This window comes from Emticicia sp. 21SJ11W-3, from assembly GCF_024138715.1.
Taxonomy (GTDB): domain Bacteria; phylum Bacteroidota; class Bacteroidia; order Cytophagales; family Spirosomataceae; genus Emticicia; species Emticicia fluvialis.
On the sequence record NZ_CP092074.1, the window covers coordinates 3,689,993 to 3,920,678 of the forward strand.

Consider the following 230,686-nt stretch of genomic DNA (forward strand, 5'->3'; position numbering starts at 1 on the left):
AAGAAATTGCCAGCGCCATTTTGTATCTGGCAGCCGACGAATCATCGTTTATTACTGGCCAGAGCCTGATAGCTGATGGCGGATTGATTTTACAGTAAGATAATTTTCTACCCTATACGATTGATGAAAAACGTTTTTGATTTAACTGGTAAAGTGGCTGTTATTACCGGTGCCAGCAAAGGCATTGGCGAAGCCATAGCCCGTATTTTTGCCGAATACGGAGCCAAAGTTATAATAAGCAGCAGAAAACAGGCCGATTTGGATGAACTGGCTAACGAAATAAAACAAGCCGGAGGCGAATGCACCGGTATAGCCGCCCATGCCGGTGAAATGGCTCAACTGCAATTGCTGGTTGATAAAACCATTGAAATATACGGTGGAATTGACATTCTGGTAAACAATGCAGCCACCAACCCTGTTTACGGGCCGTCGCTGGATTGTTCTGAAAGCGCTTTCGACAAAATTATGCAGGTGAACGTGAAAGCCCCGTTTGAGCTTTCTAAAATGGTTCATGGTATCATGAAAGCTCGCGGGGGTGGCAGTATCATTAACATCAGCAGCATTGCCGGGCACACGCCCGACCCCGGCCTTGGGATATACAGCGTAAGCAAGGCATCGTTAAATATGCTTACCAAAGTGCTTGCCAAAGAATGGGGCCAGGATGGTATACGGGTAAACGCCATTTGCCCGGGGCTTATTAAAACAAAATTCAGTCAGGCATTGTGGGACAACGAGAAGACACTGGCGCACTTTACTAAACGCCTGCCGATAGCGCGTATGGGCTCAGTAGAAGAAATATCGCCTATGGCCTTGTATCTGGCTTCGGCGGCTTCCGGTTATACTACCGGCGGACTGTTTTCTATAGATGGCGGCACGATTATCTGACAAAACCTATTTTTCTTGATAAAAGCCTTATAGTTTGAAAAATACCAGCGTTTGCGTACTTATTCCGGTCTATCAGCAGCAACTGACTGCCTTTGAAGCCATCTCGCTTGAGCAGGGTGTCAGGGTTCTGGGTAACTATCCTATTATTCTGGTTAAACCTTCTTCGCTTAATGTCGGTTATCTGCTGGAAAAGTACCCACAATTGCAGACCCAAAATTTTGACGATGGTTATTTTAAAAGCACGCTAACTTACAACCGGCTTTTGTTATCAGAAGAATTTTATGCACGTTTTACGGCCTACGAATATATGCTGATTTACCAGCTGGATGCCTTTGTTTTCAGAGATGAACTGGCTTACTGGTGCAATCAGGGCTACGACTACATTGGGGCTCCCTGGCGTATTGAAATTGAGTTTGACAACCAATGGAAAGAATGGGTCTGGCAGTTTAAAAAACAGCTGGCCATCTGGTTCAATCTGAAAGAAGACCTGCATGGCAAATATGGCCCCAAAGAAATAATCATGAAACGAAGTGTAGGCAATGGCGGGTTCTCTTTAAGAAAAACCCAAAAGCTACTAAGCCTGATACCACGCAACCACAAAAAAATAGAGGAGTATCTGGCAATGGCGGCCACCCACCCTGCTTACAATGAAGATATGTTCTGGTGTATTGAGCTGAACCGCTATTTTAAACAGGTGCGTACTCCGGGCTGGAGGCAGGCATTGAAATTTGCTGTTGAACACATGCCCCAAAAAGCCTACGAACTCAACAAAGGCTTACCTTTTGGCTGCCATGCCTGGGATATTTACGAAACAGAATTCTGGAAGGTGCATATTGGCGAGCAGGGCTATAAACTATAAGAAAAGATTTAACCTATGAGGAAATACTGTGGTACCCCGCGTGAAACCATTCCGCTAAAAGTGATGGATTTCTTCGTGGATGTATATGCCAGCCTGTTTTTTAAAAAACGCCCCCGTAACTACTCTGTTACGTCGCCCAAACGAGTGCTGATAGCCTCTCTTGGGCATTTGGGCGATGCCCTTACGGTTACGTATCTGTTTCCGATAATAAAGAAAAAGTATCCGGATATCATTATAGATTTGCTTGCGCCAAGCTGGTGTGCGCCCGTTAATGAGCATAATCCTTACATAGACCGCACCATTTATATAGACCACTACCAGACCAACCGCAGGAAGATAAATGGCAGAGAAAAGCTTGCACAATTTTACAGTACCTTCCGTGCTGCTATACCATTGCTACAACAGCATTCTTATGATTACTATATAGATGTCAGATACAGCGATGCCGTAGCACATTTTGTGTTGCCGTTTATAAAAACAGGCCGTACCCTGGGTTTTGCCCGGCGCGGACTGGGAGGCCTGCTGGATATTGAATTTGATGTACCCGACGGTGAGTTTCATCATTTCGATATGTATTTTATGCTTCTGCGCGAAATGGGTATTACCGGCACGCTGGCAGACGTGGAACCTTATTTCCCGATTGCCCCCGGCGTAAACACCGGGCGCATAGCAGAAAAAACAACCCTGCCCATGGCGCCATATCTTATGGTTTTTCCGGAGTCTGGTGGAGAACAGAAACAGTTATCGGCTGCCTTTTGGGCGGCGGTGCTGAACGACCTGCTCGCTAAAACCGGATATAACGTATTGCTTTGCGGGCAAACAACGCTTTCGCAACAGATACTGGTTCAGGTTGAGGCACCGTTAAGAAACAGAATTACTGATACATCGGGCAAAATAAATATTCATGAGCTAGCTCTTTTATCGCAACAGGCCACTTATGCACTTACGCTTGATTCGTTCCCCGAGCATCTGTGCAGCATCTTTTGCAAAACCATTACCGTCTACAAAAGTGTAGGCTATCCGTTTTTTCCGCTGGCAAATCTGCCGGTTTACCTTATTCATAATCATAAGGCAAGCATTGGCTTACCCTTTGAGCGTAATAATGTTGAAACCGTTTATGTAGCACACCCTGAAAGTGCCGAAGTAAAAGAGCTGATTGTTAATAGAATAATTAATCATTAAAAAATGAGCAGAGTAGTTTTAGATGGCGCCGTTTTAGGTCTGGGTTTTTTTAATGAACAATCGCGAACGGGTATTTACCGTGTGGCAGAAAATCTGATTTACGGTCTGCATCGCAGCCCCGACATTGAACTTGCCATTACAGGCACCCAACATTTACCCGAAATTCTGGGGTTTCTAGAAAAAAACTACCCAAATGCAGGCTATCCGGTTCTGAATACACCCAAAGACCTGAGATATGCCCACTTTGAAAACAGCCTGGTTTCGGCCTTTGCTTACAAGTCGTTGCCTCAAAAACTGATAAGAGAAGTATTTACCAGGCTTAGGGCGCGCCTGAAACCCGGGTATAATCCGGTTATCAGCGCTTTAGAGCAATATGACGTTTATCATTCGCCTTTTTTACCAACCCCGGCGGGTCTGGAAGCCTTAACCAAACCTGCCAGAGTTATTACGGTTCATGATATAATCCCTTATCTGTTTCCTCAATATTTTGGCGAATGGAACGTGAGCATAACCAAACAGATTTTAGATTGTATCAAAAAGGGTACTTATCCGGTTTGTATTTCAGAATCAACCAAAAACGACCTCTGTGAAGCAACGGGGGTATCGCCTGACAGAGTATTTGTGGTACCGCTGGCTGCATCGGCAGAGAAATTTTATCAGGTAAGAGATAACGAAGAAATTGAGTACGTTCTTAAAAAATATGGTATCAGTGTGCATAAGCGATACTTGTTGTCGCTGTCTACTTTAGAACCACGAAAAAACATTGAGCGAACCATCAGAAGCTTTATTAAGCTGGTTGAGCAAGAAAAAATTGAAGACCTTAACCTGGTTTTGGTTGGCACCAAAGGCTGGGACTTTGAAGCAATTTTTGATGAGATAAAGGCTAATCCTTCCTTAAGAGACAAAATAATTATAACAGGTTATGTAGAAGACAAAGACCTGGCAGCCATTTATTCAGCTGCATTGGGTTTTGTGTATCCCTCTTTGTATGAAGGTTTTGGCTTGCCACCACTTGAAGCCATGCAATGCGGCACACCGGTTATTTCATCAACCAAAAGCTCGTTGCCCGAGGTAGTTGAAGACGCCGGCATACTGGTTGACCCCACCGATGAAGAAGCCATAGCCGGTGCCATGCTACAATTATATACCGACAAAAACCTGCATCTGGCACTTAGTAAAAAATCTCTGGCGCAGGCTCAGAAGTTCTCGTGGGATAAATTCACCGAACAACACCTGCAGATTTACCGCCAGATATGCTGACAGGCAAAACTGAATAACAAACACCAAAAAAAGCTATCACTTTTGCAGCAGGTGCTTGGCCTGCGGCGCAGTAATAGCTTTCTACTATCGCATTTATGAGGCATTAAGCCAATGTAGCATCTACCGATATTTTAGTGTTCAATAGCTTTGATATCGGGCAGTTAGCCTCTGCATCTGCTACCAGCTCATCAAACTTTTCTTTTGTAATTTCAGGCACGCTGGCGTTCAGTATCAAATGAGAAAGGGTAATTTCACCGTTTTCAAAAGTAATCTCACATTTGGTCTCTAGTTTTTCAGGCACAAAACCAGCCCCCGAAAGGTTGAAACTTAGTTTCATGGTAAAACATCCGGCATGAGCGGCTGCAATCAGTTCTTCAGGATTTGTACCTACTCCTTCTGCAAAACGAGAATTAAATGAATACTGTGTTTCGTTCAGTACTGTGCTTTGTGTTGTCAGGTGGCCATTGCCTTCTTTACCTGTTCCTTGCCAAACGGCAGTTGCATTTCTTTTCATTTCTCTTTTTTATTTTAGATGTAGTTAAAATTGCCTTGCAAAATTACAAGGCACAATTGTATGATGATATTAAAAAATTAATACCTTTATTGAAAGCGTTAGTAGCCATGAAGCAATGAGAGACAGTGCTAAATTTTCAAAATCAAGAAAATTCAGTACTTTTGTCATACAATTGCTATTTTAAACTTCAAAAATGCCTTTAAGGTTAAAACTATTTTACCTGCTCAGTTGTTTGATCGACACTGGTGCATATACCCTCAATCCGGGTTCTCCAAACTATTTCTGCGTCTTACCAGTACTTTGCCTTCTGGCGTTTTATTACTCGGCAAGAAGGAAAGATTTGAAACTGAAAGACTATACCTATGGCCTGGGTTTGCTTTTTGCGGCCATAGCAGATATCTTCTTTGAATTTGAGAACGAGTACATCAAGTCAACTGCTTTGCTGTTTTATTCACTCTCTTACTCATTTTACATTTCTACCGTAAGGCATGAAGCAGTTTTTGGTACAACCTGGAAAGACCTGCAAAAAATTGCCCTGAGTATTGCACTTATCAGCGCACCAGTTCTAATTGTATCGCCGGTGCTTGGCTCAGCCTTTTTCTTTTCTTCAATATTGTACATGACATTTTTAGCCTTGCTTATTATTACAGCACTAATGCGCAAAGCCAGCAACAGCAGCTATTACTGGTTTTTGGCAGGCTCAGTATTTTTTTCAATCCTGACAATCTCCGAAATATATTTTTTATTTGTTTCACCAGCCAGCGTACACGTCTACTTTCAGATACTGTTTTACGTAATGGCACAGTTTTCGATTTTTCAGGGTGTAACCAAAACCTTCAGGAATTTTTACGAACCCGAGCTGAAATGAGGGTTAAAAATAACACCCACCACATTGCCCCAGGGGTCTTTTGCAGCGGCAACTTTTATGCCGTCACCAACGTCGGTGGGGTCTTCGTATAGCGTAGCGCCATTGGCCAGCAGGGTAGCCAGCACGGCCTCAACATCTGCTACACCCCAATAGGTTACTACGCCATCGGTTTTGCCATCATTTTTTTCGTCTGGCACCAGGCCAAGTTCAAACCCACCAATATTATAACCTACATAAAAAGGCTGGTCGAAATAAGGCTCTGTTTCAAATACACGGCTATACCAGGCTTTTGCCTCATCTAAATTGGCTACTTTATAAGTGGTGGTGCGTAAACCCAAAAACGGTGAACTCATAGTTTTTAATAATAATAAAGGTGATTAATGTGCGGCAAATCCATCTGATTGGCTGGCCATAAAACGTCGAAAGATAAGCGAATAAAAACGAATTATCATCAGCAGCGGTCAACACTTTTTTGAGCCTAAAAAAAACCTAATGCTTCCGGCTGGCAACACCCTTCCATGTGGCTTCAGGCCTTAAGTGCGCGCAGATGCTGTGTATAAATTAAAGACAAAAATGTGCATCATCTTTGCTTTATAACTCATTAGGTAAGATATTTGCAAAAAAGCGTTTAATCTGAATGTCTGCCGAGCAAGTAATATTAATCAACCTTTTGTTATACTTTATTGGGTTTTCGTTGCTGCTGTTTAAACGAAACACCTTAAGTGAACAATCGGTGGGTCTTCTTTCCATTTCGCTCAATGTGGTGGGGGTGCTTTTTTCTATGGGTATCAGCATCAATAATGGCTCCGGGTATGTAATCCACCTCGACTGGTTCCATTTTGGTTCAACCACATTTGCAATTGATATTCTGCTGAACGAACTCACCTACATGATGTTTTTTCTGGTTCAGTTTATTGCTTTATGGGTACAGGTGTTTTCTATGCGCTATATGTCTGGCGACACCGACTTTGGCCGTTACTATGCCTATATTAACCTATTTGTGCTGGCTATGCTGGGCATTGTCATTTCAGGCAATCTGCTCATGATTTATATTTTCTGGGAGCTCGTCGGGCTGTGTTCATATCTGCTCATTGGTTTCTGGTATGAAAAACAATCGGCCACAAATGCGGCCAAAAAGGCGTTTCTGGTCAATCGCGTTGGTGATGTGGGCTTTCTGATAGGTATTTTTCTGGTTTACCGCTATTTTGGCACATTTGATATTTCGCTGATAGCAGAAAAAGCCAAACTGTTGTCGGCCGAAGCTTTTGGCAGCCCGGTTATTACCACAATGGGTTTGCTTATTTTTTGCGGTTGCGTGGCCAAGTCGGCGCAATTACCCTTACAGGCCTGGCTGCCTGACGCCATGGAAGGCCCCACGCCGGTTTCGGCGCTTATACATGCAGCTACTATGGTTGCCGCCGGTATCTTTCTGATGGCAAGGGTGTATCCGCTTCTTAACCCGGACGCACTACTTGTAATGGCGTTGGTTGGTATATTTACAGCCTTGCTCGGAGCCTTATCGGCGCTTAACCAATATGATATTAAAAAATTACTGGCCTACTCTACCATCTCTCAGCTTGGGCTTATGGTAGTAGCTTTAGGCACAGGCGCTGTTAATGCCGCATTGTTTCATTTACTTACTCACGCTTTTTTTAAGGCAGGCCTGTTTTTGTCGGCCGGGGCTGTTATTCACTATACACATCATCAACAGGATATGCGCCAGATGGGCAACCTGCGCAGGCAGATGCCGGTTATATTTTACTGCTACACTATATGTGCCGCAGCTCTGGCGGGTATTCCGTTTTTTTCTGGCTTTTTGTCTAAAGATGCCATTATTGTAGCAGCTTTCGACTGGGCCAGTCATCAGTCGTCTACTGCCGCCTATATCCTTCCTGTATGCACACTTGTGGTTTCAGGGCTGAGCGCTTTTTATATGATGCGCCAGGTGTATCTGGTTTTTCTGGATTATGAAGATAACCCCGTTGAATTGATATCTTCCGGAGCCATTAGTTTATATAAGAGACTCACCCGCCGCATTGAAGGAATAGTAAACGTGGATGATAAACCGGACGAAGACGATAAACTGATTATTGAACACTTTTATGAAACCATGCAGGAAATGGGTCCCATGGAATGGTCGGTTCTGGTAATGGCTGTGGCTTCAATAGGCTTTGTTTTTTCATTAAACCCATTTTATGCCGAAAGCAGCTGGTTCTTTGAGTCGTTCCCTCATCATTCCGGTGGTTTCCATTGGATGGCCCTCATTGCCATGCTGGTTTCAGCTGCCGGGCTATGGCTCGGTTACAGATACACCAGAGAAGAAAGAGCCACCATTGATCAATTTAAAACCCAGCCTGATGGAATGTTTAACAGGCTTATATTTCATAATTTTTACCTGAGCGAAATTTACCAGATAGTTTTTGTGAATCCGGTTTTGAGTATCAGCCCTTATATTCATAAGTTTGACGTAGTGGTCATTGACGGAATCGTTAATCTGTCTGCCAGACTAATGTTGCTGATTTCAGAATTAGTGAGCTGGATAGAACAGAACATCATTGATGGCTTTGTTAACTTTGTAGCTAATTCGACGGCAAAAATGGGTAGTTATACCCGTCAGATTCAGAACGGAAAAGCCCAGACATACATTATCACCATTTTTGTTTGTCTGGTTTTATTAATAGTTTATTTAATAGTATAACCTTATTAAAATTCTCGGACCGGGAAAAACGGCATGAATAATATTCTACTTTCAACACTTATTTTTCTTCCGATAATAGCGGCGGTGCTGGTGTTGTTATTGCCCGATACCTACAAAGATTCTTTCAAGTGGATATCGGTGCTGGTAAGTTTTATTAACCTACTCAATATCATTACCCTCTACAGCACCTATGATACGCAGCTGACGGGCTTTCAGTTTCTGGAGCATTATGAGTGGATACGCCTGGGGCTGGGTAATCTGGGCAGCTTGTCTATTGACTACATACTGGGCGTAGATGGTATCAATCTACCTATGGTGCTGCTGTCAGGTATTGTGTTTGTGGTAGGCGCGGTGGCGTCATTCAACATTTCCCACCGGCAAAAAGCCTATCATTCATTGTATCTGTTACTTTCAGGAACGGTTCTGGGTTGCTTTGTTGCACTAGACTTCTTTCTGTTCTTTATTTTCTTTGAGTTTATGTTGCTGCCCATGTATTTTCTGATTGGAATATGGGGTGGAGAACGAAGAGAGTATGCCGCCATCAAGTTTTTCATTTACACCTTCGTTGGGTCTGTTTTTATACTGATAGTAATGATTGGCCTGGGGATGTCGGTACAGGATACCCTGCTGACACAGGAACTGAACACCACTGTACATACTTTTGATTTCCGGCTGCTGAACGACACCCGCAATTTTATTCCTTTTTCGTTATTGTCGCCAGACAGCCCCCATCAGATATTCGGTATGGCTCCGCGAGCCTTTGCTTTTATATTACTGCTGATTGGCTTTGGCATTAAACTTCCGGCTGTGCCATTACACACCTGGCTGCCCGATGCCCACGTAGAAGCGCCAACGCCGGTTTCGGTTATTCTGGCTGGTGTATTGCTGAAAATAGGCGCCTACGGGTTTATTCGTATTGCCTATGGGTTTTTCCCTGATGCCGCCCAGCAATTTGCAATGGTGGTGGCCGGGGCAGGCGTTTTATCTATTATTTACGGAGCCTTTAATGCACTGGCACAAAAAGACCTTAAAAAGATGATTGCCTACTCGTCGGTATCGCACATGGGTTTTGTGTTGCTGGGTATTGCGTCTCTTACTGCCGAAGGCATAAACGGCGCCATATACCAGATGTTTGGCCACGGTATTTTGTCTGCCATGCTCTTCCTAATTGCCGGCGTAATATACGACCGCACCCATAACCGCATTATTGATAATTTCAGAGGTTTGTCTACCCGTATGCCTTTGTTTACACTGGCTGTAACCATTGGTTTTTTTGGTGGCCTGGGCCTGCCTGCCTTACCGGGTTTTATAGGAGAGTTTTTTACGCTGATGGGTGGTTTTAAATCGCAGCTATTGCCCGACTGGATTCCGATGCTGGCCACTTTAGGCCTTGTGCTTTCGGCAGCCTATTTTTTATGGACATTGCAGAAAATGTTTTTCGGAAAATTCTGGGTTAACCGTAATCAGGAATCCCACATGAAAGACCTGGACATCCGCGAGATGGTAATGCTTTATGGCCTGGCTGCCCTGGCTTTTGCTTTTGGCGTTTTCCCTAATCTGATTTTTGACGTAAGCAGCGAGAGCGTAAGAATTTTTATAACCAAATTTTAGAAGAATCTACCCACAGCCAGGCACCCAACAGCCGGTTTATAACACAGGTAATGCTAGAGAAAATTTCACATATATTATCAAGCAGCAGACTGATACTACCCGAGCTGATTTTTGCAGGGATTTTTCTTGTAGTAGTAGGTATTGTAGCTTTTTCGAAGCAGTATCGGCCGTTATTATACAACATACTAACGCTGGCGGTGCTGGTAACCATTGGTTTTATATTTTTTGCTTCTTATCATTTTCTTGAAAACAATTTTAACTCGGGCGTATCATTATTTCATGGACTGATATTTCTCGACAGCCTCAGCATATTTTTTAAAGTTACCATTGCAGTAGCCGCAGCGGCGGTTATTCTGCATCTCTGGATTGTCGGGTACCAGGTAGTTGGTGAGTTTTATGTTTTGTTTCTGGCGCTTATTCTGGGGCTTTTCATTATGAGCATGACGTCTCACCTGCTTACACTTTATGTGGCAATTGAGACTGTTTCTATTTGTTCATACTTACTGGTAGTAATTAACAAGTCCAAACCCAACGCCGAGGCAGGCATTAAGTACCTGCTAACCGGAGCAACCAGCTCAGCGGTCATGCTGTATGGTGTGTCTATACTTTATGGAATGACAGGCACACTCAACTTTGGCAGCCATGAGTTTATGACTTTTCTGGGGCAGAACCCACCTTGGGTAGCCAATCTGGCAGTTTTTATGACCATCGGCGGTTTGCTTTTCAAACTCTCGGCAGTGCCTTTTCATAGCTGGACACCCGACGTATATGAGGCCTCTCCTACCCCTATTGTGGCGTTTTTATCTATTGCCCCCAAGCTGGGTGTAGTAGTTGTATTGATCCGGTTTCTGAACGGCCTGAGTATAGATTTCAGAATGACACTGGCCATTATAATTACCGGCTCTTTGCTGATTGGCAATTTGTCGGCACTGTGGCAGAACAATACCAAGCGTATGCTGGGGTACTCAACCATTGCCCATGCAGGGTTTATGCTGGTGGGCTTGCTGGCGCTTAATCAGTTTGGTGTTCAATCGGCCACTTTTTATGTAGCCACCTATCTGTTTATAACACTAGCCGCGTTTTTATTGGTAGATTTGCTGGCATTGAAAACCGAAAGCTATGAACTGGAAAGCCTGAAAGGTTTGGGACAGGAGAACGTCTTTCTGGGGCTGGCAGCAGTAATTATAATGATAGCCCTGGTGGGGTTTCCGCCTACTGTGGGTTTTACCGGCAAGCTGTTGATTTTTACGGCTCTCTGGAATGCCTATAACGACACCGGCAATAATGTGGTGCTGGTGGTGCTTATCATCAGCCTGCTCAATACTGCTATATCGGTTTTTTATTATCTTAGGATTCCCTACTTCATGATTTTTAAAGACCCTAAAGGCGGAGCCAAAAGAATTGCGCTGGATTTAGAAAAACGTGTGCTGCTGTTTATTTATATATTTCTGCTGGTGTATCTGTTCCTGAATCCGGGACCGATTATGAAAATCATTGAAAGCCTGTAAGCCTATTTTAATCTGCTGAGTTTCATTACCAGGGGAGCTCGCTGATAAACACCCGACAACGTAAGATTATTGCCCGACACCTGATAACTGAGTTTCAGGGAGTCTGCCTGATTGTTTCTTCTGAAAACAATAGTTGCCCTGCGTTGCTTCGGTTCAGTTTCATAATGTCCATGCCAGTCTTTGCTGTCATTAAATTTTTCAGAATCAAACTTAAACAGGCAGCTATTATTCTGTTCAAAATAAATCCTCGACCATGCGTTTCCTTCAGTGCCGTTTTCAGGTATTACCGAACGATTCTGCATTGTTATAGCATCAACCTGCCATACGCCTATTAATTCTTTGGCCTGCCGGTCATTCTTATTAAGCCAGAAAATATGCCAGAAGGCTCCGCCAATTACAATTAGGCGAGCCAAACTTAGCAAAAGGGTTTTCTTATCAAAGTAGAAATACTCTTTATATGAAAAAAGCAGGTGCAAGAGCCCCTCATAGTATTGCAGCAAAATAAAAAACAGAACCGCAGTATAATGCAGTGCATTAAAATAAGCCAGCGGAGAAATCTGATAGAAATGCTCCATAAAGCATACGTTTATCATCATTGGCAGCAAAATAAACGTGGCCAGCAGGCGTGTTTTTTTAAACAATAACAGCACCGAACCTACTATCTGCAAAGACCCAAGAATAATGGTAAAAGTAGGCGAATAGCCAAAGTAGGTCCAGGTCATCCAGTAACCGTTCAGCTCGCCAACTGGGCGTTCAAGTACCGATTGCGGTAACTGAAACTGGATTTGCATGATTTTTGAAACCCCGAAATTGGCTATCTGATGGGCCACAAAAAATATAATGATGGTCTGAAACCACTCATGTAGATTGACCTTCTTATCAAAATACTGCCATATTGCCGACAATAAGATACTTAATAGCAGGATGCCCCCTGCCGAAAACCACAGCAGGCGGCTGTTGGTAAGCACGGCGGTTTGCCATTGCGCTACCACATCTACATACTGCAGCAGGCCTGTAACAACCAGCAACAAAAAGATAACTTCTATGAGTTTTACCCGGTAAGCTTTATTGTAAGTCATGCAAAATGAAAGTATGATTGCTAAGTTAAACCAAATCTGAGTTAATATGTTTTAATTGCCCATGTGCCGCTTACCCGGAGGCCTGCGATTAGCAAAACACTTGTGCAGCCATATAACAGATAATGAGCAGATAAGTTGCCGGATATCTGTTATCTAAAGAATCTTACAGTTTGTGTTTTTGCACATCAATTTTGGCTATATTGCATTAGCTTCCTTTGACAAGGAAACGAGTTTCCACCCCAATTTATGCATCTATAACTATGAAAAACCTGCTAATATTATGGCTCGCTGTCTTTTCTTTGCGTACAGCGGCACAACAAACTACAGATTCGCGCCAGCGGGAAATTGTATTTATCAACGTCTCGGTAATACCCATGACGCATGAAACAGTACTTGCTAACCAGACTGTACTGATAAAAAACGGATTGATTACCGCCATAGGCGCGAAACTGAAATATGACAAGAACGCTTTGGTGATTGATGCCAGAGGAAAATACCTGATGCCCGGCCTTGCAGAAATGCACGCCCATGTGCCACCGGTTGATGACGTGCAACCTATGAAAGACGTATTGCAACTGTTTGCAGCCAACGGCGTAACCACCATCAGAAGTATGTTGGGCCACCCTTTGCATTTGCAATTACGGAGCCAGGTGCAATCGGGCGAATTACTTGGGCCACGTATTTATACTTCCGGGCCGTCGTTCAGCGGAGCCAGTATCAAAACCCCCGAAGAAGCCGAAGCAAAAGTAAGAAGCCAGAAAAAGGCAGGCTACGACTTCATGAAAATGCACCCGGGCATAACCAAAACCAATTTTGAGGCCATTGTAAAAACTGCAAAAGAAGAAAAAATGCCTTTTGCCGGGCACGTATCTTTTGGGGTTGGCGTATGGCGGTCGGCGGAGGCCGGTTATGCCACCATTGACCACCTCGATGGCATTGTAGAAGCCATGATGACCCGGCTGGACACGCTGACAGAAGAAGAAGCCGGACTATTCGGCCTGTTTGTAGGGCACAATGCCGATATAGCAAGGCTTGATAAAATACTAAAAACCATCAAAGACAACGGTGTCTGGATAGTACCCACCCAGACACTGGCCGAACACTGGCAGTCGCCCAACAGAACGGCTAAAGAATTGCTTGCCTGGCCGGAAATGAAGTATATGGACAAAAAGACTCTGGATGGCTGGGCAAGGTCTAAAGATAACACCATGAAAAACCCGGCTTATCAACCGGCATCAGTTCTCAAATTTATTGAGGTGCGGCGCACAATTATCCGCGAGTGCCAGCGGCAGGGTGTTGGATTGCTGCTGGGTTCAGACGCCCCGCAGGTTTTTAGTGTACCGGGTTTCTCTCTCAAACATGAGCTTAATTATCTGGTTCAGGCGGGGCTTACGCCTTATCAGGCATTGCAGACGGGTACGGTAAATATCGGTAAGTTTTTCAGGCAAGATAATCTGGGTGTTATTAAACCCGGCGCGGTCGCAGACCTTGTTTTGCTGAACGAAAACCCGCTGATAGATGTAAACGCCGTAGGCACAGTACAGGGCGTGATGCTGAATGGACGCTGGTTGCCCAAAACAGAAATTGATGCCATGCTGACCAAGTTGGTAAAAAATTGATGAGGGTATAAGTCAATATTTAAGTAATTCAGCCTACGAATTTGCGGGCTACCCAAACAAAAGGTTTTTTATTATAGGTCAACGTAAGCAGACGCCGCCCAGTGGGCATTCCATAGAATTAATCCTTTGTTCTGATAGCCACCCAATTTTTTGGGTGGGCCTCCGGCACAAATGCGGCTTACAAATAAAAAATATTAAAACCGAGCCATGTTTGTTTCAGTTTTCTTAGATTTGCTCAAATCATAAGTTACTCGACCCCGTATGTCTTTAAAATCGAATATAGAAAAACTACAGATACTTGACCTTAAAAATGCTGAGGCGCTACAAGGCGGCGGAACCAAAAGAATTGACAGCCAGCATGCGAAAGGAAAACTAACTGCCCGCGAAAGAATAGAATTGCTATTAGATGAAGGCAGTTTTGAAGAAATTGGCAAGTTTGTGATGCACCGGAGTAAAGATTTTGGCCTGGACAAAGAATATTATCTGGGCGATGGTGTGGTAACAGGCTATGGCTCGGTAAGTGGCAGGCTGATTTACATTTTTGCACAGGATTTCACCGTTTTCGGAGGTTCGCTCTCTGAAACTTATGCCGAAAAAATATGTAAACTAATGGACATGGCCATGAAAAACGGCGCTCCGCTCATTGGCCTGAACGATTCAGGCGGCGCACGTATTCAGGAGGGTGTAAACTCTCTCGCCGGCTATGCCGATATTTTCTACCGCAATACGCGTGCCTCAGGAGTTATTCCGCAGATATCAGCCATTATGGGGCCATGTGCGGGGGGTGCAGTGTATTCACCAGCCCTAACTGATTACATCTTCATGGTTGAAAACACATCTTACATGTTTGTAACAGGCCCTAATGTGGTTAAAACCGTTACCCATGAAGACGTAACCTCTGAAGAACTCGGCGGTGCCATTACCCACGCTACCAAGTCGGGCGTTACGCATTTTGTGGCAGCTAATGAGGTGCAGTGCATCAACGACATCAAGAAGCTGCTTAGCTACGTGCCGTCAAACTGTGAAGAACAGCCCCCTTTTGCGGTTTATGAAACAGACGGAAACGAAAAGCGACCAAAACTAACAGACCTGATACCGGAAAACCCCAACCAGCCTTATGATGTACGCGAACTGATTGACGAACTGGTTGACACAGATAGTTTTTTTGAAGTTCATAAAAGCTATGCCGAAAACATAGTAATTGGCTTTGCCCGTATAGGTGGGCGCAGTATTGGTATTGTAGGCAACCAGCCTGCTGTGCTGGCCGGGGTGCTGGATATTGACGCCAGTATTAAAGGCGCCAGGTTTGTACGCTTCTGCGACTGCTTTAATATACCCCTGCTGGTACTGGAAGACGTACCGGGATTTCTGCCCGGCACAGATCAGGAATGGAACGGCATTATTATGCATGGCGCCAAGTTATTGTATGCGTTCAGCGAGGCAACGGTGCCGCGGGTTACTGTAATTACCCGTAAGGCGTATGGAGGCGCGTATTGCGTAATGAACTCCAAGCACATAGGCGCCGACCTGAACTACGCCTGGACATCGGCCGAAATTGCTGTAATGGGAGCCGCCGGAGCGGCTGAGATTATTTTCCGTAAGGAAATAGGTGAAGCTGCCGACCCACAGGCAGAATTGCAGCACAAAATTGATGAATACACAGATAAATTTGCCAACCCATATAAGGCGGCACACAGAGGTTATGTTGATGAGGTAATAAAGCCCGAAGACACTCGCGAAAAACTGCTGAAAGCGTTTAAAATGCTCGAAAACAAGGTAGACACCATGCCGCGCAAGAAACACGGGAATATTCCGCTATAACGGAAACATTTTAATGCTTATTACAGTTAGCATTATTAATAGTAACCTTACACTTAAATATAATACTCTGCTGAAAAGAGCTGACTCTTTTCTATAATTGTTATCTGTATATGCTTGAAAAAACCGGTGTATTAATTGTTAATCTAGGCACACCCGATTCGCCCGCAGTACCCGATGTCAGAAAATACCTCCGTGAGTTTTTAATGGATGGTCGCGTGATTGATATCCCTTTTATTCCCAGATGGATGCTGGTTAACCTGATTATCGCGCCGTTCCGTTCTCCAAAGTCTGCCAAGGTGTATCGTGAATTGTGGACCGACCAGGGTTCTCCTCTTAAAATCTATGGCGAAAAAAACGAGATTCAATTGCAGCAGGCTCTGGGTGACACCTACGTGGTAAAACTGGCCATGCGCTACCAGAATCCCTCTATTGAAAAGAGCCTGAAAGCGTTTCAGAGCATGGGTCTGAGCAAAATTATTGTCATACCGTTTTTTCCGCAATACGCTTCGGCAACCACCGGGTCCGTTTATGAAGAAGTCATGAGAATAATAGGCCAGTGGCAGATAATACCTGAAATTGAGTTTATTAATTACTTTTATAATCACCCTAAATTCATTAAGGCATTTGCTGATAACGGTCGTAAATATCTTGAAAAAGAACATTTCGACTTTGTGTTGTTCAGCTACCACGGACTGCCCGAGCGACAAATCAGGAAAGGCGATTGTATAGGCAATGTTTGCCAGCTTGGCTCATGCTGCGACACCATTCATGAACTGAACCAGCATTGTTACCGCGCTGCCTGCTTTGAAACCACCCGGCTGCTGGCAAAAGAACTGGGCCTTAAAGAAGGCACCTATTCTACCTGTTTTCAGTCCAGATTAGGTAAAGACCCCTGGATACAGCCCTATACCGAAAGCGTAATAAAAGAGTTGGCCGGTAAAAATATTAAAAAAGTGCTGGCGTTTTCGCCCGCTTTTGTGTCAGATTGCCTGGAAACCACCATTGAAGTAGGTGAAGAATACAAAGAACTTTTTGAAGAACATGGCGGTGAACACTGGCAATTGGTTGAGAGCCTTAACGACTCGGAAGCCTGGATTGACCTGCTGACCGAATTAATAAAAAAAACACCCGCAGAATAATAAAAAAGGGTCATGGCTTCTAAGGCTATGACCCTTTTAGTTATATTGGTCTTTCAACTTTTTCTAACTGATATGAAAGCCATCTCTATATGGGCCAGCCAGAACCAGAAAACGGCTATACTACTCATTATTATTTTTGAAGTACTGAAATGCAGCATCGGGTTTGATATCGGCCATCATTTTCTTCCGGTTTTCTCATCGGGGGCTATAGAGCTTTCTGTGCTTGGCCTGGTGTTTCTAACAACATTCGTTCAGACCAACTATCAGCATCAGACCGGTACACTCAATAAAGAAGCGCATCGTAAATTCAGGCTTATGAGTACAGGCATTATTATGGCCAGTAGTTTGTTTCTTTCTATTTTACTGGGCAATCATCTGAAAGGTCTGGGGTATCAGGTGCACAGTATATATGTCGCCAACGCGGCAGAGAGGGTTACGACCACAGCTACCGAAAACAATAAAAAAAATGGCGCACCTATTAAAGTAACTGAAAAGAAAACCAGAAAAGGGTTCGTATCGCGCCTGTTAAGTAAAAAAACAGTTTCTGAAGACCCGAAAAGTATTTCCAGAATCACTTACGCATTATTATTTTTTTTAAGTCTTTTGCTCACTTTCGCCGGATTAATTCTCACCTGTCAACTGGCCTGCGGAGGCTTTAGCTTACTAGCCATTCTTGCGTTTTTGGTTTCGCTTGGCGTTTTATCCGGCGGATTATACTTCCTGATCAGAGCTTTCAAAAAAGACCTAAAGCCTTTTCAATCACTGACACAAAAAGAGAAGAAAAAAGAGCAATTAAAATTCTTTGTTATCTGGATACTATTAGGAGCAGCAATAGCCCTTATCGCATTATTGAGCTAAGAGTAAATGAAAAAGTCCCTCTTTTCAGAGGAACCCATCAAAATTCTTAATCTTATCTCGTTAAAATCCTGCCGCATGCCCATCTTTGCGGGGGTCTGATGCCCCTGTGTAGGTCTTGCGCAAGGGGTCATATCTGATGGCCTGATACCCGCCATACATACCCAGTATATAGCCAACCTTATGGCCTTTTTCCATCAGCCCTCTGATGGTTGCATAAGGTATGCCAGATTCCATCGTTATCATGCCGCCATCCAGCATTCTTTCGCCGGTAGGCTCTGATGATCCTTCGTGATTCAGACGTGGGGCATCACCTGCTTCCTGCAGATTCATACCAAAGTCTACCAGATTCATCACTATCTGCACATGGCCCTGCGGCTGAAAAGACCCACCCATAACACCAAAACTCATGTAAGGTTTGCCATCTTTGGTTATAAACGCAGGAATAATGGTATGAAACGGCCTCTTGTGGGGCGCATAGGTATTGTTTTCACCCTCGGTAAGGCTGAACATCTCCCCTCTGTCCTGAAACATAAAGCCCAGGCCGTCGGCCATCATGCCTGAGCCAAAACCCCTGTAATTGCTTTGTATCAGGGCAACCATATTACCTTCCTTATCGGCTACCGTCAAAAAAATCGTGTCACCGTCTTTCAAAGCCGGATTACCGGCATCAAAGGTTTTAGCTGCCTTGTTTATATCAATCAGTTTGCGTCTTTCAGCCGCATATTCTTTAGAAATGAGTTGTTTTACGGGTATTCTGGCAAACTCAGGGTCGGCATAATATTTGGCGCGGTCTTCAAAAGCCAGCTTCTTGGCTTCAGTAAACAAATGCACGTGCTCAGTACTGCCAAATGGTATTTTAGAGAAATCGTATCCCTCCAGAATATTCAGCATTTGCAGCACAGTTATGCCTTGCCCGTTTGGGGGCAGCTCCCATACATCATACCCTCTGTAATTGGTAGATACAGGGTCAACCCAGGTTGAAGTATGGTCGGCAAAGTCTCTGGCTGTTAGAAATCCCCCCTGCTTTTTCATAAATTCCTCTATTATTTTCGGAATCTCACCTTTATAAAAAGCATCACGGCCACCCCTGGCAATTTTCTCAAGGGTATTGGCCAGGTTAGGATTTTTAAAGATATCGCCCTTTTGTGGCACCGTGCCGTTTGGATAATAATGCTCTTTTACATTCGGAAATTTACCATAAAGCCTTGGCACTGCGGCCAACGAGCTGGCCAGTTCACCATGTACTGGAAAACCATTGCGACCATAATTAATGGCATGCGAGAGTATTTTCTCCATCGGCAGTTTACCAAATTTCTTGTGCAGCTCAAACCAGCCGTCAACAGCACCGGGTACATTGACAGGCAATGGCCCTGTTGAGGGTAGATGCGCTAAGCCACGTTTTTTCAGTTCAGCCAGTGTAAGTGCATAAGGCGAACGGCCAGAGGCATTTAGCCCGTACAGTTTTTGGGTTTTGGCATCCCAAACAATAGCAAACAGGTCGCCGCCTATGCCATTCATGTGGGGTTCTACCACACCTTCCATCGCATTGGCGGCTATGGCGGCATCAATGGCGTTGCCGCCTGCCCGCAGAATTTCAATGGCCGCCTGCGTGCTTAATGGGTGCGAGGTACAAGCCATGCCGTTCTGAGCTATTACCTCAGACCGCGTGGCATCAACCTTACCAAAAACCCGGTCTTGCGCTTGTACAGTCTGGAAAAGCGTTAATAGAATGAGGCTGAAGAAAATGTTTTTCATAGATATAGAGGTTGATTTCAATAATTAGGTCCCATTTCAAGATTTGCTACTGTATTGATGTTTGGAAGGATGTCAGTTTTTTCAAACTGTACAATAACCCGGTCTGATAGTTGCTTTTAACCAGGCCTGATTTAAACTTCTATAATCAAAGATTAGAGGTACCTCTGTTGTTACTTTTTGGGCTGCAAAAAGTAACGCAAGACTTGCCGTCCGCAAAGCGGCCCATCATTCCAACTCGTACAATTAAAAATCCGATAGCCATTATATATTTTCATAGTCATTCATAAGATTTTTAATCGTAGACTAGCCGTCCGCCTCAACAGGAATGACGTAATAAGGTTGTTAATTTTAGTTGATATCTTTCAATTGCTCAGCGAAACTCAGCGCGGCACCTCGTAACACTCCGTGGCAATAAAGAAATATAACTATTATTGAATGTGTTCAAAACAAAGATAGAATTTTTCCTGATTCTTTATTAGTACCCCAATTGGTCATTCCCTCAAATTTCGTCTATAACAGCATTTTATGCAACAAGTGCTTATTTCTTTTCTTTGGTGCATTTTAACAAATATTCACTAAAATATGCTTGACGGCAATGCCGATAATCTATTTTTTTACGTTTTAGAAATATACCGCAAAACAGATTAACGGTTTATGAGATTCTGGTTGATTGCATTGCTATATTGCTGCCCCCTGAATGCCATTGCCCAGCAGGCAAAAATGCCTGACCGTGGCGATGTAAAAGTAATCTGGAACAACAACATCAATGATGCGGTTTTCAGAGATTTTCAGGAGGGTATTAAACACACCAAAATACTGGATGCCATAGCGGCCGATATTAACGGGTATCTGGCATTACCGGAAGACATCTACATTACTTTTGACGAATGCCGCACCAGCAATGCCTTTTATGACCAAAATACCAGAAAAGTAACCATCTGCTACGAGATGGTATCTTACCTCTACGAATTGTTTAAGGCCAAAACCAGCAACCAGACCGAGTTACGTGAGATGGTGATGAACGCCATCATTTTTATTTTTTATCATGAAATGGGTCATGCCCTGATAGATCTGATGGACTTACCCGTAACAGGTAAAGAAGAAGATACGGTAGATAACTTTTCAATTTTTCTGCTGGCTGACGGCAGCAGAAAGGGGTCGAGAGCGGTGCTGGACGGCGCCATTGCCTTCTACCTGATGGGGGAGTCAACGCAGAATGTACCGCTTAAAAACATGGAGCTGTGGGACGAACACTCTTTAGACCACCAGCGGTTTTACCATATTCTTTGTATGCTGTATGGGTCAAATCCTGAGCAGAATGGAGCGGTTATCAGAAAAAAGATGCTGCCGGCCGTAATGACCACCCGTTGCGAAGAAGATTACCAGAAAATAAAAAAGGGCTGGCTGAAAGTTCTGGATGCCTGGATAAAGCATTAATACCAAAAAAAATGCCTCTCTTCCTGATGGAAGAAAGACATTTTCTGAGCGTAAAACCTAAAAAAATCAATAGTTAATCTTTATCACTTCATACCATATTTCTCCATCGTGTATAACGGCTCTGTATTGCACCCCATCAACAATGTAATAGGTTTCGCCATCAATTACCAGCTGTTCGTAGCCATCAGGTATGCTTTCTACCAATGCCCCAACCGGAGGCGGCACTACCTCGTACTCATAACCAACCGGCCGATAATAAGAACCATTATAGTAATGATAACGCACACCAAAGAAAGTATATATCTGCACATCAACCGGCAATATTCTGATTCTTAAACCAACCGGTGGAAATGCCACAACGTAGGTATCCCGGTACGGACGATAATAAATGCCGTTGTTGTAGCGGTAATTGATACCCCCATAATAAACCGGCAGGCAAGAAGTAGGCAATACCCTTACCACCGAGTTACGGCGTGGCAGGTTATAGTATCGCCAGCTTGGGCTGCCCACGCGGCCATCAAAACGGCGGTAGTCATAGCCGCGGCGGTCGTATCGGTCATAATCGCGACGGCCGCGGTCTTCCCATCTGCCCCTGCCATCATAACTTCTATTGTTTCTGTCGGCATAAACGCGGTTTCGTTCATCATTACCACGGCTCCATTGGTGGTCATTGCCTCTGTTTCGGTCTCTGTCGTCATTACCGCGTCCACCCCGGTCTATATCCGGTCTTGGGCCTTCTGTTCTTCTGCTTTCAGGCCGGTACTCGGGTTGTGGTCTTTCGCCCCGGGGTTCAACCCTAACTGCTTCCGGCCCACGGCGTTCGCCATCATTCATTCTGCCGCCCCTGTCTTCGCCAATAGAGGTGGGGCGGTCGTTGTTTCTTCTTTCGGCAGGGCCGCCTTCACTTCTTCCGCCATAGCCCCGGCTTTCGCCTCTGCTCATAGAGCCACGGTCATTTCCACGGCTTTCAGCCACCCCCCTTTCTCCCCTACTTCCTCCGTCTGCCTCTCCGCGTCGTCTGCCTTCCTGACCATTGGTTTTTGTAACACTCAGTGTTAATCCTGCCGCCAGAATCAGCGATGCAGCTATACCTCTTTTCCAATTAAAAGCAGGTATAATATTTATGGCTGTTGTTTGCATTGTATTATTCGTTTTCGTTTAATAGCTATTAGATGCAAAAAGTAATTAAATAGTTGGTTGGGGTGGTAATCATTAACAATCATTAACAAGCGCCAGAGCTGCGGCCGGCAAGACTTGGTGATTTTACCCTCAAGCTACTGACTATTAACGCCGTGCCATGAATTTTTATTCTGTTGATGGTAATATTCTGTGCCAGAAACGTCAATAAGAAATGAAACAAAAAAGCCGACTCAAATGAGTCGGCTTTTGCGTGAACCCTAACCACTATGATAAAAAAATCTACTTAATTAACCTATTTATCTTCAACTACCGGTTTCTGCTTGCAGAATGGTAGCACATATACAAGCCCAATATTAATAAAAACATGATGAGCAAAATCTGCCATAAGAATAACGAAAGAACTGGCATCAGGCTGGTACCCTGCTTCAACACTGTAAACATATTTTTAAGGTGTGTGTGATTGAACGATACAAATGTCTGTGTTTCAAACGGAAAATTTTAGAGTAAAAACCCGTAATCTTCATACGTACTGACTGGTATTTTAAGCCTGATGACAGGCGCTGCCGTTTAATCTGATAATTATTCAAAAAAAATGCAGGTATATATAGGCACCTAAATGCGTGCTGGCGTTGTAAACCGGCTTAACAGGCAAATTAACCAAACAGGTAGCCATTTTTTGAAAATTAGCTACCCAAACGCTGTTTTTAAAGAAGAAAATTGAAAATTTGGCAGAAAAACATTAACTAAATTAATATTAGACCCCTGCGAATTTTGAGTACTTATATTTTTTAGCCATTATTGTATAAAATTGACCCGGATACCCCTCAAATCCCTATTGAGTATTTTATTCGGACCACAACCTAAACAATGCTTCCCTTCAGGGAAAGGGATACAACTTCATTATGAAACTAAATATTACCTGGAAAATCTTCATCGGCATGGCATTCGGTATTCTTGTAGGGTACCTGATGAATGTGTACCTAACCTCTGACCCCGCAGCACTGGACGATTGGAGCAAGTATCTGAATATTCTGAGCAAGGTGTTTCTGCGCATGATAAAGATGATTATCGGGCCTTTGATTTTTTCTATTCTTACGGTGGGTATTGCCAAGCTAGGCGATTTTAAAACCGTTGGCAGAATAGGTGCTAAAACACTGGGCTACTTTTACTTTGCCACAATATTATCTCTTGTTACCGGTTTGGTAGCCGTTAATGTACTGCAACCGGGTAAGCTGATGGATATTTCTTTGCCGCAGACCGGAACTGACACCGGCATTGAAACCAAAAAAATGACGCTTGAAAACTTTGTAACGCATCTTTTTCCGCAAAGTTTTTTTGAAGCCCTGGCCACCAACGAGATACTCCAGATTGTGGTGTTTTCTATCTTTTTTGGAATTGCCACCGCTGCTATCGGCGACCACGGCAAGATTATCATCAAAGGTCTTGATGCCGTGTCGGAGGTGATGTTTAAAATTGTTGGCTATGTGATGGGGTTTGCCCCTTATGCCGTTTTTGGAGCCGTAGCCGCTGTTATTGCCCAAAAAGGATTGGGCATACTAGGCGGATACCTTTACCTTATTATCTGTTTCTTTGCCACACTGGCATTTTTTATACTGGTAGTGCTACCCATCATTTGTATGTTTGCCAAAGTGCAATACTGGAAATTACTTACCTACGTAAAAGACGCCCTGTTTTTATCTTTCAGCACGGCCAGTTCAGAGGCATCAATGCCTTTGCAGATTGAGCAATTGAAAAAATTTGGCGTATCTGAACGCATCGTAAGTTTTGTATTGCCGTTGGGGTATTCGTTCAATCTGGACGGCTCAATGATGTACATGACCTTTGCAACCGGATTTATTGCTCAGGCGTATGGTGTAGATTTATCAATCGGCCAGCAGGTAACCATGTTGCTTACCCTACTAATAACCAGCAAAGGTATTGCAGGTGTGCCAAGGGCATCTCTTGTAGTAATTGCCGGAACCATGTCATTATTTAATCTCCCGGCCGAAGGCCTTATTCTGCTTTTTGCCGTTGACTGGCTACTGGATATGGGCCGCTCTGCCACCTCGGTAGCAGGCAACGCCGTAGCAACCGCCATAGTGGCTAAGTGGGAAGGCGAACTTGCCCCTAACCCCTAAAGGGGGATTTGCCCCTAGCCCCTAAAGGGGAACTAATTACAACAAAAAAGAACTTCTTTCAGAAGTTCTTTTTTGTTGTTTTATGCCTAATCAGGTTTTAAAGTTCCCCTTCAGGGGCTAGGGGTTTAAGCACTCCACCAGCGCCCACATATCGTCTTCAGTATTATAGACATTCGGCGAAACCCGGACGGCTACTCCTCTGTTAGAAATGATGATTTTGTTTTGAAGTAATTTTTCAGTAAAACTGGCATTATCTACACCCGCTGGCAGGCTTAACCCTAATAAATGATGCCCCCGGTAGCCTTCGGCTTCCATACTACAGCCCATACCAATCAATGCCTCGAGGGGTTTTTGGGTAATGCTTTTACAATATTGCTGAATATTGTCTACTCCCCACGCCAGAATCTGATTGAGGGATTCTTCCAGCATCGGTAATTGAATAAACTGCGAGTATTCGCCAGCGTTATATCTTTGCGCAAACGGCCTGTAGGCCTTCTGGTAATTAATCAGTTGGGCAAATTTATCGCTATCGGCACGGTTTAGCCATGACTCCTCCACCGGCACGCCATCATCAAAAAACTCACCAAAATAAGCCAGTCCTACACTATATGGGCCAAGCAACCATTTGTATCCGGCACAAATAACGGCATCGGGTTGTATGGTCTTTACATCAAATGCCATTGCCCCTACCGACTGCGTGGCATCTACTATTAACAAAGCGCCAACCTCCTTACAACGTTCTGCAACCGCGGCCAGATCAAACCTGACGCCGTAAATCCAGTGTATGTGGGGTATAACAATCATGGCGGTCTCATGATTGATGCTGTTCAGTATGTTTTCGTTCCATAGCTGCCCTCGGTTAGCGGCCTCATCTGGTCTGGCTACAGTTTTATACTGCAACGATAACTCCTGGCTAGCCCTTTCAAAGGCGTAAACATTGTTAGGGAACTCGTCTTGTATGAGCAGAATGTGTTTTTTGGTTGATATACCGGGCAAACGATGCAGATTACGCGCTACCACAGCCATGCCATAAGACGCCGCCGTAATGATTGCCACTCTTTGAGGGTTATCGATATTCAGTAACCGGGCAAATTGTTTCTGTACTCTTTCGGCAGGCTCAAAATGGACTTGCGGATTAATAGTGAAAGGTCTTGCGGCCTTCATCATCATACCATCCATGCCTTTGGCAACCGCGCTTTTCAGCATGGGTGCATAGGCGGCGCCGTTCAGGTATGTAACGCCTGCCTCCAGTTCAAACAAGTGTGCCTGGTTAGTCATATCTTTCCGGCTTATATAACGATATATCTATGCTTGTTTTTTCATTATCTACAATTTCCTGAACCAGTTTTCCGGTACCCGGCGCCAGGCTGAGGCCCATCATGGCATGGCCACTGGCAATAATCAGGTTTTTATATTTGTTGGTGCGGCCAATGTAGGGCAGGCCGTCTGGCGAACACGGGCGCAAGCCAGACCACACCTTGCTTTGTGGTGGTACTGCTATGGGGTAATCAGGGAAAAACTCCGGAACAGCCTTAATTATACCTCTGACACGGTTCATGTTAATATCCTGATTGATACCGCCAATCTCCATTGTGCCACCGAAGCGAATCTGGTTTTCGCCCATTGGTGTAATGGCCACGCGGGCTTCCAGCAGAATAGATGGTATATTCAGTTTCTTGCCCTTTGGTTGGTCAAGGGTAGTACTATACCCCTTACCTGCCTGCATGGGCAGATTGATATTCAATTGCTTAGCCAACAAAGGCGACCACGACCCGGTTGCAATAATCAGTTCATCAGTTGCCAGGGTTGCGCCATTGTCAGTCTTTAAGCTCTTAATTTTACCGTTTTCAGTTTCAAAGCTTGTTACTTCTGTATTATATATAAAAGTAACGCCCTTTTGAGCCAGCAGGTCTTTCAGTTTTTTTACCAGTAAGTTGGGGTACAAATGCGCATCGCCAGGGTAGTAAACTGCACCGGCAACGTCAGGCTTTACCTCCGGCTCCATTTCGTGCAGGGTTTTCACATCAAGCACCCGGGCTTCAATACCAATTTTGTTGGCGGTTTGGGCCACTTCGGCTTCTTCTTCAAAGGTATGGGCAGTTTTGCAGAGCATCATCAAGCCTTTTTCTTCAAAGCTGAAATCGTTGTTTTCTTCTTTGGCGAAGTCCTGATACAATTTTTTGGCAAACAGGCTGATATCACGCAAGGCAGGTATGGCCTTGTCTACCTGTTTCTGATTAGCTGCCTTCTGAAATTTAAGGCCCCAGGAAATCAAATCCCAGTTCAGACGTGGTTTTACATAAAACGGACTTTCAGAATTGAACATCCAGCGGATGCCTTTTTCTATCATACCTGGCACAGCCAGTGGTATAAAATGGCTGGGTACTATCATACCTGCATTGCCGAAAGAACAGCCATCGGCGCCGCCGGTGCGCTCAATAATGGTTACTTTATGCCCTTTTTGTTGCAGATAGTAGGCCGAATATAACCCTATTATACCACCACCAATGATAACAACCTGCGGTGCGTTTATTTTTGATGCCATTTTGGATAATTTTTCAATTGAATGCGGCAGGCTTGGCTTTTTGATCGAATAACCCGCCTTACTTAAATTTCAAAAAGAGAAAAAAACTGAATACAAACCGGATACCCCGATGGGGTATCCTTAAATATCGTAATTTTTTCTCTGTTTATGTGTGTGTTGTGTGGATCTAGAAAATCTTGTATGGATTTAGTATTGGTATTAAATTACCTGAAAACCAAAAGCGTAAGGATCGTCCTGGTCGTCAATGGTAATGGTATTGTTGCCATAAATTCTGGCCCAGCCTTCAATGCTTGGGTAAATGGCGTCAAAATCTCCTACTTTGGTGGTGCCTTCAATGCGGCCAATAAACTTGCTGCCAATAATGCTTTCATGTACAAACTCGTCTCCGGCTTTTAGTTTACCTTTGGCGGCCCATTGTGCCATCCGGGCTGATGTGCCTGTACCACACGGCGAGCGGTCAATGGCTTTGTCGCCATAAAAAACAGCATTGCGCGCGGTTGAGGTCGGGTCTATTACTGCGCCTGTCCACTCAATGTGGCTCAGGCCATTGATAGTCGGGTTTTCAGGATGCACAAAGCTATGGCTGGCATTGATGCGCTCTCTCAGCACTCTGGCCCAGGCAATCAGCTGGTCGGCCTTGAAATGCTCCAGACCCGGAAAATTCTTCTGCACATCAACAATGGCGTAGTAGTTGCCACCGTAGGCTACATCTACTTTCAGGGTGCCTAGCTCGGGGCATTCAACTTCAATGCCCTCAGCAGCCAGAAACGACGCCACGTTGGTCAGCTTTACATATTTCACCTTGTTTCCTTCCTGCTTGTATTCAATCTGAACCAGACCCGCCGGGGCTTCCATTCTTATAAAACCAGGCTTTTTAGGCTGAATAAGCCCATGTTCAACGGCTATGGTAATGGTACCAATGGTGCCATGCCCACACATGGGCAGGCAACCGCTGGTTTCAATAAAAAGCACAGCAACATCGTTGGCGGGGTCATGTGGCGGATACAGAATACTGCCCGACATCATGTCGTGTCCGCGAGGCTCAAACATCAATCCTTTGCGAATCCAATCGTATTCGCGTAGGAAATGCTGGCGTTTTTCTGACATATTCGCACCTTCTAACACCGGCCCGCCACCAGCCACTAACCGCACAGGGTTGCCGCAGGTGTGGGCATCTATACAAAAAAATGTCTTGGTCATAGCTTCAATCAGAATTGTGGTAAAACAGGTCTGTTAGCCAGTGAATCATTAATAACTTTCAGTACACGTTCGCGCTCTTCACCTACCAATGGCAGGCGTGGTTCGCGCACCCATTCAGTACCCAGGCCTGTGGCTACTTCGGCTAGTTTGATATTCTGTACAAACTTGGTTGATACATCCAGGTGCATCAACGGGAAGTGCCAGCGGTAAATAGCTCTGGCCTCTTCAATGCGGCCTTGTTTTACCAGTTCATAAATAGCTACGGTTTCACGCGGGAACGCATCTACCAGACCGGCCACCCAGCCATCAGCGCCCATCACAAGGCTCTCAAAAGCCAGGTCATCAACACCTGAAAGTATTTTGAAACGGTTACCAAATTCGTTGATGATATCGGTCATGTATCTGATATCACCTGTCGACTCCTTCATGGCTTCAAAATGCGGATTAGCCGCCAGCTCATGAAACATCGGTATAGAAATAAAGGTCTTGTAGGCAAGTGGGTTATTATACGCCATTACCGGTAAATCTGTTGAATCAGCTACACGGTGCAGGTAATGCAAAGTTTCGCGGTCATCAGACGGGTAACGCATCGGCGGCAACAGCATGAAACCTTCTGCACCTGCGCGCTCACATTCTTTGGCGAAGGCAATGGCCTCGCGGGTGATACACTCTGCAATACAAATTACCAACGGCACACGGCCGGCAATTGTATTTTTGGCAGTATCAAGCAGGGTCAGCTTTTCATCTTTGGTCAGGGTACCGTTTTCGCCTAACGAACCGCAAATAATAATGCCATGCACACCGGCCTTTATCTGTTCTTCAATATTAAATGCAAAGGTTTTCAGGTCCAGACTTTCGTCCTGAAAAAAATTAGTGGTAACGGCCGGATATACGCCTGTCCAGTTTGGTTTCATAACTTACGAGTATATAAAATGAATAATTCTGTTTTCAGGATACAAAGCTAGTATTTCAATTGCATAAAAACCTATCCTCATTTTGCTATTACTTATACTTTTTTACCCCATATATTTGCCAGTTACAACAAATACAGATAAATTAGTATTTATTATCAGTATCGGTAGTTATCAGATTATTTAACAAACACGATTCCGTATTTAGCCACGAACCGGATGTTCGGGCCAAAAAGCCAATCCGGCACTACTGAATCGACATTCAGCAATTTCTATGAAGCCCCTGTTATTCCGAATCCCCAAAACAGAAACGGAGTCGTTTCGTGTACAGGTAGACGACATACCGCATTTTTATGACACCCTGCATTTTCATCCCGAATGGCAGATAACCCTGATGCTTGAAAGCACAGGCACCCAGTTTGTGGGCGACAACGTAGACCGTTTCCAACCTTTTGACCTCTATTTTCTGGGTAGTAACCTGCCGCATGTTTTTCGTAATGATGCCGAGTATTATTCAGAAAAATTACGGGCACACTCGGTGTCGGTATATTTCAGAGGAGATATTCTGGGCGAAACCTTCTTTGATATACCAGAAACCCAGCACCTGAAAACTTTACTGACAGAAGCCTCAAGAGGCTTTAGAATCAGAAACCAGCAGGCCAATGCACTCACCGGCCTGGTTCAGTCAATTGCACATAAAAAAGGATTCGAAAAACTGCTTACCTTTCTTGAAATACTCAATGCTATCTGGGCATCAACGGCCAAAGAGTATTTGTCTAGCATTGCTTACCAAGGCACATTAAAAGAAACCGATAACCAACGTATAAACGATGTGTTTGAGTTTCTGATGCGCAATTATGAACGGGACGTGAGCCTTGACGAAGTAGCAAACATAGCAAACATGACAACCAATGCTTTCTGCCGGTTTTTTAAGCTGCGTACCCGCCGGACCTTCTCGGAATTTCTGAACGACATCCGTATCGGCCATGCCTGCCGGATGCTCCAGAGTGGTAACATGAGCGTGCTTGAAGTTTGCTTTGCCAATGGTTTCAATAACGTTTCCAACTTTAACAGGCAATTTAAAAACCGCACCCAGCTTACCCCCTCTGCATATCTTCGTAAATATCATGCAGGTTCTTTACGTTAAATTTAATACATTTGTATCTAATCATGAAAACACCGCTCATTCACTTGTTTTTGCTGTAAAAACTATAAGTTTTTGCGTTCATTCATTCAATTTTATAACTTTTAATGGCATTATCCGTCCCAAATAATCCATATGTTAGAAGCACATCAGTTTAACCCGGTTCTGGACAAAGAATTTTTATTAGAGAACTACGATACAGCAGAATATCTGTCTGAAGTAATGGGCGATTTTCTAGCCCTGATGCCCGAAGAAATGGCAGAAATACAAGAGGCGCTTAATGATGGAGATAAAGACAGGCTCGTAAAAAAAATACATGCCATCAGCTCGGCTGTGGGTTTTGTTGGCGGTATTCATTTGTCAGACAAAATGAAGGCCTTTGAGTATAAGGCAAAAAATGACGCCGCCTTTAATATTGCCAACGATGAAACCCGGGCTCTGGTTACGGAGATAACCGATTTCATCAGCATCATCAAAGAAGAATATACCAGTTTAAATTAATAGTCTTTTGCTGTAGGCTTGCCACCAAATATGGCCCTCAGGTGGCAGGTATCTTCAGGCCGTTTCGCTTTATAAGTTACTTATAGTAACTGTTTTATTGATTCAGTTGGCAAATACCACTCCTTGCGTTTAATGTCAGAAGGTTTATGCATTTTTAAGATATTACTTGGCTTGGTTTTTGTTATCTTTGTTGCAGCACGATGTCATATATCTCAGGCAATTCGCTATTATGAGCCTACAAAACAATTCTCAGGTTATTGAGCCGGATGAACAAATCATCTGGGCAAATAAATATGTCAGGTTTTTTAAAAGCACGATAGGTATTCAGAATACCTTCGACAAAATGATGAACGTTTTGTTTCAGTCATTAAAAAAACTCGATATTGCCGATAAATTCTACTACGTTAATTTCCCTCAGCCCAATAAAGCTGTTATAACGCATTCATCAGACCTTCAGCTGGTCGGGCGCAATATTCCCTTCCTCCAGGTTCAGGATATGCTCGATTGCAACTTTAAAGTAATTGAAGATACCGAAGGCCTTTTCAGTTTTGAAGAAACTGAAAAGAAAGTGATTGTACAGACCATTAAAACCGATCATACCTCTGGTTTGCTGGTAAAAGTCTGCCAGCCAGATACGCCAATCAATAACGGATACCGTTATTTTTCTTTGCTGAGCAAGATACGGTTTGAAGAAATTGTATCTACCTACCAGACCACCACCGAACTCACTGAACTGAACATACGTTTTGAGTCTATTCTGAGTAAAAGCCCCATACCCATTGTATTTGTTGATGAAAGCGCCAATGGCGTATTTATGAACACCAAAGCCTATGATTTGTTCGGGTTGTCTTCTGATGTGCCAATTACCTCGCAAACCATAGCAGAGGGATTCAGCAACCTGCTTAACAAACTGCAGAACAAAGAGGAAGTTCAAAACCGGATGCAGGAACTGATGTTCTCTAACTCAATAGACCGCTGGCGTTGGAAATTTGCCGCCCCTATAAACCGCACCTACAATGTAATTACGCAGCTGATACACGTAAACAGGTATTCGGGCCGGATATGGATTTTTGAAGATGTAACCATTGAAGAGCAGGTAGAAGAACGCCTGCAGGATATTAACCATCAGCTGATTCATCTGGCTGAAAAAGAACGCCGCGACAACCTGATGAAGACCACTTTTCTGGCTAACATGAGCCACGAAATACGCACCCCCATGAACGGCGTTATCGGGGCTGTGAGTCTGCTTGAGAACACGGCGCTTTCTAACGAACAGTTTGAACTGGTAAATATAATTAAGAAAAGCGGCGAAAGCCTCATTTCGCTGATTAACGATATCCTTGATTATTCAAAGATTGAGGCCGGAGAACTGGTAATTCAGCCCGAGGTTTTCTCGACAGTTGAGTTATTTGACGACTGCGTAGATGTTTTCTATGCCACTGCCCTTGAAAAAGGCATACAGTTAAGGGTTATGCTTAACCCTAATCTGCCGGTGTATGTTAAAGGCGACCGCAACCGGCTGCGGCAGATAGTGCTTAACTTTATTTCTAACGCCGTTAAATTTTCGCCGGTTGGCGCCTGGGTTACTATCAAGGTATCTGCAATTATTAAAGACGGCAAACCCACGTTATCTTGTAAGGTAATAGATCAGGGCAAAGGTATTGAAGCCGGCGAACAAGAGCTTATCTTTGACCGCTTCAAGCAACTAACCAACAAGCATTCGGGCGGTACAGGCCTTGGGCTGGCTATCTGTAAACGCCTGACCGAAATGATGGGCGGTGAAATTGGCGTAAAAAGCAAAGCCGGCCATGGTGCCGAATTTTTCTTTGAAATTCCATACGAAAACACCGACTCCCGGCCTATTCTGATGGGCGACTTGTTTAACAAGTACGCCAATGCCGATACCTGTATCTGGTCGTTAAATGCAGAGCAAGCCGTTGAAACCTTCAACCAGTATTTTAAAGATAAAAAGCTGGAGCTGATATCGTCAAGCACGGTAGAGGGTTTCTTTAAGATTCCGATAAAACTGCCTTCAATGATACTTATTGATTCTATGCAGGTAAATGGCAAGATGGAAGAAACCATCCGTTATTTGCATGAAATGGGTATCCCTGAAAGTGTGCCGGTTCTGGCTATGTCGTACAGCCATGAGAAAGAGGCTAAATCGTGCGAGAAATGGGGATACAAAGAAGTGCTAATAAAACCATTAAAGTTGAAAAACTTAATGAAAATGGTTGAGAAATGGATATTTAAAAACGATATCGGCATTAAGCAGGTACAAAAGCAGGAAACTAAGCCAACTAAAATTCTGGCTAACCATAGCGTACTGGTAGTTGAAGACAACGAGTTTAACCAGAAGATTCTGAAACGGATACTGGAAGGGGTAATGGATAACTTTGATATTGTTGAAACAGGAGAAAAAGCCGTTGAAGAAGCCAGAAAAAACAAGTATGACCTGATTTTTATGGATATTCAGTTGCCGGGTATAAATGGTATCATGACCTCTAAACTTATCAGGGAAATTTATCAGGAAACCGACCAGCCGTTTATTATTGCCCTGACGGCCGATGTGTTTCTGAAAGACTCTTCTTCCCTGGAAGAAGCAGGCTTTGATGATTACCTGCCGAAACCGTACCGGCAGAAAGAAATTCTTACCAAGATTGAGAATTACCTGCAACGTTAGGTAAAGATTTTACAGGGGCTCTGATACACACCAAACCCCTGCCCACAAAAATACCCGGGGCTTAGGTGCACCGGGTATTTTTTATATAAAAAGCTGTATCTTACTTGCTTAATACACCGAGTTTTTCGGTAATCAGACCTTCCAGATATTCTTTGATTGAATCTATCTTGATTTGAGATACCACATCTTCGGCAAAGGCCAGTAACTGCAAACGTATCGCTTCGTTTTTGGGAATCCCGCGCGACTGCATGTAGAAAATGGCTTCGTCATTCAGTTTACCGGTGGTAGTACCGTGCGAACACTTCACGTCATCGGCCCATATTTCCAGCTGTGGTTTGGTATTCATAGTGGCCTCGTCAGACGTAACCACGTTGCGGCAGTTCTGATACGCATTTGTTTTTTGCGCATCTTCACGCACAAATATTTTACCATTAAACACCCCGGTTGACTTCTCCATCAATATACCCTTATACAGCTCGTTACTCTGGCAGTTAGGTTTCCGGTGGTCTACCAGTGTATGGTTATCTATGTGTTGCTTACCGCTGGGTACATACAAACCAAAAAGATGGCTTTCAATGTGTTCGCCATCTAACACAATATTCAGGTTATTTCTTACAAAGCCACCGTTAACGGTAACCGTAGCGCCATAGAAATAGCTTTTATCTTTCTGATACACCTGTGTAGTACCAATATGATGCGCTTTGTCGCTTTCGTTCTGTACTTTGTAGTAGTCGGCGCGGGCATCTTCGAAAAGCACAAACTCGGTAACAGTATTTATAAAGTATCTGTTATCACCAATTGTGCGGTAGGCTTCTGCAATTTTTACCTCTGCATTTTTACCTACTACAATCAGGTTCCGTACGTGCGCTCCTACGTCTTCTTTGCGGGTATCACCAATAAACCGTAGAATAACCGGTTCTTCAAGCGTTTTATTGTCTGCTATATATACCACAACGCCATCTTTTGCCAAGGCAGTGTTCAGGGCTGTAAAAGCATCATTCTTGTAGTCGGCATACTGCCCGAAATACTGATTAACTATTTCAGGCATTTTTTGCTGAGCTTCGGCAAAAGGTACCACTTGCAGGTGTTCGCCAGGGCTTTCTATTTTAGACAGTTCGGCATGAAAAACACCATTTATAAAATACAGAACGTTACCTTTCAGATTAGGCAGGTGAATATCCTGTAAGTCTTTATCGCTGAAATCAGAACCCGCATCAAAATTATAATTTTGTTTGGTAAGCGCTGAAACATTGCTGTATTTCCACTCTTCATGCTTGATAGTGGGAAAACCCAGCCTGTCAAAGTTTTTCATGGCCTCAATACGTAACTGGTTTACAGGCAAAACACTCTTGCCGTTCAGTTGCGCCTCAAGGGTCTGAAAATCAGCCATTAACTGATTTTTTAAATCTTTATTTTCTATAGAACTCATCTTATAATTCTGCTACTGCTTCTAATTCTATTTGATAACCAAAATGCAATTCTTTAACAGGAATGATAGACCGGCCAGGTTTGTGGTTTCCGAAAAAAGTGGCATAAAGCTGATTAACAACTCCCCAGTGGTCTCCGTCTGTAATGTACACCGTTGTTTTCACAACCTTGGTGGCATCGCTTCCGGCTTCTGCCAGTATTTGTTTCAGATTATCAAAAACCACGGCGGCCTGTTCTTCAATTCCGGATTCAACAGGCAGCTTTTCAGAAGTTTTAATTTTAATGGGTAATATGCCCGATGTAAAAACAAGACCGTTGCTCACAACGGCGTGTGCATAATGACCTGCGGGTTGCAGACTGCCGGATACCTGAACGGTTATCATAACTGATACTTACGCTACTTCAAGCGAATCAACCTCGGCTTTAATCCAGTCGTAGCCTTTTTCTTCCAGCTCAAGGGCCAGTTCTTTGGTGCCACTTTTAACAATTCTTCCTTTGTATAGAACGTGTACAAAGTCTGGTACGATGTAATCAAGCAGACGCTGATAGTGCGTAACTACAATAAAAGAGCGGTTTTCGTCTCTTAGTTTATTAACACCTTCGGCTACAATTCTGAGTGCGTCAATATCAAGGCCAGAGTCGGTTTCGTCAAGAATACAAAGCTGCGGCTCAAGCATGGCCATCTGGAAAATCTCGTTACGTTTTTTCTCACCGCCAGAGAACCCTTCGTTCAATGAGCGTTTCAGCAGGGTGTCGTCAATTTTTACCAGCTTCGCTTTTTCTTTCATTCTTTTCAGAAACTGCGCGGCATCAAGCGACTCCTGCCCGTTATATTTACGGATTTCGTTCAGAGCAGTTTTCAGGAAATTAATGGTGGTTACGCCGGGTATTTCAACCGGGTACTGAAATGCAAGAAAGATGCCTTCTGCGGCTCTTTCTTCAGGAGACATATCTAGTAAATCTTTACCGTTAAATTCAACGGTACCGCTGGTTATTTCATAGTCTTCTCTACCTGCCAGAACAGAAGCAAGCGTACTTTTACCCGAGCCGTTTGGCCCCATAATGGCATGAACTTCGCCGGGTTTTACTTCAAAATTTATTCCACGTAATATTTCCTTCTCCTCAATTCTCGCGTGTAAATTACTGATAGTGAGCATTTTTTAAGCTTTATTTTAAATGATACTTGACTACAGACGGTTTGTGTACTCTTTTAGATTCTAAAAATTAAACTGCAAAGATACAACCAAAATAACCAAGATGCTATTCTTATTTTTTTAATTAATAACCCCAAATAAGGGCTGCTCGTTCCGTATGTTCTTTAAAATTTAACTGATTATCAACAAAATCTGCAAGAAACAACCCATTTGCCGCTAAACATCTGGCAATAAAACAAATAAGCAAAAGCAGATATAGGCAACCTTATGCAACTACCTCATACAATTTAACCGCCTGGGCTTTGTTTTTAAGGCTGGTTTCGCCTACCTCCTGGCAATTGAAAGACTCCTTCACTTTTTCGTAGGTAGCCTGGCTGATGATAATCTGGCTTGGTTTGGCTGCTGCCTGCAGGCGCTGGGCAGTGTTTACGGTGTCGCCAATTACTGTGTAATCAAGGCGGCGCAAAGAAGCCGACCCGATGTTGCCTGATATCATCTCGCCGGTGTTTACACCAATTGAAACCTTAGGCGTATAAGTAGCATGATTAGGCAATACCTCTTCAATTTTGGCAATGGCCGACCGCACCGCCAGAGATGCTTCAATGGCGCGGTCTAGGTGGTAATCTCCCTTAAAAACAGCCATTACGGCATCGCCCATAAATTTATCAACGTAGCCACCCTGCTCTATGATACCCTTCACCATTACATCAAAATATTTGTTGATGAGGTTCACCACAGTATCGGGCGTTTCTTTCTCTGAAATAGATGTAAACCCGCATATATCAATAAAAACTACGGTAGCCTCTATGGTTTCGTTGGCCGTGAGCGAGGTCTCAAACTCGTGGCTGTTCATGAATTTCAGCACGGTTTCATCTACATACATTTTAAGAATGTTGTTTTCTTTGATGGCCTGTAGTGTCTGCCGTAACTGAATCACGTGCTTGATGGTTTTCTCAACGGTAAGCTCCAGGTCTTCAAAGTTAATGGGCTTGGTCAGGAAATCAAAAGCGCCCCGGTTCATTGCCACCCTGATGTTGTCCATGTCGCCGTAGGCAGATACAATAACAGCTTTCAAAAGCGGGTTTACGTCTGAAATCTTACTCAACAGCGTGAGGCCGTCCATTTCCGGCATATTGATATCGCTCAGTATCATATCAATATCCGGTGCTTCCTGCAATATCTTCAGAGCTTCCACACCATTTTGTGCAAAGCTGAACTCATAGGTTTTCTCTCGAATCTGTCTACGGAATTTCTGTTTGATGAGCGTTTCCAAATCTGCCTCATCGTCCACTACCATTATTTTGGCGTTCATATCGAGCTTTTAAGTTTTTGTTTTAATTCTGCAAAATCCAAAGGCTTGGTCAGGAAATCGTTCGCCCCAAGGCTCATGGCCTGGGCATGACTTTGCTCGTCTCCATAAGCAGTAATCATCATCACAGTTGGCGGTGCTTTGGGCGATTCAGACCGTATTTGCCTGAGTAGCTCAAGCCCGCTCATGCCCGGCATGTTGATGTCTGACAAAATAAGAATAGCCTCTAAATCCTGCCCTTCCAGATACGTAAGCGCTTCTTCTCCTGAGCCGCTGAAAGCAAACTCAAACTCACCAGAACGTATCTCTCTTCGAAAGCGCTGCTGAAATAATGTTCTTACGTCTTCTTCGTCGTCAACAACTAAAATTTTCATTTTTACCGGGTTATTCTATTAATTATTATGTCAAAGATAAGGCAATTTGATAACAAACGTTGTTCCCTCTCCTTCTTTTGTTTCTACATTGAGGGTTCCGCCGTGGCCTTTGGTAATGATGTCATACGCCAGCGACAGCCCCAGACCCGTACCCTGCCCTGTAGGTTTGGTAGTAAAAAACGGCTGAAAAATCTTGCTTTTTAAGGCGTCTGGTATGCCCACCCCATTATCTGTTACTTTTATTTCAATCTGGTTGCCTATTTGCCGGGTCTGTACAATTACCTGCCCCTTACCCTCCATATCTTTAATGGCATAAAAGGCATTGTTGATAAGATTAAGCAATACCCGGCCAAAATCCTGTGCAATAACCGGCACTTTGGGCAGGTTGGCATCCAGGTCTGTTTTAAAATCGGCGTTAAAGCTCTTGTCTTTAGCCCTTATCCCATGATACGCCAGCCGAAGGTATTCTTCGGCCATGGCGTTTAAGTCTGTCGGTTCTTTTTTGCCTGCACTTGAGCGCGAATGCTCAAGCATACCCCGCACAATGCTGCTGGCTCTTTTGCCATGATGGTTAATTTTCTCGAGGTTCTGGGCAATGTCGCCTAACAATTCTTCTTCCAGCGCTTCGTCTCGTTCAGGTCTGGCGCGTTCTTCCTGGAGCTCATCAATCAGTTCTTTGCTCAGTTCAGAGAAATTATTGACAAAATTAAGCGGATTCTGAATCTCATGGGCTATTCCGGCGGTGAGTTCTCCCAAGGATGCCAGCTTTTCGCTTTGTATCAGCTGGGTCTGTGTTTTTTTCAAATCATCCAGCGACCTGGCCAGTTCGGCTGTGCGTTCTGCTACCTGCTTTTCCAGCATTTCGTTCTGGGCGGTCAGTATCTGTTGTTTCTCCTGCTCATGAGCCAGGTTTTCTGCCGATAGTTCTTCAATTTCGATGAGTTTTCTGGTCAGAGACTTATGCGTTCTTGAATACTCTCTTACCAGCGACAGCGAAAGCCCGATGGGTATGCTGAAAAACATAATCACAATGATAAACAGGCCTATGGTTAACACAACGCTATCTGATCCGGCACCCGAAAAACCACCTATCATTAACGTAATAACACCGGCTGCCGCACTAAAGGCTACCACCACAAGCGAGTAAATGGGTACTTTAGCGTTAGAGTCTCCTCTTTTTTCTGCCAGAATACTAACTCTGATGAAATCAACAAACAACAGCAGAAAAGGCAACCATACCTCAACATACAAAGGCAATTCTATGGCAAAAATATTGCACAATAGGCCGCCTGTAACCAATAAAGCCACAGCATAAAAAATTGGGCCGTATTTCTGATTGAGATACTGATACAACGAAACGTTAATCAGCAAAATGCCCAGGTAGGTGGCCGTCAGGGTAATAAGGCTCAGTATCTCTCTATTAGAAATATCGGTTTGAATCTGCTCAAAACCGCGAAGAAAAAAGCCTATGGTAAGAAACAACATGGTAAGACCTAGGCTGAGGCTAACTTTCTTGACAGGGTTTGAGACGAAAAACAGGAAATGCAAAAGGGCAAAAACAAGAAACACCCCGGCAAACAGGTAATTAAACCCAAGAGACCGATGCGATTTTCTCTCTATAAAATTGCCGATGTCTTGTGTTTTAAAAATCTTCAAACCAAATATCTGCGAGCTGGTGCCCGGATAAAAGAAATTATTGCCAGAAAACGAGTACCTAACTGCCAGCACATGTATATTGGTATCGGCCATGTTAATAGGCAGTGCAGTGGCATAGGCTTGTGTTTTTTCTTTAGAAGGGTCGGTACTAACTACCCCCAGTTTATGAAGCAATACGCCATCAAGATAAATTTCAGATGCGCCCATCTGGTTTACAATGAGCGTCAATGGCTTATTTACAAATTCTTTGGTTACCTGCATCGGGCGTCTCAACCAAGCAATTTTCGCCTTAGCCAGATCCGGATGGTCATTCATCGACTCAAGAACCGTTATTTTGTTCCATAAGCTGTCGTTAAAATCAGGCTTTGCCCATAACTTGTTATCGCCGGCGTGCCACTTCCAGTGATTCGCCAGGCCAACACCAATTTCAGGAATATCGTCTACAGGGCTAAAAACTATTTTTTTCTGAGCCTGACTCTGAAAAACTACAAAAACTATAAACAACAGGTATATATGCTTCATGCAGGGTAAAAAACTATCTCTTTAAAATTGAGTATTGGATTAATTTTGATTTAACGATTGGTGAGTTGACTATACCCGGATATTTTTTTACCCAACCGGTATTGTAATCAGAAATTCGGTTCCTTCTCCTTCAACAGACGTTACGTCCAGTGTTCCGCCATGCCCTTTGCTGATAATATCAAAAGCCAGCGATAAGCCCAGCCCTGTGCCCTGCCCCGTAGGTTTGGTTGTAAAAAACGGCTGAAAAATCTTGTTCCTTACGCTCTCGGGTATTCCGGTTCCGTTGTCTTTTACACGAATAATTATTTCATTGTCTTTTTTATTCATCTGGGTTATTACCTCAAGGGTGGGCTTGTAACCGTTCAGGTTTTGCCTGGCTTTTTCCTGCACGGCATAAAAACCGTTGTTGAAAAGGTTAAGCAACACCCGGCCAAAATCTTGCGGAATAATATTTACCTTAGGCACATCGGGGTCCAGGTGAGTTTTAAAATCGGCATTGAAGGTTTTGTCTTTGGCACGCAACCCATGGTAAGACAACCGCAGGTATTCATCGGCCAGGTCGTTTATATCGGTTTCTTCTTTTTGGCCTGTGCTTGCCCGGCTGTGTTGCAGCATACCGCGCACTATGCTGGCCGCGCGCTTGCCATGATGGTTAATTTTCTCCTGATTCTGCACCAGGTCGCTCACCAAATCGGCAATCAGGTCTTTGTCCTGCTCGTCTCTTTCCAGTTCCTCTTGCAGTTCTTTGGCCAATTCAACACTTAGTTCAGAGAAGTTATTCACAAAATTCAACGGATTCTGTATCTCATGCGCAATTCCGGCCGTCAGTTCACCGAGCGATGCCATTTTTTCTGCCTGCACCAGTTGTTTCTGGGTAGATATCAGCTCTTCAACGGTTTCTTCCAGCGCTTCTTTCTGTTTTAGCAACTCGGCTGTTCTTTGGGCAACCTGATATTCCAGCTCTAGCTTTTTGGCTTCGTTGCGCAGGCGTTCTTCTTCTGCTTTCTGCCTTTGCTGCAACTCAACTTTGTTTTGCTTGTGGGCATAAAAACCAAAGCCAATCATCCAGCAAACGGCAAAACCCTGAGCAATGTCAAACAGTTCAGAGTATTCATTAAAAAAGGACCGTGCTACCAGCCTCAGCAAACCATTGGCAATAAAAACAGTTGCCAGCGGAAAAACCGCTGTCCATAAAACATTGGTGCTACGGTTGTATCTGGCCTTATATATAAAGAAAGACCCTATCAGTACGAAGATTTCGTAGAAATGGTATTTGAAAAATCTGAACCAGGGAAGCTGCGAAATAACAATAACCGGAATTACATACAGCCAGCCCCGCTTCAGCAGCATATCCTTCTCAGGAAACCTTTTTGCTGTATCATAATAGGTTCTAAGAAACCTGAATACTAAAAAGGTAAAAAGGGTTTTCTGCGCTAAGTCACTAAAATCAAATTTCATAAAACGGGCAGAATTAGTCAGTCATTTGGTTAATAAATTAAATTGGCGGTGTAATAATAACCTTAGTTTGCCTGGCCTCCAAACATGGCAGGCGTTTCCGGTTGTGGCGGGCACTGCTTACCTGCACTTCTGAATTTAATCAAAAATAACGAAAATCCTTCAAAATCCAATTTTAGAGCCGGTTTAGCACAAAATTTGTACTGATTGTAGTAAAAAAGAAACAGCTTTGGATTATTTGAATAAAATTTGTGACAATATTTGCACCATAAATACACGAAAGGCAATAGGGCAAAAAAACTGGCAGTAAATGGATATTCAGAAAGCAGAAAACTATGTTTTTGATAAACTTGACGAGAATTTATCAGATTCGCTCTATTATCATGGTGTGCATCATACAATTGACGTAACCAATGCTGCACTGCAACTGGCCGTTGCAGAGGGCATAAATGATAGTGAAACGCTGATATTGATACAAACGGCTGCGCTTTACCATGACATAGGCTTTATAATCACTTACAACGAACATGAAGCAGAAAGTTGCCGACTTGCCCGGGTATCGTTGCCGAATTTTGGTTACAATCATAGCCAAATTGAGGTTATCTGTGGCATGATAAAGGCCACCAGAATACCGCAAAGCCCGACCACCCATCTGGAAAGAATTATTGCTGATGCCGATTTGGATTATCTGGGCCGGGACGATTTCGAGGCGGTTGCCCAAACACTTTTTGATGAATTACAAGAACGCGAACTGGTTACCGACCACGACAGCTGGAACAAAATACAGATTAATTTTCTGGAAAATCACCAGTACTGGACAGAAACCGCCCGCCAATGGCGAAACGAAGCGAAGCAAAAACGTCTGAGTGAGTTGAAGGCTATGTATGCCTAAGAACATATTTAAAATTACATTGAGTAAATTCTATTATCAATTTACGTTACACGGCCTACGGCATCTCTAAAATTTAAAGATACTCTAAGTAAGTAATCAAACGCAATTATAAAATTCCAGTTGCTGCCTAAAAAAATTACTAAATCTTATGTTTACATTACAAGAACGAATAGAATACGCCCATCAAAGTCTTAGAGTTACCCTCTCTCATCCATTAACAATTAAAGTTGCTGATGAACTATTAAAATTAGATTTAATTGCTCTTGTTGACCATTTTAAAAAAGAAATGCATGAGAACTTTGAACATTGGTATGAAAAACACGAGCCAAGATTAAAAGAAAGAAATGAAAAGATAGGCTGTGTTTTTTTTGAACATTCTTACCCTTATTATGCTGAAGATACTCGTGCCGACGCATTTGGTATATCTTCAGATAGTCCGAGAGATGAATATGGATTATATTCTCATTATGACGTAATGGAAGATTTTGAAGGAAGTGGTGAAATAACGCTAAAAACATTCAAACCACTTGCACTATTTGAAGAAATGCCCGAAGAACGCAAAGATGATAATGATTTTTATTCAGAAAAAGGATATGTATTAGATACCTATTACTTTGTCAATAGCTTGATAATCGGTACGGCCATAAAAGAGATTTTTTACACATCTAAATTTGCAACCATATGTGAAAGACCTTTTTTCCTAGAGATTCAAGAGCACGATATGTCAACTAGTCATCATGTATTAGCTTATCTTTTTTCAGACCGGGACGAGAGAGAAGACCTAAAAAGTTTTAATTATGATTTACTCAACTATGAGATAGAAACTCTATTTGAAAATGCAATTACTCATATAAAAGTACTTGCAGACCCACCTCCAATATATAATATCAAATTTTTAATTTCTAATTATGAATGTTCACTTTTGTTTGAAGACAAACAATCATCAGATGAAGAGGTGAAAAGGTTAACACCACTAAGTGAAGGTTGGATAAAATTTTATCAGAGTGAAGGTAACTCATATTGGGAAAATCGTTCAAGAGAGGAGTTAGCCAGATTGGATAGAAATTACAACTCTTACAATACCAAAAATTCTATTTTTATAGAAAATTTTTCAATTTTTTCAATCCCTAAAGAACATGATAGTCGATTTAACCAAAATTATTTTTTAAACGATAAAGAAAAGTTAGAAATAATAGGCAGAATGATTGATGAAGCTTTTAAGAAAAATCAATCAAGATTGAAAGGCCTGAATTTAGATAATGATTGCATACTTATCGCTTTTGGAGATGACTATTTGAATAGAAAAACATGGAAAATTTAAACATCTGAATAAAGGTTTGTTTAGCGTATATTTAAATTTTGCTTTCTTAAAAAAAAGTACATAACATTTATCAGAATAGGTGTATTCTGTATATATAGTCATCGAACCGGCGAAACGGCGGTTACATCGCAAAAATAAAACACAGTCTCATAAAAAATCACTTTGACGGTCGATTAATACGCCTAAGCTCAGACCACCGTCAATCGTTTCAGTTTATCATTCTGCCTGCGTATACGCTGGCAGAGTATTCGTAGCACACTACGCAATAACTCATCGCGCTCTTCCATCAGGTCATAGAAATCGTCCTGATCAATTCTGAAAAGCAGCACATCACTTTTTGCAACAGCGGTAGCCGAACGAGGTTCGGAGTCGAGCAGGGCCAGTTCGCCAAAAATATCTCCTTTGCCCATGGTGGCAAAAAGTACATCATGGTCTACAATGCCAATCTCGCCCGAATAAATAACGTACATGCAATTACCGATGGCTCCTTTCTGAAAAACCTCTTCTCCTTCGTGGTACGTTACCTCATTCATAATTGGCACAATAGAGGTAAGCACGTTTTCTGGTGTTTCGGCAAACAACTGTGTGTTTTTTAATACAATTACACGCTCTAGTTCAGATATTTCGTTTTCATCATGTCCGTGTTGCATAGCTATTATTTCTTTATATTTTTCTTTCAGATAAAGGTCTTTTTTAACAATGGCCGCGGTTGCTTCCTGAAACAGTTTTTTCTGATTCAACAGGTATTTTTCAAAGAGCTGGTTATACTGCCCCCTCAGATTCCACGATTTCAGCGCCACCACTATTGTCCAGTCTCCAAAGGCATTGCTGCCTTTTTCAAGTATATACTCGATGATTGGCACAGGCACGGGTTTTTCAGTAAAATAGGCCACAAAAACCTGAATTTTCTTGTCAATCTCAGAATCGTCAAGTATTGCGTGCAAACATTTGTAAATAGCCCTCGGAATAATGTTATCCAGAATCTCGAGCGCGTTGGCTCTCTTTTCTTTTGATGAATGCTCAACACCCATCATGGCATCCTGCACCATTTCTTTTTCATACAGCAGCATCAACAAATAAAAAATCCGGTTTGAAGACTGCCCCAGCTCATAATTGAGTATGTCTTCATCCAGCACACCAAAACCATTCAGCAACTGATAGGCATGAGCCAGTTCTTCCTGTAGCAGATTCTCAAACAAAGCTTCATAGTTGTCGCTATTGGTGCGTCTGCCCAGCACTTTAAGCGCCATTTGCCGCACGTTCAGCGACTCATTCTGTGCCAGCCTGACCAACAGTCGTTCGCTGGCAAGGCTCTGGTATTTTTCGCTGAACAATACCACTTTTTGCAACAGTGCGGTATCTCCGCCTTTTGATAAGGCCTCTACTTCGGCAAATCCTCTGCCTCCGGATCTGATAAGGCTGTTAATAACTTTTTTACCCCACTGGCGGTCTTCCAGCAAATGCACCAGACCTTTTATCAGCAAAGCCGAATCAATAGCCCCCGCTACCTCAATGGCTTTTTCTTTAATAGCGCCAGTACCTGTTTCAAGGCATATCCTTACTATAGTTTCGTATTCTTTCAGGCGTAGCAGTTCAATTATCTCAAGCGCTACAATCAGTTGCTCAGGTTTGGTTTCGTCGCACAAGCGGTCAAGTTTTTCTTTGGCTTCATCATGTTGTACTCGCCAGCAGGCAATTATGGCGCCCTGTACGGTATATATGTTGTCAGAGTTAAGATAAACCGACCGCTGCCCGGGGCTTGTTGCCTGCGCACAGGCAATTTCTGCCGATATCCGCCTTACCTGCGGGTTAAGCTCGTGTTCATTAAAACCCTGCAAAAACTGTGAGTCAATAACCAGATGCTGGCTTTTAATAACGGTTAAAATATGCAGCCTTACTTTCTCAGAATTGTTCTTCAACAGAAAAGAAACCTGATTCTGAATTACCTTTGGTTCAAATTTTACAATCCAGTCTATGGCGCTTATTACTTCTTCGGGTTTATCGCTGGTCAGATTTTTCAGAATAATACTCAGTGCGTCGCCCTGTACCACCAGCTCATTACTTTTCAGGAAGCGTTTGCTGAGTGCATTTTTCAACTCTATTATATAGCGTTTGTAGGCTTTGTTGAGAAAATACAAGGCCAGCCAAGACAATATTACGGTGAGGGCGAAAGCTATCCAGATTTGAGATGAATGCACAAAATAGGCAATCAGCAACAGGATACCGGCAATACCCATACCCAGTGGCTCATAAAAACCTTTTGCCAGGGTATGGCCTTTTAAACGCTGCTGGGTTGATAAGGGCTGAAACATAACCAGAAAAACCGGGTCGAAGGCCGTTCGGCGGAGTACCTCAAAGCACAGGTATGCAGCGCTGAAATCAAACAGAAGCGAGCTTTCGTCCTGCTTATAAGAAGACATCCCCACCAGAAACACCGACATCAGCAAAGTGCCGATAGGTAACAGCAGCAACGCGTTTTTGAGCCCGAATTTATCAATTACCTTGCTAGAAAACAGCAACTTCACTACGGTTGAGATGGCATAGGTAATAGCCAGCAAATAGCCAACGAACGTGATAACATCGTGCTGTGAATGGAACTTGTACTTTACGTTTACAAAGAAATTGTACTCAATCCAAGTGGCCGAAGCCGCAATGGCTACCAGCCCGATACACATTTCAAAAACCAGCTGGCTACCGCCAAAAAGGGTTTCTACCATTCTGGACTCTGTATGCCTGCGTACTTTATTTTGATGATGACTAGGGATATCTGTAATTTCAAAAGTCTTTTTCTGTGTTAAAAAAGCCAGCAAAAAGGTTACAAATGCAACCAGTACCAATATGGCCAGCACCGAGGTAGAATGGATAAGCGCCGCCAGAATGGCGCCTATGGCCTTGGCTGGTACATCTCCTGAACCTATGACACTAAACAAACGTTTGCTCTGGCGTACATCAAAAACCAGGGCCGACACCCCCCAGAACTCAAGATTAACCAACAGATAGATAACCCTGAAGCCAACCATAATACCAATGGCCACCGCTGTTGAATGGTTAAAAAACAGAATAACGCCCATAATAATGGCCAGCACCAGCACCGCCAGCAACACACGTACGCTCAGTTTTTTCAGTACCAGATGATGCTCATAATACTCGTAGATTTTCCCTACGCCCATCATGGCAAAAGTAGAAACAATATAAGCAATGGGCAGCGATACTTCGGGGTGGTGTTCCAGTAAAATCAGGTTCGCCGAAACATATACTAAAACGGTTCCTATACTAATAAAGAAATTGTGTAGGAAAAATAACAAAAGTAGTCTTGATTCTTTCGGGCGCTCATCAGTGCGGGTAGTCGCACTCATAATTTTAGATTCAACCATTTGCATTTTTAAAATGGACAACGCAATTTAGGAATGTTTTTTCAAAAGTTTGGTTCAATCTTAGAAATTGTGAGTAAGAAAACACCAAGAAAAACACTCTGTTTTGTTATCAATGAGTTATCTTGTATTTTTGCTAAATAAAATGGCATTTTTCAACGAGCATATCAATTCACTACCAAAGAACGCTTATCAGGTTTCTGATAGGGGCACTTCGGCTAAGCCATTATTATACCTACCCCTACTTATTCCTGTTACATTCTTTGCCATTCTGTTTTTTATGGCGCAATTTGGGTTTTACTAATGTGAATGTTAATTTATCTATCCCGAAGATTTAATCTTATGCTGCAGGTTAAATCAATCAACAATTCATTCATAAAAACTCCCTTTAAAAGATACCTTGTTATGTCAAATATATTTGTTTCTTCTGAAGTAGGCACTTTACGCCGCCTGATTATTCATAGCCCTGATAGTGGTCTGGGCAAGGTTGTACCTTCAAAAGCGCAGGACTGGCTTTTTGAAGACATTGTGCATCTGCAAACCATGCGCCGCGACGAGTACGACTATTACGTTAAAATTCTGTTGTATTTTCTGGACCCTGAAAAGGTAAAAGGCAAGCTGAAAGAAATTGATGCCGATACCAGTCGTGATTTTTATAAACCTGAAAAAGAAAAGTATTTTCATTCAGACAAGGTAATTGAATTTGAAAAACTACTGAAAGACATTCTGGACCTGCCCGAAGTACGCACTCAGCTGGTAGCGGCCGTTTGTGCCGTGGAAGAGTGTTCGTTTCAGTTTCAGAACCAGCTGGCTCATTTATCAGTAAATGAACTGGCAAAAGTGCTGATAACCGGCACCATGCCCAACAATAAAATGTTGTTTCCGCCAATACCGAATCTGATTTTTACACGAGACATAGGCATCGTAGTAAACGACCACCTGTTGCTTAACAAACCTGCCAAATATGCCCGCACGCGTGAGTCGCTGCTGGCCAGGTACATCTTTTTTAACCATGCCCTTTTTGCTGATTTAAGAGGAAAAATAATTGAGATTACCGAAGATGAAAACCACTTTTTGCTGCCTGAAGATGAACAGGAAGACCGCCTGAACACCCTTGAAGGCGGAGACGTAATGATGGTAGCCCCTAACCACCTGCTGATTGGCGTTAGCGAACGCACCACAGTAGAGGCAGCCCGGCAGGCCATTGATTTGCTTTTTACCCGTAAGGTTGTGAAGAAGGTAACCATTGTGAAGATTCCGCAAAAAAGAGATTACATGCACATTGATACCATATTTACACAAATAAAGTGTAATGTGTGGGTGCTGCTAGGGTCATTAGGCAGGGTACATGAAGAAGCCGAAAGGCAGATAATATGGGAAAAACTGGGACAGAAACCCGGCTATGAATCGCTTACCATTAAGCAGTTTATCAATAAGGATGATGGTGTAAAAATACGCGACTTTGCTAATCTGGAAGACCTTCTTACCTCGGTTACCAAAGACGACCTGAATTGCTATGACGACATCAAGTTTATATACTCCGGCAATAACCAGTTTCCGTATGGCGCCCGTGAGCAATGGACAGACTCATGCAACCTGCTGGCATTGAAAGCCGGAGTGGCAATTGGCTACGACCGCAACGACCACACGGCACAGGCGTTCAGAAATGCAGGTTTTAAAACTATTCATGCCGCCGAATTGCTTGAAAAATTTGAAAATAACGAGTTAAACCCGGAAACATTGACCGATACCATTATTATGCTTCCGTCAGCCGAGCTCTCAAGAGCACGCGGCGGTTCTCATTGCATGAGCCTGCCCATTTTGCGCGAGAGCGCCATTTGATAGCTTCCTTTTCTATGAATAAACTTGGTCGCTAAAAAAACAAAGGATTTCTTTAATTTATATAAGCCGACTGATTTAAGGCTACGTGAATAATCTCTTCTAGAGATAGAGGATAGGTATTCATTCGTTCTCAGGGTTTTGTATCCCGTCAGGGAAGTTATATCGGTAGAATATATTATGACCAAACAAACTGAGTCCCTTCGGGACGGTATATTTAATTCTCAGCCAATGAATATACTATCCCTGACGGGATACAAAAGCATAACTTAAATCTTAATCTACTGATATTTCATCCCTACGGGACCTAGTCTGTTAGAATTTCTTTTGATACTTAAAAGAATGCCTAATAAGTACGCTTCTAAAATAAAAACCTATGTTTAATTAGGGGGTAAATTTATTCACTGTCAAGTTAATATTTCCTTTAATTTTGAAAAATAAATTCAGGCTCATAACCCGTTCGGGGCGTTCCAAGAGTTTTATCCTAACACACTCAAATAAAAAATGAAACACAAACTACTGTTCCTTTTTCTGATTTGCTCTGCTGCTGTTTTCGCACAAAAGAAATCTTATTATGTATTTACATCTTTCCGCGATAACGGGCAAGACGGCCTGCATCTGGCATTAAGTAAAAATGGCCATGACTGGTGGGCGCTAAAGGGCGACCAGTCTTTTTTGAAGCCACAGATTAATCACCCAGATAATCTGATGCGTGACCCCGACATTAAGCAAGGCCCTGATGGTACTTTTCACATGGTCTGGACGATCTCCTGGAATGGCAAGAATGGCCGGGTGATAGGCTACGCCAACTCAAAAGACCTGATAAACTGGTCGGCGCAAAAGGCAATACCTGTGCTAAAAAATGAAACAGGACTGGTTAGAAATGTATGGGCGCCTGAATTGTTTTATGATAAGGCACAGAAAGACTGGCTTATTATCTGGTCATCAACTATTAAAGGAAACGAAACCGTAGATAGCAGCAATCTGAGTGAAGACAAATATCACCACCGGTTTTATTATGTACGTACCAAAGATTTTGAGACGTTCAGCGAAACAAGTGTGTTTTATGACCCTGGCTTTAACTCAATTGATGCCACTTTGCTGGAAGATAAAGGCAAGTTTTATCTGTTTTTTAAGGACGAACGTTTGAAACCCGTCAGGAAAAACCTGCGTTTTGCGGTAGGCGATACCCCCGCCGGGCCATTCAGAAACCTGAGTGAGTCTTTTTCAGGCAGCTGGGTGGAGGGTCCGTCAGCTATCAAAATCGGCGATTATTATTATGTGTATTTCGACCACTACACCAAACCTCATTACTATGGCGCCTACCGTTCAACAGACCTGGTTAACTGGCAGGAGGTTTCGCCCACCATCCATTTCCCGCAAGGCATGAGGCACGGCAGCATTATAAAAATCACAAAAAAACAAGCTAAAAAATTAGAGAATCTGGTTAATTAGTAATCACTCAATAATCATTCGGGGCGATATAAGCGGCTTACATCTCCCCGAATGAATTTTAACAAAGCCTTACCCAAAATTAAGCAAACCCCAGTTTTTGCCTTACTGCTTTGGCGCCGGCACACATGGCTTTCAGTTTCTGGCGCGATGCCCAGCGGGCCGTCTGGCTTAAGCCACAATCTGGTGCAACAGCCAGTTTTTCTGCCGGCACATATTTCAGGCATAATTCAATCCGTTCAATTACATCCTGTATGGTTTCGCAGTAGTAGTTTTTCACATCTATGATACCAACGGCTACATCCATTTTTTGGGCAAATTCTGCCAAAAGCGCCACTTCGTCAAACTCGCGGTTAGCCATTTCAATATGAATCTCGTCTACGTTCATATCCAGAAAATCAGGTAGCATCGGATATAGTTTTCTGTATCCAACCGGACGGCCTTTAAAATTGCCAAAACACAGGTGGGTTGAAACTCGGGCTTTACCCACCACCCCTTCAATAGTGCGGTTAAATATATCTACAAAGCGTTTGGTATCTTCTTTGTAAGCATAGCACGACATTGAGGGTTCATCAACGGTTATCTCGGTGCAACCGGCAGCCACAAGGTCTTCCAGTTCTTTTTTTACAAAAGGCAACAGCCCCTCAGTTACCTCAAAGCGGTCTTTATAGATTTTGCCATCAGGCAGCATACGGCCCGAGAGCGTGTATGGCCCGGGCACTGAGGCTTTCAGGGTATGCCCTTCTGGTGCCAGCCTGGCCAGACGCTGGTATTCTTTAACAGCACCCAAACCCCGCGGAGCAGTTAAAGGCTCTACTATTGAATGCTTGCCGCGTTGGTCGTGCGCGGGTGGCCCAAATTTGCGGGTTTCGGAATGATTCGGCTCCAGCCCTTTGATGAACCCGTAAAAAGAAAGGTTAAAGTCCAGCCGGGTTTGTTCTCCGTCGGTAATCACATCCAATCCGGCTGTGGTCTGGTCATGAATGGCCGCCACAACGGCATCTTCAATCATTTCTTCAATATCTGCTGCCCCGAACTTTTCGAGGTTCATGGAAGAAAATTCAAGCCAACCCGGAAAAGGATAACTTCCCACAACGGTTGTTTTGATAGGTATAGGTTGCATAGTTTAATGAGTGAATGGGTGAGTTAGTGAGTGATTTGGTGAATGAGGGATTTTTGACCTGGAATGGGCGCGGCTGATTTCAGGATTTGGCTCATTATGCCACCCGAAATGATTTACCTGAAAGTTTAGATTCACCATTCAGATAAAAATAGCTCATTCGCTAAATTATTCAATCACTAATTAGCTGTTAATCGTCTATGATAATTGATTTGCCCTAAATGATAATTAAAATGCCCGTAAGTATGTATCAGAAAATACTCGTTGGTGTCTTGGCCATTGTTGTACTCTTCAGTATGGTTACTGGCCAGGTGGTCTGGCGTCAGGGTGTTTAATACAGTGGGCAGCATTAATCGGGTGGCTTCAATTTTTTCAATCAGTTCTGCTCTTGGAACGTTTTTATCAGAGAATTCAACAGGTCTATTTCTCTCATAACCCGTATTGCCGAGTTGCGCACCAATATAATGGTTCAGGTTTCCCATCAGATGCAGGCACAGATTCCCTGCCGAATTGCTTATTTCGCCTGGTGTTACCCAAAGTAAATCTTCAGTTTTATAGGCCTCTATCTCTCTTTTCAGCCTCAGCAAATCGCGGTCTAGTAGTTTAATTAAAGAAATAATCATATTGTTTTTGTCATTTATTAGCTGTTAAATCCAAACCCATGCGCACATAATCTATACCGTTTTTCTGAAACACCGCCGAATCGGCCTTCATTCCGAACCGCTCATAAAACCCGATGGCCGTAAGGCGGGCATCGCACCAAAGTTCATTTATACCCATTGCCAGCGCCTGTTCAATCATATATTGCAGCAATTGTGTGCCGTATCCCCTGCCCTGCACGGCCGTATCGGTGGCAAATTTTCTGAATTGCGCCTGATGACCATCGCGGAAAAGCGAAACAACCGACACCAGTTTACCATCTTCCAACAACCCGTAATGCAAACCTTCGGCATCATTAGGTAAAACCACAAAGTCGGGGTGCTGGTCGGGCCACATCACTTTGTGCCGCAATTGGCGTGTACCTTCTGCCTCTATTTGTTTCAGTTCAATCAATTTATTAGGTAGCGAGGTGGCCTCCGTTTGTGATTGCCTTATCTATTGACTGGTTTTATAAGCCAGAATTTTTGTTGGTGTCTGACACATAACTGGGCACACCCAGTTTTGCATACATACGGGCAATGCGGTGAGCATGCTCGTCGTAAGCGGCTTCAAATAATTCGGTAGCCCTTGTGGCTCCTACCAAAGCGCCAGCCGTAAGTACTTTTGGCGGATGCCCCGCCTGTGTTAAATAATCGGCCACCTGTGCTTTAATGCTGTTGATAATCATGGCGCCACCAACCGTTGAACCCGGCGAAACCGGAGTATCCAGGTTAGGCACATATACCATAGAATCGCCTGCGGGGGCGCCGGTATCCAGTACTAAATCGGCAAAATCATCCAGTTTTTTATGGTCGGGTCGTTTGGTAGTACTGGCTTTCAGGTGGTCTTGGGTTACCAGTGCCACCACTTTAATACCCCTCTGCCTGAAAATCTCCGCCATCTCAACCGGCACTACATTGGTACCTGATGATGAAATAACCAGGGCGGTATCTAATGTAGATAAATCGAAATTACGCAGAATTTTATCTGCCAGGCCGCTCACGTTCTCCAGAAACATGGCCTGCCGTTGCCCGTTAGCGCCTACTACCAGATTATGGAACGTCAAAGAAAGCTCAACTATCGGATTAAACCCCGGGAACGAGCCGTAGCGCGGCCACATTTCTTCTACCATAATGCGACTATGGCCAGAGCCAAACACGTGCACCATTCGTCCGGCCAGAATCGAATCGGCAAACCAGCGGGCAGCCGTTTGTATTTCTGTTTCCTGTTTTTTTACGGTTTCCACAATTCCGGCACACTTGTTCAGATAATCCTGTATCACACTCATGTTTATGTTCTTTTTTTTTATGTTGGTGAATATCTATTTGGTAAGTACAAAACTGGCTGCACCAATGGCGCCGGCCATGTCGCCGAAGTAAGCCTGTGCAATGCTTGTTTTTTTATTGCCGGGGCGCCATTCGTACAAATCCATGAAAGTGGCCAGCGGCTCAAAAAGCGCTTCTTCAGCCAATGTGATTCCCCCCGCCAGCACCACCATTTCGGGCGATAATAAATTAGCAATTGAACTGATAGCCAAAGCGAGTTTTCTGACCGACGAAAGCCACAAATAAGTAGCAAAGTGGTCGCCTTTACGGTAGGCCTCTACGAGTTCCCAGGTAGAACTGTATTTTCCGTGACTTCTTTTTTCTATGGAATAATTACCAATGGCGTACTCAAGGCTACCAACCATACCTACTATGCTTTGGGTTTCTTCCTGGCTGTTAATAGATATATGCCCCAGATGCCCCGCCATTTGCCCAAGCCCCTGGTACAAATGCCCGTTTATTAAAATACCCCCGCCTACACCTGTACCCAGTGTAAGCAAAACCACGTTACGCTTGTCTTTGGCTACCCCGAATCTGGCTTCGGCCATCAAAGCTGCATGGGCGTCGTTCAGAACATAGGTAGCATCGCCCAGGTACTCACCCCACATAAAATTCTCCAGGCCTTTCAGCCTGTTGGGTAAATAGGCAATACACTGGTTTTGCTCGTTGGGTAGCCCCGGCGCAGAAAGGCCAATGCCCAGAATGGGCTGCTGCAGATAATTTTTCAGGTACTCTACCATTTCTTTTACATTTTCCCGCCACGAGCCGTCGTCCGTTTCTTTGGTCGGAATATAATGCTGCTTCAACACCTCACCATTGCGGTTAATGATTAAGCCTTTAATGTTGGTACCCCCTAAATCAACACCTATTACGTAAGACATTTTCTATTGTCGGTTACAGCTTATAGAACTATATTTTTGCCACAATGTATGCAATGTGGCCACTATGTTGCACAATTATAATGGATGATAAATAAAGACTACCGGTTATAACTATCAATTGACTATGGTGAAACATGGTGTTCTTAATGAACATAGTGGTAAATTTATATGCTTCTGCTTTCAAATTCCGGCCGAACTGCAAGTTCGCCCCACAAATCTGAAAATTTACACCCCCTTAGTATTGTCCTTCACTTACGCTCCAACCTCCATCCACAAACAGCGCTTGTCCGGTTGTAAAGCCCGAGGCATCAGACATAAAGTATAACGCGGCGCCGTCCAGGTCTGCTGCTTGTCCGTTACGGCCGCCGTCTAAAGGTTGTTTGGTTTTAACAAAACCCATAATAACCTCATCTTTTGAGGCGCGCTGAGACATGGGCGTTTCTACCAAAGCCGGGGCAAGTACATTTACTCTTATATTATAAGGTGCGTAGTAAGCCGCAATAGATTTAGAAAAACCTATAATGGCAGATTTAGTAGCGGCATAGGCATGCGTTGAAAAATATCTGGGCGAAGGCGAAACCCCCAGCACCGAACCCATGTTCAGAATGCTGCCTCCGGTACCCAGTTCTATAAACTTCCGTACGGCGGCCTGATTAGAAAGCATCAGGCTTGTAAGGTTTAATTCAAATGTCTTGTTCCAGCCGTCCAGGCTGATTTCATGTAAGGGGCCATCGCCATATTTGCGCCCGCTGCCTCCGGCTACATGATACAACCCATCAAAACCACCCAGGTCGGCAATTGCCATTTCAATGGCTCTGTCGGCTGTTCCGGGGTTGGCGGCATCACCGCTCATGGCAATGGCGTTGTCTCCTAATTCAATTTCAGCGGCCACACAACTTTCAGGATTTCTGCCCACTACTACCACTTTTGCCCCATTTTTTACGAAGGCCTTAGAGGCCGACAGCCCGAGGCCGGTTGTTCCTCCTATAACCACTATTTTCTTATCTTTCAGCATGGCAGGTGTTTCAAAAATAGCCTAACAATTCCACAACTTGTCTATACAAGCAAAAGTAGTGAAAGAAAAAAACTTTGCAAATTTTTGTCGTCTTTTTTCAGATTGCCGTTGGGCGGCAGTTTAGAAACACATAAAAAAAGGCACCGTTTTAGCTAACGGCGCCTTTTGAATCCAGAATTTGGCAGATTCTATTTTTTGGTTGCGTAAGTAGTATAGTATTTTTGCGCCTGCGGCATTTGCTTTTGCAGGTCTGCAATACGGTCTTCGTCAGCAGGGTGGGTTGATAACAATTTCGGTGGTTTCTGAGAATTCTTACCGGCATCGGCCATGCGCTGCCAGAAAGCCACCGCATTTTGTGGGTCATAGCCCGCCATAGCCATAAAAATCAGCCCCAGCTTATCAGCTTCCGACTCCTGCTTGCGGCTGTTAGGCAATACATAACCCACCGAAGCACCCACACCTAAAACCTGACCCACCATTTCCATGGTTTGCTGATTACCGGTATAAACACCTGCGCCAATGGCCCCAAGGCTGGTTATACCCTGTGCAGCCATTGCCTGGCTCATACGCTCACGGCCGTGGCTGGCAATAGCATGGGCAATCTCATGCCCCATTACAACGGCCACGCCGGCTTCGTCTTTACAAATAGGCAAAATGCCAGTGTAAAAACATACTTTTCCACCGGGCATACACCAGGCGTTTACTTCTTTACTTTGTACCAGTTTAAACTCCCACTGGTACCCGTTTATTACCTGGCTGTAGTTGTTCTGTATCAGATAATTTTCTACGGCAGTTTTAATTCTACCCCCTACTCTGGCAATCATTTCGGCGTCACGCGTATTGGCCGACACCACCTTTGAGGTGTCCATAAACCCTTTGTACTCGGCGAAACTCATCTGTATCATTTGCTCGTTTGATACCAGCCCGACGAACTGATTACGGCCCGTAAGAGGAACTTTCTGGCAAGACCAAATCAGCACAAATAATGCACTTGCTACTAAAGTAGATTTGAAAAAGGTTTTCATTGTATAATACTGTTATAATTAATGTTTATCTGTTGGATTTCAATTCAGAAATTCTCAAAATACTCCCGGTTCTCACAAAAGAAGAATTTCAGATAAAGACTAAAAAATCAGACCATTATCTGCTGCTGAACTATGAAAATTCCCTATTTTTGCGAAATTTCTAAACTTTTATCCGCCTCAAAAGTACAGAAAAAATCATTACGCTCAATCAATACTTAATCTTTGAGGCCAGTCTTTAACGTATGAAAATCATCGCTATCGGTCGTAATTACGCTGAACATATCAAGGAACTAAATAACGAACGCCCCGACGAACCTGTTATATTTACCAAGCCGGAAACTGCTATTTTAAAAAACGGAGAGTCTTTTTATTACCCTGATTTTTCTCAGGATATTCATCATGAAGTGGAAATCGTGTTAAAAATCAACAAAATGGGAAAAAATATTGAGGAAAAATTTGCCCATAAATACTATGACGAGATAGGCATAGGAATTGATTTCACTGCCAGAGACATACAGGCAAAGCTCAAGGCAAAAGGTTTACCCTGGGACCTGGCGAAGGGATTCAACGGATCGGCTCCGGTTTCTGAGTTTGTATCTAAATCTAAATATGCAGATTTACAGAACCTTAATTTCAGTTTAGACCTCACAGACGCTAACGGAGAAACACAAACGCGCCAGCAGGGCAATACGTCTATGATGCTGTTCTCTTTTGATCACCTCATAGCCTTTGTATCAAGATATTTTACGCTAAAAACGGGCGATATTATTTTTACCGGCACGCCGGCAGGTGTAGGACCCGTTAAAGTAGGCGACAAGTTAAGCGCCTTTATTGAAGGAGAAAAAATGCTCGAATTTGATGTAAAGTAATGCCGCCTGAGACGCAGTGCATTTTTATCTGATGCGTTAATGCCATTGAATACAAACGCATTACACCTCTGAAATATACAGTAATAATCTATTTATGTGAATTTACATTTATAGCCGTAAAACAATTGCTAGTTGCCAGTATTCCGGTCAGGGGAACACACCGGCAGCTGATTTGTTTATTCTTTCTATCTAAGGCCCAATGGTGCCTGTATCCACTCAAATCCTTACATGAAGATGCATCTACATTCTATCATATTAAAGAGAATTCTGAGTACTTTGTTACTGATTGTGGTGTTGGTGTCAGACACCTGCCTGAGCTATGCGCAGAAAGATAACAGTAACAACCGCGACATTTACCCGAAGGGCTACTTTATGTTTCCGATTGAGCCGGGTAAACAGGCCTCGCTTTCAGGAGGTTTTGCCGACCTGCGTACCAACCACTTTCATGCCGGGCTCGACATCCGCACCGGTGCTGTAGAAGGCTACAATGTTTACGCCGCCGCCGATGGCTACGTGTCGCGTGTCAGGGTCATGAAGGGTGGCTACGGCAATGTATTGTACATAACGCATCCCAATGGGTTTACTACCGTTTATGGCCACTTAAAAAATTATAATCCTGCCATAGAAGCGTATCTTCGCGGTCGTGAATACGCCCAGAAAGTATGGGAAATTGAGCTAACACCCGGGCCTAATGAGCTAAAAGTAAAAAAAGGCGAGGTAATTGGTATTTCAGGTAACACCGGGGCATCTGGTGGGCCACACCTGCATTTTGAGATACGCGACGCACTTGAAAACGCCATCAATCCACTTTTATTCGGTTTTGCAGAGGTAGAAGATTCTCAGCCGCCGGTAATTGAAAAAGTTATTCTGAAAACACTGAACGCCTACTCACGCGTGAATGGAGAATTCGGCCGGGTTTCTATGACACCCAAAAGAACCAGCTCAGGCGATTATGTGCTGTCTACTACCGTGAAAGCTCAAGGAACCATCGGGCTGGAACTAAACACCTACGACCGCAGCCAGACATCACCTTTCCGGATGGGAATCACCGAACTGGAAGTGGAGGTAGACGGTAAAAGCACCTATAAGCTGAATCTTGAAAAAATGCCTTTTGATGTATCTAAAGACATTAACGTGCATATTGATTATGATTTATCTCAAACCAACGGCGTGCGCATTCAGAAATGCTATGTGGGTGATGGCAACCGAATAACGGTGTATCAAACCGATAAAAACAAGGGCAGAATTGTTATTAACGACAATCAGTTGCACAGTGTTTATGTTAAAGTAAAAGACAGCTACGGCAATACTACCGTTCTTACGTTTGCTATTCAGGGCGAAGCGCCTGTGCTGCAGGAAACCCCCGAAGGAGCCTCGGAGTCGGAAGAAGGCAATTTTTCTGGTAATATTTCTACCTCTATTACCGAAAACACGCTGATGGTGAGGGCAAAAAATACCACGGCACCGTTTGCGGTGCTGCAAAACAAAGGCGTACCTACCAAGCTGCCGTTATCTTACAAGGCCAATAAAGATGCCGTTTATTTACATGACCTGAACCGCGGCATTGCCGACTTCGTGCAGGTAGATAACAGTTCGGCATTCCTGGGCATCAAGAAAGAAATCCTACCTCAGTTCGGACAGTTTTATGCCGAGCCAAACCTGAAACTCGATTTCACGAATGCGCTGTATGACACACTTTACCTGACCACTTCGGTAATGGGTACACGCCTGACAATTAACACCGAGAAAATTCCGCTGAAAGATATGCTGACGGTGCTCTGGACACCCTCGGGCATGTCGATGTCTCCTAAAACAGGCGTTTACGATATTAACAACGGGCGCTCGTATCTGGGGGGTGTATGGATAGGCAATGCCATCCAATTTAAAACCAGGCGCCTGGGCGATTTCCAGTTATTAGCAGACAACCAGGCACCTTCCATCAGGCCGTCGCAGATAGACTCCACCTATCTCAGCTTTGTTATATCAGATAACCTTTCAGGTATAAAATCATTCAATTGCTATGTAAATGGCCAGTGGGTGCTGATGGACTATGAATATAAAAATGGCCGTATATGGTCGATAAGGCAAAATGAAACCCAGACATTCAGTGGCGATTTAAGACTGGAAGTAACAGATAACGTGGGCAATGTAGCTTCGTATGAAACCAACATTGAAGAGTACGTAAAACAGAAAAAACAACAATTAAAAAAATCGAGAAAGAGACATGCACCTGCAAAAAGGAAGTCCGGCACCGGAGCTAAGCGCAAAAAATCAAAACGGCGTTGAAGTTAGCCTGAGCCATTATATTGGTAGAAAAGTGGTTTTATATTTTTACCCGAAAGACAATACACCCACCTGCACCGCTGAGGCATGTAATTTAAGAGATAATTACCAGGCTTTGCTGGCGCAGGGTTATGTGGTGTTGGGTATTAGCGCAGACAAACAGAAAACGCATCAGAATTTTATAAAAAAATATGACCTGCCATTTGACCTGCTCACCGATACAGACAATGAAATAGCTAAAGCATTTGGCGTATGGGGCGAAAAGCAACTGTATGGCAGAAAGTACATGGGGGTGTTTCGTACTACTTTTATCATTGATTCCAACGGCATTATTGAAGAGATTATAGAAAAGGTAGAATCAAAAAACCACGCACAGCAGATACTTAAATAAACCAAAGAAATTATGAAACGTATTGTTTTGCTATTGGCTGCCATAATTATGGCCGTTATGCTCATGCTCCAAAATTACCCTTTCTGGCAAAGTCTGGTTGCTGTTATTCCGTTTTTTACGGTTCTTTGGGTACTAAGTCTGGTTTTAAAAAACACTGCTATTGTAGATATTTTCTGGGGATTCAGTTTTATGGCCATGGCGTGGTTCTACCGGGCATACATGGGTCTTCACGACCACCGCTCAATGGTGTTCTGTATTATGGTTACTGTGTGGGGTGTAAGACTGACGCTTTATCTGGCTTCCAGAAACATTGGAAAAGATGAAGACTACCGGTACAAAGAATGGAGGAAAGAAAAAGGCAGTAAATGGCCACTGGTATCGTTCTTTCAGGTTTTTATGCTGCAGGGCTTTTTGCTCTGGGTTATGTCTACGCTGTTTGCACCGGCCATGTCATCTAATTTTACATCATTAAAGCTGGCCGATTATCTGGGGCTTGCCGCGTGGTCGGTTGGTTTCTTGTTTGAGTCTATCGGCGACTGGCAACTGGCCACTTTCAAAAAAAATCCCGAAAACAAAGGCAAAGTACTACAAACCGGCCTTTGGGGACTTACCCGGCACCCTAATTATTTTGGAGACGCCCTGCAATGGTGGGGTTATTATCTGTTTGCCTGCACCACCGGGCAGTATCTGTATGTTTTCAGCCCTTTATTGATGACATTCCTGCTCGTGAGGGTTTCTGGTGTGGCACTGCTTGAGAAACGGCTGGCCGAAACCAAGCCCGAATATGCCAGATATATGAAACGGGTGTCATCATTCATACCCGGCGTTTTTTAGTATCAGCTATAAATACCTAAGTATTGCGCCTTGCATCTATTTAAAAACCAAGATGTATTATGTACTTTTGTAAAAATTAATACAAAACCATTTTTTTTTAAATTTCTCAGCTATATTTGTATTAATTGTTTTTTTGACACTTAATAAATCTTTTAAATGCAGAACCAAGAATTACGAGCAATTGCGGTACAAGTACGCCGGGATATTGTTAGAATGGTGCATGCCTGCCAGTCCGGCCATCCGGGCGGTTCGCTAGGCTGCGCTGATTTATTTGTTGCGCTATATTTCCAGCAAATGAAAATCAATAACAGAAAAGGTAAAGGCGGCTATCTTTCATTTAATATGGACGGTACCGGAGAAGACCTCTTCTTTCTTTCTAACGGGCACATTTCGCCGGTGTTTTATTCCACCCTGGCCCGCAGAGGGTATTTCGACGTAAAAGAACTGGCAACTTTCCGTAAAATTGATTCAAGGCTGCAAGGGCACCCTACCACGCACGAGCACCTTCCGGGTATACGTGTGGCCTCTGGTTCGTTAGGCCAGGGCTTGTCTGTAGCTATTGGCGCTGCACTGGCCAAACGCCTGAACGGCGACAAAAATCTGGTTTATTGCCTGATGGGTGACGGCGAGCAACAGGAAGGCCAGGTTTGGGAAGCAGCACAGGCCGCTCCACACCACAAGCTGGACAACCTGATTGCCGTGATAGACCTGAACGGCCAGCAGATAGACGGCCCTACTGAAAAAGTAATGAGCAACCGCGACCTGAAAGCCAAATACAAGGCTTTTGGCTGGAACGTAATAGATATAAAAGACGGTAATGATATGGATCAGGTAGTGGCGGGGCTTCGTAAAGCCAAACGCCTGACAGGCAAAGGGCAACCAATTATGATTTTGCTCAAAACAGAAATGGGTGCCGGAGTAGATTACATGATGGGTAGCCACAAATGGCATGGTGTAGCGCCAAACGACGAGCAACTGAAAGTAGCGCTTGACCAGCTGGTAAACACCGGAACCATTGGGGATTATTGATAAATCATATTGCTTTGAAAATAAAGTCTCTGAATATTAAGAACTTCAAATCGATTGTTGATATAACCATCAACGAGCCGAATCCTTTTACCGTTTTCGTTGGACCCAATGGAAGCGGTAAATCTAATATTTTTGAGGCTTTGGAGTTTGGAGCAGAATGCTTTAAATACCCTCAATCAATATTAAATTTTGGTGGTAAGAATTCTATATTTCATGGCAACCCCGACCTTTGGAAAGTATTGTCTCTGTTTGGTGATTATCAAGATATAAAAAATAAAAACACAGAAGAATACGATACAATTAGGATAAGAATGGATCTTTTTAATTCAGAAGAAAAAGCGAAACTTTCTTTAGAATTTCAACCACCTAATAGTCCTATGTCTCCATCTGTAAACTACGAAAATGAAGAGAGATTTAAAATAATTAAAAACTTTTCAAGAATATTACAGAACAAAAATAGACATAATTATACTGATGGAACAAAGTTAAACCCGTCGGGCGATAATCTTGAAAAAGTTTTAAAACGTTTGTTAAATTTCCCTTTAATTAAAGAGGAAATTGTTGAATGGCTAGATTTATTTATCCCCGAATTTGAGGATATTGAAATTAAAAAAAGTGAATTCAGCAGTAATGAAGATCTTCTAATTTATCAGAAGCATTATAAAAAGCCCTTTGGCAAAGAATTAATCTCTAATGGTACCTTCAATATTCTTTGCTTGCTTACGGCTGTTTTTCAATCTGACGAACCTCAATTTCTTTGTATTGAAGAACCAGAAAATGGTCTTCATCCGAAAGTTGTGAAACAATTGGTTAATTTCTTCAGAGATGCTTGTGAAGAAAAGGGACATTATATTTGGTTAAATACACATTCTCAATCTTTAGCTTCAGTTCTAGAGCCTAAAGAGATTATTCTGGTAAATAAAATTGAAGGACAAACCCAAATCAAGCAATTTGGTAAAGACTTTAACCTATATGGATTACCAATGGACGAAGCCTGGTTATCGAACGCATTAGGAGGAGGTTTACCATGGTAAAGCTTGGAATTATATGCGAAGGTGAATCTGAGACAATTATCTTTAATTCTGATATTTTCAAAAATTGGCTAAGTTCATTCAATATTGAACTAGCGAGTGTTCAGGAAACTGGCTCTATCAATCAATTTTTTGATGGAAGATTCGAATCTCACAGAGCATTGATGCTCAAGAAAGGCGTTGACTTCATAGTGGCTTTAATAGATTTGGATAAAGAGCCATGTCTAGTACAACATAAGAACAAAGTTAATGCGAAAGAAACCGACATTGTTGCGGTTGCTGTAAAAGAATTTGAATCATGGTATTTGGCAGATAGTGATGCGCTCAGCAAAGTTTTAAATATTGAAATTTGCATAACGCATCCTGAAAATATTCAGGAACCATTTAAGGAAATGGTCTCTATCAATAAAGGTACAGCCCTAGGTAAAAGCAAGCCGCTTTTAGCCAGAAAAATGCTGAGAGCAAATTTCTCAATAGAAAACGCCGCTAACCACCCCAATTGCCCGAGTGCAAAGTATTTTATTAATAAGTTACAATCATTAAGTAGAACTCATAGTTAAAGAATAACATCGTTATGACAAAATACACTTTTACCGAGAAAAAAGACACACGTTCGGGCTTTGGTGCCGGTATGACCGAGTTAGGCCGAACCAACCCCAATGTAGTAACGCTCTGTGCCGACCTGGTTGGCTCTCTTAAAATAGATACTTTCATTAAAGAAAACCCTGAGCGTTTCATTCAGTGCGGTATTGCCGAAGCCAACATGATAGGCGTTGCCGCAGGGCTTACTATTGGCGGCAAAATACCTTTTGCCACAACTTTTGCCAATTTTGGCTCAAGCCGGGTATATGACCAGATTCGCCAGTCGGTTGCTTATTCAGATAAAAACGTAAAAATTGCGGTGTCGCACGCGGGTCTTACATTGGGTGAAGACGGCGCCACGCACCAGATTCTGGAAGACCTGGCCATGATGCGTTCATTGCCTAACATGACCGTACTAAACCCTTGCGATTTTAACCAGACTAAAGCTGCTACCATAGCAGCCGCTAACTGGAAGGGTCCGGTTTATTTGCGATTCGGCCGTCCGGTTATGCCTGTTTTCACAGCGCCCGACCAGGTTTTTGAAATTGGTAAAGCATGGATGGTAAGTGAGGGTAAAGATGTAACCATAATTGCTACCGGCCACCTGGTTTGGGAAGCCATTCAGGCAGCAGAGCAACTGGAAGCACAGGGTATCAGCGCCGAAATCCTGAACATACATACCATTAAACCTTTAGACGAAAAAGCCATCATAAAGAGTGTGCGCAAAACCAGATGTGTGGTTACCTGCGAAGAACACCAGGCTAACGGCGGTTTAGGCGATGCTGTTGCTCAAACACTGGTTAGAAACTTCCTGGCTCCGCAAGAGTACGTGGCCGTTAATAACTCATTCGGTGAATCAGGCACGCCAGCTCAGTTGATGGAGAAATATGGTCTTTCTGCTAAAAATATTATAGAGAAAGCATTAAAAGTAATTCAACGAAAACAATAAAACCACCAGGTTGTTTGTTAGAATAGGAAGTTAAACCCACCACAACCCGCATAACACGGGTAGTGGTGGGTTTACTGAAAACAACAAATAAACCAATAATCCGTAAAAATGCAGATTTCCGATCAAGAGTTAGTCGGTTTAATACAAGATCCGGAGCAGCGTAATCATGCGTTTGAAATGCTGATAAAAAAATATCAGCAAAAAATTTACTGGCATATCCGTAAAATGGTGATTGACCACGACGACGCCGACGATGTGCTTCAGGAAACCTTCATAAAAATCTGGCAGGGCTTGCTGAATTTCAGAGGCGACGCCCAACTCTACACCTGGATATACAGGATAGCCACCAACGAATCATTAAACTTCTTACAGAAAAAACGTAGACAGAATCATGTGCCGCTTGAAAACGAAGACAGCACTGACCTGCTGAACACGCTTGAAAGCGCGGTGTCGCAAGATTATATTTCGGGCGATGAAATTCAATTAAAACTGCAAAAAGCCCTGCTTCAATTGCCCGACAAGCAAAGGCTGGTGTTTAATATGAAATATTACGACGACCTGAAATATGAAGATATTGCTGAAATAACAGGCACATCTGTAGGGGCTTTGAAGGCGTCATATCACCTGGCAGTGAAAAAAATTGAAGAATTTTTAAATAAAGAGTCCTGATTATTTAAACCTTTTAAAAATTGACTTGTCAAAAACACAATTCTAAAATCTTAAAAAGGTTATAAAGAACAGTTTAACTCACCGACTTATGAAAATGTGATGAAAAATTCTATCAAAATAGCAGACATACCCAAAACCAATGTTTTTAAAGTGCCCGAAGGATACTTTAACGCCTTACCTGGGGTTATTCAGCATAGGGTGAGCCTGGAAGAAGAAGAAGAGCCGGCTGTAAGTTTTGGCAAACGGCAGCAGATGGCTGTACCCGCCAACTATTTTGATACGCTTTCGTCAAGAATCATGGGTCGCATTGCCAATCTTGAAACACAGGCTATTAAACTGGAAAGCCTGCCGAAAGTAAACATATTTAAAGTACCTGAAGGCTACTTTGAAAATGCAGCCGGAACCATAACCGCCGATGCGCGACTGCAAAGCATTGAGAAGAAGAATATTTTTGAAGTACCAGCCAATTACTTTGATGCGCTTCCGGCACGCATAATGCGCCAGACAGCCAAAGAAACCAAAACCATACAGGTAAACTGGTGGCAAAAAAGCCGTACGGTCTGGACAGCCGCCGCCAGCCTGGTACTAATGGTTGGCTTGGGGTTTGCAGTGCCTCAGTTCTCAGAGTCAGAATCTGAAGCGGCTTTTAACAAACTAAGCAAAGAAGACATTAACAATTATCTGGCTTCGCAAGACCTGAGCTATCTGGAATACGAAGTGGCGTCGTCTACCGAAAAGGCTTTGCCCAAAGAAATAGAAACCGGAATTATTGATAATCTCGGAGTTAACAAAGCTGATATCCGCGAGCATCTTGAAAGCCAGGACATCGAAGATATCTGATAGTTATCTGCGCTCTGCCATTCCTAATGAACAAACAAACTTTATGAAACATATCCTTATAATTATTCTGGCATTACCTATGCTTTCTTTTTCGCAAAACCGCCATGGTGTGGTCGGCGACAGGTTTGAGAAAATCCAAAGTGCCAAAATAGGTTTAATTACAGAAAAACTCAATCTTACTACAGAGCAGGCTCCGCAGTTCTGGTCGGTCTATAACGAATACCAGAGCAAGAAGTTTGAGCTGCGCCGAAGCATAAAAAAAACGCTTGATGAGGCCAATTCGCTGACCGCCTCCGACGATAAAATTACCGCTTCTCAAAGGCAGGCAATTGCCTACAAAAAGAAAGAAATAGAGTTGGAAGAAGAATACATGGGTAAATTATTAAAAACCATTACCCCCAAGCAATATGCTGAACTGAAACGTACAGAGCAGAATTTCAACAAAAAATTAATGGAAAAACTGCACGAATAAGCATTAAAAAAACAAAAAAAGGTCGGTGAGCGCATACTCACCGACCTTTTTTATTACAATTAACTTCCATACGCACAAATTTTCTATATTTTTGTGTAGTATTTATCGCCCGCAAGTATGTCGCAACAAATCAATAAAAGTAACCGTCTTAATAACCTGAGTTATGCCATCCGTGGCCCTGTGTTTGATAAAGCACAGCAACTGGAAGCCTTGGGGCAAAAAATCATTAATCTGAACATCGGTAACCCGGCGCCTTTCGGCTTTGATGTACCCGACGAAATTGTGCACGATATGATCATGAATATCCGCAATGCACAGGGGTATTCGCATCATCTGGGTATTTTTCCGGCACGTAAGGCCATTATGCACTACACACAGCAGATTGGTATACATGGTGTAACCATTGACGACATCTTTATTGGCAACGGCGTTAGCGAGCTGATTGTGATGACCATGCAGGCTTTGCTTAACGAGGGAGACGAAATCCTTATCCCATCGCCTGACTATCCGTTGTGGACCACCTCAGTGGCGCTATCAGGCGGCAAGCCGGTGCACTATGTTTGTGACGAAGAGTCTGACTGGAACCCGGATCTGGAAGATATGAGGCGTAAAATAACCCGCAAAACCAAAGGTATTGTTATTATAAACCCGAACAACCCTACTGGTGCCGTATATAGCCGCGAAGTGCTGGAAGGCATTGTAAAACTGGCTGCTGAGCATAACCTGATTATCTTCTCAGACGAGATTTATGATAAAATACTCTACGACGGCAACAAGCATATACCAATTGCTACCCTGACCGACGACGTATTTATTATGACTTACGGAGGCTTGTCTAAAAACTATCGTGCGGCGGGTTTCCGTGGTGGCTGGGTAATACTGAGCGGTGCTGTACAAAAGGCAAAATCTTTTGTAGAGGGCTTTAATCTGCTGGCCAGTATGCGTTTGTGCGCCAATGTGCCTACACAATATGCCATACAAACTGCACTGGGTGGTTACCAGAGTATCAACGACCTCGTTGCGCCTGAAGGCCGCCTGTGTAAACAACGCGATTTGATTCATTACCGCATTACTGATATTCCGGGCATTACTTGTGTAAAACCCAAAGGGGCTTTGTATCTGTTCCCGAAAATTGACCTGAAGAAATTTACACTGAAAGACGACGAACAGTTTGTTTTCGACCTGCTGTCAGAACAAAAAGTGCTGGTGGTGTCTGGTACCGGATTCAATTATAGCAAAGGCGACCACTTCCGGATTGTGTTTCTGCCCTCAGCAGAAGAACTGGAAACAGCCTCTAACCGAATCAGACTTTTTCTGGAAGGCCACCGAGTAAAACTGGAAGAACTGGAACTGGCGTGAAAACCTATTGATTGATTTAGTGAATGAGTGATTGCCGCTGCGGTGATGGTAATCGCGAATAATGAATGAGCGAATGGTGAATGATTATGAACTTTATCCTGAGCTTGCACCATTTGAATTGATTCAATATTTGTGCCGAAGGGCAAAAGAAATTCTGATGCACGTAATTGGTCGCTATGCTTCACTATTCACTAATTCGCAATTCACCATTCGTAATTAATTAATCACTCATTTACCAATTCACTCAATAAACTTACTATGCAAGCGCAAGCAACTTCAAACATATTGATGATTCGCCCTGTCAACTTTGCTTTTAATCTGCAAACTGCCGAAAGTAATGCTTTTCAGGATACCGACACACAGGCGTTAGATTTGGCGTTAACACAAGAAAACGCACTGAAAGAATTTGATGCAATGGTAAGCCGTTTGCGTGCCATTGGCGTGAATGTGATAGTTTACGAGGATACCCCCCAGCCTTTTACCCCCGATAGTATTTTCCCGAATAACTGGGTGTCGTTTCATCATAGTGGCAAGGTGTGCCTGTACCCCATGCAGGCCGAAAACCGTCGTCTGGAACGACGAACTGATATTATTGATGATTTGAGTGCCAAATACCATGTTGAGACAATTATAGATTTAACCCACTTTGAGCAGGAGGAAAAGTTTCTGGAAGGAACCGGCAGCCTGGTACTAGACCGCATGCACCGCATTGCTTATGCCTGTATTTCACCGCGTACCAACGAAGAGGTCTTGGCAGCCTGGGAAAAACAAATGAATGGTTATAAGATTGTAAAATTTGGTGCCGTAGATGCAAACGATAAAGAGATTTACCATACTAATGTAATGATGTGCATCGGTGATAACTTTGCCGTGATTTGCCTGCAAGCCATTAAAGACCTTGACGAGCGACTGATGGTAAAAGAAAGCCTTGAAAGCACAGGCAAAAATGTAATTGAGATTACGCTTGAGCAGATGAATGCCTTTGCTGGCAATATGTTGTTTGTGCTAAATCAGAAAGAGCATCGTTTCCTAGTGATGTCCACTAAAGCCTGTGAGTCTCTCACGCAAGCACAGAAAAACCAATTAAGCGAATACGCCGATATACTAGATTTTGACTTAAATACTATAGAAACCTGCGGTGGAGGCTCGGCCCGTTGCATGATGGCAGAAGTACATTTGCCTGAGAGGTGAGATTTAAGATTTAATTCTATCTACTTCTTCTTTCTGTATTTATATTTCAGATATATTCCTTGCGCCAAAGCCACCACACTGATAATGCCTACCATTATCCATCTAATAGGCTTTAATTGCTCATAAAATAGGACATATAATCCAGTGAAAATGACGACTGCAATGGCATAGAGAATAAATCTGTTAGCCTTGCCCCGATTATATTCTTTAAAAGCCTGCGTAACAATCAGCACCGTATCAGTGTCAGTATATTCTTCTTTCAGTTCAGCTTTCACTTCGCTATAAGTAGCACCACGTTTAAATTTTTTAATCTGGGCTATAACTTCCTGTTCGAACATATACCAATCAGATAAGAGTCAGCACTATTTGCTTTCACTAAAATACTACATTTCTGAAATTGATGATGTACGAAGGCTAAAAATTTATTTTCCGGTTCCAGACGCATTCATTCTTCAATATCCTCCCACACCCTCCAATCCTTTCAAAATAGCAACGCCTGCTGAAGTACCTAATCTAGCCGCTCCGGCTTCTATAAAACCTATGGCTTGTTCGTACGTTTGTATACCGCCTGATGCCTTTATTTTCACGTTTTCGGGCAATATCTGTCTCAAGATTTTTACCTGCTCCAAATCTGCGCCTTTGGGGGCAAACCCTGTGGAGGTCTTTACGAAATCAGCCCCGGCTTCTTCACAAATCTCACAGGCAATGCTCAAATCAAAATTATCCAGATAAGCTGTTTCTATAATCACTTTCAACACAGCGTCGCGGCTATGCGCCTGCTCTGCCAATGCCTTTATCTCTTCTTTTACCGTGATATAGGCCATCGACTTAAAGGCATTGATATTCATGACCATATCCAGTTCGTCGGCTCCGTCAGCCAGCGCTTTTTCTGCTTCAGCCAACTTGGTAGCTGTTGTGTTATAGCCTAACGGGAAACCTATTACCGTACAAACTTTAGCCTCACTGTAAACCAAAATATCTTTTACAAAAGACACATAATGCGGAGGCACGCAGGCAGCATAAAACCGGTGCTGATAAATTTCTTCACACAGCTTCCTGAAATCCATTTCGGTAGCTGTAGGTTTCAATAAGGTATGGTCTATGTACTGGGCAAGGTTATTCATTATATGCGTATCCCGGACTGGTAGTCCGGGGTTTTAATTGCCAGAGGATAAATGAAATTATAGTAAATGTAAGCTAAAAAAACAGTTTTTCAGCCAGCCTAAAAGTATTACAGTGTGCCTCTACAATATCGGCAATGCGTGGCGAATACCCTCCGCCCATCGAAACCACAACCGGAATATTATGTTGCCTGGCCTGCTCAAAAACAAAGGCATCACGGCGGGCGCAACCTTCCATAGAAACCTTCAATTTGCCCAGTTTGTCAGAAGCCAGAATATCAACACCAGAAATGTAAAAGATAAACTGTGGTTTTACCTTCTCTATCAATCGGGGCAGGGTATCGAAAAGAAGATTCAGGTAATGGGTGTCTTCACAATAAGTAGGCAGTTCAATATCAAGGTCTGAGCGTTCTTTTTTCAGCGGATAATTCTCTTTGCCGTGCATAGAGAAAGTAAAAACCCGTGGCTCATTCTCAAATATAACAGCCGTTCCATTGCCCTGATGCACATCGAGGTCTACCACCAGAATCTGCTTCGCCAGTTGCCTGGCAAGTAGATAATGTGCTGCTACAGCCACATCGTTCAGCAGGCAAAAACCTTCTCCCCTGTCGGCATACGCATGGTGCGTACCTCCGGCAATGTTCATTGAAACGCCATATTCAAACGCATACTTACAGCAATCAATTGTTCCCTGGGTAATTATCAGTTCACGCTGAACGAGCCTTTCAGTAACCGGAAAACCAATGCGGCGTTCCATGCGCGCATCAATCCTGAGGTTAAGCAGGTCATCAAAATACTGTTTGTTATGCACGCCCAGCACCCATCCAGGGTCAACAGAAGCAGGAGAAAAGAAATTTTCAGCCGTGCAGGTTCCTTCATATAGCAACTGCTCGTGTATCAGCTCATATTTCATCATCGGAAAACGATGGCCTTCCGGTAGCGGGTGTGTATAAATAGAATCGTAGGCAATTTTAAGCACAGCTATTATTTGAACAAGCGGGAGTCTACTGAATATCTGCCGGGGCCAGTCAATAAAATTACCAGAAACCCAACCAGAAACAAAATACCATGTTCTTTATCGCCGATGGGGTCTGGGCCGTGAACCACAAACGCAATAACTGCCATACAAACTACCAGAATAACTGCAGCCGGGCGCGTAAGCAAGCCCAGAAGAATGAGTATAGAACAGAAAAACTCGGCAAATATAGTAAGCGCCTGCGACACAACCGGAGAAACGTGCAGTGGATCAGGGAAGTCGTGGTCGCCATTAATGAAACTCTGTAATTTACCATAACCGTGCGTAAGCAGAAAACCGGCAAATACAACTCTTAATAATAGGATAGCAAAACTAACCTGGCGGTTCAGGTCTAAAGGGGTAACAAAATTTCTAAGCATATTTAACTATTTAATTTCTTCATAATCTACATACTGGCCACCTTCATAGCCACCCTTTTTAGCGGCTGGCGGCGTTTGTTTTACTTTTACGTCCCCTTCTTTTCCGCGTTGTTTCTCCATAATATCATTATAGCGTTTTTGCTCCTTGGCAATTTGTTTGCCCACCAGTAATTCAAAAAGAAAGTTTCTGAATACAGGTACAAAAACTATCAGAAGAATAAAAATCAGAATGTATTTAAACATGACCTTGGTTTCCGGACAGGAAATTTTAATAATTAAACTGAATACAATACAAATGTAATTTGTTTTTACAGATGTGGTACAATCACCCACCAAAATTAATTCCGATTTAAGACCCCGGCAAACTACGAGCCACACCGGCATGTACTGCTGCCATTTAATAACGCAAAACAAGCTGTATTTGTTACCTGTTATTTTTCAATTATCCTATTGCCCGCAGGCAGTATGCTTATTAAAGTTTAATAGCAACAAGACAGGCCTTCAATTAACTGATAATCAGCGAAATGCAACTCTCCACACTTTCCCTGTAAGGTCGGTAATAAACAATTCATTTCCTACTTTTTCTGCGTCTGTCAGCTTAAAAAAACCGCTTACCAGCCGGGTGGTCTTTACCAGGTAATTATTGTCTGCGGTGTTAAAAATTAATTGTAACCAACACAAATCGCCGCCTCTGTCCTGTTCTGGGCTATATCCACCAATTGCCTCCTCGGGTGAATACGCCAATACAAAACCGGCACCCTTAAAAGGCGCTTTAAAAGAGCTATCAACATCAAAAACCAAACCCACCGGAGACCGATGACCCGTAAAAGTAGTGATTGAGGCACACTGGTACATTTTTCCGCTGGTCGGGTCCCGTAACCATTTAGCATCCGGGCCCAGATTTTTTACAGGCTCTGTAAAAACAACATTACCGGGTCTTTGCGGATACGCCGCGTCATTATAAAAAATATTTCTTTTTAGCGCATCTGCGGGTAACAGCTTATCTTTTTCAGGCCTGAAACCAGCAAACTGCATTGGGGTATCATTTCCACCCATCCTCCACGGAAACCCATAATGATGATGGTGCCGAAGCCAGTTCAGTTCTTCGGGGTCATCTCTATCGCCAGAGTTCTCTACCCCAAACAAATGCCCGTTACCAGCAAAGGCCATGTCGAATTCATTTCTTACGCCGCTGGCAAAAACATACCCACTGGCATATAAGGCCTCGTCATTATTGGGTAGATATACATTAACAGCATTGACCGGGATTCTGAAAATTTTGGCAGTAAGCGGCACCTCCCTCAGTCCGGTATATATGCCTGCGTCTTTTATTTCTCCGTGGTCGGTTCTTGAGCCGCTGGCAATATACAATGAGTCTTTAGCTGGTGACAAACACACCCCGGCAAAGGCGTGGTCATACAAAGTACCGGAAGACGGGTAAGCCTCTGTTACCAGCATGGTAATCCAATCTTTTGAGCCATCCGGCCTGATAGTACATTTTTCTACCAGGCCATAACCCACCGAGCTTTCTGAATCGTTATTATTGCCTACCAGAATTAATGTATTTTCAAAAAACACCATTCCCTGAAGGTAATTAATCTTGTGTTCGTCTGTATTAATAAAGACCGTTTCGTCGCCTGAGGTACCATTAATAATCGGAATCCTGAACACGTTGCCGTCTGTGTTGCAGGTATATAAAACGGCATTGAGGCTATCGTACACAATACGAACAGGTAAATGACTGAGCGTTTTAAACAAACGCACGCTGATGTTTTCAGCAAATGCCTTTGCTACTACAGGCTTGCTGTTTATACTGTCTTTTACCTCTGCCGGCTGTATCTGCGCCCTGGTTGAGCCTTGGGCGGCTATGAGCACTATCATAAAAATCAGTCTTATCATTTTTATCAGTTCAAAGTCGGCATTAATAGATTTTTATATAACGCTAACTACAACTGGTGTGTTTCGACTTAATTTTTTATTAATCAGGTGCCATTCCAATCCATTTCTATTAAGAAGTTTAACTTTTTTGGAAATAATAGATAAAAACTAAACTCAATTTGTGAATTAACATCTGAAAAAACTTTTTTTTGCATTAGTTTTATGGTGAATCTCAAAAAGTAATAAATTATTAAAATGTCTACACTGGAGCGACAGGTAACAAAGCGTCTGACAAAATTTTATATACTTGCTCTGACAGCCGTAGCCGTTCTATCAATTACAGGGCAAATGCTGATTCAGCATTCATTAAAAGAAACCCTTGACGACGCCCACGTAGTAAACATTGCAGGACGCCAGCGAATGCTCAGCCAGCGTTTATCTAAAATGGCTATTCTGCTTACCAGTACCGACCGTTTTTCGGACGAAGCCAATTACTACGAAAAAGACTTTGCTGAAACCCTGACACTCTGGACTAAATGCCACGAAGGCTTTATGAAAGGCAGCGTGCAGTTTTCGCAGGAAGTAGCTGTAAAGAACTCAGCAAGTACGGTTGCCATGCTGCAGGAACTTGACCCGGTTTTCAGGTTGATAAAAAACAGAATGGAACTGATTGGCAACGAAAAAACAGCCAACAAACATAAAATACTGGATGAGGTACTTCTGAACGAACGACTGTACCTGAACCAGATGGATAAAATTGTGTTTCAATATGACCAGGAGGCAGAAGCAAGAGTAAAACGGGTACAAAATATTGAATTACTGCTTTTTGTTGTAACAATCAGCATACTGGTTTTAGAAGGCCTGCTTATTTTCAGACCCCTTACACATTATATAAAACAGGTTATAAAGAAACTTCTTGATTCAGAAGAAGCCCTGCAACAAAAAAACCTTGAGCTGAGTATGGCCAATCAGAAACTACTGGAAGCACAAGAGAATATTATAAAGATAACGGCCGAAAAATATGAACTGATAAGAAAAGAAGACAACGTGCGCTCTGGCGCGCTGCTTGAAGGACAGGAAGAAGAACGCCGGAGGCTATCAAGAGAGCTGCATGATGGCATCGGGCAAATGTTAACCGGCCTGAAACTGAATAGCGAAAGGCTGAAAGATGTATTGCCCACAAACGAAAAACAGAAGCGTATACTTGAAGAGCATAATAAATTGATAGACGAAACCATTGGCGCAACCCGCGAGGTGTCGTTCAATCTTATGCCGCCCATACTGACTGATTTCGGATTGGGTGCTGCTATCAGGTTACTGGCTGAAAATACCACAAGAAGTACCGGAATAAAACTGACCTTTGAAAGCAATCTGGACAACCTTAGGCTCAACAGCAATTTAGAAGTAAATCTGTACAGAATAGTACAGGAGGCTCTCAATAATATAATGAAGCATGCCAAAGCCACCGAAGTGTTCATATCGCTCAACAAAACCAAGACCGAAGTTGAGCTGTTAATTACAGATAACGGAATTGGATTTGACCCAAAAAGTATAAAAAATGAATCTGCCATTAACAATGGGCTGTCTAATATGCAAACACGCGTACATTTGTCGGGCGGACAGCTGAAAATCCATTCAATACCAACCAAAGGAACCCAAATAATAGTAAAAATACCCAAACAATATGCTAAACAAAATTAAACTGTTGGTTGTTGATGACCACGCGATTGTACGCAGGGGCATTATCAATTTACTTGAAGAGGAAGAAAACATTGAAATTGCAGGAGAAGCCTCTGACGGCACCGAAGCCCTGGAGGGAATAAAAGAACTGAAACCGGATGTAGTACTGCTTGATTTGTCTATGCCCAAAATGACAGGCCTGGAAGTGACCCGGATTATATCGCAGAAATACCCCACAGTAAAGCCACTCATTTTTTCTATGCATAATAATCAGGAGTACATGGTATCAGCAGTTGAAAACGGCGCAATGGGTTATTTGCTGAAAGACACCAGCAAGGAAGAAATCTTAAAAGCCATTAGTACAGTGGCAGCTGGGCAAAAGTACTTCCCCCCTACTGTATCGGCCATGATTATCGACGGACTGATGAACGAGCGAAAAAACAGTGCATCAGCCATAAGGAAAGAGGCCTCAGCGATAGTAGATTCGTTGTCGAAACAGGAAAAAGTAATTCTTAGCTATATAGTAGAAGGGTTGAGCAGCCAGGAAATATCAGAAAAACTGAACCTGAGCGTAAGAACGGTCTCTAACCACCGGGCAAATATTTTGCGTAAAACCCACGTTAGAAACACTGCAGAGCTGGTTCGGCTGGCTGTAGAATAGCAGCAACGCTGCCAAAGCACTTATTTGCCGTAGAAAACACAAAAAGGCGGCAAAACTTATCAACACCCTAAAACATTGACCATAAGAAGTTTCAGTCCATAAAAAACCTATTGTTCAGCAATTATTTAAAATATTTTTCAGATTTTATTTGACACATATACCTGAAACGCCTAATTTTGCACCACGATTTCAGAAAAGGGAATCGCGGCAAAGATTCCCGAATAGCTCAGTCGGTTAGAGCATCTGACTGTTAATCAGAGGGTCGCTGGTTCGAGCCCAGCTTCGGGAGCATCAAGTAAAGCACTTAGCAGCAATGTTAGGTGCTTTTTTTCTACCCAAAATTTGTAAAGATATTCTAATTAAACCGGGGCAATCACGGCTTTATTTTATTTCTTACCTCGTTACAATTTTGTTCAATTGTTTGGCAGATTTCGTTAATTGTTACAGAGGTTTTATTTTCAGAGAAGGGTTCTCCAAACAAGTTGGCCAGTTTATTGATAGTCAGAAAAGCTGAACTGATAATAACCATAATCGGAATGGCCAGCAACTCAAATCCACTATTTTCTCCACCCAGGTCAATGTCTCCTATAAATACCGGAATCAGTACCACATAAAAGCTGACAATAATCCTTGTAAAAGCACTATAAATCATTAAAAATGGCGTATTCCTGATTCTCTCAGCTTTCCCCTGAATCTCATAAAACCGGTTAATGTGTTGCATTAAATCGCCTTTTTCTACGTTTGCTTTTTCAGAAAAACCGGCTTCAATACTTACTGCCAGTGCAACCAGTATTTCATTTGAAATTTTATTTCCTGTATCAACCTTAAACTCATCAAGTATTTGTTTTGATTCCGCGCTAAAGACTGGCTTGAAATTATGATGCATTTCATTCTTTAACTGCCGGATATACAAGACCGCCATGTCAATCAATTTCGCTGCCTGAAGAGTACCGTCAGTTCTGGCGGTTTCGCGCATATTCTCAGGATTCCCAAAATAAACGTATATTTTTGTAACAAAACTTCGGGTGTTGTTGGTCAACTCACCAAAAATCTTTCTCGCTTCCCACCACCTGTCATAGGCAGAATTCATTCTGAATCCCAGGAAAAACGCCACGGCCAGTCCAAATACAGAACCGATTTGCCCCGAAACTTTGTAAATATGGTCTCCAAAATACTCTTCAATAACAAGCACCAAAATTGCATACACCGTTGTAAGCACAATAAATGGCGAAGCGATTTTCAACAATTGAAGTAGGCCTTCCTTTTCAGTTTTTATCATTTTACCTGCCCGGCTTGTTTACTTTTCTGTTATTTATCGTCAGCTGGTTGTTGGTAACCTTTTCTTATTTCAGTATGACGTATTTCTCCGCCTGTTGTTCCGGTTTGTCTGCCAAAGTATATTACTATTAAAGCCAGCACCAAAGCGCCATTTGACACCATTGAAGCAAAGCTCTTACCCTTAAAGCTAGCCCATAGACCCAAAGCAGACAAGCCACCCAAAACATAGACAACCAGGGCAAAGGATTCTGCTATTTCCTCATGATTTTTAATGTCATTTTCTGTCACCCCGCTAATTTTCTCTGCCACTTCTTCTGCGCCTTCACCAGTTGCCATTGCCGCCATGGCAGCAAATGCGCCCAGAACAAAAATCATCAGACCTGTACGTTTAACAGCCTCAGATTTAGAAATAATGCCCGTTATCAATACTATTACACCAACAATAGGGAAAACTATTGGTAAATGATTGACTACTAAATGCCAGTGTGCTCCGTTCATAATACAAATGTTTAAGTGTTACACATTAACGCCAAAAAGATATCCAACAAAAGCAGAGAGTGCCATAGCTATGGTACCCCACACCGTAATGCGCAAAATAGCCTTGGCAATACCAGACCCGCCCGTTTTTGCTGCGGTTGCCCCAAGTAAAACCAGAAAAACAATAGTAAATCCGTAAAGCCAGTATTCCATGCCCTTTACAGGCGCAAATAGGATAACCAGCAATGGTAATACGCCACCAACACAAAAAGAAGCGCCAGAAGCCAATGCAGCCTGTATAGGATTAGCCTGACTGATTTCGTTAATGCCTAACTCATCTCTCATGTGTGTACCCAAAGCATCTTTTTCGGTTAGTTCAATAGCAACCTGCATGGCTGTTTCTTTTTTCAGGCCTCGTCTTTCATAAATCTGAGCCAGAATTTTCAATTCCTCTTCTGGCATTTCGGCCAGTTCCTGCTTTTCTCTTTCTATATCAGCTTTTTCTGTGTCTGTCTGAGAACTAACCGATACATACTCGCCTGCTGCCATAGACAATGCACCGGCAACTAACCCTGCAACAGTAGCCAATACGATGGGCTCTCTGGTTATACTTGCGGCTGAAACACCAATAGCAAGGCTCGAAATAGATATAATGCCATCATTAGCACCCAAAACCGCTGCTCTTAACCAGTTACTACGGTGTATGTAATGGCTGTCTAAGTAATTGTCAATTGTTACCATAATTGTCTTAAATTTAGGCGGCAGAGGAATAAACACCCTAATGAATAAAGAACAAAGCTAGTTTATTCTTTATATGAAAAAACACAAGAGCAAAGAAAATCAACGAAAGATACCACAAACCTGATTTAAGGTACTGAAAAACGTCAGAACCTGTTAATAGTAAACCTATAGAAGAAGCGTTTATAACATTATACGGATATCTGGTTTGAAAGATACTGGCTGTAACTTTCAATTATTTTTAGCAGATTGCCCTTGGTGAGCGGTTTATTTACATACAGTCTGACGTCTTTGTTTTGTTCTGCCCGCCCCTTGTCTGCAGGGTCTATTGACGACGTAAGCATAACAATAAAAACACCTTCTCTCAACTTTTCATCAATTGTACAGTAATTTTCAAGAAAGGCCCACCCATCCATAACAGGCATATTGATATCAAGCAAAACCAACCCGGGCAACAATCTGTTTTCTATTCCTTCAAATGCGCCTTTGCCTGTCAGGTAGTCAAGTGCCTCTTGCCCAGACATTACCACTTCAACCGGGTATGCCAGTTCGCAGTTTTTTATTAACTTCTGATGCATAAAGTTGATAATCTTGTCATCATCAACCAGCAAAACACATCGTTTTTGTTCATTTTTTTCTATATTGTTCATCATGGCTATAACTTAATAAAGTTTTCAACTTACTATTTCAAACTGAAATAATCACTCTGTTTTATCTTCCGTCTACTTTAAAAAGTCAAAAAAAATTAAGCAGTTTACTATATCTGTCTTCTGTTGTGTTATTTAATTTCAATTGTCAGCAACAGCTGTTTTCATATCAGTCAGGTCTCTTGTTACCTTTGTAAACCCAATTACTTCATGTTTATCATCATGTATGGCTGTAATAACCACGCTTCCCCAAAACCGTGACCCATCTTTACGTACGCGCCAGCCTTCATCTTTCACAAACCCTTTATCTATGGCCTGGTTTAATAAATATTGCGGACGTTCCGCCTGCCGGTCTTCGGGGGTGTAAAACGTTGAGAAATGCCTACCAATTATATCAATGGCTTTATAGCCCTTTATTTTTGCAGCCCCGGTGTTCCAGTTTTCTATCTTTCCGTCTCTGTCGAGCAAAATTATGGCATAGTCTTCAATCTCTTCTACCATTTTATTAAACCTTACCATTCTCAGGTCTTTTTCAGGAATGGTTTCATTCACAATTGCCGAAATTTTTTTATCCAGAATGCTCGTTGCTTCCTGAATCATTTCTATCCATTCCTTGTCAACTGTCTGGTAACCCTCTTTAATCAGATTCACCAAACCCATAATAGTAGTGAGAGGATGCCTTACCTCGTGCGACTGAATCTGGGCAATTTTAAGCAGTGATTTATTCCTTTCCTCAATTTCAGCAATTTTATAATTTAGAATCCTGTTGCTCAATTCAAGCTCCATCAGGTTCGTTATCTGTTTGGCCAATAAAGCCAAAGTCTTTTGCTGGGTTGCATTTAAAGAGTTGGGCTTCAGGTCGTACAAACAGAGAGAACCCACCACCAGATTATTACTTAATATAAGCGGTGCGCCTGCGTAGAATCTCACAAATGGTTCAGAATAAACCAAAGGATTATTGTTTAAACGGCTATCATTGGTGGTGTCTTGTACAATCTGCATCTGGCTTGAATCAACAACCAAATTACAGAATGCAGTTTCACGGGGCATTACTTCAGCGTTATAACCAGACCTAACCTTTAGCCAGTTAGACTTCTCATCCAATAAGGATATCATAGAAACGGGAACCTCACATAATTCAGCAACCAAATCAACTATTTCCTGATAATCTTTTTGTTTGTCAAACTCAATTTCTAGCAATTGATGTACGGCTTCAACCCTTCTTTTTTCCAGTAAACTTTTATCAATCATTGTCAAATAAATTGAAATCAGAAACTCACGATATTTTCAATACATCTGAGCGGATTTTAGACTTTAACAATAAGTTAATTATAAGAAGTCACATGATGTTTTAAGGATCAAAGCAAAAATTGCACCATACAATAAATATTATGCTATTTTTTTAGAATATCAGCTGAGTTTATTAATCCACTAAATACCCGGATTAAGAACATGATTAATTGCAATTATATAAAATTTTAGAAATACTTACAAACGAATAGTAAAATCAAATTCGGTACTATAAATTTTACCTTTAGTAGCTCAATGCCCGTGTTAATCTTTTAATTCTCCACAACCCTGCTGCTTTTTTTAAAGCAAAAACCTCATTTTAAATATTTAACATACCGTTAAATGCACTCGGTAAAACCCCAGGGCATTTGAACAGGCAAAGTACACTATCCTTGATTTTTTATAACGCCTGCCCGTTTTAACGGCTGGTCTTAAAATGAATTAAGTTAAAATAATCTATATTTCAAATGCAACATTGTTGCATTTGAAATATAGATTATTTACATTTGCAACAATATTGCAAAAACAGATTTACGATGAAGAAATTACCCGTTACTGTTTTATCTGGCTTTTTAGGCGCCGGTAAAACTACCCTGCTTAACCATATATTGCACAATAAAGAAGGGCTAAAAGTAGCCGTTATTGTGAACGACATGAGCGAAGTAAACATTGATGCACAACTGGTTGAAAAAGAAAACACGTTGTCGCGCACTGAAGAAAGACTGGTGGAGATGTCGAACGGATGTATCTGTTGTACCCTGCGTGAAGATTTAATGATAGAAGTTGAAAAACTGGCCAAAGAAAAACGTTTTGATTACCTGCTCATAGAATCGACGGGTATTTCAGAGCCGGTTCCGGTAGCGCAGACCTTCAGTTTTGTTGACGAACAGAACGGCATTAATTTGTCTGACTGGGCTTATATTGATTGCATGGTAACAGTAGTTGATGCCTTCAATTTTGGTAAAGATTTCGGGTCGGCCGATACCGTAACCACCAGGAATATGAATGAAAATGAACCTGACCACCGAACCATTGTTAACCTGTTGACAGACCAGATAGAATTTGCGGATGTAATTATTCTGAACAAGACAGACCTCATTACGCCTTATCAGCTGGGCGAGCTAAAAGCAGTTATACATTCGCTCAATCCGGGGGCAAAAATCATTCAATCGGCGTTTAGCAAAGTAAATCCCGGCGAAATCATCAATACCGGTTTGTTTGATTATGACAAAGCGGAGGCATCTGCCGGATGGATTCAGGAGCTTGAAAACCGGAAAAACGGCAAGGACCACGTGCCCGAAACTGAAGAGTACGGTATCAGCAGTTTTGTTTTCAGAGATAAGCGCCCATTTCACCCTGAACGATTCTGGAACTACCTTTCAGACAACTGGCACGCGGGTATTATCCGTTCGAAGGGTTTATTCTGGATTGCATCACGCCCCGACGAAGCTCTTAACTGGAGCCAGGCCGGTGGCTCGCTCCGTGCCGAAGGCGCGGGGGTTTGGTGGGCAAGTATGCCCTTTAAACAGCGGATACGCTATGCCTCTTTTGTACATAACCAGTCTGTAATTGAAAGCCGCTGGGATAAGCGTTTCGGCGACAGACAAAACGAACTGGTTTTTATAGGGCAGGATTTGAACAGAGGCCTGATTGAGGCCGAGCTGGAATTTTGCCTTTGCACTGAAGAAGAAATACAGCAGATGGAAAAGGGTAGCAGATTCAAAGACCCATTTCCGTTATTTAACTAATACTGAATTAATTGATGCAACAGCCCGGGCCTATGGTTCGGGTTGTTTTTTTTGCCTTTACTGCTTGGTAGTTGCCAATCTAGGCCGTTTATTGTTCATTCAATTGGCAAAATAAAAAAATTTGCTGGTGGCTACTCAACTTCTATTCATTTTGTGTAATATTGCCTATACATTTTGTGTAGCAACAAAGTAACGGCATAAACAGGCCTTTTTTAAAAAAACATGAAACCCATTCAGTTTGAATTGTTTGAACCTGCAGATACAAAAGAAAAGCGCAGCAAACTGGGCCATGCGCACATTGCTTATCAGCAGGCATCGTCAATACTTACCGAAGGCAAAGGCGCTTTAAAGAGCTTCGACTACACCCTTAACCCCTACTCGGGCTGCTCTTTTGCCTGCAGCTACTGCTATGCCGCATTCTTTACGCGGTCGGAGGAAGAACAAAATAACTGGGGATATTGGGTTAGAGTAAAAGAAAATGCGTTGCAGTTACTTATGAAACACAGAAAAGCGCCCATGATAAACAAATCAATTTACATGAGCAGCGCAACAGACCCCTACCAACCGCTTGAAAGAGAACTGGAGCTTACCCGAAGCCTGGTGCAGGAGCTTGTAAAGTATCATAAAGTGCGGTTGGTGGTGCAAACCCGCAGCCCCCTGGTAACGCGCGATATAGACCTTTTTAAGCAATTTGAGTCAATTCAGGTGAATATGAGCATTACAACCGACAGCGAAGAGGTCCGCAAGACCTTTGAGCCGGTGTGTTCGTCAATCAATGCTCGTTTAAAAGCTATCAAAGAGGTGCAAGAGGCAGGCATCAATACCTGTATTTCGTTATCGCCCCTGCTTCCAGTTGAAAACGCAACAACATTTGCGCAAAGGTTACTTGAAACCGGCGCAAAGAAATACTATATCCAGGGGTTTCATTTCAGCAAAACCAAATTTGTATCAGGCACAAGAGAAGAAGCGCTTAAACTGATACAGAAAACTGATTGGAACGACCGCAAATTCAACGAGACACTAGAAACGTTAAGAGCGCACCTGCCCAATCTTAAACAACTGGTATAAACAGTAGAACCCATACTTTTTTCATAACAGCAAACGAAGGAGGTTTATTTTTTATACGATACGCAATCAGGCAAAAATAATGCATTACAACAAATAAAAGTAAAAACACCCGTAGTGCATTTTGAATCGGAGAATCTAAGCTGCCAATATATATTCTAAAGGGTTTGATTGAACCATTCAGTTCAACATCTTCAAGTCATTTGATGCAGCAATGAATCTGCACTTGTTTGGGATTGCTTTTAGATTGATTCTGCGCTTTTTGAAAGATTGGGTATCTCGTAGGGATATTATATCGGTAGAAAATATGGCTGATACACGTCTAAAGTCCCATCGGGACGATATATTAAGTACTCAACAATAAATATATTATCCCTGACGGGATACGCAGCAATAAGTCAAATCTACGTCTACTGATATACCATCCCTACGGGATTCCGTTTGAATGGAAGGTTAACTGATTAAATTCAACAATCTTTGATTAGTGCTAATTTGAGGTCTATTAGTGTATTCATCTTAAATTCACCACGAATTAAAAACTTAAGATATTATTTTTTTAATCGGCCAAAGGTCTGCTTTTATTCAGTATTACCGCTTTACTTTTCAGTTTTTAATAATCCTTATTATTTCTACTTTTGCAATTAGCCACTTATATAAACTATTGAGTCCTCTTTAACCTATTCCGAGCCAAATATCATGCAAAGTCTTGTTTCGTTTTGGAAGCATCATCCGGTTGCCGACCAGAAGGCCGAAACTCTGGCGCAAAGCACGCTTGAGTTTCAACAAAAATTTAATTCCGATTTTATAAAAATTACCCCGGCCGGTAGCTGGCAGGCTGTATGCCACGGTGTAGAAGACATCTGGAATGGCGACTACCTGGGTAGACGCATTATTACCAAAACCATAATTAACAACCCTCAGGACTGGCTCCGGCTTCCTGATTTCACCCAAACAAAACCCCAGTTGCTGCAAGAAATAGCAGGCGCCTGCCGCCAGGTTTACAATAAAACCACCAATGGCACACCAGTTGTTTCTACGGTTTTCTGTCCAGTTTCGCAGGCAGTTCAAATGGCCGGGCTGCCTGTCTTTCTGCAGCATGTAGCAACAAACCCGGATGAGGTTCAGGCAGGTCTGGAAAGAATTACCCAAAACACCCTCTATGTAATTAATGAACTGATTGCGGCGGGTTCTAAAGGAATTTATTTTGTTACCCAGCACATGCGCAATGGCGCTTTGCCGCCAGAAACCTATAAACTATTCGGTGAGCCGTACGATACCCAATGCCTCAATGCCTGTAAAGACCTTCAGTTCAGTTTTTTTCATATTCATGGCGAAGATGTTTACTTTTCACTGAGCAATATACCTGCCAATTGTTACATTCATTACGAATACAGTACCCAGACCCACATTGATGAAACATGGAAGCAACCATTAGCAAACCGCTTACTATGTGGGCTGCCTGCATCAGAAATGGCACTATGCCAAACAGAAAGCGAAATGCTGCAACTCATTAATGAAAAAAGTACTGGCGATATAGTTACCTGCGGCTGCGTATTGCCGCTTGATTTCGCCGATGAAAGCATCCGGCAATGGATGGCCGTTGCCAAAACAATAAAAAGTTTATGAGCTTAGATTTCCAGGGCCCGGAAGATGTACAGTTCAGGAAATTTGAACAAACCTGGCTAGACTTACCAGTTTTCAAAATCTTTGAAGAAGTTGTAAGAAGGAATCCTGATAAAATTGCTCTTCAATCAGATGCTGCTCAGTTAAGCTATCAGGCAACCTTCCAGCTGGCTTGTACGCTTGCAGGGGTTATCAACGCCCAAAGCACCCAAAAAGAGCCCATTGGCATCGCCTTGCCTAATGATATGTTTTTTCCGGTGGCCATGCTGGCCGCACTGGCATCCGGCTGTGGGTATGTACCACTGGATATAGACCTGCCTGAAGCCCGCAACCGTCTGATTATAGAACAATCAGGGGTAAAATCTGTCATTACTTTAGCTGAACTGGCAGATTCTTATCGGGCATTCCATCCAATCTGTATTGATGCGCTTACCTCAAATACCGAAGAAACGTTTGTATGCTCGGCCCATGCAGAAGACCTGGCATATATTATTTACACTTCCGGTTCTACAGGTGTACCCAAAGGGGTGTATCAGAACCAGCGAAATCTGCTGCATGATGTAATGCAATATACCAACTCTGTGCATCTGAACGAAAACGACCGCCTGACGCTGCTGTATTCGCCAAGTGTAAACGGAGCCATCAGAGACATTTACGGCGCTTTACTGAACGGTGCCACCCTGATTATCAAAAACCTGAAAAAAGGTGGCTTGTATGATTTGAGCCAATTCATCCGTCAGGAAGGCATCACGGTTTACCACTCCATCCCCAATATTTTCAGAACTTTTCTAAAACTGAATCCGGCAAAAACAGACCTCTCAAAGGTGAGGCTGATTTATCTGGCAGGAGACCGTATTTATAATGCCGATGTAGCATTGTACAAATCATTTTTTGGTGCTGACTGCCTGCTTTACGTAGGCATTGGCGCTACCGAAATTGCTACCATTTACAGGCAGTGGTTTATTAATCATAAGACTGTTATCAATCAGGAACTTATACCACTTGGGTATTCTGTTGAGGACAGAAAAATGCTGTTGGTTGGCGAAGACAATACGCCCGTACCAGATGGAGAACCCGGAGAAATAACCGTTAGCAGCCCTTACATTTCGTTGGGATACTGGAAAAATGCTGATCAAACCAGAACATCATTCAGCACAGACCCCACCCATCCGGAAATAAGAACTTACAGAACCGGAGACCTGGGAAGAATTAATCAGGACGGATTGCTTGAATTTATTGGTCGCAAGGATAATCAGGTTAAAATAAACGGATACCGAGTTGAATTGAGCGAAATTGAAGGGGCATTAATGAAACACCCCGCCATTGACCGATGCGGAGTGATAGTACACACACAAAGCCAGCATAATGCGCTGTTTGCTTTTTTTATCAGCAAAACTGTTCTCGCCGAACCGATACTGAAAGAATGGCTGGCAGAGCAATTACCCGCATATATGATTCCTCAAAGGTGTATTCAGGTTAATGATATACCCACTTTGCATAATTTTAAAAACGACAGCAAAGCGCTGAAAGCATTGGCCGAAAAATATGCAACACAACCTAGTGAAACGGATGCCTCCAGTACCGATGAAGATTTTCTATACCAAACGCTTAAACAAACCTGGTGTAAGTTTCTGGACAAAAAATCGTTCGATAACGATGTTTCGTGGAAGAATGCAGGTGGTGATTCGGTAAATGCCGTTAACTTTCTGGTGCAACTTGAATCTGATTTGTGTACCACCCTACCCACCGACTGGATTCACGGGGCTATGACACCCCGCGAGATTTATGGTATTTTAAAGGCGATGGATATTCAGATAAAAGACAAATCTGGTTATAGTATTTATGTTTTTCCGGCGGTTATCGGAATAACGGAAAGCACAAGGGTATTTCTCAATAATTTGTCTGAACACGTAAGCATCAATATCATAAGCTATCCTGATTTTTCATTGTTAGCTGCCAGAAACCGCAACTGGGACTACGCCATTAAGAAAATATTTGAGCAGATGCCTGACTACAACCAACCTAACGTGGGGTATCTGGGTATTTGTACGGGGGGCTTGATAATGAATAAAATCATTACCGCCCGTCATCTGCGAAACTATCTTTACCTGGGAATCGTGGAAGGCTTGCCAAAAATGAATACGGTGTTCCCTAAAGACAGTTTCTTTAAAAGAACAAAAGATTATCTGGAAAGGGGCGATTTTATTCAGTATGGTTTAAGAATGGTGTATGTTCGCTCAGCACTGGCAAGAAAACTGGTTTATGGGCTGGAAGAGCGCCTGAATATCAAAATCTTTATTCCATCGCTTTTATGGTACCATTATTACCAACTGGAGGCAAGCCCGATAGATGCTCCTTTATGGTATTATGGCTGTGATGGCTCTTACTACGACCCGAGTGGCTCGCCCTGGAAACCCTATTTTAGCGAAATACATACCATCAGCCTGAATGGCGGGCATTTAGATATGCTGGATGAACATAATGCCCCCGTTGTTATCAAACATCTGGTAGAAACCGTTTTAAAACCAACCTAAAAATTGAGTAAGTGCATTGAGGCCCCCTTTTTACCCGCCCGACTACAAGGTTTCGTAACGTTCTTTTATAATATTCAGATGCCAGCGCTGGTGCCCAACCATAATAAACCCAATGCCCAGCACAGAGTATGTACCTCTGAATGATAACCCAGAACGGAGCAGCATCTCGTCGGTAAATGATTTGAAAAGCATAATAGAAGTTTCTCTCACCAACTTAAACTCGGTTAGCAGGTCATCAAAGCTGCGCTCATTGGCTATCGTATTTCTTGCATATTCTTCTTCGTCAAAAGACGGCATCCGGGCGGTTTCTCCACGTGCAAAGCATAAGGCACGGCAGGCAAAAATCCTTTCAGTGTCTATCATGTGTTGCAGAATATCTCTGATAGTCCATTTGCCGGGCGCATACACCTTGTCGCCAATGCTTTTCCATAAGTCTATGGGAAGATTATCGAATTCATCCCGGCTTGTCTCCAGGGCTTCGTTCAATTCCACATCATCGGCCAGATGAATGTATCTGTCAAAAAACTCGGGCATTGGGTAAATTTCAGCTTTTGTCATTTTTTGTATGTGATTGATTCCTTTAAAATACTATGATAGCTTTCGGGTATAATCAGAAAAACAATTTTTGTAGCAGCCATAAAACCTTCATTTCAGCAGCAAAATTATGCCAAAGAATTGGAATGAAACAGACAAGTAGCTGATATTTTGAGCCAGAAGTAAGTTCAATTATAAAGTAATTTAGTTTTTAATTATCATTTGAAGAATAATATAGCATCCCTACGGGATATTGATTGTTATTTGGATGTACATATTCTACAAATATACCGTCCCTAACAGGAATACAAAATTTGTTCACTTTTCAATGAATATGAAATTTCATCAGTTCCCAAGTCCCAGAGGGACGATATATCAGTAGAAATCTATGTTTGAGCTATTCCAATATCCCAATTACGAGATATCGCATTTATCCACGACATTCTAATGCTATTACAATACCGTCTCTAACAGGAATACAAAATTTGTTCGCTTTTCAATGAATATGATATTTCATCAGTTCCCAAGTCCCAGAGGGACAATATATCTGTAGAAATTTCTATTTGAGCCATTCCAATATCCCGTAGGGATAATATATTAAGAATCCATGTTTTAAATATATTATCTTTCCGGGATATTGCTTATTATTGAATGAACATTCTCGACAGATATTTCGTCCCTCCGGGACTTGCAAAATGACTATCACCTAACTCCTACTTTATAGACTGATGAATAAGCTCATAAAAACCCTGGCGATAACTATCCGAAATCGGAATAAGGGTGTTTTGTATCCTGATTCGGTCTTTTTCAATTGAATCTATTTTGTCAATAGCAACCATATAAGACTTATGCACGCGACAGACAATGGCAGGCGGTATGTCCTGTTCAAAATCAGTAAAAGTCTGTAAGGTCATAATCTTTCTGGTTTTGGTATGAATCTGCCTGTAATCGCCCTTACCTTCAATAAACAGCAGCTCATCGAACATAATTTTTTCAAGCCTGTATTCAGTTTTAACAAAGATAAACTTTATGGGTTGAGGCGGCTCCTGCTTTGTAAAATATTCCTGCACACGTTCAACGGCCTGCACAAAGCGCTCAAAAGTAAAAGGTTTCAACAGGTAGTCAGACACTTTCAGATCGAAGCCCTTAATGGCGTATTCATGGTAGGCTGTGGTCAAAATTACACGGCTCTTTAGATTAGCGGTTTCCAGTAGACGTATCCCCGAAAAATCGCCCAGATTAATATCCAGAAACAAGAGGTCAACCGATTGCGATTTCAGAAAAACCAGTGCATCAAGGGCATTGTCAAATGTACCCGACAAATGCAAAAATGGCAGTTTTTTCACATAATTTTGCAACCGCTCTGCGGCCAGAGGCTCGTCTTCAACTATTATACAGCTAATCTTCATAAATACACAATTCCAATTTTACAGAATAAATATCGGTGGTTTTATTGATTACCAGCGTATGCCTGCCGGGATACAGCAATTCCAGCCTTTTACTGATTAACTCATTACCCAAGCCCCCGTACTCCTGCTTCAGCCCGGAAACTGAGTACCTGTTTTCGCAATCAAAAATCAGTGCCTGTTCCTTTACCTCAATACTGATTCTGATTACATTTTCATTTTTCTTATTGTCGGCATGTTTAAATGCATTCTCAATAAAAGGCAGCAGAATCATCGGTGATATTTCAACCTGGTCTGCCCTACCCACAACCCTGAAAATGACATAATTCGGGTTGGCAGTTCTTATCCTCTGCAAGTCAATATACTGCTCAATGTTAATCAGTTCTCTGCTCAGCAAAATCCTTTCGGTCTTGGTTTCGTAAAGCATAAAGCGCATAATGCCCGACAATTTATTGAGGTATAATGAGGCCTGGCCGGCATTTTTGGTTATGAGTACGTCTATATTATTAAGGGTATTGAACAAAAAATGCGGGCTTATCTGAGACTTTATCAGGGCAAGCTCCATCTCAAAGTGCTTGCGTGTCAGTTCTTCTTTCCATTTCAGTTCGGCATACCACCTGATAAACCCTCTGGTCAGCAGCCCCATTCCGCCATTGAGAATAGCAATTATGGTGATCACGGTTAGTATCGTAACTATGGCCACGTAGTTTTCGCTAAAAACCCCGGGTCCTATTTTATAGTTGTGCAAAACAGACATAACCGCAGCACTAAAAAAGCTGATACCAATGGCCGCCAGAATACCCGTTACAAAGAGAAGCAGGATATTCCGGCGTATCAGAAATTTATCAAACAACAGGTGATAAAAGACATAAAAACCCAAAATGGCAGGCAATAAGGTAAAAGATGCCATAAAAACAGTAAAAGAGAAATCGGTAAAAAGTGGTATGGTTTTCATTTTTGCGCCCACCTGCAAGCACAAAATAATGATAAACAACAGGAAAAGATACAATATCCAATAGCCTGCGTGTAAAGCCATTACCACTATTTTTTTCATTGGCTCAGCCTTTTTCTTTTTTTGAAATATACAGTAAATATCCCAACAAAGTAAACCCAATAAAATATCCTAATGCCCAGTAATGAAAATTTACCTGTGGAGGCCTGGGGCTGCCCTGGTTACCGCCTGAAAACAGGTAATATTGCGTGTAAGTATATGGTATGGTATAACCGTATTTCCATTGCAGACCAATTAAGGCTGTCAGCAATAGACCTATACCCACACTAAAAGGCACCAGAAAATTTTTAAACTGCAAACTTACAAGATACTGAATGGCCACAATAGGCAGGCAGTCAAGAAAATAAAAGGAGGTGTTCTCAAGCATGGTAAGCAATGGAAAGTCATGCTTGAAAAAATCGGTATTGCCACGAACTAAAGAAGGAATAAGCGCCGACAGATAAATACCAATATTGAAGAGCATAAAAAACTGCAAGAGCATTACAATTATAACTGCAAACTTGCTGAAGAAAACGGTTGTGTAGCTCTGCGGAGTGGTGTGTAGTTGTTTCCAGGTATTGTTTCTGAACTCCAGCTGGGTTATCAGGCTTGTAGAAAGAATAACACCCATAGGCAGCAAAAATATAGCCATAAACTGCCAGCTGCGTCTTTGCAGCAAATCCCAGAAAACCGGCATTTTGGCCTCTGCCAGAAAATCTGCAGGATAAAACAACCCTCTGCACGTAAAAATGAGCGGAATAAAGAATGCCCCCACAAATACCAGCCAAAACGCCAGTGTACCTTTCTTTTTGAGCCATTCGCTCTGAAAACTATGTATAAATATTTGCATTATCAGTTACTGGTTAGGTTCATAAAAATACTTTCAAGGTCATTGGCATAGGTCTGTATACCATAAACCTCTATGCTGTTTTCAACCAATGACCGGTTGATTTGCGCAATACCCGGTTTTGCCAGGTTATCTACCTCCAGGCGGTCTTTTACAATACGGGCGGCAAAGTTGCGCTCTTGTAACAGTTGCAAAGCGCCGGTGTTATTGTCGGTATCAAAATAAATGACGGATGCCTGTTGCTGGCGTTTCATGAGGTCGGCCAGTGAGCTTTCAAACAGCATTTTGCCTTTATGAATAATACCTACATCTGTTACCAGTTTTTCAATTTCTGCCAGCAAGTGGCTTGAAATAATAATGGTAATACCCTGATTCTGGTTCAGTGTGCGCAAAAGCTCACGCATTTCAACAATACCGCTGGGGTCCAGGCCGTTGGTGGGTTCGTCGAGAATCAATAAAGACGGGCTGTGCAACAAGGCAACGGCAATGCCCAGCCGTTGTTTCATACCCAACGAGAACTGACCGGCTTTCTTACTGCCGGTATGCCCCAGCCCTACCAGTTGCAGCACTTCGGGAATACGGTTTTCAGGCGACTGATACACCCTCTGCCATACCTTCAGGTTTTCGGTAGCGGAAAGATGCCCGTACAAAGACGGACTCTCAATGAGCGAACCCAGCCTGGCCAGTATATCCAGCCGGTTGGCTTCAAAGGGTTTTCCGAAAATTTCAATTTCTCCCTTCTGTTTTTTCAACAGCCCGAGAATAAGCCTGAGGGTGGTGGTCTTTCCGGCTCCGTTTGGCCCCAGAAAACCATAGATACTACCCTCTTTTACGCTCAGGCTGATGTCGTTCAGCACATATTCGCGATTGGCAAACTGATGCGACACATTAGATACTTGAATAGTGGTCATAATAGCTTCTTTTGTTTACTCAAAACTAAGATTACAGATTTCAGGATGAAACAATTTTAGGTCAACAGGCAATAATCATCTGTTAAATGGCGTAATCATCAGGTATAATTCAATGTATAGGTTAAATCCTGAAAATTGCGTTAACTTTGATGAATTACCTGATACCTTCTGAACGCAATTTCAGGCTTCACTTTCTGCATAACTCACTTTCACAATCATTTATGAAAAAGCAAAAAATTCTTTTACTAATCAGCCTGTTTTTACTGGCAGGTTTCAGTTACTCATTTGATGCCCGGGCGCAGAAAAAACTCAGTTACGGTGTCAAAGCAGGGCTTAACCTTTCAACATCTACTTTTACACCTTATGCTTACAATGAGAATAATCCAAAGGCCGGGTTTCAGGCAGGTATAACCGGCGAATACCAACTTCAAGGAGGCATTTATGTTCAGTCTGAGTTGATGTTTACCACCAAAGGTGTGGTTTACAAAGGGGAAGAGATATGGATTGGGTCTGCAAACCCGCCCACAACCCAATATAAAAACACAATTGACCAGCTCTACGTACAAGTGCCGATAAAGCTGGCTTATAAATTAAGCCTGAAACCTGGTATGCGCTTGTTTGTTAATGGCGGCTACTATGCTGCTTACGGAGCTGGCGGAAACGATAAACTGAAAAGCCAATATATAGGAATTGACAAACCCGAGGAGACGCAAACCCGTAAAACTTTTGAGTATTCAGTCATCAATAGATTTGATCATGGCATAAGCACCGGATTCGGTATCGAATACTGGGATTGGACTGTTGGAGTAAATTACGAATCAGGATTGAGAGACCTGCAATATAAGTACATGGCAGGCCCGGATGTATATAGCTATAAGAACCGTAATGTTTCTTTTACGATTGGGTATCGATTATAGGAAATGTTAAATTTTATTAATTTCATAAATACCTTACAACCATTTTGCAATTTGAAGCATCATTGGTATAAAGGTTCTCTAACTCTTTTACAAAATTTCTCATACAAATCATGAAAAAAACGCTCATTGGTTTTGGCATTCTTTCGCTGCTTTATTTAAGCTCATGTAAGACCTCGGCCGATGAGGTACCGGCTTTGAACCGCGTTAAGGCAGAATCAATTCTCGATTTTGACTGCGTCCGCAACTCAGCCGATGTGCCATTAACCATTGCAGATGCTAAAAAAGGAATTTATGGCGAATGGCAGCTGAAAGGTACCATTTTATATGCTCCGCTGCCAGAAGACCTACCTGATATAAGACTAAAAATATCAGAAAAAAGTACCGGCAAACAACTGGTTGAGATATTTGAAAATGGCAAACTGGCCAAAACCATGACCTTCGACTTTACACAAGGGCAAGTAGATAAGCTATATTGGGTAACCCTTAAACCAGACTTTGAAACCTTTGCCGATGGTAGCTATAACTACATCAGAGGTACTATCAGACTTTGCCCAACAGAACTGATGATTGATAACGGCATGGCCTTTGATGCGCCTGCGTATCTTTACAGAAAAATAAAATAAGTAAAAAATATTGTACTAATCTATTATAAATCGGGGGATGTTTCTGTTACAGAAACTCCCTTTTGGTATTTATTCGTAACCATTTCTTACCACTATTTCTCCGCCTTTTGCAAAGTTCAGTTCCATCATATTACCTGGCAGTGTTTTAACCGCCACACCCTTGCGGGTCTGAAAATAATGGGTTTTAAAAGGTAACTTTAATAGGGCTTTACCACCTTTTTCAGCTACTATTTTAATGGCATCTACCTGCCCGGCTTCCTTACTTGCACTCACCAGAAATGCCCCTTCTGCCCTTAGCTGTTCAAAACTTACTTGCTGCCAGCCATTGGGTATGGCCGGAAAAACCTCAATAAAACCTGCGTAGCTATGTAGCAGCATTTCCTGCACACCGGCTGCAAATGCAAAGTTACCTTCTAAGGTAAACGGCCTGTAAGTAAAGGTAGACTTACCTGTCTTGGTCTGGTCGCCGTTGAGATGAAAAGAATTGATAGAACAAAAAGCAGTAGCAAAGTCTTTTAAAGCCCTGGCGGCTCCTTCTCCGTCTTTGGCTCTGGTTTTAAGACTGCCCAGCCATGCGTAAGAATAACCACACCACAAACCGGGGCCTGTCTTTTCAAGCAGTTGTATGGTGTTTTTGATTATGGTTTGCTCTTTTACACCATTTTCCCAGCGGATTTCGCTCAATGGATGAATGGCCATCAAATGAGAAAAATGCCTGTGCGACTGATTATAGGGCAAATTTCGGGCAAACTTCAACTCATTATTTTCGCTCAGATAATAATCAGAAAACTCCGCGTGAATCTGTTCATAATGCCTGGCCTCGGCAGTTAGTTTCAATTCTTTGGCCAGCTCTGCCGCTTTGGCAAAAACATATTTCATCAGGGCAAGGTCATAATTGGTATTTTCGCTGAACCAGGACCCTCTGCTATTTTCATTAATCTCCGGGCTGGTGCTTAGTGGTAATTGCCTTTTACCGGCTGCATCTTTATAGGTGATTTGTTCCAGATGCCGCGCTACCTCTTTAAACCACGGATACGCCCGCTTTTCAAGAAAAGCCCTGTCCATGCTGTACCGCCATTGCAGATAGTAATGCTGTGCCAGCCATGAAGAAACCGTAGGCGATAGAGAATACTGAATCCAGCCGCCCATTTCTTCACCGGTTAGAGTGGTTACACCCGGCACATTGAGGCCATCTGTACCAAAAAACCATTGCGTGTACTTTTTATATTGCGCTCTGTTCTGGTCAAGGTGATTCAGATACCCCATTGCTTCATCGAGGTGGTTGCCGCTATAGGCAGGCCAGTAACTTAGCTGGGTGTTGAGGTCATGATGAAAATCACCCTTCCAGGGTGGTAAACGGCCATTGTCGGCTGTCCATGCCGCTTGTAAAGAAACAGGCGGCGTGTTGGCGCGCGCCACGCTCCCGAACTTGTATTGTTCAAGGTACCATTGTTTTTCAAGAACTGAGTCAGGCAGGCTGATAGACGACCTGCCCCAGAAGTTCTTCCACCAGGCCTGATGACTGGCAAACGATGCCTTATAGGGTTGCACAACAGACAACAGCCTTACTGCTTTTACCTTGGGCTTCTGCGGATAATGCGCCGAAATGGCCCACCGGCCTTCTACCACACTTGCTGAAACCTTTTGCCATTGTACACATACCTGATAACTGAACCCGCCCCAACCTTCTTGCTCATATACAAATGACTGGCGGTGTGCCAATACTTTTCCCTGTTTATAGCCCAGCCGCGCCAGGTCATCACCTGCCACTGAGCCACCGGCATTTTTATCTATTTCGCCTTCATATTCAGGCGCCAGAAGCTGCATACTGAAACCTTTCAGGTTCTCAAATCTGAAATACCCTACGGGTTTAGAGGCATGTACAAAAGAGGTAAGCCTTGTGCCGCTTTCCCATTCAATTTCTGCTTCGGCTTTTTCAATGTTCAGGGCAGCGCGCTTTACATCTCCCCAGCCGGTCATGTCAAATTCAAGGGCTGCACCGGGCAGTTTGCTTGGGGCGGGTTCGCTCTCGTAGGGTTCATCACCAATTTTTTGTATGGCCTTCAGGTTGTCTTTCAACACCTGTTCTTTTACCCAGGCGTAATTAAAACCGGGTGTATGCAGGTCTTTCATGGGGCGTAAATCCCATAATTCGGCATGGTCGAGCGAAAACCGTAACCTATTCCCTTTCTGCCAGATTAATTCTCCTATCAAGCCATTGCCTAGCGGCAGCCCCTCATCCCACCGCTTTGGTAATTGAGTAAACTGCAAGCCAATGGCGTTTTCAGAAATCTGCGCCAGGGTGCTGATTGAAATACATAACAGGGCAATAAACAGAGATAACCGCATTGGATTTATGTTTAATTGAAGAGCAACCAATTGAATAAATACAACTACTAATTAAATTGAGCAACTAACTTGCATTTAACTACCTACATAAGTCGGTAAGACTTGTAAAAAAACCTTCGTTTTGCTAACTGATGAACTCTACGGCGAACCGTTTCAAGCATTGAATTGCAGATAATTTCTTTTCTAATACCATATAGAATATCAGGGCAACGCAAAAGCCACATACTTATCGCCCGATTTACTTTTCAGTTTGCCGCCGCCACAAGCTATTACTACGTATTGTTTGCCATTAACTGCATAAACACTGGGCGATGCGTATCCGGCAGCAGGTAGTTTGGTTTGCCACAATACTTTGCCTGTCTGGCGGTCAAATGCCCTGAACTGCTCATCTTTTGAAGCCGCAATGAACAGCAATCCTCCGGCAGTTACTGCTGCACCACCGTAGTTATCAGTACCGGTAGGCGGTATGCCTTTAGCGGTTAGTTCGGGGTATTCGCCCAAAGGCACCTGCCAAAGGCGTTTGCCAGTGTTCATGTTTATGGCTGTCAGTGTTCCCCACGGAGGTGTACTTACAGGATATCCGTTGGTATCATACCAGCGATTATACCCTGTATGGGTATAGGCCACGGTTGACAGCCCCGATTTTGCGGAACTTTGAGAACTGGAATTTTTACCGCTCAGATAATCTATAATGGCTTTTTTGTCGGTCTCTTTTATCTGGGTAAAGGCAGGCATCATTCCTCTGCCCTTGGCCAGAATCTGCAGAATACCCTCATTCGTGTACCTGGTTGTTACACCCAGTAAACCCGGTATGGTTCCGTCATGATTCCCTTCGCGGTCGGTGCCGTGGCAGGCAGCGCAATAGGTCTGGTATAATTGTTTTCCTGACACCGCGGCCTTACCGCTTGCAGAATGAGGGGAGTCTATCAATGAGCTGAAAACCGGATTTTCTTTGGCCGGCACATACAGAATACTGTTTTCGTCTACCGATGCCCCACCCCATTGCGCCCCACCATCACTGCCCGGAAAAAAGAGTGTTCTCTCTCTGCCCAAAGGAATAAAGGGGCTGCCGGTTTTAGATTTTTTCAAGGTTTCAATAATTTCTTCTTTGTTTGATGCAAAGCTGTTTACATCATCAACAGTAAACTGCTGCCTGGTAAAAGGTTCGGGTAACAAAGGTATGGGTTGTGTTTTGGAGGCCAACTCGCCCGGGATATCAGAGGCCGGAAAAGGCTTCTCTTCAATCGGGAAAACAGGCTTACCTGTTACGCGGTCAAATACAAACGTAAAACCCTGCTTACTTACTACCGACACCACATCTGTCTTTTTGCCATTCAGGGTAATAGTAAACAAATTAGGCGGAGCTGGAATATCTCTGTCCCAGATATCATGATGCACCGTTTGAAAATGCCATAGCCGTTTTCCGGTACTGGCGTTCACGGCAATCAGGCAATTGGCAAACAGGTTATCACCTTTTCGGTTTCCACCGTAAAAATCAAAAGCTGCCGAACCCGTCGGTATATATACTATCCCGCGTTTCTGGTCAACAGCCATGCCCATCCAGCTATTGGCGCCGCCTACGTTTTTGTAATTCTCTTTTTCCCAGGTATTATATCCGTATTCACCCGGACGGGGTATGGTTCTGAATGTCCAGATTAATCGCCCGGATATCACATCATAAGCTCTTACATCGCCCAGCAGAGCCGTGGCACTTTCAGAGACCCTTGTGCCCACTATCAGCACGTTTTTATAAACCGAGGGCGGTGTGTTGGCCACCACGTAATCATCAGCGCCGGGTCGTTCAATCCCTTCTTTCAGATTGATTTTCCCGCCCGTGCCAAAAGTTGATACAGGCTTGCCGTCGGCGGCATTCAAAGCATACATCAAAGCGCCGTAGGCAAAGAAAATACGGGCTTCTTTGCCGTCTGACCAATAAGTTACCCCACGGCTGGTCATGTTAAAGGTATCATCATTCAGGCGTGTCTTCCAGATTTCTCTTCCGGTGGCGGCATCAACCGCAAAAGCCTGCGCCCCCGCCGAAACCCCATACAATATCCCTTTAATAACAATCGGGTTACACTGCATCTGGGTGGTATTTTTCAGGGTGTCTGCCCCGCCTGAGGCATACGCCCAGGCTACTTTTAGTTTTTTTACGTTTTCGGTGTTAATCTGGGTAAGAGAAGAAAAATGATTTTTGTCGGGCCCGCCGTTGTACTCCGTCCAGTCGGTATCAGGCACAGCATCCGGAGTTGCATGAAGCATCAGGGCTACTATGCCCGGTAGAACCATAAGCAGGCGGACAGGCACCAAAAGCCTTTTGTAAAGGTGAGGATTTCGTTTCATTGTTTATAGGGTAAAACCATCGGGCATATTGTTTTATACTTTTGCCTTGGTACTGGCAAGAGATTGGCCATAGCGCGATTTTTTTTGAATTGAATAGAGTTCTCAAAAATAATAAAATTTGAATGAGTTATTACGGCAGATTTAATTTATACTTAACATTCAAAAAAAAGATTCCGAGCAACAAACCAACCCCAACCGCCTGTATTTATGCACTTTACAAAAAAGACAGGTTATTTTACAGGCAAACCTCTCAACAAAAAAATAAAATTCCCCCGTTTTACAATGGTATCTTTTTTAAGGTATAAAGTATTGTAACTGTATGTAAATTCTACAAGCACACGCCATAAAAAAACTATAAGCCATTGGAGAAACTTACATTAAACCACAGAAAATTAAACCAATGGAAATTAAAATCTAAAGACTATGAATATAGGGGTTGACTTGGGAGGAACAAAAATTAAAGCCGGTGTCGAAATGAATGGCGCGGTTATTAAGCAGGAAACAATTTTGCTGCAAGACAAAGATTCTCTTTCTTCCACACTACAACAATTAATTGACCTGATTAAGCCGCTGATGGCTTATTCCGTAAACAGTATCGGCATCGGAGTGCCCTCTGTAGTAGACACAGAAAAAGGAATAGTTTATGACGTAACCAATATTCCGTCATGGAAAAAGGTAGACTTAAAAGATATTCTTCAGCAAGAATTTAACGTTCCGGTTTTTGTTAACAATGACGTAAACTGCTTTACGCTGGGCGAAAGCCGCTTCGGGTTGGCTCAGGGTTTTAGCTCAGTAGTTGGCGTTACAACAGGTACGGGTCTGGGTTCGGGTATTATTATCAATAACCAGTTGTATGTGGGTAATAACTGCGGTGCCGGAGAAATAGGCCTGCTGCCTTATCTGGACCAGAATCTGGAATATTACACCAGTAACAATTTCTTTGAGGCCATTCATGGCATAACTGCCCTTGAAGCCAACCATGCTGCAATGGCAGGCAATAAAATAGCCATAGACCTCTGGGACCAGTTCGGCAAACACTTGGGTACGGCCATTAAAACCATTATGTATGCCTACGACCCCCAGGCTATTGTGCTGGGTGGCTCGCTGTCAAAGGCTTATCCATTCTTTGAAAAGGGCATGTACCATGCATTGGGCGACTTCTCTTTTCCGGAATCACTCAAACGCCTGAAAATATTTGTTTCACAAGATGAAAACATCTCATTACTGGGCGCAGCAGCTTTGATTCCGAACAACTACGACAACGTTTTACTGAAAGACAGATAACAGAAAAGCGGGCATTGGTTAGCTTATCTGCTCATAGGTACAGGCATTTGATTTTTGTTTTCAAAGGCAAATGCTTACCTTTAAAAACCACAATTTGACAAACACAAGGCACCCGTATGAAAAGTAAAACATTTATTGTAGTTCTGATTCTATTTATATTCTTTGTTATCTCTTTTCTGAGTAATATTCTTGGGGCTATCATACCAGACATCGCCAAGAGTTTCAGCCTCAGCCTCGGCTGGTCGGGTTTTTTGCCGTTTGCTTTTTTTGTTTCTTATGCCGTTGCTTCTATTCCGTCCGGAATCCTCGTTGAAAAATATCGCGAAAAACGCATTCTGCTACTGGCGTTTTTTCTGGCCTTTGCAGGTGCTCTTTTGTTTGCCATAAACCCCACTTTTTCGGTAGCGCTTGTTTCTTTGTTTATTATTGGCCTTGGCATGGCTATGCTACAGGTGGTAATTAACCCGCTTCTAAGAGTTTCGGGCGGTGAAGAAAACTTTGCTTTCAACTCGGTAATGGGCCAGTTGTTTTTTGGTGGTGCGTCATTCCTGAGCCCTATGCTTTACAGCTATTATGTGCAGAATGTGCACACCAACCCAAATCCTAACTTTATTGTATCAACACTTAATGGCCTTGTAAGCCCCGATTTAAAGTGGGTATCTGTTTACTGGACCTTCTCCATCATTGCACTTCTGATGGTTATCATTGTCTGGTTTGTTAAATTTCCGGAAGTAGAACTGAAAGACGACGAGAGAATAGACACCGGTAAGGCATTTAAAGAGCTGCTGAGTAATAAATATGTGTGGCTGTTTTTTCTGGGCATATTCAGTTATGTAGGCACCGAGCAGGGAATTGCCAACTGGACATCCAAGTTCTTGCAGATATACCATAATGTAGACCCTACAACGCTTGGGGCGTCAGTTATTTCTTACTTCTGGGGTCTGCTTACCATCGGTTGCTTTTTAGGGTTGGTTCTTCTGAAATTTATCGACAGCCGCAAGGTTCTTATATTTTTTACGCTTGGTGCCATTATCTCATTACTTGCAGGCTTATTCGGCCCACTTGAAGTTGCCCTGTATGCATTCCCGGCAGCCGGATTCTTTGCCTCTGTTATGTGGTCAATTGTGGTCTCTCTTGCGCTTAATTCGGTGCCGTATCATCATGGCACGTTATCGGGCATTTTATGTACAGGTATTGCCGGTGGAGCCGTTGTACCGGTGATTATCGGTGGCCTGGGCGAAATATTCGGGCTGCGCTTCGGAATGCTGTTTCTATTGATAACCCTGGGCTATATATTAAGCATTGGTTTCTGGGCCAAACCGCTGGTTACTAATGCCACAATTAAAAGCTGGAAAGATTTACTTAAATAGTAAGGGCATTTAACTTTGAAATTATGATTGGTGGATATATTTTTACTATGCCAGAGACGCATTTCTTGCGTCTCTTTAGTTTTTAGTAGAGATTGTGCTGATTACCGGAGCAGATACATTAGATTTGTGGATTAGGGAAATTTATTACTATGTATAAAATCATACTTTTAATTGACTTTGCTGAAGAGTATAGCAAGGCTCTTTTGAAAGGCATTGCCAAATACTCTAAAGACCACGGCCCCTGGATTTTCTGCCGGATGCCGCTCTTTCAGCGTGAAACCATCGGGATGGAAGGGATATTGGAATGGGCCCTTGAATGGGGCGCCGATGGTATTATCGGGCAGCTCTACAATGACCCCGCCGTTGAAAAATTCATTGAGGCGGGTATTCCGGTTATTGCACAGGACTTCAAGGAACGCTTCCCCGATATACCCAATATAACCGGGGCGCACAAGGAAGCCGGCGAAATGGGTGCCGAGTATTTTTTGCGGAAGGGTTTCAAGAACTTTGCTTTTTATGGATTTAAAGACATTGTATGGTCGCGCGAGCGCGCTGAAGGCTATGAAGAGCGCATCAGCAGAGCTGGTTACAAGGTTCATTATTTTGAACACGCCATGGCTCGTTCTACCGAAATCTGGTACTACAAGCCCAGCTCGCTGAGCCAGTGGCTTAAATCTTTGCCCAAACCCATTGCCCTGATGGCCTGCGACGATAACCAGGGGCAGCACATTACTGAAGCATGCAGGCACTCGCAAATACGTATTCCGGAAGAAGTGGCTGTGTTAGGAGTAGATAACGATGAAATGATTTGTGAGTTCTCTGACCCCCCGCTATCAAGCATTGGCCAGGATGCCGAAAAAGGAGGTTACGACGCCGCCCGGCTGCTGGAACACATGATAAAAAACGGCACGGCTAACTACTACGATATTGTTGTGAAGCCTACACAGGTAGTTACTCGCCAGTCGACAGACATTTACGCTACCAATGATGACTACATAGCGGCATCGCTCAAATTTATTCACCAGAATATAGATAAAAACCTGCAGGTAGACGATGTTGTAAAACAGGTACCGTTGTCAAGGCGTGCATTAGAGAAACGCTTTCAGTACATAACCGGATTACCCATCTACAAGTATATTTTCAATTTGCGAATTGAGAAGCTAACCCAGAAACTACGCGAAACAGACATGACTGTGTTTGAAATTGCGCTGGATATGGGCCTTACAGACAGCAAAAATATTGCCCGGCAGTTCAGGCAAGTGAAAGGTTGCACACCCATTGAGTACCGTAACCGGTATCTGGCCGGTAAGTAGAAGTAGCTGGTTTTACCTTATTAGATATCAATCTATTCCTGTTTTTTAAAATAGCTCATTAGTATCTGAATAAAAACAATATCCCGCCGGGATTGTATATTTAAAATTCGTTTTCTTAATATACAATCCCGGCGGGATTCTCATCATTATAAGCGCGCCTCTTAAGGCTTTTGTGCGTTTATTGTTTCAGCAACCAGATGTCTGAAATCTTCGAGTGTTTACGCCAGTTGAGGTGCGACTCTTCCGGAACATCAAAAGAAACATTAATAATTCCGTCCTGGCTCAGATTCAACGGCACAATCCATTCTTTAAATGTCTCATTTTCACGGTTATAAAGTACTGGGTCCAGCCTTTTTCCGTCTACCCTCAGAAGGGCTTCGCCTGAACCTGCAATTCTGATAATGTAACGCGCATCCGGCGATAGGTTATCATAAGTCAGTTCTGGTGCTTTCTGGAAAGTTTGCGAAGAAAGACGTGTGCGGCTGAAGCCGTTATCCCACCAGGCAACATCGGTGGCGTCGTCAATAATTGTTTTAACGCGGGGGCCTTTGCTGATGCTCGACACATCGTCATAGAAACTACCTGCACCCGGGTTCTCCCATTTACTGATAACGTAAAGCCTGGCCAATACCTTGGCACTGCTGTCGGCAAGCTGTGGTTTCAGTTTTTTAAACTCGTCTTCCACCCACCAGCGGTTGTTAAGCGGGTAGTCTACAAAATCAAGCAAACACCCACGCTCATAGCCTTTGGCTTTGTGTTTGGGTACGCTGGTCTGCAAGCCAATAGAAGCATACAAAGTTTCGCACAATTGCTCAATTTTTTTGCGCAAATCAGTATTCTGCGGAGCATTGTCAGCCTTTGCAAGCACCTCCAGGGCGGTGGTCATGGCTTTATCTGCTCCGGTTTTAGGTGCATCGGCCAGCAAAGAGTTGGCCTGTTTTTCAAGCCCTTGTTCGTAAATTAATCTGCGACGCGTGTAGGTGTCATAGTAAGCACGTAGCAGTAACATCTGCCAGCGCCAGTTTTCAGAAAGTTGAGGTGTGGCCGAAGCCTCCATGCTTTTCCAGAATGAAAATGTGGCTTCTACACCACCATTCTGCGCCAGTGGGCCTTTCCAGTTATTTTCAAGGGCGGCAATGCCATCGGCCATGTTATCTGCCAGGTTATTACCAAAGAAAAAGTTACTGTAATCAACCAGAATATCTCTTACATCTGCCTGTGCGTCCCAGGCTTTCATGCTCCACACCATTTTGTTGATGTCGTCATGGCAACCGTCAGAATATGACACAAAGCCATCTGTAAAAGGTGCATAAGTAGACTGAATAGCCGCAAATTCATAAGGGCGCGGGTTGCAGGCTTCTCTGCCCAGGGTAAGGGCATAGGCCTGGTCCCATTGTCTTACCGGAAACTCACTTCTTACGTTATGGGTAAGGTCGGGGTATTCGCGGTGTTGGTAATTTTTGGGCAGGCGGTAGCGGGTTTCTGCCATAGACGGGCTGCCCGGGCCAGATACCACGCCCTGCAACCAGGTTGGTTTCTTGTCTTTCAGATACTGATAAAAATAATCTACCTGCTCTACACTAAAGCCCTGCAACGAAAGCCATATTTTAGCTTTGGGATGGTATTTTACCAGGCGTTCGTGCAGTTCTTTCAGAAAAGGCAAAACTTCTCTCGGGTGGTTATCGCCGGGGTCTCCGCCCGGTACAAAAATATGATCAAGCCTTGGGCATTCTTTATAGAATGTCTCGTGCATTTTCAGTTCGGCTGTGCGTTTCTGGGTATCATGCAAATCAAAGGTAACGGGTGTCCATACCCAGTAATCCTGGTCATAGGCTTTGCAAATCTCACTTATTCTGACGCGCATTTCGGCGGCAGATATCTTGAAGTGCGGACTTGGGTTTTCGTCTTCATGAAACGGAATGCCCTCAACGGCATTAGAACCAAAAATGGCCAGTTCTCTGATATACTGCTCAAACTGTACCACTGTCCAGGCATCGTAAGAATTGGCAGTGTGTCTGTACCCCAGCTGATGCCCTCTGATTGGGTAGGACGGTGAAGACGCCACATTAATTTTTTGTTTCAACTGAATGCTTTTAGGGGCAAATATGCCCTTGCGCAACACCCAGCCAGACCCAAACAATACACCACGGGCGTCGGCGCCTATTACCCACAAGATACCTCCTTTGTCGGTCAGTTCAGATACAACCCTGAAACCTTCAGGCTTAAACTCCGGTCCGTTTTTGTCTGCCCCAACCGGAATGGCTCTGCCTTGCCAGGTTTTATCGCCCGACAAGACCAATGCAATGGCATATTCGTTGTTTTTAGGTAACGCTGCTATCGGCTTTAAAGCAATAGATGTGCGCTTCTGAATTTCTTCGGTAAGCATTCGCAGGGTGGTTTCGCGTACCGGCGACGGGATAGAACCCGAAGCGGCAATACCTGCATTCTTAATGGTGATGGTCTGGGCTGTGGCTGCCACACAAAGCAGCCACAAAAAAGTAAAAAGGCGAATAGATGGACGATTCATAAGTTTTAAAGGGTGATAGATTTAGACAGGTTGTAACCTTGTATTTTTATAACCGGGTTACCGCCTTTCAGGTCTTTTTTATTGTATTTCACAGTAATAGTTTTGCTCTCTTTTGGTGGAACAGACACGTAATTGTCTGACCAGAAAACGGGTGTAACCGCCTCTTTGCCATCGGTCAGTTCTGCTTCTGTAAAGAAAGCCAGCTTATCTGTGGTATTAGTCAATTTAAGCGTTACTTCAAATTCTCCGTCTTTCAGTTCTTTTACAGTCTTCTCGGCTGTCAGCTGAACTTTCGGCAAGGTATTTAATGGATTAAAGTCAGCATATTGTTTCTGAGGCGTATAGAACCAGAAGTACTTCGACCAGTCTAACTGGTCTTTCTGTGAGGCAAGCCAGTAGAAATTATCTGCAATTACCTCTCCCTTACTGTTTTTCAATTTCAGGTCAAGGAAAAACACTTCGTTCTTTCCGGTCAGTTCTGGTACATTCAGCCATTTTCTGGTCGAGTTTTCGCCCATTGCTACCTTTTCTGTCTTAGCAAATACCTGTTTTGAATCTTTATTGAACAATCTGATTTCGGCAGATACGCCATCTAAAGCTGTGCGGGTATCATTACTCAGATGCACCGTATGATTATGGTAATCGTAAATGATATTAACCGGTTGAGAGGCCTTTTTGGTACCATAATAAGCGCCGGTTGGCATCAGGTAGTAGTCGTACAACTGCCAGTAAAACTCTGGCCAGGGCGAGTTAAGCATCCACTGCACCACACCCGTTGCCACAGGGCGGTTAATTACAAAGGCTTCAAACATAGGCCTTATGGCTTCATAATTCATTACCTGCGCTTTCAGAGCCAGTTCGTCCAGATTAGCAGGTGCGCCATATCGTTTGTTCATGGCGTTTAGGTAAACACCAATTGTATTAAAATCTTTACGACCAGAGTGGTAGTTCCACATCTTGTTATCCGGTGGCCATAAATCAGCCGTTGGTATCATCTTTTTAATACTGCTTACTGGCGGCACCTGTGGCCCCGGGCCTGTTTCGCTATTAAACCCGAATGCCCCACCCAGCTTTTTATCTTCAAACCAGTAAACCGGTGGCACGTATTCGTAAGGGCCATTCATTTTCATACCCGATTTGCCGGTAATGGTACTGGTAAACTCGCCCGACGAAATCAAGAACGGACGTGTAGGGTCATATTGTTTCAGGGTTTCATGGTAACGTTTTTCAAGCGAAGGCTTCGGCATGGCGTCGCTGCCGCCTGCCCATGTAAAAATACTTGGGTGATTACGCAGCCACTTCACCTGGTCGCGCAGGTAGTTTGACAACAACGTTTCTTCATCAGGTGTAAGTTTTACCGAATACAAATCTACTCCTTCGTTAATCGGCAGGTTTTCATCGCCGGGTTTTATTTTCAATTCCAGCCCCAGGTAATCAGGCCATTCCCACTGGCAGCTCCAGCCCACCATCAACAAAATACCGTTTTCGTCACACAAATCATAAATATGATGGTTATTCCCCCATACGCCCTCAAATCTGAGCGAGTTCAGGTTCATTTCTTTCACGTATCGTATCTGCGCTGCATCCTTTTCAGGCATGTAACGCAAAAACAAGTCGTCTACCCATCCGGCACTTTTAATCAATACTTCACGGCCGTTCACTTTATAGCCCCGCACGTTTTTATCGTTCAGGTAGGTTTCTATCTTTCTGATACCAAATCTGGTCGATTGCTTGTCAGATAATTTGCCCTGCTCTTTCACTTCCATATTCAGTGTATACAAATCAGGGTTACCCAGCCCGTTTGGCCACCAGAGTTTAGGGTTTTTAATGAGCAGTTCTTTGGTATCAGCCGGGCTGAACCTCACTTCTTTGCGCTCTTTAGGGGCCAGCTTTACACTTTTGCTGAAACTGATGTTCTCAATCGTACCGGTTACTTCTACCGTTTTAGCGTCGTTGGTATGGTTGGTTAACTCTGTGCTTACCGTAAGGCTGGCCTTGCTTAAATCTTTAGGGTCAAGGTCTGGAGCCACAAATGTGGCGTTCATAGATACCTTGCCTGAGCGTCTCAGCCTTATATCGCGGTAAATACCCATGTAATGGTCGGGTGGTGTAGGCGCCCAGTCAACAAAACCCATGTAGAAATTTCTTACTTTCGGCGGAAACACCTCTACCAGAAGGGTATTCTCGCCATCTTTGGCTGCTTTGGTGATGTCAATTTCAAACTGACGAAAAGCGCCGAAAAGGGTATCCTGCGATGCTATCTTCACCCCATTCAGCCAGAAATTGGCACGATAGTTTACACCATCTACATGCAAGGCCAGTTGTTCTTCTGCGGTGTCCAGGTCGTCAATAGTAAATGTATTTCTAAACCACCAGGGGTTTTCGAAAGGTGCACGGGGTATGTTTTCCAGGTTTTTGCCCATAAAAGGGTCTTTATAAACGCCGGCTTCTACCAATGCGCCTAAAACCGTGGTGGGCACGGTGGCTTTCACCCACTTATCGGGGTTTATTAATTGCTCCGACACACTTTTGGCATCTGCAGCAGTCTCTTTGGTTGAGGCAATAGACCAGTTGTCGGTCAGGGTTCTTTCTTCCACTTTTACTTTAGGGCTGCAACCGGCCAACCAGACGCTGCCCAGCATACCCAAAAGCAAACTCCATCTTGTATTCATATTGTTTGTGCTTGATTTACTTTCTGATTTATACTTGTAAAATTAGGTTTCGGACTATTGCCATGCAAAATATATGGCCTGTAATAGTCTTTTCAATGGCTTGTATCGTATAGTAAAAGAATTCTGTACAACCTTCAATATTAACCTAAACAAATGAAAGACAGACAATTATATTTCAGCATGCTGGTTGTGGCCCTATCGCTCGGAACAGCCTGGGCTATCCGTGGGCAGTTCGGGCATGAGCATGGCGCCGCCTGGGCCGGAGGTATCGGATGCCTGAGCCTGATAATGGTAGCCAAAAGAGGCGACTGGTACAGCAAAGTATTTAGTGCCACCCTGGCAGGTGCCCTCGGTTGGGGTATTGGTGGTATTATGAGCTACGGCATAGTAGTAGGTTATGGCAGAGCTTCTGATTTTATAAACACCTATTACGGCCTCATGATGCTTTTTGTTATAGGTGGCCTTTATGGATACATCGGTGGCGGGCTGTTCGGGCTGTCGTTATCGAGTACCGCCAAAAACCCGGTTAAATGGGTAAACCTGACTATTGAAATGGTGGTAGGCGGAATTATGTTTTACTACTTCATGATTTATGAGTTTGAGTGGTTTATGACTCCACCGCGCTCTGAAATGTGGGCGGTGTGCTTTGGTATGGCTGTTGCGCTTACCTGGTTTATGATTCGCCACCAGCAGACCTCGGCCATCAGAGTGGCTGTTTTTTCTGGTTTAGGCGGTGGGTTTGGGTTTGCGCTCGGTAATTTCTTTCAGGTTTTAGGCGGGGTTTCTGGCATTAAATTTAATTTCTGGAATGTGATGGAATACACCCTGGGTTTCTTCGGCGGGCTAGGCATGGCATACGGAACACTTACTTCTAAATGGGAGACATCAGAACCACAACAAAAGAAAGCCAATCAGTTTTTTCCGATACTGATGCTCTCACTCATTATTCCATTTACTGTCTGGCAACAGAATTTTGACACCAAACGCATTTATGCAACCCTGATTGAGATTGGTATAATAGATGGCAGCCCGCTATTTGCCGCTACCGAATGGAGTGGCCTTGTATTGGTGTTGATTCTGGCGGCGTTCAGCTTTTATCAGTACTATAACCACAGGCCGGCTTCGGTTACCTATACCTACAAAGAAATTCAAACCTTTTTTGTGGTTTATCTGGGCATTTATATTGTGTTCAGCTATATAATTACAGGTGCGTTTTTTAGTACTTACCGCGTTGAGCAATATTTATACACCCTTAACCTGATAGCCATTATACTGCTGATAGGCAAAACACAGCCGACGTTCAGCAACAGAAACATTGACGGCAGTAAATGGGCTGTTAAAATGGTATGGGTGGCCTTATTTATTGCCGTGCTGGCATTTATTGCCAAAAGCTCGCATGATGAACTGAAAGGAGCCCACAAAAGATTTGGAGAAGAAGTAGTTGAAGAAACTGCCAAATAAAAATGAAAAATTATATTCAGCATATTCGTTCAGGGTTTATTATTACGGGCATTTTGTTCGCGCTGTTTTTGTATTTCAACAAAGACCAACCCCTGAACGAATTGCTGATGGCAAGCGTGTGTTTTGTGCTGCTGCACCTGCTGCTGTTTACTTTGGGAAACCAGGGCGTAGCTGCACAACTTACCACCGATTTGAAGGCTGGCACCGAAAAAACCCTGCTGTTTCCGAACTGTCTGATTGCCCTGCTATACATTTACATCATTTATCATGGCGGTTCACCGCTTGAGGGTTCAGCAGCGCTGTTTCCTTTTTTTGCGTTATTTCCTGTTCTTGGTTTTCTGGCATTTAAAAAGACTTATATCGTCTGGTCTGATTTTGTATTTCTGCTTCTGTTGCTTATACCGTCGGTTTCTATATCTTTTAAAAGCAATACCAGCCTGCCAGTGCATGGCAATGGTTTCAGCTCTGTTTATAAGCTGGTAATTATGTTGCTGGCGTTTTATGCATTTGGCATTGTAAGGGGCATAAAAGACATTGGCTTTTATCCGGTTTTTCAATGGCGCGCACTGGGCATATCCCTGGCATGCTGGCTGGTGTTTCTGGGTTTGGTATGGCTCATTGCCTATGCTTCGGGTTTCCTGAATTTATCAGGTGCAGAGGCGTTCGCAGAAGAAGGTTTTGCCCAAGGGCTCAGAAACATGATACGCGTTTTTTTAGGCACGGCTTTGTTTGAAGAATTGTTTTTCAGAGGATTGATACAGAATATGCTGGCAAAGAAAATAGGGCAGTATAAAAACTGGAGACCATTCTGGCAATGGAGTCTGGTGCTTTTTGCCGCGCTGGCATTTTTAACGGGGTATCTGATGGACAAAAGCCTGTTCTGGCTACCCTTGTTGATTACCGGCTTACTGTTTGCAGCGGCTTATCTGATTGAGAAATCGGGTAAAACATCACAAGGCACTTATACTGCGCTGGCTATAACCAGCATTTTTTTCGGGCTGGTGCATTTTCACGCCGGTTCAATTATTTTTGTAGGGTTGGCAAGTATTGCGGGCTGGTTTTATGGATATACTTATCTGAAAACCCGAAATGTTTTTTATGCAGCGCTGGTGCATACACTGGTTAACTCTTCAGAATTTTTATTTGCCCTTGACGGCCTACGATAGATTCTTAAATTCTACTTATTATCAGGTACAGGTCTGAGCTTACTCATAACGTTTTCAGATGCCTTCATGCATATTTGAAAAAAGAAGTTATGAAAGCTTTTCAGAGTACTATAGCCTCGATACTATTATTGCTTAACGGCCTTGGCGCAACCTATGGTGGGTGGAAATTAATTACCCGCCCGGACGGAAGCAGTATGCGGATGTCGGTTAGCCTTTTAGAGCAAAGCCCCTTTCAGGACTTTCTGATACCCGGTTTAGGCCTGCTTGTTTTTAACGGGCTGCCTAGTTTAATTGCTTTTGTGGGTATGTTAGCCAACCCCCGGAAATTCGCCTGGGCAGTTTGGGTTCAGGGAATTATTCTTTGCACCTGGATTACCATTCAGGTAATTATGATTGAAATGCTCCACCCTTTGCATCTGGTATGCGTGGCAGCCGGCCTGGTACTAATTTTAATTGGAAGAAACCAGAGCCGGCCGAAATTTAATTAATTGTTTTCTAACAGGGTTTTGTAAACCTTACGGACGTAGTCAGTCTGAATCAGGTCTACTTTCATAGCTGTGGCTTTCTTGTAGTTGGCAGGGGTATCTAACAAACCCAGCACATCAGAGAAGACCTTTACACCATGCTTGTGTATTTCTGCTACCAAGGTTTCGTTCAGGGTTGTCCAGCGAACATCAAAGGCATAGGGTTTCAGTTTTGCAACTTTATCTGCAATCTCCTCCGGTTTATCAAGAGAGGGCATCAGTTTAGCTTTCGGATACACCGTCTTTAGTGCCAGCAGGAAATCGTCTGACCCATAAAATACCGCATCTTTTAATAAATTATAGGCTTTTAGTTCTTTTACCAAAGGCTCAGGTGCTACGTCTTTGCAATCAACGTACAAATGGGTTTTGTGCTTATGTGCCTTGTTCCACTGCGCCACTAAAGCAGCGGTTTCGGTAAGTGTTGGTATACGCTCATCTTTAAACGCTTCTTTCCAGCCTTTACCTGCCGAAAGTTGCTTTAATTCGTCGAGTGTATAATTCTTCATGGGTCCGGTACCATTGGTGGTGCGGTTCAGTGTTCCGTCATGCAGAATAGCCAGTTGGCCGTCTTTGGTGGTTCTTACATCAATTTCTATGTAATCTACTCCCATTTCCATTACGGCTTTAAAACTTGCCAGGGTGTTTTCTGGTGCCAGAGCCGAGTTACCCCTGTGTGCCGAAAGGTGCAACTGGTATTTTTCTTTCAGAATTTTTGATGAGTCAGACTGCGCATTGCCTGTCTTGTGAGTTAATGAAAAATCTTTGGCGCTAACTGACAGGCTAAGCGACAAAGACAGAATTAATAACGATGATTTCATGAAGAAATTTCTGTGTCTTTTTCAGAATTAATGATTTGAAGCGTGTGGGAATCTTTCAGAAGTTGATTAAAAAACCGCTCAAGAATAACAGAATACTCGGGCGACATCTCGTGTTCACCAATACCCGCCAGTAGTTCTTCCAACTCCGGTTGTGTGAGTTTACTGTTTAGTAATCTATCCATTAAGTATTCCGGACGTGAACGCTCCATACCTACATCTGACGGTTGAAAATGATTTTGCGATTATTTAAGGTACTTCAATTTTGTTTACCTGCGTTCCCTCCGGCAGTTAATGACCGGTGAAATGGCCCCTTCCTAATTAAGGAAGGGGCTTTATACTATGTACCCATTTAATCTTCGTGCTTATTATAACACTTTGCTGCCATCTACCAGAAACACTCTGGTACTAACCGTATAAGTGCCCCCGTTGGGGTCTTTGTACTTTAAGTCTACATAATAAGCAGCATAACCTTTTTTGGCATAAGGAAGGGTTGCTTTAATAACCGGTTCTTTGGCCAGTTTCAGGTTGTGGCTTTGCCACAGATTATTACGAAAATCAAGGTCTGACGACGTTGTGTACCATACCGTTGCACCAACCAGGTCTGTTTGCAAAGCGTTAATTGAAAGTTCTACGCCCTCTTTACCGTTGGTGGTGGTCCAGGTGCTTGCCGGATACTCCTTGTTCATTAATGTAAGACCAAAAAAGGCAGTAAGTGATTCAAAAGCCTGTTTGCCACCGGCCAGGTCATGCCCTGCATTTGGCGTATAATGAATCATGTTCTTACCCGGAATCTGGTCATAATAATGTTTGATAGCGTCTACCGTCCAGTATTCATCGTTCGTACCAATAAATATAATTTTTGGTATGGTCAGTTTCTTACGATACGAGTAAGGGTCTATCATGGTTGTAAGCGCTCTGCCTTCTTTTGAGTCTGTACTTTGCGGAATACCCAGCTTGGTATAATCTTCAATCTGGATACTGTATTCGCCATAAGATTTAAACTGGTAGTCGAGTGTGGCAGGCATATTCAGCATATCAATTACCATTGGGCCTATACCTACAACGCGTTTGTCTTCAATAGCGCTAGACAACCAGGTGGTCCATCCGCGTTTCGAAGCCCCTGAAATTACAAAGCGATTTACTGCAAAGTTATTGTTTTTCCTGGCAAATTCCTGAACGGCGTCCATTGCCTTAACCGCCGACTTCACCATCGGAAACAACAATGGCCAGGTGTAATCGTTGTCTTTTTTGAAATTATGCAGGGTATAAGATATCAGTGCGTCTTCGGTCAGGTCGCCATACAAAGGTTGGTTAGGCACCTGCTTTATCAAAGCCACAATGGCCTTGGTTTTTTCGGCAGTTGCTGATAACGACGGCCACAATCTGTCGTCTTTCGACCAGTTAGGTTGCTCGTCTTTATTTGATCCACCCGTAATAAACAACAGGGCGCCATCATATTGCTTTACTTTTGGTACAAAAATAGTCAACTGGTGTCTCCAGGTAATTTTTCTCCAGGTCTGTGACGTCAACACCAGATTATACATAGTAACGTTGTCTTTGGTAAGTGAGTCTTTTACTTCCCACTTATAGGTTTTGTCGCCATTATTCACATAGCTTTTCAAGGCAGTTTCGGGGGTAACAGAACCCTGAGCGAACACACCTGCAGTAGTTATAACAGCAAGAGTAAAAAGAGTAACAAATTTCAGAAAGGTGCTTTTCATATTTTAGGTTTTTAGTGCTTGTTTAAATTCCTGTTAATATATTTATTGAGGTTTTGGACTTTCTTTTACTAATTTAATGGCCTGCTCCATATAAATTTCGGCGGTCATTTCGCCCAGGCTGGTGCGGCTTACGTATTCATATCTTTTAAAGCTGTTGAAATCAACCTTGGTAAGCATATAACCGAAGGCGTCGTTGGTAAGCCCGAACAAAAACGGAAGCCGGGTATTCATATTACGTTTTACATAATAACCAATATTAGGCAGGGCCTCGCCGGGTATAGTCAGTATCTGCGCAGGGCCAATATTGAGCAGGTTCAACTGGGTACTTACAATGTTATCTTTTTCAAATGTAAACTTCAATGGAGAGTTTTTCAAAATAAACCTCATCATCTGAGAATCGACAGGAAACTCAATTTTCCTGGCCGCGCAGTAAATATCAGGGTTAGGCAATACAGCCGCCTTATCAACAATGCGTAGTGCTTCATCTGCCAGCAACTCTCCTATTCTTATGCATTCGTCCCAGGTGTTGGCTTCCTTCTGGCCCTCTCCTTCCTTGCCATATTCCAGGCGGGTATCTGCAGTTACCATTCCCCCCTGTGCGCCATTCATAAACAAAGCAATGCCCCCGGCTTTGGCCTCAATACGGTCATAAAGAGGGCCACAAAGGTCAGGGCTCAGGATACCCCTACCTGAGCCTATCACTTCGGGGTGAACTGCATAATTCACCAAGGTCGCTATGGCTTTGCCTTGCCGGCTGCCGGTGGTGGCAATGGCCTGTATTACGCCACATCGTGGGTCATATAAAGCCGGTGCATAATAATTATAAGCAATTTTACCTTTGGCCTCGTCAACCGCTATTTTTAATGAGGCGGGTTCCAGCTTGCTGATGGCCTCATTTACAGCATCTGCTATCTGCTGCACACACCAGTCCAGGTATTTCAAATCAGCATAAGATTTTCCGGATGCATCCGGAAAAGCATAGGCATCAGGCGCACTATGGGTGTGAGTTGCGCCAATGAGAATGTTTTCAGCAGGTATGCCCTTAATTAAATCGCGTGATTTATTACCCAGAATAGAGCTCCAGCCCAGGTTGTCAACGTTTACAATGGCAATGCGGGTTGTTCCTTTTTCAAACACCATGGCACGCGCATATAAATCACCTTTATTCTGGGTACTGGGTTTTGGTGTACCAATACCACCCGACACCGGCAACAAGGGGTTGGGGGTAATTACCCGCAGCGCAGCGCCCACTTTCAGGGTCTGCCCGATGGCTGCAGATATACTTAAAAAACAAATTATTAAAAGGGTTGAACAGATGGCAATTTTTTTCATGTTAATCATAGGCATTAAGTTCTTTCGGATGGCAATTATCAGGCTGATTTACAATATTTTCCGCGTCTGATAACAAACCATTCAATATACTACCCTGCTATTTAAAAAGGCTATTAACCGGCATATATTTTTTGACAAAACGCTTACTTTTCTGAAATAAAAAAAGGATAAGCCAATGGCCTATCCCCTGTTTTTAACATCACTTCTTGGGTTAGTTCTTCTCTGGTGTTTTCGGAATTTTATTAACCAGTACATTGGGTTTGCCGGGTTGTTTTTTCAATTCAAAAGAATCGTAAAGCTCTCCGGTTGCGGTAAAGGCTTTATATAAAAGCGAGTTACCCTCAACTGTTAATATCTGAAACAACTGTGTATTGCTGGCTTTGCGGTTCATCCAGGGGTCGTTAGATATATCATACATCTTTGGCCCTGAAACCGAAACCACATACACCGTTCCTGATGCCTGATTTTTATTGCCCTGTCCGTTTACCGAATTACTTATTACGCCGCGTCCGTAGGCGTGGTCGTGGCCTTGCAATACAATATCAACTTTATGTTTGTCAATAATGGGTTTGAAACGCTTGCGCAGCTCAATGTTATCGCGGTTAGGCTTGGTTGAATAGAACGGATAGTGCAAAGTAATGGCGGTCCATTTGCGAGGATTATTGGTAAGTACCGAATCAAGCCATTTGGCCTGTGCATTAGCAAAGTGTTCCGACTCATCAATTTCTTCGGCGTTCAGCGAAATCACCTTCAGGTCAGAATAATTTACTTCATAGCAGGTTTCTTCCAGGCCTTTCGGGCCATTAACAGGCAGGTTAAACTGGGGTCTCCATTGCGGCGACAGTTTCCCTTTGCCATATTCATGGTTACCGGGTGTCATTACACTAGGTACGGTAGCATGAATATAAGAACCCGCATAGAACCATTCGCCCCACTCAACATCGTGGTCGTGGCGGTTTATCAGGTCTCCGGCATGCAACATAAACGATACCTCAGGCATGGTTTTGTAGGCTTCTCTGATAACACGAGACCATTGCGACTTTACGTCATTCTGGGCATCGCCAAAATAAAGAAACGAGAGCGGCCTGCCGGGTTTATTACCAGGCAAACGCATCTGAAACCACTCTGACCAGTGCTTGTCATAACCAACCCGGTAAACATACAAGGCACCCGGTTGAAGGTTTTCAATAACGCCCGAGTGGTAATATGCATTTATTTCGGGTTCGTTCGGGTATTTAACTTTCAGATTTTCTGAAATGGCATTAATGGTGCGGATGTTTTTCTGAAACTGTGTACCATCTGTAGCCTGGGCAAACTGTATTTCGCCTTTGTTAATGGTTGAATCTGTGCGCCAGTTTACTGCTACCGAGGTTTCAGGTGTGGCTGTCAGATTCAGGATAATTCTGTCTGGCGTGGCAGAAGGAAAAAGGACTTTTACGTCCATATTCAACGACCTCGCGTGGTCGTGCGGATGCTTGTGTGTCTGTGAAAAAGCCGTATGGAAAGTATTACTGCAAATAAAAAAACAAAGAGCCTTTACCACATTTTTTCTGATACTATGCATATCTGAGAGGTTTGTGTTAAATAATTAAAAATTAGAGGCGGTTATAAAAAACCACCCCTAATCCACTTCTTTTCAAAACAATCTATAATTACCAGGGTTTACCTGTTCCCTGAACAACCCATGGTTTTGACCACGCACTGTTTTTACCGTCTGCCTGAGAAAAACTTGTAGTTTCAAGTCTGTCAAGTGCAGCATTGGCATTGGCTTTATTAATATTCAATTCGTCCTGCATGTAGTAGAATCTTAAAGGCATTGCCTGGCGTTTAGCTGCCGGGCCTGGTTTAAGAGCCGGGAAGCCTGTTCTTCTGAAATCAAACCATGCTTCTGTAGCAGCTGTCCAGCTGGCAATCCATTTTTGTTCTAATACTTGTTTCAAAGTACCGTCGTAGGCAACACCTGCATTGGTAAGGTAAGTAGTGGCAGCACCACTTACACCCCAGGTAGCTAATGAAGCTTTTACACCTGCTTCGTAACGTGACTTGGCATCTCCGGCCGACCAGCCTTTCAATGCGGCCTCAGCCAATATAAAGTTTACTTCCGCTGCAGAAATCAAACGTGCTTTCAACAAAGAGCCTGTTGCTGCTTTATAGATATCGTTCAGGAACGAAACATGTGGGTTGAACGATGTCTGGCCCGGTGTCGGGTTCAGGTTATAAGCAGACGGCAATGCTGAGAAACTGGTAGGTATACCTACATAATCAGGATCGGTGTCAATAAGCGTATTACCAACTTTATCCGGTGACAAATATCTTTTACCACCTTCAATTTTATCGGTTCCTGCAGGTAAGCTTGCATCAACCACCAACGGAATCTCAACTTTATTAGCCCAGATAGCCAGACGAGGATCTTTCTTTGCCTGCAATGACTCTACCAATGTAGCAGCCATTTTAATACGGCGGTAGTTACTTCCGCTCACGTCATAAACGGTGTTGGCAGGCCAAGAGGTTGCATCACTGGTACCAGGGAAGCCCATAGTGGCATCGTCAGAGTTAGATGTAATGATTGGGTACTGGCTTGCATTACCTGCAATTTTCTCGATACCAGCTTTAGCAACATCTGGTTTTTTTGATGAGATACGCATATAATAACGTAGAGCAAGCGAGTTGGCAAATTTTCTCCATTTGGTTGGGTCTCCGCCATAATAAACGTCAACGTTATCAACTATGCTTGAGTACTCAGCTTTGGTTTTCGACAACAAGGTATTGGCTTTTTCCAAATCGGCCAGAATACCTGTGTAAATAGCCTCCTGGCTATCATACGAAGGCAGAATATCTTCTGTTTTACCTAACTCACCTTTTAGGGCAGAGGTATAAGGTGCATCACCCCACAAGTCGGTAATTAAGCCAAACATGAACGACTTCATTACCAGTGCCACACCCTGATGATACTCCAGGTTAAGCGCTACGGCGCGGTCATACACCAACTGGTTGTTACGTAGTATGTCGTAGTAGGCGCTCCAGCTTTGGTTACCACCCCAGTCATAATCATTATGACCAGACGACCAGGCATCTTTTTGCGTGTGTTGAACCACACCGGCGATATCCTGATACCCAAGGTTAACATAAATTTTTGCGGCTTCTGTAAGCACCGTTGGCAATACCAGGTTAGGGTTTACCAAATCAGGCTGCACCCCGTTGGGGTTTTTGTTTACTTCTGTCAAATCTTCGCACGAAAAGAAGCCCGTAAAAAGAAAGACTAATGCTATTATTTTTTTGTAACTGGTTTTCATTGATTTCAGAGTTTAAGTTTTTTAGAAAGTCAACCCTAACTTAAAGCCTACCGGCATAACCCAAGGCATTACGTTATATCTTTCTATACCTTGTTTGAATTGAGTACCTGCCTGTGCACTAGCTTGTGGCTGGTACGCCATCTCTGGGTCTACACCGATTTTCGCGGCTGTCCAAAGCATGATGTTACGGCTGTAAACTGATACATTGGCACTTTGCAGACCTAATCTTTTTACAAAGCCAGATGGAAGCTCATAGCCCAAAGACACTTCTCTTAATTTGATAAACGATGCATCAAACATGGCAGCTCTTGTGAAATCCCAAGGGTAGTTGTCGCCGTAAGGAATAATTTTGGTACCAGGGCCACCCAGGTTTTCTGTGTAACCTACTACTTTGCCAGACTCGTCATACTGTGCAATTACACCAGGGTTAAACACACCATAAGGGTAGGTATTGCCACCGTATGTGAAAGGAAAACCACCATACTCGGCAGTAGGACCACCCACAATGTTGAATTTATTACCTACTACACGCACAAGGTCGTTGTTAACCAGGTAGTCGCGAAGCGCCTGACCAGATAAACCGTTAGGGTTAATCAGGTTATCAAGGAAACGTTGTGATTTAAGGTCAGATTCAGCATAACGATACGTTTGCGAAACAAAGTCGCCACCTTGTCTCCAGTCGAACGTCATGTTCAGGCTAAAGTTTTTGTAGCTCAATGAAGTTTGAAGACCAAGGATGAAATCAGGGTTGAAGTTACCGATTTTGTTACGGCTGTTGCTGGCGCTTACTGCCTGCCATGAACCGTCAGAATCAAGAATCGGATATCCGTAGTATGGAGACGATTTGTCTTTTACTGTAACAAGTTCTGAGTCATAAATATCACCAACGGTTTCACCTACGTATGTCCAGGCACCACCTTTAGCATCTGTCCACAAGGTATAGAAGTCAATACCCGGCGACAATTCTTTAATAACTGTTCTGTTTCTGTAGAAGTTAGCTGTCAGATCCAATCTCCAGCCGTTTCTTTCAAGTGGCGTGCCACCCACAGTAATTTCGGTACCTCTACTAACTAACAAACCAGCGTTGATGTTTTTAGACGTATAACCAGACGACGGAGGCAATTTGGTTGGTATAATCTGGTTTCTGTTCTCAACCATGTAGTAAGTACCCGAAACACGCAATTTGTTTTTAAACATGGTCAGGTCAACACCCAGGTCATAAGAAGTAGCAATCTCTGGTTTCAGGTCTGGTAACAGGATAGTACCTGATTTAGACAAACGGGTGATACCATTCCATGCTTCGTTACTACCCAAAGTGTTTAGCAAGGCATAAGGGTTGGTGTCATTACCTACCTGTGCTACACCGGCTCTCAGTTTCAACATATTCAGGTTTGGCGACGAGTTGGCAAACAATTCGTTGGCCAATAAGCTCACCGAAGCAGCAGGGTAGAAATAAGAACGGTTTGCAGAAGGCAAGGTACTTGACCAGTCATTTCTACCTGTCAGGTCAACAAATACAAGGTCTTTGAAACCAACAGTTGCAGTACCGTAAAGGCTATACACCATCTTTTTTGAATAATAGCTGGTGTACAATAAGTTTGCAGGAGTAATATTCTGAAGCGTAAACAAGCCCGGAATAATAAGGCCGGTACCGTTGCGGCTTTGGTTGACTACGTCTGAGTACTTGGTGTTACGAACGTTACCACCGGCAGAGAATGTTAACGAAAGGTCGTTTACATTTTTGTTATACGTAGCCAGGAAGTCAGCATTACTTTCAAAACGTCTAAGGTTGATGATACCATAAGCACCGCGAGGCTCAGCTGTGTAGCTGTTAGCAATTTTGGTTTCACGGTTTTCGCCATAGCTGTCTAATGAATATCTGGCCATCAAACTCAACTCTGGAGTAATCTGGTAATCAGCTTTCATGTTTCCGAACAAACGATTTCTTTCAAAAGCGTTTTTCACTTCATGAGCTAGGAACCACGGGTTATTGAAGTTTTTGGCCGACTGCGATTTTTGTTGCAGACCTTCCTGACCCGGCACCCAGTAGTCTTTCAGCTCGTTGATATCAATATGAGGAGATAACGCATACGCCCATTGCAATGGGTTGGCGCCTCTTTCACCGGCAGGGCGGTTGTTAGAGTTGTTACGGCTCAAATCGATGTTAGTGCTTAATCTTAATTTATTGCTTAACTTCATTGAAGTAGCAACCGCCAATGAGTTTTTAAATAAGTCTGAACCAGGAATGATACCACGGTTGGTCATATTTGAATACGCCACACGGTAGTTAATAAAATCATTACTGTTAGAGATTGAAATACCATTGGTAGTTGTAATACCTGTTTGAACGAAATCTCTTACGTTGTTAGGGTGAGAAACCAGTTCGGTCGGAATAGACTTGCCATTGGCATCTTTAGGGCTGTTCCATTGAATAGCCTTGTAACCTTTGTCAAGCTCTGGGCCTACACCGCCTGCGCCACCTTCCTCAATCTGAAGGATACCACCCGGATACGGGTTTTTGTCTGGTGTGAAAGGAAGGATACCCGTAGCAAATTTGTGGTGGAAATCAAGGAAACGGTACGGTTGGTCAAAAACGGTATTGGTAGTAAGGTTAACTGTCAGTTTCTTAGCTTTTGAACCGTTCTTGGTTGTAATAAGCACCACACCATTACCCGCTCTTGAACCATACAGCGCAGCTGCACTTGGCCCTTTCAGGATAGACACGCTCTCTACGTTGTCCGGGTTTAAGTCAGATATTGCGTTACCGTAGTCAACACGGTTGTCGCCACCAATCTGGCTTACGTTGTTAAGGGTGTTAATGATAGGTACACCGTCAATTACAAATAGTGGCTGGTTGTCGTTGCTCAAAGACTTGGCACCTCTGATAACCATACTCACAGACGAACCCGTACCACCAGTGGCATTAATAGCCACACCGGCCACTTTACCGGCCATGGCGTTCAAAACGTTTTCGTTTGAGATACGGCCCAGGTCTTTGCCATCTACCTTACCTATTGAGTAACCAAGCGATTTCTCTTCGCGTTTGATACCAAGGGCGGTAACTACCACCTCTTTCAGGCTTTCAGAGCTAAGTTCAAGCGCTACATCTACTGTACTTCTGTTGCCCACAGGCACATCAATGGCCTGATAACCCACGAACGAGAAAACCAGAACTGCATTGCTACCGCTTACTTCAATAGAGTAAGTACCATTGGCATTAGAGCTTGTTCCGCGCTGGGTTCCTTTTAATGCAATGTTAACACCGGGCATGGCCGTACCGTCTTCTTTGGCGGTTACCTTACCTGTTACGACCCGGGTTTGTGCCCAAACCGCCGGAGCACATACCCCCAACAGGAATCCATAAAGAACCAAACCCCTAAGCATGCTTCGGAGAGTAAAGTTTAACTTCATAATATGTGTTTTTTAAGTGAAGATTGAATTGTAACTCAAGTTTTAATTAGTTTTTACTGAATTACTCATCAAGTGGTGAAATGTACTATTCTGTTTAAATTATTAAATTTTTAATTATGAAGAAGGTGGATATACTAAAGTGCCAATGTCATATCAATGCTACCGCGCAAAAACTGTTTGGCTTTCACAAGCTGATTTTTAACTGTGTTTTTTGATATACGCATCATTTCAGCAATCTCCTGATAAGATTTACCGTCTTCTACGTTCAGCTTCAGAATCATCTTTCGTTTAGCGGGAAGGCTGTTCATTGCATTGCGGAGCAAAACTATCTTGGCCTCTTCGGCGTCAGTATCGCTCCCGTGGTCATCGGCCATCATTTGCATATACTGATGCTGAAGCAACTGGTTGCGCTCCATTTTTTTAAGGTAGTCAAAAGCCATGTTTCGCAGGCAGGTGAAAATGTAAGAGTTGAAGTTCAGCTCCGGATTAATCTGCTCACGGCGGTTCCAAATCTTGATAAAAACTTCGTGTAACATATTTTCTGCCTCTTCCTCATCTTTTATAATGGCCATAGAAAACCGGATACCCGGCTCTTTATAGTGATTATATAATTTAGTAAAAGCCTTGCTGTCTCCGGCCGCGACTTTCATAATTATGTGATCGAGTGCTTCCATAATGTTAGCTAAAGTTAGGATAGATTGTAATTTCAGGTAAAAAAAGAAACATTAATAAATGCAAATTATTCGTCCAATAATACCAATCAGAAAAAGCCGTATTTTTGCTGCTCCGTGCTAACGCAAAATTTTAAAATACAAGCAAAAAAATTGTTGATTAATTCTTATTCTGACTCCTGAACCGGCAGTTCAAAAGCTGCTGAGACATTCTGAAATTGTATGGCTGAATAATTATGAAATAAATGTACAAGGATTTTGTAACATTATATTCGCATATTACGTAAAATAATCCTCAAAAAGCGCAAGGCCTCTATTTATTAACTTTACGCTAAAATTGGGGTATATTTTATTAACAGTTTTATAAAATTGCGTCGTCGCACATCCTCAATTTGCGTTTTTTTTCAGAGCCTCAACATTTCTGCTATCTTTATTGCCGCTAAACATTAACCCCGATGAGTAAACTACTTTTTGCCTTTATTTTATTAAGCCTGCCCATTGCAGCACAGAAACCCCGTGCCCGCCAGTTAGGCATACCATTTAATGGTAACCCGGGTGCCTTTAATGCCATTACCGACGTACCAGGCGTAGAAGTAGGCTACAAAACACTTATAACCGGAAAAGGCGAACTGCAAACAGGGAAAGGGCCTGTTCGTACCGGAGTAACCGTAATACTACCCAAAGGTAAAACAGATGCGGGTTATCCTGCTGCATGGTTTTCTTTGAATGGCGATGGCGAACTTACCGGCCTGCCCTCTATTGACGACTTCGGCCTGGGTTATGGCCCTATCGGCATTACCAACACCAACAGTGTGGGTATTGTGAAAGACGCCATAGGCGAATGGTGCTTTAAAAGATTTTCGAAAGGAGATTTTGTTGACTATTCTTTTGGGCTACCCGTAGTGGGTGAAACGTATGATGGTATACTGAACGACATCAACGGCCTGCACGTAAAAAAAGAACACGTCTGGGAGGCCCTCGACAACGCCAAAACAGGCAGCCTGGCAGAAGGCAACGTGGGTGGCGGCACCGGCATGGCGCTTTACAGTTTTAAAGGGGGCAGCGGAACGGCATCAAGGGTTTTTACGATTGCATCCAGACAATACACCCTGGGAGTTTTTGTACAGGCCAACTTTGGTAGAAGAGACGAACTGACCGTGGCGGGTGTACCTGTAGGTAAAGAAATACAGGATTTTATGCCCATACTCAACCGCGACAAAAGAAAGGATGGTTCTATTATTGCCATAGTGGCCACTGATGCGCCTTTGCTGGCCGGCCAGCTTAAATTACTGGCCAAACGGGTAACACACGGCATAGCCCGTACAGGCACTTACTCGCACCACGGTTCAGGTGAAATTTTCCTTGCTTTTTCAACGGCTTCGCCTATATATAATAAGGATAATACGGAAGAACAATGGAGGGTGATTCCGAAAGGACATCTGGACCCACTTTTTAAAGCTACCGTTGAGGCCACAGAAGAGGCCATCATCAATGCCCTGATAGCAGCCGAAGACATGGAGGGAATCAACGGAAACAAATACTTCGCCATTCCGCATGACAAGCTAAAGGCAGCGATGAAAAAATATAATCGGTTAAAAGAGTAATTCAACTTAGTCACCCGGTGAAACTCCGTGCAAAACTCAGTGATTCTCCGGGAAAAGGTTCTAATCAAGTTTTTTACCACTGAGTTGCTCAGCGTTAAAACTCGGAGTTTCATTGTTAATAATATAGTTTACCCGGCAGGAAAAACACGCTGCAGCCAAACAGTCAGCTTCGTATAAACATCAAAAAGGCTTTTCCGCATTTCATGCGTTTCATTCGGATATAGTTCCAACTGCGAACGCAATCCTAAATCCTGGTATTTTTTGTGCAAAGCTTTTGCCTGTTGCACCGGCACCAGTTCATCGCTTTCGCCATGAAAAATAATTAAAGGCACAGCATTATCTTTATTTATTTGAAGAATCGGACTTGCCTCAACGGCCACAGGAGCATCGGGGTTGGCATTACCTAAAAACTGGGTTATTATATCTCCGCTGTTCTTGCCCTTCCTTAAATCCGCATCCGTCAGGTCGGTCGGGCCAACTATATCAATAACGGTTTTAATCTGCCTGTCTTTGTCGTGCTTATAGGTATATAATAATGATAAATGCGCCCCTGCGCTTACACCCAGCAAAGCAAACTCACGGCCATTAAACCCATATTGGCCAGCTTTAGCGGTAAGAAAAGCAAATGCGTTAGTTAAATCTTCCATTTGCGCAGGGAAACGGTTACTCCCCTCTTTTAACAATCTGTAATTTAAAGCCACTACTCCATAGCCTTTGGCGGTAAGTGTGCCGACAAGCAACTTCGGGAAATCGTTTTTACTGCCCCATTTCCAGGAGCCACCGTGCACATAAACAATCAGTTTTGTGGTTATTGAATTATTTTTGGGCAGATACAGATCCAACAGGTTTGCGGTTCCTTCTGCTGGGCCGTAACGCAGATCCACATATTGCTTATAGGTGGAATCCTGTGCTGAATGGCTTTTGCTTCCGGCTTGCACCGGAGCCACACTTACCAGACACAAAAAAGCTAATAACAAAGGCATGGTTTTCATTTCTTTACAGTTCTGATTATTAATACGCTATAAGGTATGTTTTGTACCAACTCAAAAAAGCCCTGATTATTGTTTTTTTTCTTCAGGCAATAGTCTTGAAACACAGTATTGAAGTACTTACACTGTACATCATAACCAATCTGAGCCCTGCTGAAAGTATGAACAAGTGTCTATATAAATATTCAACCCCAAACCGCCAATTCCGATTTAACCTTTTTGCATTAGGCCTGATTTTGATTTGGGTTACCCAATCATGTGCGCGCAAAGAAGAACCCGCCGACATGGTTGACCCGTTCATTGGCACCGATTATTTCGGGCATACTTTCCCCGGTGCAGTTGTGCCTTACGGAATGGTACAGCTAAGCCCCGACCACGATACCCAGGGCTGGACCTACAGCAGCGGATTCAGTTATTCTGACAGCTCTATTGTTGGTTTCAGCCATACGCATTTCAGCGGTGTGGGCATGAACTCCGGCGGAGATATCCTGCTGATGCCCACCGTTAAAGACAAAATACAAACCAGCCCCGGAACCAAAGAAAACCCCGATGCAGGCTACAGGTCAAGATATAATAAGGATGACGAAAAAGCCGTGCCGGGCTATTATAGCGTGGTGCTGAAAGATGAGAACATCAAAGCAGAACTAACTACCACCAAGCATGTAGGCATGCACCGTTATACTTTCCCGAAAGCCAGGCGCTCCAACATATTGCTGGACCTGGGCCATGAAATAGGCAACGATGATAAAAGTGGTTTATCTGCCCTAAAAATAGTAAGCGACAGCACCATTGAAGGTTATAAAGATGCCAACGGTACAATGGTCTATTTTGTGGCTCAATTCAGCCGGCCTTTTGATTATTACGGCACCTGGGATGCTGACTACAACACGCCTGAGTCGTCAGAGGGTTTCTGGCCATACAAAAATGAAGAAAAAGGCCGCAATGTTGGGGTTTTTGTGAGCTATGCTACCAAAGAAGCTGAGCAGATACTGGTAAAAGTGGGTATTTCATTTGTGAGCCTTGAAGGCGCGCGCAATAACCTGCAAACCGAATTGCCTCACTGGGATTTCAACCAGGTGAAAGAAAATGCGTACCAGGCCTGGAACAACGAACTGAAAAAGGTATCGGTAACAACTACTGACGCCGCCAAAAAACAGGTATTTTATACAGCAGTTTACCGTAGCTTGCTGGCGCAATATACCGGGCAGGATGCCGACGGACAATATATGGGAATGGACAAAAAGGTGCATACTGCCAAAGGTTACGACTTCTACCCGAATTTCTCGTGCTGGGACACTTACCGCAGCCAGCATCCTTTACTTACCATTATTGCGCCTGACCACGTAAACGACCTCGTGAAATCAATAGCAGCCAAAACAACTGAATATGGCTGGTTACCGGCCCAGCATTTCAGAAACGTTTTCGGGCAAGGCATGGTAGGCGACCACCTGGTACCGGTTATTGTTGATGCTTATAAAAAAGGATACCGCGACTGGGATATTGAAGGGCTTTACAATGCCATGCGTAAAAAGGCGCTTGAAGCCCCACCGGCTCCATTGCCTGCCTCTAATGGCCGCTCAGGTCTGGCACAATACATGAGTTTGGGCTATGCTCCATGCGACGTAGTAACAGAATCAGTACCGAATACGCTTGAACTGGCCTACAACGATTGGTGTATTGCCCAACTGGCTGATGCCCTGGGTAAAAAAGAAGATGCAGCCTTGTTTTACAAACGTGCCCAGAACTACCGCAATGTATATGATACCACCACGCTATTCATGCGCCCGCGTCTGAAAAACGGCTCTTGGCTGCCAGAAAAAGGCACTAATGAACAAGAAATAGTAACCGTAGGAGAACACAGTTATTATAAATATTTTGACCCACTACTGGTAGGCCGCCGCCCCAACCGCCATTATACTGAATCTAATGCCTGGCAGTACCTCTGGTCGGTACAACATGATGTAAAAGGGCTGATTAACCTGATGGGCGGCAATGAAGCCTTTAATAAACGATTGGATACCTTTTTTGAAATGGATGCATCCATCAGCGAACCAAAATATGTGGGTGTAGTGGGTACCATCGGCCAGTATGTGCATGGCAATCAGCCGTCGCACCATGTGGCTTACTTATATAATTACGCCTCTGCACCCTGGAAAACACAGGCCAGAACGCGTGAAATCATGCAGAAATTTTATCGCACCGGCCCGGGTGGTTTAAGTGGTAATGAAGACATGGGCTCGTTGTCGTCCTGGTATGTACTCAGCAGTATGGGTATTTATCCGGTTACACCGGGCAGCAGCCAGTATGCCATTGGTAGCCCCTTGTTTGATGCCGTTGAAATCAATGTAAAAGATAACAAGAAGTTTACCATTAAGGCCAATAACAATAGCACTAACAATAAATACATACAATCGGCCACACTAAATGGCAAACCTTTCAACCGTTGCTTTATTGACCAGTCTGAAATTACAGCAGGCGGAGAACTGGTTTTTGAAATGGGCGCAACACCTAACAAAAGCTGGGGAGTTGGGAAAGACGCCGTGCCATATTCGTTGACGAAATAATGAATGGCGAATGAGTGAATGATGAATTAGTGAATAAAAATTGAAAGTATTTACATTACTTATAAAGTAGACAAGCACATGACAACCAGAGGATTGTTCAGCACATACAAAAAACTATGGTTTTTCTCTTTTTTGGGATTAACCATCACCTTTTTTATGTATGCCTGCAAATCTACTGAACAGCACGAATCTGCCGCTACTTATAAAGACGCTCCTTTCTGGCAAGAATACCACGAGGCATATCCTATCAGTGAAAATACCGAAGAAAATAACGTAAGAAGCATAGTTATCGACAAAGCAAATAATGTTTGGGTAGCCACAGCCTCAGGCATTTTTATGAAAAAAGCCAATGAATCGAACTGGGCATCCATTCAAAACGCAACTGACAAAGGCCCTGCTTTTGCGGTGGAAGTAGATGACGAAGGCACAGTATGGATAGGCACCTGGAATGGCATATATCGCTTTAAAAATAACCAACTCGAAAAACTGCAAGGAGTAAACGCTCCCGTTTCTGCTATTTGTATAGCCAAAGAAGGCGTTTATGCCTTAGGGCCACATGGCATCTGGCTATTTGACGGACAGGCATTTAAAAAACCACAATCCGATAAAGAAGGCTATCAGCTTCCGCGTTCTGTAAGAGACGTTATTTCAGACAATAAAGGCGGTTTGTGGATTGCCAGCGATGTGGGCTTATACCATACTAACAACCACGAAACAAGGGTCTTCCGCAATAAAGAAGATGTCATCAGTGGCTACATCAAAGGTATAGCCATTGATAGCAATCAGCACCTATGGGCAGGAGGTTTAGGCGGAGTGAGTATTATTCAGGCTGATAAAAAAATCAGAGAAATAACTCCGAAACAAGGCTTACCTACCGTATTTGTTACCTGTGTAGATACAGCGCCTAATGGCACTTTGTGGGTGGGTACAGAACAAGGCCTGGTTCGTTATCAGCCACATACCTCAACGCCCGACAGTTCATATTCAATGCTTTTCAGTCGCAGATGGTTGCTGGATGACCATGTGAATGACATTGCTTTTGATGCCCAAGGCAACGCCTGGGTAGCTACTGCAAAAGGGGTAAGCGCCATTAAACGCCGACAAATGACATTGGCGCAGAAAAACGATTACTTTATGGATGTGCTTATGAAACGCCACATCCGTGTCCCCTGGATAGCCGGGCAGGCGCATCTGCGCATACCCGGAGACACCACCTCATGGCAACCGGAAGATGATGACAATGATGGCGAATACACAGGCAATTATTTAGCCATGGAATCTTTCAGGTATGCCGTTACCAAAAGTCTGGAAGCAAAAGAAAACGCCCGCAAGGCCTTTGGTTTCCTGAAACTGCTACAGGAAGTAACAGATACCGAAGGTTTTTTTGCACGTACCGTTGTTCCGGCCAGCTGGAGTACATTGCATGACGGCAACCGTACTTTTACACCGCGCCAACTGGCAGACGAACTGGTAAAAGAACCTCGCTTTAAACCCGTTCAAGTGCGCTGGCGCAAATCAAAAGATGGGAAATGGCTCTGGAAAGGCGACACCAGCAGCGACGAAATGTGCGGGCACATGTTTGGTTACTTTTTCTACTATGAATTAGTGGCCGACGAGGTCGAAAAAGCCATCGTCCGGCAGCACGTATCACGCATTGTAGACTATCTTATCAAGCATAATTTTAACTTTATTGACATAGATGGCAAACCAACCCGCTGGTCGGTCTGGTCGCCGGATCAACTAAACCGTGACCCTGAATGGGCACCCGACAGAAACCAGAATTCGATGGAGATGCTGGCTTTTCTTAAATTTGCGCATCATATTACCAACAATGAAAAGTATCAGCAACAATACCTGAGGCTGATTAATGAAGAGCATTACCTCGACAACATGGCGCAGGTACCCAACCAGAACAGAGCATGGTTTATCTATTTTGACGCCATCCTTCAGGCATATCTTTACCCCATACTTTTAAAATGCGAAACCGACCCTGAGCGGCTGGCTTTTTATGAAAAACATATTGACCATTGGTTTGAGACCCGTAAGGTAGACCATAATCCGCTTATTAACTTTATTTACTGTTATTCAAGAGGCAAAAAACAAGAAGTAACCAATTCGGTTGATTTCCTGAAAGATACTCCGCTTGATTTGGTAGACTGGCACATTGACCACACCAAACGGGAAGACATACAACTGGTAAGAAACATAGTGCTTGATGAACTGCAGGTTTCTGAATTACCCCCTGCCAGTATCAGAAAAACCGTCCGGTGGGACAAAAACCCTTTTGATGCCCGTGGCGGAGACCCTCAAGTGGAAAGAGAACCCGTTTTCTGGCTACTACCCTACTGGATGGGCCGGTACACTAACATGATTCAATAAATAAATTACCATATAAATGATAAAGCTCAAATCAACCCTCCTGACAGGCCTGTTTTTAGCCTCTGCAGCTTTTGCACAGGCACAGGAAACATACGCCGAAAAACTGGGTTTCCCGAAAGGTAAAAAAGTTGTGATTTTCCATGTGGACGACTGCGGTATGTCGTACTCATCTAACCAGGGCGCTATTAAATCAATTGAACAGGGCGTGGCAACTTCATGCAGCATTATGATGCCCTGCCCCTGGGCGCCCAGCTTCATTAAAAACTATATTCAGAAGAAAAACCCGAACCTCGATGCAGGCTTGCACCTAACCCTTACCTCTGAATGGAAAGACTACCGCTGGGCTCCGGTTGCCGGTTTCGAACACGCACCCGGCCTTGTAGACGAAGAAGCCTGCATGTGGCATACAGTTGAGCAGGTGGTAAAAAATGCTTCGGCCGATGAGGTAGAAAAAGAAATCAGAGCGCAGCTGGCGCGTGCCCACAAAATAGGCTTAAAGCCAACACACCTAGACTCGCACATGGGTACTCTCTTTGCGCATCAGCCGTTTCTGGAAAGATACATTAAAGTAGGTATTGAAAACGGCATTCCGGTTATGTTCCCGGGTGGCAATAACAAACTACTCATTGAATGCCTCAACGCCCCGGTCATAAAAAACCTGAAAGCCAAAGGGCAATGGAAAGAAGGCATGCAGTTACCAGTACCGGCGCTTGTAAAACAAACCAAAGCCGTTGGTGAAATGATATGGAAAGCCGGTTTACCTGTACTTGACGACCTGCACACCATTAGTGGGGACTGGAAACCGGAAGGCAGCAACATAACTGCCGAAGCATGGGGCAAATATAAAGCTCAGAAATTTATAGAAACCCTGAAAAACATGCAGCCCGGCGTAGCCATGCTGATTGTACATAGCAGCGATATAACAGACGCATTTCAGTACATCAGCGGTTCAGGCGGCTCACGATATGCCGATATGCTATCAATGATGAACCCGGAACTAAAAGCCTACATTGAAAAAGAAGGCATTATTCTGACTACCTTCCGCGAGTTGGCTGAGAGACGTAAGAAGGTAAAATAACACAGCAAACACGTAGAGCCGCATTGCATGCGGCTTCAGGGGCAGATGCGAACAATAAAATCATTATTCAGCCATTTGAATTGCAAATCACATTAGTTGATACCCCAATTCTACGATAAGACGCATTGCAATGCGTCTCTACCAATAAAAAAACTGATAACGCCTTAATGAAAAAAACACTAACATTACTTTTATTATTATCTATCAGCAGCTGGCAGGCTATCGCACAGCATCCAGCCATATTGCATGCGGGTATTATATTTCCTGTACAACCACAGCACGTGCATGGCAGCAGCATTGTAAGCCTGCCTAACGGCGACTTTCTGGCAGTTTGGTTTCAGGGAAGTGGAGAACGCACAGCCGACGACGTAAAAATTATGGGAGCCAGATTACGCAAAGGTGAAAAAACCTGGAGCGAACCTTTTCTGATGGCCGATACCCCCAACATACCCGACTGCAACCCGGTTGTTTTTCTTAATCAGGAAAACAAACTTTTTCTGGTATGGATAGCCGTGCAGGCCAATCAGTGGGAACAATCCATTCTGAGAGTCAGAACCTCTACCGATTACAGCAAACCCGGTGCTCCGGTCTGGAACTGGCAGGATAACATTCTGCTGAAACCCGGCGACGACTTTGCCAAAGAAGTGGCCAGCCGTTTCAAAAACATGCCTGAAACCCACGCAGGCTGGGCCGGTTATGCCCCAAAATATGACGACATGATCATTAAAGCCGCTACTGATGCCACCAAACGCAGCATAGGCTGGATGACCCGCATTAAACCATTGTTAATGCCCGGCGGACGCATTGTACTGCCTTTGTATTCAGACGGTTACAATATGTCAATGATGGCAATCTCTAACGACAACGGCACAACCTGGCACCCGGGCTTACCACTGGTTGGCCGTGGCCCTATACAACCTGCCGTTGTTCAAAAGAAAAACGGGAATCTGGTTGCCTATATGCGCGACAGCGGCGACGGCCCCACACGTGTGCACATCAGCGAGTCGACCGATAAAGGCGAAAGCTGGTCGGCCTCTGTTAAAACAGATATACCCAACACAGCCAGCGTAGAACTACTGGTTCTGAACGACGGCCGCTGGGCATTTTTAGGAAACGATATTGATGATGGCCGATACAAGCTAAGCCTGTATCTGTCAGACGATGAAGGCAAAACCTGGAAATGGAAAATAAAAATGGAAGACCACGACCCAAAGAATGACGGTGGATACTCTTACCCTTCTATGATACAAACCAAAGACGGGCTACTGCACCTCACTTATTCGTATCATCCGGAAAGCAAACAAAAATCAATTAAATATGCCGTGGTAGACCCACAGAAAATCAAGTAAATTTCCGTTTCACACAAAATACTAATCAATTACCTTACATTCTTATGAGATTATCATCTTACGTTTTCATTGGTTTGGCTTTGGCGGGGTTTGCATCCTTTGCACAAAAAACCACAGCCAAAACACAGCCCGTGTACGCCGACAAGCCTTTTATGCAAGACTATGCCATTAAGTTTTATGCAAAATCTGCCAATACAAAACTGATGGATGTAGCCGCCGACAGAAACGGAGCTATCAAAATTTTTTCGTCTGAAGGCCTCCTTATCCCGCACGATGGTCAATTCCTGTATCCTGGCTCATTAGAAGCTGATAAAACTTACCGCACTATCGGCCACAAAAACCTGAAAGGTTTGGGCAGTTATGAGAATCAGTTTGTGTTGCTGGACGACAAATCTGTACTAAGCAATGCCTGGGCAGGTAAATTGTTCAACAAACATGAGCTAAGCGGTGCCAGATTGTTTGTAGGTGGCAAAGACTTTGCATTTCTGGTTTCAGACGGCAAGTCGCTGCAACTTGTAAAAGATTCTAAAAGTATCTGGAAAGGCAACCTGGCCGGAGACGACGTAGTTGCACTACGCTATCAGGCAGGTACCGATACCTACTGGATTCTGGGTAAAAAATCTTTATCAACCCTATCGGGCACCAAGCTAACCAAAGTATTTGATGGCGCAGGCTTTACGGCTTTCGATACCGACGGCAAAAAAGTAATCATTGGTACTACCGACGGCATTATTACCTTAGATGCTGCCACCAAAAAACAAACAGGCGCTAAAAATCAGAAACTGCCGGTTACCGAAATTACAGCAGTGAAGGCTATCGGCGACAAATTCTGGTTTGGTACAGTTAATGGTGCGTTTGCTTCTCGTGCCGATGGCAAATTTGATTACTACAACGGCGAACGCTGGTTGCCGGGCAACGAAGTTACCAACATTGCTGAAGGCCCAGAAAACTCGGCTCTTATTCTTACTACTGCCGGTTTAGGCCAGATTTGTTTCAAGAAAATGACCTTGCAAGATAAAGCCGTTTATTTCGACAAACAAGTGCGCAGCCGCCATATCCGCAATGGTTTCAATGCCTCTCTCAGCAATATGCAAAAAGGCAACTTAAGTACCGGTTATCTGTCTGACTCAGACAACGACGGCTTGTGGACATCCATGTATCTGGGCGGCGAAGTTTTCAGATATGCGGTAACCAAAGACCCTGAAGCACTGCAAAACTGCGTGGAGTCGTTAGATGCCATGGAGCGTTTATTTACCGTTAACGGCATTCCGGGTTTCCCGTCACGTTCTTTTGAAAGAAGAGGGTATATCGAACAATTATCAGACCCTGAGCGCTGGCAGCATTCGGCTGACCCTGAGTGGGACTGGAAAGCAACTACCAGTAGTGATGAGGCCATCGGTCATATATTTGCTTATGGTGCAATGGCAGAGCTGATTCAAGAGCCGACTCTTAAAAAACGTGCCATTACCCTGATAGATACCATGATGAGCCATATCATCAAAAATAATATGTATATGATTGACTACAACGGTAAACCAACACAATGGGGCCGCTGGAATCCTGAATATGTGAATGCTTTCCCGATAAATGTGGGCGACAGAAAACTGAATTCATCTAACATCGTAGCTATGTTGCAAACGGCGTATCACTTCACTAAAAAGGAGAAATATAAACAAAAGGCTTTTGAGCTGATGAATAAATACGGGTACTACGAAAACCTGATGCGCCCCATGAGCATCATCGGTAAAGCGCCCGCAGATGCCGATGAACATAGCAAGCACATGTCAGACGGCTGGAATCACTCAGACGATGAAATGTATTTTGTTGGCTACTGGGGTTTATACCGCTATGCATTAAATGACACCCTGAAAGCCGCCTACAAAAAAGCAATTCTTGACCACTGGCAGGCAGAACGTCCTGAAAAAGAAGGTGCATGGAATATTTTTACGGCGTTAACAGGCGTTAAGAATTTTGACCTGAACGAAGCAGCCTGGTATTTAAGAGAGTATCCGCTTGATATGATAGACTGGGTAATTATGAACAGCCACCGTAAGGATATTGAGAAAGTAGCGCCTAATTTCCGTAACCAGACCATTAAAGAAGTGCTACCACCTGACGAAGGCCCGATTCAACGCCACAATGGTAATACTTTCAACCTTGACCGCCGTGGTGGCAACGGTACCTCAGAGCATAGTGCCGGAGACATCTGGTTACTACCTTACTGGATGGGCAGATACCTTGGCGTAATAAGCGCACCGGCTACGACGAAGTAATTCGGACCAAAAATTAACAGCAAACCCAATGAAATATTTACTTTTGACCTTTATTGTATCATTATTATCAGCTTGCACAACTATGGAGTATCTGGAAGAGAAACAAATTACGAATGACCTGACGTATCATCACGATTTAGACAACAACGATAATTTCTCACCGGATAACGAATGGCTGGTGTACGATACCCGAACCGATGAAGGCGGCATTGCGGCTTCCGGCCGCATTGAAAAAGTAAATATTTCAACGGGTGAAAAAAAGATTGTTTACCAATTGCCCAACAATCAGGCATGGGGCCCGGGTGCAGGGGCGGTAAGCTACTCGCCTGTAGAAAACGCCGTGGTTTTTATTCATGGCCTGATGAGCGTAACTGAAGCCAATCCTTATCAGCAATGGCGGCGCACCGGAGTAATTATCAATACAGACCAACCCGGAAAACCCATTTTTATGGACGCGCGCGACATTACAGCCCCTTACACCAAAGGGGCCCTGCGTGGCGGTACCCATCGCCACGAATGGAGCGGCGACGGCCAGTGGATTGGCTACACTTACAACGATGCCGTACTGAAAGCGCTGGAAGATTCAACCGGCCAAAAGCATAACCTGCGTACCATTGGTGTTTCTAAACGAATTGGTGCGGTAAAGGTTGAAAAAGATAGTAAAGGTGATAATGTATCTGGCGAATGGTTCAGTGCGCTGGTAGTTAAAGTAACACCGGAACCCAAACCCGGCACTGATGAAATAAGCCATGCGGCAGGTGATAGCTGGGTAGGCACAAACGGCTATAAAAAACCCGACGGCAGCCCACAAATAGCACGTGCTTTTATTGGCTCGGTGATTGATAAAAACGGCAAAAAAGTAGATGAAGTTTTTATTGTGGACATACCGGACGATATTACGAAAGAAGGGAACTCAGGCCAGCTGGCAGGTACAGAAACAGCCATGCCTGCACCGCCTGAAGGCACCGTGCAGAGAAGACTGACATTTACCGCCAATACTGCACAACCCGGTTGCGTAGGTATTGTGCGCAGCGCACCAGATGGCCAGTCGCTGGCTTTTCTTGCTAAAGACACCAGGGGTATTCTACAAATATTTACCATTGACCCCTACGGTAAAAACCTGACACAGGTTACGCATCATGACAGCCCCGTTGAGGGCTATGTGCGTTGGCATCCGTCTGGCAAGAGTCTTTTTTACGTCTGGAACGGCAGCATTGTTAAATGTAACACCGGCAGCGAATCATTTGAAAAACGATTCCAACTGCTTACCAAACCATCGGTACCCTCGCCAACCAATCTGGTTATTTCGCACGACGGCAAAACCATTGCCTTTAACAGATTAATCGGTAACGCAAAACAGATATTTACCGGAAAGCTCTAAAAGGCAGCTTTCTTGGTCTTTTAAACATTAGTTTGAGATTCACCTTACCATTTTCGTCAATAGCTTTCAGGTAGATGTTTGAACCTACGTTGGGGTCATATTCACGAAACTGGTAGGTGCTGTCTCGCTTCCGCAGATTACTGAACGGTATCTGTATATTAAGGTCGGTCTTATTACCCAGGCTATAAACGCCGTCCATAAAGAAAGTAATTACATTGCTTTCTATCTGCATTTTTTTCACTTCCACTTCCTGCCCGTTTATGGTAAACTCATGCACAATAGGTGCAAACTGTACATGTTCAAGCTGACGATTTCTGAAAATCAAGCGTTTCATTTTCAGAAAAGGGTCAAAATCAATAATTTCGGCATCACGTAAATCAACAGACAAAACACCTCGTACCGAATTAGACACCAGCGACGCGTCGTTTTTCAGCAATGCGCTGAATTTAAACCTGCTGGTTAGTTTACCCTGAAGGTTTCTGTCTGTTATGGTGTATTGCCCAAAATTATTGAAAGAAGAAAACACCGACTTCACGTCTGTATTATCTACACTTGCGTTTACATTCAATTGCATAGGCCTGCCATTGGCACGTAAATTATTGATATCGCCTGATATCTGAAACGTTCCGCCAAAGGCATTCATAGAAAAGCTGTTCAGGTTTATTTTATTAGAACTGAGCGTTACTTTCCCTTTCAGATTTTGGGCCGTGAGGCGGTTGTATTTAAAGCGGCCGGCCTGAAGCGTGGCATCAACCTCTATGTTATCAATGGCATTGTCAAGAAAACCAGACAATGTAAATTTACTATCACTGCTGCGTTTGGGTTTGTTGTTATCCAGGTTTAATAGCACCTTCAGCCAGTTAAGCTCCCAGTCGGGTATATTTATATTTACCCGTGCTTTTAACGGGTAATTATCCAGATAAAGATAAGGAACCAACCCCACGATATCGCCATTAATAAACAGTTTGTTGCGGCCGTCAAACACTTGTATGTTGGGTATCCGAACTTCTTCGCCGGTAAAGGCCACATCTCCTCTTATTTGCTGTATACTGATTTTCTTGGGAAGATACGTAATTGCCAGATTCTGTAATGATACATTACCAAACAACAGCCCGTTAATTTTACGTTTTTTTTCGTCAAATAGCGTCTTTATATTCCCTTTATAATTCATTTTCATAACAGCCAGCCCATCCTTTACTTTGTAGCGGTCTGGGTCCAGCAGGCCATTCAGCGCATCCGGGTCAGCCTTCAATGTACACTCAATTTCGGCAAGAGCCTGATCCAGATTCGTAATTACCAGTTTTGCTTCCAGAGGTACGGTTTCAAACATACCTCTGATATTGTTGCCCGTAATGCGGGTGTTATCATCATTTGCAGGCAGTTTTTCGTCGTAATGGTTGGTAAAAATACCCTGCGTGCTTAAGTCTCTGAGCAAACCTACACGCAGCTGATACTGAAACGAGCGCGCATCAAAATTAATATCAACTTTAGGTATCCGTTCGCCCAGTTTGCCTTTCAGGTGAACATCGGCAGTTACGATGGGGTCAATTTTTATTTTTTCAAGAACATTCGACAAATGCTTTGTCAGCAATTTTCTGGCATTGGTAAGCCGGAGTTTATTGGTTGAAAAATCAAGCTGAATAGTACGGGCGCTCTCGCTGAAATCAAACATACCCGATAGCTGAATCTTGTCTCTGGTTGCCGTTTCAATCTCCGACGGATTAATAACCAGTTGTTTCTCCTGCTGCATGTAAGCAACATCCAATTTCAGTTCCACTTCCTGGTCTGTCAGAAAACCTCCCCTTTCTTTGTTAAAAACCAATCCTTTGAAGTAAGTATTCCCACGCGATTTCACATTCCAGATTCCCTTATCAAAATCAATTTTGTTTACAAAATCATGAAAATCAACATTAAAAGATTTATCCTGAAGAGAATCAATGTACTGCACGTGGAAATCGCGGAACACGATTTCATCCAACTGCTCCAGCATCCGGTTATCTTCTTTCTTATCCTGATTGGGTTTGTTTCCGGATTGATTTGCAAAAACAGCAAGATTGGTTGTGCCGTCTTTTCGTCTGAAAATATTGAGGCTGCCATTGGTAAACTTAAGGGCATGTATTTCTGCCTTCCCTTGTAAAAGTGCTGTGGTTTTTAAAGTTATGCTGATAGTACCGGCATCAATCAGAGGTGTATTATGCTTTGCGAAATCTTTGTCGCTCAGTTTTACACCCATTAACGAGAAAGTGAACCCTACACCATTATTGAACGGAGTAAATTTAAAACTCCGTATCTCAAGGGTGCCGTCTATTTTTTCATTGGCAGCAGACTTAAGGCGGTCAAAAATTTTATCCTGATTTAAATAGGCCAGCAGGCCTACTCCAGCCAGAAGCAATACAAGCACACCAATAATGATAAACGCTACCCGAAAAAATTTAGAGGACATAATAGGTAATTTTTGTACGTACGACATTCGATTTCAGGCAGGTAGTAGCAAAATGTTATCAGGCACAATTTAATCAGTAAACTTTAGTTAACCGCAATCAGATTCCAATTTTAATGAAATACTAATAAAACCGCACCTTTGTAAACCTTAATGCTACTACCGCGCCATTGTTAATCATACGACAACCGTGCCAGGGGTGTCCCCCACTGGCACGGTTACAATTATTCGCCGGGTTTCAGGTCAAAAGCCTCGGCCAGCAATTCAAAAGAGCGGCGTCTGCTGCTTGTATTGTTGGCCATTGTAGAAACAATTACCTCATCTACCCCAAAGTCGCTGGCAAGTGCCAGAAGTTTTTCTTTTACCTCATCTTTAGTACCAGAAATAACCCTGCCACGGTTACGATGGATACGCTCCTGCTCTGCCAGTGTAAACTGGTACTTTCTGATATAGTTTTCGTCGCCAAAGTTATCAAACCTGCCCTGTTCAAATTGTACCAGCACATAATCAATAAACTTGCGCATATCGTGTGCCTGCTCTTCGGTTTCGCCACAAAGCACCGAAATAGAAAGCAAGGCTTGCGGCTTTGCCATCTGCGACGACGCCTCAAAGTTCTTTTTATACACCTCAACTATATCTGGCTGAGCAAAACCGTTGATGAATCGGGCTACGGCCAGGCCCATACCAAACCGGGCTGCTATTTTACTACTGCCCCCGCTTGAGCTAAGCACCCATTGGGCCGGAATGGTTGGCGCCTGCGGAACAGCCAGCAGAGGGCCATATTTGGTGGCGGCGGTATCAGTAAAAAACCTTTGCAGGTATTCCAGCTGTTTTAAATAGCTCTCTTCACTGAAATCATTAGACGGATTCAACAAGGCAGCTGTTATTCTGTCGCCGCCGGGTGCACGGCCAATACCCAGGTCAATTCGCCCCGGGAAAAGAGTTTCAAGCATTCTGAAATTCTCGGCTACCTTTAGTGCGCTGTGGTTGGGCAGCATTACACCCCCCGACCCTATTCTGATATGTTGTGTTACATCGGCCAGTTTTACCATCAGTATCTCTGGCGTAGAGCCGGCAATAAAAGTTGAATTATGGTGTTCTGACACCCAAAAGCGGCTATACCCCAGCTTTTCGGCAAGTTTTACTGTGGCTATGGTTTCTTCAATAGCATCAACAGCGGTTTTGCCAGTGGGTACTATAGACTGATCAAGTATTCCTAATTTTAGCATTATTGTATTCTGTTTTCTAATAGGCTTAACACAATAAACCCGGCTTTCGTTACCAATAGAAGGCATATAGTTGCTATACCGGAAGATAGTAACAAAAAAATCTCCGACAGATATTTGCCGGAGATTCTGCGTATGAAACAATTACTAAAGAAAAAAAAATTCTAAGCTAAAGCCACTGCATTTAGGTAGGCGGGGGTTATCCCTAGTTCTTTCTGCAGGTTATCAATGGTAACCAGCAGGTCGTCCATACCAGCTTTCAGGGTGTCTGTCAGCACACCAACATCGCGGCGGGTATAGGTTGATATCGGAAAGCCTCTTTTTACCAGGCTGTATTTGGCAATTGTAGGATAAGCCGAATGCACTATATCCATAGAGTCATTAAAAAACTGCTGTACTTTTTCTACCTCTGCAACGCGGGTTTCGTCGTTAAAATGTTTGCAGAACCAAACTATCAATTCGGGGAAAATATTACCCTGTATGCACGACAGTCCGGCCGCACCAGCCTGCAAAGAAGACCTGGCATTTACCATGTAGGCATCATACAAACCAAAATTATAGCCCTGGCCCGCATCAATTCTGCGTTTTACCTCTACAGCATCAAGGCAGGTATCTTTATGATAAATCAAACGCCCGGTTGGCAGCAATCTGGCCAGTATTTCGGCGCTTATCAGGCGTTTGTAGGGTACAGGGCATTCATAAAAGCCCAACGGAATACCAGGGGTAAGACTCATCAGCTCTTCCATGCGCTCCAAAAATACTTCGTCAGATTCGTCTGCCTCTGCTATCAGGCTTGTAATAACAATAACAGCCTGCACGCCTGTGGCATAAATTTTCTTAACAAATTCGGCCTGCTCGGCAATAGTACCGCCCAGCGTGCCGGTAGCTACAACCGGAATAACACCCGCGGCTTGTTTTACAACCTGGCTTGTAACAGCCAGCCGTTCTTCTTCTGTCAACTCATACATCTCGCTCGACAAACAGTTGGCAAACAAACCGGCCGAACCGGCATTGATGTAATATTCTGTCAGGACTTTCAGCCCATCATAGTCAACAGCTCCTGAATCTGTAAACGGCGTTAGCATTACAGGTATAAAACCCTGTGGCAAAGTATTGGTGGAAGACAACATAATGTTATAAATTATTCAAAATTGAGAGGTTAATCATTTGCTTTTTTTAGCCTGCTTAAAAGCAGGCCAGTCAGGAAGATACTTAGTGTACCCACAATCATAATCATATTCTGATGAAACGGACTCCGTAAGGCGGCGTATTGGTCTGGTATCTGCTTAGAGAAGGTCATCCAGCATATTACCAGAATACCAACAATGGTTGCAATTACTGCTTCTGCATTTTTAGCTTTGCGGGCTATCATACCCAGCAGGAAAAGCCCCAGCATACCTCCGGCAAAAATACCCGATAGCATCCACCAGATGTCAAGCACGCTTTTGACGCCTATCATGGCCACACCCGTAAACATACCTAAAAGGCCAAAAACTGTAGTGGCAATGTATAACAGCCTGAGCGACTGCTTAGAGGTTAAGTCTGACTTGATGTAACGCTGATAAATATCAACTGAAAAAACGGTGGCTGAGGCATTCATACCCGAACTGATGGTACTCATAGCTGCCGACATAATGGCCGCCACAATAAGACCTACCAGACCAGCCGGTATTTTGTTGACCATAAAATGTGGCATAACCTTGTCGCCGAAATCGGCTGGTGACAATGAAGCCGCTAACTGTTTGATGGCCTCGGCACTGCCACCCGGCAGGCGTTCGGTTGCTACTTGCATACGCACCTGATTAAGCATATCGGGGTTGGCCTGATAATATGCATACAAACAAGAGCCAATTACAAAAAATATAAGCGAAACAGGGAGGTACAGATACACACACAACCAGATAGAACGCGTAGCCTCTTTGATAGATGACGTTGTATGATAACGTTGCACATAGTTTTGGTCCATCCCGAAGTTGTTAAGGTTCATGAAAAATCCATATAACAATACAACCCAGAAAGTAGACTGCGTAAAATCAGGTGCAAAACTACCCAGGCTGAACTTGCCGTCTGCCTGGCCAATTTCAATTATCTTACTTACACCACCCGGCATACCTTTAATTATCAGCGCCAGAATAATAAGCGCTCCGATGGTCTTTATAATGCCCTGCACCACTTCTGTCCAGATAACGGCCTCCATACCCCCCATTACGGTATAAATAATGATACAGATACCCACCACTACCATGACGCTTTCCATTGAATAACCGGTAAGTGCCTGCAAGCTAAGCGCAATGCCAAAGAAAATAGAACCCATACGAGCCAGCTGCGTAAGCAGGAAACAGACAACGGCGTAGGTTCTGGCCCAGGCTCCAAACCGATTTTCAAGATGGGTGTAGGCTGATACCTCTCCGGTGTTTCTGTAAAAAGGCACAAAGAAACGAGCTGCCACCCAGGCAGCTACGGGCATAGAAAGACTAAAAACGAACGAGTTCCAGTTACTGCCAAATGCCTTGCCCGGCACACCCAGAAAAGTATTACTGCTCAGGAATGTGGCATAGATAGAAAGACCAATGGCCCAGCCCGGTATTTTGCCCGAGGCCGTGGTAAACTGGTCGGCGTCTTTGTTTTTTCGTGAGAAATAAATACCTATCACTACCATTCCGACCAGATAGCCAAAAATGATAAGCAGGTCAATTACAGGAAGCTTGGAAATATTCATGAGTTAGGGTTGAAAGATGCAATAGGCTAATTTGTACACTTTTCAGTATTATGATAAAAACATACATTGATTTTTAAGCCAATGGCTGTTTTTTATAATCTGACAAATATTTTATTTAACTTTACAAAGATAGAAGATAAAAATACAGGTTTTTTATATACTCTTTCCCAATCATTGTACAATATTAGCATTTAGTTTTTTAGTCGATGAAACCACATTTTCATAAAGTACCCACCAATACGGGGCATTCGTTCAGTATCAGACACGACATAAAACCTAACTTCGGTTCTATATGGCATTATCATCCCGAACTTGAGCTTCATTATGTAATAAAGGGTGAAGGGGTTCGGTTTATTGGCGACAACGTAAGTAATTTTTCATCGGGCGAGGTATTGCTACTGGGAGAGAATCTGCCCCATACCTGGCGCTGCAATAAAGAGTATTTTCAGGGTAATGCAGATTTGCAGGTAGAGGCCATAGTAATGCAGTTTATGCCCGATTGCCTGGGGGGCGACTTCCTGAACTTAAATGAAGCTTATGCCATCAGGAAACTGTACGAAAAAGCCAAGCAAGGCCTGCTTATTAAAGGTAATACAGCACAGCGCCTGAAAACCCTGATGGAAGGTGCCGTTAATGCCGGCCCTTTGCAAAGGCTGGTGATTCTGTTATCTGTTCTTGAATTGCTGACTGAGTCTGACGAGTTGGAGATGATAACCGCCGCCAATGCCTTTTACCAGTCGAACGAAATGGAAACCGTCAGGCTTAATAATGTATGCAGTTATACACTGGCCAATTATGCCAAAGACATCAGCCTGGAAGACATAGCCGCTATAGCCAACCTGAGCACCACCTCGTTTTGCAGATACTTTAAATTAATGACCCACAAAACTTATAACGATTTTCTGACGGAAGTAAGAGTAAGCCATGCCTGCCGGGCATTAATAGAAAATAAGCTGAGCATTGAGATAATATGCTTTGACAGCGGCTTTAATAACCTTTCTAATTTCTACAGGCATTTCAGAAAAGTGAAAGGCACTACACCACTGGAATATAAAAAGCAGTATCTGAAGAGCGAGGTAGCCGGGTAATTTCCTTATTTACCTCTGCAAACCGAAATGCCGTGTGCGTCATGCCCGGTTAAGTGATTTGAAGATAAATTAACACCTTTGAAGATGAGCCAAACGGCCAGTGCAATATAAGAGAATCTATAAACAGCCTTAGGCTGAAAACTGACATATTTACGGATACCATTACCCAAAAAAGCAAAGCCGAGCATCATGGGTAGAGTACCCAACCCGAACAATGCCATAAACAGCACACTCTCCCAGGCCTCACTCATCAGAAAAGCCCCACTCAGTGCGGCATAAACCAGCCCGCAAGGTAACAGGCCATTGAGAACCCCGAAAATAAACTGCGAAAACAAAGAATGTCTTTTGTAGAAAGCAGACAGTGAAGACTTGATAAAGTTATTGAAACGGCTTACATAAGGTAATACGTCTATTGATTTGGTCCAGCGGGCAGGCAGAATAAACGCCAGCAATATCAGGCATCCTACTACCACAAATAATGTTTTTTGTGAGGCCAGCAATGCCACCTGTTCTCCGGCAAAGCCAACCAGCAGCCCCAGCAGGCTGTAGGTTAAAATGCGTCCGGCATTGTAAATGAGCCTGCCCAGAATATACCTTCCGCGTCTGGATTTATCGCCGGGCAAAAGCATGGAAATAGGGCCGCACATACCCATGCAGTGCAAACTTCCGGCAAACCCTATCATCAATGCTGAATACAACATCTTATAAAACTATTTTCTCTTCTTTCAGATAAGCCTTTCCGGCTTTTTGCCATTCCAGCTTTACAACCCAAAGTCCTTTAGCCAGCTGATTCACCGGAATGCTCTGTACCGTATTTTCATTGATGCTCAGGGCAAGCGAATAATCTTTTTTGGCATCAGACGGACGATAGAACTGTACCGTACCTGTTGCCCCTTTCAACTCTTCAGGAAAACTGATACTCACCTGTTGTTTTTCGCCAGTGTAACTTATCACTACAGGGGCCGCCAGCTGCGCCACATTCCGTTGCTTGATAATCTCATCCTGATACGCAATTTCTTTTTTGTAGTAGTCGTTGCTCACCAGCGAAATATCTTTCTGCTGCACACAAAGCACCACCATTGTAATCATAAAGACTACAAACAACCCGTAGAATATTCCGATTTTATGTCCAAAATTCATGGTATATTATTTTATGAACTAATGTATTAAAGCAATTGAGCGATTATAGCTCCTATTTCTTAAATTTTGAACTGTCGATTTAACTGACTCAATGTTTTTTTGATTCCCTTCATGATTATTTACCAATAACATTGGCAAAACTCTTCCGGATACCTTAAATCACTCAATCACTCATTCGCCCAATCACTCAATTATCTTTGAATCCCAAAAAATTAGTCTTGATGGTCTCCAGTTTTTCTTCTCCTTCCCAAACTTCAATTTCAAGACTGGTTTTTATTTTTTTAATATCGGCTTTGTTCATATCCAGAAAGAAAACCACATCAGCCTTGCCTTCTTTTTTTATTCTGATACTTTTTTTGCCGTCTATCAATCTGATGTTCCCTGCGTTGTCGCCCACTTTTAAGGTTACTACCAGGTCTTCATTACTTTTATTCACAATCTGGGCGTTATACAGGTTACTGATTTTGTTATTGGCCTGTTCCTGATACATTTGCCCCGGCACACGCATAATGGTGGTTTCAATAACCGAGCGGCTCATCAGCAGAAACACCTCTACCCCAACCAGCAACAATAAAACTACCGAATAAGCATAAGCCCGTGGCGACATCTTATATGGAATGCGTTTTTCGACACTTTCTGCCGACCCGTATTTTATCAAACCTGTGGGTTTGTTTATCTTGGTCATTACGTCATCGCAAACGTCAATACAGGCGGTGCAATTAATACACTCCAATTGAGACCCGTTTCTGATATCAATTCCTGTTGGGCATACCTGAACACATAATTTGCAATCTATGCAGTCTCCTTTAGGCGCTGCTACCTGGTTGGCTGGCTCGTGCTTATTCAGTTTGCCACGGGGTTCGCCGCGCACCCAGTCATAAATAATATTAATGGTATTGCGCCCCATTAACACCCCCTGCAAACGGCCGTAAGGGCAAATAGCCACACAAACCTGCTCTCTTAATTTGGCAAAAACATAATAAAACACCGCTGTAAAAGCTACCAGACCGATAAATCCGGGTAAATGATTTGCCGGCGACTGCGAAATGATGCCAACCGTTGCATCTATACCTATCAGATACGCCATAGTGGTATGGGCTATCAGAATAGATATAAGCAGATATATTAACCTTTTGGCGCCCTTTTTCAGAATCTTTTCGGTTGTCCAGGGCGCTTTGCTCAGTGCCAGCTGCTGTTTGCGGTCTCCTTCAATCCAGTATTCAATTTTACGGAAAACCATTTCCATAAAAACTGTCTGAGGGCAGGCCCAGCCACACCAGAACCGGCCATAAACTACCGTAAACAAGGTAATAAAAATAAAGAACGTAATCAGACCCACGCTAAAAATAACAGAGTCTTGTGGCAGAAACAACTGGCCGAACAACACAAATTTCCGCTCAAACACATTAATCATCAATAGGGGCTGTCCGTTGATTTTCACAAATGGGCCCGCAAAAAACAGCGTCAGAAAAACAATGGTTGTCAGTATCCGGTAATTATGATACTTACCACTCGGTTTTTTCGGAAACACCCAAATTCTCTTCCCCTCACTGTCTACGGTGGCAATGCTGTCACGGTAGGCCTCATCTATAAAATCTAAATTGCTCACTGTTCCGGATATTTATTTCTTTCTGATGGCGGCCGGAATTTTACTGCCAGCCACCATCCGAAATGTTTGTTACTTAGTTGCGGTTGAATCAGCCCCGGCTGAGGCTTTTTCTCCCTGAGGTGCCTTTGCATTAGGCGGATTAGTACCTTGTATAGACAAAATGTAGTTACTTACCTCTTGTATCTCTGCGGGTTTCATGGTTGCCTGCCAGGCAATCATACCCTTTTCAGGTACACCGTATTTAACGGTTTTAAAAACATCATTAATAGTACCACCATGCAGCCAGTATTCGTCAGTAAGGTTTGGCCCAACCCCGCCTTCACCTGCCTGCCCGTGGCAAGCGGCGCATTTTGAGGTAAAAATCTGTTTACCCTGGCTAAGGGTTTTGTCGTCTTTCATCAGCTTAACCGATTTCTCGTCAATGGTATTAGCCATTTTAGACTGATACAGTTCTACCTCTTTCTTGGCCTCATCCATTGCTATCTGATACTCTTCTTCCTGCAAAGGTGTGATGTTCCAGATATGATACAAACCTAAATACACAACGGCAAACACAATGGTAATATAGAATAACTTAACCCACCACGGTGGCAGGTGGTTGTCGAGCTCCTGAATGCCGTCATAGTTATGACCAAGCATAATAGACTCTTCTTTTTCTAACGGAATGGCCGTGCCAGCCTCTCTTTGCCACCATTTCTGAAAACTGAAAGTTTCAATAGTACGGCCTTCTTTTTCGGCGATAATCCTGCTGATAACCCGATACATATTTAAAACCACAACCAGCAGAACGATAGCTGTAAGAATCAGTATAATAAGCACCAGGAGTTGAATGAGTTCATCGCCTGATTTAATGAATGTTCCCATAAATGAGTATATTTTAATTTTCTTTAAACCTGGATATTTGGCTCTGAGCCGGTTAATCTAATGGCAGCTTCTCTATGTAGCTTTGTTTCTTTTTATCAAGTTTTATGACATACCAGCCAAGACCCAGAAAAAAGAAAAAGAAAACAAGCAGAGAAAAAACCGGGTAGATGCTCACGCCGTCTATTTGTTCGAAATAATGTTTAAACATGGTCGTAAATAATTATTGTTTAATATCAGTACCTAGTCTCTGCAGATAAGCAATCAGTGCTACTATTTCCTTATCGCCGCTTGTTTTAATTTTGGCATCAGCCAGACGCTTCGCAATTTCTGCAGCTTGTTTTTCTGCATCAGCAACCGCAATGTTTTCATAACCTTCCGGATACGGCACACCCAGGGTACGCATGGCTTTAATTTTTGACGGAATCATCTCTTTATCGTAATCGTTTTCAAGCAACCACGGGTAAGGAGGCATAATTGAACCGGGCGACATAGTGGTAGGGTCCATCATGTGGTTATAGTGCCAGCTGTCGGGGTATTTTTTACCAACACGGTGCAAGTCCGGCCCGGTACGTTTAGAACCCCACAGGAACGGGTGGTCATACACAAACTCACCGGCTTTAGAGTACTCGCCGTAGCGTTCGGTTTCTGAACGGAACGGACGAACCATCTGCGAGTGACAGCCCACACAACCTTCTTTGATGTAGATATCGCGGCCTTCCAGTTCAAGCGGTGTGTAAGGTTTCACTGCCGCAATAGTAGGTACGTTAGAGTCTATCAGCGCAGTAGGCACAAACTCTACCACCCCGCCAATAGCCACGGCTATAATTGCCAAAGCTGTAAAAACAACCGGTTTACGCTCTAAAACTGAGTGCCAGCCGCCACCTACAACTTTTACGTGTTTTTCAAGCGCTGGTGCCTCGCCGTATTCTACCGCAACAAAAGTTCCTTGTTTGGCTGTCTGAATCAGGTTATATATCATTACCAGCGTACCAATCAGATACATGGTACCACCCACGGCTCTGATCATATACAGAGGTACAATCTGTGTAACGGTTTCAAGGAAGTTAGGGTAAGCAAGGAACCCATCTTGTGTAAACTCTTTCCACATTAAACTTTGTGTGAAACCCGCCCAGTACATAGGCAACGCATAAAATATAATACCTAATGTACCTAACCAGAAGTGCGTATTGGTTAATCCTTTAGAGTAAAGCTGGGTTTTATACATACGTGGTATCAGATAATAAAGGATACCGAATATCATGAAACCGTTCCAGCCAAGGGCACCAACGTGCACGTGGGCGATGGTCCAGTCTGTAAAGTGCGAAATAGCATTCACGTTTTTCAAAGACAACATCGGGCCTTCAAAAGTAGCCATACCATAGGCAGTTACTGCTACCACAAAGAATTTAAGAACCGGGTCTTCACGAACTTTGTCCCAGGCGCCGCGCAAGGTAAGCAAACCATTAAGCATACCACCCCATGATGGCGCAATAAGCATAATTGAGAACACCGTACCAAGGCTTTGTGCCCAGTCTGGTAATGAAGAGTACAACAAGTGGTGAGGCCCCGCCCAGATATAAATAAATATGAGCGACCAGAAGTGGATAATTGATAACTTATATGAATATACGGGTCTGTTGGCTGCCTTAGGCAGGAAGTAGTACATTAAACCCAGATAAGGCGTGGTGAGGAAGAACGCAACCGCGTTGTGGCCGTACCACCATTGTACCAGGGCATCTTGCACCCCGGCGTATAGCGAATAGCTTTTGGTTAATGAAATTGGCAACTCAAAAGAGTTTACAATGTGTAGCAAAGCAACCGTAACCACAGTGGCTATGTAAAACCAAACAGCTACATACATGTGGCGCTCGCGGCGGCGTATAATAGTGCCAAACATATTAATGGCAAATACTACCCATATTAAAGCAATGGCAATGTCTATTGGCCATTCCAGCTCGGCGTATTCTTTACTGGTTGTTATACCAAGAGGAAGCGTAATAGCCGCTGCCAGAATAATAAGCTGCCAGCCCCAGAAGTGTATCCACGATAGCGCCTTGCTGAACATGGCGGTTTTAAGCAGCCTGGGCATAGAGTAGTAAATACCTGCAAACATGGCATTACCTACAAAGGCAAAAATAATGGCATTGGTGTGTAAAGGTCTTAACCGCCCAAAGGTAACGTGGGGGGTTTCAAAATTGGCTCCAGGCCAAAAGAGTTGTACAGCCAGGGTTAAGCCGGCTAACATGCCAACCAAACCAAAAATGACCGTTACAACAAGAAAGGCTTTGACGATTTTATTATCATATTCAAATCGTTCTAATGTCCCAACTGACTCGGGCTGCGTAATATGCTGCATAGTAAAATTAAGTTTAGAAACTTTGATGGCGTAAAATTACTTTCGGCACTATGCTGAAAACATGACATAGGCTTTAAGAAAACATGACATTAATCATAATTCAGGCGGGGTAGTATTTCCCGGCCTAATCAATGCCTTCGGTATCTGAATTAGCAATAAAAGCCCTGAATCTGGCTTTCACGCTGCGGTAGTCCTGCTCAAAATAATCCATCCTTTCTCTGAAATAGCTCTGGTCCAGCCTTTGCTCTTTATCAAGAATGTTATCTTCCTGTACGCCCACAGCCAACCCCTTTTCAATGTCAGTCAGTTCGGTCGATAACTGTTTAATAAGCCTTTCGAAATGATGAAACTGGTTTATGAACCACTCCTGCCTGTTATTGAGCTCTTTGTTGTCAAGGGTGTCAATTTCCTGTACTACGGTCAGAAAAAAATCTGTTTCCTTTTGCATCATTTCCAGTTCATTGCGCCATATCCTGTTCTGAAAATGACTATGGCTTAGTTCTGAGTACTTTTTCATTGTCTGGTGTGTTTAAATATTTGAATGATTCAGGTAGATTTTCAGACCTGAAAATGGTCTGTTTTATTTATAGAATATCTTTTTTTGAAAGGGCTTCTCCGCTGGCAGGTTTTTAGTAAAAGCCCCTTTGCCTTTAGCAGACAAAGGGGCCTTTTCTGGCTGATATCAAGGCTAAGCCGGGCTTTATTTTACCAGAATGGCCGGCCTGATTGTGCTGACCCTGCCATATTTTAAAAAGTAACTACTTCATGTTCTGGCACTGTAACGTTCGCTTCGTCATAAATACTAAACAATGGTATGGTTGGGTTATAGGCAAACCGGCGGGTAACTGAACGGTTAAACAGCACATCAAAAAATGTATGGCGGCGTGTAACCATTACCAGCATATCTACCTCGTGGTTATTCAGATACTCAATTATTCCTTCCTCAGCCGTATCACCTATTATCTGATAATCCACCAGATTCACGCCTTTAAAATAATCATGGTATTCGTATCTGGTAAGACTGTTTATATCTGTCGGAACCTGGTTTTCTTTCAATACATTCAATAAAGTAAGCGTAGCGTTATTGTTAATCAGCAACGCTTTCAGTTCGTCCAGCTCATGAAAAGACTGCACAGGTTTGTAGTCAACCGCAAGCACCACATTTCTTACTGGTCTTATTTCAGATTTAACGGGTACTACAATAGAATTGGTCATTACGTTTCTTACCACATCGGTAGCAGTACTGCCAAATAGAATGTCATTACCCTTGCCTGTAGCGCCTACCACTACAAAATCATACTGATTTTTCTGGTTAAGCACCTGAATGGCACTACCCGGCGATGTTGGCATCAAATCTGTTTTAAATGTATGTATCTTGCGGGTATCCCATTGTTTTACTTCTTCCAGATGCTCCAGGATTTCTTCTTTGGCACGGGAGAACAACTCTTCTATCATTGAATACGCAATTTCAGGAGACCCTCCTGTCGGAAAAGTATCGTAAGCATGCATCAGCGTAAACTCGCAGGGAGTATCGCCAAACAATTGAATGGCGTATCGTATGGCCTTTTCTGAAGCTTTCGAGAAATCGGTCGGAAGAAGTACTTTTTTCATGATGGTTGAAATTTATTTTAACGAAACAAAGCTATATCAGCCATCATCATTTTTTTATGAGCGTATATAGGTACAAACATGATTGATGTCAGAAAAAAAAGACAGGCAAAACCTGTCTTTTTTCAGCATTTGAACCTAAATACTTTACCCTAGCAAATTAAAAAACTGCCTTATACCTTAACAAAACTGACAGTTTTTTAATTTTTTATAAATTGTTGCGTAATGCCCGGGGCTTCTGCTATTTTTTCGCATCCGCGGTTATTAAGGCGGTTTGCAAAGCAAGGCACTAATACTTTTTCAATTTCTTCTATTCTGAATTTCAGTAGCACACCTCTGGTGTTATTCATCATGTCGTTGTTCAGATACACCACCAGCATATTTTTATCAAGACCTATCTGTCTGGTATAGGCTTTCCAGTCGCTCACCAGATTCTGCTTTAGTTTTTTTACCCGGTTTTCAATCAGGCTATAAAATATCTTCTGCGATTTTTCATCCTGATTAATGATATCGCTTTCCTGCAAAAAACGCTTGCCTCTCAGGTCATATATCTCCCAGTCCTGATTTTCAAGACAATAGCTTCTTTCAGTTTTGCAGTTACCCTCATGCAGATAAAAACCCAGAAAATCGTTCTTCAGGTAGCTCACCCGGGTTGATTTATAGAAATAATGATACAGCTCAAAATCATAGCATTCTTTGTCTCCTTCACAATTTCCGAAGGCGGTCATACCAGACAACCAATCGTTCAGAAAATCCTGAGTCCGAATGTCAAGCATTCCGTCCAGCACTGCGTGAGACGTTTTCCAGGTGCAGTCAATGTCATCTTCCCGTTGCACATACTTTACGTTTTTTACGGTTATCTGTGCTTTATTGTTTATGAATTTCTCTGTTTCCGGAATCCCCGCAAAATCAACCTGCGCCTCACAATTACGTGCAACAAAGAATAGAATCACCAACAATATAACACCGGCTAACGCCCCGGACTCAAGGACAAACACAATAGATTTACGAACGTATGCAATCAGGTTTCTATGTACTTTTGTTTTCATAGACAGGTTAAATTGATAAGCAAAACTAGGTAAGCGCTGCCAACCAAAATCTATTGTGCCTCATGAAACTTTATGATTTTCGGCAGGTTTTTCTTCATCAAACAAAATCCTTACCGAGGGCGTATAGGTGTCGTCAAACTGGCCATCGTTAGTAGCCCAGATAAACGAGAACAAGAAGCCGCCCGCTACCAGCAGGGCCGCCACAACCAGAAATATAATAACAGCCATTTTAAATCAGTTTTTTGATGCGTGCAAAGAGGTAGGTCATGCCTACGGCAAACAATACTACAGAAAGCGAGCTTAAGGGCATAAATATAGCTGCCATTACTGGTGATAACTGCCCCGAAACCGCCCAGCCAATACCTATAAAATTATAGACCAGCGACAACACAAAGCTGGCTTTTACAATATTAAGCGCCGTTTTACTAAAACGGAGAAAGTCGGTCAGCCTGTCAAACTTTGTGGCATCCAGAATGGCATCACAAGCCGGCGAAAACGCCTGCACGTCTTCGCTCAGGGCAATGCCCACATTACTTTGGCGCAAGGCTCCGGCGTCGTTCAGGCCGTCGCCAATCATTAGCACGTGGCGGCCAGTCTCCTGCTCTATTCTTATAAAATCAAGTTTATCCTGTGGTTTCTGATTAAACAGCAAGCGGTTTTTATCAAAATAAGGGCTCAGGTTTTCTTTCTCTTCATCGTTATCGCCCGATAATAAAGCGAGCTTAAAGCCAGATTTCAACCGGGTCAACACTTCGCGCCAGTTTTTTCTATAATTGGCTTTGATGGTAAAATACCCCCGGTACTCCTTATTAATCTCTACATTTACCTGCCCGGTGCGCAGGGTATGGGTATGCAAACCTAAAAACTCTGCATTACCCAGCCTTATAAAATTACCGGCTACTGCCCCTTCAATACCCATGCCTTTTATTTCATTAAAATAGCTGATTTCGCCGCTTCCGGCACCAAGGTGGCGGCTTATCATTTTGCTCAGCGGGTGCACCGACTGTGCCGTTAGCTGGCTAACCCACCCTTTTTCTTCTTCGGTAAGTTGGCCGTCTTCAAAGTGCAGCTGGCCGTTTTTGTTTTCGGTAAGGGTTCCTGTTTTGTCAAACACCACCTCATTAATCTCTGTAAGCAGTTGAATTACATTCTGATTTTTAACAAAAAACTTATTGCGCCCAAAAATACCCATGGTGGTGTTCATGGTAAATGGCATTGATAGTGTCAGGGCACATGGGCAGGCCACCATCAGCACAGCGGTTACGCTTTTCCAAACAATATCAGGCTGTACATTGTACCAGTAAATGCCTGTTACAAGTGCAATCAGTAAAGTGGTATAGGTAAAATATTTACTAAAGGCATTGGCCAGATCTGTAGCAGGCGTCTTTTTTTCTTTTTTAAAGGCCTCGTTGTTCCATAATTCGGTCAGGTAGCTTTGCGACACCTTCTTTTGCACGGCCAGTGTTACCTTTTCGCCAATCAGCCGGCCACCTGCATATATCAATTCGCCTTTCTCTTTTTTTATCGGTTCCGATTCCCCCGTTACAAAACTGTAATCAACGTAGGCTCGCTCCGACAGCAACAGCGTATCGGCCGGAATCAGCTCCTGATGGTGAATCTCCAGTACATCGCCTTTCTGAACCTCAGTTACGTTTTTATAACCTCCGTTTACTTTTACTGCCAGCGGGAAATAAGATTTGTAGTTTCGTTCAAAAGACAGGTAGTTATAAGTTACCTGTTGTACCCATTTGCCGGTAAGCAGAAAAAAAACCAGCCCGGCTAGGCTATCCCAATACCCGGCTGAATGGTTAACGAAGGTCTCGAAACTACTGCGTACAAACAAGGCTGTAATACCCAGCGCAATAGGAATATCTACGCTTAACACATGGGTTTTGTTCCGGATATTCTCTTTGATAGACACAATGGCGCCTTTCAGGTAATCTGAAGCCCCAAAGAAAAACACCGGCAACGATAACAGAAAGTTGAGATACAGGAAAAACCTCTGATACGTGGCATCCACCAGGTTGTTTAAATCAAGCCGGAAATACTCCGGAAAACTCAACAGCATGATATTACCCATGCAAAAGCCCACCACCCCTATCTGCATAATCAGGCGGCGTTGCACACGGTTTTGCCCGGGCTGATGCTCAGCACTTTGCAGGTTTATCAGTGGCTCATAGCCCAGTGTTGCCAGTAGTTCCACTATGGTTTTCAGGCTTACTTTGGCTGGGTCATAGCTCAGCGACAGCTCCTTTTTCAGAAAATTGAGCCGGGCTGTAAATACCCCGTCCTGAATTTTGTTGAAGTTTTCTAACAACCATACGCAAGAACTACAATGAATGGCCGGAACAAAAAGCGTAACCTTATGAATGGTCTCGCTGCTGAAATCAAGCAATTGCGCCTGAATTTTGTCGTCGGCCAGATAATCAAACCTGCCCTTAAAGTTAGCCGCTTTCAGGCTAACCCCGGCATGCTGGTTAAGGTCATAATAAGAACAAAGATTATTGTCTTGCAGTATCTCATAAACTGTTTTACAGCCATGACAACAAAAGTGTTTGTCTTCCAACACAATCGGGCTGTCGGCACAATCTTCACCACAATGGTAGCACGTTGTTTTTGTTTCGTTCAGTGTCATAGCTGTATCGTTTATCAGACTACATATAGTTCAGGTCGTTGTTCAGTTTCAGCTTCACAATTTTAAGTTTGTTCAGCAGCAGAATAATTGGGTACGTAGGGTCAAACTCATGCCATTTTACGCCGAAGTTCGCCCTACCGCCCAATTTATGATGGTTGTTGTGGTAAGATTCGCCCATCATCAGAAAATCAAAGGGCAACAGATTTCTTGCGGTGTCGTTCACCTTAAAGTTGGTGTAGCCATATTTATGTGCAAACCAGTTAATAATAACCCCGTGCACCGGGCCCATCAGGTAATGGATCGGCAACAACAGATACTCCCAGGCACTGGTTGCAAAATACATATAAAACAAGGTATACAATACCCCCCAGCCTATTCTCGACACCCAGGCGTCACCCAGGCGCTCCATAAACATCCAGTTAGGTACACCTTTCTTAAACTTGGGCTCAATGTTGGCTTTGTCGTTCAGAATATCGTTATAGTAATTTTTGGTTTTCCACATCATGTGAAACAAGTTATCTGAGTAGCTCGGCGAATGCGGGTCTTGCTCGGTGTCGGCATAAGCATGGTGCAGGCGGTGCATAATACCGTAAGCTTTAGGGCTGAGAAACGACGACCCCTGTGTTACATACGTAACCACGTAGAAAAACCTCTCCCAACCCTTCGTCATCGTAAACATCTGGTGGGCAGCATAGCGGTGTAAAAAGAAAGTTTGTGAAAACAATGATAGGTACCAGTGGGCCAGGAAAAAAATTAAGATTGCCATTAAGAATTGTGGTTATTTTAAAGCCCAAAATTAGGTATCGTTCCAAACCACAATTATGACCAAACGCCAATAAAAAAACTGATAGATATCATTTTTTTTAGAAGCCGATTCAAAATCTGAATCCAGAAATTTTGCTAAACGGTAGAAAACATTATTTTTGTAGTACCAATGTTCAATTAAACTTATTGCTGGTTTTTAAACCATTCAACACATGAAAAACCTTAAACTTTTTTCTGGCTGCTTTACCGGCTTTGGTCGCAGCCTTTGCCTGCCTGCATTTATACTGCACAAACATTTTATGATGGCTTAGCCAAAGTAATAATTGACTGAAAGGCCCGTTGACGCTCTTAAACTTATTCATTTTAAGGCTTTATTAGTCTTCCGGCTATTGTACGCCTATTCGGCAGAGTAGGTTAGTTCAACTTACTATACCATTCCATAAACTAACAATGTTCAAAACTAACTTTTATGAAAACTCACTTCCGGTTTCTTTCATTTTTTATGGCTTTATGCGCAACTGTTTACGCCAAACAAGACTCAACCATTATTATCGTCGACAAAAAGAAAGCACATACGCCCATTTTTGTGCAATACAACGGTAATTTTAGTGGCTATAAGGTTTTAGAACTCAATGAAAACAAAACCGAAACTCTGGTTATTAAAGAACCTTACCCAATTAGATTGATATCAAACGACACCGACAAAAAGTACCGGTTCGGGCGTCAGCTATCTTTTGTAATATACCCCGGCGAAAAACTCTATCTATCTAAAAACAAAGACAATGTAACTTACATCAGAAGCCTTTCTGACAGCACCAGAAACAACGAACTTGATTTTTTCAACGAGTTCGAAAAAATATGTGGCCAGTTTGAAGGATTCGCCGTTATGCAAATACCTGTCAAAATTTCAGGAATACCCAGATACAAACAGCTTGAAGCCAATTACAACAAAAGAATAGCTTTTTTAAATGAATACAAAAGCCGAAAACCAATACGAGAAACCTATTATCAATACCTGAAAGCCCTTTTTCTGAACGATTACCTCGTTACCCTTGCTGCACCTTACTTTTCGCCATACGAACAAAAGCGATTACCGCAAAACAAGGAAATAACAGCCGCGTTCGAGAATAACTTCATTAGCAGCGACCAGTTCTTCTATGAATCCAACTATCGGGCCACTGTGCTGAGTTACGTATTGCTTAAGTCTGGCCAAGACCTTGAAAAAACCGGAACTGATTATAAGAAAATGGCAGAAATAGCCCTGAACAGCTTTTCTGGTGCTACGCTTGAGGCTGTTCTGCTAGACATCATCAACCTTAATAAACAGAACATCGATAAATCAATTAATCTTCATATTGCAGAAAAACTGGCATCAATTTCCCAAAATCTATTCATTCGTTCTTTTGCAACTGATAACCTCCTGCCTTTTTATAAAACCACTCAACAAATAGGAAACAACCTGCCCTTGCTAAACGGCAAGTATGAAGCGGGGGAACTGAACGACATTTTCAAAAAATCGGATAAGCGCTTTTACTATGTAGATTTCTGGGCCAGCTGGTGTGAGCCATGCCGGGCAGAAATGCCGGCATCACATAAACTGAAAGCAGAATATGAGGAGAAAGGCATCGGTTTTGTTTATATCTCAACCGATGAAGACCCTAACGCCTGGAGCAAAGCCATGCAACAATTGGGCATTGCACCCGGCGAATCTTATCTATTGCCAAGCGGCAATGCTTCGGCAATTGCCAAAAAATTCAATATCAGCTCTATTCCCCGATATCTTATTGTTGATGCCCATGCACAGATAATGTCTGACAATGCCCCGAGGCCATCTGACCCAGAAGTGAAGCGAATGTTTGATAAGCTCCTGAACAATTAATTTTTTGTCTGAAATCTATTCACTCATAAATATAAAGCAATCATGAAAAACTTCATTTATCTTTTTGCTATTCTTTTTTACAGCCAGGCTTTGGCTCAAACTACTGCCGACAATACACTTAGCAAAGCCAAAGCACTTACGAATGATTACCGTTTTGGCGAGGCCATTCAGATGCTGGCTGGCTGTAATACCCAACCCTGCCTGCTTGAAAAAGGCTTTTGCTATGCAAAAACCGGCGATTACAAACAAAGCGATACCTTCTACGGAAAAGTGCTGGTTGCCGATTCCAGCAATCGTACAGCCTTATTTCAGATTGCTAATAATGCCGAAAGCGCTGGCAATTACAAGAAAGCAAAAACCTATTACAGTAAGCTGTTAAAGGTAGATTCAACCAATGCTACGTACCTCAAACTACTGGGGGTGGTTTACACTAAACTAGGGAACGATTCGCTGGCCATGGTTTTACTTCGCAAAGCCATTTCGTTGAACGACCTTGATTGCGCAAACGAACTGGGCAAAGTGTATCTGCGCAGAAACATGACCAAAAATTGTCTTAATCTGGTAGAAAGACACCTGAAGTATGATTCTGCCTACCTGCCTTTGCATCAGCTGAAAGTTAAAGCGCTATATAAAGAGATGAAGTTTCAGGAGGTGATTCCGGCCATTCGAACCCTGATGGCTCTGGGAGACTCAAGCCTTGCTTATCAACGCATGCTGGGCTTTGCCTATTACCGAACCGACAGCACCAGACAATGCATAGAAGTATTAGAAAAATACACGCAAAAAGGCGAGCCGGAAGAAGGGATAGACTATTTTCTGGGGCTGGCTTATATGAAAGAAAACAATATGGCCAAAGCCAAAATACATTTCGAAAAAGCCATTGCCATGGGTGTATCAGAAAACATAGCCGATTATTATTATACCCTGGGCTATATAAACGAGAAAGAGAAAAACTATAGTGAAGCCATTGATGCCTATAATAACGCTTATCTGTTCGATGACCGCTCCTACCTGCTCTTTTTAATGGCCCGAACTTACGACTGGAAAAACGACAAAAACCACGCTGTTGAGTTCTATAATAAATACCTGTTGTCGTCAGACACCGTAAAGCAGTACAGGTCTGATGCCACCAAAAGGCTGGAGTATCTGAAAGCCAGATAGAATAAACACCTAAAACTTATTGATTCTGCTAATCGTATTAAAAACTACGCGGCAACGGAAGTTTAAAAGAAAAAACCCCGAAAAATCACACTTTTCGGGTAAATTCTTTATTACTTTAAAGAGAAAAGTAAAATAGTGGCAGATAAATCTTTAAGGCAGTACATAAACAATTGCACATGTATAAAATACCATTGCTGGCAGTTCTATTGGCAGGTAAAAGTGTTTACCTACACAATAGAACTGTAGATATTGCGTCCAATATCATTCTGGCGTTCAAGTGTCCATTTGTTAGTAAATGCGGTATGTATCCAGGAGTTTCCCACTTTCCTGAAAACACTAATCTGTAACCCTAGTTTTTCCCAGAAATACTCTTCAATCTGCTCAATTGTCATATTCGGTGATATAATAAACACCGAAGGATTCTTCAGGCTTGAGATATCGTTCAGAGTATGGAAGGCGTCAGTGCTCATTTCATTTCCTCTATGATACACCTCTATCTTCAGAAAAGGGTAAATCTCGTTAAATGCCCTTGCTAACTGATTAACTGACATTTCCTTATCAACAACAATCTTCATGTATAGTATTTTTCAGCGTTAAATTTACTGTATTGCCAAAACCGGAACCTCGGCATCAAAAACCAGTCGACGGGTATTACCTGCAAAGAAAATCTTCTCCAGAAACCCATGATGCTTCGGAAACGTAATCAAAAGTTGAGCTTTTCTGCTTTTAACAAAACTGTTAATGGTCTCAACCTGATTTTTACCAGTCACTGTCTGAAACGTATGCGGCACATTCTTCAGTAACTCACGCAAGCTTAATTCTGCTTTTTTAATATCTTCTATTGGTAATGCCGGTGTATTGGGGGCTACATATATTACATCAACCACGGTGTCAAGGTCTCTTAAAAAATAAATAGCTTTTCCTAATACGGCGGCATCTATGGGTTTGCTCAGGTCAACCCCCATCACGGCATTTTCAAAATGCTTAATTGTGTAGTTGGGCGGTAAAACCAGCATTGGTATTTTCAATGAATCAATCATTTCGGTGGCCGCACTACCAAAAAAACCAGCGCCAAGCGGAGAGTCCCCCACGCTACTCATCACAATCAGGTCAACTTCAAATTCTTTAGTTGCGGTTTTTATGGTATCAATTACAGAACCGTGCCTGTAACAAACCTCTATTTCTAGTGGCTGATTAACCCTGGCCATCACTCTTTTTTTTAAATCACTCAGTTTTTTGGCACTAATTCTTTTCACTTCATCAATAGGCAGCCCGTAATTATCATCATAGGTATTCAAAAAACGGTATGCATGAAACATTACCAGGCGCGCCTGCTGCTTTATTGCTATATTTGCAGCCAGATGTGCAGCCTTATTGCCTGCCCTTGAAAAATCGGTAGCCAGTAGTATAGTTTTCATAATGCGGAATCTGGATAGTTTCATTGCAACAAAATTCTATATTTTTCGGGCCATTGAATATGAGTTTCATCATAAGTAGCTATGATAAACTCAAAAAAAAAACATTTGGGCGGTTTCAGAAAACTGATATTTGTCATATTTTTAGCTTACAAAACTTCTCTTCTTTGCTGATGAAAAACAACCCAGGTACGAGGTCAACAGTTGCGGAAATGGATATATTACACCAGTCGGAGGCTATTTTCTTGTTTGCCACTGAAGGAATTTTAATAGCGGATAAGCAAGGGAAAATTGTAAGAGTAAACCCAAGCGGTGCGGCAATGTTTGGGTACGAGCCTGAAGAACTGGAGAACCTGTCTATTGAAGATCTGATTCCCGGCAGATTCCGCCATACCCATACCGAACACCGCAGAGCATTTAACGAGCATCCACATGCGCGCTCGATGGGCAGCGGCATGGATTTGTACGCCCGCCGTAAAGATGGCAGTGAGTTTGCGGTTGAAATCAGCCTCAGCCCTTATCACAACAGCAAAGGTGCGTATGTGATAGCCTTTGTTATTGACATTACCATTCGTAAAAAAGCCGAAAACAGATTGGTTTCTTATAAAAACGAACTGGAAGTGGAGGTGGAAGAACGCACGCTTGTATTAAAAGAGGCCATTCAGAAACTGGAAAAAACCAAAGATGAACTTGATAAAGCACTAAAGCGCGAGCAAGAACTGAACCTGATGAAATCCAGGTTTATTACCCTTGCTTCGCATGAATTCCGCACACCATTGGCTACAGTTTTGTCGTCATTATCACTGGTTGAAAAATACGCCGACCTTGACGAGAACGAAAAACGCGACAAGCACATTAGTCGCATCAAATCGTCGGTACGAATGCTGACCGAAATTCTGAATGATTTTCTATCGCTCAATAAACTGGAAGAAGGCAAAGTAATTGTATCGCCTGAAACATTTGACATCAGCGAGCTAATTGACGAAATTTGCCAGCAGATGCAGGGCATTGCAAAAAAAGGGCAAAAGATCTTGTACAACTGCATTTCAGGAGACGACTCGCACCAGGTAAGAATCGACCCCAAGATCATCAAAAACATTTTAATAAACCTTGTTTCTAACGCCATCAAGTTTTCGCCTGAGGGCGCACAAGTGTTTGTAAGCGTACGCCTGGACGAAAACAGCGTAACGCTTCGGGTACAAGATGAAGGCATTGGTATACCGGAGGCTGAGAAAAAACACCTGTTTGAGCGGTTTTACAGAATGAGCAACGCCGGCGAAATACAGGGTACTGGCTTAGGCCTCAGCATCGTGAATCAGTACGTAAATCTGTTAAAAGGAAAAATTGATTACTCAAGCCAGGAAAACAAAGGCACTGAATTTGTTATTACCCTACCAAGACAATTATAAGCGAAAAGCTATGAAAAAAATATTATTAATTGAAGACAACGCTGAAATAAGAGAAAACACATCTGAAATACTTGAACTGGACGGATATGAAGTTCTGACAGCCGAGAATGGAAAAGTTGGGGTTGACATTGCCATAAAAGAACAACCAGACCTGATTATTTGCGATATCATGATGCCTGTGCTTGATGGCTACGGTGTTTTACATTTACTATCAAAGCAAGAAAAAACAGCCTCAATACCGTTTATTTTTCTTACTGCCAAAGCAGAACGCTCTGATTTACGAAAAGGAATGGATATGGGCGCCGATGACTACATCACTAAACCTTTTGACGATGTAGAACTGCTTAGCGCCATTGAAAGCCGCCTCAGAAAAAAAGAATTATCTAAAAAGCAATACGCGCAGGATATAACCGGCCTTGACCAGCTCATTGCCGACGCCAACGGGGAACAGGAGTTAAAGAAACTGACAGAAAACCGCGAAATAAGATACTTTAAGAAAAAAACTGAAATTTACAGAGAGGGAGACTTCCCCCTTTATCTGTATTATGTACTGAAAGGCAAGCTGAAAGCCTTTAAAACTAATGATGATGGCAAAGAGTTTATTGTAAACCTCTACCATCCCGGCGACTTTGTTGGTTACGTTGACCTGATTCAGGAAACCAATTTTACCGATACCATTGAAACCCTGGAAGACTCAGAAATTTGCCTGATACCCAAAAAAGACTTTAACAACCTTTTATTACAAAACCCGCAGGTGGCACAGAAGTTTATTCAGCTGCTCTCAAAAAACATCAAAGACAACGAAAGCAGCTTGTTAAAACTGGCCTATAATTCGGTGCGTAAACGTGTTTCTGAGGCATTGCTCAAGTTTTTTCCAGACAACCAGGCGTCTATGAAAATCAGCCGTGAAGACCTGGCCAGCGCCGCAGGAACCTCTCTGGAAACGGCCATTCGCACTTTATCTGACTTTAAAGACGAGAAACTGGTAGAAATTGAATCAGGCAAAATAACGATTGTTAATCCCGAAAAACTAAAAAAACTCAGAAACTAGCAAATATGACCGCTATCATATTTCTTTTTTTGTAAGGCATCTACCTTTGTTTACAAAAAAAAGATGAGATGATACAGTCAGCACTTATTGAAAAATACAACACTTCTGCACCGCGATATACCAGTTATCCGACAGTTCCTTATTGGGACAACAGCAATTTTACCGAAGCCCAATGGAAAGAAAGCTTCATAAAAAGCTATAAAAATCAGAAGAAACTAAGTCTATATATTCATCTTCCATTTTGCGAAAGCCTATGCACTTTTTGTGCCTGCCATAAACGCATTACGCTCAATCATCAGTTTGAGGTTCCTTATATTGAGGCTGTTCTGAAAGAATGGAACCTGTACCGCAATCTGCTGAGAGAAGCACCTCTCATTGAAGAAATTCACCTGGGCGGTGGTACACCCAGCTTTTTCTCTGCCGAAAACCTGAAAGAACTCATTGAAGGCATCTTATCGGGTTCTAAAGTAAGCCCAACGGCAGAATTCAGTTTTGAAGGCCACCCCAACAATACCAGCGAAACCCACCTGCAAACCTTGTATGATTTAGGTTTCCGGAGGGTTAGTTTCGGTGTGCAAGACTACGACCACACCGTACAGGTAGCTATTAACCGCCTGCAACCATTCGAAAACGTAAAGAAAGTAACCGAACTGGCACGCAAGATAGGCTATACCTCTATCAGCCATGACCTCGTTTTTGGCCTTCCTTTTCAAAATGTAGAGCAGTTTGAAAAAACCATCAGAAAAACCCTGGAGCTCGCCCCAGACCGCCTTTCTTTATACTCATACGCCCATGTGCCCTGGTTAAAAGGTAACGGCCAGAGAGGTTTTGATGAAAACAACCTGCCCAGCGCTACAACTAAACGCCAGCTCTATGAACTGGGCCGCGCCATCTTTGAAGAAAACGGCTACCACGAAATAGGCATGGATCACTTTGCCCTGCCAAGCGACTCGCTTTTTAAAGCCGGAGAAGAAGGTTTGCTTAACCGCAACTTTATGGGTTATACGACCACACAGTCTAAATGCATGTTGGGCCTGGGCGTATCAGCCATCAGTGATAGCTGGACAGCCCTTTCGCAAAACACCAAAAGTCTTGATGAGTACATTCATCTGACAAAAAACAACATTTTTCCATTGCTCAGAGGCCACATTCAGACAGATGAAGATATGCTCTGGAGAAACTACATACAAAACCTGATGTGCCGCTTTGAAACTGAGTTTTCGTTCGATGATTTAGACCAACACCAGATAGAACAATTGCTGGCATTGAAAAACGATGGCATTATACTTTTAGAAGATAATAAAGTTAAAGTAACTGCAGAAGGCAAAACGTTTATCAGAAACGTATGCACCGTTTTTGATAAGTACATCAGCAGTGCGGGCCAGCCACTAAGCAAAACATTCTCAAAGGCCATCTGATGATTTAATTCACAGACATTTATTAATGAATCAGGAATCTGAAACATAAATATAAAATTAAAGCCGGACTTCTCAGAAGCCCGGCTTTAATTTTATATTCCCATTTAATATTCTCAGTACTTATAAACACGTTTCGTAACCTGTTTATCGGCAGTACGGATACTGATTGTATAAGTACCCTCTACAAAGTTACTCAAATCAAGGATATGCTCTTTCTGACGGGCATCAATCTTGGTTTTAATAACTTCTCTGTTCATTTTATCAATTACCGTTATCACAACAGCGTTATTCTGCATAGCTTCAGGTATAACCAATTTAACCGCGTCATTAGTTGGGTTAGGATAAACCACCCAGTTGTCAGCAGTACTTGTTGACACCGCCGCCACGGCTACTACAGCAGCAGAAGCTGCCGGTGTTGTTACAGAGGCAACATCTGAATAGTCTGAGTTACCTTTATTGTTAACGGCTTTCACACGGTACCAGAATTTCTTATTGGCAGTTACTGTTGAGTCAGTAAAGGTAGTAGTATTACGACCCAGTGTAACTAAACCAGTAAACGCAGTACCATCTACCGAACGCTCCACAACAAAATTCTCTTCTTTGTTTGAGTCATCACCCCATTTCAAAGCTACTTTAGTAGCAGAGCTGGCAGTTGCTTTCAAAGCGTAAGGTTTGTTTGGTGCCATGGTATAAACCGTTTCTACAGAAGAAACACTTGAATAACTTGATTCACCATATTGGTTGGTAGACTTTACTCTGAAATAATAAGTTACACCTTCTTCAATCGGTATACTCAGTACATCAGTTTTATTGGCAAGTACCTTCATAATGGTAAGGTCAATAGTAAAGGTGTTATCTTGAGCTCTTTCAAGAACGAAGAATTCTTCATCGTTTGAATTATCAACCCATTTAACTTTTATATTATTGTAACCAAGATTATCAACGCTCTTTTCAGACTCTAAACCTGATGGCGCCGTTGGAGGTCCTAAGGTTAATAGAGATACTATATTTGAATAAGGTGATGGGCCCTGATCATTAGATGCCATTACTTTATACCAGTAAGTTACTTTAGGTAAAGTAGTGTTATCTGTATATGAAGTATCTGATGGCGCAAGAGTAGCTAATTGAGTATAACCTTCACCAGCACCTGTTGCCGAACGATACACCATAATTTGTTTTGGTATTTCATAAGGACCAAACGTTGGGTTTTTCCAGGTTAAATCTACTCTGTTAGGCGTAATGCTTTTACCTTTCAGACCTAGCGGCGCAGGAGGACCCACTCTCGCCGGGGTAGTAACTTTCAATGGAATTGAAGCCTCACCTAATCCGCCTCTGTTTCTGCCTCTTACACGGTAGTAATAAGTGGTACCTTCCCATGCATCAAGGTCATTATAGAAAGGTGCGTAAAAGGGCACACCGGTGGCAATAATAGACCAATCTGTATTATTTACTGAACGTTCAACCTGGAAATCCCAAACGATTGGATCGCGGTTTGTCCATTCAAGACGAACCTCATTCAAAGTCTGATAGGGCGAAATCAACAGAATTGGAGCTTGCGGAGGATAAGGCAATGTAAAGAAAACCGGTCCGAAAGTTGCAGTAGGTGAAAACCCTGTTCTATTCCATGATGCTACCTGATACTGGACTTTGGAATTTTGCATTAAGGTATTATCAACATAGGTAACATTATATTCTTTACCTGTACTATCAGGGGTATTTATAAAGGCCACGTCAGTCCATGGGCCGTCATTCATACTACGTTTAATGATAAACTTGTTTTCGTTATCAGAAACATCCTTGAAAACAATGGTTGCAGTAGTTTGTGTCCAGCCATCGGCTACACCTACTATGCTCGGCGCTACTGGTAATTCCTGCATGGTGGTTACTGCAAAAAGCGGCGACCAGCAAGAATATCTGTGAAGGCTGTCGTTCGGTACACCCGTACGGATAGAATCTGTTGCACAGGTAGCAAAGCGTGTGTGCGCATACAGTGTATCTTTGGCTGCACGTACTGAAAACCAGTATTTCTTATTGGGGATAAGACCATTAAAATGGTAGGCACCATACGTTGTGAAAGCCTCAGTTGTGAAATAGTTAAAGTTCACGCCGTCGGTTGAGAAAGCAATCTGATACTTAACGGATTCAGTATTATTTGTTTTCCAACCCACATCCAGTTGAGACCCCGAACCAGGTACAAATGTCTTAACCAAATTAGTTGAAGTATTCAAAGGATTTACTGAATCGGCAACCGCAGGAGCACTTCCTGAAAATTCTCTACCTTTTGCCTCAACGTTCCAAAAAGCAAACATCAACAATAATAGAGATAGAAAGTAATTTTTTCTCATAGCCAAACTATTTTAGTTTTAGTATAAATGGGAGGATTTTCTTTGACGTAAATATATAATAATTTATTGATTTAAGTCTAATTGTTACCGGCGAAAATTATTTTACGGTTGGGAATTGTTTCAAGCCTTTGAAACAAACCATACCGTTATCACCCGAATGCCTGCCAATATAATAGCAGTTACCCTCAGATGAAAAAATTATTAAATTTTACCTGACTGCAATAACTGATATTTCAACGTTTACATCTTTAGGTAAACGGGCAACCTGCACCGTTTCTCTGGCTGGCGGATCTGCCTTAAAGTAGCTGCCGTAGACTTCATTGATAACGGCGAAATCGTCCATATTCTTAAGAAAAATGCTTGATTTTACTATATTCGTGTAGTCCATTCCGGCTTCTGCTAAAATATGCCCGATGTTCTCCATAATCTTTGCAGCTTCTGCACGCACGTCTCCTGCTGCTGCCAGCTCAAGGGCTATCTGCCCCGACATATACAAGGTGTCTCCTGCCAGCACTGCCTGGCTGTATGGCCCTATGGCAGCGGGCGCTTTCTCAGTAAAAATAATCTGTTTCATATAGTCAATTTTAATTTCAGACCAGATAAATACCGTCTTCTTCTATTCTAATTAATCGTTGTTTATACAGGCTTCCTATTGCTTTTTTAAAGGTTTTCTTGCTCATCTCAAGCTGATACATCACATAGTTGGCATCGCTCTTGTCTGTCAGGTCCAGAAACCCGTCGCTGGCTTTCAACTTTTCCAGAATCCGCTCTGCATTGGGTTCTACGTTGGCATACCCTTGTTTTTGCAGGCTTACATCAATACGGCTGTCTTCTCTTAACTGCTTAATAAAGCCTTTCACCTTACTACCCAGTTTTATACGCTGAAAAACCTCATTTTCATAAATAAGGCCTTTGTATTTCTGGTCAATAACCACATTCAGGCCCAGGTTGGTTTCTTCAAAAACCAGCAGGTCTACTTCCTGCCCTTCTTCCAGTTCAATGTTTTCTTTTTCAAAAAACCGGTTTACCTTACAAGAACCCACCAGTCTTTCGGTGTCTTCATCCAGATAAACATAAACGGCGCTCCAGTCGCCTACCTCCAGCTTTCTATTCTGCTCTTTAAAGGGCACAAACAGGTCTTTTTCAAGACCCCAGTCCAGAAATGCCCCGATGCCTGTAACAGCCATTACCTGTAAATAGGCAAATTCGTTGAGTTTTACTTTGGGCTCAAGTGTAGTGGCAATAATACGATCTTCAGAATCCTTATAAATAAACACCTCAATGTCATCGCCCACAATCACATCATCCGGAATATATTTTTTCGGAAGCAAAACATCGTTGCCGTCCTTATCTCCCAGATACATTCCTACACTTGTACCTCTCAGAATCCTTAAAGTATTTTTAACACCTAAATTGAGCATGTATATGTTGCTTAGTTAAATGCGCGCGCCACAATCAGTTCTTTAATGGTGCGGGCATCATCTTTTGTAAAGTTCTCTACAATAATTTCCTGCTCTCTGGCACGGGCTTTAATTCTGATAGTTGCAAAAAACACGCCTGAGTCAATCTCAACACCGGCTATGTCGTTATAAAAAACAAAACTCTCGCTACTGCTAAGAACCTTTTTCTCCTTAAAAGTAACCCCCTTTTCGCTGAAAATAACTTCGTCAGGCAACAAAGGGTTTCTAAAACTACTGGCCGTAAAGCGTTCATTCATGGTATTGGTTCGTTTAAATAGTAGCCCGACACCCGGTTTAAAACGGCACGTAAACTACTTTTTTGGTTTCAAAAAACTCTTCCTCAAAATAATCAGACAAGTTATAGAGCATATATTTACCACCAAACTCTGCCAGCTCTTCATCCAGGTCTCCCCCTTTCAGGTACAGAATCCCGTTTCTTAATTCATTAAACTGGTTTCGGGTTACTTTGTTCTGCACCCAGCCATAAAAGGGTTTAAGCCTTGTAACAGCTCTGCTTACAATAAAATCAAAATCGCTGGCCACGTTTTCGGCTCTTTCGTGCTGGGCTGTCAGATTTTTCAGGCCCAGTGCCGCGGCTACCTCGGTAACCACTTTTATTTTTTTCCCGATTGAATCTACCAGATGAAACTGGCTGTCGGGGAATAAAATAGCCAAAGGAATACCCGGAAAGCCTCCTCCTGTACCAACATCCAGAATTTCGGTACCGGGCTTAAACTGAATCACTTTGGCAATGCCCAGCGAATGCAGAATGTGTTTTTCGTACAGATTTTCAATGTCTTGTCTCGATATTACATTTATCTGGCTGTTCCAGAAAGTGTATAGATCCTGTAATTGTTCAAACTGAGCCCTTTGAGAGTCAGTGATTTTAGGAAAATATCTGGTTATTAAAGTTATGTCTGAGGGCATGGCAAAAGGCAATTAGAAAAAGTTTTCTTATCTCCACTTAATTTTTTTAGGGTTCGAGAAAACAGTAACAACACCGAAGATTAAATAATATACCGCGTATAGCAAGTCATAATAAGGTATCTTAAATGAGCGGATGGTGTAACTGAGCTTTTTATTTATTCTGGCCAGCACAATCCATCTAACCAATAACCAGTAAAAAAACACTCCGGCTATCAGGCGCATCCAGTCAGAAAAAAGGTAAAAGTCCTGATAATTATATTTTTCAAGCCATTCTGCGGGTATTCTAGACCACTCAGGCGCTACAAACCAATCAGGCTTAAGCAATATTACAGGCACAAGCATAAACCAGCAAAGCATGTGGCTCATAGCTATGAGGCCAAGTAATAGTTTATCTCTGAGCTTATAGCGTTTGCCAACTGATAAGTGCCTGCGCTTTTGTTGAATCCACGAACTCCAAGTCTTTTTAGGCTCCGAAACCATCTGGGCTTCTTCACTTACACAAACGGCAACATTCCGTTTGTCAGACACCTCATTTACAAACAAATCGTCATCGCCGCTTAATAAGCCATGATGGCTCGCAAAACCGTTACTTGCCCAGAATAAATCTTTTCTGTACATCAGGTTTCTGCCAACACCCATGTAGGGTATTCCGGCAAGGGCAAAAGAAAGGTATTGAAGGGCGGTCTGAAAAGTCTCGTAACGAATAAGCGAATTAAGTCCTGAGCTGTCGTAACTGTAAGGAGAAAACCCAAGTACAATTTTTTTATCACCTGTCATTTGTGCCACCATCAGATCAATCCAGCGGTTGCTGGTTGGGCGGCAGTCGGCATCTGTCAGCAGAATTATTTCTTTTGATGCCTTCTTGATACCCATCGTTACAGCAAATTTCTTGGCTGTAAAGTGCGAAGGCAAAGACTCAATTCTTACAAAATTAACTTTTGAATACACCCCCTCATTGAAAAGCAGATAGTCGTAAGTACCGTCATGAGAGCGGTCATCGGCCACAATCACCTCAAAGTCCGGATACTCCTGTGCTTCAAGCAATGGCAGTAATTCTTTCAGATTCTCCAGTTCGTTCCAGGCAGCTACAACAATTGACACACCGGGTTTGCCGATTTCATTAGTTTCGGGTTCTGTATCAACGTGTGAAGCCAGACGTGTAAACACCCCAAGAATGAAAACGAGTTGGACAACAACAGCCGAGAAAAAGAGAATCGGTAGTAAATACTGCCAAAACACCATGAATCAAGAGTTTAGGTTTTAAAGTATGCAAAGATACAAATTCTTTAATTGAACAGTTTCTTAGCTAAAAATAAATAAATCAAATACGATTTCACTCTTAAGCTCCTAATAAACAGGGTAAATAGCAGTTTTTAGTCGAACAAAGGCCAGTTGGCGCCTAAAAAGAAAGTGCGTCTCATACCAGGATACACCGACCCCACAAAATATCCCTGTGCCGGGAAACCCTGATTGGCATGAGCAAACTTAAGAAAAACGCGAACCTTACTTATTTTAAGATTGGCGAACAAGTCTACTACCGGATACCCCCAGGCTTTTCGTCCGGTGGCGGCATCCTGCAGGTAAAACTGACGGTTAAGAGGCATGTAGTTGTCTGCCAGATACGCCGAACGATAATAAATATCCGCACCCAGATTGATATGCAGTTTTTTGGCATAAACAAAGTCGTGCGTAATGGTGGTATTGTTGGCAATAACAGGCATACGCACATAATCTTTTTTATCGGTAGCAGCCAGGTAAATCTGGTTGGCAATGGTTAACCGTTTCCAGCGGTACTCCAGTCCAAGGCCTGCTCTGGCTATATATACAGGCGCCGACAGTTGCTGCACCTGCGCGTTTTTGTCATAATACAGGTAGTTATCTACCAAAGATAAATAGGCCGCCGGCGACACCGTTAATCTTTTAGACCCGATGGCAGTGGAAGCATAGAAGTTGGAGGAATTCTGATTTAAAAGCCGGGTTGAACCGGTGCTTAAGGCAGTGCTGCTGGCCCTGTACCAGTTTCCGTCGTTATTAATGAGATATTCATCCAGAATGGTAGCAGGTATAGAAAGAATAGTTACGCCGGCCTTCAAACGAGGGCCGATATATTCTGACTTGATACGTACATTCAGGTTGCTTTGCACATTACCAAACTCAATTTCAGCATAGGCACGTTTCAGGCTGTCAGGAAAAAAGTAATTCGCCCACGCACCTGTAATTATCTCATGGTTGTATTTGTGCCTGAAAGTGGCATACCCATTCAGATTATCGTTAAAATCAGACGTCAGATTGTATAGCCGGTGCCTCAAATGCAGCCGGTATGAAAACCCACGATAAATGCCCTTGATGCCGACCTTGTTTTCTATCAGCCTGTATCTTAATGCTAAAGCCAGGGTGTCTTTAATAGCACTGAGGGCATCTGCATTGGTTGGCAGTAATTGTCGGTAATAGGTACGTTTATTAATGGTATCAGCTTTGAAACTGTAATCATGATAATAATCGGTTCGATGCTGGTAATCAATGGTATGATACACCTGAAACCCATTTGAAAGCTGGTATTGCTGATAAATATGAAATTCGTTTCGCCAGTCGCGGGCTACGCCGCTGGTTATTCTGGGCAGGTAACTCCGGTAATTACCCAGGTCTCCAACCTCTACATAGCCTATGCTGTCTACAAGCGGCTTTATGCCTCCCTGCTCAACTGGTGTATGATTAAAATGGTTGTAAGAGCCTAAAACGGTGTACCTGCCATCTTTTGACTCATAATTAACACTTACCAGGGCAGCCCAGCTATCTACCAGCCGGTCTTCCCGGGTGGTAGGGGCTCCGTATTGTTTAGAGGTTGTAAGGCGTTTAACATCAAAAGTAGCATTTAGCCTTGGCTTAATATTCTGCGAATGCGTGAAATCAAGGTAGAGCATCCCCCCTCCCGACTGCGCGTAGTGCATGTTAGTATAAGGCGACTTAGTATTGTAATATTTGGCCTTGCGGGCATCAAAGGCATAAAAGCCGTAGGTATTAAAACCCAGTTGCTTGCCAATTTCTTCTGCCGGCTGAAAATACAAGGGTTTAATGGCGGAGCCAATCAGGCCCAGGTCCTGATACAGCCAGCCGCTACGCAGATTCCTGTCGAAAGACAAATGGAAACCCTCAACCGTTGAATCAGGATTATAATATGTCTTACGGTTATTAAGGATATCTTCTTCCAGTACAAAGCGGGTGGTTTTCAGGCCGTAAATCTGCCTGGTTGAATCATCCAGGATTTGAGCATGGCAAAGGCCGTAGAAAAAAGTCAATAAAACAGTGGAGTATATCTTTTTTAAGCTCATGTGCCGCCAATTACTATAAAATCGATGCAATTTACGGCAAATCTTCGGATTTTAGACAAGCCCACTCTTAATAGTTCTTAAAATTGATGATTGTTTGTTCTGCCAAACTTTCAGCAGGTAAAAAACGTTATTACCAATAGAGTATCTTAACCCATTCAGATTGCCATGCCCGGTTTCCGTTTTTCAGAATTTAAGCCCGATATGAAGGGCAATACCAAATTTGAGCAACTGCTCAATATTTTTCAGCAATTGCTGCTAATAACCGCAGGAGACGTTAGCCAGGCGCTAAGTTATATGAGCGACCTGGACCGCCAGTATCAACTAACTGACGATACCTACGGTATGGCTGATTTTATTGAAGACCTGAAACAAAAAGGTTACATAACAGAAGAGAATCAGGAAGGGCAGCAATACCGCATGACAGCTAAAAGCGAGCAGGGAATAAGAAAGCAGTCTTTAGAAGAGATTTTTGGCAAACTGAAAAGAACAAAGTCGAGCGGCAGCCATCATACCCCCTACACCGGCACAGGCGACGAGATGAGCAGCGATGTAAGAGCATTTCAGTTCGGCGATTCGCTTGAGCAAATCAGCATGACAGAATCTCTTAAAAACGCGCAGATAAACAGCGGCATTGATGATTTTATGTTGCTGGAAAGCGACCTGGAAGTGGTAGACAGGGAGTCGAAAATACAGACCTCAACCGTTTTGATGATAGATATTTCTCACTCTATGATTCTTTATGGTGAAGACCGCATTACCCCTGCCAAAAAAGTAGCGCTGGCATTGGCGGAGTTAATCAGAACCAAATATCCGAAAGATACCCTTGATATTTTAGTATTTGGCAACGATGCCTGGCAGATACAGCTGAAAGATATACCGTACCTGGAAGTTGGCCCTTATCATACCAACACCGTTGCAGGCCTTGAACTAGCCATGGATTTGCTGCGCCGCAGAAAAACCAAAAACAAGCAGGTGTTTATGATTACCGACGGCAAACCTACCTGCCTGAAAGAGGGAATTAAATACTACAAAAACAGCTTTGGCCTTGACCGAAAAATTGTAAACAAAACCCTTACCCTGGCCGCACAGGCTCGCCGGATGGATATTCCGGTTACTACTTTTATGATCGCCTCAGACCCCTACCTTAAACAGTTTGTGCAACAATTTACCGAGGTAAATAATGGCAGGGCTTATTACAGTAACCTGAACGGGTTGGGTGGTTTTGTACTGGAGGATTTCCAGAGAAACCGCCGCAAAAAACTAAAATAGAGGATTTTTGCCTTTTCTTATCTATTTTAGGCCATTGTTTAAAAATTGAATTGATAGAATGAGAACAAAAGAACGCTATAAAGCGCTGGTTTCTTACTTTACAGAACATTATCCGACGGCCGAAACCGAACTGCATTACAGCAACCCTTATGAATTACTGGTAGCCGTTATACTATCTGCCCAATGTACCGACAAACGTATTAATATGATAACCCCCAGGTTGTTTGAGCGATACCCTACACCTGAGAGCCTTGCCGCTTCAACAGCAGATGAAGTGTTTGAGTACATCAGAACCGTAAGCTACCCTAACAACAAAAGTAAGCATCTGGTAGGTATGGCGCGTATATTGGTAAACGAGTTTAACTCTGAAGTACCCAACACCATTGAAGCCCTGCAAAAAATGCCGGGCGTGGGACGCAAAACAGCCAATGTAATTGTGTCGGTTATTTATAACCAACCTGCAATAGCGGTTGACACGCACGTGTTCAGGGTGTCGCACCGGTTAGGGCTGGTACCTAAAACCTCCAAAACGCCTTTAATGGTTGAAAAAGAACTGGTCAGGTATCTGCCGGAAGAAAAAATTGCCGTTGCCCACCACTGGCTTATTCTGCATGGCCGGTACATTTGCATTGCAAGAACACCCAAATGCGGTGAGTGCGACCTGAAGAGTTTTTGCAGGGCATACGAAACCGGAGATTTCAAGACCCCATCGCTTTAAGAAAGAAATACCTGATATTAGCCAATGGAAATTAAAAAACTGATGCAGACCTTTGCCCATCATGGCAAAGTTGAATGGATTAGCTATCGTCCCGGGCCTACTTCCAGAAAACCACTGGTAGTTGCAGACAGCATTGAAGTAACGGAAAAACAGGGCATTGTGGGCGACAGATACAGGGGGACGTCGCGCAAGAGACAGGTAACACTGATACAGGCTGAACACATAGACGCCGTAGCCGGATTGCTACAAAAAGAGCGCATTGACCCGGCTCTGCTGCGCCGAAACATTGTGGTATCGGGCATTAATCTGCTGGCCTTTAACGATGCCGCTTTTCAGATTGGCGAAGCAATTCTGCAAATGACAGGCTATTGCCATCCCTGCAGCCAGATGGAAGAAGCCCTGGGAACCGGCGGGTACAATGCCATGAGAGGCCACGGCGGAATTACCTGTATGGTAGTAAAAGGCGGAAGAATAAAAACAGGCGACCAAGTAAAACCATTGCCTGGGTTCAGCCCCCTGCTTTTTTAGCTTTATAACCCTCTTTCAACAAAAAGGCCAGAATTTTATCCCGGTGGTCTCCCTGAATCAGAATTTCTCCGTCTTTGGCCGTACCACCGCTGCCACAAAGATTCTGTAGCTTCTTTTTTAAGGCTTGCAGGTCATCATCTTTGGCTATCACGCCATCTATACGGCTTACTACTTTATTACCGCCTTTTCTGTCAAGCCAGATTTTCAGATTCTGCTGTTGCGGTGCCAGCGTCTCCGGCTCTTCATCTTCGCCAAAGTTAAAGGTAAAGTCAGGGTCTGTCGAGTACACCACCCCTTCTCTTTGTTTCTTGTTTTTCATGTCATTACCAGCAGACTTTTCTGCTTAATAGATATCGTTAATTCGTCTGTTCCCAGTTGGCGGGGTTCTCCGTCAAAATGAATCAGCAATCGGTCTTTACCTTTTAACCTGAACAAGGTGCTACGGTAGCTTTCAGTATAGGCCGACTCATGTATGGTTTGATTGAACAAGCTGTTTACCATGCCCGGCACCCCCCACAAAGGCATAGGGCTAATGAGGGTGCAGTCAATAAAACCGTCGTCTATCTGCGCAATGGGCGCTATATATGCGTTATTGCCAAATTGCCTGGCATTACCGAAAGTGATACTGAACACCTCATATTCATTTCCTCCAAAAAGGCAGGCCACTGGCTTATAAGACCAGAACTCGCTAAACCCCGCTTTTACATAATTCATCAACCCCCTGCCTTTCATTCCGGCAAATACATAAGCGCATTGGGCATCAAAGCCCAGCCCGGCCGTGCAAAAAAATGGCATTTCGTTGGCATAGCAGGTGTCAATGGCTCTTAAAGAAGCATTATTCAATTGCTGAATAGCATTTACGGCATTCATTGAAATGCCCAACTCCCGAGCCAGCCCATTACCAGAACCCATAGGCAAAATACCCAGGGCTGACGCGCTGCCAACCAATGCCTTTGCGGTTTCGTTCACGGTGCCGTCGCCTCCCATAGCCACTATATAGGGCACCTCCTTAGCAGCAGCTTCGGCAGCTATATCGGTAGCATGACCAGCCGCACGGGTCTCAATAATACGGTGCTTATATCTTTGTTTATCTAAAAGGCTTTCAATCAGATTCACCACCTTCTGATGGTTCTTCACCCTACCCGAAAACGGGTTAACCACAAACCAGATTTCCTGCCTGTTCACAATTATTAAAATAAATTTATATTTTAGTGCAAATATAGTAACAAGGGCAGCAAAATGTCTGCCAAGTATCTAACATTATAAAAACTACTCGACCAAAGGTATGAAAACAATTATTGCAGCTCTGTTTTGCCTTCTACTGTCTTTACAGGTATCGGCACAAAATCAAAAAAATCGGCAGGAAGTTTTAAAGGTGCTGAGCCGCCAGAATGAAAACTGGAACAAAGGAGACATCAGGGCTTTTATGGAAGATTACTGGAAGTCTGACTCGCTGATGTTTATCGGAAAAAACGGGGTAATATATGGCTGGAAAGCAACGCTGGAGCGCTATAACAAAACATACCCCGACCTGGCCACTATGGGTAAGCTAAAGTTTGATATTAAGAAAACTGAGTTTTACTCACCCACAACCTGCTGGGTATTGGGCAAATTTCATCTTACACGCCCTGAGAAAGGAGATGCAGAAGGTTATTTTACGCTGATAATGAAAAAAATCAAAGGAAAATGGCTTATTGTATCAGACCACACCAGTTAATCAGCCGGCTTTCATAAATTTGGAAACTGTATCCAGAAAAATTTCTTTTCTGCGGCGCGAAAGGCTCACCTGGTGGTCTTCCTGTAGTTTCACCAGCAGCCCTTCGTGTATCTGGTAACCCGTTACAAAGTTTAAATTAACCATGTACGATTTATGCGTGCGGAAAAAATCATAGCAACTGAAACGCTTTTCCAGTTCTTTCAGCGTTTTTGACACCAGCAGTTTTTCGCCGTCCTGCAAAAACACTTCTGTATAGTTTACATCTGCTTTCAGGTAAAGAACATGTGCCGGATTTACCTTCTTTTTTCCTGCCAGTTTTATTGAGGCATTTTTGTGTAGATTTGTTTCCATAGTTATTGAGATTTTTAGCTTTTTATCTTAAAGACTCCTAATTTCTCTCAATAGTTGTAACAAAACCAATAAAATTATTAAAATAATCAAGATACCACCGCTTAATTATTTTTGGTGGTATCTTTAGGCGGAAACGTAATCACATCCTGCTGAATGGTGTTGGTTGTGTCGGGGTTGATATCTAAAGAATCAGACTCCAGAATACCGCCAATATCACCTCCGCAATTCTGATATTTCTTGTTGATTGTTACTCTTGGTTTTGGAAATGGCCCCGGCACATACCCCAGTTTTCTGTCGGTATAAACGCTTTGCATAAACTTACCGAAAATAGGAAGCGCAGAACGAGAGCCCTCACCCATACGCGAACGGAAATGGATACTTCGGTCGTCGCCTCCCACCCACACGCCGCAAACCAGGTCTTTGGTAAAGCCCATATACCAGGCGTCTGAATAGTTAGAGGTTGTTCCGGTTTTTCCGCCTGCCTGCCCGCCGTTGGCAAACAAGGCACTGCTGTATTCCCACAAGCCCTGCGATGTTCCCCCCGGCTCTTCTATACCACCGCGTAGCATATATTGCATCAGAAATCCTGACTCCGGGCTTATTACCTCACGTTTCTTTATTTCGGTTTCAAAGATAACCTTGCCTTTTGCATCTTCTATTTTAGCTACCAGGGTAGGCTCAACGTATTCGCCGCCGTTGGCAAAAACACCATAGGCAGCAACCAGTTCATATAATGACACGTCTGACGACCCAAGCCCGATAGAGGCCACAGGGTCTAGCGGGGTGGTAATACCCAGCTTGCGGGCGTACGAAACCACCGTTGATGGTTTTACCTCGTCGGTAAGTTTGGCGGCTATTGAGTTAATTGACTTGGCCATCGCTCGTCGCAGAGTCATACTGGCATAAGTAAACACGCCGTCGGCATTTCTGGGAGCCCAGGTTTTGGGTTCGCCTTTTTCAATCCATTCTTTTTTAAACGGTTCGTCAACGCGTCTGTCGCAAGGCGACAGATTCAGCGGGCCATCAATGGCCGATACATACACAAATGGCTTAAAGGTTGACCCCGGCTGGCGACGCCCCTGCCGAACGTGGTCATATTTAAAATAATTATAGTCTATGCCGCCAACCCAGGCTTTAATATAACCATTGTAAGGGTCCATGGCCATCATGCCAGTCTGTAAAAAACGTTTATAGTGCACAATTGAGTCAATAGGGCTCATGAGCATATCTTCTTCTGACGCACCCTCTTTACCCCACACAAAAACCTTGGTCATTTTTTTCTTTTCATACATATAGTAATGTATCGAGTCGGCATTATTACCGAATTTCTGAACCAGACGTTTGTAAATTGGTGTTCGTTTGGCTACCGTATCTATATAACCCGGAATCTCCTGCCCGTTCTCATATATCCAGGGGTTTTTACCTTTCCACTCAGTATCAAAAATCTTTTGTAAACGGCGCATGTGGCTAGACACCGCATTTTCGGCGTAGTCTTGCATGCGTGAGTCAATAGTGGTATATATCTTCAGGCCATCTTTGTACAAATCAAGGTCTATTTCATTATTTTTGGCCCAGTTTTCAATATATCTGGCAAGCGCGGTTTTAAAATAATTCCCACGGCTGTCGGCATCAATTTCTGTATCTACCACCAGCTTAATATCTGTTTTGCTAAGTTCGTCGGCTTCTTTCTTGCTTAATGCTCCGTTATTGGCCATTAACTGCAAAACCGTATTGCGGCGTTTTAAAGCATTTTTAGGATTTCTGATCGGGTTATACAAAGTAGTACCTTTTTGCAGCCCCACCAGCACGGCTGCTTCTTCGGCTGTAAGCTTATCCGGCTCTTTACTGAAATACGTACGGGCGGCAGTTCTGATACCATAAGCATTATTTCCGTAGTCGACAGTATTCAGATACATCGTCAGAATTTCTCCTTTCGTAAATCGTCTTTCAAGCCTTATGGCCGTAAACCACTCTTTGGTTTTGTACACAATGGTGCGCAACACAGGCACATAATACAGCAAACCGCGCATTTCGCTGCGGCGTGTATTATATAGGTTTTTGGCCAATTGCTGAGATACCGTACTACCACCCCCACGCTCGCCACCGCTAAAGATACCAACGGCTACACCGCCCATCGACCGTAAGTCGATACCTGAGTGTTCAAAAAAACGTTTGTCTTCGGTGGCAATAAGGGCTTTAAATAACCAAGGCGACATCTGTGCGCTATCAACTGTCTGCCGGTTTTCGGTGTAGAATTTGCCGAGTTCAACGCCATCGCTTGAATAAATAGTAGAAGACTGCGCAATTTTGGGGTTAGTCAGTTGCTCTATACTGGGCATACCGCCACACAACCACAAAAAATTGGTTTCAATACAAAACCAGTAAAACAGCACAAACAGAACAACTCGGGCCGTAATTTTATAAATACGCTTGATAACCAAAAAGTACTGACCCTCCTGGTCAAATTTTGACTGAAACGCGCTTTTCAGGTCATCAATTACTTTATAAAAAGTAGCTACAACCCATTCAATTCGTTTTTCACCAAATATTTTGCTCAATAAACGATAAACCTGATCTAACAACCATCCCCAGGAATCGCTGATTTTTGCTGCTGCGTCTGTCAAAAATTGCCTGTCAAGGCGTTTTCTATTTTTTTCTTCCATATTTAAATATTTCGCCGAAAACCCAACAAATAACTAAATTCTGATGCAAATAATCAAACAAACCGAAAAGGTTTTTTAGATACTTAACCATTTAGTAAAAAAGCATGGTTATTTATGCATTTAAGCCGAAGCAATTACAACAAAGCCAGGCGCATGCTTGTTAAAGATGAGTATATCCACATAAAACTTATCAATTATTATGAATCTGATACCTGCCGACAAACCGCTTGAAAAAGAATTGCTGCCGCTGTTTACACAATCTATCTCATTTCAGATACCAGCTACCTGGAAAGACTTTCTGGTAAAGGTTATTCCGTGGCTGCTTGTGCTTATGATACCCATCTATATTATCAGTATAGGCCTTAATTCTATTGGCAGCCTTTTCAGTGCCTTCTCTGCTCATTTACTGGCCTCATTAGCCATGCTGTTTGTTTGCCTTGGCCTTATTTGCAATTTGTTATCACTTAGCGGTATGTTTAAACGCCAGCGTCAGGGCTGGGTTTACAACTATTATGCTTTTCTGTTTTCTCTGGCCGCAGACTTATTCTATCTGCAATTTATTGAGGCCATTCTCAGTTTTTTGTTTTTCGGGTATCTGCTTTTTCAGATACGCAGTTATTATAAATAAGTTCAGAAGGATTTTTAATTATGCCTTACGTCTGAATCCATTAAGAATTCTTAATGGATTCTTTATTTTTTGTGCCTTTCATGAATGAATAAGTCCATTTATATATATTTCTTTATTACTTTTGAATTGACCATTATTTTTGAGCCACTAAACCAAATAAACCAACCGTGAATAACATTTTAGAAGTACACAATGTTGTGAAACGCTATGCCCAGCACACGGCTCTCAACGATGTAAGCATTAATGTTCCGAAAGGCGTAATCTTTGGCTTGCTAGGGCCCAACGGAGCCGGAAAGACCTCACTGATACGTATTATTAATCAGATTACTGCTCCCGACGAAGGGTATGTGTTGTTTGACGGACAGAAACTCCATCCTGAACACATCAAGCAAATCGGGTACCTGCCGGAAGAACGCGGGCTTTACAAAAAAATGAAAGTCGGCGAGCAACTCCTATATCTGGCGCAGCTAAAGGGTTTGTCTGAAAAGCACGCCATGGAAAAGCTGAAAGAGTGGTTCATTAAGTTTGACATCAAGACCTGGTGGACAAAAAACGTAGAAGACCTCTCAAAAGGTATGCAGCAGAAAATTCAGTTTGTGGCTACCGTGCTGCACGAACCACAGTTGATTATTCTCGACGAACCCTTCTCCGGTTTTGACCCCATCAATGCCAATCTCATAAAAGACGAGATTCTTGAACTGAAAAAGAAAGGCACTACCATTATATTTTCAACTCACCGTATGGAATCGGTTGAAGAACTCTGCGACAACGTAGCACTTATCAATAAATCGCACAAGGTTTTAGACGGGCCCAAGAAAGAAATCAAAGAACAGTTTAAAACCCATACGTATAATGTTGAGTATATGGGCGACCTTAACAATCTGTTTGAAGACTTTGAAGTTTTAGAGACACATACCATTGAAGACAACTACAAGAAGTCTACGTTAAAACTAAAACCTGAAGTACCTGTTAACAAGCTGGTAAGACAACTGATAGACAACGTAGAACTGCGCACCTTTGGCGAGAACATACCAAGCATGAACGATATCTTCATTGCTGCCGTGAACGAGATTCCGCAATAAACCATCTGGCCGATTTTGTTTTAAATCAAAAAGCACAAACAACTATGAAGAATATTTTCCTGGTTCTGAAAAGAGAATACCTGACGAGAGTCCGTAAGAAGTCATTCATTGTTATGACCATCCTTGGCCCGCTGTTGATAGCCGCCTTCTACGGCATTATCGGCTGGACGGCCATGTCGTCAATCAGCCTTAAAAAAATTGAGGTAATTGACCAGAGCAATCTGTTCAAAGAAAAATTTAAGAATTCAGAAGAACTGAATTATACCTTTTCGGCAGAGGCGCTGGAAAACGCCAAAAAAAGCTTTGCCAAAAGTGGCTATGATGCCCTTGTTTTTATACCCAACGACATCATGACTAACCCCAGGGGCGTAAAGATTTTTTCAGAAAAGAGTCTTTCAATTGAGCTGCAAAGGGGTATTGAAAAGAATATTGAGCGTGAAATAGAAACGATTAAACTAACCGAAGCCGGAATTACGCAAAAAGTGCTGGAAGATGCCAAAATGAACGTAAGCAGCGAGACCATCAGCCTGAGTGCCGAGGGAGAAAAAAGCAACAGCTCGGTGGCTGCAACTGTAATTGGCTATGTTTGTGCCTTTTTGATATACATTACCGTTTTTATTTTTGGAGTGCAGGTAATGCGTAGCGTAATGGAAGAAAAAACCAGCCGTATTGTTGAGGTGATAATCTCTTCTATTAAACCATTTGAATTGATGATGGGTAAAATTATAGGTGTGGCGCTGGTGGGTCTTACTCAGTTTGCACTCTGGATTCTGCTCACGTTTGCCATCACAACCGCTGTAACTTCATTGTTCGGCGAGAAGTTTTCAGCCTCGCCCGAAAAACGTCTGGAGCAGGTTAAAAAGATGCCACAGGCACAAGAAATAGAAAAACAGGTTGTAAAAGAAACAAACGGTGGCAGCCCTTATGTAAAAATAATGAATGCCATTCAAACGCTTCCCTGGGTTACAATTCTGGTTTGTTTTATTTTCTACTTCCTGGGCGGATACCTCATGTACAGTGCTTTGTTTGGGGCTATCGGCTCGGCAGTAGATAGCGAGACGGACGTCCAGCAGTTTATGTTCCCTATTACCATGCCTATTATATTCTCTATTGCCATAGCCCAGTTTGTAATACGTGAACCGGATGGAGCCCTGGCATTCTGGACCTCCATGATTCCGTTTACCTCACCAATTATTATGATGGTGCGTATACCATTCGGCGTACCAACCTGGCAGATCATCCTGTCAATGGTTATTCTGAGCGCGGGCTTTATTGGCACCACCTGGCTGGCTGGCCGTATTTACCGTGTAGGTATTCTTATGTTTGGCAAAAAACCAACATTTAAAGAAATTGGTAAATGGATATTTTATAAAGGTTAAAACAGATTCATTATCAGGCTTGAATTTGCCACTGCTATTCAAAGCAGGTAGCGTAATTCAATTAATATAAAATCGATTTCCCGTAGGGCGGATAGCAATAGCTTACCTACGGGAAATTTTTTGTACAAGCGGCTATTAAAACCCAAGCAAAAAATCAGGGTTCAGGCATATAGCAGCATATTTTGCTTTGTCTTCTTCGGCACACACCCCGGGGAAATCTCCACTATGCCCCAGCATATCTGTCATTACCTGAAAATGCAAATGTGGCGGCCAATCGCCATTATCAGGGTAATTACCTATTTCGCCAATCTTTTCATCAGCGGTTATGGGCTTACCTTCATAAAGATTTTCTAAAGATCTTAAAGAAAGATGCCCATAGAGTGTAAACAATGGCTTACCCTCATATTCATGTTCCAGAATAATCGTCGGCCCGTAGTCGCCAAACCCGGCATTATTTTTAAAGCTGTGCACCCGGCCACTTAATGGCGCATAAACCGGGGTACCTGCTTTAGCCCAAAGGTCTACCCCCAGATGTATATTTCTTGGCACCTCACCAGCCTTCATAAAATGGCTGCTGCGCCAGTAAATAACCCGGTTTTCCATATAACCGCCTATTCCCATTTGTGCTCCGGCAGCATAAATACGGTTGAAAACATACTCAGAAAAACCGGCTGTATTTACGAGGTCAAGGGTGGCTAAGTCGGTATTGGCGGCTGTGAAATCAAGCCTGACGAACGAGTCGATACGTAATACTTTAGACATGGGCGTTTCAATCAGAATAGAATTGCAATGATAAGGCTTAAAAATAAAAAAATGCTTTATTAAGCACGTTTTACTCAATAAAAAGCGCTTTTGAAATAAAAATATCTAAAAAATAGCGTCATTTGCAGTTGTTTAGAATTACCCCATGAACAATCCCTATATATCACTTCTGCGCACCGCCTGGAAGTACGCCCGTCAGGAAAAGAAAAAGTACGTTTTCATCTACAGCCTTTTTGTAATGGCCAATGTAATGAATGCGCTTAACCCACTGCTATACGGTTGGTTTATTGACAGTATTCAGAAAGACAGCTCTAAAATATGGAACAACGTTTTGTTGTATGCCGGGTTGTTTTTGTTTTTGAAACTGTTGGAGTGGAGTTTTCATGGCCCCGCCCGCATTATGGAGCGAGACCTGGCCTTTAGCCTGAGCCGTAATTTTCTGGAAGAACTCTACCACCAGACCCTGCATTTACCTATCCGCTGGCACCAGGACAACCACAGTGGCTCTACCATTAACCGAATCAGAAAAGCATACGATGCCCTGAAACACTTCTTTCAGGATGGATTCATGTTTCTGCATGCCATATTCAAGTTTGTGTTTTCTTTTGGCGCCATGCTTTACTTTTCTCCGCTTTTTGGGGGTGTCGGGGTTCTGTTGGGTATTCTCACTATCTGGGTAATTTTTAAATTTGACAAACCATTCATTAAAGCGCTTGACGAAACCAATGAGAAAGAACACGTGGTATCGTCGACACTTTTTGATAGTCTTTCCAATATTATTACCGTTATTACCCTGCGCCTTGAAAAACGAATGGAAAACAGCCTGATGAAAAAGGTTTTTGAAGTACTGCCTCCGTTCAGGCGTAATGTACGTATCAACGAGTGGAAATGGTTTGTGGCCGACACACTGGTAACGCTCATATACTGCGTTATTGCAGTGGGGTACGTTTACCAGCACTATACACCCGGCCAGCCTTTTTATATTGGCGGTTTGGTAACTTTATTAGGCTATGTTATTCAGTTTACCAGCGTTTTTCATGATGTAGCCTGGCAATACACCAACATTGTGCAGTATAACACCGATGTACAGACCGCCCGAACCATAGGTGCGGCCTATACAACACACCATAGGCCGGATGACGAAAACTCATTACCAGCCGACTGGAAAAAAATAACAATTGAAGGCCTTAATTTCTCTCATAATGAAGTTTACGAAGCCAACAAAGTTGCTCACAGCCTGCATAATCTGAATATCAGCATTGAGCGAGGCAAAAAGATAGCTTTTATTGGTGAAAGCGGCAGCGGTAAAAGTACCTTGCTGAAATTGCTGAGAGGATTGTATGACTCAGAACCCGATGTAAAGGTTTCTGTTGACGGGGTGGAAACTGATTCGCTGGCTATAATTTCTGATACCATTACGCTGTTTCCGCAAGAACCGGAAATTTTTGAGAATACCATTGCCTATAACATTACGCTGGGGCTGCCGTTTGAAACCGAAGAAATAATGAAGGTAAGTGAAACGGCCCACTTTAAGGAAGTAATTCAGCAACTGCCCCGGGGGCTGGAATCTAGCATACAGGAAAAAGGTGTGAACCTGTCTGGAGGACAAAAACAGCGGCTGGCACTGGCTCGGGGTGTGCTGGCGGCGCGTCTGAGCGAAATAGTGCTGCTAGACGAGCCAACCAGTAGCGTTGACCCCAAAACAGAAGTGCAGATTTATAACAAACTATTTAAGGAATTCAAAGACAAGGCCGTTTTGTCGTCATTACACCGCCTTCACCTGCTTACCAGGTTTGACTACGTATATATTTTACAGAATGGCCGCATTGCAGACGAAGGAACTTTTACCAACCTGAAAGAGCACAGCACAATTTTTCAGGAACTTTGGAAACACCAGGAACACCTGCAAACCAGAGATGATAATCAATAAGCCATTACTTTTTCAGTTCGGCATAACCTATGGTGTGTATAATTACGGCACCATCTTTGGCGCGCTTACCGTAACTGTTTATGGCCAGCTGGTCTTTTAAAACACTTATTTCGCTTATATCATTGTGGTTTATTCTGGCCAGTTCGTCTTTATTTGTTACTTTGCCATCCAGAACAAACAAAACATCTTTGTCTGATTCCAGTCCGCTTAACTTCAGTTGGCCTGAATTGTCTCTGGCTGGCAAACTAATCACCATTTTCATATCCGGCTTTGCCTCAGTTACAAAACTAATTGGCATGGTAAATATTACATTAACCGGTTTGCCATTTACTTTGCCGGGTTTCCAGCGGGGCATTTGCGATATCACCCTGATTGCCTCTTCTTCACAACCATAGCCAATGCCTTTCAGCACTTTAAAGTCGCTGATGGTGCCATCAGTATGCACCACAAATTTAATAAACACTTTACCGGAAACATTCTTGCGCTGGGCTTCAATAGGATAGCGGAGATTACCAGATATAAACTCATACATGGCTTTTAAACCACCGGGATATTCAGGATGCTCATCTACAACATCAAAAATCTGGTCATCGGTTAAAACTGTGGTTGTTTGGGGCTTACTTATTTCTACTTCTGCAAGGGCAATATTGGCAAGAGCTTTTTCTTTCAATACAACATCAATTACATTTTTAGCTGCTACAGGCACAACCAATGTTTCAAAACCTGCCATGCTAAACTGTAGTGTATCGTTTTCAGCCACGTTGATTCTGTATTTCCCCTCTGCATCGGTAATGGTTCCGTGGTTGGCGTTAACAACCAAAACACTTACTCCGGGTAACCCCATGCCGCCAGACTTTGAAATTACCTTGCCGCTTACTTCTAAATTTTTAGTTTCTGTAATACCAATTTGAGGCGTTGCCAGTGGGTTTAAACTTACGCTGCTATTTTTAAGACCCGAGAAATTTACCTCTACAATTTCAAGCATTTCATTTTTGGCAATAGTAGCCGAAGACAGCACAAGCATAAGAATAAACAAAGGCACAGACATACCGTATTTCAACAACATAATCTTGCGAGAGCGTGGCTTACTAAGCATCTGTATCCGGCGCTTTAGGGTTGAGTGCGTAAAAAAACGATTGGTGAGGTAATCGGGCTGCAAGCCGAACTCCTGCGTAAAAAGAAGCAGGGCGTAGTCGGCCTTTGAAGATTCGCTTTGTGAAGCAACCTCATCAGCAATAAACTCGTGTATGTGCTTAATATCTCTTTTATATAAGTACACCACCGGGTTGAACCAGTTCAGAATGGCGATAATCTCAAAAAGCATTACATCGGCCGAATGAAGCTGCTGCATGTGTACGTGCTCATGAGCCAGAATAGTATCTCGTTTTTTCAGGGTTTCGTCAACAAAGCTGTAGCCAAAAAACGAAAACGCCGTAAATTTCTCAAAATCCTTGTTACGAAGCACAACTATCAGCTGCATGAGTGTTACCAATAGCCGCACCGTAAAAAGACTGATACCGGCAATATAGAGTAACTTTAGTACATCGCCCCATGTAAAATTTATTCCGTCAGCCGGATGAATACCAATCACTGAGGGGTTGTACAAGTTATAAAAAACCAAATTGATTTCTCTGGTTATAAACCACGACTGCACATATTCGGAGTACCAAAGCGGAATGCCGAATGATAACAGCGCTGATAAAACCAGATAGAACCGGTTCAGGTTATGGAATGTTTCGCCAAAAAGTATTAGGCGATAAAAACCGTAAAAGAGAATAAAGTACAAATTAACCTGAACCAGATAAAATAAAAAATCCATTATTTTGATGTTTTTTCTCCTAATGCAAACATAATTGGCAAAACAAGAGAAGAACGGACGGTCGTATTACCGTTGCGGCCGGGTGTCCACCGGGGCATGGCCTTCACCACGCGGGTAACTTCTTCGTCGCAACCATAACCCAGACTTTTAACAATCTCGGTTTCGCTGATTCTTCCGTCTTCTTCCACAATTAATTTAATAAACACTTTCCCCTGAATATTCTTGTCGCGAGCGGCTTTAGGATATTTAAGATGGGTGCCCACAAACGCTAACAGACCTTTCATTCCTCCGGGGTATTCGGCAACTTGTTCTACCTGCGCAAGGGGTTCATTCTTTTGGGTTTGAGCAGAAAGACCTGTGGCAGAAAATACGCCAAGAGTTAAAATAAAAAATAGCTTTTTCATAAAATTTGTATAGTTGAACATTTGTTAATATTTGAATACTGTTATTGACTTTCACCAGGCACCCCTCATTCAGCCGTTAAAGCCTGACTTTTCCGTGTTGCGTTTTCGTTGGTCTGGGTTACCACAATTTTATTATGCTTACCAAGGGTTAACCTCATAAAAACTCTCGATTCTACCACCTGTTTTCTTTTTACGGCCGGAATCCAGTATGGCATGCCTTTCAGTATGCTGCCAACCCTGCCGTTGTAATCTGCCCTGATGCCTTTATCAACCACTACATTGGTTATCTCGCCATCGGTGCCTACCGTAAAAGACGCATAAATGTCACCTTCCTTAGACGGTCCTTCCGGATATTTAAACTCAGCAGCAATGTATTTTTCAAAGGCTTTGTTACCACCTTTGAACTCTGCCGGGGTCAGGTCAGAATCTTTTACTCTTCTTACATCTTGTGCCACCACAAAATAACCCATGCACACAATCAGCGGAATTAAAAAAATATACTTACCGGCTAACCAAATGGGGCTACGCTCCTTCATCATCATCTGAATCCGCTCTTTTAGCAGCGAATCCCTGAAAAAATCATTGCCCAGGTTACTGGCATTCACTCTGAAATTATACTCGAACAGAAACTGGGCATAAGGTACTTTTTCTTCTCCTTCCACTATGCTGTCGGCCAGAAACTCATGCAGTTTACGAAGCGAATTTTTATAAAGTATCAGAATAGGATTAAACCAGCAGAAAATCTGGGCGATTTCGATAAAGAAGATGTCCCAGCTATGGCCCTGGCTAATATGTACCTCTTCGTGGTCTGTAATAATGCCACGGTTATAAAAAACGTCGTCACGGTTGAGAATCAGAAAATTAAAAAACGAGTATGACGAATAAGATTTATTGGTACGCAAAAGCCAGTAATTTTGTCCGCTGCGGGTTTCAGGCTTGCCTATTGGCTCGCTTTCGCGTAGAAGTATATAAACACTCACCAGCGCCACAATAAACCTGAGACAAAAATAGGCTGCCCCAACCAGATAAAACACAGTAACCAGGTCCATCCAGTTAAAAGTAAAGGTTCGGGCTGTCTGAAAAACCGGCTGATATACCACCGCCTTTAGTGATTCGGTCGGTATTTCGTTAAGCGTATGTGGTAAAGGGGCATCAAAATTATAGGTATGCCTTACCTTCAGAACGGGCATCATGAAAGACGCCAGCACTGATAATAACAGATAAAATCTATTAGCCTGAAAAAAGGTATTTCTACGAAGAAAAACCCAATAAAAAGCAAAAAAAGCTGCCAATACCAGATTGACTTTCAGAAGGTAGATAAGTACGCTCATATAATGCCACGTTAAAAGTTTTACATAAACACTTTTTTTTACCGTTTTTTATATTGTTTCGGGTTGAGGAGGTTTAATGCTTTTTCATTTTCTCAATCAGTTTCAGTATCTCGTCTGCTTCTTTCACATCAATCTTTTTTTCTCTCACAAAAAACGAGAACATTTCTTCTACCGAATTTTCAAAATATCCCTCCATCAGTTTTCCGGTGGCAAAAGATTTATATTCTTCTTTGCTTACCAATGAGTAATACTCGTGGGTTTTACCATAGGCCTTGTGGCCAATAAAACCCTTCTGCTCCAGAATACGCACAATGGTTGACACCGTGTTGTATGCCGGGCGAGGCTCAGGAAATTCTTCCAGAATATCTTTTACAAAGGCGGGTTCGCGATTCCATAATATTTGCATTACTTCCTCTTCCGCACGAGTCAATTCTCTGAGTTCCATCGTATTTTCTAATTGATTATGTTTTTTCGGCTTTCTCTGAAACAAATGTATAACTAATAATTTAGTTTCAAAACTATTTCGATAGTTTTTTTCAAATAAACAAAAAAAATCCTGTGCCTGCCTAAGCAAACACAGGGTAATATAACTTAAAGGCTCAGGAAAATCAGTTACCCGGCCGTGGTCTTGCACCATTACCTTGTACTTTCGGGCCATCGTGCGGGGGTTCTTTCATCTCGTTGTGGCAAGATATACAACCCATTACCACCGGCTGGCGGAAGGTCTTCAGGCTGGCCAGTATCTCACGGTTCAGGCGGTTGGTCATGTCAAACATTTCGCGGGTCTGATTAAAATGGCGTGGTTTTTCAGAGGCAAAGTCGTTCAGGTCATGGCAAAACTTGCAGGTAACACCCAAAGCATGGCCCCAGCTGTTCATGATACTTAGTACCTGCTCGGCCGATTTCCCTTTCAGCACCTTGATATTTTTAAAAACCGAGTCTGCCGCAACATTTTCTTTGCCACGGATAGAATCTTTGTAGGCTTTCAGGTATTTCTCGCGATCGGCCATCAATGTATCTTTCCATACAATGGCTTCGCTGTCTTTTTTTGAGGTGGTACCAATGGTAACAAAAGACGAAATGCCGATAATGATAAACAAGACAGGAACAAGCAACTTCATAGGCTTATAAGAGTTTAGAGTCGTAAAGATTAAAAAACGGCGGAATTTAAATAAAAACGGGAACTTATCAGGTGCCCGCCAGATTAAAATTTCTTTTTAAGGTAAGCTAAAGACATGCCATAGGCTTCTTTGGCAAGGGCCTCGTCATACTTGGGGTTACTTGGGTTGGCAAATCCGTGCACGCCGTTAAAGATTTTGTAAGTAAGGGTTTTACCGGCGGTTTTCATGTTGGCAGCAAACTCTTCAATTACTTCTTTAGAGATACGGGTTTCGGTAGCAAACAAACCCATTACATCGCTGTTCAGGGTTTTCAGTTTTTCTACGTCTCTTACAGGCATGCCGTAATACATTACAGAGCCCACCGTTTGCTTACCGCCCAAAAGTGCCGACTGCAACGACAAACTACCTCCAAAACACCAGCCAACATTGGCAATTTTTGCATTTTTGCCAGCAAACGCTATCCCACCTTTCATGATGGCTTCCAGACGTGCCTCGTTGGTTTCAGACATAAACTTGCCCGCCTCTTGTGGGTTGGCAGTAACTTTGCCATCGTACATATCCAATGCCAATACGTTTACGTCTTCGCCCAGGTCTTTGTAGTAGGTGTCTGACTGGCGCTTGATGTAGTCGTTCAGGCCCCACCACTCCTGATACACCAGCAACCATTTGTTGCTTTTGCCTTTAGCTTTAATTAAATAGCCACGGGCTTCTTTGCCATCAGGTGTCTGGAAGGTAATATCAGTACCGGTTGCCTGATAATTAATAGCCAGTGGTGCAGGATGCAAAGCCTGAAAGGCGGGGTCGAGCGCAAATTGTTTCATGCCATTTTCCGGGGCGGTATGGCATATTGTAATTTCTGAAGCAGGTGTGGTTTTTTCGGTATTTCCGAAAAAGAACAAACCCCACACACCCAATAGAAACGCGTGCAATACAATGAAAGATTTAATCATGGTCAGAATAAAGTTTAGATTGATTTGATAACAGAACAGTTATTGAGCTTTTTTGTTAATTGTTTTTTGTCGTTGCCGGCAAATACAATTGCCAATATACATAATCGGCGATGTAAAACTAAAATGTGTAGATTAATTATGTGTTATTACATATAAATTGGCTAAAAAAATAGCCCCGCCATTGGCAGGGCCTTTCTTATTCTTTTATTCTAAGCAAAATTAAACCTTAAACATCTGCCGATACCTCGTTATCATCCTCTCATTTTGGCGTTCAAACCCACAAATAGAAGTACCAGCACACAAAAATAAAAAATTACTTAATGCGAAACAAGTAAAAGTAGCGAAATTTCGCTATAATACATTTCACTTAATACCCGGTCTGTTTCGCTAATCCGCCAGGCACATAAGCAACCGCCCCGCATCATTACAATTGTCTAAAAAATGAAGCCTCTTACCCCTTTAGCAGAAGATTTTTGAACCGGTATAGATAAAATTTTCTAAATTGTGCGTTACTTACCATAAATTTGCGGATTAATTAAACTTGATTCATCAACTGACAACACATCTAAACTCTAAACTTAATGAACGATAAAACTTTATTCGGGCACCCCCGCGGTTTGTTTGTATTATTCTTTACCGAAATGTGGGAGCGTTTTTCTTATTACGGGATGCGCGCCATTCTTCTACTTTTTTTATTAGACAAAACCAGCGGCGGCCTGGGCCTGAACGAGGGCGAAGGCGGCGCCACTTATGGCTTATACACTTTTTCGGTTTATTTACTTTCATTACCCGGCGGGTGGCTGGCAGATAACGTGCTGGGCCAGCGCAAAGCAATATGGTATGGTGGCATAACCATTATGCTGGGGCATATTGTATTGGCGTTCCCGTCTTCACAAGCCGTGTTTTTTTTAGGTCTGGCTCTGGTTGCCATTGGCACCGGGCTTTTAAAACCCAATATCAGTTCTATTGTTAGTGAACTTTACCCCGAAGGTGGCGCCGTGAGAGATGCCGCCTTTTCTATTTTCTATATGGGTATTAACCTGGGGTCTTTTCTGGGCATTACCATCGTTGGGTATCTCGGACAAAAAGTTGGCTGGCATTATGGTTTTGGAGCAGCAGCGGTAGCCATGTTTCTGGGCTTGATTAACTACCGCGTTTTTGCTACCAGATACCTGCAAGACAAAGGGTTGTATCCGAAAGTTGCCAAAACCACTACCGAAACCGGAGCCCCGGTTAAACTACAACCCCTTAGCTGGATTCTACTGGCAGCTCTGGTAATATTTATTATAGCCATGCAGCTAAACGGTACCTTTGCCTGGGATAGCAAAAAGGGCGTTGCCACCTCAATGGGTGTAATATGCGTGGCTGTTGTACTGGTTTACTTTGCAAATCTGCTGTTTGCGTCAGGCCTCTCAAAAATAGAAATGAAAAGAGTGGTTATTCTGTTTATTCTTTTCTGGGGAGCAGTTTTATTCTGGGCAGGTTTTGAGCAACAAGGCTCATCATTACAGATTTTTGCCGACCGTTACTCCGAATTACCATTCGGTATGCCATCCAGTTGGTTTCAGAACTTCAACGCTTTCTTTATACTGCTTTTTGCACCAATGGTAGGCGGTATCTGGGTTTTTCTTGAAAAACGCAAAGCCAACCCGCCGTTGCTGGTTAAATTTGCCATTGCGCTATTTCTGGTGGCAGTAGGTTACTATGTAATGGTTATAGGCGCCAAAGTTGCCGTTCAGGGCCTGAAAGCCTCTGCCTTTGTGCTTACTTTTACCTATGTGTTTCACACCATTGGCGAGCTTTGCCTCAGCCCCGTTGGCTTAAGTGCATACACCAAGCTGGCTCCAAAACAGTATTTAAGCCAGCTGATGGGCATCTGGTTTGTAGCCACTGCCTTAGGAAATTTATTTGCAGGCTTGTTTGCAGGTGGCTTTGACGAAGAAAACGTACAGCAAATGCCGCAGATGTTCATGAGCATCGTGTGGTTCTGTTTGATTGTTGGCGGTATCATTCTGGTATTACAAAAGCCATTGAAAAACTGGACAGGCGGCATAAAATAAAAAGTCTTTGCATTTTCCAATAAATCCCTTTTTTTTGCATTGATTCTATAAGAACGACAATCGTTTCCGGAGTAGAATCCTGAATGCAAACCTATACAAATGGCAAAATTTAGTACAAGTTCACGTGCAGATATTTTCACGCATATTGGTATCATCATTGCAATTTGTCTGATACTTTTCTTTAGTTTTTTCTTTCTGTATCTGCCCTGGAGCACCAACCACGGGCAGTCTATTACCGTACCAGAACTGAAAGGAATGAGCCTGGAAGAAATGGAGAAATCGCTTGATGACCGTGACCTGGAATACGAAGTAAGCGACTGTACTTTTGTGGCAGGAGCCAAACCGCTGACTATTTTGACGCAGTTTCCAAAGGCGGGTTCAAGCGTAAAAGAAGGCCGTAAAATATACCTTACCATTGTGTCAGAAACGGCGCCAATGGTTAAAATACCAGATATCATCAACAGGTCTTTATCAAGTGCTAAAAACCAGTTGCTGAGCAATGGGCTGATAGCCGGAAACCCTGAATACATACCCGCGCTGGAAGGCAATTCGGTACTGAAAATAAAAGTAAACGGCAGAGAAGTAAAACCTGGCGATGCCGTACCTAAAGGCTCTAAGGTAGTACTGGTGGTAGGCGATGGCCTGGGCGACCAGATGGTTGAAGTACCCAATCTGATAGGTATGCTGGCAGACGAAGCTGAAATTTTGGTTTCGGGCCAGAATCTGAACATAACCATTCATTATGTTGGCCCGGTTGATGGCACGCCAGATGGCACCATTGTGAAACAGCGGCCCGCCTCTGAAGGAAATAAAATCCGTATAGGTGATGTAATAGACGTAGAAGTAGCCGGAATGGACCCTAATTCGGTAATACCAAATTAAGCGAACCATTCTTGCCCGTAAATACAAAGCAGATCTGTACGCATTGCAGGTCTGCTTTTTTATTCGTAAAAGGCTAAACTACCTTATTTATAACTGCATTAAGCCTGTTTTTTTTCAAATTTCTTACCAGATAGAATTTAATTGTAGCAATTGTAGTTTTGCATTTAGCAACAATCCTTATTTTTGTAAAATCCGAAATAAAGAAATACCAATGGACAAGAATTATGACATTACCGCCGGGCAACTGAAAGAGCTGCTTGAAGGTGGCCAAGCCATCAACCTGATTGATGTTCGTGAAGATTATGAATACGAAGACGATAACCTGGGTGGCCAACTGATTCCGCTGGGTGAAATACCCGATAGAATTGCAGAACTGGAAGCCCTGAAAGGCCAGCCGATTTATCTGCAATGCCGCAGCGGCGCCCGCAGTGGCAAGGCTAAAGCGTTTCTGATTGCGCAAGGCTTTGAAGACGTTCACAATGTTATTGGTGGCATTATGGCCTACCGCCAGCTAGAGAACTAAGCTTATGCTATCTGATTTCGGCATAATTCTACTGGCATTTATATTTGCGGCACTGGCAGTAATGCTGGTTTTTGGCATTTCAAGGTTGCTTCGACCCAAAAGACCAACTGTTGAGAAACTGATGACCTACGAGTCAGGCGAAGACCCTATTGGCAATGCCAATATCCGCTTCAATGTTAGATACTACGTAGTGGCTTTGATTTTCATTTTGTTCGATGTTGAATTGGTTTTCCTGTTTCCATGGGCTACAGTTTTTGGTAATAAAGAACTGATTGAACAGACAAACGGACAGTGGGGATGGTTTACTTTAGCTGAAATGGTTATTTTCATTGCAGTACTTGCTTTGGGGCTTGCTTATGTTTGGGCAAAAGGCCATCTGGAATGGGTACGCCCTGAGATGAAAGAACCCAGAATAGACAGCAAGGTACCAATGAGCATGTACGAAAACGTGAATAAAAAGTACGAAGAAAAATGAATTTCGAATCGCTTGAAAAAGACGTGCATATTAAAACCGGCGAGAGTGAAGTAATACTTACGTCGATTGATGAACTGGCCAACTGGGCAAGGGCCAATTCAATATGGCCTATGGGTTTTGGCCTGGCCTGTTGTGCCATTGAAATGATGGCCACCTATGCCTCAAGCTATGATCTGGAGCGATTCGGGGTTTTTCCCCGTAACTCTCCCCGTCAGTCAGACCTCATGATTATTTCAGGAACGGTAACCTTCAAAATGGCCGACCGCATCAGCCGTTTGTATGAACAAATGCCCGACCCTAAATATGTAATATCAATGGGTAGCTGCTCTAATTGCGGTGGTCCGTATTGGGAACACGGGTATCATGTAGTGAAGGGCGTTGACAGAGTTATACCGGTAGATGTGTACGTACCCGGCTGCCCACCCAGGCCAGAAGCCCTGATTGGTGGAATACTGAAACTGCAGGAGAAAATAAAGGGGCAGTCGCTGGCAGAATTGAAAAACTAAAAACAAAACACAATAGAGACCAGACGTGATGCGTGATTTTCATGCATCCCGTTTTTTTTGTTTTAGGGCGCACCTAAAACTTTAAGTAAAGAAAAAGTGTATATTGCACACGTATTATAAATACCTTTGAATCAACCGATTTTTAATGAGAACTATTATTTATTTCATTACATCTATTTCTTTTTTAGTACTGACCGCATGTACCAGAAGTGGCACCAAAGCATTAGAGCAGGGCAATTATTATGAGGCTGTGTTTCAGGCAACAGAAAAATTATCAAAAGATACAGATAACAAAAAAGCTTCTGCTGTATTGCCGGAAGCCTACAAGCATGCGCAACAAGAATTTTTAAGAGATATAGAACGCACCAAAGCTGCCAACCAGCAGTTCAGGTGGGAAGTGGTGCTCAATTACTACATCAGGCTTAATGACATGCAACGCGCCATAGACCGCTGCACCGCATGCCGCAGACTGGTGAATCCGCAAAGTTATTTCAGCGAGGAACAAAGCGCCCGTGAAAAAGCCGCAGCAGAACGCTATGCCCTTGCAACAGATTTATTAAACAGCCGCCCAATGAGCCGCGAAGCAGCCAGAGCTGCTTACAATCATCTGGAACGCATTACCACTTATGCGCCCAACTATAAAGATGCAGGGCAACGCATGGACGACGCCCTGAATGCCGCCTCTTACCATATAGTGCTGGAGCAACCGAAAATCAACTCACGCCTGTTTCAGTACAGCAATGAGTATTTTCAGGACAAAATTGAGGAATTTGTAAGAACCAACAGACGCATGAACCGCTTTGTGCAGTTTTACTCGCCTGATGAAGCCACCAAAATGCAACTCAAACCAGACCAGGTAGTTAGGCTTGAAATTGTAGATTTTGTAGTTGGCGAAACCAACCTGACCAACGACCGTGCCACCGTTACCAGCAAAGACAGCGTAAAAACCGGTGAAGCTACCATTAACGGCAAGAAAGTACCGGTTTACGGCAAAGTAACGGCACAACTTACGCGCTCTCGAAAGGTGGTGCGCTCAAGAGGTTTACTGGCTTTAGAAATTTTCGATTTTCAGACCAACAAAGTATTGTTACGAGAGGAGATTCCGGGAGAATATAACTGGGTAAATGAATGGGCGACCTTTAATGGAGATGAGCGCGCCCTGACACCCGCCGAAAGGGCGTTGGCTGAACGCCGCGAGTTGATGCCGCCGCCACCCCAACAATTGTTTATTGAGTTTACCAAACCCATTTATGACCAGGTAACCGGTAGAATCAGAAGATTTTATGATAGATATTAATACACAGCAGGTGCATAACTGTGGTGTATTCCATTAAAATTTCAGTATTCATCTTAACGCTCAAAAACTATGTTTACCCGTCGAGACGCAATCAAATCTTTAGCTGTAGGTGGAGCGGCCACCTTGTTTTCGCCGCATACTTTGCTGGCCGGTACGGCTCCTAAAAAAGACAAACTGGGCATTGCCCTGGTGGGGCTGGGTTATTATAGCACCGACCTGCTGGCACCGGCTTTACAGATAACCGAAAAATGTTATCTGGCCGGAATCGTAACCGGAACCCCTGCCAAAGCAGAACAATGGAAAAAGAAATATAACATACCTGATAAAAACATTTATAATTATCAGAACTTCGATTCAATAGCCAATAACCCGGATATTGACGTGGTTTATGTGGTACTGCCCCCTAGTATGCACCGCGAATACGTAGTACGGGCGGCCAAAGCGGGTAAACACGTGTTTTGCGAAAAACCCATGGCAACCAGTGTTGCCGACTGCAAAGCAATGATAAAAGCCTGCCAGGATAATAAAGTGAGCCTGGCTATAGGTTACCGCTGCCAGCATGACCCCAACACCCAGGAGTTTATGCGCATTGGCCGTGAAAAAATATATGGTAAGCCACGCATGATTGCCTGCGGCGCAGGCTATGTAGACGGCCGTACTACCCATTGGAAACAACAGAAAGCCCTGGGTGGCGGCTGTATGCCTGATATGGGCGTTTATGCCTTGCAAGGTGCCAGACTTGCAACCGGCGAAGAACCCATCAGTGTTTCGGCGCAGGCTATTGTGCATAGGCCTGAAATCTACAAAGAGGTTGAAGAAACCATGCTGTTTCAATTGCAGTTTCCGAGTGGAGCCGTTGCAGCCTGCCATACCAGCTTTGGTATTCAGATGAACTACCTGCAGGTAAATTATGACAAGGGCTGGTTGAAAATGGAGCCTTTCTCTGCCTATAATGGTAATAAAGGCAGCCATTCGGGCGGAGTAATAGATTACCCCATCAAAAGCCAGCAGGCCAAACAGTTAGATGAAGATTGCCTTGCCTTAATGAATGGTACAAAACTGATTGCCCCCGGCGAAGAAGGGTTGAGAGATATAATTGTAGTTGAAGCAATTTATAAAGCAGCGCAATCTGGCGGAACAGTCAAGATTACAGACTGACAATAAATATTTTATTTTTTAAAGCCACCTCTGCCGGGGTGGCTTTTTTGTTGGTCAAAAAATTCAATTTTCAATTTTTGCAACATTGTTACATATTTAGCTTAATCTAAATATATATTTAGCAATATTTTGAAATTTAATTTTATAGTTCTAATTTTGAATTGTGGAATTTTAAAATTTTTGATTAGAACAATATGAGGATTTTATATATACTTATTTTTTATTCACTTTTTTGCTGGATTACACCTGTTATGGCAGGCGAAATAAGAGGTACTGTGGTATCTAAAGACAAGCCTGTGAGTTTTGCCAGCATAACCATAGCCCGTACAACCGTAGGCGCCCAGGCCAATGAAGATGGCAAATTTGTAATATTGAATGCCCCAATGGGCAAACAAACGCTGCTGGTATCAAGTGTTGGATATAAAACAAAGACACTGACCGTTAATGTACCTGCCGATAAAGCCGTGAATCTGCTAATTGAAATTGAAGAAGAAAACGCACAACTGAATGAAGTAGTAGTAACCGGAACCATGAAAGAAACCGGCATAAATGATTCTCCGGCACCGATACAGATACTGAATCCTACGTTTTTCAGAAAAAACCCTACACCTAGTCTATTTGAATCACTTTCGATGGTCAATGGGGTTCGTCCGCAACTGAATTGTAATGTTTGCAACACCGGCGACATCCATATCAATGGCATGGAAGGCCCCTATACAATGGTGCTGATAGATGGCATGCCCATTGTTTCGGCCTTGTCAACAGTTTATGGGCTCAGTGGTATCCCCAATTCCATTGTTGAGCGCATTGAGGTAATGAAAGGCCCCGCCTCTACCATTTATGGTTCTGAGGCAGTCGGCGGGTTGATTAATGTTATAACCAAAAATCCGACAAAGGCACCTAAACTGAGTTTCGACTGGAACACGACCAGTTACCTGGAAAACAATTTCGATGCCGGAATCAAGGCAAAAGTCGGCAATGCCACAACGCTGTTTTCCGGCAACTATTTTGTATTTGGCAACAGAGTAGATATCAATCAGGATAATTTTACCGATGTTACGCTCCAGAACAGAGTATCGTTATTCAACAAGTGGTCATTTCAAAGACCGCAAAACAGGGCTTTTAATCTGGCTGCCCGCTATGTGTATGAAGACCGATTTGGAGGAGAAATGCAGTGGCAGAGAATAAACAGAGGCGGCAGTGAAGTTTACGGCGAGTCTATCTTTACTAAACGCTGGGAGCTGCTGGGTAATTATCAGCTGCCGTTCGACAAAGAAAAAGTTACGCTTAATTTCTCCATCAATCAGCACGACCAGAACTCGGTATATGGAACAACCGCCTATGTAGCCGTGCAAAAAATAGCTTTCGGGCAATTGCTTTGGGACAAAAAACTGCACAAAAACCATGACGCACTGTTCGGAGCAACGCTCCGAAATACGTTTTATGATGACAACACCGTAATTACCCAGACACCCGGCATTGGCAATGCGCCAGATAAAATATGGCTGCCGGGTATATTTGTGCAAGACGAAATTACGGCTGGCGCCAAAAACAAAATGCTGGTTGGCCTGCGCTACGACTATAACTCAAAACATGGCGGTATTTTCTCACCCCGTTTCAACTGGAAGTTCACGCCCGACAAAGACAATATTTTCAGATTAAGCCTTGGTAATGGCTACCGCGTGGTAAATCTCTTTTCAGAAGACCACGCCGCTCTGACAGGCTCGCGTAAAGTAGTGATAAAAAATGAACTGAAACCTGAACGCTCTTTCAATGCTAACCTCGACTACCATAAATTCTTTGCCTTAAGTAACGGCTATGGCAACATTCAGTTCAATACCTTCTATACCTATTTTGCCAATAAAATCATTGCCGATTACGACCAGGACCCGGAGTTGGTAGTGTACGACAACCTGAAAGGGCATGGTATTTCTAAAGGAATAGCACTGAATGGCGAATTAGCCTTTACCTCAGGCATTAAAGCATTTATTGGCGCAACGCTGATGGATGTGTACCGGATTGAAAAAGACGGCACTAAAATCAATCAGATTCAGACGCCCAACTTTACCGGCAATTATTCATTAAGCTATGCCTTTGAAAAAGCACAGCTAACAATAGATTTAACCGGCAATCTTTACAGCCCTATGCGTCTGCCGGTGGTTCGGGAATACGGCGACACCCGCCCGGAATACTCCCCCTGGTTCGGGCTGCATAACATACAACTGACCAAACGCCTGAAAAAAGGTTTACAACTTTACGGGGGTTTAAAAAACTTCACCAATTTTATACCTCAGCACCCGATTTTCAGAGCTGATGCTCCTTTCAGCGAACAGTTTGACCCCAGCTATAACTATGCCCCGATGCAACGTATCAGAGGGTTTATAGGTGCCAGGCTCAACGTCTTCTAAACCCACCGGAACAGAAATATTATTTTAATGGCGCTTACTGATTTTCTGAATAAAAGATGAGAACTTTGCCCAAAATTCACTCATCAGTATCTATGAAAAAATCATTGGTTATGGCAGGCATTGTCTTGTCGCAATTTGGTGTAAATGCACAAAGTATTTCAGCTTACAAGCCAGACCACACCAAACCCAAAACAATAGCAGGTATGAAACTCATCTGGCATGATGAGTTCAACAGCAATGGCAAGCCAGACCCCAATTACTGGCAATACGAAAAAGGGTTTGTGAGGAATCAGGAAACACAATGGTACCAGCCAGACAACGCCACAATAAAAAATGGGGTGCTGCTAATTGAAGGCCGCAAAGAGGCTGTCAAAAACCCGAACTATGAGTCAGGCAGCACTGATTGGCGAAAAAACAGAGCCTACTCTGAATATACCTCTGCCAGTATCCAGACCCGTGGCTTGAAACAATGGCAATTTGGAAGAGTTGAAGTGAGAGCACGTATAGACTCCGCTTTGGGTTCATGGCCTGCCATCTGGACCCTGGGCATCAGCAAACCCTGGCCATCAAACGGTGAAGTTGACCTGATGGAGTTTTATAGGGTAAAAGGAATACCAACCATACTGGCCAATGTAGCCTGGGGAACCGACAAACCTTATGTGGCCAAATGGGATGAAGAGAAAATACCGCTGGCGAAATTCACCGCCAGAGATAAAGACTGGGTGAAGAAATTTCATATCTGGCGCATGGATTGGGACAAAGACGCCATCCGCCTGTATCTGGATGACGAGCTGCTCAACACCACACTGCTTACCGAAACAATTAATGCCGACGGCAGCAACGGCTTTTTGCAAGAACATTACCTGTTGCTTAACCTGGCACTGGGCGGCAATGGCGGCAAACCCCAAAAAGACCTGATTACCTACGAAGTAGACTACGTAAGGATATACCAAAAGGGCGACTAACTCGCCCTTTTGCTTTTATACTCTGTAGCTCCGGTGGGCGTCCAGCTTTAAGAAGATAAATAAAAGAATGGTAAACGACCAAAGCGACGACCCCCCATAGCTTAAGAAAGGCAACGGAATACCAATAACGGGCATCAGGCCGATGGTCATACCGATATTAACCAGCAAGTGAAAAAACAGAATTGAGGCCACGCAGTAGCCGTAAATCCTGGCAAATTTGCTTCGTTGCTTTTCAGCCAGATTAATAATACGGTTAAGCAATGCTGCAAAAATCAGTATTACAATTAAACTACCCAGAAAGCCCCACTCCTCGCCTACGGTACAGAAAATAAAGTCAGTTGACTGCTCAGGTACAAAATCAAACTTGGTTTGAGTACCCTGTAAATACCCTTTGCCAATTAACCCACCAGAACTGATGGCAATTCTTGATTGTGTAACGTTCCAGCCATCACCCAACGGATCCGAGTCCGGGTTCACCAATATCTGAATACGCTTTTGCTGATGTGGTTTCAACACCTTGGTTATAAAGAAATCGGTACTGAATACAAATATTGAGCCTATGGCAAACACGGCCACAAGCCTGAAGATATTCTGGGTGGTGCGTTCGTAGCGTTTCAGGAAAAAATACCAGAATAACCCACAAAGCACCGCAATACCCAGTATGATGTATAATTTAGAGAAAAACAGTGTAAGCACAAACAAAATTGCCAGCGATATACCCAATGCCGGATAGATACCCGGTAGGCCTTCGCGATAAAAAACAGCTATAAAAGCAGCAAAAGTAAGCGCCGAGCCGGTTTCCTTTTGTAAAATAATAATTACAGGCGGCAGCAGCACTATTACGGCAGCCACCAGGGCATCTTTAAAACGGGTGATGTTCACGTTCTGGGTACTCAGAAACCGAGATAAAGCCAAGGCCGTAATAACTTTGGATATTTCGGCGGGTTGAAGCGAAAAGGTGCCTATTTTAATCCAGGATTTAGAACCCTTAATTTCAGTGGCCAGAAATATGGTGGCAATGAGTACAAGAATAATAAACCCATAAAATATGTAGGCGAAGGAGTCATAGAATTTATAATCTATAAACAATACAATAAGAATCAGAAAAAATGATGTACCAATAAATATCAGCTGCCTGCCAGCATTGTGTGATAAAGAAATAATTTCAATAGGGTTTTCAGGGTTATATACCGCTGCGTAGATGTTCAGCCAGCCAAAAAAAACCAGGGCTATATAAAGCCAGATGGTTGTCCAGTCAATTCCTTCTCTGATGTCAATGTCACGTGCCATGTTTTCTAATTATGCTTAGCTGATTATTTATTAGGTGCTGTAAAATTTCTTAGTAATTATTTTAATGCTTGGGCTGCGCTGCCAATGCCAACGCATGGCTATTTGTTTTTGTCGGTACACCGGCCTGCTTCCTGGCAGCCATGGCCTCAACTGTTTTTATTGACAGGTTAACCATCCTTTCTTTTAGTTCCTGACGTTCCACTTTCCTTTTCAGGTATTTCTCAATCAGCAACGTGGCAATCGGCGCAGCAACAGAGCCTCCGGCACCGGCATTCTGCACCATTACCGCAATGGCAATTTTAGGATTCTCTCTTGGTGCAAACGCTATAAAAACCGAATTATCCTTCCCTTTCTTATTCTGAGAAGTACCTGTTTTGCCGCAAATAGCTATGCCCTGCACAATTCCTGCTCCACCAGATACCGTTCCGCGCTCTACAGCATCCTGCATACCCCCAATAATGGCTTCAAAGTGCTTCGGGTCAATATCTGTTTTATGCACCTCTTTCAGTGCCGTATTCACCCCTTTAGCCTGCTGCCCTACTCCATTTACAAGGTGTGGGGTTATCCAATAGCCCCGGTTCGCAATTGTGGCTGCTAAGTTAGCCATTTTCAGCATATTTACAGATACTTCTCCTTCACCTATGCTTAAAGAGTAAATATTTGAGAATTTCCACTGATGCGCACCATAGCGTTTGTCATAATATTTTATACCCGGCAGCAAACCGCTTGATTCGGTTGGCAGGTCTATGCCCAGTTTGCTTCCGTAACCGAATCTGGCCACCATTTGTTGCCATTTACTAAGCATTACCGGCGCTTCTCTGAAAGGGTTGGTCTCGGTACCCATGGCCATGGTCTTGCGGAATACATGATAAAAGTAAGGATTACATGAAAACCGGACAGCATTGTGCAAGTCGTTGGGTGAACCGGCATGCGGATGGCATTTTACCGGCGCGCCACCTAGCGGAAAGGCGGTTGACGGACTGATGGCTCCCATTTGCAGGGCTACCAGTGCCTGCACAAGCTTAAACGTAGAGCCGGGTCTGAAAAAACCGGTTGCCACACGGTCGTTCAGTGGTTTGTCCGGATTCCTGTATAATTCTTTAAAATTTCTGGCAAACTGTTTTCCAGACAGTATGTTGGGGTCGTAGTAAGGGTAAGAACCCATAGCCAGAATCTCGCCTGTTGATGGCTCAATGGCAACGGCGCAGCCGGTTTTACCATTAAAAAGGCTATCGGCCAGTTGCTGTACCTCTATATCAATAGACGTGTATAAATTTTTACCAATTACAGCCAGTGTATCATACTTGCCATCAGCATAAGAGCCTTTAAATTCTCCTTTTACGTTCATCATCGTAAATTTTACACCTCGCCTTCCTCTCAATTCCATTTCATATTGTTTTTCAAGGCCGGTTATGCCCACATAGTCTCCACGCCTGTAATACTCCACTTCCTGATTCTCATAAGCCTTTTTACTTATTTCGCCAATATACCCTAAGGCATTGGCCATCGTATGCGCCGGATAGGTTCGAAAAAAAGACAACTCAAACGAAAACCCCGGAAAATTAAGCATGGCATCAGACACCCTCGCGTAATCTTCTTTAGACAATTGCCGTAGAAACAACGACGCCCTGTTGCGCGAATATGACCGGGCCGCTGCCATGGTGCTGTCTATGTAGTTTTTGGTTATACCCAGCAAAGCACAAAACATAGAAGTATCCAGTTTTTTTACTTTGCCCGGCACCACATACATATCGTAGACGTCTTCATTAGCCACCAGCAAATTACCGTTACGGTCATAGATCTGTCCGCGAACAGGCACCTGCCATTCTTTTCTGATGGCATTTGTTGACCCTACCGAATGGTAGGTTTTGTCTATCACCTGCAGATATAACAACCTTGACAGGTAAACAGCACAAATAGCAAAGAAAACGCCTAGGATTACCTGCTTGCGGTCCTGAAACATAAAAAAAACTTACAAAAAAAGGAATTGGGAAAAAGTGAAAGGATAACCACACGGGGGCGTAGTTTTCGTTTAACAAAGTTCATGAAAAAACAACATAAAAACATATTTTGAAGCCAGAAAAAGTAAATTTTCTTTCAGAAATTTATTAAATACCAACCGATTGGAATATTTCATGGATTTATGCGATTTTTGTATTGATTACTTAACGGGTATTAAATTTATGACATATACCATTCATGATCTGGACAGCACTGCCGACACTATTATTGGCAAGGCAAACGGAAGGACTATCTGGATATTTGAAGGCGAAATGGGCGCCGGTAAAACCACACTCATTAAGGCTATAGGAGGCAGAATGGGCATTACAGGGGCTGTACAAAGCCCTACTTTCTCCATTGTAAATGAATACCTCACTGCCACAGGTAACACCGTTTACCACTTTGATTTCTACCGACTTAAGCGGGAATCGGAAGCGCTTGATTTCGGGGTGGAAGAATATTTCGATTCGGGCAATATATGCCTGCTTGAATGGGCCGAAAAAGTAGAATCTCTTCTGCCTGAAAATTGTTATACAATACGGCTATCGGTTATTGATGAAAAAAGCCGAAATTTGTGGTTGAATTAATACAACGTAGCAAACTAAATAATAACTAACCTATGACAGGCCAATCTGTTTCTGAACTAGCAAGGCAATCGGTGCTTTACACGCAGGAGTCGCCCGAGATGATAAAAAAGGGAGATAAAAGCCTATTTATTGGCCTGCCAAGGGAGACATCGCTGCAGGAAAGCCGCATTGCCCTTACCCCTGATGCCGTAAGCCTGCTTGTAAGAAATGGCCATGAGGTAATTCTGGAAAGTGGCGCTGGCGATGCCGCCAAGTTTACCGACAACGAGTACAGCGAAGCCGGAGCCAGAATTGTCTACTCGCAGGCGGAAGTTTTTGAGGCCAATATTATACTTAAAATAGAGCCGCTTACCGAAAAAGAAACCGAGTATCTGAAAACAGACCAGACGGTGATATCGGCATTGAATGTACCCAATCTTGACAGGAAATATTTTGAACGACTGAATGAGAAAAAAATAACCGGTATTGCTTTTGAGCTAATTCAGGACAAAGTTGGCGGCTTGCCCATTATAAGGGCCATGAGCGAAATTGCCGGAAACACAGTAATGTTGGTTGCGGCAGAATTGTTAAGCAGCGTACACAACGGAAGAGGGATTATTCTGGGTGGTATTACCGGCGTGCCGCCTACCAAGGTGGTTATACTCGGGGCAGGCACCGTTGGCGAATATGCCGCACGTGCCGCTTATGCACTTGGGGCAGAAATAAAGGTTTTCGACCAGCACATTTACAGGCTGCAAAGAATAAAATATACCATTGGGCAACAGATTTACACTTCTATTATTGATTCTGAAACACTGGGTGCCGAATTGTCGGGCGCTGACGTGGTAATTGGCGCCATGCGCGCCGAAGACGGCATAGCTCCGGTAGTTGTAACAGAAGAAATGGTTTCGGCCATGAAGAAAAACTCTATTATTATTGATGTATCTATTGACCAGGGCGGTTGTTTTGAAACCTCAGAAATGACAACTCACAAGCAGCCTACATTCCAGAAATACGGTGTAACCCATTATTGTGTACCCAACATTGCATCTCGTGTGGCGCATACGGCCAGCATTGCCCTGAGCAATGTTTTTACACCTTTTTTACTTAAAACAGGCAAAGTAGGCGGCATTGAAGAAATGATTTTTGCCAAACAATGGTTTACCAAAGGGGTATATAGCTACAAAGGCAGCCTTACCAACCTTCCGCTGGCGCAAAGGTTTAACCTGCGCTATAAAGACCTTGGCCTGCTAATTGCGGCCAGAATGTAAAAGATTGTCGGTAAAGGCAATTTTATTTATCAGTGCAATCGTTCAATCAATCAGTAAAAAAAAGACATGATTAACCATTCAAACGAAAATACAATACTTGACGACGCTAATTCGCCCGAATTAGACAAAAAAATAATGGGTAAGATTTCAGAAGATTTTATCATTGTGGCCGATCACCTGAAAGAAGCATCTTATCAGATTCGTAAACGTGGGTTTTCTGAACACCCAGTTTTTGTAGTAACCCGCACACCTGTTGAAGTAGGTCAGTTACTTTTCGGCCGGGGAGACTTCAAGACCAAGTTTGATTACAAAGCCTCATTTCTTGATGAATTTGTGCAACGCAATCTAATTGGTGAAGAGTCGGTAGAGTTGTTTAAAGAAAACTATAAAAACCCTGAGGAATACTGTTGCCTTTTTGTGATTGAAAACGAATTTGCCGGTTTTGTTTTTGTGCCATTTCCGGAAGACTGATTGTCTTTGGAATCAGAACACGATATTGTCAATCAGCCTTACTCCATCCAGAAAAGCCGCCACGCAAATGGCAGTTTTTCCTGGTTCACCGGCCTGGCTTATTGGTTCAAGTGTATCAAAATCAGCAATTTCAAAATACTCAGGCTCAATGGCCGGTATAGTTTTAAAAAAAGTGTCAATGGTGCACTGAGTTTCTGACGAAGATGCGCCTTCTTGAAGTTTTTCTTTAGCTAACTGCAAGGCCTTGTAAATGTTGGGTGCTAATTGACGGCCTTCGGCTGACAGCCGTCTGTTTCTGGATGACATAGCCAGACCGTCTGCCTCACGAAGTGTTGCACAGGGAACAATCTCGAGGTCGAAACTCAAATCTGCTACCATTCTTCTGATAACCGCTACTTGTTGCAGGTCTTTCAGCCCGAAATAGGCTTTATCTGGCTTTACGATATTAAAAAGTTTGGAAACCACTATTCCTACGCCATTAAAATGACCGGGACGGAATTTGCCTTCCATTACTGTTTCCAGAATACCAAAGTCAAACTTCATCAGAGGTAAGGCCGGATACATTTCATCGGCCGATGGGGCAAATACAACATCGCATTCTGCTGCCTCAAGCATCTCATTATCTGCCTCAAGTGTGCGCGGATATTTCTTAAGGTCGTCGGCATTATTAAATTGTGTGGGGTTCACAAAAATACTACAGACCGTCAGGTTGTTTTCTTGTTTCGAAGCCTCAATCAAAGAGATATGACCTGCATGAAGCGCCCCCATGGTAGGCACAAAGCCAATTGTTTTACCAGCTTTTTGCTGATTTTTTAAGAAAGACTGTATGGCTGATATAGAAGAAAAGACAATCATTTGCTGAATAAATTTGGTGGTTGCCCATACCCGGCAGATATTAACACCGCAAATTTAACAAATAATGCTTATTTCTTAACCAGTTTTCTGAGGAGGTCGGTGGTGATAGGCTTAGATATATAACCAATAATGATTGGATATTGCTTGGCTTTTTCTTTATCGAAAGGATTAGTAGACGACGACAAAATAACTACTTTCGTATCCGGGAACCTGGGGTATAGCTCCGCCACAAATTCATCAAGATACTCCCAACCGCTCATAACAGGCATATTTACATCAAGAAAGACCAGGCTCGGGTAGTCTGATGTGTCTTCTTCGGGCTTATCAAGCAGCGTTTTATAGTAGTCAAGAGCTTCTTTACCACTTAATGCTGTAATCACCTCTTTCGTAAAAGCTGATTTTTCAGTCACCATTTTAATGAGCATCAATGTGGTCATGTCATCATCAATGCAAAGTAGCTTGTTTATCATACCTAACTTTAAATTTTAAAATAAACATGGTACCGCAATCAATTTTGCTTTCAACATCAATAGCGCCACCCAATGCTTCAAGTTGTGATTTAACCAGGTACAAACCCATGCCTTTACTATCGGGCCGGTCATGAAACCGCTGGTACAAACCAAACATTTTTTCACGGTGTCGCTTCATGTCAATACCAATTCCATTGTCTTCGAAAGTCAAAATAACAAAATCTCCTTCATATTTTGTCTTAATGTTTATTTTTACTTTTCGGGAGTATGACCGATATCTGATTGCATTGGTGGTCAGATTCATCAAAATGCTTTCAAGGTAAGTATCGTTGAACACCACTGCGGGTGCCATGCTGAAGTCAGTAGTAATTTCTGCTTCTGATTCTTCCACCTGATAATTCAGTTGTGTTAATACCTTTTTCATAATCTTATCGAACCGCACATGGCCAATCTCGATTGAACCGTTGTCTCTGATAACCAGAATATCAATAAGATCGCTGATGGTATCATTCAGCAAATGTGTTGAAACCCTGAAACCCTGAATAATCTGTAACAATACAGGGTTATCGATAGACATTTCGTCAACAATATTAAGAAATCCGATAAGATTTGACAAAGGTGCCTTAAAATTATGAGAAGTTATATATGAAAAGTGTTTTAAATCTTCATTGCTTTGGTTCAATTCCTTTATTAACTGCTCTTTTTCAAGCTCCCGCTGTTTTCTATCGGTTATGTCTCGCTGTATAGAAATCCAGTGGGTAAACCTTCCGCCGGGGTCTGCCACCGGTGCCACAGATACATTCATCCAGAAATCTTCACCGTTTTTTCTTTGGTTTTTCAGCTCAACCTCACAGTGTTCACATTTAATAAATGCCTCTTCCAATTTGCTTAACTCTGCTACGCTTGGGCTCTGCCTCAAAAAAGCCAGCAGGGGTTGACCAATCAGTTCGCCGGGTGTGTGGCCTGTCATCAGAGCGCAGGCATCGTTTACATATATTATAATTGGGTTGGCGCTGTCGTTACCAATTGTATTGGCAATGAGAACCGCATCTTTTGTGTTTGTAATAACAGACTCCAATTGCCTCAACCGGTTTTCTTCTTCTTTCTGGCGGGTTATATCCTGCATAGCGCCAATGATTCTTACAGGGTTCTTCTCTTCGTCTAACATAATAAAACCGCGGTCATATACATATTTATATGAGCCGTCGGCACAGCGGAAACGGTACTCTAACTTTATGTTTGATTGTTTTTTTTCAAATACATTATTAAGAAAATCATATACTTTCTTCTTGTCTTCCTGGTGTACGGTTTGTTCCCACCACAGGCGGGCATCATTTACCTGAACATATTCTGGCGGGTATCCAAAAACCTTGTTAATCCCTTTGTTATAGGTGATGCGGTTTCTGGTAAGGTCCATATCCCAGATGGTATCGCTGGTGGCTTTCATCACAATATCATATCTCTCTTTAGACCTCCTCAGCTTTTCACCGGCCTCGCGGTTGTCGAGCAAAATACCTACAAGGTTGGCTGCTCTCTCAATGAATTTAACTTCGTGGTCTTTCGGAGACTTTGGGGTAGTATAGTAAGTAGCAAAACTGCCTGACACCACCCCATTGCTTTTTTTACATGGCACCGACCAGCACGCTTTAAAGTTAAATGCAGCAGCCAGCACCCGAAAATCTTCCCAAAGTACATCGGTTTCAATATCTGTAACAATTACTTTTTCGCCGCGCCACATGGCAGTACCGCACGAGCCTGTACGTGGCCCGATGGCCAGCCCGTCTATCGCCTTTGAGAATTCTGCAGGAACAGAGCTACCCGCAACTTTGTTGATTCTGTTTTCTTCGTCCAGCATTACTACAGAGCAAATGGCACCGGTAATAAGACGCTCAATCTCAACAGTCAGTTTTTCAAGAATGCGCTCAAATGGCACGTCTCCGGTGGCATTAATCTCAAAAATTTCCCGCTCTATTTCCAGCATGGTTTCGTGGTACTTTCTGCTGGTTATATCTTGTTTGGCACCGTATATACGTATGGGTTGGTCTTGCTCGTAAATAACAAATGCCCTCTCTAATACATACACGTAGTCGCCGTCGGCACGTTGAAAACGATACTCAACAGCAAACTGCTCATTTTTTCCGGTTAAAGCCACCTCAATTTCCTTCTTCACTCGGCAGGCATCATCAGGATGTATGTGGTCTTCCCAGAAATTGGCTTCCAGGTAATCATTTACTACCGGATACCCGAATAACTTCAGGTAGCCGTCGCCCGAAACAAAAGTACGTTTCACCCGTAAATCATAATCCCAGATGGCATCGCTTGTTGCCTGAGCCACAGCCGCATAACGCTCGTTAGACTCGCGAAGCATTCGCTCATATTCCAGTCTTTTTCCTACGTCTCTCGAATTGGAAACAATTCCTCGCACCGTGTGGTCTTTCAGCAGATTAGTAATGGTGGTTTCCATCCAGACCCAGCTACCATTGGTATGCATAACCCGGTAAGGCGCAATTGTAATGCTGCCTTGCAGCCTAAGCCCCTTAGCTGCGGCTGAAACCCTGGGGGCATCATCAGGATGTATAAAGCTGAAGGCATTCTGGTGTATTAAGGTATCAGGTGAATAGCCCAGTATAGATTCATGATTAGGGCTTACGTACTGAAAAGTAAAGTCGTTGTCAATAATTGTCATCAGGTCGGCACCTTCCTGTACCAATGCCCTGAAACGTTGTTCGCTGATACGCAGTGCGTTTTCGGCTTTCAGCTTTTCTGTTATGTCTGTCGACAACACTAATCTTGCTTTTCTGCCCGAGAAATCAATCATGTTACCTGCAATTTCAACATGAATAATCTCTCCGTTCTTTTTCAGGTGTCGGGTAATCCGCTTAAGCCGCTTCCCTTCATTCTTAAAGTCGTTTATGAGCGCAATTACTTCTGGTATGTTTACTTTAGGGCGGATGTCAAGAATATTCATTTTCAGAAACTCTTCTTTAGAATACCCGTAATAATCAATGGCCGCCTGGTTTACATCCAGAAACTGAAATGAATTAATTTCATATACCCACATAGGTACCGGGTTCAGATGAAACAATTCTTTGTAACGTTTTTCTGACTCCCTGAGTGAGATGAGATTTTTTTTGCGTTCAAGGCTGTAAAGAATGCTTTTGTAAAGAAGCGAAGCGCTCAGTTCGGGTCTGAATAGAAAATCGGCGGCACCCATAGAAAGGCTTCTGATACTAAAGTTTTTATCGACCGAATCGCTGATAATGATAACGGGCAGGTCCATAGACGAGCTCAGGGCCTCTTGCAGCCTTTCTTCAGCATTATAGCAATTGGCATCTACAACAAACAGAATAATATCAAAGGGTTTGCTTGCCAGCAGCTGAACTTTCATTTCAGCCAGGCTTCTGACATAAAAGACCTGATTATTAAGTACGCCGTCAGAAAGATATTTTTCTACACGGAAAACGTCATCCGGGTTATCCTCAACAACCAGAATGTTAAACTGTTTGGTAAAAACGGACATTAGTAATCATTTTGGGCTGAGATAGGGCAACATGTAACCGATCAAATTCTGGGTAGAATTCGGTTAAGCATGATGTCTTTACCTGTAGTTTAAATATTCTTAACTCAAGTTTAGCAATTAATAATCTTTAACAGTTTATAGTTTTATCGCTTAAGAATAAGCAAGCAGAAACGGAAGAAGTTGAAAAACTCTCCGGTTGAACCCTTATTCACTCAAAGCCAGCAATCAGGCTAAACTAAAAAACCGGGCAGCTTACCAGCGCCTGGTGTTTCAGCATACAAAAGTAATGAAATAAAATCTTATTTTAATACAAAATTATTCAGTAACTGCAAATCATCAGTACCGATAAAGTCAACACCTAGTTTTTTTAATGTCTCAAACGTCAGCAATGTATTGGCAGTACCCCATAACCTTACCCTTTTTCCTCTCGCATGGTTAAACATCACAAACTCACTTATTTTCTGGTAGGTTTCTTCGGGCATCTCCTGCTTACCGGGCCAGTACTTGCCAAAATCTGTAAAGCTGGCGCTCACCATGTCTACACGTTTGTAGGCTTTATCAGAATAAACCGTTGTTTTCCGGCCGTCAAAGTAAAAAAGTTTGTCGTACTGCTCAAATTCTTCCGGCTTGGGCATGTCGCCACTTATGGTAATCTGTACGTGTTTCAGTTCTTTTCTATGTGGTTTCAGCAGTTTTTCCAGTTCTGCCATTATCAACCTGCCATCTTTTTTCAGATCCAGCAGCAGATAAAGCTTTTTCTTATCCGGGTAGGCATAGCCTTTGTTGGCTTTTATCCGTGCTAGAAGGGGCTCCAGATACAAAGCTTTGAAAGTGCGGTCTTCTGCAATGTTTTTCCAGTCATGGGCCACATACAGGTCTCCGTCTTTCAGATACAAATCGGCCTCAATTGAGTCAAACCCCAGGTCATAGGCATCATAAAACGGTCTTGCATGTTCGTAATCGTTATGCGAGTGCATGAGCTGTCCGAAAGCCTGATTAGCCATAAGCAACATACTAATGATGGCGAGTCTGATATTTTTTTTCATAAGTTACTAACCAGTTATATAATTTATTTGCGTCTTCTTTTTTAAACAGTTGGGTGCCATCGTTCATAGTAGCCGCCGACCCACAGGCTACACCCCAGAGCAGCATTTCTATCACACTTTTACCCTCAGACAAAGCCCATACCATACCCCCAACCATGCTGTCGCCGGCACCTACGGTACTTCTTTTCTGAACAGACGGCGCAGGCACGTGCCTGCAGGTATCAGCAGTAACCAGAATAGCACCCTGCGGCCCCAGCGACACCACCACAATTTCACATTTCCCTTTGGCTATAATTTCGGTAGCTGCGTCATCTACTTCATTAATTTCCAGTTTATCAGTTTTTACAAGCCTGGCAAGCTCGCTCAGGTTCGGTTTTAACAGATAAACGCCTTCTTCAATGGCTTTTTCTAAAGGTATGCCAGACGTATCTGCTACCAGCCTTGAGTTGGTTTTTTTAGCAATAGCTGCTACTTTTTCGTAGAAATCGTTATCAACCCCTGCCGGAAGGCTGCCGCTGGCCACCAGATAATCGGGTTTCAGTGCCTCAATGGCTTTTAATAAAGCCGCCGTTTCGGCTTCTGTAACCATTGGAGCAGGCATACCAAATCTATATTGGGCATTGGTGTTGGTATCTACTGCAATAAAATTTTCACGGGTTTCGCTGGCGGTTTTTACAATATGGCAATCAATACCTTCGTGCTTTATCAATTCCTGCAGCATATCGCCTGAGGCCCCGCCCGCCGTAAAAACGGCCAGGCTATTGCCCCCCAGCCGGTTAATGGCCTTTGACACATTAATACCTCCGCCGCCTGCGTCATACTGTGGCGCGTCACATCTTATTTTTTGCTCGGCCACCAGGCCGGCAAATTTGGTGCTTTTGTCAACAGCAGGGCTGGCTGTAAGGGTAACAATTTTGTGTTGGTTCATATTCATCTGTTTTACGGATTTAATCATTTCTTATTGTTTGGGGTGCGAATCCTCCCGGGGGTGATAACTCCGGAGGGTTTCCTGCAAAAACGCTCTGTCGAGGTGTGTATATATCTCGGTGGTAGTAATTGACTCATGCCCCAGCATTTCCTGCACGGCGCGGAGGTCTGCCCCGCCCTCAATGAGATGCGTAGCAAAAGAATGCCTGAAAGTATGTGGCGAAATACTTTTATGAATACCTGCACGTTCGGCCAGTTCTTTTATTATCAGAAAAATCATTACCCGAGTTAAAGGCCGTCCCCGCCGATTTAGAAAAACCACATCCTGTGCGTCAGGCTTGATATCCAGATGATTCCTTACCGTTTCAAGATAAATATTGGTAAACTTAACGGCGTCTCGCCCAATGGGTACCAGTCTCATTTTATTGCCCTTACCAATTACACGCACAAAACCAATATCAAAGTAACAATTGGTTAGTTTCAAATCAACCAGTTCAGACACCCTCACGCCGCAACTATATAGCACTTCCAGAATTGCCCTGTTTCGGGTGCCTTCATTCGTAGACATATCAATTATGCCCAGCATTTGCTCAATTTCAGGAAACGACAGCGTGTCTGGAAGTTTCCTGCCGGTTTTAGGGCCTTCAATTAACTGGGTGGGGTCTGTTTTGATGAGGTTTTCAAGCGCCAGATATTTGTAGAAAGATTTGATACCAGATAAAATGCGCGCCTGAGAAGTGGCCGTAAGCCCGAATTGATTGATGTAGGCCAGAAAATCAGAAATATCCTGATCGTTGATTTGCTCCGGACCCGGATTATGGTCGGTCATGGCGGCAAACTGGCTTAGTTTTTCAACATCTCTTAAGTAGGCTTCAATGGAGTTTTCGGACATAGACCGCTCCAGCCGAAGGTAATTCTTAAAATGTTGAATATAGATGGGCCAATTCAAAACCGTAATTTTTATACAGTAAACACGAATGGTTTTCGTAACTTGCCATAAAAATACTCAATCATCTATTCAATTGTTTTTCTGATGAAGAAAATAATTATAATTAACGGACCCAACCTGAATCTGCTTGGTAAAAGAGAGCCACATATTTATGGAAGCCAGACTTTTGAGGATTATCTAGCCGAACTAAAGCAGTTATTTCCTGATATTGAACTTCATTATTATCAGTCTAACCACGAAGGCAGCATTATTGACAAAATTCATGAAGCCGGCTATGGTCAGGTAGCATTTGATGGCCTCATTATCAATGCAGGCGCTTACACGCATACATCAGTTGCCATTGCCGACGCCCTATCGGCCATTAAAACCCCGGCAGTAGAGGTGCACATCTCTAATATACATGCCCGCGAGGCATTTAGGCATCATTCTTACCTTACCAGCCGATGCAAAGGCATGATTTGCGGCCTGGGCTTGAAAGGTTACGAAATGGCCATACGGTATTTTATAGTGTAGCCTGCCAAAAACCACATAAAGGGGCTTACAGGCCAATAAATCTGCCGGTTGAAAAAAGCTATTCAAAAGCCACCTTTCAGTTTTAAATTTAAGCATTTATTTATGTTCTCTTAATACTGATTTTATGCTTAAAACCGGGCATTTATGCTTATGATACGTTTTTCAATGAATAGTCGTCAAATTAGACTAATTTGTCGTTTATTTAATCAGACAATGACATTTATCATTTAACTTCGTGAATTATAGCGTTGAAATTCAGTTGGGCATATTAATATAATCCATAACCTTTTACATACGCTAGCCGTTTATTAAATACTTATACCTTTTATTTACTAACTCTCTCTAAAAAGAAAAATCTTAAAATGCGTTCTATGCGTACCATACTTACCATTGTTGCAATTATTGTAGTTTTAGTGCTAGGCAAAATTTTCTTATTCAGCAAACCTGATGATAAAATGGCCGGGGGGCCCGGTGGTGGCGGTGGCGCCGGCAAAGGGGGTGACAAAGGAGGTGCCAAAGGCCCCGGTGGTGGTGGCCCTGCAACAGCCGTAAATATTTTTGTAACAGGTTTTGCACAGCTTGACAACGCCGTTACGTCGCCGGGTACGGTGTTTCCAAACGAAGAAGTACAGCTAATGCCCGAGGCATCTGGCAGAATCGTTTCTCTTACCATTAAAGAAGGTGGCCGCGTTGCCGCAGGGCAAACAATTGCCAAAATAAGAGATAACGACTTACAGGCACAGTTGAAGAAACTAAACTACCAGATTGAGCTGGCTAAACAAACCGATGCCCGCCAGAAAAAATTACTTGAAATTAATGCGATCAGCCGCGAGGAGTATGAAATTACTTCTAACACCTTGAATACCCTTGCTGCCGATAAGGAATTTATAGAAACCAGCCTGGACAAAACAGTTCTTAAAGCCCCGTTTGCAGGTAAAATAAGTTTCAAAAATGTCAGCCTTGGTGCTTATGTAACGCCAAGTATCAGCCTTGCCACACTGGTACAGACCAATCCGGTAAAAATTGATTTTGCTGTTCCTGAAAAATACTCAACTCAGTTAAGGCTAGGCTCAGCGGTTAAGTTTGAAGTAGAAGGGCAAAGCCAGATTTACACTGCCACTATTAATGCCATTGACCCTAAAATTGACCCGAACCTGCGCACGCTGAAAGTTAGAGCCATTGCTCAGAACCCTAATGACAGACTTATACCCGGTATGTTTGTAAAAGTAACCGTAGACCTTGATATATCGCAAGCAATTATGGTTCCAACAGAAGCCATCATTCCTATTCTGAAAGGTAAAAAGGTATATGTAATGCAAGATGGGAAAGTGACCGAAAAAATGGTTGAAACAGGCTTGCGTACCGACAAAAGTATTCAGATTACGAGCGGACTGGTACCCGGAGACTCGCTGATTGTGAGTGGTATAATGGCATTGAAAAAAGATGCTCCTGTAAAAGTAAAACAGGTTGTAAAATAAGGTTTTTAGCATTGAATTGAAATTCGTAAAAATATGTCTATATCAACCATATCCATTAAACGCCCGGTTTTAGCCATAGTGATGAACCTCATCATTATCTTATTTGGTGTTATTGGTTATACTTATCTGGGTGTACGTGAGTACCCGTCTATTGACCCGCCGGTGGTGTCGGTCAGAACTGCCTATGCCGGAGCCAATGCAGATATCATTGAGTCTCAGATTACCGAACCCCTTGAAAAAGCGCTGAACAGCGTTGAGGGTATCAAATCTATCAGCTCTTCTTCAAACGTCGGCTCAAGCCAGATTACGGTTGAGTTTGAGCTTGGCGTAGACATGGAACGTGCTGCCAACGACGTACGCGACAAGGTATCGGGTGCTGTGCGCCAGTTACCACAAGATATTGATGCCCCTCCGGTTGTATCTAAAGCCGATGCCAACTCAGACCCTATCATGAGTATGTTGCTTCAGAGTGAAGCCCGTACCCACCTGGAGGTGAGTGACATGGCCGAAAACGTGGTAGCTCAACGTCTGCAAACTATTCAAGGTGTTAGCTCGGTAATGATATGGGGGCAGAAAAAATATGCCATGCGCCTTTGGATGGACCCAACCCGTATGGCGTCGCAGGGTGTAACCACCCAGGATGTAAAGCAGGCGCTTGACCGCGAAAACGTAGAGCTGCCTAGCGGTAAGCTGGCAGGTGACAACACCGAACTAACCGTAAAAACAGTTGGACGTTTTAAAAACGAAACTGACTTTGAAAATCTGATTGTAAAAACAATTGGCGATAAAATCATCCGCTTTAAAGATATTGGCACCATTCAGCTTGGGCCGGAGAACGAAGAAACGATTCTTCGCCTCAACGGAATCCCGATGATTGGTCTGGCTATTGTCCCTCAGCCGGGTTCTAACTACCTGGAGATTTCAAAAGAAATCAAGAAAAGAGTAGAGGAAATTAAGCGCGACCTGCCCAAAGATTATAAAATGGACGTATTGCTTGACAATACCGTTTTCATAGAAAACTCGGTGGAAGAGGTAGGCGAAACCCTGATTATTGCCATTGTGCTGGTTGTGATTATCATTTTCCTTTTCTTCCGCGACTGGATTATTGCCGTAAGACCATTGATAGACATACCTGTTTCATTGATAGGTACATTCTTCGTGATGTATCTGCTGGGTTACTCGGTTAATGTGCTAACGCTACTGGCTATCGTACTGGCAACCGGTCTTGTGGTTGACGACGGTATAGTTGTAACTGAAAACATCTATAAGAAGATTGAAGAAGGCATGAAACCCATTGAGGCCGCCATTAAGGGGTCTAATGAAATCATATTTGCCGTTATCTCTACTTCCATTACGCTTGCGTCGGTATTCTTACCGGTTATTTTCATGCAGGGTTTTGTAGGTAAGCTGTTCCGTGAATTTGGTATTGTGCTTGCCTCGGCGGTTCTGATATCCGCCTTTGTGTCTTTGACACTTACCCCGATGCTTAATGCTTATCTGGTAAGAAAAGACCACAAACGCTCGTGGTTTTATGAAAAAACAGAGCCGTTTTTTGAGAACATGATTAACAGTTATCGTGAACGCCTGAAAGGCTTTATGAAAATGCGTTGGCTGGCTGTGCCTATTCTGTTCGCAACGATGGGGATTATCTGGTTCTTCGGCAAAGACATTCAGCAGGAGTTGGCGCCACTTGACGACCGCAACTGGTTCCGTATTTCTGCCACAGCCCCCGAAGGCTCTTCTTTTGAATACATGGACAACTACATGTTGAAAATGGGTAAAATGTTGCAGGATTCTATTCCGGAAGCCAAAGGTATCATGACCATCACAGCACCCGGCTTTTCGGGTTCGGGTTCACCTAATACAGGTATGGTACGCGTGGCATTGAAAGACAAAAAAGACAGGAAACGCTCGCAGCAGGAAATAGTAGATTTTGTAACCAAAAAGCTGAAAGGTATGCCTGATGCCCGGTCTTTTGCTATTCAGCAACAAACCATTTCGGTTGATGCCCGCGGAGGGTTGCCGGTGCAATATGTAATTCAGGCGCCTGATTTTGGGAAACTGCGCGAATACATGCCTAAGTTTATGGATGAGGTATCTAAAGACCCTACGTTTGTGGTGTCTGACATGAACCTGAAATTTAATAAACCAGAGCTGGAAGTAACCATTGACCGCGAGAAAGCCAAAAGCATGGGTATTTCGGTATCTGATGTGGCGCAAAATATGCAATTGTCTTTTGCAGGGCAGCGTTTCGGGTACTTTACCATGAACGGCCGCCAGTATCAGGTTATTGGTCAGTTTGACCGCGCCAATCGTGACGAACCTCTTGATTTGAAGAGTACTTTCGTAAAGAATAATCTGGGTGAAATGATTCAGCTGGATAACATCATAAAAACTGAAGAGCAAAGCAGCCCGCCACAATTATACCACTTTAACCGGTATATGAGCGCCACGGTTTCTGCGGGTCTTGCGCCTGGTAAAACCATCGGTGACGGTATTAAAGCAATGGATGCCATCAGAGACCGTCTGAATGATGAGTCAATCAGAACGGCGCTTTCAGGTTCATCGCGCGACTTCGCCGAAAGTTCATCCAATACATTATATACTTTCATTCTTGCGCTTGTTTTGGTTTATCTGATTCTGGCTGCCCAGTTTGAAAGTTTCGTTGACCCTTTCATTATTATGCTTACCGTACCACTTGCCGTGGCCGGTGCAATGTTCTCTTTATGGTATTTTAACCAGACATTGAATATTTTCAGCCAGATTGGTATGATTATGCTCATAGGTCTTGTAACCAAGAACGGTATCCTGATTGTAGAATTTGCCAATCAGCTACGCGAAAAGGGCATGGGCATAAAAGAAGCAGTTATTGAAGCAGCGGCCATGCGTTTCCGCCCTATTCTGATGACCACCTTCGCCACCGTGCTGGGCGCTGCACCAATTGCATTTGCATTGGGCGCAGCCGGTAGAAGCCGGATGTCGATGGGTATTGTTATTATGGGTGGTTTGTTGTTCTCGCTGGTTCTTACTTTATATGTAATTCCGGCCATCTATTCATTCTTGTCGCGTTCTAAAAACTACGAACGCATGAAACAGATTGAAAAAATCGCCTACGATTCTGAACATGAAGTAGCCTGATATTAGCCGGGGGTAAGCCCCCCGGCTAAGTATTTTCAACTATAAAGATTCAATTGCCTAATTTATTAATGAATGGCTAAAGCCAGCATTAAATTTCAGAAGCATCATTACTATAGTTTCATTAGCCAATACTTAACCTGAACCAATGAAACTCAGATAAAATATAACAACGTGAAAAATTTTATTATTCTTCTATTATTCGTTGCCCAATCATCAATTGCACAGGAAGTACTGACACTGGAAAACGCCGTAAGCCTGGCGCTGGAAAAAAACTTTGATGTTAAAATTGCAGCTTTACAACAAAAAGCAGCAGAAACACAGGTTTTTAAAGGCAATGCAGGTATGCTACCCAGAGTAGACCTAAACACCAATGCAGGTACTGCCTTTAACGAAGTTAAACAGAAACTGGCCAACGGTAGTGAAACCAACCGTTTTGGTACCAACCTTACGCCTTCTGCCAACGTGGCCTTTACATGGACACTTTATGACGGCAAACGCATGTATGCCATCTATGACCGGCTGAAGAACCAGAACCAGTTAAGCCAGATTCAGACGCGCATTGCCATGGAAAACACAATGGCTAATGTAATGGCAGCTTATTATGAAATAATGCGCCAGAAACAAACGGTGCGTTTTCTTGAAACTATTATTAAGTATTATGAAGAGCGCCTGAACATTACACAGCAACGCTGGGAATTCGGTAAGGGTTCTAAACTGGATTATCTGCAGTCTAAAACTGATATAGGCACACAGACCAGCTTGTTAATACAGGCTAAAACAGACATGAGAAATGCGAAGGTTGCTCTGAACAACCTGCTGGCCAGAGACCCAAACCTGAACTTTGACGTGCAGGAGGTTGTAGAACTTACTTTTGACCCTTCGCAGGAAGAACTCAGAAGCAGAGCCCGTACTGCCAATAAAAACTTGCAGGCTTTGAGAAAATCAACAGATATTACTATCATCCAGCAAAGAGAGGCAGAATCGTTCAAGTTACCCCGCGTAACGCTTAACTCGTCTCTGGGATACTCACTGAGCAAAACCAATGCAGGTTTATTTTTGTATAACCAGAACTACGGTTTAAATACCGGTATAGGCTTAACCTGGAATATTTTCAACGGTCAGATTGTCCGCCGGCAGATACAGACAGCCAAGATTAATACAGAAATTGCCAAAACACAGGAACAGGATTGGATAGTGCAAATGGAAAACGATTTAATAAGAGCCTATAATCAATACCAGACTGACAAGGAGATTCTGAAACTGGAAGAAGAGTATAATCAGGTGGCTGATGAAAACATGAAAATATCGTTGGAGAAATTTAAATTGGGGGGCTCAACCATTCTTGAAATAAACGAAGCTCAACGCAGCCTGAATACCTCTTTAAACCGCCTTACCAATGCCCGGTTTAACATCAAGATTTCTGAACTGCAACTGTTGCGCCTGAGTGGTGAACTGGTAAAGTAAACCAGAAACAGAACGTAATACCCTGAAACAATAAAACCTGCAATCTTACGATTCGCAGGTTTTATTGTTTTATAAGGTCTGATTGTTTCTAATTCAGATACCTGGTCTCCTGAGGCCTGAAGAACGGAATATCATTCCGTTCTACGTTAAACCGCCTTAGTTTTACCCGGCATCGGAATCGGATACCAACCATCTTTGTCTGGCAAAACTTTAGGTAGCGTATCCCAGGTATATTTATCAGGCATCAGATTAATTTCAGAGTTAAGGGCTTCTTCCCATTTCACTCGTTTACCTGAATAACTGGCCATGCGACCCATAATAGCTGTCATTGTACTTTTTGCACCGTTTTCGGCGTCGTTCAAAGGCTTGTTGTTCACAATGGCATCAAATAAAACATCGTGTTCTACCTGGTACGGGTTTTTATCACCATCGCCTTTGTGTCTCCAGATACTGTTACCTTTCAGGTCATAAATTCTACCCTCAGTAGCACGGCCTTTGGTACCAATCAGGTGCTCCGAAACGTCAGAAACCGTACCCGGCTGGTGGCGGCAATAGCTGTTCAGTATCATGCCGTCGGCATATTTAAATTCTATTGCGTGGTGGTCATATATTTCACCGAATTTTTTATCGGTTCTTACCTGGCGTCCGCCCATACCTAATGCTTCGGTAGGGTACCCACCTTTAAACCAGTTGATAACGTCAATGTTATGGATGTGCTGCTCATTGATGTGGTCGCCGCAAAGCCATACAAAATAGTACCAGTTACGCATCTGGTATTCCATCTCTGTCTGGCCGGGTTGGCGCTCATTTACCCACACGCCATCGTTATTCCAGTAACAACGGGCAGAAACGATATCGCCTATGGCACCTTCTGTGATAACTTTGTTGTAAGTCTCAAGATATGATTTCTGATAGTGACGTTGCAAACCAACCACTACTTTCAGGTTCTTCTTTTTCGACTCTTCGGCCGCTGCCAACACACGGCGGATACCAGGGGCATCAGTTGCCACAGGTTTTTCCATAAAAACGTGCTTGCCCTGGCGCACCGCCTCTTCAAAATGAATTGGACGGAAACCCGGAGGGGTTGTCAACAATACTACGTCTGCCAATGCAATGGCTTGTTTGTAACCATCAAAACCTGTAAACTTACGGTCTTCAGGTACATCAATCTTACTTTTTACACCTTTTCCGGGTTCTTTTTCGGTTGTAAGGTTTTTATAGCATGAGTCTATTCTATCACGGAAGGCATCGGCCATTGCTACCAGTTTCACATTTTGCTTAACAGAGAGTGCCTGCATGGCCGCACCTGTTCCACGTCCGCCACAACCAATCAAAGCAATTTTGATGGTATCATCAACAGAAGAGTTGGCTGCTGACTCAAATGGAAGACTGGTAACAGACAATCCACCTGCTACTACAGCAGACGCCTTTACAAAATCCCGGCGAGAAAAGTTTGTGTTCATTTGTTTGAGAGGTTATACGAGTTGATATTTTTCAGAAAACAAATTTATCTTATTTCCTGAAATTTTCATGTTTTTTTTTGGAAAATGTCAAGCCGCTGATTCTTAATTACTTGAAAATCAATTTAATTATCGATAATTTTGATTATAACTTACAACAGCATAGGTCATTATAAATGAAGCATTTCAGCATAATGAAACCTTTATTTACTAACGGTTTAACCAATGACCGGCAAAAATAAGGGACAAAACCGCCGGATTTCGGAATACAAGCCATGGAAAGCATGGCATGACCATCAATAAAAAACTAATTGCTGAATACCCGGCAGCCGGGCAATATACCTGAACATACTGATGATGATTCGTGAATTTCTGATAAGAAATAAACAAACGGTAATGTATGGCGTAAGCCTGGCCATACTACTGTTTCTGCTGAAATGGCTAGAGCTGCGGTTCATACTTTTTAGTCACTCAATGGAAATTTACATTGGCTCCATTGCCCTTTTATTTACCGGCCTGGGCATTTGGCTGGCATTAAAACTGATGTCTCCTAAAGTAGAAGTTAAGATTGTAGAGCAATTGATTGAAAAGCCGGTAACAAAACAAAACAACGATGAATTTGAGTTGAATGAAGCATTGCTACTTGATTTAGGCTTGAGTAAAAGGGAACTGGAAGTATTGGAATTGATGGCCAGCGGGCTAAGCAATCAGGAAATTGCCGGCAAACTGTTTGTTTCGCTCAATACGGTAAAAACGCATACATCAAACGTCTTTGAAAAACTGGATGTAAAAAGGCGCACCCAAGCCATAGAAAAAGCCAGGCGACTGAGCCTTATTGCCTGATTATGCTCATACTTTGGTATGAAAAATCAGGTCGAGAGTCAAAATCACCCAAAAGTATGAGCCCAAATTGATTTTTTGATGCCAGTTTTACGACCTAAATAAAACAAAATACTATGAAAAGAATTGTACTTGTAAGTGGACTCATAGCAGGGCTAATTGTGTCTACATTTATGGTTTGTTCAACTGCATATTGCTATGCCACACAACAGTTTGAGGGCAGTATCTGGGTGGGGTATGCCTCTATGTTATTGGCTTTCTCGCTGGTTTTTGTGGGCATAAAAAACTACCGCGACAAACACAAAAACGGTGTTATCAGTTTTGGGCAGGCCTTTAAAGTGGGTTTGTTGATTAGCCTGGTTGCTTCTACGGTTTACGTGGTAGTCTGGACGATTGACTACTATGTGTTTGTACCTGATTTTATGGAGGTTTATTCTACCCGCATGATAGAAAAGGCAAAGGCCAGCGGAGAAACAGCAGCTAATATACAGGAAGAAATAGCCATGATACAGCAATCGGCAGGCATTTATAAATCGCCCCTGGGGGTTATTGCTTTTACTTATTTTGAGATACTACCTGTGGGCTTGTTGGTAACACTCATTAGCGCATTGATACTAAAAAGAAAACAAGCAGTGGCGGGGTGATAATTGAGTGATTGAGCGGGTGGTGTTCTGCTGAATGAGTGATTGAGTGATTGAGTGATTGAGTGATTGAGTGATTGAGTGATTGAGTGATTGAGTGATTGAGTGATAAATTTAACTCAATCAGTTGATTTCATACCTGATTAGCATAAAAAAATGGTGAATGCCGATAATTTTTATCAAGGCATTCACCATTTAATTTTATAGCAATTCGTATGTGCTAACTCGCCAACTGTTAATTTGCAACTCAGCCAATCACTCATTCACTAATTCAGCGGAACACCGCCCGCTCATTCACCTGTTTTCCTCGGTTTTTCAAAAAGTGCTTGGATTTTTGCAGGAAATATTTTTAATTAACTGACTAGCAAGCATTTATGATTAGTTGTATTTTTTATTTGGGTGACCCAGCGAGGAAAACAGGAAAAATGGTGAATGCCGATAATTTTTATCAAGGCATTCACCATTTAATTTTATAGCTATTCGTATGTGCTAACTCGCCATCTGTTAATTTGCAACTCAGCCAATCACTCATTCACTAATTCAGCGGAACACCGCCCGCTCATTCAATAATTCACTCATTCACTAATTCACTCATTCACTAATTCACTCATTCACTAATTCACTCATTCACTAATTCACTCATTCACTAATTCACTAATTCACTAAATGCCCCATTCCCAAATCAAGGTATATCCTTAGGAGGGCGGGCAAAGTATGCTTCTATTTCTTCTTTAGATGGTTGTTTTACGGGTCTTACTACCCTGAAACCCAGAAAAGGTGCATCGGTCAACCACCAGTCAGACTTAGGAATCTGAGGGTCACGTTGTTTCAGTTCAGGAGTTGACGTTTTGCGAGCAGCGCTACGGAGTTTGTCGGCGTCGTCGTCCCAGTGTCCGCCACGAATCACGTGCGGATAATGCTTCGTTGGTTTTACATAAGGGTTATTAGCAGCCTCAGGTTTACCGTAGAAGTCGGCCACATACAAGTCAGATGTCCACTCGGCCACGTTGCCATACATATCATACAAGCCCCAGGCATTTGGTTTTTTCTGACCAGATTTTTTATAAGCGCCATCTGAGTTATCAAAAAACCAGCCATAGTCTTTCAGCTGAGAGGCGTCATCGCCAAAATAATAAGCAGTCTTGCTACCGGCACGGGCGGCGTACTCCCACTCTGCTTCTGTCGGAAGGCGATAAAAATGCCCGGTTTTGGCGTATAGCCACTTACAGAAAGCTCTGGCAGCAAACTGTGTAACATTACAAACCGGAAAACCACTTTCTTTTCCTTGACCGAACGACATCTCTACATAAGGTTGTGTCGGGCGGGCAACTACCCCTACTCTGCTTTGCACTTCGGGTGTGTTTTTAGTATCGGCCACCTCCAGTTCTTTGTTAAAGAAGGTTTCGTACATTTCCCAACTGGTTTCAAATTTAGCCATCCAGAAGGCATCAATCTTTACAGTGTGTTGAGGGCCTTCATCTGGTTTGCGGTCTTTTTCGGTAGCAGGGCTGCCCATTGTAAATTCGCCTGCCGGAACGGGTACCATGTCGAGCCCATGAGAAAGCCCCGGAATATGCTCAGTGTAAGGTTTGAAATCATCACTGCGGAAACCGGAAAAAGCCAGTAAAGTTGCGCTGAGAATTATGGATATTTTTTTCACTTAGGTTGAATTTTTAATTTCACAAATATACTTACAGCATCTGTTCTATTGCAAAAATCACGATTTCAGAATACTTATTCTTTATAAAATACACGTTTTACGCGTTCGCTCACACCAGTCAGAATCTCATAGGGTATCGTTCCTATTGAGGCCGCCAGCTCATGTATCGGCAGGTCTTTACCAAATATTATCACCTCGTCTCCCTCTTCACAACTGGCTTCTGTTACGTCTACCATGGTCATGTCCATACAAACATTACCAATTACGGGGCATCGTGTGCCATTAACCAGTACATAGCCTACACCCTTACTGAAACCGCGGTCGAACCCATCGGCATAGCCAATGGCAATAGTAGCAATGCGGGAGTCTTTATCAAGTACACCTTTACGGCTATAACCAATGGTTTCTCCTTTTTTGAGGTGTTTAATCTGCGATATAATGGTTTTAAGTGTTCCAACGGTCTGCAAAGATTTTTGCTCGGTTCCGGTAGCTTCTACACCGTAAAGACCTATACCCAGGCGTACCATATCAAAACGGGCCTCCGGAAAACGGATAATACCCGCCGAATTGCAGATGTGTCGTAATGGTGGTGTTTCACCCGCAGGCAGGGCCTGTATTATTTTATCAGACATCCGTTGAAAGCGGTCTATCTGAGACTTTGAAAAATCATTATGTTCGGCTTCGTCGGCCCCCACCAGATGGCTGAATATAGATGCAATCTTAACAGAAGGATTCGATTTGAGCTGCTCAATCAGGGTATCGATATCCTGTTCCTCAAACCCAAGCCGATGCATTCCGGTGTCTAGTTTAATATGAATTCTGAATGTGGTATCAGGATATGAACGGGCAAAATCAATAAACCGTCGGAAGATTGAAAAACTGTAAATCTCAGGCTCCAGATTATATTCTTTCAACTTACTGAAAGTTTCGGGCTGAGAATTAAGCACCATTACAGGCAGTTTTATGCCATTCTGCCGCAAAACCACTCCCTCGTCAGGATACGCCACCCCCAGGTAATCTACCCGGTGGTATTCAAGCAGGCTGGCTACTTCGGCGCTACCGCTTCCATAGGCATAGGCTTTTACCATTACCATTATTCTGGTGTTGTTTCCGGCTTTGCTTCGGTAAAAATTAAGATTATTGGTAAGGGCATCCAGATTAATTTCAAATACTGTACCATGCACTTTTTGTATGAGCCTGTCAACGATTTTCTCAAATGCAAACTTTCTGGCACCTTTTACCAGAATAAGGCTGTCTTGCAGTTGGTTAATCGGGTATTGTTTCAGAAACGCTTCGGTTGACGGGTAGAAAACCCCGTCATCAAAAAAATGCTGGTTTCTTGAAATGTCTTCTCCTATACCCACCAGGTGGTCAATGCCTTTGCCTTTTACCAAATCGGCAATACTCTTATACAATTCGGTTTCTTTAAGGCCAGACTGCAGTAAATCGCTGATTATTAACACCTTGTTTCTTTTGGTGTGGTGTTGGCTCATAAAATTGAGCGCCATGTTCAGGCCTGCGTAGTCGTTATTATAGGTATCGTCTATCAGGTAGCAGTCATTAATGCCCTGTTTCAGTTCCAGACGCATGGCTACCTGCTTCAGATTCATCAGGGCGTCGGCCATCACGCCTGAATCCTGCCCTTTGGGGGTCAGCAGCAGGCGCGCAAAAACACAATGGGTAGCATTTTCTATTGAGGCATCATCGGTAAACGGAATCCTGAATTCATATTCTTCGGCATTCCAGTTGATACACAGTGTTGTATAATGTGAGGCCTTGCTGTAAGTAACATTTATGGGGTTCTCCTGGCTCTTAGACCAGCCAATCAGCTGTATACCCGGATTAACCGCTTTCAGCAATAGTTTTATTTCTTCATCTATTTCTTCGTAGTCTTTACAATAGATAAGCGTTTGGCTCTTTTTAAACAAACGCAGCTTTTCGGTAACTTTTTGCTTGCGGCTTCTGAATCCCTCATCGTGTGCCGAGCCAATATTGGTAAAAATGCCAATGGTTGGGCTAATGATTGGCTCAAGGTTTTCCATTTCTCCTGATTTGGAAATCCCTGCTTCAAAAATCCCCAGTGTGTGGCTTTCATTCATTTGCCACACAGATAAACCAACGCCTATCTGCGAATTATAGCTTCGCGGACTTTTGATGATGGCGTAATCGCGGGCCAGCAGGTTACTCAGCCATTCTTTTACAATGGTTTTGCCATTACTGCCCGTAATGCCAATAACCGGAATGCTGAATTTCTTTCGGTGCGCGGCAGCAAGGTTTTGCAAAGCTTTTATGCCGTTTTCAACCATCCAGAATTTCCCGTCCGGAAAGCGGACAAGTAAATCAGCAGGCGCTGCTTTTTTTTCAACTACAAACTCCCGGACACCCTTCCGGTACAGTTCTTCAATAAAAGCGTGGCCGTCATGCCTTTCTCCTTTAATAGCAAAAAAAATACTTTGCTGTGGTTGAGAAACAAAACGGCTATCGGTAAGCAAAACAGTAGCCCCTGTCAATATGGGTTCAGAAAAGAAGTTCACGGGTATAAACAAAAAAAATGCTGAAGAAAAACAGATACTCTATAAAGACGGCACCAGTTCAAGATTAACCGTACTGTTAGAGGATATTAACTGATTATTAGTGGCTTGCAGTATCAGTTTGGTATTGGCAAGCTGTATTACTTTAAAATCGCCACCGAAACCGGTAATCTGAATCTCCATTATCGTATTATTGCTTTTAAGATACCAGGTGCCTGCATTTTTTATTTGCTTTGATACTCTGTCGCGTCCGCGGGTTACGTTGTCTTCCCGGAACTCAAATTCAAGATCAAAAATGGCCTGTGCCTGAGAATTCAGCTCGTTGTTACCCAAGGTTTTTCCGTTTACGTCGGTGTAACGGTCAAGTTTCCAGTAATTGGCCGACAGTATCTTTACCGAAGCAGTGGCAGGATTATTGCCGTCGCTTTTGCAGGCTACCGCAAAAACTGACAACATTAGTATAAAAAGTAGTTTTTTCATGTGAGTTTACCGTGAGGAAAATAAATTATGGCTGCAAAATTAGTATTTCAGCCTAGAGTAAACGTAGAACGGCGTGTTTTTATTCAAGGTTATACGGTAAAAAATCATTTACCTTGGCCCCGTACTTATGTAGCTCTCTTACAATGGTTGAACTGATAGGTGCCAGTTCTGGCGATGTAATGAGAAATACGGTTTCCAAATCATCTATCAGATGGCGGTTTACCTGCGATATCGTGTTTTCGTATTCAAAATCGGTGGTGTTTCTAAGCCCCCTCAAAAGAAAATTAGCACCCAGGTTACGGGCTACATTGGCGGTCAGGTCATCATAAGTAATTATTCTTACTCCGTCGGTTCCTTTAAATGCCTCTCTGATTTTCTGCACCATTAATTCTAAAGGGAAATAGCGATTTTTCTGGGTATTGGTGCCTATACCTATTATTACCTCATCAAACAGTTTAAGCCCTCTTAAAACAATATCAGCATGGCCTTTGGTGAAGGGGTCAAATGAACCGGGGAATAACGCTATTTTTTTCATGTATAACCAGGGTTAATTAGAATGGGTGAGAAAGCCAGCCAGAATTACTGTTTGCCTTTTTAAACAATAAAGTTAAACCTCAAAAATTTAAGGAAAGGCAAAGTTGACTGAATATTTTAAAACTTTTAATATTTCAGCCGTAAATCTGCAAAACTAAAGGCTTTTCTGATGCCTATTATTTACCTGTTATATCTATTTGCGCTTACATTTTCTCAACTCTCACAACAATAGACCTGCTGAAATCGGGCAGAATTGTTGCATTGTTTTTTATTTCGCCTTTGGTCCATTGTTGTTTCCAGGGGTCATAAAACTCTACTCTTACCACTCCGGATTCAAGTTTAAACTTCTGGCTTTTAACTACCCGCGGAGCCTTACCATTTACAAGCTCGGTCTGCCAGTTGTTTTCGCCATCTCTTATCCATACCAGGTCTTTGCCGGTACCCAGTAAACTATAAATCTTAAGTTGGTTTTCGCCATTGCTAAAGTAGGGTTTGGCATTTTCTTTTACGGGGTCAAATCCTTTTATGGCCTGGCTAAAACGGCCCAGATGATACCACAAGTTATTCTTGTCAACATAAAAATCCCAGTACCAGCTTTGCCCCGGAGCTGCCGAGCCCGAAAAGAACGGAGCAAAGAGTAAATCGTGGAACAAAATACCGTTTACGTCTTTATCAAACAATTTAGATGGCCCCGAATGGTTAGGCTCCACGGCACTTGTTTCGGCCAGAACAATTGGTTTATCAAGATTAAACGACCTTAAATCGTTAATGGCATCTGCAGCCAATTCATCCATTGGCCCTCTGCAAACCGCCAGTTCGGCCCCCAGGTCAAGGTACCGATGCACCTGAGCAATTGAATTATCCGGAATGGCCGAAAATGTTTTATAAATAGACCTTGCCCAAGAGGTACTCATGCTACCCATGCTTTGCATAACCAGATGGTTAGGTGCCAGTTTTTTAACACCCGGAAAAATCTCTTTCATCCAGGCCTCTACAGCCGGTGTAGGCACCCTGGTATGCTCCATTTCGTTCCACAGTTCCCAACCAAATATTATGGGTTTGTTGGCATACCGGTTTAGCCAGAATGCTGCCCGGTTGAGATACACCGCTCTGCCTTCTTTGCTATTAATGTAGTCGGGCATATCTTTAAATTTGCCACCGTTTTTAACAGCATAAAAGGGTTTGTCGAATGCAAGCGAGTAAACAAAGGGCGCCGGATACCCGGTTAAATCTCTGAAATGCTCAAAGCAAAGTTTTAATCTTATCTGGTATTTTTCGGCCAATGCTATAAGTTTATCAACCCGCTGGGCAATAACCGAATCGTAAACACCTATTTTTTTATTTTCAATTTCAAAAGCAGGCGCGCTAAGCCAGATTCTGGCAAAATTACCACCATACTTTGCTGTTTCCTGAAAATAGTGTTCGTATCTCTGCAAGATAACTTCTTCTTTGTCTTCCTGCCTGATAAATGAAGTATTGATACCGATAGGTATAAAGGTATCGCCATTGGTAAGCTGTAGGTATGCCTTGTTCTGAGGGCTTATACGTACATAACTTTCTGCTGCGGGTTTTACAACAGTGGTGTCTACAGGCGGTTTGGTTGTGACTACTTCAGGAGCACAACTCATCACAGACATAGAAAAGAATAATAAAACGGACGTAATCATGCGTTTGGGACTTCTGTTCTTCATTTAATAATAGGGCGTAAAGTACTATAAATAATAGTCAGATTGTAATTAAAAAACGATTTAAACGGTCAAAAGCATGGCTACATATTTATTATTCCAACTCCAGCCTGAACACCCATACCGATTTCGGTACTGAATGTTTGAAAAAGGAAATTTGAAATAACAGATTGGTGGATTATTTGCCGATAAAACAAATAAACAAAGGAGAAGCCTCTACAACTCAGGGTACCTGACTTACCCGGTTATAAAAACTATCCAGATGTTAATCTGGTGTTTATCAATCATATGAGAGTACACCCAATTTAACTTAGCGATTGTTGTGAATTAAATCAAAATCTTTTTTGAAGTGTTTTAAATAATTCGATTCGAAATTAACACACAGGCAGGTAATATAAAAATAATGAAGTAAATATCAACAAAAATTTAATCTGTCAGCGATTAACAAAACTACAGCTTTGGTTAGTAGAGATAATAAGAGCAAAAGAGGGTGTAATACCGGTGCTCGGGCATTTCTTCAAAATACTGGCTGAATTTTATTCTGGACGGGTTGGCAGCAAATTCAATATTTTTGAAAGTCTTGTTCAGAAGCACAAACCCCTCTGAAAAAGTGGTTATCTCGCCATAAAATCTAACGGGTACGTCGGCATCCAGTGTAAGCTCGTTCATAATAAACATAACGTAATAAACCATGTCCTGGGCAGTACGGTATTGAAGCCTGTTGCAGAAATGCAGTCGGGCATCTTGAAAATAAACCACCGATACGTAGTTTTCTTCAAAATACAAATGCAACCCTGTGTTGGTTTTATCTTTGATGCTCCCCTCTATCAGCGTACTCAGCAAAGGTTGTGGCGTTATTTTCTTGGCCGGATACATTTCTTTCAGCCAGTTAACCAACTCTTTTTCTACACTGAAAACATTAACAATACCCGAGTGGCCATGTTTAAATTCAAAAGCCTGCTCGAGTTCTGACAGATTTTTACCGGCAGCAAAATTAAGATATTTGGCCATGTCGTCTGGCTGATAAAGCTCATCCGGTATCAGGGTAAAGTGGTTAGTACTCACGGTAAGCCTGATGCTCTTCCAGTAATTGGCCGATAAAAACGGGTGGTTCTTGTAGATCTGCTTTACGGTAGCCAAAAGCTGGCTGTGCTTAAATAAAGAAAAAACGTGGTAGTCTTCCAGCCACATAACCACCTCATGAATTGT

The 230,686-nt window shown here is 43.1% G+C and carries 192 protein-coding genes and 1 tRNA gene (2 of these 193 cut by a window edge); 89 read left to right on the forward strand and 104 right to left on the reverse strand.

Features of this window, described 5'->3' with window-relative positions; translation table 11 throughout:
- The 5 genes in view from MB380_RS15625 to MB380_RS15645 are tightly spaced (at most 34 nt apart) and all read left to right on the forward strand, a layout consistent with a single transcriptional unit that may run on beyond the window.
- Positions 1–98, forward strand: the end of a protein-coding gene (locus MB380_RS15625; protein WP_253526711.1) for an SDR family NAD(P)-dependent oxidoreductase. 655 nt of this gene lie to the left of the window's left edge; 98 of the gene's 753 nt are visible here — the last part of the coding sequence; its start codon lies off the left edge, out of view; its stop codon occupies positions 96–98.
- 25 nt (positions 99–123) lie between these two features.
- Positions 124–885 (forward strand): glucose 1-dehydrogenase, encoded by a 762-nt coding sequence (locus MB380_RS15630; protein ID WP_253526721.1) that lies wholly within the window; start codon positions 124–126, stop codon positions 883–885.
- Positions 886–919: 34 nt separating this feature from the next.
- Complete coding sequence (locus tag MB380_RS15635) at positions 920–1,744, forward strand: DUF5672 family protein (protein ID WP_253526723.1); 825 nt, start codon at positions 920–922, stop codon at positions 1,742–1,744.
- A gap of 15 nt (positions 1,745–1,759) precedes the next feature.
- On the forward strand, positions 1,760–2,926 hold the full coding sequence (locus tag MB380_RS15640) for a glycosyltransferase family 9 protein (protein WP_253526725.1): 1,167 nt from the start codon (positions 1,760–1,762) through the stop codon (positions 2,924–2,926).
- 3 nt (positions 2,927–2,929) lie between these two features.
- Positions 2,930–4,186: a glycosyltransferase family 1 protein gene (locus MB380_RS15645; RefSeq protein WP_253526735.1), complete on the forward strand. Its 1,257-nt coding sequence runs from the start codon at positions 2,930–2,932 to the stop codon at positions 4,184–4,186.
- 103 nt (positions 4,187–4,289) lie between these two features.
- On the opposite strand, the gene MB380_RS15650 is transcribed toward MB380_RS15645, so the two are convergent.
- On the reverse strand, positions 4,290–4,700 hold the full coding sequence (locus MB380_RS15650) for an OsmC family protein (protein ID WP_253526746.1): 411 nt from the start codon (positions 4,698–4,700) through the stop codon (positions 4,290–4,292).
- Between the two features lie 193 nt (positions 4,701–4,893).
- Here MB380_RS15650 and MB380_RS15655 point away from each other — a divergent pair, with 193 nt between their 5' ends.
- Positions 4,894–5,568 (forward strand): lysoplasmalogenase family protein, encoded by a 675-nt coding sequence (locus MB380_RS15655; protein ID WP_253526748.1) that lies wholly within the window; start codon positions 4,894–4,896, stop codon positions 5,566–5,568.
- On the opposite strand, the gene MB380_RS15660 is transcribed toward MB380_RS15655, so the two are convergent.
- Positions 5,547–5,921 carry a VOC family protein gene (locus tag MB380_RS15660; protein ID WP_253526750.1) on the reverse strand — a complete coding sequence of 125 codons (375 nt, stop codon included), beginning with the start codon at positions 5,919–5,921 and terminating at the stop codon, positions 5,547–5,549. The genes MB380_RS15655 and MB380_RS15660 overlap by 22 nt on opposite strands.
- Before the next feature lie 284 nt (positions 5,922–6,205).
- Between MB380_RS15660 and nuoL the strand changes: the two genes are divergently transcribed.
- The 3 genes from nuoL to MB380_RS15675 are packed head-to-tail and all read left to right on the forward strand — an operon-like array spanning position 6,206 to position 11,385.
- Positions 6,206–8,266: an NADH-quinone oxidoreductase subunit L gene (gene nuoL, locus MB380_RS15665; protein WP_253526769.1), complete on the forward strand. Its 2,061-nt coding sequence runs from the start codon at positions 6,206–6,208 to the stop codon at positions 8,264–8,266.
- A 33-nt stretch (positions 8,267–8,299) separates the two neighbouring features.
- Entirely contained in the window at positions 8,300–9,877 is a 1,578-nt protein-coding gene (locus MB380_RS15670) for a NuoM family protein (RefSeq protein ID WP_253526771.1), read from the forward strand.
- Positions 9,878–9,927: 50 nt separating this feature from the next.
- On the forward strand, positions 9,928–11,385 hold the full coding sequence (locus MB380_RS15675) for an NADH-quinone oxidoreductase subunit N (protein WP_253526773.1): 1,458 nt from the start codon (positions 9,928–9,930) through the stop codon (positions 11,383–11,385).
- 2 nt (positions 11,386–11,387) lie between these two features.
- Here the strand turns inward: MB380_RS15675 and MB380_RS15680 are convergent, their stop codons facing one another.
- Positions 11,388–12,464, reverse strand: coding sequence for a hypothetical protein (locus tag MB380_RS15680; RefSeq protein ID WP_253526775.1), 1,077 nt, complete (start codon positions 12,462–12,464; stop codon positions 11,388–11,390).
- Between the two features lie 260 nt (positions 12,465–12,724).
- Here MB380_RS15680 and MB380_RS15685 point away from each other — a divergent pair, with 260 nt between their 5' ends.
- The 4 genes from MB380_RS15685 to MB380_RS15700 all read left to right on the forward strand — a co-directional run bounded on the left by MB380_RS15685 (position 12,725) and on the right by MB380_RS15700 (position 17,901).
- A complete protein-coding gene (locus MB380_RS15685) occupies positions 12,725–14,083 on the forward strand; it encodes an amidohydrolase family protein (protein WP_253526777.1) in 1,359 nt (452 codons plus the stop codon).
- Between the two features lie 261 nt (positions 14,084–14,344).
- Positions 14,345–15,904: an acyl-CoA carboxylase subunit beta gene (locus MB380_RS15690; protein ID WP_253526779.1), complete on the forward strand. Its 1,560-nt coding sequence runs from the start codon at positions 14,345–14,347 to the stop codon at positions 15,902–15,904.
- 110 nt (positions 15,905–16,014) lie between these two features.
- On the forward strand, positions 16,015–17,043 hold the full coding sequence (gene hemH, locus MB380_RS15695; protein WP_253526781.1) for a ferrochelatase: 1,029 nt from the start codon (positions 16,015–16,017) through the stop codon (positions 17,041–17,043).
- A gap of 72 nt (positions 17,044–17,115) precedes the next feature.
- The gene (locus MB380_RS15700) at positions 17,116–17,901 is read left to right on the forward strand and encodes a hypothetical protein (RefSeq protein WP_253526783.1); all 786 of its coding nucleotides are present in this window, start codon (positions 17,116–17,118) and stop codon (positions 17,899–17,901) included.
- Between the two features lie 60 nt (positions 17,902–17,961).
- Here the strand turns inward: MB380_RS15700 and ggt are convergent, their stop codons facing one another.
- Positions 17,962–19,656 (reverse strand): gamma-glutamyltransferase, encoded by a 1,695-nt coding sequence (ggt, locus tag MB380_RS15705; protein WP_253526796.1) that lies wholly within the window; start codon positions 19,654–19,656, stop codon positions 17,962–17,964.
- A gap of 654 nt (positions 19,657–20,310) precedes the next feature.
- Here ggt and MB380_RS15710 point away from each other — a divergent pair.
- Positions 20,311–21,093 carry a DUF4344 domain-containing metallopeptidase gene (locus MB380_RS15710; protein ID WP_253526798.1) on the forward strand — a complete coding sequence of 261 codons (783 nt, stop codon included), beginning with the start codon at positions 20,311–20,313 and terminating at the stop codon, positions 21,091–21,093.
- A 66-nt stretch (positions 21,094–21,159) separates the two neighbouring features.
- Here the strand turns inward: MB380_RS15710 and MB380_RS15715 are convergent, their stop codons facing one another.
- Positions 21,160–22,233, reverse strand: coding sequence for a DUF6515 family protein (locus MB380_RS15715; RefSeq protein ID WP_253526808.1), 1,074 nt, complete (start codon positions 22,231–22,233; stop codon positions 21,160–21,162).
- 902 nt (positions 22,234–23,135) lie between these two features.
- On the opposite strand from MB380_RS15715, the gene MB380_RS15720 reads away from it, so the two are divergent.
- The gene (locus MB380_RS15720; RefSeq protein ID WP_253526817.1) at positions 23,136–24,371 is read left to right on the forward strand and encodes a dicarboxylate/amino acid:cation symporter; all 1,236 of its coding nucleotides are present in this window, start codon (positions 23,136–23,138) and stop codon (positions 24,369–24,371) included.
- Between the two features lie 117 nt (positions 24,372–24,488).
- Here the strand turns inward: MB380_RS15720 and MB380_RS15725 are convergent, their stop codons facing one another.
- The 4 genes from MB380_RS15725 to MB380_RS15740 form a co-directional block, all read right to left on the reverse strand.
- Positions 24,489–25,649: an aminotransferase class V-fold PLP-dependent enzyme gene (locus MB380_RS15725; RefSeq protein ID WP_253526827.1), complete on the reverse strand. Its 1,161-nt coding sequence runs from the start codon at positions 25,647–25,649 to the stop codon at positions 24,489–24,491.
- Positions 25,642–26,916, reverse strand: coding sequence for an FAD-binding oxidoreductase (locus tag MB380_RS15730; RefSeq protein ID WP_253526829.1), 1,275 nt, complete (start codon positions 26,914–26,916; stop codon positions 25,642–25,644). Before MB380_RS15730 ends, MB380_RS15725 begins: the two co-directional genes overlap by 8 nt.
- 198 nt (positions 26,917–27,114) lie before the next feature.
- Positions 27,115–28,116: a 4-hydroxyproline epimerase gene (locus MB380_RS15735; protein WP_253526838.1), complete on the reverse strand. Its 1,002-nt coding sequence runs from the start codon at positions 28,114–28,116 to the stop codon at positions 27,115–27,117.
- Positions 28,117–28,124: 8 nt separating this feature from the next.
- Positions 28,125–29,030 carry a dihydrodipicolinate synthase family protein gene (locus MB380_RS15740; RefSeq protein WP_253526840.1) on the reverse strand — a complete coding sequence of 302 codons (906 nt, stop codon included), beginning with the start codon at positions 29,028–29,030 and terminating at the stop codon, positions 28,125–28,127.
- A gap of 271 nt (positions 29,031–29,301) precedes the next feature.
- Between MB380_RS15740 and MB380_RS15745 the strand changes: the two genes are divergently transcribed.
- From MB380_RS15745 to MB380_RS15755, 3 genes are all read left to right on the forward strand, one after another.
- Positions 29,302–30,174 (forward strand): AraC family transcriptional regulator, encoded by an 873-nt coding sequence (locus MB380_RS15745; protein WP_253526848.1) that lies wholly within the window; start codon positions 29,302–29,304, stop codon positions 30,172–30,174.
- Between the two features lie 132 nt (positions 30,175–30,306).
- Positions 30,307–30,672 (forward strand): Hpt domain-containing protein, encoded by a 366-nt coding sequence (locus MB380_RS15750; protein WP_253526850.1) that lies wholly within the window; start codon positions 30,307–30,309, stop codon positions 30,670–30,672.
- Positions 30,673–30,901: 229 nt separating this feature from the next.
- Positions 30,902–33,355 carry an ATP-binding protein gene (locus tag MB380_RS15755; RefSeq protein ID WP_253526867.1) on the forward strand — a complete coding sequence of 818 codons (2,454 nt, stop codon included), beginning with the start codon at positions 30,902–30,904 and terminating at the stop codon, positions 33,353–33,355.
- 100 nt (positions 33,356–33,455) lie between these two features.
- Here the strand turns inward: MB380_RS15755 and sufD are convergent, their stop codons facing one another.
- The 7 genes from sufD to MB380_RS15790 all read right to left on the reverse strand — a co-directional run bounded on the left by sufD (position 33,456) and on the right by MB380_RS15790 (position 41,256).
- Complete coding sequence (gene sufD / locus MB380_RS15760; RefSeq protein ID WP_253526869.1) at positions 33,456–34,784, reverse strand: Fe-S cluster assembly protein SufD; 1,329 nt, start codon at positions 34,782–34,784, stop codon at positions 33,456–33,458.
- A gap of 1 nt (position 34,785) precedes the next feature.
- Positions 34,786–35,166, reverse strand: coding sequence for a RidA family protein (locus MB380_RS15765; protein ID WP_253526871.1), 381 nt, complete (start codon positions 35,164–35,166; stop codon positions 34,786–34,788).
- A 9-nt stretch (positions 35,167–35,175) separates the two neighbouring features.
- Positions 35,176–35,940, reverse strand: coding sequence for a Fe-S cluster assembly ATPase SufC (gene sufC / locus MB380_RS15770; protein WP_253526873.1), 765 nt, complete (start codon positions 35,938–35,940; stop codon positions 35,176–35,178).
- 262 nt (positions 35,941–36,202) lie between these two features.
- A complete protein-coding gene (locus MB380_RS15775; protein WP_253526875.1) occupies positions 36,203–37,249 on the reverse strand; it encodes an adenylate/guanylate cyclase domain-containing response regulator in 1,047 nt (348 codons plus the stop codon).
- Positions 37,246–37,620: a response regulator gene (locus MB380_RS15780; RefSeq protein ID WP_253526877.1), complete on the reverse strand. Its 375-nt coding sequence runs from the start codon at positions 37,618–37,620 to the stop codon at positions 37,246–37,248. The genes MB380_RS15775 and MB380_RS15780 overlap by 4 nt, the downstream gene beginning before the upstream one ends.
- A 30-nt stretch (positions 37,621–37,650) precedes the next feature.
- Positions 37,651–39,798 (reverse strand): sensor histidine kinase, encoded by a 2,148-nt coding sequence (locus MB380_RS15785; protein WP_253526879.1) that lies wholly within the window; start codon positions 39,796–39,798, stop codon positions 37,651–37,653.
- Positions 39,799–39,885: 87 nt separating this feature from the next.
- Positions 39,886–41,256: a sensor histidine kinase gene (locus MB380_RS15790; RefSeq protein ID WP_253526881.1), complete on the reverse strand. Its 1,371-nt coding sequence runs from the start codon at positions 41,254–41,256 to the stop codon at positions 39,886–39,888.
- Positions 41,257–41,563: 307 nt separating this feature from the next.
- Between MB380_RS15790 and MB380_RS15795 the strand changes: the two genes are divergently transcribed.
- Together MB380_RS15795 and MB380_RS15800 are read left to right on the forward strand one after the other, a co-directional pair.
- A complete protein-coding gene (locus MB380_RS15795; RefSeq protein ID WP_253526906.1) occupies positions 41,564–42,145 on the forward strand; it encodes an HD domain-containing protein in 582 nt (193 codons plus the stop codon).
- A 148-nt stretch (positions 42,146–42,293) separates the two neighbouring features.
- A complete protein-coding gene (locus MB380_RS15800; protein ID WP_253526908.1) occupies positions 42,294–43,466 on the forward strand; it encodes a hypothetical protein in 1,173 nt (390 codons plus the stop codon).
- A gap of 188 nt (positions 43,467–43,654) precedes the next feature.
- Here the strand turns inward: MB380_RS15800 and MB380_RS15805 are convergent, their stop codons facing one another.
- Positions 43,655–46,822, reverse strand: a complete 3,168-nt coding sequence (locus MB380_RS15805; RefSeq protein ID WP_253526910.1) for a cyclic nucleotide-binding domain-containing protein — start codon at positions 46,820–46,822, stop codon at positions 43,655–43,657.
- 420 nt (positions 46,823–47,242) lie between these two features.
- Here MB380_RS15805 and MB380_RS15810 point away from each other — a divergent pair, with 420 nt between their 5' ends.
- Together MB380_RS15810 and MB380_RS15815 are read left to right on the forward strand one after the other, a co-directional pair.
- The gene (locus tag MB380_RS15810; protein WP_253526919.1) at positions 47,243–48,679 is read left to right on the forward strand and encodes an arginine deiminase family protein; all 1,437 of its coding nucleotides are present in this window, start codon (positions 47,243–47,245) and stop codon (positions 48,677–48,679) included.
- Positions 48,680–49,180: 501 nt separating this feature from the next.
- Positions 49,181–50,131 carry a glycoside hydrolase family 43 protein gene (locus MB380_RS15815; protein WP_253526921.1) on the forward strand — a complete coding sequence of 317 codons (951 nt, stop codon included), beginning with the start codon at positions 49,181–49,183 and terminating at the stop codon, positions 50,129–50,131.
- Positions 50,132–50,210: 79 nt separating this feature from the next.
- Here MB380_RS15815 and MB380_RS15820 read toward each other — a convergent pair whose 3' ends face one another.
- The 7 genes from MB380_RS15820 to MB380_RS15850 form a co-directional block, all read right to left on the reverse strand.
- Positions 50,211–51,251 (reverse strand): cobalamin-independent methionine synthase II family protein, encoded by a 1,041-nt coding sequence (locus tag MB380_RS15820; RefSeq protein ID WP_253526931.1) that lies wholly within the window; start codon positions 51,249–51,251, stop codon positions 50,211–50,213.
- Positions 51,252–51,427: 176 nt separating this feature from the next.
- A complete protein-coding gene (locus MB380_RS15825) occupies positions 51,428–51,871 on the reverse strand; it encodes a DUF1572 family protein (protein WP_253526933.1) in 444 nt (147 codons plus the stop codon).
- 10 nt (positions 51,872–51,881) lie between these two features.
- Positions 51,882–52,301: a GNAT family N-acetyltransferase gene (locus MB380_RS15830; RefSeq protein ID WP_253526949.1), complete on the reverse strand. Its 420-nt coding sequence runs from the start codon at positions 52,299–52,301 to the stop codon at positions 51,882–51,884.
- A 55-nt stretch (positions 52,302–52,356) separates the two neighbouring features.
- Positions 52,357–53,175: a sugar isomerase domain-containing protein gene (locus tag MB380_RS15835; protein ID WP_253526951.1), complete on the reverse strand. Its 819-nt coding sequence runs from the start codon at positions 53,173–53,175 to the stop codon at positions 52,357–52,359.
- A 33-nt stretch (positions 53,176–53,208) separates the two neighbouring features.
- A complete protein-coding gene (locus tag MB380_RS15840; RefSeq protein ID WP_253526953.1) occupies positions 53,209–54,093 on the reverse strand; it encodes an ROK family protein in 885 nt (294 codons plus the stop codon).
- A 235-nt stretch (positions 54,094–54,328) separates the two neighbouring features.
- Positions 54,329–55,108 (reverse strand): SDR family NAD(P)-dependent oxidoreductase, encoded by a 780-nt coding sequence (locus tag MB380_RS15845; protein WP_253526955.1) that lies wholly within the window; start codon positions 55,106–55,108, stop codon positions 54,329–54,331.
- Between the two features lie 188 nt (positions 55,109–55,296).
- Positions 55,297–56,133, reverse strand: coding sequence for a M48 family metallopeptidase (locus MB380_RS15850; protein ID WP_253526957.1), 837 nt, complete (start codon positions 56,131–56,133; stop codon positions 55,297–55,299).
- A 242-nt stretch (positions 56,134–56,375) separates the two neighbouring features.
- Between MB380_RS15850 and MB380_RS15855 the strand changes: the two genes are divergently transcribed.
- The 13 genes from MB380_RS15855 (at position 56,376) to ctlX (ending at position 68,632) form a co-directional block, all read left to right on the forward strand.
- Positions 56,376–57,002 (forward strand): fumarylacetoacetate hydrolase family protein, encoded by a 627-nt coding sequence (locus MB380_RS15855; RefSeq protein ID WP_253526966.1) that lies wholly within the window; start codon positions 56,376–56,378, stop codon positions 57,000–57,002.
- Positions 57,003–57,230: 228 nt separating this feature from the next.
- Positions 57,231–59,288 carry a M23 family metallopeptidase gene (locus MB380_RS15860; protein ID WP_253526968.1) on the forward strand — a complete coding sequence of 686 codons (2,058 nt, stop codon included), beginning with the start codon at positions 57,231–57,233 and terminating at the stop codon, positions 59,286–59,288.
- Positions 59,227–59,676, forward strand: a complete 450-nt coding sequence (bcp, locus tag MB380_RS15865) for a thioredoxin-dependent thiol peroxidase (RefSeq protein ID WP_253526978.1) — start codon at positions 59,227–59,229, stop codon at positions 59,674–59,676. The genes MB380_RS15860 and bcp overlap by 62 nt, the downstream gene beginning before the upstream one ends.
- Positions 59,677–59,688: 12 nt before the next feature.
- On the forward strand, positions 59,689–60,510 hold the full coding sequence (locus MB380_RS15870; protein WP_253526995.1) for a DUF1295 domain-containing protein: 822 nt from the start codon (positions 59,689–59,691) through the stop codon (positions 60,508–60,510).
- Between the two features lie 156 nt (positions 60,511–60,666).
- Complete coding sequence (locus tag MB380_RS15875; RefSeq protein WP_101725747.1) at positions 60,667–61,539, forward strand: transketolase; 873 nt, start codon at positions 60,667–60,669, stop codon at positions 61,537–61,539.
- A 14-nt stretch (positions 61,540–61,553) separates the two neighbouring features.
- Positions 61,554–62,573 (forward strand): AAA family ATPase, encoded by a 1,020-nt coding sequence (locus MB380_RS15880; RefSeq protein ID WP_253526997.1) that lies wholly within the window; start codon positions 61,554–61,556, stop codon positions 62,571–62,573.
- A complete protein-coding gene (locus MB380_RS15885) occupies positions 62,567–63,130 on the forward strand; it encodes a DUF4276 family protein (protein WP_253527007.1) in 564 nt (187 codons plus the stop codon). The genes MB380_RS15880 and MB380_RS15885 overlap by 7 nt, the downstream gene beginning before the upstream one ends.
- 14 nt (positions 63,131–63,144) lie before the next feature.
- Positions 63,145–64,101, forward strand: a complete 957-nt coding sequence (locus MB380_RS15890) for a transketolase family protein (protein ID WP_253527009.1) — start codon at positions 63,145–63,147, stop codon at positions 64,099–64,101.
- 108 nt (positions 64,102–64,209) lie between these two features.
- A complete protein-coding gene (locus MB380_RS15895) occupies positions 64,210–64,770 on the forward strand; it encodes a sigma-70 family RNA polymerase sigma factor (RefSeq protein WP_390890892.1) in 561 nt (186 codons plus the stop codon).
- A gap of 99 nt (positions 64,771–64,869) precedes the next feature.
- Positions 64,870–65,610: a hypothetical protein gene (locus MB380_RS15900; protein WP_253527011.1), complete on the forward strand. Its 741-nt coding sequence runs from the start codon at positions 64,870–64,872 to the stop codon at positions 65,608–65,610.
- Positions 65,611–65,653: 43 nt separating this feature from the next.
- Positions 65,654–66,082, forward strand: coding sequence for a hypothetical protein (locus MB380_RS15905; protein WP_253527013.1), 429 nt, complete (start codon positions 65,654–65,656; stop codon positions 66,080–66,082).
- Between the two features lie 117 nt (positions 66,083–66,199).
- Complete coding sequence (locus MB380_RS15910) at positions 66,200–67,441, forward strand: pyridoxal phosphate-dependent aminotransferase (RefSeq protein ID WP_253527016.1); 1,242 nt, start codon at positions 66,200–66,202, stop codon at positions 67,439–67,441.
- A 258-nt stretch (positions 67,442–67,699) separates the two neighbouring features.
- The gene (gene ctlX / locus MB380_RS15915; protein WP_253527019.1) at positions 67,700–68,632 is read left to right on the forward strand and encodes a citrulline utilization hydrolase CtlX; all 933 of its coding nucleotides are present in this window, start codon (positions 67,700–67,702) and stop codon (positions 68,630–68,632) included.
- A 20-nt stretch (positions 68,633–68,652) separates the two neighbouring features.
- On the opposite strand, the gene MB380_RS15920 is transcribed toward ctlX, so the two are convergent.
- From MB380_RS15920 to MB380_RS15945, 6 genes are all read right to left on the reverse strand, one after another.
- Positions 68,653–68,970, reverse strand: coding sequence for a hypothetical protein (locus tag MB380_RS15920; RefSeq protein ID WP_253527022.1), 318 nt, complete (start codon positions 68,968–68,970; stop codon positions 68,653–68,655).
- A 114-nt stretch (positions 68,971–69,084) separates the two neighbouring features.
- Positions 69,085–69,756, reverse strand: coding sequence for a deoxyribose-phosphate aldolase (gene deoC, locus MB380_RS15925; protein WP_253527025.1), 672 nt, complete (start codon positions 69,754–69,756; stop codon positions 69,085–69,087).
- Positions 69,757–69,829: 73 nt separating this feature from the next.
- Positions 69,830–70,732: a histone deacetylase gene (locus MB380_RS15930; protein WP_253527028.1), complete on the reverse strand. Its 903-nt coding sequence runs from the start codon at positions 70,730–70,732 to the stop codon at positions 69,830–69,832.
- 5 nt (positions 70,733–70,737) lie between these two features.
- On the reverse strand, positions 70,738–71,148 hold the full coding sequence (locus tag MB380_RS15935; RefSeq protein ID WP_253527030.1) for a DoxX family protein: 411 nt from the start codon (positions 71,146–71,148) through the stop codon (positions 70,738–70,740).
- A gap of 6 nt (positions 71,149–71,154) precedes the next feature.
- On the reverse strand, positions 71,155–71,391 hold the full coding sequence (locus tag MB380_RS15940; protein WP_101725947.1) for a DUF4834 domain-containing protein: 237 nt from the start codon (positions 71,389–71,391) through the stop codon (positions 71,155–71,157).
- Between the two features lie 273 nt (positions 71,392–71,664).
- Complete coding sequence (locus tag MB380_RS15945) at positions 71,665–73,047, reverse strand: hypothetical protein (protein ID WP_253527033.1); 1,383 nt, start codon at positions 73,045–73,047, stop codon at positions 71,665–71,667.
- A 234-nt stretch (positions 73,048–73,281) separates the two neighbouring features.
- Here MB380_RS15945 and MB380_RS15950 point away from each other — a divergent pair, with 234 nt between their 5' ends.
- The 3 genes from MB380_RS15950 to MB380_RS15960 all read left to right on the forward strand — a co-directional run bounded on the left by MB380_RS15950 (position 73,282) and on the right by MB380_RS15960 (position 75,656).
- Positions 73,282–74,727 (forward strand): ATP-binding protein, encoded by a 1,446-nt coding sequence (locus MB380_RS15950; RefSeq protein WP_253527092.1) that lies wholly within the window; start codon positions 73,282–73,284, stop codon positions 74,725–74,727.
- A complete protein-coding gene (locus MB380_RS15955) occupies positions 74,711–75,367 on the forward strand; it encodes a response regulator transcription factor (RefSeq protein ID WP_253527095.1) in 657 nt (218 codons plus the stop codon). The genes MB380_RS15950 and MB380_RS15955 overlap by 17 nt, the downstream gene beginning before the upstream one ends.
- Before the next feature lie 215 nt (positions 75,368–75,582).
- Positions 75,583–75,656 (forward strand) — tRNA-Asn (locus tag MB380_RS15960).
- 84 nt (positions 75,657–75,740) lie between these two features.
- Here the strand turns inward: MB380_RS15960 and MB380_RS15965 are convergent.
- From MB380_RS15965 to MB380_RS15985, 5 genes are all read right to left on the reverse strand, one after another.
- Positions 75,741–76,646, reverse strand: coding sequence for a bestrophin family protein (locus tag MB380_RS15965; RefSeq protein WP_253527097.1), 906 nt, complete (start codon positions 76,644–76,646; stop codon positions 75,741–75,743).
- A 29-nt stretch (positions 76,647–76,675) separates the two neighbouring features.
- Complete coding sequence (locus tag MB380_RS15970; protein ID WP_253527112.1) at positions 76,676–77,143, reverse strand: DUF2231 domain-containing protein; 468 nt, start codon at positions 77,141–77,143, stop codon at positions 76,676–76,678.
- A gap of 18 nt (positions 77,144–77,161) precedes the next feature.
- Positions 77,162–77,863 (reverse strand): VIT family protein, encoded by a 702-nt coding sequence (locus MB380_RS15975; RefSeq protein ID WP_253527115.1) that lies wholly within the window; start codon positions 77,861–77,863, stop codon positions 77,162–77,164.
- Between the two features lie 188 nt (positions 77,864–78,051).
- Positions 78,052–78,513 (reverse strand): response regulator, encoded by a 462-nt coding sequence (locus tag MB380_RS15980; protein ID WP_253527118.1) that lies wholly within the window; start codon positions 78,511–78,513, stop codon positions 78,052–78,054.
- A gap of 135 nt (positions 78,514–78,648) precedes the next feature.
- Positions 78,649–79,758 (reverse strand): PAS domain S-box protein, encoded by a 1,110-nt coding sequence (locus MB380_RS15985; RefSeq protein ID WP_253527121.1) that lies wholly within the window; start codon positions 79,756–79,758, stop codon positions 78,649–78,651.
- 575 nt (positions 79,759–80,333) lie between these two features.
- Between MB380_RS15985 and MB380_RS15990 the strand changes: the two genes are divergently transcribed.
- The 4 genes from MB380_RS15990 (at position 80,334) to MB380_RS16005 (ending at position 86,767) form a co-directional block, all read left to right on the forward strand.
- Positions 80,334–81,545: a GTP-binding protein gene (locus MB380_RS15990; protein WP_253527124.1), complete on the forward strand. Its 1,212-nt coding sequence runs from the start codon at positions 80,334–80,336 to the stop codon at positions 81,543–81,545.
- A 222-nt stretch (positions 81,546–81,767) separates the two neighbouring features.
- Complete coding sequence (locus MB380_RS15995) at positions 81,768–82,613, forward strand: radical SAM protein (protein ID WP_253527127.1); 846 nt, start codon at positions 81,768–81,770, stop codon at positions 82,611–82,613.
- 693 nt (positions 82,614–83,306) lie between these two features.
- On the forward strand, positions 83,307–84,236 hold the full coding sequence (locus MB380_RS16000) for a uroporphyrinogen decarboxylase family protein (RefSeq protein ID WP_253527130.1): 930 nt from the start codon (positions 83,307–83,309) through the stop codon (positions 84,234–84,236).
- Positions 84,233–86,767, forward strand: a complete 2,535-nt coding sequence (locus tag MB380_RS16005; protein ID WP_253527133.1) for a non-ribosomal peptide synthetase — start codon at positions 84,233–84,235, stop codon at positions 86,765–86,767. Before MB380_RS16000 ends, MB380_RS16005 begins: the two co-directional genes overlap by 4 nt.
- A 42-nt stretch (positions 86,768–86,809) precedes the next feature.
- On the opposite strand, the gene MB380_RS16010 is transcribed toward MB380_RS16005, so the two are convergent.
- The 5 genes from MB380_RS16010 to MB380_RS16030 form a co-directional block, all read right to left on the reverse strand.
- Positions 86,810–87,325 (reverse strand): DinB family protein, encoded by a 516-nt coding sequence (locus MB380_RS16010; RefSeq protein ID WP_253527136.1) that lies wholly within the window; start codon positions 87,323–87,325, stop codon positions 86,810–86,812.
- A 689-nt stretch (positions 87,326–88,014) separates the two neighbouring features.
- On the reverse strand, positions 88,015–88,710 hold the full coding sequence (locus MB380_RS16015) for a LytTR family DNA-binding domain-containing protein (protein ID WP_253527139.1): 696 nt from the start codon (positions 88,708–88,710) through the stop codon (positions 88,015–88,017).
- The gene (locus MB380_RS16020; RefSeq protein ID WP_253527142.1) at positions 88,700–89,761 is read right to left on the reverse strand and encodes a sensor histidine kinase; all 1,062 of its coding nucleotides are present in this window, start codon (positions 89,759–89,761) and stop codon (positions 88,700–88,702) included. Before MB380_RS16020 ends, MB380_RS16015 begins: the two co-directional genes overlap by 11 nt.
- Positions 89,762–89,765: 4 nt before the next feature.
- Positions 89,766–90,548 (reverse strand): ABC transporter permease, encoded by a 783-nt coding sequence (locus tag MB380_RS16025; RefSeq protein ID WP_253527160.1) that lies wholly within the window; start codon positions 90,546–90,548, stop codon positions 89,766–89,768.
- 2 nt (positions 90,549–90,550) lie between these two features.
- A complete protein-coding gene (locus MB380_RS16030) occupies positions 90,551–91,456 on the reverse strand; it encodes an ABC transporter ATP-binding protein (RefSeq protein ID WP_253527163.1) in 906 nt (301 codons plus the stop codon).
- A gap of 221 nt (positions 91,457–91,677) precedes the next feature.
- Here MB380_RS16030 and MB380_RS16035 point away from each other — a divergent pair, with 221 nt between their 5' ends.
- The gene (locus tag MB380_RS16035; RefSeq protein ID WP_253527166.1) at positions 91,678–92,373 is read left to right on the forward strand and encodes a porin family protein; all 696 of its coding nucleotides are present in this window, start codon (positions 91,678–91,680) and stop codon (positions 92,371–92,373) included.
- Between the two features lie 110 nt (positions 92,374–92,483).
- On the forward strand, positions 92,484–92,996 hold the full coding sequence (locus MB380_RS16040) for a hypothetical protein (protein WP_253527169.1): 513 nt from the start codon (positions 92,484–92,486) through the stop codon (positions 92,994–92,996).
- A gap of 69 nt (positions 92,997–93,065) precedes the next feature.
- Here the strand turns inward: MB380_RS16040 and MB380_RS16045 are convergent, their stop codons facing one another.
- A complete protein-coding gene (locus MB380_RS16045) occupies positions 93,066–95,345 on the reverse strand; it encodes a glycosyl hydrolase family 95 catalytic domain-containing protein (RefSeq protein ID WP_253527172.1) in 2,280 nt (759 codons plus the stop codon).
- 201 nt (positions 95,346–95,546) lie between these two features.
- Entirely contained in the window at positions 95,547–97,688 is a 2,142-nt protein-coding gene (locus tag MB380_RS16050) for a PQQ-binding-like beta-propeller repeat protein (protein ID WP_409014588.1), read from the reverse strand.
- Positions 97,689–98,111: 423 nt separating this feature from the next.
- On the opposite strand from MB380_RS16050, the gene MB380_RS16055 reads away from it, so the two are divergent.
- The 3 genes from MB380_RS16055 (at position 98,112) to MB380_RS16065 (ending at position 101,655) form a co-directional block, all read left to right on the forward strand.
- On the forward strand, positions 98,112–98,972 hold the full coding sequence (locus MB380_RS16055; RefSeq protein WP_253527174.1) for an ROK family protein: 861 nt from the start codon (positions 98,112–98,114) through the stop codon (positions 98,970–98,972).
- A gap of 116 nt (positions 98,973–99,088) precedes the next feature.
- A complete protein-coding gene (locus tag MB380_RS16060; RefSeq protein ID WP_253527196.1) occupies positions 99,089–100,342 on the forward strand; it encodes an MFS transporter in 1,254 nt (417 codons plus the stop codon).
- Positions 100,343–100,491: 149 nt separating this feature from the next.
- Complete coding sequence (locus tag MB380_RS16065; RefSeq protein ID WP_253527199.1) at positions 100,492–101,655, forward strand: DNA-binding transcriptional regulator; 1,164 nt, start codon at positions 100,492–100,494, stop codon at positions 101,653–101,655.
- 178 nt (positions 101,656–101,833) lie between these two features.
- On the opposite strand, the gene MB380_RS16070 is transcribed toward MB380_RS16065, so the two are convergent.
- Entirely contained in the window at positions 101,834–104,182 is a 2,349-nt protein-coding gene (locus MB380_RS16070; protein ID WP_253527202.1) for a hypothetical protein, read from the reverse strand.
- 5 nt (positions 104,183–104,187) lie between these two features.
- Positions 104,188–106,854, reverse strand: a complete 2,667-nt coding sequence (locus MB380_RS16075) for a glycosyl hydrolase 2 galactose-binding domain-containing protein (protein ID WP_253527205.1) — start codon at positions 106,852–106,854, stop codon at positions 104,188–104,190.
- A gap of 153 nt (positions 106,855–107,007) precedes the next feature.
- On the opposite strand from MB380_RS16075, the gene MB380_RS16080 reads away from it, so the two are divergent.
- The 3 genes from MB380_RS16080 (at position 107,008) to MB380_RS16090 (ending at position 109,969) form a co-directional block, all read left to right on the forward strand.
- Complete coding sequence (locus MB380_RS16080; protein ID WP_253527208.1) at positions 107,008–108,315, forward strand: photosystem II biosynthesis protein; 1,308 nt, start codon at positions 107,008–107,010, stop codon at positions 108,313–108,315.
- Between the two features lie 2 nt (positions 108,316–108,317).
- On the forward strand, positions 108,318–109,481 hold the full coding sequence (locus MB380_RS16085) for a CPBP family intramembrane glutamic endopeptidase (protein ID WP_253527224.1): 1,164 nt from the start codon (positions 108,318–108,320) through the stop codon (positions 109,479–109,481).
- 89 nt (positions 109,482–109,570) lie between these two features.
- The gene (locus tag MB380_RS16090) at positions 109,571–109,969 is read left to right on the forward strand and encodes a hypothetical protein (RefSeq protein ID WP_253527226.1); all 399 of its coding nucleotides are present in this window, start codon (positions 109,571–109,573) and stop codon (positions 109,967–109,969) included.
- Here the strand turns inward: MB380_RS16090 and MB380_RS16095 are convergent.
- The 8 genes from MB380_RS16095 to MB380_RS16130 all read right to left on the reverse strand — a co-directional run bounded on the left by MB380_RS16095 (position 109,966) and on the right by MB380_RS16130 (position 121,254).
- Complete coding sequence (locus MB380_RS16095; protein ID WP_253527229.1) at positions 109,966–110,823, reverse strand: glycerophosphodiester phosphodiesterase family protein; 858 nt, start codon at positions 110,821–110,823, stop codon at positions 109,966–109,968. The two genes, MB380_RS16090 and MB380_RS16095, sit on opposite strands and share 4 nt — an antisense overlap.
- Positions 110,820–111,032 (reverse strand): hypothetical protein, encoded by a 213-nt coding sequence (locus MB380_RS16100; protein ID WP_253527232.1) that lies wholly within the window; start codon positions 111,030–111,032, stop codon positions 110,820–110,822. The genes MB380_RS16095 and MB380_RS16100 overlap by 4 nt, the downstream gene beginning before the upstream one ends.
- A gap of 156 nt (positions 111,033–111,188) precedes the next feature.
- On the reverse strand, positions 111,189–112,544 hold the full coding sequence (locus MB380_RS16105) for a PhoPQ-activated pathogenicity-related family protein (protein ID WP_253527249.1): 1,356 nt from the start codon (positions 112,542–112,544) through the stop codon (positions 111,189–111,191).
- Positions 112,545–112,586: 42 nt separating this feature from the next.
- Entirely contained in the window at positions 112,587–113,876 is a 1,290-nt protein-coding gene (locus MB380_RS16110) for a hypothetical protein (protein WP_253527252.1), read from the reverse strand.
- Positions 113,877–114,087: 211 nt separating this feature from the next.
- A complete protein-coding gene (locus MB380_RS16115; protein WP_253527255.1) occupies positions 114,088–115,440 on the reverse strand; it encodes a metallophosphoesterase family protein in 1,353 nt (450 codons plus the stop codon).
- An 88-nt stretch (positions 115,441–115,528) separates the two neighbouring features.
- Entirely contained in the window at positions 115,529–117,169 is a 1,641-nt protein-coding gene (locus MB380_RS16120) for a SusD/RagB family nutrient-binding outer membrane lipoprotein (RefSeq protein WP_253527257.1), read from the reverse strand.
- Between the two features lie 21 nt (positions 117,170–117,190).
- A complete protein-coding gene (locus tag MB380_RS16125; protein WP_253527258.1) occupies positions 117,191–120,580 on the reverse strand; it encodes a SusC/RagA family TonB-linked outer membrane protein in 3,390 nt (1,129 codons plus the stop codon).
- A gap of 134 nt (positions 120,581–120,714) precedes the next feature.
- Positions 120,715–121,254 (reverse strand): RNA polymerase sigma factor, encoded by a 540-nt coding sequence (locus MB380_RS16130; RefSeq protein WP_101725791.1) that lies wholly within the window; start codon positions 121,252–121,254, stop codon positions 120,715–120,717.
- 452 nt (positions 121,255–121,706) lie between these two features.
- Between MB380_RS16130 and MB380_RS16135 the strand changes: the two genes are divergently transcribed.
- Complete coding sequence (locus tag MB380_RS16135; RefSeq protein WP_253527259.1) at positions 121,707–122,855, forward strand: P1 family peptidase; 1,149 nt, start codon at positions 121,707–121,709, stop codon at positions 122,853–122,855.
- Positions 122,856–122,983: 128 nt separating this feature from the next.
- On the opposite strand, the gene MB380_RS16140 is transcribed toward MB380_RS16135, so the two are convergent.
- Complete coding sequence (locus tag MB380_RS16140) at positions 122,984–123,847, reverse strand: alpha/beta hydrolase (RefSeq protein WP_253527261.1); 864 nt, start codon at positions 123,845–123,847, stop codon at positions 122,984–122,986.
- Between the two features lie 158 nt (positions 123,848–124,005).
- Here MB380_RS16140 and MB380_RS16145 point away from each other — a divergent pair, with 158 nt between their 5' ends.
- The 6 genes from MB380_RS16145 to MB380_RS16170 all read left to right on the forward strand — a co-directional run bounded on the left by MB380_RS16145 (position 124,006) and on the right by MB380_RS16170 (position 134,868).
- Positions 124,006–126,408, forward strand: coding sequence for a GH92 family glycosyl hydrolase (locus MB380_RS16145; protein WP_253527270.1), 2,403 nt, complete (start codon positions 124,006–124,008; stop codon positions 126,406–126,408).
- Positions 126,409–126,486: 78 nt separating this feature from the next.
- Positions 126,487–128,787, forward strand: coding sequence for a regulator (locus MB380_RS16150; protein ID WP_253527283.1), 2,301 nt, complete (start codon positions 126,487–126,489; stop codon positions 128,785–128,787).
- 16 nt (positions 128,788–128,803) lie between these two features.
- On the forward strand, positions 128,804–129,865 hold the full coding sequence (locus MB380_RS16155; protein ID WP_253527286.1) for a polysaccharide deacetylase family protein: 1,062 nt from the start codon (positions 128,804–128,806) through the stop codon (positions 129,863–129,865).
- A 167-nt stretch (positions 129,866–130,032) separates the two neighbouring features.
- The gene (locus tag MB380_RS16160) at positions 130,033–131,214 is read left to right on the forward strand and encodes an exo-alpha-sialidase (protein WP_253527289.1); all 1,182 of its coding nucleotides are present in this window, start codon (positions 130,033–130,035) and stop codon (positions 131,212–131,214) included.
- Between the two features lie 44 nt (positions 131,215–131,258).
- Positions 131,259–133,487, forward strand: coding sequence for a hypothetical protein (locus tag MB380_RS16165; protein ID WP_253527305.1), 2,229 nt, complete (start codon positions 131,259–131,261; stop codon positions 133,485–133,487).
- Between the two features lie 28 nt (positions 133,488–133,515).
- Positions 133,516–134,868 (forward strand): DUF3748 domain-containing protein, encoded by a 1,353-nt coding sequence (locus MB380_RS16170; protein WP_253527308.1) that lies wholly within the window; start codon positions 133,516–133,518, stop codon positions 134,866–134,868.
- Here MB380_RS16170 and MB380_RS16175 read toward each other — a convergent pair.
- The 4 genes from MB380_RS16175 to MB380_RS16190 form a co-directional block, all read right to left on the reverse strand.
- A complete protein-coding gene (locus MB380_RS16175) occupies positions 134,852–137,311 on the reverse strand; it encodes an AsmA family protein (protein ID WP_253527328.1) in 2,460 nt (819 codons plus the stop codon). The two genes, MB380_RS16170 and MB380_RS16175, sit on opposite strands and share 17 nt — an antisense overlap.
- A 221-nt stretch (positions 137,312–137,532) precedes the next feature.
- Positions 137,533–138,537, reverse strand: a complete 1,005-nt coding sequence (locus MB380_RS16180) for an LLM class flavin-dependent oxidoreductase (protein WP_253527331.1) — start codon at positions 138,535–138,537, stop codon at positions 137,533–137,535.
- A gap of 161 nt (positions 138,538–138,698) precedes the next feature.
- The gene (locus MB380_RS16185; protein ID WP_253527334.1) at positions 138,699–139,664 is read right to left on the reverse strand and encodes a dihydrodipicolinate synthase family protein; all 966 of its coding nucleotides are present in this window, start codon (positions 139,662–139,664) and stop codon (positions 138,699–138,701) included.
- A 29-nt stretch (positions 139,665–139,693) separates the two neighbouring features.
- A complete protein-coding gene (locus MB380_RS16190; RefSeq protein WP_253535594.1) occupies positions 139,694–141,247 on the reverse strand; it encodes a sodium:solute symporter in 1,554 nt (517 codons plus the stop codon).
- A 212-nt stretch (positions 141,248–141,459) separates the two neighbouring features.
- Between MB380_RS16190 and MB380_RS16195 the strand changes: the two genes are divergently transcribed.
- Entirely contained in the window at positions 141,460–142,341 is an 882-nt protein-coding gene (locus MB380_RS16195; protein WP_253527369.1) for an AraC family transcriptional regulator, read from the forward strand.
- Between the two features lie 5 nt (positions 142,342–142,346).
- Here the strand turns inward: MB380_RS16195 and MB380_RS16200 are convergent, their stop codons facing one another.
- From MB380_RS16200 to MB380_RS16255, 12 genes are all read right to left on the reverse strand, one after another.
- Positions 142,347–143,042 carry a sulfite exporter TauE/SafE family protein gene (locus tag MB380_RS16200; RefSeq protein ID WP_253527372.1) on the reverse strand — a complete coding sequence of 232 codons (696 nt, stop codon included), beginning with the start codon at positions 143,040–143,042 and terminating at the stop codon, positions 142,347–142,349.
- A gap of 1 nt (position 143,043) precedes the next feature.
- The gene (locus tag MB380_RS16205; protein ID WP_253527375.1) at positions 143,044–143,481 is read right to left on the reverse strand and encodes a FixH family protein; all 438 of its coding nucleotides are present in this window, start codon (positions 143,479–143,481) and stop codon (positions 143,044–143,046) included.
- 187 nt (positions 143,482–143,668) lie between these two features.
- Positions 143,669–145,090: a cytochrome c oxidase accessory protein CcoG gene (ccoG, locus tag MB380_RS16210; protein ID WP_253527427.1), complete on the reverse strand. Its 1,422-nt coding sequence runs from the start codon at positions 145,088–145,090 to the stop codon at positions 143,669–143,671.
- A 69-nt stretch (positions 145,091–145,159) separates the two neighbouring features.
- Complete coding sequence (locus MB380_RS16215; RefSeq protein ID WP_253527430.1) at positions 145,160–145,954, reverse strand: cbb3-type cytochrome c oxidase N-terminal domain-containing protein; 795 nt, start codon at positions 145,952–145,954, stop codon at positions 145,160–145,162.
- 52 nt (positions 145,955–146,006) lie between these two features.
- Positions 146,007–146,162, reverse strand: coding sequence for a CcoQ/FixQ family Cbb3-type cytochrome c oxidase assembly chaperone (locus MB380_RS16220; RefSeq protein ID WP_101725806.1), 156 nt, complete (start codon positions 146,160–146,162; stop codon positions 146,007–146,009).
- A 12-nt stretch (positions 146,163–146,174) separates the two neighbouring features.
- Entirely contained in the window at positions 146,175–148,310 is a 2,136-nt protein-coding gene (gene ccoN, locus MB380_RS16225) for a cytochrome-c oxidase, cbb3-type subunit I (protein WP_253527463.1), read from the reverse strand.
- A gap of 124 nt (positions 148,311–148,434) precedes the next feature.
- Complete coding sequence (locus MB380_RS16230; RefSeq protein ID WP_253527466.1) at positions 148,435–148,827, reverse strand: hypothetical protein; 393 nt, start codon at positions 148,825–148,827, stop codon at positions 148,435–148,437.
- A gap of 230 nt (positions 148,828–149,057) precedes the next feature.
- The gene (locus MB380_RS16235; RefSeq protein WP_253527469.1) at positions 149,058–149,921 is read right to left on the reverse strand and encodes a universal stress protein; all 864 of its coding nucleotides are present in this window, start codon (positions 149,919–149,921) and stop codon (positions 149,058–149,060) included.
- 197 nt (positions 149,922–150,118) lie between these two features.
- A complete protein-coding gene (locus tag MB380_RS16240; protein ID WP_253527472.1) occupies positions 150,119–150,967 on the reverse strand; it encodes a hypothetical protein in 849 nt (282 codons plus the stop codon).
- Between the two features lie 60 nt (positions 150,968–151,027).
- Complete coding sequence (gene ccoS, locus MB380_RS16245; RefSeq protein ID WP_101725811.1) at positions 151,028–151,195, reverse strand: cbb3-type cytochrome oxidase assembly protein CcoS; 168 nt, start codon at positions 151,193–151,195, stop codon at positions 151,028–151,030.
- A gap of 1 nt (position 151,196) precedes the next feature.
- Positions 151,197–153,602, reverse strand: coding sequence for a heavy metal translocating P-type ATPase metal-binding domain-containing protein (locus MB380_RS16250; protein WP_253527474.1), 2,406 nt, complete (start codon positions 153,600–153,602; stop codon positions 151,197–151,199).
- A gap of 19 nt (positions 153,603–153,621) precedes the next feature.
- Complete coding sequence (locus MB380_RS16255; protein ID WP_253527477.1) at positions 153,622–154,368, reverse strand: acyl-CoA desaturase; 747 nt, start codon at positions 154,366–154,368, stop codon at positions 153,622–153,624.
- Between the two features lie 468 nt (positions 154,369–154,836).
- Between MB380_RS16255 and MB380_RS16260 the strand changes: the two genes are divergently transcribed.
- Together MB380_RS16260 and MB380_RS16265 are read left to right on the forward strand one after the other, a co-directional pair.
- A complete protein-coding gene (locus tag MB380_RS16260) occupies positions 154,837–156,246 on the forward strand; it encodes a TlpA disulfide reductase family protein (protein WP_253527480.1) in 1,410 nt (469 codons plus the stop codon).
- Between the two features lie 42 nt (positions 156,247–156,288).
- Positions 156,289–157,407 carry a lipopolysaccharide assembly protein LapB gene (locus MB380_RS16265; protein ID WP_253527497.1) on the forward strand — a complete coding sequence of 373 codons (1,119 nt, stop codon included), beginning with the start codon at positions 156,289–156,291 and terminating at the stop codon, positions 157,405–157,407.
- A 227-nt stretch (positions 157,408–157,634) separates the two neighbouring features.
- Here MB380_RS16265 and MB380_RS16270 read toward each other — a convergent pair whose 3' ends face one another.
- Positions 157,635–157,982 (reverse strand): hypothetical protein, encoded by a 348-nt coding sequence (locus MB380_RS16270; RefSeq protein WP_101725816.1) that lies wholly within the window; start codon positions 157,980–157,982, stop codon positions 157,635–157,637.
- A 24-nt stretch (positions 157,983–158,006) separates the two neighbouring features.
- A complete protein-coding gene (locus MB380_RS16275) occupies positions 158,007–158,825 on the reverse strand; it encodes a universal stress protein (protein WP_253527499.1) in 819 nt (272 codons plus the stop codon).
- A gap of 209 nt (positions 158,826–159,034) precedes the next feature.
- Here MB380_RS16275 and MB380_RS16280 point away from each other — a divergent pair, with 209 nt between their 5' ends.
- From MB380_RS16280 to hemN, 3 genes are all read left to right on the forward strand, one after another.
- Positions 159,035–160,231 (forward strand): PAS domain-containing sensor histidine kinase, encoded by a 1,197-nt coding sequence (locus MB380_RS16280; protein WP_253527501.1) that lies wholly within the window; start codon positions 159,035–159,037, stop codon positions 160,229–160,231.
- A gap of 10 nt (positions 160,232–160,241) precedes the next feature.
- Positions 160,242–161,282, forward strand: coding sequence for a response regulator (locus tag MB380_RS16285; protein ID WP_101725819.1), 1,041 nt, complete (start codon positions 160,242–160,244; stop codon positions 161,280–161,282).
- Positions 161,283–161,350: 68 nt separating this feature from the next.
- Complete coding sequence (gene hemN, locus MB380_RS16290; protein WP_253527532.1) at positions 161,351–162,700, forward strand: oxygen-independent coproporphyrinogen III oxidase; 1,350 nt, start codon at positions 161,351–161,353, stop codon at positions 162,698–162,700.
- Between the two features lie 113 nt (positions 162,701–162,813).
- On the opposite strand, the gene MB380_RS16295 is transcribed toward hemN, so the two are convergent.
- The 7 genes from MB380_RS16295 to MB380_RS16325 all read right to left on the reverse strand — a co-directional run bounded on the left by MB380_RS16295 (position 162,814) and on the right by MB380_RS16325 (position 170,728).
- Positions 162,814–165,045 (reverse strand): T9SS type A sorting domain-containing protein, encoded by a 2,232-nt coding sequence (locus MB380_RS16295; RefSeq protein WP_253527571.1) that lies wholly within the window; start codon positions 165,043–165,045, stop codon positions 162,814–162,816.
- Between the two features lie 208 nt (positions 165,046–165,253).
- Positions 165,254–165,619, reverse strand: coding sequence for a Rid family detoxifying hydrolase (locus MB380_RS16300; RefSeq protein WP_101725822.1), 366 nt, complete (start codon positions 165,617–165,619; stop codon positions 165,254–165,256).
- Positions 165,620–165,635: 16 nt separating this feature from the next.
- Positions 165,636–166,466 (reverse strand): S1 RNA-binding domain-containing protein, encoded by an 831-nt coding sequence (locus MB380_RS16305; RefSeq protein WP_253527574.1) that lies wholly within the window; start codon positions 166,464–166,466, stop codon positions 165,636–165,638.
- Between the two features lie 11 nt (positions 166,467–166,477).
- Positions 166,478–166,762 carry a hypothetical protein gene (locus MB380_RS16310; protein WP_253527577.1) on the reverse strand — a complete coding sequence of 95 codons (285 nt, stop codon included), beginning with the start codon at positions 166,760–166,762 and terminating at the stop codon, positions 166,478–166,480.
- 37 nt (positions 166,763–166,799) lie between these two features.
- Positions 166,800–167,432 carry a 16S rRNA (guanine(527)-N(7))-methyltransferase RsmG gene (gene rsmG / locus MB380_RS16315; RefSeq protein WP_253527611.1) on the reverse strand — a complete coding sequence of 211 codons (633 nt, stop codon included), beginning with the start codon at positions 167,430–167,432 and terminating at the stop codon, positions 166,800–166,802.
- A gap of 27 nt (positions 167,433–167,459) precedes the next feature.
- A complete protein-coding gene (locus tag MB380_RS16320) occupies positions 167,460–168,674 on the reverse strand; it encodes a glycosyltransferase (RefSeq protein ID WP_253527614.1) in 1,215 nt (404 codons plus the stop codon).
- A 131-nt stretch (positions 168,675–168,805) separates the two neighbouring features.
- Entirely contained in the window at positions 168,806–170,728 is a 1,923-nt protein-coding gene (locus tag MB380_RS16325) for a putative porin (protein WP_253527615.1), read from the reverse strand.
- Between the two features lie 198 nt (positions 170,729–170,926).
- On the opposite strand from MB380_RS16325, the gene MB380_RS16330 reads away from it, so the two are divergent.
- The 3 genes from MB380_RS16330 to MB380_RS16340 are packed head-to-tail and all read left to right on the forward strand — an operon-like array spanning position 170,927 to position 173,276.
- Positions 170,927–172,030 carry a VWA domain-containing protein gene (locus tag MB380_RS16330; protein ID WP_253527617.1) on the forward strand — a complete coding sequence of 368 codons (1,104 nt, stop codon included), beginning with the start codon at positions 170,927–170,929 and terminating at the stop codon, positions 172,028–172,030.
- Positions 172,031–172,088: 58 nt separating this feature from the next.
- Complete coding sequence (gene nth, locus MB380_RS16335; protein WP_253527619.1) at positions 172,089–172,748, forward strand: endonuclease III; 660 nt, start codon at positions 172,089–172,091, stop codon at positions 172,746–172,748.
- Between the two features lie 24 nt (positions 172,749–172,772).
- The gene (locus MB380_RS16340) at positions 172,773–173,276 is read left to right on the forward strand and encodes an MOSC domain-containing protein (protein ID WP_253527622.1); all 504 of its coding nucleotides are present in this window, start codon (positions 172,773–172,775) and stop codon (positions 173,274–173,276) included.
- Here MB380_RS16340 and MB380_RS16345 read toward each other — a convergent pair.
- Together MB380_RS16345 and MB380_RS16350 are read right to left on the reverse strand one after the other, a co-directional pair.
- Positions 173,257–173,595, reverse strand: a complete 339-nt coding sequence (locus tag MB380_RS16345) for a translation initiation factor (protein ID WP_253527625.1) — start codon at positions 173,593–173,595, stop codon at positions 173,257–173,259. The genes MB380_RS16340 and MB380_RS16345 overlap by 20 nt on opposite strands.
- Positions 173,592–174,461 carry a diacylglycerol kinase family protein gene (locus tag MB380_RS16350; RefSeq protein ID WP_253527642.1) on the reverse strand — a complete coding sequence of 290 codons (870 nt, stop codon included), beginning with the start codon at positions 174,459–174,461 and terminating at the stop codon, positions 173,592–173,594. Before MB380_RS16350 ends, MB380_RS16345 begins: the two co-directional genes overlap by 4 nt.
- Before the next feature lie 100 nt (positions 174,462–174,561).
- Here MB380_RS16350 and MB380_RS16355 point away from each other — a divergent pair, with 100 nt between their 5' ends.
- Positions 174,562–174,993: a DUF4440 domain-containing protein gene (locus MB380_RS16355; protein WP_253527645.1), complete on the forward strand. Its 432-nt coding sequence runs from the start codon at positions 174,562–174,564 to the stop codon at positions 174,991–174,993.
- Here the strand turns inward: MB380_RS16355 and MB380_RS16360 are convergent, their stop codons facing one another.
- Positions 174,994–175,344 (reverse strand): LytTR family DNA-binding domain-containing protein, encoded by a 351-nt coding sequence (locus MB380_RS16360; RefSeq protein WP_253527659.1) that lies wholly within the window; start codon positions 175,342–175,344, stop codon positions 174,994–174,996.
- Between the two features lie 101 nt (positions 175,345–175,445).
- Positions 175,446–178,007, reverse strand: coding sequence for a transglycosylase domain-containing protein (locus MB380_RS16365; RefSeq protein WP_253527662.1), 2,562 nt, complete (start codon positions 178,005–178,007; stop codon positions 175,446–175,448).
- 199 nt (positions 178,008–178,206) lie between these two features.
- Here MB380_RS16365 and MB380_RS16370 point away from each other — a divergent pair, with 199 nt between their 5' ends.
- The 3 genes from MB380_RS16370 (at position 178,207) to MB380_RS16380 (ending at position 181,096) form a co-directional block, all read left to right on the forward strand.
- Positions 178,207–178,635, forward strand: coding sequence for a hypothetical protein (locus MB380_RS16370; protein ID WP_253527665.1), 429 nt, complete (start codon positions 178,207–178,209; stop codon positions 178,633–178,635).
- Positions 178,636–178,802: 167 nt separating this feature from the next.
- Positions 178,803–179,717, forward strand: a complete 915-nt coding sequence (locus tag MB380_RS16375) for an ABC transporter ATP-binding protein (RefSeq protein WP_253527715.1) — start codon at positions 178,803–178,805, stop codon at positions 179,715–179,717.
- Between the two features lie 44 nt (positions 179,718–179,761).
- Entirely contained in the window at positions 179,762–181,096 is a 1,335-nt protein-coding gene (locus MB380_RS16380) for an ABC transporter permease (RefSeq protein WP_253527718.1), read from the forward strand.
- A gap of 135 nt (positions 181,097–181,231) precedes the next feature.
- On the opposite strand, the gene MB380_RS16385 is transcribed toward MB380_RS16380, so the two are convergent.
- A complete protein-coding gene (locus MB380_RS16385; protein WP_253527721.1) occupies positions 181,232–181,858 on the reverse strand; it encodes a peptidoglycan DD-metalloendopeptidase family protein in 627 nt (208 codons plus the stop codon).
- Between the two features lie 145 nt (positions 181,859–182,003).
- On the opposite strand from MB380_RS16385, the gene MB380_RS16390 reads away from it, so the two are divergent.
- On the forward strand, positions 182,004–183,788 hold the full coding sequence (locus MB380_RS16390; protein WP_253527724.1) for an ABC transporter ATP-binding protein: 1,785 nt from the start codon (positions 182,004–182,006) through the stop codon (positions 183,786–183,788).
- A 4-nt stretch (positions 183,789–183,792) separates the two neighbouring features.
- On the opposite strand, the gene MB380_RS16395 is transcribed toward MB380_RS16390, so the two are convergent.
- From MB380_RS16395 to MB380_RS16420, 6 genes are all read right to left on the reverse strand, one after another.
- On the reverse strand, positions 183,793–185,607 hold the full coding sequence (locus MB380_RS16395; RefSeq protein ID WP_253527741.1) for a TonB family protein: 1,815 nt from the start codon (positions 185,605–185,607) through the stop codon (positions 183,793–183,795).
- The gene (locus tag MB380_RS16400; protein ID WP_253527744.1) at positions 185,607–186,011 is read right to left on the reverse strand and encodes an energy transducer TonB; all 405 of its coding nucleotides are present in this window, start codon (positions 186,009–186,011) and stop codon (positions 185,607–185,609) included. The genes MB380_RS16395 and MB380_RS16400 overlap by 1 nt, the downstream gene beginning before the upstream one ends.
- A 65-nt stretch (positions 186,012–186,076) precedes the next feature.
- The gene (locus MB380_RS16405; RefSeq protein WP_253527747.1) at positions 186,077–187,342 is read right to left on the reverse strand and encodes a hypothetical protein; all 1,266 of its coding nucleotides are present in this window, start codon (positions 187,340–187,342) and stop codon (positions 186,077–186,079) included.
- A 73-nt stretch (positions 187,343–187,415) separates the two neighbouring features.
- Positions 187,416–187,787, reverse strand: coding sequence for a BlaI/MecI/CopY family transcriptional regulator (locus MB380_RS16410; protein ID WP_253527750.1), 372 nt, complete (start codon positions 187,785–187,787; stop codon positions 187,416–187,418).
- Between the two features lie 163 nt (positions 187,788–187,950).
- Positions 187,951–188,463 (reverse strand): photosynthetic reaction center cytochrome c subunit family protein, encoded by a 513-nt coding sequence (locus MB380_RS16415; protein WP_253527753.1) that lies wholly within the window; start codon positions 188,461–188,463, stop codon positions 187,951–187,953.
- Positions 188,464–188,546: 83 nt separating this feature from the next.
- Positions 188,547–189,413, reverse strand: coding sequence for a dienelactone hydrolase family protein (locus MB380_RS16420; protein WP_253527788.1), 867 nt, complete (start codon positions 189,411–189,413; stop codon positions 188,547–188,549).
- 581 nt (positions 189,414–189,994) lie between these two features.
- Between MB380_RS16420 and MB380_RS16425 the strand changes: the two genes are divergently transcribed.
- The 9 genes from MB380_RS16425 (at position 189,995) to MB380_RS16465 (ending at position 199,687) form a co-directional block, all read left to right on the forward strand.
- Positions 189,995–191,473, forward strand: coding sequence for a peptide MFS transporter (locus tag MB380_RS16425; RefSeq protein ID WP_253527791.1), 1,479 nt, complete (start codon positions 189,995–189,997; stop codon positions 191,471–191,473).
- Positions 191,474–191,572: 99 nt separating this feature from the next.
- The gene (locus MB380_RS16430) at positions 191,573–192,355 is read left to right on the forward strand and encodes a PASTA domain-containing protein (RefSeq protein WP_253527806.1); all 783 of its coding nucleotides are present in this window, start codon (positions 191,573–191,575) and stop codon (positions 192,353–192,355) included.
- Between the two features lie 211 nt (positions 192,356–192,566).
- Positions 192,567–192,878, forward strand: a complete 312-nt coding sequence (locus MB380_RS16435; protein WP_101725847.1) for a rhodanese-like domain-containing protein — start codon at positions 192,567–192,569, stop codon at positions 192,876–192,878.
- A gap of 4 nt (positions 192,879–192,882) precedes the next feature.
- The gene (locus MB380_RS16440) at positions 192,883–193,353 is read left to right on the forward strand and encodes an NADH-quinone oxidoreductase subunit A (RefSeq protein WP_253527833.1); all 471 of its coding nucleotides are present in this window, start codon (positions 192,883–192,885) and stop codon (positions 193,351–193,353) included.
- Positions 193,350–193,859, forward strand: a complete 510-nt coding sequence (locus MB380_RS16445) for an NADH-quinone oxidoreductase subunit B (RefSeq protein ID WP_101725849.1) — start codon at positions 193,350–193,352, stop codon at positions 193,857–193,859. Before MB380_RS16440 ends, MB380_RS16445 begins: the two co-directional genes overlap by 4 nt.
- Before the next feature lie 145 nt (positions 193,860–194,004).
- Positions 194,005–195,156 (forward strand): hypothetical protein, encoded by a 1,152-nt coding sequence (locus MB380_RS16450; protein ID WP_253527850.1) that lies wholly within the window; start codon positions 194,005–194,007, stop codon positions 195,154–195,156.
- 69 nt (positions 195,157–195,225) lie between these two features.
- Positions 195,226–196,314 carry a Gfo/Idh/MocA family protein gene (locus MB380_RS16455; RefSeq protein ID WP_253527853.1) on the forward strand — a complete coding sequence of 363 codons (1,089 nt, stop codon included), beginning with the start codon at positions 195,226–195,228 and terminating at the stop codon, positions 196,312–196,314.
- 251 nt (positions 196,315–196,565) lie between these two features.
- Positions 196,566–198,722, forward strand: coding sequence for a TonB-dependent receptor (locus MB380_RS16460; RefSeq protein WP_253527856.1), 2,157 nt, complete (start codon positions 196,566–196,568; stop codon positions 198,720–198,722).
- Positions 198,723–198,814: 92 nt separating this feature from the next.
- Entirely contained in the window at positions 198,815–199,687 is an 873-nt protein-coding gene (locus MB380_RS16465; protein WP_253527859.1) for a family 16 glycosylhydrolase, read from the forward strand.
- 15 nt (positions 199,688–199,702) lie between these two features.
- Here the strand turns inward: MB380_RS16465 and rodA are convergent, their stop codons facing one another.
- Together rodA and MB380_RS16475 are read right to left on the reverse strand one after the other, a co-directional pair.
- Positions 199,703–200,977 carry a rod shape-determining protein RodA gene (gene rodA / locus MB380_RS16470; protein WP_253527876.1) on the reverse strand — a complete coding sequence of 425 codons (1,275 nt, stop codon included), beginning with the start codon at positions 200,975–200,977 and terminating at the stop codon, positions 199,703–199,705.
- Positions 200,978–201,038: 61 nt separating this feature from the next.
- Positions 201,039–202,940 (reverse strand): penicillin-binding transpeptidase domain-containing protein, encoded by a 1,902-nt coding sequence (locus tag MB380_RS16475; RefSeq protein ID WP_253527879.1) that lies wholly within the window; start codon positions 202,938–202,940, stop codon positions 201,039–201,041.
- Between the two features lie 220 nt (positions 202,941–203,160).
- Between MB380_RS16475 and tsaE the strand changes: the two genes are divergently transcribed.
- The 3 genes from tsaE (at position 203,161) to MB380_RS16490 (ending at position 205,286) form a co-directional block, all read left to right on the forward strand.
- The gene (gene tsaE, locus MB380_RS16480) at positions 203,161–203,565 is read left to right on the forward strand and encodes a tRNA (adenosine(37)-N6)-threonylcarbamoyltransferase complex ATPase subunit type 1 TsaE (RefSeq protein ID WP_253527910.1); all 405 of its coding nucleotides are present in this window, start codon (positions 203,161–203,163) and stop codon (positions 203,563–203,565) included.
- Positions 203,566–203,597: 32 nt separating this feature from the next.
- Complete coding sequence (locus tag MB380_RS16485; RefSeq protein WP_101725855.1) at positions 203,598–204,815, forward strand: alanine dehydrogenase; 1,218 nt, start codon at positions 203,598–203,600, stop codon at positions 204,813–204,815.
- Between the two features lie 66 nt (positions 204,816–204,881).
- Positions 204,882–205,286 (forward strand): hypothetical protein, encoded by a 405-nt coding sequence (locus MB380_RS16490; RefSeq protein WP_253527913.1) that lies wholly within the window; start codon positions 204,882–204,884, stop codon positions 205,284–205,286.
- Positions 205,287–205,298: 12 nt separating this feature from the next.
- Here MB380_RS16490 and panC read toward each other — a convergent pair whose 3' ends face one another.
- The 6 genes from panC to xerD form a co-directional block, all read right to left on the reverse strand.
- Entirely contained in the window at positions 205,299–206,141 is an 843-nt protein-coding gene (gene panC, locus MB380_RS16495; protein ID WP_253527916.1) for a pantoate--beta-alanine ligase, read from the reverse strand.
- A gap of 68 nt (positions 206,142–206,209) precedes the next feature.
- Positions 206,210–206,611, reverse strand: coding sequence for a response regulator (locus MB380_RS16500; RefSeq protein WP_253527919.1), 402 nt, complete (start codon positions 206,609–206,611; stop codon positions 206,210–206,212).
- The gene (locus MB380_RS16505; RefSeq protein WP_253527922.1) at positions 206,586–210,131 is read right to left on the reverse strand and encodes a PAS domain S-box protein; all 3,546 of its coding nucleotides are present in this window, start codon (positions 210,129–210,131) and stop codon (positions 206,586–206,588) included. Before MB380_RS16505 ends, MB380_RS16500 begins: the two co-directional genes overlap by 26 nt.
- Positions 210,132–210,430: 299 nt before the next feature.
- Positions 210,431–211,177: an alkaline phosphatase gene (locus MB380_RS16510; RefSeq protein ID WP_253527925.1), complete on the reverse strand. Its 747-nt coding sequence runs from the start codon at positions 211,175–211,177 to the stop codon at positions 210,431–210,433.
- Positions 211,146–212,105 (reverse strand): 1-phosphofructokinase family hexose kinase, encoded by a 960-nt coding sequence (locus tag MB380_RS16515; RefSeq protein ID WP_253527942.1) that lies wholly within the window; start codon positions 212,103–212,105, stop codon positions 211,146–211,148. The genes MB380_RS16510 and MB380_RS16515 overlap by 32 nt, the downstream gene beginning before the upstream one ends.
- A gap of 30 nt (positions 212,106–212,135) precedes the next feature.
- Positions 212,136–213,053, reverse strand: a complete 918-nt coding sequence (xerD, locus tag MB380_RS16520) for a site-specific tyrosine recombinase XerD (RefSeq protein WP_256503991.1) — start codon at positions 213,051–213,053, stop codon at positions 212,136–212,138.
- 84 nt (positions 213,054–213,137) lie between these two features.
- On the opposite strand from xerD, the gene aroQ reads away from it, so the two are divergent.
- From aroQ to MB380_RS16540, 4 genes are all read left to right on the forward strand, one after another.
- Positions 213,138–213,566, forward strand: a complete 429-nt coding sequence (gene aroQ / locus MB380_RS16525) for a type II 3-dehydroquinate dehydratase (RefSeq protein WP_253527960.1) — start codon at positions 213,138–213,140, stop codon at positions 213,564–213,566.
- Positions 213,567–213,937: 371 nt separating this feature from the next.
- Positions 213,938–215,044, forward strand: a complete 1,107-nt coding sequence (locus MB380_RS16530) for an efflux RND transporter periplasmic adaptor subunit (protein ID WP_253527991.1) — start codon at positions 213,938–213,940, stop codon at positions 215,042–215,044.
- A gap of 33 nt (positions 215,045–215,077) precedes the next feature.
- Positions 215,078–218,182, forward strand: coding sequence for an efflux RND transporter permease subunit (locus tag MB380_RS16535; RefSeq protein WP_253528005.1), 3,105 nt, complete (start codon positions 215,078–215,080; stop codon positions 218,180–218,182).
- Between the two features lie 171 nt (positions 218,183–218,353).
- Positions 218,354–219,646: a TolC family protein gene (locus MB380_RS16540; protein WP_253528020.1), complete on the forward strand. Its 1,293-nt coding sequence runs from the start codon at positions 218,354–218,356 to the stop codon at positions 219,644–219,646.
- Positions 219,647–219,792: 146 nt separating this feature from the next.
- On the opposite strand, the gene MB380_RS16545 is transcribed toward MB380_RS16540, so the two are convergent.
- Positions 219,793–221,109, reverse strand: coding sequence for a Gfo/Idh/MocA family oxidoreductase (locus tag MB380_RS16545; protein WP_253528036.1), 1,317 nt, complete (start codon positions 221,107–221,109; stop codon positions 219,793–219,795).
- Positions 221,110–221,460: 351 nt separating this feature from the next.
- On the opposite strand from MB380_RS16545, the gene MB380_RS16550 reads away from it, so the two are divergent.
- Both MB380_RS16550 and MB380_RS16555 read left to right on the forward strand, forming a co-directional pair.
- Positions 221,461–221,949 carry a response regulator transcription factor gene (locus MB380_RS16550; RefSeq protein ID WP_253528040.1) on the forward strand — a complete coding sequence of 163 codons (489 nt, stop codon included), beginning with the start codon at positions 221,461–221,463 and terminating at the stop codon, positions 221,947–221,949.
- Positions 221,950–222,062: 113 nt separating this feature from the next.
- Positions 222,063–222,590, forward strand: a complete 528-nt coding sequence (locus MB380_RS16555) for a DUF4199 domain-containing protein (protein ID WP_253528068.1) — start codon at positions 222,063–222,065, stop codon at positions 222,588–222,590.
- Positions 222,591–223,269: 679 nt separating this feature from the next.
- On the opposite strand, the gene MB380_RS16560 is transcribed toward MB380_RS16555, so the two are convergent.
- The 6 genes from MB380_RS16560 to MB380_RS16585 all read right to left on the reverse strand — a co-directional run.
- Complete coding sequence (locus MB380_RS16560; protein WP_253528071.1) at positions 223,270–224,247, reverse strand: SUMF1/EgtB/PvdO family nonheme iron enzyme; 978 nt, start codon at positions 224,245–224,247, stop codon at positions 223,270–223,272.
- A gap of 74 nt (positions 224,248–224,321) precedes the next feature.
- On the reverse strand, positions 224,322–226,781 hold the full coding sequence (locus MB380_RS16565; RefSeq protein ID WP_253528074.1) for a bifunctional UDP-N-acetylmuramoyl-tripeptide:D-alanyl-D-alanine ligase/alanine racemase: 2,460 nt from the start codon (positions 226,779–226,781) through the stop codon (positions 224,322–224,324).
- Positions 226,782–226,820: 39 nt separating this feature from the next.
- Positions 226,821–227,258, reverse strand: coding sequence for a hypothetical protein (locus MB380_RS16570; protein WP_253528077.1), 438 nt, complete (start codon positions 227,256–227,258; stop codon positions 226,821–226,823).
- Positions 227,259–227,337: 79 nt separating this feature from the next.
- Positions 227,338–227,793 carry a pantetheine-phosphate adenylyltransferase gene (coaD, locus tag MB380_RS16575; protein WP_101725870.1) on the reverse strand — a complete coding sequence of 152 codons (456 nt, stop codon included), beginning with the start codon at positions 227,791–227,793 and terminating at the stop codon, positions 227,338–227,340.
- 202 nt (positions 227,794–227,995) lie between these two features.
- Entirely contained in the window at positions 227,996–229,483 is a 1,488-nt protein-coding gene (locus MB380_RS16580; protein ID WP_253528080.1) for a cellulase family glycosylhydrolase, read from the reverse strand.
- Positions 229,484–229,939: 456 nt separating this feature from the next.
- On the reverse strand, positions 229,940–230,686 hold the 3' portion of the coding sequence (locus MB380_RS16585) for a DUF3822 family protein (protein WP_253528083.1). The gene runs 132 nt beyond the window's last position; only the last 747 of its 879 coding nucleotides appear in the window; its start codon lies off the right edge, out of view — the gene reads right to left on this strand; the stop codon is at positions 229,940–229,942.

Excerpts from the sequence above, each read along its gene's own strand:
- MB380_RS16410 (WP_253527750.1), bottom strand. The coding sequence starts at position 187,787 with ATGGAACTCAGAGAATTGACTCGTGCGGAAGAGGAAGTAATGCAAATA.
- MB380_RS16310 (WP_253527577.1), bottom strand. The coding sequence starts at position 166,762 with ATGAATGAACGCTTTACGGCCAGTAGTTTTAGAAACCCTTTGTTGCCT.
- MB380_RS15680 (WP_253526775.1), bottom strand. The coding sequence starts at position 12,464 with ATGACTTACAATAAAGCTTACCGGGTAAAACTCATAGAAGTTATCTTT.
- MB380_RS16430 (WP_253527806.1), top strand. The coding sequence starts at position 191,573 with ATGGCAAAATTTAGTACAAGTTCACGTGCAGATATTTTCACGCATATT.
- MB380_RS16230 (WP_253527466.1), bottom strand. The coding sequence starts at position 148,827 with ATGAAAAAGTACTCAGAACTAAGCCATAGTCATTTTCAGAACAGGATA.
- MB380_RS16490 (WP_253527913.1), top strand. The coding sequence starts at position 204,882 with ATGATTAACCATTCAAACGAAAATACAATACTTGACGACGCTAATTCG.
- sufD (WP_253526869.1), bottom strand. The coding sequence starts at position 34,784 with ATGAGTTCTATAGAAAATAAAGATTTAAAAAATCAGTTAATGGCTGAT.
- MB380_RS15785 (WP_253526879.1), bottom strand. The coding sequence starts at position 39,798 with ATGAAGCATATATACCTGTTGTTTATAGTTTTTGTAGTTTTTCAGAGT.
- MB380_RS16035 (WP_253527166.1), top strand. The coding sequence starts at position 91,678 with ATGAAAAAGCAAAAAATTCTTTTACTAATCAGCCTGTTTTTACTGGCA.
- MB380_RS16360 (WP_253527659.1), bottom strand. The coding sequence starts at position 175,344 with ATGGAAACAAATCTACACAAAAATGCCTCAATAAAACTGGCAGGAAAA.
- ggt (WP_253526796.1), bottom strand. The coding sequence starts at position 19,656 with ATGAAAAACATTTTCTTCAGCCTCATTCTATTAACGCTTTTCCAGACT.
- MB380_RS16235 (WP_253527469.1), bottom strand. The coding sequence starts at position 149,921 with ATGAAAAAAGTACTTCTTCCGACCGATTTCTCGAAAGCTTCAGAAAAG.
- MB380_RS15640 (WP_253526725.1), top strand. The coding sequence starts at position 1,760 with ATGAGGAAATACTGTGGTACCCCGCGTGAAACCATTCCGCTAAAAGTG.
- MB380_RS16345 (WP_253527625.1), bottom strand. The coding sequence starts at position 173,595 with ATGAAAAACAAGAAACAAAGAGAAGGGGTGGTGTACTCGACAGACCCT.
- MB380_RS16515 (WP_253527942.1), bottom strand. The coding sequence starts at position 212,105 with ATGAACCAACACAAAATTGTTACCCTTACAGCCAGCCCTGCTGTTGAC.
- MB380_RS16005 (WP_253527133.1), top strand. The coding sequence starts at position 84,233 with ATGAGCTTAGATTTCCAGGGCCCGGAAGATGTACAGTTCAGGAAATTT.
- MB380_RS16110 (WP_253527252.1), bottom strand. The coding sequence starts at position 113,876 with ATGAAAAAAATTGCCATCTGTTCAACCCTTTTAATAATTTGTTTTTTA.
- MB380_RS16135 (WP_253527259.1), top strand. The coding sequence starts at position 121,707 with ATGAGTAAACTACTTTTTGCCTTTATTTTATTAAGCCTGCCCATTGCA.
- MB380_RS16340 (WP_253527622.1), top strand. The coding sequence starts at position 172,773 with ATGGAAATTAAAAAACTGATGCAGACCTTTGCCCATCATGGCAAAGTT.
- sufC (WP_253526873.1), bottom strand. The coding sequence starts at position 35,940 with ATGCTCACTATCAGTAATTTACACGCGAGAATTGAGGAGAAGGAAATA.
- MB380_RS15765 (WP_253526871.1), bottom strand. The coding sequence starts at position 35,166 with ATGATAACCGTTCAGGTATCCGGCAGTCTGCAACCCGCAGGTCATTAT.
- MB380_RS15905 (WP_253527013.1), top strand. The coding sequence starts at position 65,654 with ATGAAACATATCCTTATAATTATTCTGGCATTACCTATGCTTTCTTTT.
- MB380_RS15795 (WP_253526906.1), top strand. The coding sequence starts at position 41,564 with ATGGATATTCAGAAAGCAGAAAACTATGTTTTTGATAAACTTGACGAG.
- MB380_RS16275 (WP_253527499.1), bottom strand. The coding sequence starts at position 158,825 with ATGAAAACTATACTACTGGCTACCGATTTTTCAAGGGCAGGCAATAAG.
- MB380_RS16420 (WP_253527788.1), bottom strand. The coding sequence starts at position 189,413 with ATGATTAAATCTTTCATTGTATTGCACGCGTTTCTATTGGGTGTGTGG.
- MB380_RS15955 (WP_253527095.1), top strand. The coding sequence starts at position 74,711 with ATGCTAAACAAAATTAAACTGTTGGTTGTTGATGACCACGCGATTGTA.
- MB380_RS15790 (WP_253526881.1), bottom strand. The coding sequence starts at position 41,256 with ATGAAATTTGATTTTAGTGACTTAGCGCAGAAAACCCTTTTTACCTTT.
- MB380_RS15715 (WP_253526808.1), bottom strand. The coding sequence starts at position 22,233 with ATGCAAACAACAGCCATAAATATTATACCTGCTTTTAATTGGAAAAGA.
- MB380_RS15710 (WP_253526798.1), top strand. The coding sequence starts at position 20,311 with ATGAGATTCTGGTTGATTGCATTGCTATATTGCTGCCCCCTGAATGCC.
- coaD (WP_101725870.1), bottom strand. The coding sequence starts at position 227,793 with ATGAAAAAAATAGCGTTATTCCCCGGTTCATTTGACCCCTTCACCAAA.
- MB380_RS16285 (WP_101725819.1), top strand. The coding sequence starts at position 160,242 with ATGAAAAAAATATTATTAATTGAAGACAACGCTGAAATAAGAGAAAAC.
- hemH (WP_253526781.1), top strand. The coding sequence starts at position 16,015 with ATGCTTGAAAAAACCGGTGTATTAATTGTTAATCTAGGCACACCCGAT.
- MB380_RS16450 (WP_253527850.1), top strand. The coding sequence starts at position 194,005 with ATGAGAACTATTATTTATTTCATTACATCTATTTCTTTTTTAGTACTG.
- MB380_RS16040 (WP_253527169.1), top strand. The coding sequence starts at position 92,484 with ATGAAAAAAACGCTCATTGGTTTTGGCATTCTTTCGCTGCTTTATTTA.
- MB380_RS16160 (WP_253527289.1), top strand. The coding sequence starts at position 130,033 with ATGAAAAAAACACTAACATTACTTTTATTATTATCTATCAGCAGCTGG.
- hemN (WP_253527532.1), top strand. The coding sequence starts at position 161,351 with ATGATACAGTCAGCACTTATTGAAAAATACAACACTTCTGCACCGCGA.
- MB380_RS16130 (WP_101725791.1), bottom strand. The coding sequence starts at position 121,254 with ATGGAAGCACTCGATCACATAATTATGAAAGTCGCGGCCGGAGACAGC.
- MB380_RS16115 (WP_253527255.1), bottom strand. The coding sequence starts at position 115,440 with ATGCATAGTATCAGAAAAAATGTGGTAAAGGCTCTTTGTTTTTTTATT.
- MB380_RS15815 (WP_253526921.1), top strand. The coding sequence starts at position 49,181 with ATGAAACACAAACTACTGTTCCTTTTTCTGATTTGCTCTGCTGCTGTT.
- MB380_RS15900 (WP_253527011.1), top strand. The coding sequence starts at position 64,870 with ATGAAAAATTCTATCAAAATAGCAGACATACCCAAAACCAATGTTTTT.
- MB380_RS16025 (WP_253527160.1), bottom strand. The coding sequence starts at position 90,548 with ATGCAAATATTTATACATAGTTTTCAGAGCGAATGGCTCAAAAAGAAA.
- MB380_RS16055 (WP_253527174.1), top strand. The coding sequence starts at position 98,112 with ATGAATATAGGGGTTGACTTGGGAGGAACAAAAATTAAAGCCGGTGTC.
- MB380_RS16010 (WP_253527136.1), bottom strand. The coding sequence starts at position 87,325 with ATGACAAAAGCTGAAATTTACCCAATGCCCGAGTTTTTTGACAGATAC.
- MB380_RS15950 (WP_253527092.1), top strand. The coding sequence starts at position 73,282 with ATGTCTACACTGGAGCGACAGGTAACAAAGCGTCTGACAAAATTTTAT.
- MB380_RS16395 (WP_253527741.1), bottom strand. The coding sequence starts at position 185,607 with ATGGATTTTTTATTTTATCTGGTTCAGGTTAATTTGTACTTTATTCTC.
- MB380_RS15990 (WP_253527124.1), top strand. The coding sequence starts at position 80,334 with ATGAAGAAATTACCCGTTACTGTTTTATCTGGCTTTTTAGGCGCCGGT.
- MB380_RS15895 (WP_390890892.1), top strand. The coding sequence starts at position 64,210 with ATGCAGATTTCCGATCAAGAGTTAGTCGGTTTAATACAAGATCCGGAG.
- ccoS (WP_101725811.1), bottom strand. The coding sequence starts at position 151,195 with ATGGCTGTTATTATATTTCTGGTTGTGGCGGCCCTGCTGGTAGCGGGC.
- MB380_RS16105 (WP_253527249.1), bottom strand. The coding sequence starts at position 112,544 with ATGAAAAGCACCTTTCTGAAATTTGTTACTCTTTTTACTCTTGCTGTT.
- MB380_RS16080 (WP_253527208.1), top strand. The coding sequence starts at position 107,008 with ATGAAAGACAGACAATTATATTTCAGCATGCTGGTTGTGGCCCTATCG.
- MB380_RS15805 (WP_253526910.1), bottom strand. The coding sequence starts at position 46,822 with ATGAGTGCGACTACCCGCACTGATGAGCGCCCGAAAGAATCAAGACTA.
- MB380_RS15995 (WP_253527127.1), top strand. The coding sequence starts at position 81,768 with ATGAAACCCATTCAGTTTGAATTGTTTGAACCTGCAGATACAAAAGAA.
- MB380_RS16530 (WP_253527991.1), top strand. The coding sequence starts at position 213,938 with ATGCGTACCATACTTACCATTGTTGCAATTATTGTAGTTTTAGTGCTA.
- MB380_RS16095 (WP_253527229.1), bottom strand. The coding sequence starts at position 110,823 with ATGAAATCATCGTTATTAATTCTGTCTTTGTCGCTTAGCCTGTCAGTT.
- MB380_RS16465 (WP_253527859.1), top strand. The coding sequence starts at position 198,815 with ATGAAAAAATCATTGGTTATGGCAGGCATTGTCTTGTCGCAATTTGGT.
- panC (WP_253527916.1), bottom strand. The coding sequence starts at position 206,141 with ATGATTGTCTTTTCTTCTATATCAGCCATACAGTCTTTCTTAAAAAAT.
- MB380_RS16280 (WP_253527501.1), top strand. The coding sequence starts at position 159,035 with ATGGATATATTACACCAGTCGGAGGCTATTTTCTTGTTTGCCACTGAA.
- MB380_RS16260 (WP_253527480.1), top strand. The coding sequence starts at position 154,837 with ATGAAAACTCACTTCCGGTTTCTTTCATTTTTTATGGCTTTATGCGCA.
- MB380_RS15845 (WP_253526955.1), bottom strand. The coding sequence starts at position 55,108 with ATGCTGAAAGATAAGAAAATAGTGGTTATAGGAGGAACAACCGGCCTC.
- MB380_RS15945 (WP_253527033.1), bottom strand. The coding sequence starts at position 73,047 with ATGATAAGACTGATTTTTATGATAGTGCTCATAGCCGCCCAAGGCTCA.
- MB380_RS15935 (WP_253527030.1), bottom strand. The coding sequence starts at position 71,148 with ATGCTTAGAAATTTTGTTACCCCTTTAGACCTGAACCGCCAGGTTAGT.
- MB380_RS15855 (WP_253526966.1), top strand. The coding sequence starts at position 56,376 with ATGAAAATCATCGCTATCGGTCGTAATTACGCTGAACATATCAAGGAA.
- MB380_RS15820 (WP_253526931.1), bottom strand. The coding sequence starts at position 51,251 with ATGCAACCTATACCTATCAAAACAACCGTTGTGGGAAGTTATCCTTTT.
- MB380_RS16355 (WP_253527645.1), top strand. The coding sequence starts at position 174,562 with ATGAAAACAATTATTGCAGCTCTGTTTTGCCTTCTACTGTCTTTACAG.
- MB380_RS15940 (WP_101725947.1), bottom strand. The coding sequence starts at position 71,391 with ATGTTTAAATACATTCTGATTTTTATTCTTCTGATAGTTTTTGTACCT.
- MB380_RS16220 (WP_101725806.1), bottom strand. The coding sequence starts at position 146,162 with ATGTTTAAACATTATTTCGAACAAATAGACGGCGTGAGCATCTACCCG.
- MB380_RS16570 (WP_253528077.1), bottom strand. The coding sequence starts at position 227,258 with ATGAAAAAACTACTTTTTATACTAATGTTGTCAGTTTTTGCGGTAGCC.
- MB380_RS15670 (WP_253526771.1), top strand. The coding sequence starts at position 8,300 with ATGAATAATATTCTACTTTCAACACTTATTTTTCTTCCGATAATAGCG.
- MB380_RS16425 (WP_253527791.1), top strand. The coding sequence starts at position 189,995 with ATGAACGATAAAACTTTATTCGGGCACCCCCGCGGTTTGTTTGTATTA.
- MB380_RS16215 (WP_253527430.1), bottom strand. The coding sequence starts at position 145,954 with ATGGGAACATTCATTAAATCAGGCGATGAACTCATTCAACTCCTGGTG.
- MB380_RS16185 (WP_253527334.1), bottom strand. The coding sequence starts at position 139,664 with ATGTTGTCTTCCACCAATACTTTGCCACAGGGTTTTATACCTGTAATG.
- MB380_RS16075 (WP_253527205.1), bottom strand. The coding sequence starts at position 106,854 with ATGAATACAAGATGGAGTTTGCTTTTGGGTATGCTGGGCAGCGTCTGG.
- MB380_RS16500 (WP_253527919.1), bottom strand. The coding sequence starts at position 206,611 with ATGATAAACAAGCTACTTTGCATTGATGATGACATGACCACATTGATG.
- MB380_RS16380 (WP_253527718.1), top strand. The coding sequence starts at position 179,762 with ATGAAGAATATTTTCCTGGTTCTGAAAAGAGAATACCTGACGAGAGTC.
- MB380_RS15885 (WP_253527007.1), top strand. The coding sequence starts at position 62,567 with ATGGTAAAGCTTGGAATTATATGCGAAGGTGAATCTGAGACAATTATC.
- MB380_RS16240 (WP_253527472.1), bottom strand. The coding sequence starts at position 150,967 with ATGAAAACAAAAGTACATAGAAACCTGATTGCATACGTTCGTAAATCT.
- MB380_RS15650 (WP_253526746.1), bottom strand. The coding sequence starts at position 4,700 with ATGAAAAGAAATGCAACTGCCGTTTGGCAAGGAACAGGTAAAGAAGGC.
- MB380_RS15860 (WP_253526968.1), top strand. The coding sequence starts at position 57,231 with ATGAAGATGCATCTACATTCTATCATATTAAAGAGAATTCTGAGTACT.
- MB380_RS15920 (WP_253527022.1), bottom strand. The coding sequence starts at position 68,970 with ATGTTCGAACAGGAAGTTATAGCCCAGATTAAAAAATTTAAACGTGGT.
- MB380_RS16175 (WP_253527328.1), bottom strand. The coding sequence starts at position 137,311 with ATGTCCTCTAAATTTTTTCGGGTAGCGTTTATCATTATTGGTGTGCTT.
- MB380_RS15740 (WP_253526840.1), bottom strand. The coding sequence starts at position 29,030 with ATGAAACCAAACTGGACAGGCGTATATCCGGCCGTTACCACTAATTTT.
- MB380_RS16545 (WP_253528036.1), bottom strand. The coding sequence starts at position 221,109 with ATGAACACAAACTTTTCTCGCCGGGATTTTGTAAAGGCGTCTGCTGTA.
- MB380_RS16445 (WP_101725849.1), top strand. The coding sequence starts at position 193,350 with ATGAATTTCGAATCGCTTGAAAAAGACGTGCATATTAAAACCGGCGAG.
- MB380_RS16030 (WP_253527163.1), bottom strand. The coding sequence starts at position 91,456 with ATGACCACTATTCAAGTATCTAATGTGTCGCATCAGTTTGCCAATCGC.
- MB380_RS15890 (WP_253527009.1), top strand. The coding sequence starts at position 63,145 with ATGACAAAATACACTTTTACCGAGAAAAAAGACACACGTTCGGGCTTT.
- MB380_RS15875 (WP_101725747.1), top strand. The coding sequence starts at position 60,667 with ATGCAGAACCAAGAATTACGAGCAATTGCGGTACAAGTACGCCGGGAT.
- MB380_RS16070 (WP_253527202.1), bottom strand. The coding sequence starts at position 104,182 with ATGAATCGTCCATCTATTCGCCTTTTTACTTTTTTGTGGCTGCTTTGT.
- MB380_RS15825 (WP_253526933.1), bottom strand. The coding sequence starts at position 51,871 with ATGATTATTTCTTTAATTAAACTACTAGACCGCGATTTGCTGAGGCTG.
- MB380_RS16365 (WP_253527662.1), bottom strand. The coding sequence starts at position 178,007 with ATGGAAGAAAAAAATAGAAAACGCCTTGACAGGCAATTTTTGACAGAC.
- MB380_RS16330 (WP_253527617.1), top strand. The coding sequence starts at position 170,927 with ATGCCCGGTTTCCGTTTTTCAGAATTTAAGCCCGATATGAAGGGCAAT.
- MB380_RS15965 (WP_253527097.1), bottom strand. The coding sequence starts at position 76,646 with ATGATAAAAACTGAAAAGGAAGGCCTACTTCAATTGTTGAAAATCGCT.
- MB380_RS15750 (WP_253526850.1), top strand. The coding sequence starts at position 30,307 with ATGTTAGAAGCACATCAGTTTAACCCGGTTCTGGACAAAGAATTTTTA.
- ctlX (WP_253527019.1), top strand. The coding sequence starts at position 67,700 with ATGCAAGCGCAAGCAACTTCAAACATATTGATGATTCGCCCTGTCAAC.
- MB380_RS16150 (WP_253527283.1), top strand. The coding sequence starts at position 126,487 with ATGACAACCAGAGGATTGTTCAGCACATACAAAAAACTATGGTTTTTC.
- MB380_RS16415 (WP_253527753.1), bottom strand. The coding sequence starts at position 188,463 with ATGAAGTTGCTTGTTCCTGTCTTGTTTATCATTATCGGCATTTCGTCT.
- MB380_RS16300 (WP_101725822.1), bottom strand. The coding sequence starts at position 165,619 with ATGAAACAGATTATTTTTACTGAGAAAGCGCCCGCTGCCATAGGGCCA.
- deoC (WP_253527025.1), bottom strand. The coding sequence starts at position 69,756 with ATGAATAACCTTGCCCAGTACATAGACCATACCTTATTGAAACCTACA.
- MB380_RS16090 (WP_253527226.1), top strand. The coding sequence starts at position 109,571 with ATGAAAGCTTTTCAGAGTACTATAGCCTCGATACTATTATTGCTTAAC.
- MB380_RS15975 (WP_253527115.1), bottom strand. The coding sequence starts at position 77,863 with ATGGTAACAATTGACAATTACTTAGACAGCCATTACATACACCGTAGT.
- MB380_RS15780 (WP_253526877.1), bottom strand. The coding sequence starts at position 37,620 with ATGAAAATTTTAGTTGTTGACGACGAAGAAGACGTAAGAACATTATTT.
- MB380_RS16145 (WP_253527270.1), top strand. The coding sequence starts at position 124,006 with ATGAACAAGTGTCTATATAAATATTCAACCCCAAACCGCCAATTCCGA.
- MB380_RS16000 (WP_253527130.1), top strand. The coding sequence starts at position 83,307 with ATGCAAAGTCTTGTTTCGTTTTGGAAGCATCATCCGGTTGCCGACCAG.
- nuoL (WP_253526769.1), top strand. The coding sequence starts at position 6,206 with ATGTCTGCCGAGCAAGTAATATTAATCAACCTTTTGTTATACTTTATT.
- MB380_RS15745 (WP_253526848.1), top strand. The coding sequence starts at position 29,302 with ATGAAGCCCCTGTTATTCCGAATCCCCAAAACAGAAACGGAGTCGTTT.
- MB380_RS15655 (WP_253526748.1), top strand. The coding sequence starts at position 4,894 with ATGCCTTTAAGGTTAAAACTATTTTACCTGCTCAGTTGTTTGATCGAC.
- MB380_RS16155 (WP_253527286.1), top strand. The coding sequence starts at position 128,804 with ATGATAAAGCTCAAATCAACCCTCCTGACAGGCCTGTTTTTAGCCTCT.
- MB380_RS16255 (WP_253527477.1), bottom strand. The coding sequence starts at position 154,368 with ATGGCAATCTTAATTTTTTTCCTGGCCCACTGGTACCTATCATTGTTT.
- MB380_RS16555 (WP_253528068.1), top strand. The coding sequence starts at position 222,063 with ATGAAAAGAATTGTACTTGTAAGTGGACTCATAGCAGGGCTAATTGTG.
- MB380_RS16060 (WP_253527196.1), top strand. The coding sequence starts at position 99,089 with ATGAAAAGTAAAACATTTATTGTAGTTCTGATTCTATTTATATTCTTT.
- MB380_RS16440 (WP_253527833.1), top strand. The coding sequence starts at position 192,883 with ATGCTATCTGATTTCGGCATAATTCTACTGGCATTTATATTTGCGGCA.
- MB380_RS16475 (WP_253527879.1), bottom strand. The coding sequence starts at position 202,940 with ATGTTTCAGGACCGCAAGCAGGTAATCCTAGGCGTTTTCTTTGCTATT.
- MB380_RS16320 (WP_253527614.1), bottom strand. The coding sequence starts at position 168,674 with ATGGTGTTTTGGCAGTATTTACTACCGATTCTCTTTTTCTCGGCTGTT.
- MB380_RS16405 (WP_253527747.1), bottom strand. The coding sequence starts at position 187,342 with ATGAGCGTACTTATCTACCTTCTGAAAGTCAATCTGGTATTGGCAGCT.
- MB380_RS15835 (WP_253526951.1), bottom strand. The coding sequence starts at position 53,175 with ATGAGTGTGATACAGGATTATCTGAACAAGTGTGCCGGAATTGTGGAA.
- MB380_RS16015 (WP_253527139.1), bottom strand. The coding sequence starts at position 88,710 with ATGAAGATTAGCTGTATAATAGTTGAAGACGAGCCTCTGGCCGCAGAG.
- MB380_RS15700 (WP_253526783.1), top strand. The coding sequence starts at position 17,116 with ATGAAAGCCATCTCTATATGGGCCAGCCAGAACCAGAAAACGGCTATA.
- MB380_RS15800 (WP_253526908.1), top strand. The coding sequence starts at position 42,294 with ATGTTTACATTACAAGAACGAATAGAATACGCCCATCAAAGTCTTAGA.
- MB380_RS16505 (WP_253527922.1), bottom strand. The coding sequence starts at position 210,131 with ATGTCCGTTTTTACCAAACAGTTTAACATTCTGGTTGTTGAGGATAAC.
- MB380_RS16270 (WP_101725816.1), bottom strand. The coding sequence starts at position 157,982 with ATGAAGATTGTTGTTGATAAGGAAATGTCAGTTAATCAGTTAGCAAGG.
- MB380_RS15660 (WP_253526750.1), bottom strand. The coding sequence starts at position 5,921 with ATGAGTTCACCGTTTTTGGGTTTACGCACCACCACTTATAAAGTAGCC.
- MB380_RS15735 (WP_253526838.1), bottom strand. The coding sequence starts at position 28,116 with ATGACCAAGACATTTTTTTGTATAGATGCCCACACCTGCGGCAACCCT.
- MB380_RS16580 (WP_253528080.1), bottom strand. The coding sequence starts at position 229,483 with ATGAAGAACAGAAGTCCCAAACGCATGATTACGTCCGTTTTATTATTC.
- MB380_RS16085 (WP_253527224.1), top strand. The coding sequence starts at position 108,318 with ATGAAAAATTATATTCAGCATATTCGTTCAGGGTTTATTATTACGGGC.
- MB380_RS15720 (WP_253526817.1), top strand. The coding sequence starts at position 23,136 with ATGAAACTAAATATTACCTGGAAAATCTTCATCGGCATGGCATTCGGT.
- MB380_RS16065 (WP_253527199.1), top strand. The coding sequence starts at position 100,492 with ATGTATAAAATCATACTTTTAATTGACTTTGCTGAAGAGTATAGCAAG.
- MB380_RS16195 (WP_253527369.1), top strand. The coding sequence starts at position 141,460 with ATGAAACCACATTTTCATAAAGTACCCACCAATACGGGGCATTCGTTC.
- MB380_RS16180 (WP_253527331.1), bottom strand. The coding sequence starts at position 138,537 with ATGCTAAAATTAGGAATACTTGATCAGTCTATAGTACCCACTGGCAAA.
- MB380_RS16165 (WP_253527305.1), top strand. The coding sequence starts at position 131,259 with ATGAGATTATCATCTTACGTTTTCATTGGTTTGGCTTTGGCGGGGTTT.
- MB380_RS16020 (WP_253527142.1), bottom strand. The coding sequence starts at position 89,761 with ATGAAAAAAATAGTGGTAATGGCTTTACACGCAGGCTATTGGATATTG.
- MB380_RS15985 (WP_253527121.1), bottom strand. The coding sequence starts at position 79,758 with ATGATTGATAAAAGTTTACTGGAAAAAAGAAGGGTTGAAGCCGTACAT.
- MB380_RS16265 (WP_253527497.1), top strand. The coding sequence starts at position 156,289 with ATGAAAAACTTCATTTATCTTTTTGCTATTCTTTTTTACAGCCAGGCT.
- MB380_RS15840 (WP_253526953.1), bottom strand. The coding sequence starts at position 54,093 with ATGTCTTACGTAATAGGTGTTGATTTAGGGGGTACCAACATTAAAGGC.
- MB380_RS16050 (WP_409014588.1), bottom strand. The coding sequence starts at position 97,688 with ATGAAACGAAATCCTCACCTTTACAAAAGGCTTTTGGTGCCTGTCCGC.
- MB380_RS15870 (WP_253526995.1), top strand. The coding sequence starts at position 59,689 with ATGAAACGTATTGTTTTGCTATTGGCTGCCATAATTATGGCCGTTATG.
- rsmG (WP_253527611.1), bottom strand. The coding sequence starts at position 167,432 with ATGCCCTCAGACATAACTTTAATAACCAGATATTTTCCTAAAATCACT.
- ccoN (WP_253527463.1), bottom strand. The coding sequence starts at position 148,310 with ATGCAGCATATTACGCAGCCCGAGTCAGTTGGGACATTAGAACGATTT.
- MB380_RS16200 (WP_253527372.1), bottom strand. The coding sequence starts at position 143,042 with ATGTTGTATTCAGCATTGATGATAGGGTTTGCCGGAAGTTTGCACTGC.
- MB380_RS16305 (WP_253527574.1), bottom strand. The coding sequence starts at position 166,466 with ATGCTCAATTTAGGTGTTAAAAATACTTTAAGGATTCTGAGAGGTACA.
- MB380_RS16045 (WP_253527172.1), bottom strand. The coding sequence starts at position 95,345 with ATGCGGTTATCTCTGTTTATTGCCCTGTTATGTATTTCAATCAGCACC.
- MB380_RS16140 (WP_253527261.1), bottom strand. The coding sequence starts at position 123,847 with ATGAAAACCATGCCTTTGTTATTAGCTTTTTTGTGTCTGGTAAGTGTG.
- MB380_RS15970 (WP_253527112.1), bottom strand. The coding sequence starts at position 77,143 with ATGAACGGAGCACACTGGCATTTAGTAGTCAATCATTTACCAATAGTT.
- MB380_RS15630 (WP_253526721.1), top strand. The coding sequence starts at position 124 with ATGAAAAACGTTTTTGATTTAACTGGTAAAGTGGCTGTTATTACCGGT.
- MB380_RS16510 (WP_253527925.1), bottom strand. The coding sequence starts at position 211,177 with ATGAAAAAAAATATCAGACTCGCCATCATTAGTATGTTGCTTATGGCT.
- MB380_RS16460 (WP_253527856.1), top strand. The coding sequence starts at position 196,566 with ATGGCAGGCGAAATAAGAGGTACTGTGGTATCTAAAGACAAGCCTGTG.
- MB380_RS16390 (WP_253527724.1), top strand. The coding sequence starts at position 182,004 with ATGAACAATCCCTATATATCACTTCTGCGCACCGCCTGGAAGTACGCC.
- MB380_RS16485 (WP_101725855.1), top strand. The coding sequence starts at position 203,598 with ATGACAGGCCAATCTGTTTCTGAACTAGCAAGGCAATCGGTGCTTTAC.
- aroQ (WP_253527960.1), top strand. The coding sequence starts at position 213,138 with ATGAAGAAAATAATTATAATTAACGGACCCAACCTGAATCTGCTTGGT.
- MB380_RS15645 (WP_253526735.1), top strand. The coding sequence starts at position 2,930 with ATGAGCAGAGTAGTTTTAGATGGCGCCGTTTTAGGTCTGGGTTTTTTT.
- MB380_RS16205 (WP_253527375.1), bottom strand. The coding sequence starts at position 143,481 with ATGAATTTTGGACATAAAATCGGAATATTCTACGGGTTGTTTGTAGTC.
- MB380_RS16120 (WP_253527257.1), bottom strand. The coding sequence starts at position 117,169 with ATGAAAACCAGTTACAAAAAAATAATAGCATTAGTCTTTCTTTTTACG.
- MB380_RS16100 (WP_253527232.1), bottom strand. The coding sequence starts at position 111,032 with ATGGAGCGTTCACGTCCGGAATACTTAATGGATAGATTACTAAACAGT.
- MB380_RS15685 (WP_253526777.1), top strand. The coding sequence starts at position 12,725 with ATGAAAAACCTGCTAATATTATGGCTCGCTGTCTTTTCTTTGCGTACA.
- MB380_RS15775 (WP_253526875.1), bottom strand. The coding sequence starts at position 37,249 with ATGAACGCCAAAATAATGGTAGTGGACGATGAGGCAGATTTGGAAACG.
- tsaE (WP_253527910.1), top strand. The coding sequence starts at position 203,161 with ATGACATATACCATTCATGATCTGGACAGCACTGCCGACACTATTATT.
- MB380_RS15755 (WP_253526867.1), top strand. The coding sequence starts at position 30,902 with ATGAGCCTACAAAACAATTCTCAGGTTATTGAGCCGGATGAACAAATC.
- MB380_RS15690 (WP_253526779.1), top strand. The coding sequence starts at position 14,345 with ATGTCTTTAAAATCGAATATAGAAAAACTACAGATACTTGACCTTAAA.
- MB380_RS15810 (WP_253526919.1), top strand. The coding sequence starts at position 47,243 with ATGTCAAATATATTTGTTTCTTCTGAAGTAGGCACTTTACGCCGCCTG.
- MB380_RS15910 (WP_253527016.1), top strand. The coding sequence starts at position 66,200 with ATGTCGCAACAAATCAATAAAAGTAACCGTCTTAATAACCTGAGTTAT.
- MB380_RS15675 (WP_253526773.1), top strand. The coding sequence starts at position 9,928 with ATGCTAGAGAAAATTTCACATATATTATCAAGCAGCAGACTGATACTA.
- MB380_RS16385 (WP_253527721.1), bottom strand. The coding sequence starts at position 181,858 with ATGTCTAAAGTATTACGTATCGACTCGTTCGTCAGGCTTGATTTCACA.
- rodA (WP_253527876.1), bottom strand. The coding sequence starts at position 200,977 with ATGGCACGTGACATTGACATCAGAGAAGGAATTGACTGGACAACCATC.
- nth (WP_253527619.1), top strand. The coding sequence starts at position 172,089 with ATGAGAACAAAAGAACGCTATAAAGCGCTGGTTTCTTACTTTACAGAA.
- MB380_RS16550 (WP_253528040.1), top strand. The coding sequence starts at position 221,461 with ATGATGATTCGTGAATTTCTGATAAGAAATAAACAAACGGTAATGTAT.
- MB380_RS16435 (WP_101725847.1), top strand. The coding sequence starts at position 192,567 with ATGGACAAGAATTATGACATTACCGCCGGGCAACTGAAAGAGCTGCTT.
- MB380_RS16370 (WP_253527665.1), top strand. The coding sequence starts at position 178,207 with ATGAATCTGATACCTGCCGACAAACCGCTTGAAAAAGAATTGCTGCCG.
- MB380_RS16535 (WP_253528005.1), top strand. The coding sequence starts at position 215,078 with ATGTCTATATCAACCATATCCATTAAACGCCCGGTTTTAGCCATAGTG.
- MB380_RS15980 (WP_253527118.1), bottom strand. The coding sequence starts at position 78,513 with ATGATGAACAATATAGAAAAAAATGAACAAAAACGATGTGTTTTGCTG.
- MB380_RS15730 (WP_253526829.1), bottom strand. The coding sequence starts at position 26,916 with ATGGCATCAAAAATAAACGCACCGCAGGTTGTTATCATTGGTGGTGGT.
- MB380_RS16125 (WP_253527258.1), bottom strand. The coding sequence starts at position 120,580 with ATGAAGTTAAACTTTACTCTCCGAAGCATGCTTAGGGGTTTGGTTCTT.
- bcp (WP_253526978.1), top strand. The coding sequence starts at position 59,227 with ATGCACCTGCAAAAAGGAAGTCCGGCACCGGAGCTAAGCGCAAAAAAT.
- MB380_RS16170 (WP_253527308.1), top strand. The coding sequence starts at position 133,516 with ATGAAATATTTACTTTTGACCTTTATTGTATCATTATTATCAGCTTGC.
- MB380_RS15725 (WP_253526827.1), bottom strand. The coding sequence starts at position 25,649 with ATGACTAACCAGGCACACTTGTTTGAACTGGAGGCAGGCGTTACATAC.
- MB380_RS16295 (WP_253527571.1), bottom strand. The coding sequence starts at position 165,045 with ATGAGAAAAAATTACTTTCTATCTCTATTATTGTTGATGTTTGCTTTT.
- MB380_RS16400 (WP_253527744.1), bottom strand. The coding sequence starts at position 186,011 with ATGAAAAAGCTATTTTTTATTTTAACTCTTGGCGTATTTTCTGCCACA.
- MB380_RS16455 (WP_253527853.1), top strand. The coding sequence starts at position 195,226 with ATGTTTACCCGTCGAGACGCAATCAAATCTTTAGCTGTAGGTGGAGCG.
- MB380_RS15850 (WP_253526957.1), bottom strand. The coding sequence starts at position 56,133 with ATGAAAACCTTTTTCAAATCTACTTTAGTAGCAAGTGCATTATTTGTG.
- MB380_RS16250 (WP_253527474.1), bottom strand. The coding sequence starts at position 153,602 with ATGACACTGAACGAAACAAAAACAACGTGCTACCATTGTGGTGAAGAT.